This is a genomic window from Streptomyces polygonati (assembly GCF_042650325.1).
Lineage (GTDB): Bacteria > Actinomycetota > Actinomycetes > Streptomycetales > Streptomycetaceae > Actinacidiphila > Actinacidiphila polygonati.
Genome location: NZ_JBHSBB010000001.1, coordinates 57,672 through 288,357, shown reverse-complemented (window position 1 = coordinate 288,357; position 230,686 = coordinate 57,672). Strand labels below are relative to the sequence as shown.

The following is a 230,686-nucleotide window of genomic DNA, read 5'->3' as shown; positions in this document are numbered from 1 at the left end:
ACGAGGACCACAAGGAGGAACAGCGCCAGTAACGCTACCGCGAGCCCCGCCCGCGCCTTCGCCGAGATGACACTTCCGGCCGGAGACCGGACCGGAACGGCGGCAACACGTGTCGACCCCAACTCTTCGCCCCCCAGCGCCCCGACCCGCCCCCTGGTCGTCGGTCGTCTCCGACCCGGGTCGTGCCCGTTATACCCGCTCCGGATGGCTTCCTGCCGGGAGACGCCGAAATCCGCGGCGCCGGAGCCGGCCCGCGATCATTCCGGGCCCGTCGAGCGGTGGCCGGCTCCCGTATTCGGGCCGATACCCGTCACGCTTCTCTCTCCGGGGCGGCGAGGGACATCCCCGAGGAGTGCCGCTTGCGATAGGCGCGTGAGGCCACCTGGGAGGAGCAGCCGGTCGAGCAGTACAGAGCGGACGAGTTCTTCGTCCTGTCGAGGAATCCCGTGCAGCACGCGCGGTTGTTGCACGCCTTCAAGCGCCTCCACTCGGTGGTGGAAGCGGTTTGCGCGGCTGTGGCGAGCAGTGTGCCGAAGAAGCCGGCGACTCCGGTACTGGGCGGGCGAGTTCATCCACCCGCACCAGGTGTTCACCGGGGCCGGCTTCGACATCACCGTTGCCACCCCGGGCGGTGTGGAGCCCACCGTGGACGCGGTCAGCCTGTCGCCTCCGATGAACGGCGGGGATCAGGCGTCCATCGACGCCCAGCGCGCCTGTCTCGCCCAGTTGGGGGACACCCTGGCCTCGCCCGCCGTGCTGGAGGAGGTCGACCCCGCGGCCTTCGACGCGGTCTACGTCTGCGGCGGCCACGGCCCGATGGAGGACCTGGGGGAGAGCGCGGCCGTCGGTGCGGTGGTCACCGCGCTCCTCGGTGCCCCGGACAAGGTCGTCGGCGCGGTGTGCCACGGTGTGGCGGCCCTGCTGCCCGCCCGCGCCGAGGACGGCTCCTGGCCCTTCGCCGGCCGCGAACTCACTGGGCTGACCGACGAGGAGGAGACCGCGGTCGGCCTGGCCGACAAGGCCCCCTGGCTGCTGGAGACCCGGCTGCGGGAGGGCGGCGCGGCGTTCCGGGGCGGACCGGCCTTCGGCCCCCATGTGATCGTGGACGGCGATCTCGTCACCGGCCAGAATCCGGCCTCCGCGCTTCCTTCCGCCGAGGCCGTCGTCAAGGTCCTGGCAGGGCGCTGACCGCCACCGGAGTTGCCCGGGGCGGTCCGCCTCTTGACGGTGTAGGGCGGGACCCGGTCCCACCGGGTCCCGCCCTTCACCCGCGCTCAGGGGTGGCTGCCCGCCGAGCCCGTGCGGGAGTCGTCCGTCAGCCGGCCGGAGGGACCGGGCGCGCCGGCGGTGTCCGCCAGCGGAGCCACGCCGTCCTTCGCCGTCCGCGCGGCGGCGGTTTCCGCCTCGGTGCGGGCCTGGTTGCCCGAGACCAGTCGCAGCGGGACCTCCTTCAGGCGGGTCGAGAGCACGATCGCCGCCAGCAGCAGGACGGCGACGATCGTGAACACCACGTCTCCGGCCCCGGAGAAACCGGCGAAGAACGGGTGGCTGAGCGGCTTGGCCAGACCGTTCAGGAACGATGTGTCGTCCAGTCCGCCGCCCAGGTGCTGGTGCAGCGAGGCGAGCTGGTCGGGGTGGGCCTTGCCCGCCGCGATGAAGGCGGGGTCGTGGGCCGCGTTGGTGTACGCGTGGTTGATCTTGGAGCCGGCCAGCGTGAACAGGACGGACAGGAAGATCGCGGTGCCCAGGGTGCCGCCGATGGAGCGGAAGAACGTCGACGAGGCGGAGGCGACGCCCATGTCCTCGGCGGGCACGGCGTTCTGCATCGCCAGCACGAGGCTCTGCATGTTCAGCCCGAGGCCGATGCCGAAGACCGCCATGTAGATGTCGGTCTGCCACAGCGGTGTGTCGGCGCCGATCGTGATCATCAGACCCATGCCGATGACCATGAGGACCGAGCCGACCACCGGGAAGATCTTGTAGCGGCCGGTGCGGGCGATGAGCTGGCCCGCGCCGAGGGAGGCGAGCATCAGCCCGGCCACGAGCGGAAGCAGCAGCAGGCCGGACTTCGTCGGCGAGGCGCCCTTGACGATCTGCAGGTAGAGCGGGATCACCGACAGGCCGCCGAACATCGCCATGCCGATGATCGTGACCTGGGCCGAGGCGACCGAGAAGGTACTGCTGCGGAACAGCCGCAGCGGGAGCAGCGCGTTGTTCCCCATCCGGTGCTCGACCCAGACGAACAGGGCCAGACCGGCCGCGCCGATCAGGTAGCAGGCGAACGAGCCGACCGAGGCCCAGCCCCAGCTCTGGCCCTGCTCGGCGACGACCAGCAGCGGCACCAGGCCGACGGCGAGCAGTACCGAGCCCCACCAGTCGATGCGCCGCTCGCGGCGCACATGGTCGAGGTGGAGCACCTTGGCTATGACGACCAGCGCGAAGGCCGCGATGGGGACGTTGATGTAGAAGATCCACCGCCAGCCGGCGGCGCCCAGGAAGCTGTCCGTGCCGGAGAGCAGACCGCCCAGTACGGGGCCGAGGACCGAGGCGCTGGCGAAGACGGCCATCATGTAGCCCTGGTAGCGGGCGCGCTCGCGGGGCGGGATGATGTCGCCGATCACGGCCAGGGCGAGCGGCATGATGCCGCCGGCGCCTATGCCCTGGAAGGCCCGGAACGCGGCCAGTTCGTACATCGACTGGGCCAGGCCGCACAGCGCCGAGCCGACCACGAAGATCACGATCGCCAGCATGAACAGCCGCTTGCGGCCGTAGATGTCCGACAGCTTGCCGAACAGCGGTGCGGCGATGGTCGAGGTGATCAGGAACGCGGTGGTGACCCAGGCCTGCGCCGACAGGTCGTTGAGGTCGTTGCCGATCGTCTTGATCGCGGTCGAGACGATCGTCTGGTCGAGCGCGGCGAGGAACATGCCGAGGACCAGGCCGGACAGGATCGTGAGGATCTGGCGGTGGGACAGCGTGCCGTCCGGCGGTGTGTCCGTCGGACGGGCTGCGGTGGAACTCATTCGGTACTGCCTTCTTCCGGGTCGCCGGTGCGAGCGGAATGTCGGGCCGCGCCGGTCATCCAATGGGTGTGCGTCGTGTCGTAGGCGGCGGTGAACCGCTCGAGCAGCCGGGCGAACTGGCCCCGTTCCTCGGGGGACCATCCGCTCAGCACCTGCTCGAAGAAGGTGATGCGGGCCCGCTCGCGTTCGTCGATCATGGCCTGGCCCGCGTCGGTGACCACCAGCAGGCTGGCGCGGCCGTCCACCGGGTCGGCCCGGCGTTCCAGCAGCCCGCGGGCCACCAGCCCGGCGACCTGGCGGCTGACCGTCGACAGATCCGACTGCACGCTGGCGGCCAGCGCGCTCGCGCGCATCGGGCCCTCGATCGCCGCGGTCCGCAACACCATCTGGGTCGCCGAGTCGATGTCGTCGCTCGCCGTGGCCAGCATCCGGGCCTTGGACCGCCGCACCGTCCGCAGCAGGTCGATGACCGAGTCCGCGACCGAGGCCACACCGGCCCCGCGGCCGTCGGCCTCGGCGCGGAAGGCCTCTTCTCCCTGCCCGGCAAGGGGTGCCGCGCCTGCCTGGTCCGTCATCGCCCACCTCCACGTCTACGTATATTTGTATAACACATGCACTTGGGGTAGGCAAGTATCTCCGCGGAGAGGCGTCCGGTACGCCCGGCCCGGTGCCAGGGCCGGCCGGAGGACAATGGCGGTATGAGCGATGCGACACCGGGCGGCCGGGACCGGGACGCGGCCGGCAGACCGCGAAACGCCCGGCCGCGGGACGGACTCGGCCGCCCGCTGCCCTACGGCGCTCCGGCGGTGGAGCGGGCGCCGGAAGGGATCCGCCGTACGGCCGAGGAGACCCTGACCGAGGCCCAGCGCCTCCTCGACGCGGGCCTGCCCTTCCACGCCCACGAGGTCCTGGAGGACAGGTGGAAGACCGCTCCCGCCGACGAACGCCCCCTGTGGCGGGCCCTGGCCCAGCTGGCCGTCGGGCTGACCCACGCCGCGCGGGGCAACGGCGCGGGAGCCGCCGCCCTCCTTGAGCGGGCGGCGCGGGGGCTCGCGCCCTACGAGGACCACGCACCCCACGACATCGACGTCGCCGGACTGGTGCGCTGGCTGGAGGAGCGGGGCACTCCGCTCGGCCGGCCCCCCGCGCTGCGCACACCACCGTCGCGGCCCTGACCGTACGGCCGGCGCCGGAAACCCGGCGGTACTACCGAGTTGTCGACACGCGGAAGTCGTTGCCGTCGGGGTCGGCCATCAGGACCGGGCCGTCCTGACCCCGGCCGTCGCCGGTGCGGGTCGCCCCGAGGGAGAGCAGACGGCCGATCTCCGCCTCCCGGTCGCCGCCGAGAGGTGGCGTGAGGTCGAAATGGATCCGGTCCTTGCCCGTCCTCGGCATCAGCGGCGGACCGCCCCAGGTGATCTTCGGACCGCCGTGCGGCGAGCGGATCGCGGTCTCCTGATCCTGGTCCCAGACCAGCGGCCACCCGAGCGCCTCGCTCCAGAAGTAGCCGACCTCCTGTGAGCCGTCGCAGGCCAGCGCCCCGATGAAGCCGCAGTCCGCGAGGAAGGTGTTGCCCGGCTCGATGACGCAGAACTCATTGCCCTCGGGATCGGCGAGCACCACATGACCCTCTTCCGGGCGCTGGCCGACGTCGGTGTGCCGTGCGCCGAGGTCGAGCGCCCTGGCCACCGTTCGCCGCTGGTCCGCCAGGGATGTGCTGGTCAGATCGAAGTGCATCCGGTTCTGGCCGGTCTTCCGCTCCTGGGCCGGCAGAAAACGGATGCGGAACCCGGTGTCGTCGTTCGGTACGAGCGCGACGGCGCCGTCACGCGGATCGTCGGCCGGCTTCCAGCCCAGGAGCCCGGACCAGAACTCCGCCAGTAGCACCGGCCGGCTCGCATCGAAGCAGACCGCGAACAGGTGACAGGCCATCGCTCCGCACATCTCCGTTCCGCTGACCGACCGCTGGGGCGGCGCCCCTGGGCCGGCGCGCGTCGAGCGGCAGCCTAGAGGTGACCCGGCCTCAGCCGCAGCCGGATTTTCTCCGGTCCGGGCGCCGACCCGCCGGCAGGGGCCCGGACAGCAGGGACCCGGACATGAGGGAGCCCGGCGCGCCGATCGGCGCACCGGGCGGGAAGAGCGGGATGACGCGCGTAGCGTGACCTATGCGGCGCTGGTGTGATGCCCCTGGACCGCCACCAGCGGCTCGCTGCTGGGGGCGGCGTGCCCGGCGTCGAGCGCGACCAGGACGTTGGTCAGCATGCCGCAGGACATGAACTCCGCGATGACGGACTCCTGAGCCTCGGTCAGCCGGGCCAGCAGGGCCCACAGTTCCTGCCACCACTGGAGTACCTCGCGCCGTATCTCCTCGTCGGAGCTGGCGGCGACATAGAGCTGCATCTGCATCATCAGCAGCTCGCGGTCCTCGGCGAACTGCGCGTAGGCCGCCTTCATGGCCTCCAGCGCCTCATAGCCGCTCAGACCCTGCGCGGCGTCGCGGAAGGCCTCGTAGGTGCGCTGGAAGCAGTGATGGCCCGTGGCGATGAAGATGTCCCGTTTCGTGGGATAGAGCCGGAAGAGATAGGGCTGTGACACGCCTACCGCGCGGGCGATGGAGTCGGTGGAGGTTCCGTACAGTCCGAACCGGGAGAATTCCTTTAAAGCCGCGCGCACGACGTCGGCTCGCCGCTGATCAGCGGTTTTTCTCATGGGGTGTCACCCTTTGGTGGAGGTGCCGGCAAGAAGGATGGAACCGCGGTAGACCTCTGCGCAGGCCGGCCGGGCCGAGGGGGAGCAGAACCGCGCAGCCGCCCCCTCGGGATGTGGTGGGAGGGGGCGGCGCGCGGCGGGGAGCCGCCGTCTCAGGTGCCGACGGCGGCCGAGGGCTGGTATTCCTGGTCTTCCGGGCTGCGCCCGGGCTCCTGTGCGCCGGTCTTCGCCGGCCCGGGGATGGCCAGGGCCGCGAAGGCGCCGGCCACCACGACGGCGACACCCACCCAGATGGCGGGGTGCAGGCCCGAGGCGAACTGCGCGGCGCTGCGATCGCTGCCGTGGGCCACGAAGACGCTGCTCAGTACGGCGATGCCCAGCGCGCCGCCGATCTCCCGGACGGTGGTGTTCGCGCCCGACGCCTTGCCCGCGTGCTCCCGGCTGACCGAGCCGAGCACCACCGCGGCGGTCGGCGCGAACACCAGGCCCATGCCGGCGCCGGCGATGACCATCGGGGCGGCCAGGTGGCTGTAGGGGGTGTTGTCGGTGGCCGCCAGGTTGATCCAGGCAAGGCCGCCGGCCTGGAGGAAGAGCCCGGCGGCCATCAGCCGTCCGCCGCCGACCCGGTCGGCGAGCAGCCCGGCGACCGGGGCGACGAACATCGGTACCAGGGTCCAGGTCAAGGTGAGCACACCGGCCCGCAGCGGCGTGCGCTCCGGGGCGATCTGCAGGAACTGCGAGAGCAGGAAGATCGAACCGAAGACGCCGAAGTACATGCTGGCCGACACGATGTTGCTCAGACTGAAGGCCCGCTTGCGGTAGAACGACAGCGGAAGCAGCGGGTGGGCGCTGCGGCGCTCCCAGCGGACGAAGGCGGTCAGCAGCACCACGCCGACGGCGAAGGCGGCCAGCACCCGCACCGAGGCCCAGCCGGCGGTGTCGCCGTGCACGATGCCCCATACGACGGCGAGCAGGCCGACCGCGGCCAGCACCATGCCCACCAGGTCGAGGCCGCCCTCGGGCAGCCGGCTCTCGTCGAGGGTGAGCAGCGCCAGCGGCACCGCGATCAGGCCGACCGGCACATTGATCCAGAAGATCCACTCCCAGGCGAGGCCGCCGACGACCGCGCCGCCGACCACCGGGCCGCAGGCGATGGCCGCGCCGCTGACCGCGGACCACAGGCCGAGCGCCAGGCCGCGCATGCGGTCCGGCACCGCCTGCGACAGCAGGGTGAGCGACAGCGGCATGACGGCGGCGGCGCCGAAGCCCTGGATCACCCGGGCGGTGATCAGCTGGTTGCTGGTGTCGGACAGGCCGCAGCCGATCGAGGCCAGCGTGAACAGCGCGATGCCGATGGTGAAGACCCGGCGCCGGCCGAAGCGGTCACCGAGGGCCGCACCGGTCAGCAGCAGGCAGGCGAAGCTGAGTACGTAGGCGTTGACGAACCACTGCAGCTGCTGGGTGTTGGCGTGCAGGTCCCCGGCGAGGGTGCGCAGTGCGGTGGACACGACCAGGTTGTCGAGCGCGACCATGAACATCGGGAGGCTGCACGCCACGATGGCCAGCCACAGCGGGACCCTGCGTCCTCCCGCCGCGGGGGAACCGCCGGTCGTGGCCGGCGAGGCGTCTGACGTTGTCATCGTTTTCTTCCTTGCTCGGGGGACGAGAAGAGCCGGGACGAACCGCTAGCGGCTGTGCGCCGCGCCGTCGCTCTTGTCCTGCTCGGCGAGGTGGAGACGCGCGTCGTCCCAGCTCACCGGGAGCTGTTCGACGGGGATCTCCCAGAAGGTGAAGGTGGAGGCCCGCATGGTCGACCGCAGGCCCGTCATGATGCCGCGGTGCGGCTCGGTCCCGGCGTACGCGTAGAGCGCGTCCTTGCTCTCCCAGGCGGACAGCGTCCAGAAGGTGCGCTTCATCGGCTGGGCGATGAGCGAGGCGCCCAGTGCGCCCGGAGCCGCGCGCACCTGCTTCCAGGCGGACAGCGCCTGGGCGAAGAAGCGGGGGACGTCCTTGAATGAGCGCACTTCGAGCCGCGACGCCATGACCAGCGCCTGAGTGTGCGGGGTGGCGGGGTTCGGGGCGGTCCAGGGCAGCGTTGGCACAGTTGACCTTCTCGGTGGTGCGCGCGAACCGGATGAAAATCGGACAAAAAGCGGCGATAAGGTGATGGCTATGGAAAGTAGTCGCCGCACCGCTTCCCATTACCTCGACTGGTGAGTTCTACTATCCATAATAGACAGTGCCACTCTCCAATGCCAGTGGTGAAGGGTAGGAACCCCAGCGCGATGCGTGTCTCCGAACTCAGTCGGCGCAGCGGCGTCTCCGTGGCGACGATCAAGTACTACATTCGGGAGGGACTCCTGCCCGCCGGACGTCCGACCGGCGTCAAACAGGCGGACTACGACGAGGACCACGTCCGCCGACTGCGGCTGATCCGGGCCCTGATCAGCGTGCGCGGACTGTCGGTCCACACCACGGCGGAGATCCTGCGGGCGATCGCCGACAGCGACGCGAACATCCACCACACCCTGGGACTGGTGATCGGCGCTCTCGACGCCGCGAGCGGGGAGCAGCACACCGAGCCGCCGCCGATGGCCGGCGAAGTGGACCTGCTGATCGAGGAGATGGGCTGGGTGGTGCACTCCTCTTCCACCGCTCCGCGGACGCTCGGCGAGGCCATCGCCAGCCTCAAGCAGCTCGACGTCGACCTGGACCGGCGGACTCTGCTGCCGTACGCCCGGCTGGCCGAGCAGATCGCTGCCCTGGACCTCGAACAGCTCGGCGACGCCGCCGAACCGCTCGAACTGGCCGAGCGCGCGGTGCTGATGACCGTGCTGTTCGAGCCGGCCCTGATGGCGCTGCGCCGGATGGCCCAGGAGCACCTGTCAGCGGCGAAGCACCACCCCCGCCCGTGAGGGGCGGTGCCCCGGATCCGCCGACCCCCGCCCGCCGCTACGCGCGGGGGAGTTCCCGCAGCAGCTGGGCGGCGGCCTCCATACCGGAGGAGAAGCCGGCCTCGTGGGAGCCGATCTGGTCGTAGTGCAGCTGCTTGGAGTGGAAGTAGGAGCCGGCCAGCTTCAGCCGGGTGCCCTCGTTGACCGTGTAGATGTCCTTCTGGAGGGTGCGCAGGTCCATGTCGATGACCGGGTGGTGGTACGTCAGCTCCCGGATGACGGAGTCCTCCCGGATCTCGCGCGGGTAGTCCATCGTCACGAAGTAGTCCCGGCGGGCGTTCAGCCGGTGCAGCCGGTTCATGTAGTAGGCGACGTACGGGCGGGTCTCGCCGTCCACCGCCACCTTGCCGTAGTTCCAGTTCTCCCAGCGCTCCCGGTCGTCGGGCATCACCGAGGTGTCGGTGTGCAGCACGATCGAGGAGGAGTTGTACCGCATCCTGCTCAGCGTCCGCTGCTGCACCGGGTCGGGGTTCTCCAGTAGTTCACGGGCCTGGTCGCCGTGCACGGCGAGCACCGCGTAGTCGAAGCGCTCCGGGCCCGACGCGGTCGCCACCACCACGCCGTCGTCCTCCTGCCGGACACCGGTCACCTTCTCGCCGAGCCGCAGCTTGGGGCTGATCGCGTCGAGCGCCTTGCGCACGTACGACACCGAGCCGCCGGTGACCGTGCGCCACTCCACCTGCTCGCCGCCCAGACCACCCTCGTCGTGGGCCATGAAGAAGGCGATCACGGTGGTGGCCGGCATCTCCCAGATCAGGTGGGCCGGCACCGACCAGACCGCGGTGGCCAGCAGGATCACATAGCCGTGCCGGAACTCCTCGCTGTAGCCGCCGCGGTCCAGGTACTCACCCAGCGGCATGTCGGTGAGCTTGCGCAGGAAGTCGTGCCGGCCCTGTGCGTGGAAGCGGCGCGCCTCGGCGCGGATCCGGAGGAACTCCGGTGGCAGTCCGGACGCGGCGGCCTGCTCGTCGGACATCGACATCTCCCGGGTGCTGAACTGCAGCCCGCTGTCGATGTCGAAGAAGGTGAAGCCGCCGTTGTGCCGCAGCGTGTCGACGTTCAACTCGTCGAAGAAGCGGGACATGTTGGGGTAGCTGGGCCGGTTGAACACCACGAACGCGGTGTCGATGCCCAGCACCTCCCCGCCCGGCTCCTCGACATGGACCGTGTTGGCGTGTCCACCGGCCCGGTCCTCCTCGTCGAAGAGGGTGATGTCGGCGTGCTGCCTGAGGTGGTAGGCGGCGGACAGGCCGGACACGCCGGCGCCGATGACGGCGACGGCGGGCAGCGGACCGGCATTGGGGGTCTGAGCGGACATGGCTGTCCCTTCGGTTCGGAATGGGGTTCGCGGAAGTGGTGGTGGCGGCGGTGATGCGGCGGCTCAGGTACGGGACGCGGGCAGGTCCCCCCGCTCGGCCAGCGGCAGCTGCCAGTGCGAGAACAGCCGGTGGTCGTAGTGGAACCGGCGCAGCACCCGCATCACCTCGTCGACCACCGCCTGGTCGGTGACCTGTTCCGTCGGCCGGCTCCAGCGGCGCAGCCGCTCCAGTTGGAGCAGCAGCAGCGCGCCGCTGGGCAGCGGGTCCTCCATCACGTCGTACGAGTGCACGAAGGTGTGCAGGCACGCGGCGGCGGCGTGCAGGACGCAGTACTCCTTGGCCAGTTCGAACAGCTCGGCCGACTGGGCGTAGGCCCGGCCCAGTCGCTCCCGCAGCGCGGTGGTCCGCTCCCGCAGCGGCCCGACCTGCGCCAGCAGTTCGCCGGCGACCGCGGCCGCGCGGGTCAGCCAGTCGCGCTCCTCCTCCTTGGCCGCCTCCGCCAGCTCCCGCAGCGCGGCCAGTGACCACGGGGCGGCCAGCAGCGCGTCGTCCAGCCCGCGGCTGTGCAACTCCTGCCGCCACGGCTCGAACAGCGGCAGCTCGCGGTCCATGCCGTAGAGCACCGGGACCCGCCGCTCGGCCGCCGCCCGCGGTTCCGGCCGGTCACCGGTCGCGGTGGCCAGCAGCCCGTCCAGCTGGGAGGCCAGCGCCTTGAGGTTGACCACGGTGTTGCCGTCGGCGAAGTTGGCCACCGGCAGGTCCCGCAGCATCTTCTGGTGGATGCCGTAGTGCGGATGGTCGCGCAGGTAGAACCTGGCCCCCAGGACCACATTGAGCTGCGAGACGGTCCGCTCCAGCAGTGTCGGCACGAAGTACTTCACCGCCGCCGACCAGGTCCCGGACTGCTCCGGCACCACCTGGAGACTGCGCACCGCGCCCAGGCACATCGCGTCGGCCACCATCAGGTCGGCGAAGCACTCGGTGATCTGCCGCCGGGAGTAGGGGATGTCGCTGACCGTCCGGTCGAAGACCCTGCGCTGCTCGGTGAAGTCCAGGGTGACCCGCAGCGCGGTGTCGGTGGCCGACAGGGCGATGGCGTTGATCAGCGCCCTGGCCACCTGCGAACTCTTCAGGGCGATCTCCAGGCCCTGTCCCTCGCGCCCCAGCCGGGCGCTCTCGGGGACGAAGACGCCGGCCAGCCTGAAGCCGCTCATGTCCAGCGCGCGCAGCCCGTGCAGCCGCTCGCGCGGCAGCTCGTCCACCGTGCCGGCCGGGACGGCGCGCTTGTCCAGTACGAACACCGAGTAACCGGCCGGGCCGCCCTTGGGATCGGTCCTGGCCAGCACGGTCAGCCCGTCGGCGACCCGGCCGTTGCCGATCAGCCACTTCTCGCCGGTCAGCAGATAACCGCCGCCGGCCGGTTCGGCGGCGGTCTCGTTGTTCAGCAGGTCGCTGCCGTGCATGCGCTCCGACAGCCCCCAGGCGTAGCGGGTGCCGTGCCGTATCGCGTCGACCATGGTCTGCCGCTGCGCGTCCGTGCCGGCGATCCAGGCCGGCATGAAGCTGAGGTTGGTGATGATCAGCGCCGTCGCGGTGGTCGGGTCGCGCCGCGCGATCAGCCGCAGCAGGTTGAACCCCACCTCCACATCACCGGCCCGCCCGCCCTGGGCGCGCGGTATCGCGTACTCGTGCACCCCCCAGCGCTGGAGCAGGTTGACGAAGGTGTACGGATACTCCTCGCGTTCGTCGAGGTCCAGCACCCGCGCGAACGACATCGGGACCGCCGTGTCGTGCGGGTCGCCCAAGTGGCGTTCCAGCCGGTCGGCCAGCTCGGTCAGATCGGGTTTCGGCACCGCTCCTCCAGGTCCTTTCGGTTCATCGGGCGGCTCAACGGCCGTGGGAGGGCAGCGCGGTGCCGGGACCGCCGGCCAGCCGTACCGGCACCGCGGAGAACAGCTGGTGGGCGCGGTGCAGACCGGCCGTGACGTCCAGCGCCGGATACAGCGCCTCGGCCTCGCGCCGCGGATCGACGCCCTCGGCCCGGGACAGCAGATAGGCCAGGCACGCCTCCAGCCAGCCGGTCTCGCCGGGCTTGCCGCCGTACAGCGGCACGTCCTGGTTGGCCCACCACAGCAGCAGGCAGCAGGAGGCGGCGTGCAGCCAGGCGAACCGCTCGGCCAGATCGGCCGGTTCGGGCCGGGCGGCGCCCTTCGGCCCGCCACCCGCCCGGCCGGCCGAGGCGCCCAGCCCGCGCAGCGCCTCCGCCAGCCGCCCGGCCCAGGGCGCGGCCCCGCCGCCGCCGTCGGCGAGCCCGGCGGCCACCACCAGGGCGCCGGCGGTCGCCAGATCCCGGCCGCGCGCGTTCAGGTCCAGCCGGGAGGGCTCGTACGGCGGCAGCGCGGAGTCCAGCGCGAACACCGTCCGCAGCGCCTCCTCGTCGGCCGGCGCGGACGCCGGGCCGGCCAGCGCCTCGGCGAGGGCCGGCAACTGTCCGGCGAACGACCGCAGATTGGCCAGCGCGCTGGTGTCGACCACCCGGACCAGCTCCGCGTCGCGGCGCGCCTTCTGGAAGACACCGGCGCCCGGCCCCTCGCCGCGCAGCACCGACCGGGTGGCCAGCACCCCGCTGAGCCGCCCCATCAGATCCTCGGTCGCCTCGGCCACCACATGCTTGGCGGCGCAGCCCCACACGCTGAACGTCTCCGGCGCCACATGCAGGCCCCGCGCCGCGGCCAGCGCGACCGCGTCGGCGGCCAGCAGCGCCGCCGAGGCCACTGCCAGCTCCCGGCGCGGGTAGGGCGCCTGGAGCAGCGGGGTGCGGCCCACCGTACGGTCCGCCGCGAAGTCGAGGGTGACCCGCAGCGCGGTGTCCGCGCAGCCCAGGCTGCCGGCCGTACTCATCACCCGGACGATCTGCTGGGCCCTGACCGCCGCCTCCAGCGCCTTGCCGGTCTGTCCGACCAGGGCGTCGGCCGGTACCGGGAACGCGGTGAAGTCCAGGTGGGCGAAGTCGATGCCGCGCATCCCGGTGGTCCTGACCGGTTCCCCCCGGTCCAGGCCGGAGCCGGCCGCCGACCCGGCCGGCAGGTCGAGCAGCACCGCCGAGAAGGCCGCCGGGCCGCGCTCGCCGGTCCTGGCCGCGACATAGGCCAGTTCGCAACGCTGCCCGAGCCCCACCATCCACTTGCGGCCGGACAGTGTCCAGCCCCCGCCGTCCGCCTCGGGCGTCAGCCGTGCGGTGTTGGCGAGCAGGTCGCTGCCGTGCTCGGCCTCCGACAGGGCGAAGCCGACCGCGCCGCCGTGCCGCAGCACCCGCGCCGCCTTCCGCTGCTGCTCGTCCGAGCCGTGCAGCAGCAGGCAGGTGAGCGCGGTGATGCCGAACATCGTGGCCGGCATGACGTTGAGGTCGCGCCGGGCGGCGGTGCGGACCAGCGTCAGGCTGTCCGCGAAGGTGGTGAACCGGCCGCCCAGCGACCGCGGCAGATAGTTGAGGTGGAAGCCCGCCGCCCGCAGGACCGCGGCCAGTTCGGTGGGGAACTCGTCCTGGTCGTCGCGGGCCACCGCCGCCGCGAAGCCCGCCGGGTTGCCGGCGTCCGAGGCGCTGCCCAGCAGCTGCTCCAGCTCCTCGGCCGCGGCCACCCCGTTCACAGCGCCGCCTCGGCCGAGCCGACCGCGGCCTGCTCCAGCGGAGCCGGCCGGTAGTCGGCCGCGGCGGCCGGGATGCGGACCCCCGCGGTGGCCAGCTGCGCCACCCGGGTGTGGAAGGCGGCGCCGGCCATCAGGTGGTGCGCCACGTCCGCCACCCGGCGGTTGCCCGGTGCCTTGAGGTAGCTGGCCGTCACCCAGTCGTTGAAGCTGCCCATCGCCGGGCCGCACCAGATCTGGTAGTCGCCGGTCCGGTCGGTCTGACCGGTCACCGCCCAGCGCGAGCCCAGGCCCAGATAGGAGCGGAACACCAGCGCCATCTGCCGCTTGGGGTTCTCCGCGGCGCGCACCAGCTGCTCGGGGTCGCGGCGCTCGAAGTACGCCGCGCAGTCCTGCCAGACCTCCGCCAGCGGCTTGCGGAAGATCCGGGTCTCCAACTGCTCCCGCTCGTCCGCCGGAAGCGCGTCCAGACCCGGATAGGCGCGGTACAGCTCGTACAGCCGCTTGGCCCGCATCGGGAACAGCGTGCCCTTCTTCAGCACCTGGAGCTCCACGCCCATCTCGAACATGTCGGCGGCCGGCGCCATCTCGCAGTCCGCGATGCCGGCCTCGGCGAGCATCGCCTTGGCCTTCTTGGACGTCCCCGACTCCACGCAGGACTGGTTCACCGAGCCGGTCACCACATACGCGGCGCCCATGGCGAACGCCGCCGACACCGCCAGCGGCGTGCCGAGGCCGCCGGCCGCGCCGACCCGGACGGCGCCTGGGTAGCGGTGCTCGTTCTGCACCATGTCGCGCAGCCGCAGCACGGTGGGCAGCAGCGCCGGCAGCGGCCGGCGGTCGGTGTGGCCGCCGGAGTCGGCCTCCACGGTGATGTCGTCGGCCATCGGCAGGTACTTGGCCAGATCCGCCTGCTCGGCGGTGATCAGGCCCTGGTCGAGCAGCGAGCTCACCAGCGTGGCCGGCGCGGGCCGCATGAAGCGCTCGGCGGTCTCGGTCCTGGACACCTTGGCGATGACGCGGTGCCCGGCCACCGGGCGGCCCGCCGCGTCCCGGGTCAGACCGCTGAGCCGGTAGCGGACCACGTGCGGGGTGAGGTCCATGTAGGCGGACGCCTCGACGCAGGCGACCCCGTAGCGCAGGAAGAGGTTGACGGCCTCGTGCTCCAGCCGCTCCTCGCTCGGGCTGTGGATGAGGTTGACCGCGTACGGCAGGCCGGGGATCTCGGCGGCGAACCGCCGCAGGGCCTCCTCGATGGACTCCGGCAGCTGGCCGCCGGCGCCGTACGACGCCAGGAAACCGGCCCGGGCCAGCGCGATCACCAGATCGGCCGAGGCGATGCCGCCGGCCATGGCGCCGGCCAGATAGGCGTAGCGCACACCGTGCGCGGCGCGGAACGCCGGGGAGCCGAGGCGGTCGGGCGGCAGCGCCGGCACGGCGGCCAGCAGCGGCAGGCCGGGCGCGGCGGCCGGGGCGCCGGAGACCGACACCCGTCCGCCGCTGACCGCGGCGATCCCCTCGGGAGTGCGGACGACGAAACAGGGCTGGTCCAGGTCGGCCAGCGACCGGTAGATACCGGCCGCGGTGGCCTCGGGGTACTGCTCTCCCCGCCACTGGAGCGGGGTGGTCGCGGTGTTCATGCTGATGACGTCTCCTAGGGCGTCGCGGGAGCGGTCGGTCACTGCGCCGAAGGTCACCCGGCAGGGCGGACCTCGACGGCCACGTCGATGAGCTCGTAGATGCGCAGCCCCGGCTTGGCCAGGTAGGCGTCGGCGATCAGCACCAGCCGCTGCTCGGTACGGCGGACCTCCTTGACGTGCACGTCGAAGCTGAGCTCGCCGTCCCCGCGCAGGATCTGGCCGCGGTACTTCCAGCTCGTCTCGACGTCGGTGGCGAGCGCGAAGCGGGGCCGCTCGATCCCCTCGGCCAGCCCCTGCTCCAGGACGAACAGCCGCATCGCCTGGAGGACGGCCTCCACGCCGAGCGAGCCGGGCATCACCGGGTCGCGGTGGAAGTGGCAGTCGAAGTACCACTCGTCGTCCCGGACCGCGCGGTAGCCGTGCAGATAGCCCGCGCCGTGCAGACCGCCGTCGGCCACCAGGTCCACCCGGTCGACCAGGTCGAAGTGGTCGCCGGGCAGCTTCAGCAGCCCGCCGGCCGGGTCGGTGAACGCCGCCGCGCCCGGGCCCAGCTCGATCCGCCGCACCCGCGCGGGGTCGGGCTTCTCGGTCTCCAGCCAGGACGGCACGAAGCTGCCGTTGTCCAGGCCGGTCTGGTTGGCCAGCGCCGCGTCGCTGAAGTAGCCGAACAGGGACTCGCCGACATAGAACACCTCGCCGTCGGCGGACAGTTCATAGGAGAACCGCTGCAGCACCGCGCCCGACACCGAACTGGTCATCAGCAGCTTGGAGTGGTGCCGGACGGTCTTGTCCCGCAGGTCCAGGTCCTTGACCAGGGTGGCGTGCCCGTCCAGGTTGCGGATCCGGTACTCGGTGGTGGGCTCGGCCAGCGTGGCCCCCAGGTAGTAGCCGAGCAGGATGGCGGCCTGCAGCGAGGTCTCCATCAGCACGGCGTTGGGCAGGTGGGGGTACGGGGTCTGCCGGTAGTACCAGGCGTCGGCCGGCGAGTCGTACTCGGTGACCATCTCCGAGCCGGGCGTCAGGTCCCCGCGGGTGCCGGACAGGCTCATGATGCGGTCCACGAACTGGAAGTCGCCGTTGGGGATGTAGGGCGCGCGCCGCTCGCCGTAGATGTCGAACTCCGGGCCCATGGCGGTACCGAGGTCGCCCTTGGCGGCGTGCGCCAGGTGCAGTTCGTTGATCATGGCCGGCTCGCCCCGCCGGTTGCGCCGGCCGAGGAAGACCGGCACCCCGCCGGCGCCCGGCCGGTACGGCGTGCCGGGCTTCTCGCGGACCTGGATGCCGAAGTTCCGCATCCGGATCACCGGCCGGTCCGCCAGATACACCAGCACGTCCGCGACCACCGACGGGCGCGGCAGCATCGTCAGCTCCATCACCTCGATCTCGTAGCGGATCGCGGAGTGCTCGGGTGTGATCTGGCCGCGGACCTGCACCTCGGTCTGCAGCCCGATGATGGTCTGGAACCGCGCGTCGGGCATCACCAGGTGCATGCCCTGGTGCAGCAGATACGTCTGGAGCGCCTGCACCGCGCCCTCGGCCACCATGGAGCCGGCCAGCACCGGGTCGTCGGAGAAGTGGCACTCGAAGTACCACGCGTGCGGGTCGAGGTGCTTGACGGCGCCGATCAGACCGATGCCGCGCGGGCCGCCGGTGCGGTCGACGGTCACCTCGTCGATCATCCGCAGCCGGGCGTCCGGCAGCCGCAGCGCCGGGTTCAGACCGGGGTCCTGCGCGTGCTCGGGGCCGAACACCTCGCCGGTCCGGCCCTGGGCCAGCAGCTCCAGGTGCTCGGCGGTCAGGTGGTCGCGGTCGGTGCGGGCCAGCGGCTTGAACCATGTGCGGGTCAGCGCGGCGCGCCGGGCCTTGTCCCGGTCGCTCTCCACCACGCCCAGCGGTGTGGCCAGTTCCTCGGCGCTGAAGAACCCGGCGCAGGCGTCCTTGAGTTCCAGGATCAGCTCGCCGTCGGCGTAGCAGAGGTAGCTGAAGAAGAACAGCGTGACATCGCCCTGCCGGACGAAGCGGTTGATCGAGATGTCGTAGCGCAGCGTCTGCCCGGTGCTCGGCAGGTCGCCGTGGAAGACCAGGGTGCTGTCCAGCAGCCGGTACATCCGCTCGCCCTTGTTGCGGAAGTCGATGCCGAGATAGCTGATCAGCAGCAGGTCGCACTGCCCGGCCTCGATCGCCACGGCCGGCGGCACCCCGCCGTCCACCGCGTACCAGGCGTCCTCGGGCACGTCGTACTCGGTGCGGATGAAGGACGGGCGGTAGTCGCCGGTCTCGGCGTCCAGTGCGGTGACGCGGGTGACGAAGTGGTACGGGGGAGCGGGCAGCCGGACGCGCTTGGCGTAGCCGTCGACCTCGGCGAAGCCGGGACCGAAGACCGCGGCCAGGCTGCCGGTGGCGAACTCCAGCAGATCCTGCTGGTCCCAGAGCACGCCGTCGGGCTTGACCCGCCCGGTGACGGGCGCGGCCGGGGAGGGCTGAGGAGGCTCGGACAGCGCGGTCGGCTCGGACGGTGCGGGCGCGGACACGGCCGGGGCCGGTGGCAGCGCGGCCGGCGGCCGCGGGCGCGCGAGGGCGGGTACGGGAGCCGCGGGGGCGGGCGGCGCGGCGGGGGAGGGGCCCAGCAGGGAGCGCATCGCGGACAGCGCGCTGTCCTGGAGGACCTGCTGAGTCTCCATCACCACCAGGTGGGTGTCGATCATCTGCCGGCGCACGTCGCGGACCAGCTCGGCGACGACCGACGGCACGCCGTCCGGGCCCGGCGCGGGCGGCGTGTCCGAGGTGTCCGGCCGGTCCGGTGTTTCCGACTGATCCCACTGGTCCGGCGTTCTCGGCGCGGCCGGCCGGCGGACCGCCGGGGCCGGGGGAGACGTGACCCGGCCGGACGCGGGCGGCGCGGTGGGGGCCGGCTGGGGGCCGGATTCGTGCACCGCCCAGGGCAGGAAGGAGACCGGCTCGCCGTCGAAGACGATGGCCTCGGGTTCGGCGAGTGAGGGGTCGGCGGGCATCTGCTCTCGTTCCTCCATGACGGCGGGTCGCTGCGGGACGGGCCGCGGCGGGTCGAAGCGGTCGTGGCCGCCCGACGGGCCGAGGGCCGCTGAGGTCAGGACCGGAGCGGCGGTACGGTCGGCGGGCGCCGTGCGCGGCGCGGCGGCGGCAGCGGCCAGCAGCGGACGGGCCCGCTCCGCCACGCGCTCCGGGATGGACTCGCCGCCGCCCACCGCGAAGGCGGGCCGGGCCGGGGCCGCGGCGGTCCGCGGCGCCGGTTCGCACAGCGCGGCCAGATCGACCGGCAGGCCGTGCGCGGCCAGCCGGGCGGCCAGCGCGGCCAGGCTGCGGACCGAGGACGTGCCGCGGCGGTCGACTCCGGCCGCCACGTGCGGGCGTCCGCCCAGGCTGTCGTGCACCCACCGGGTGCAGGTCGCGCCGGGGCCCACCTCGATGAAGTAGCGGTAGCCGCGGTCGTAGGCGGTCTCCACCAGCCGGGGGAAGTCGATGGTGTCGCGCAGCGTGCGGGCGATCCGCTCCGCCACGGTGGCCCGGTCCAGCGACCCGATCGGCGCGTAGTCGTAGGCGCTGAGCAGTTCCAGCCCGCCGGTGGAGCCGACCGGGTGGTCGTTGAGCTCGGCCAGGCCGGCCAGCTCGCCGTCCACCACCGGGCAGTGCATCACCGAGTTCACCGGCGACCTGGCCGCCGGGCAGCCCAGCTCGGCGATCAGCGCCTTGCACTGGGCCGGGTCGCCGGCGATCACCACCTCGGTCGGCGTGTTGACGTGGGTGAGGAACACCCGCTCGTACCGGGCGACCGCCGCGCGGACCCGTGGCGCGTCGGTGAGCAGCACATGGCAGGCCCACACCGCGTCGTCGGGAGTCCGCGGCGGCACGTCCCACAGCTCGCGGACGGTCAGCCGCGGACCGCACAGCCGGTCCTGGAACAGCGGGGTGCTGCTGATCCGGTCGTCCCGGCGCGCGGCGCGCTCCCAGCCGCCGGTGGCGAACAGCATGCTGCTCTCGCCCAGGCTGTAGCCGAACGCGCCGTGGGCCGGCACGCCGAGGATGTCGCGGACCAGGTCGGTGTAGAGGTTGGCGAAGGTGGTGCCGGTCGCCAGCATGAACGGCAGATCGTCACCGAGCCCGGCCTCCAGTCCCATCAGCTCGCGCCGCCCGGGGGTGACCTGGGTGCGCGGATAGAGGTCGGCCGCGCGGAACGTCCGGTCCGGCTCCGCCGCCTCCTCCTCGAACCGCGCGAGCAGCTCGGGGAAGGCCCGGAACAGGTCCTGGCCGAGCCCGGGATAGCTGTTGAACGCTCCCGGGTAGACCAGGGCGACCTTGGCGTCCGGCCCCAGCGGCTGCCCGGTGAAGAAGCTGCCGGCCGGAGTGCTCCACTCCTTGCCCGCCGCGTGCGCCGCGGGCAGGCCGCCCAGGGCCAGCTCCGCCTGCCGCAGCAGTTCCTCGCGGTCGGCCCCGACCAGGACCACCCGCAGTGTGCCGGGGGCCGGTGCGCGTCCGCCGCCGGGCAGCGCGTGCACGGCCTCGCGCGCCATGGCCCGGGCGTCGGCGCCGTCCCGCAACTCGTCGGCGCGGCTCCGGAGTTCGGCCAGCAGCCCGTCCACCGAGCCGCCCGCCAGCGGCAGCAGCAGGGGCCCGCCGGCCCGCTCCCAGCGCGGCCGGTGCGGCAGCTGCCGGGAGTGCTCGGCGGAGACGACCAGCTGGCCGTGCGCCCCGCTCTCGCCGATGAAGCTGACGGCGGCGTAGCGGCGGGCACCGCGGGTACGCCGCAGCCACGGCCGGGAGGCGTCCGGCACGTACAGGGACGAGGCGGCCAGCAGCGGCGCGGCCTCGTCGCCCGGGCGCTTCCAGGACGGGGTCCCCGGCAGGTAGCCGTGGTGGGCGCAGAGCACGGCCCGCAGCAGGCCGGCCATCTCGGCGGCGCCGCCGGTGTGCCCGAGGTGCGCCTTGGCGCTGCCCAGCGCGACACTGCCGGAGCCGGCCGGGTACACCTCGGCCAGCGCCCCGAGTTCGGCCAGGTCGGTGGCCGGGTGACCGGTGGCACCGGCCTCCAGGTAGCCGATGTCGGCCGCGGTGATGCCGGCCCGCGCCAGCGACTCGGCGGCGGCGTCGGCCAGCAGCGAGGCGTCGGGCCGCGGCAGCCCGCCGTCCGCGGCGGCGCCGTAGCGGACCGCGATCGACTCCAGCCGGGCGTAGGCGGGTCGCGCCGCGGCGCCCGGCCGGGTGACGACCACCGCGCCGGCGCCCTCACCGGTCCGGGAGCCGCCCTGGCCGGCGCCGAAGGCGAGGCCGCCCTCGGCCGGCCCGTCGCCGGCGCCCTGCCGGGCGGCGCGCAGCAGCAGGTTCTCCGGGGAGCCGGCCAGGTCGACGGAGCCGACCAGTACGGACTCCACGGTGTCGTCGAGCAGCAGCAGACGGGCCACCCGCAGCGCCTCAGCGGTGCCGGCGCCGTCGGCGGAGATGGTGAAGGACGGGCCGGTCAGGTTCCACAGCGAGGAGATCCGGCTGGTCATGATGTTGCCGATGTAGCTCAGTACCTCGTTGGCCACGATCGGCTGGTGCACTCCGTCACGGGCGATCCGGAACAGCTCGGCCCGCTGCTCGCCGGTGAGCGTCACCTCGGAGCCGTCGAAGACCGAGCGCAGGAAGGCGTCCAGGCCGTAGCGGGCCAGGTGCAGATGGGCGCTCGGCTCGATCTCCATGGCGATGACCACGCCGATCCGGCGCGGGGCGGGCGAGGTGCCGCCGGCGGCCGGAGTACGCGAGTAGCCGGCGTCGCGCAGCGCCTCGTCGGCCACCTTGGAGACCAGGGCGTGCTGGAGGTTGTAGTTGCGCAGGTCGGCCGGCGGGATGCGGTGGTCGATCGGGTCGACGGTGACGGTGTCGGCGAAGGCCCCGGTCGGGGTGGCCGCACCGGCCAGCGAGGCGGCGGCCAGCACTCCCTCGGCGGTCTGTTCCAGCCCGCGCCAGCGGCGGGCGGGCAGCGGCCCGTACGCGTCCCGCCCGTCGAACAGCGCGCGTTCGAAGGCGTCGGCGCTGTCCAGCGGCCCGAAGTGGGCGCCGATGCCGACCACGTCAAGCGCTTCCGTGGCCGCCGCCGCGCCGCCGTCCCCGGCCGCCGGGGCGGTCCCCGGGTCGGTCGGCAGGTCGGTCGGCGGGGAGGAGAGCACCACATGCGCGTTGGTGCCGCCGAAGCCGAACGCGGAGACCGCGGCCCGGCGGGTGGCGCCGCGCTGCGGCCAGTCCCGGCCGGTCCGGACGAAGATGTCGTCGCCCGCGCCGGCGCCGGGCGCCAGCGGGGTGGCGACGCCGGGCGTGGGCGGGATGTGGCCGTTCCGCATGGCCAGAATCACCTTGACCATGCTGCTCAGCCCGGCGACGGTCAGCAGGTGGCCGATGTTTCCCTTGACCGACCCGATCGGCGGCACCGGGCCGTGGGCGCCGAAGAAGCGCACCACCGAGTCCAGTTCGGTGCGGTCGCCGGCCGGGGTCCCGGTGGCGTGGCACTCCAGGTAGTCGATGTCGGAAGGCGCCACACCGGCCTGGGCGTAGGCGTGTTCGTACGCGCGCTGCTGGCCCTCGGGGTTGGGCAGCAGCAGGTGGCGGCCGGCGCCGTCGTTGGACAGGCCGATGCCGTCCACCACCGCGTAGATACGGTCGCCGTCGGCCACCGCGTCGGCCAGCCGGCGCACTGCCAGCATGCCGGCGCCCTGGCCGGTGAGGATGCCGCCGGACGCGGCGTCGAAGGGCTGGCTGAAGCCGTTCTCCGGGTAGGCGTGCAGGTCGGAGAAGGACAGGTGGATGAGGGTCGGGTCCGGCGCGCAGACCCCGCCGGCCAGCGCGAGGTCCGCTTGCCCGGAGTCGAGGTGGTCGCAGGCCAGCTTCAGCGCGTACAGCGCGGAGGAGCAGGCGGCGTCCAGCGCGTAGCGGGGACCGCCCAGGCCCAGCGCGGCGGCGGCCACCGCGGCCGGGGCGCCGCTGACCCTGATGTCCTCGGCGGCCGGGCCGTCCGCTGTCCACGCCGGGCCGGCGAGGGCGGGACCGGTGCCGGGCAGCCCCGCGGTCCGCAGCCCGTGGAGCACCGCCTGCTCGATCAGCGGCAGGCTGACCCGGGCCGAGGCCGGGGTCGGGAAGGAGTAGTTGCCCAGCACCAGGGCGGTGCGGGCCAGCAGCTCCGGCCGCTCGGCATGGCCGCTGTCGCGCAGTGCCTCGCGCCCGGTGTGCAGCGTCCAGTGGTAGAGGCGGTCGAGCCGGCCCAGGTAGTCCGCGTCGAGCCGGTAGCCGGCGGGGTCGAAGGCGAAGTCGGTGACGAAGCCGCCCCGCGCGCAGTAGATCCGGTGGTCCGGGTCGGCGTCGCCCGGCGGCGGCGCCGGTCCGAAGACCTCTTCGCCGCCCTCCCGGCGGCTGTCGACCCCGGCCCGCAGATTGTTCCAGAAGCCGGCCGGGGAGGCGGCACCCGGGAAAAGGCAGGAAAGGCCGACGATGGCGAACTTGCTCATGCGGACTGTGGTTCCCTCCAGGCTGGATGCCGGGGCCGGGCGCCGAAGCGCCCGGCCCCGGCCGGGCGGGTTCGTCAGCTGTTCACGAACTTGGCGGCCAACTGCGGTGCGGCGGCGAGCGATACACCGCTGAAGCGGGCCAGGACCCGCCCGTCGGGGGCGCACGCGGTCACCGTGAGCTTGGTGATCGCGGACCCCGTGTCGGCCGCGGGGTCCGCGGGCTCGACCACCACCAGGAAGGGGCCGCCGTCGGGCAGCGCCTCGTACAACCGGGCGTCGGCCACCCCCAGCGGAAGGCTGGCGGTGTTCCGGTGCAGCCGGTTCCAGACCAGCGCGGCCTGCAGCAGCAGGTCGGCGGTGCCGGGGCCGTACAGCGCCCCGCTGAACGCCCCGCCGGACGCCGGGGGTTCGGCGAGCTCGCAGCCCAGCACCAGCCGGACGCCGTCCTCGGCCGCCACCGTGCGGATGCCGCGCAGCGCGGGTCCGTGGAACAGCGTGCCGTCCTGGTAAAGCCCGGCCGCGTCGCGGCCGGCGCCCGGGGCGGGCAGGCCCGTCACCCGGGGCTGGTCGGGTCCGGCCCCGGTCAGCTCCAGCGTGGCCGAGTAGCGCGGGCGCGCGGCGCCCTCGGCGCCGACGGACTCGATGAGCACCTCGGCGCCCTCGCCGCCGGCGGTGGACCGGGCCCGCAGCCGCAGCCGGTCGTGCTCGTCCGCGCCGAGCACCACGCCCTTGAGCACTGCGAAGTCCCGCACCCGGCCGGCCGTCGCGCCGGTGATCCGCTCCACCGCGCCGATGGCCCAGCCCAGTGCCAGGGCGGCGGGCAGCACCGGCGTGTCGCCGATGACGTGATCGGTGACCAGCGGCGTGTCAGCCACCGCCGACAGCTCCCGCTCCACCTCGACCGGTGCGGCCGGTACGACCGCGGACCGCGACGACAGCGGGGTGGTCGGTCCGAGCACGGTCACCACGTCGCCGCCGCGGTCGGCGGCGAACTGCTCGGTGAACAGCCGCGGCCCGGTCCGGGCGCCGATCAGCGCGATGCCCCGCTCGGCGAAGACCTCCTTGATCTGCGGTGACACCATGCCGCTGTCCCAGGCGCCCCAGTTCACCGAGGTGACCCGGCTGTCGGGGTGCCGCAGCTTGAAGGACGAGGCCCAGGTGTTCAGCACCTCGTTGGCCATGGCGTAGTCGGACTGCCCGCGGTTGCCGAAGAAACCCGCCACCGACGAGAAGAGGACGATGTGCCGCAGCCGCTCCTCGGGCAGCGCCTGGACCACCGCCCGCAGCCCGTCCAGCTTGGGCGCGAACACCCGCTCGATCTCGGCGGCCTTCTTCTGCTCGATGAGCTGGTCGGCCAGCACTCCGGCTCCGTGCACCAGGCCGGTGACCCGGGCGGCGTAGGGGGCCAGTGCCGCCTTGACGGCGGCGGCGTCGGTGATGTCCACCGCCAGGTACTCGGCGGTGCCGCCGGCCGTGTGCACCTCGTCGAGGGTGTGCCGGATCTCGCGCACCGCCACCACCGCCTGGTACAGCTGCTCCACCCGCTTGGGCACCGGCTTCTCGCCCTGCTCGCGGAGGTGGGCGACGGCTGCGGCCTTCAGGTCGGCCGGGCCGTACAGTCCGGCCGCCCAGCTGGGTTCGTCCGACAGCGGGGTGCGGCCGAGCAGCAGCAGCCCGGTGCGGTAGCGGCCGGCCAGCTCCACCACGCAGCTCGCGGTGATGCCCCGGCCGCCGCCGGTGACCACCAGCAGATCGTCGGCGGTCGGCTCGGGCGGCAGCGTGCCGCCGTGTCCGGCGCGCTCGGCGAACGGCGTGTCGGCCAGCGACAGGGCGACCCGCCGGACACCGTCCCGGGCGACCTGCACCGGGCCGGCCGCCGCGTCGTGCAGCTCGGCGGTGACCAGTGCGGCGGCGCTGGCCGGGTCGAGGCCCGGCGCGAGGTCGACGCCCCGGCAGAACACCTCCGGCGCCTCGATGGCGAGCGTCTTGACCAGGCCGCCGTAACCACCGGCCGGGGCCAGCGACTCGGCGACACCGCGCAGACCGAAGGCGCCGTCCAGCGCGGTGACGGTGACGAAGGCGGTCCGGCCGGTCGCGGCGGCCGCGCGCAGCGGCGCCACCACGTGCTTGGCGATCAGCAGACCGTGCGCCAGACGTCGTACGCCGTCGCGCCAGTCCAGATCCTGCCGGGTGGCCGGCAGCAGCACGAGTCGCGGCTGACGATCGGTCACCTCGGCAATCCGGGCGGCCAGTTCGGCGGTGCCCCAGCCGGACAGCGGGTGGTCGGTGACGCCGGTCAGCCGCTCGGCCACCTCGGGCAGCCGCAGGACGGCGAGCTGCCACCCCTCGGCGGCCAGCCGCTCGGCGAGCGGCGGTACGAGCTCCCCGCCGTCGTCCACCAGCAGCGCGGTGGAGCCCTCGGGGAAGGCGCGGACGAGCCGGTCAGGCTCGGGCAGCGGCGTCAGTACCGCCTGGCCGCGACCGATCCCTGCCGCGTCCTCGTCGGCCGGTTCGGATAACGCGGCCGGCTCGGCGGGCGCGACCGTCGCCGACACGGCCGGCGCGGCGGCCGGAGCCGCTCCACTGAGACCGGTGATGAAGGTGGTGATGTCGTTGAGGGTGCGGAGTTCGGCGAGTTGTTCGGGTCCGGCGTGGGTGGTGGTGGGGAAGTGTTCTTGGAGGGTGCCCATGATTTCGACGCGTTTGATGGAGTCGATGCCGAGGTCGGCTTCGATGTCCATGGCGGGGTCGAGCATGTCGGTGGGGTAGCCGGTCTTTTCGGAGACGACTTGGAGGAGTGCGGTCTGCACGGCTGCGGCGTCGACCGTGGCGGGGGCTGGTGTGGTGGCGGGAGTTGCTCCGCTGAGGCGGGTGATGAAGGTGGTGATGTCGTTGAGGGTGCGGAGTTCGGCGAGTTGTTCGGGGCCGGCGTGGGTGGTGGTGGGGAAGTGTTCTTGGAGGGTGCCCATGATTTCGACGCGTTTGATGGAGTCGATGCCGAGGTCGGCTTCGATGTCCATGGCGGGGTCGAGCATGTCGGTGGGGTAGCCGGTCTTTTCGGAGACGACTTGGAGGAGTGCGGTCTGTACGGCTGCGGCGTCGACCGTGGCGGGGGCGGGTGTGGCGGTGCTGGTGGTTGTGGGGGTGGTGGTGATGTGGCGGGTGATGAAGGTGGTGATGTCGTTGAGGGTGCGGAGTTCGGCGAGTTGTTCGGGGCCGGCGTGGGTGGTGGTGGGGAAGTGTTCTTGGAGGGTGCCCATGATTTCGACGCGTTTGATGGAGTCGATGCCGAGGTCGGCTTCGATGTCCATGGCGGGGTCGAGCATGTCGGTGGGGTAGCCGGTCTTCTCGGACACGACCTGGAGCAGCGCCGTCTGCACCGCTGAGGCGTCCACCGCGGCCGGCGCCGGCGCGGGTGCGGGGGTGAGAGCGGCTGGAGCCTCCGGAGCAGGAGCCTTCAGCGCCGGGGCCTTGGGTGCCGGCGCCTTCGGCGCTGGGGCGGGCGGCGCGACCAGGGCCGCCGGAGCGGCCGGCAGTGCCGGGGCCGGTGTGTACCGCGGGGCCACGGCGGGCTGGGGCGGCAGGAAGGCGGCGGGTGCGAGCGGCGCGGCCGGCGGTGCGGCCGGTGCCGGTGCCGGCGCGGGCGCCGACCCGTACTCGAAACCGGCCAGCTCCCGCAGGATCTCGTTGGCCCGCAGATGCGTCCGGCCGATCGCCAGCCCGTGCTCCTTGACCGCGGAGACGCCGGGCATGACCTCGTGGACCTGGCCCTGGCCGACCGCCTGGGTCAGCAGTTCGGTCAGCTGGCGCACGCTGTCCAACTGCCTGTTGAGGTACTGGTCGTGCAGGGACAGATGGTCGGCGACCAGACTGTCCAGCCGCGTGGGCGAGGTGGGGCCGGCCGGCCCCGCGGAGGGTGTCTCCTCGGTCACGGTGAGCCTGTCTGAGAGTTCGGCGGACGGCGAGTGCGCCGCCGGGGCGGGTGTCCGCGGCGCCAGGGCGCCGACCGGGTCGGCCGGGCCGCCCCACGCGGCGGCGGGCACCGGAACCTGGACCGGCGCCGACACCGGCACCGGCGCTGGCGACGGCGCGGGCAGCGCCGCCGGCGGGCGGGGCGGCGGAGTGTCCGACCCGGCCCGCGCGCCGACTCCGGCCGGCACGGGCGCCGCGACCGCGGCGGGAGCGGGCGCGGGCAGCACCACGCGGTAGCCGTTGTCCAGCGCTTCCCGGTACTTGGCCTTGCGGGCGTCCGAGACGTAGTTGATGCCGTTGAGAGGAATGACCATCCCCTTGACCGGCGCTTCGGCCGGCGCCGCGGCGGTGTAGCGGTCGGCGGTCGCCAACGGCAGGCCCAGCACGGCGAGTTGCGCCACCGCACGCTTGAGCGCGAGGTCCGCGTCCTGGTTCGGGCCGGCGTCCAGCGACACGACGGTGTGCTCGCGGTCACCGAGGATGTCGCGCACCAGCCGGGCCAGCACGCCCCGGGGTCCGAACTCCACGAAGGTGCGGAAGCCCGCCGCGTACATCTCCTCCACCCGGTCGGCGAACGCGACCGGGTTGATCAGCTGCTCGGCCAGCACCCGGCGGTTCGCCTCGACGCTGTCGCCGTACGAGGCGCCGGGGGTGTTGGCGAACACCGTGCCGTGCGGCGCCCGGATCTCGGCGTTGTCGACGCCGCCGCGGAACGCTTCCACCGCGTGCGCCACGAACGGCGTGTGGAACGCCGCCGACACCGGCAGCCGCTTCGCCCGTACGCCCGCGGCCCCGGCCGCCGCCAGCAGCCGGTCCACCGAGGCGGTGGAGCCGCCGACTACGGTCTGCGCGGGGGCGTTGCGGTTGCAGACCGCCAGGTCCTCGATGCCGGCCATCAGCGCCAGCGTGTCCTGCTCGGACGCGCTGACCGCGGCCATCGCGCCCGCGTCGAAGCCCTCGATGTCCGGCGGCGCCATCGCCGCGCCGCGGGCCCGGGCCAGCGACAGGAAGGTCGCGTCGTCCACCGCGTCGGCCGCCCACAGCGCGGTCAGCTCACCGAAGCTGTGCCCGAGGAACCCCTCGGCGGCGAAGCCGAGTTCGCGCAGATAGCGGTAGTGGCCCATGGACAGCGCGCCGATGGCCGGCTGGGCGTACTCGGTGCGGCGCAGCGACTCCTCCTGCGCCTGCCGCTGCGCTTCGCCGAACGCCGGCGGCGGGAAGGCCACCCTGGACAGCGTCTCGGTACCCTGGAAGTACTGGTTGGCCTGGTCGAAGGCGGTCCGCAGCGGCGGCAGCGCCATCACGGCGGTACGGCCGGCGTCCACGTACTGGCTGCCCTGGCCGGCGAAGAGCGCCCCGATCCTGCCCGGGTCGGCGGCGCGGGCGCGGAAGTGGATGCCCCGGGGGTGGGTCCAGTGCGCCGCGTCCGGGCGGGCGCGCAGGCCCTCCAGAGCGAGCGCGCGCAACTCGTCCAACTGCTCGGCGCCATTGGCGGCCAGCGCGATCCTGGCGTGCCCGGACGGCGCCGGACCCTCGGCGGCGGGGGCGCCGGCGGCCAGCGCGGCCGTCAGCGCGGCGGTGTCCGGCGCGTGCCACAGGTGCACCGCGGCGACCGGCGCCACGCTGCGCACCTCGCTGTCGTCGCCGTACTCCTGGAGCACGCAGTGGAAGTTGGTGCCGCCGAAGCCGAACGACGAGATGGCCGCGCGCCGCTCCGGTCGCTCGGGGTCGCGGATCCAGGGCCGGCTGACGGTGTTGACGTAGAACGGGCTGTTGCCGAAGTCGATGGCCGGGTTGGGAGCGTCGACGTTGATGGTCGGCGGCAGCACCCGCTGGTGCAGGGCCATCGACAGCTTGATCAGACCGGCGGCGCCGGCCGCCGCCTTGGTGTGCCCGATCTGCGACTTGACGCTGCCGACCGCGGCGTACTGGCGCTGCTTGGTGCTGTCACCGACCACCTCGGCCAGCGCCGACAGCTCGGTGGCGTCACCGACCGCCGTGCCGGTGCCGTGCGCCTCGAACAGCTCGACCGAGCTGGGGGAGCAGTCGGCGTCCTCGTAGGCCCGGCGCAGGGCGACGGTCTGGCCCTCCTTGCGCGGCGCGTAGATGGACTTGAAGCGGCCGTCGCTGGAGGAGCCGATGCCGCGCAGCACCGCGTAGATCCGGTTGCCGTCGCGCTCGGCGTCGGCCAGCCGGCGCAGCGCCAGCATGCCGATGCCCTCGCCGATCAGGGTGCCGTCCGCGTCCTGGTCGAACGGCCGGATCCGGCCGGCCTTGGAGAAGGCGGGCGTCTTGCTGAAGCACAGGTACATGAAGATGGTGTTCTCGGCGTCGCAGCCGCCGGTCAGCATCGTGTCGGCGCGCCCTTCGAGCAGCTCGCTGACTGCGGCCTTCAGCGCGCCGAGCGAGCTGGCGCACGCCGCGTCGATGGTCATGTTGGTGCCGCCCAGGTCCAGCCGGTTGGCGATCCGGCCGGCCACCACATTGCCCAGCATGCCGGGGAAGGAGTTCTCCTCCCAGGGCGCGAAGGCGAGTTTGAACTTCTCCGCGATCTCCTCGGCGTCCCGGTCGGACAGACCGCAGCTGCGCACCACTTCCTTGATCACCGGCGTCTGGAGCCGGGCGGACAGCGGCTGGGTGAGCTGGTTGGCGCCGGTGATGCCGAGGATGACGCCGGTCCGGGCCGGGTCGTACCAGGACTGTCCCGCGTCGGCGTCCTTCAGTACGTCGCGGGCGACCACCAGGCTGAGCAGCTGGAGGACGTCGGTGACCTCCAGGGTGTTCGGCGGCAGGCCGAACTCCAGCGGGTTGAACGGCACGGTGGGCATGAAGCCGCCGCGCTTGGCGTAGGTCTTGTCGGGCGCGCTGGGATCGGGGTCGTAGTGCTCGTCCACGTCCCAGTGGCCGGCCGGCACGTCTTCGATGCAGTCGGCCGCCGATACGACATTGCTCCAGAACTCACGCAGGTTGGCGGACTTGGGGTAGAGCGCGGAGAGACCGACGATGGCTATGGGATCGCGCGCGAGCCGACGGTCGAGGTCGGCTCCCTGGTTACGGTTCACTGAGAAGCTCTCCTGCTTTCAGAAGCGGGGACCGGATCACGGGCGGGCGGCTGACAGCTCCTCGCCGGTCGTGCGCGGCGCCGGGACGCCGTCGGGGGCGTCGGCGAGCAGCGCGTGCGCGATGACCGCCGCCGAGTCGGAGCGGCTGAGCATGGTGTAGTGGTCGCCGGGGCACGGCAGTACGGTCAGGCCGCGGGCCGCCAGCTCCGGCCAGCCCAGGTCCGGGTCGCCGTGGATCAGGCTGCGTTCGGCCTTCAGCAGCACCAGCGGCAGGGCGGCCGGCCGCGGCCGGTGCGCCGCCGTCAGGCGGTTGTTGCGCAGCAGCCCGTCGACGAAGGTGTCGTAGAGCTTGCGCAGTCCGGGCAGCGAGGTGTCGGCCGGCAGCGCCCCGGCGCCGACGGATGCCTCCAGTACGGCGGCCAGGCCGGACTCCGGGCTGTGGCCGGCGTAGCGGTCGGGGGCGCCGGGCAGCTGCCGGCCGCGCTTGGCGCCCAGATACATGGCGAACCAGTCCAGCAGCATCGGCTGGTCCAGGTCGTCCTCGGCCGGGGTGTAGGCCTCGGTGGGGGCGATGCTGTCCAGCAGGACCAGCCGGCCGGGCAGCCGTCCCGCGGCCGGCAGCGTCGTCATGGTGTGCGCCACCACGCCCCCGAACGACCAGCCCGCCAGGGCGAACGAGCCGCCGGCCACCTCGGCGAGCAGCAGCTCCAGCAGCCGGGCGGCCAGGTCGTCCACGGTGGTGGACGGCTGGTCGCCGGTCAGCGCCGGCTCCCAGTACTCGGGCAGCGCGCTGAGGTCCAGCACCGTCAGACCGGTGCCCTCGGGCAGCGCCGCCGCGAGCGTCCGGTGGACGGTGGCGGGCAGCGCGCCCGGGTGGACCACGAAGACGGTGTGCCCGGCCGGTCCGGCCTCACGGAACCGGTGGACGACCCGGGGTGTGATTCTAGGCCGCGTCGGCACGCTGGGAGCTCTCCTCCGCTATGAACAGGGCGAGGTCCTTGATCGTCGGGTGGTACCACAGCGCCGTGGTGCCCAGTTCGAACCCGAGCCAGTTCTCCAACTCGCCGGCCAGGATCAGGGCCTCGGTCGAGTCCAGGTCAAGTTCGTCGAAGAACCGCTCAGGGGAGACTTCACTCTGATCCACGCCGAGGCGGTGGGCGATCTTCTCGATCAGCCAGTCCTGTGCGTCCTTCGCGGCGACAACAGCCATCGTCCGGACCTCCGGGGGAATATCTGCTGGTGGTCGGCCGCAAGCCTGCGGCCCGTGTGTTATGCGCAGCCGATACTAGAGGAGAAAAAGCAGAAATCCAGTGGCTCATGGCAAGTTGCGCTCGTTATTAACCTGAAGTTGCCGTAATTAGAATTTAGCAGTTAGTGGTCACTTAGTTTGGGTGCATCATTGCTGGCGTGTTAATCGGCAGGTCAAAAGATATGCGGCGAAGGGGGCGCAGTTATCCGGACCGGGTGTGCGCCCCCATCGGCCCGCCGGCCGCACCGGCAAGACGCGGAACCCGGTGAGGGCGGCTGCGGCGTGCCGCGCCGGGTTCGCCGCGGCTCTCCGCCGTACCCCGCCGACTCACGACGGCGATGACCCGACGACCCCTCGGACCACGGTGGTTGCTGACTCACGCGTCAGGTTCTCGGCTTCGCGGGCATCCCTCACGTCGAAGCGGAGAAAGAGGTCCTGGTGAATCTCCGGAATGCCGGGCGCCAGGAGAGCAAAACCATTATGCTCGTCGGCTCGACGACCGGCCGGCGCCGGCGGCGGGTGCGCGGGTGGCCCGCCGCCGGCTCGGCGGGACCGGCGGGCCGACCGCGGGGACGCGGCGACGACGGGCTCGGGCGTACCGCCCGGTATCCAGTGGCAATTCCCCCCGAAGCCGAAGCCGAAGCCGAAGCCGTACGGCAGCCAATGGCTGCCCTGGCGCATCGGAAGCCCGTAATAGTCGGGCCACCCGTCATCGGTCGTCCGCTCGGTGCCGGAGTATGTCGGCTTTCTGGAAAACAAACAGGGCGCGTGTGAAGGGCGGACCGAAACCGAAGACCATCCACGGCCCCGGCGCAGCCGTCGCGAACGGCGGAGCCGCCCCCGCGAAGTCCCCGACACCGGAACGGGGCCGGACGCCGCTCCTGGTCCGCCCAACTGATCGGCGGAACAGGGGACTTGAGGCGACGCGCCCCCGGCGGGGAACTGCGACGACCGGCCGTCGTGCGTATCCTGCGGCGGGAAGCGACGCGCCGACTGACGAGGGAAGACATGACGGAAAGACGCCCCTTCGGCACCCTGCTGCGCGATCTGCGGCAGCGCGCCCGCTGGACGATGGAGGAACTGGCCGAGGCGTCCGGGGTCAGCGCGCGGGCCATCAGCGACATGGAACGCGGTCACAGCCGCACGCCCCAGCAGCGCACGCTGACCGCCCTGGCCAAGGCGCTGCGGCTCTCGCCCGCCGACCACGCCGCCCTGGTCGAGGCCGCCCGCTCCGGCCGCGAGTGGGTTCCCTCACAACTCCCGCCGGACCTTCGCGGGTTTTGCGGTCGCCAGGCCGAGCTCGACCGGGCCCTGTCGCTGCTGGACCGGGTCGGGGCCCGGCCGCAGCACGTCGTGATCGGCGCGGTGGGCGGCATGGCCGGCATCGGCAAGACCACGCTGGCCGTCCACTGGGCACACCGCCTCGCCGGAGACTTCCCCGACGGCCAGCTCTACGTCAACCTGCGCGGCTTCGACCCCGCCGCCACCGTCATGGACCCCGCCGACGCCCTCACCGGTTTCCTGACCGCCCTCGGTGTCACCCCGCACGAACTGCCCGCCACGGTGGAGGGGAAGTCGGAGCTGCTGCGCGCCAAGCTGGACGGGCGCCGGGTCCTGCTGGTCCTGGACAACGCCCGCGACAGCGACCAGGTCCGCCCGCTGCTGCCGCGGACCCCGACCTGCCTGACCATCGTCACCAGCCGGAACAAGCTCACCGGCCTGTCCGTCGTGGAGGAGGCCGTCCCGATTCTCCTGGACGTCTGGACCCGGGAGGAAGCCGTCCACGCGCTGGGCCTGCGCATCGGCCAGGAGCGCTGCGCCGCCGAGCCGGCCGCCGCGGCCCGGATCGTCGAGCTGTGCGGACGCCTGCCGCTGGCCGTCGCCCTGGTGGCCGCCCGGCTGGACAGCGCGCCGCGACTCACCCTTGAGGCGGTCGCCCGCGAACTGCGTGAACTGGAGGGCGGCCTGGAAGCGTTCACCGACGCGGACACCATGGACGTGCGGGCCGCCTTCTCCTGGTCCTACACCGCGCTGGCCGCCGATACGGCCCGGCTCTTCCGGCTGCTGTCGGTACACCCCGGACCGGAGACATCCCTGCACGCGGCGGCCTCGCTGGCCGGTGAAACCCCCGTGCACACCCGCCGCCGGCTGCGTGAACTCGTCCACGCCAACCTGCTGTCGGAGACCCCCGACGGCCACTACACCCTGCACGACCTGGTGCGCGCCTACGCCGGCGAACTCGCCCACGGCGAGGACTCCACCTTGGCCGGGAACCCCGACGACACCCGCCAGGAAGCGTTCCGCCGCCTCCTCGACCACTATCTGCACACCGCCAGGGACGTCAACGACACCCTGGGCCACAGCATGACGATCATCCTCGACCTCCCCGCGCCGACCGAGGGCACCGTCGTCACCGAGATCACGACCCGCGACCAGGCCGTCGACTGGCGTGCCATGGAGTTCCCCGCCCTGGCCGCCGTCCAGCAGGCCACCATGAACGCCGGACTCTACGAGCAGGCGTGGCAGCTCGGCTGGACGGTCAAGCACTACCTCCCCGTACGCGGCCACTGGCACAGCACCGTCGAGATCATGGAACGGGCGTCACAGGCGGCCCGCACCGCGCGGGCCGAGCCCAAGTACGCAGCCGAACTGCGCCGCCAACTGGCCGCCTTCTACGCCCATCTCGGCCAGCACGAGAAGGCCGAGCAGATCCTGCTGGCCCTGCTGGACGAGCACGCGGCGTCGCACACCGAAACGGCCAGAACCCACCACGCCCTCGGCTACATCAACAATCTGCGCGGTGACCACCGCGCCGCCCTGGGCTACGGCCGGCAGGCCGTGCTCGCCTCCCGCGCCGACGGGGACCCCGCGACCGAGGCCCGGGACCTGAACGTCATGGGGTGGTGCCACATCGCGCTCGGCGAATACGCCGAAGGCCGGGCCCGCTGCGAGGAGGCGCTGTCCCTGCTGGCACCCGACGATCTCCTCGGCAACGCCAACACCTGGGACACCCTCGGCTACGCCCAGCACCACCTCGGCGAGTTCGATGAGGCCGTCCACTCCTACCGCCGCTCGCTGGATTTCTTCGGCAGGACCGGCTGGGGCCATGTGGAGGCCGAAGTCCACGACCACCTGGCCGAGACCCTTCACCGCCTCGGCCGCACCGCCGAAGCCCGCGCCGCCTGGACCACGGCCCTGGCCCTGCACCCCGACGAGAACAACCCGCAGGTCAAGGCGATCCACGCCCACCTCGCCGCCCTGGACCAGCTGTCCGCCTCGGCCGACCCGATGACGAACCAGCGCTCCGAGCCGTAAAGGACCCCGATCGACGGCGCGGGGTCCCGGTCACACCTCGAAGGCGTACGCCGCCCGTTCCCTGGCTGACCTCGGGGAAGAGGTCGCACTGCGTCGAGCCGGCCACCCGCCGGTCTGCCAGAATCGCCGCATGGCTGAGCACGACACCGAACACGGTTACCTGCTGGACAACCGGCAGTCCGAGGCGGGCATCCGCTTCGCCGCCCTCGCCGAACTCTTCGACCCGGTGACGTTCCGGCACGTCGACCGGCTGGGGATCGGTGCCGGCATGCGGTGCTGGGAGGTCGGTGCCGGGGGCGCGTCGGTGCCGCGCGGACTGGCCGAGCGGGTCGCCCCGACGGGTGCGGTGGTGGCCACCGACATCGACGTTTCCTGGACCCGCGACGTCGCCGGCGGTGTGATCGAGGTGCTGTCCCACGACGTCGCGGCCGACCCGCCGCCGCCCGGCGGCTTCGACCTCGTGCACGCCCGCCTGGTCCTCGTGCATGTCGCCGACCGCGCCGAGGCGCTGCGCCGGATGGTCCAGGCGCTGCGGCCCGGCGGCTGGCTGCTCCTGGAGGACGCCGATCCCGCGTTGCAGCCGCTGCTGTGCCCGGACGAGTCGGGTCCCGAACAGCGGCTCGCCAACCGTCTGCGGACCGGCTTCCGTACCTTGATGGCGGGGCGCGGCGCGGACCTCGCGTACGGCAGGACGCTGCCCAGGGTGCTGCGCGAAGCCGGTCTGGAGGATGTGGGGGCCGACGCGTACTTCCCGATCACCTCGCCGGCCTGTGCCGTGCTCGAGGACGCGACCGTGCGGCAGATCCGCCACCGCCTGGTGGGGGAGGGGCTGGCCACCGACGAGGAGGTCGACCGCCACTTGGCGAGCGTCGCCACCGGGCGGCTCGACCTGGCCACCGCCCCGCTGATCTCCGCGTGGGGACGCCGTCCGTAACCGGCCGGTCAGGGGTGACATATCCCACGGAGAGTGAACACAGCAGCGGTGAGGCACGTTGTATGTCCGGGGCCGTATCGGCCCCACCTGCTCGTCCGCTCATCCGCGCACCCGTTCATCAGCACGAAGGACTGTCATGACCCATCGCCCGTTCCGCTTCGGCGTCAGCCTGTTCACCGTCGGATCCCGCTCTGCCTGGCGCGCCCGCGCGCGCGAGGTGGAGGACCTGGGCTACGACGTACTGCAGGTGGCCGACCACCTGGGCGTGCCCGCGCCCTTCCCGGCGCTGGTGGCCGCCGCCGACGCGACGAGTATCCGGCTGGGCACATTCGTGCTCAATGCCGGCATTCTGAGTCCCGCCTACCTGGCGCGGGATGTCGCCGCCGTGCACCGCCTCACCGACGGGCGCCTCGAACTGGGGCTCGGTGCCGGTTACGTCCCCGCCGAGTTCGAGGCCGTGGGCCTGCCGTTCGGCACCGCGGGGGAGCGGCTGCGGAAGCTGGCGGCGACCCTGGCCGCGACGCGTGAACTGCTTGCCGCCGAGGCCGACAGTCCCCGGCCGCCGATCATGCTGGGCGGCGCCGGTGAACGCATGCTGGGGCTGGCCGGCCGCGAGGCCGACATCTTCAGCTTCTCCATCATGGCCGGGGTGACGCCGGGCGTCGCCCCGGAGGACGCGCTCGCCCGCCGCGTTCAGGTGCTTCGGGAGGCCGCCGGCGACCGCTTCGACGACATCGAGCTGAATCTGTTCGTCGCGGCGGTGGGGGAGAGCGTGGACAAGGTCGACCTCTCGATCATCCGCCAGGCCAGTGGCCTCGGCGACGACCAGCTCACCCAGCTGCCCGGCGTACTGGTCGGCTCGCCGTGGGAGATCGCGGACCGGCTGCTGCGCTACCGCGAGGAGTTCGGCGTCAGCTACGTCAGCGTCCTGGAGCCGCACATGGCCGCGTTCGCCGAGGTCATCAAGCACCTGCGCTGACACCCGGCGCCGGAAAGCGCGTGCCTGGCCGGTCCGGCCGGCCAGGCACACGGCCGTGCCGGGCTCGACCGCGGGCCGCTCCCGCTGGACCGCTGGCCGCCCCGCTGCTGAACGACCTGCCCGAAAGTGCGGGCGGGCGCTCCCTGCACGGGGAGGGGTGCCCGAAGCGGAGGCCGGGCGCTCAGACGGGCCCGGCGGCCGTGGCCGGCGGTGACGGGAGCTCCCCGGCGCGGTTCAGGCGGCGCAGCGCGAGCAGGCCGCCGATGCCCGGGACGACGGCCAGCGCGGTGGTCCGCGGGGCGGCGTGCGGGTCGCGGTGGGCGGCGAGGATGCCGAAGAGCCAGGCGCAGCCGTGGATCGGACCGGTCGCCCCGGCGACCGCCTGGTTGCCGGCGGTGGCCAGGTTGGCCAGCAGGATCGCGAGGGTGATGAGTTCGACGGCGGCCGAGACGCGCAGGAAACGGCGGGAGAGGTTCATCGGGTCACGCTCCGGTGGTGGAGCCGGGGCGGACGATCATCAGCACGGTGACCGTGGCCCACAGCAGGTTGAACACGCCGGTGAGCATCGCCAGGCGGGCGATGACGGCCCGGCCTGCGGCCGGTGCGGATCCGGTGCCCGGGTCCGGAACGGTGAGGCCGGCCAGGATCGCGTGCTGGGACGGCAGGACCAGCAGGCCCAGGACGAGCGCGGCCACCGCGGTGAGCAGGATCGAGACGATCAGCCAGACACTGCCCAGCACATGCATGACGCTGGCGGTGGCGAAGCCGAACACCGGCACCACGACGCCCAGTTCGGCGTACACCCGGCAGATCCGGTGCAGTACGCGGACGGTGGACAGGGCGGCGGGGGAGTCCCCGGCCCCGGCGGCCCGGCGGGCGGCGGCCGGGAACATGCTGGCCGCGACGGTCACCGGGCCGATGGCGATGATGGCGGCCAGCACATGGACCGCGAGCAGGAACTTGGTCATCGGACGACGCCCGCCCACCGATGGGCGTCCGCCGGGCCGGGCCCGGTCGGCGGCGCGAACTGAAAACGCATGAGGAGCTCTCTTCTCCGGTGCGGTCTCCTTGATCGGAAACCTCCGCGTTCACCGTAAGGACGGGCCCAGAGACGGCCAATGGGCCGGAACGACAGATAGCAACGGATTCTCGCCATGGGGCTGACCTGGGTAAACGTGATCCGTTGGGCAGAAGGAGCAGGGCTTGCCGCTGGCGCGAACAGCCCTATTGTTTGATCCATGCATACGGTTGCGGTCCTTGCCCTGGACCAGGTGGTGGCCTTCGACATGGCGGTCCCGATCGAGATCTTCGGCCGCGTACGCCTGCCCGACGGGCGCCGCCCGTACCGCATCAAGGTGTGCGCGCCGACGCCGGACGTGGCCGGCGAGGCCTTTGTCTTCCACGCGCCCTGGGGGCTGGACGCGCTCGCCGACGCCGACACGATCATCGTGCCCGGCAGCGCCGAACCCGCCGCGCCACCGCCCGCCCGGGTGCTGGAGGCGCTGCGGGAGGCAGCCGCCCGCGGCACCCGGATCGCCTCGGTCTGCTCGGGCGCCTTCGTCCTGGCGGCCACGGGACTGCTCGACGGCCTCGGCGCCACCACGCACTGGCTCGCCACCGACCTGCTCGCCGAGCTCCACCCCGAGGTGGATGTCCGCCCCAACGTCCTGTACGTCGACAACGGGCAGCTGCTGACCTCGGCGGGGGCCGCCGCCGGAGTGGATCTGTGCCTGCACATGGTCCGCCGGGATCTCGGGTCGGCGGTGGCCGCGGACATCGCCCGTCTGTCGGTGATGCCGCTGGAACGCGAGGGCGGCCAGGCGCAGTTCATCGTCCAGAAGCAGCCGCCGGTGCCCGCGGGCTCGGTGATCGAGCCGGTCCTGGTCTGGATCGAGGAGAACCTCGGACAGGAACTCACCCTGGAGGCGATGGCCGCCCGGTGCGCGATGAGTGAGCGGACCTTCAGCCGCCGCTTCCGCGAGCAGACCGGCACCACCCCTCTCCAGTGGGTGCTGCGCGCCCGCGTCCGCCGCGCCCAGTTCCTGCTGGAGACCACCGACCACTCGGTGGACCGCATCGCCGTCCAGTCCGGTTTCGGTTCCCCCACCGCCTTCCGCGAGCGCTTCCGGCGGGTCAGCGGCACCGCCCCCCACGCCTACCGCGCCTCTTTCCGCACCCCCGCACCCCGCACAGCGCCTGACGCCGAATCACTGAAGGCGCGAAGGCGTGAAGGCCTGAAGGCGTGAAGACCTGAAGTCCTGGAAACGGCAAGCCGGTTGCGGCACGGTGGCGATCGCAGGATCGTAGAGCCGGGCGGCATGTGAGGCGCCAAGACCGTCTCTTTATCGCACCGGACAAGGCGGAGATCGATTGGCCAGGCACGGGGGAAGCCGCTTACGTGGCCTCAAGAACGCGGTGGTCGGAGCGTCCGCGCGACGGGAGCGGATTCATGTCGGGGCATTTATGCTCCAGGTGACGGCGATGCTGGCCGTCGCTTACCCGATCGGGCGGATCGGTTGGGGGGACGCGAACCGGGTGGGATTGGTACTGGTCTTCCCCACGGTCGTCACCATGCGCTACGCGCTCCATTCGCTCCGCCACAAGTGGCCGGCCGTGACACTGGGTCTTTGTGCCGGAGCGGCAACGGGCATAGCAGTCTTCCGATTGACGGGCGGCGGCCCGACCGAATACTCCGCCGCGTATCTCATCGCCGCTTCGGCCGCGATCTGCGGGAATCTCGCTTTCGCGGGAGTGACGCGTCTGCCGCGCCGCCGGAAAATACGCCGATCGCTGCGCGCGGCACTGTCGGGGCTGCGCCGCGGCGGCTGACCAGCGCCCCGGCAACCGGCGGGGATTGCCGCGCATTTCCGCGACAAGCCTTCCGCCACTGCTCTACCCTCGGCAGGGGAGGGAGGGACGGCGCATCCTGACATCCGACAGCGCCGTGTCGGGGGATCGGCGGGGAGGCCGGGGGTGGTCGCCCTATGCCGCCGGGATTTCACGCTGTCCTACGATCGGTATGGGCTGGTTATGGAACACGCTGGCCAAGGGGATCCTCTGGCGAGGGGTGTACGACATCTTCGTCGCCGGGATCTGGCGGGATTTCTGGTGCGGATGGGTCTGGCGTGACGCGATAAAGGGTTTCCTCGTCCGCGATGTCTGCCGGGCCGGTTTCGGCCACTACGTGGGCAGGGAGTTCTTCGGCAGAGGAATCGGGCACTATCTCTGCCGTGAGTGGATCTGGCACGACGTCACTCGGCGGTTGCTCTTCCAGGACGTGTGCCGTACGGGCTTCGGTCATTACGTCGGCAGGGACTTCTTCGGCACCGCGATCGGCCACTACCTCTGCCGCGAGTGGATCTGGGGTGGGGCGATCAAGGTCGGCTTCTGGCGGGACGTCATCCAGGCGGGCATCCTCAAGGAGATCCTGGTCGCGGTCATCTCCACCCTCATCGTCTCGCTGGTGGTGAAGACCAAGTGACGTCGTGCCGGGGCCCGGCCGCCCCGGCGACCGCCGGTGCGCCGCGAGGTGCCCGCCGGCACGTGGCCGAGCGGCCTCGCCGGGAACGCCCGATCACGCTTCGCGAACCGCGTTGAGCCGGGCGGCCTGCCGGGTCAGGTGGTCGCGCTCCGGGAGGTTGGGGGCCTTTCGGGCCGCCTCGGCGTAGAGCCGTGCCGCCGTTTCCAGGTCGCCGGCGCGCTCGTGGAGGTGGGCCGCCACCGCGGTGTGGCGGGGCAGTGCGTCGTCCAGCGCGGCGAGTGCCGACAGGCCGGCCCGCGCTCCGTCGGCCTCGCCGACGGCGACCGCGCGGTTGAGCCGGACGACCTGGCTGTCGGTCAGGCGGGCGAGCTCGTCGTACCACTCGACGATCTGCACCCAGTCGGTCTCCTCCGTGGTGGGTGCGTCGGCGTGGAGCGCCGCGATGGCGGCCTGGGCCTGGTATTCGCCCAGGCGGTCGCGGGCGAGGGCCGCCTGGAGGATCTCGACGCCCTCCCCGATCGACTCGGTGTCCCAGCGGCCGCGGTCCTGCTCGGCCAGCGGCACCAGGCTGCCGTCGGGCGCCGTCCGGGCGGCACGCCGGGCGTGGTGGAGCAGCATGAGGGCGAGCAGCCCGGCCACCTCGGGACGGTCGATCACGGCCGCGAGTTGCCGGGTGAGCCGGATGGCCTCGGCGGCGAGGTCGACGTCGCCGGAATAGCCCTCGTTGAAGACCAGGTAGAGGACGCGCAGCACTGTGCCGACATCGCCGGGCCGGTCGAACCGCACACCGGAGACGGTGCGCTTGGCCCGGCTGATGCGCTGCGCCATGGTCGCCTCGGGCACCAGGTAGGCCTGGGCGATCTGGCGGGTGGTCAGCCCGCCGACGGCGCGCAGGGTGAGCGCGACCGCGGACGACGGCGTCAGCGAGGGGTGCGCGCACAGGAAGTAGAGCCGGAGCGTGTCGTCCACCGCGGACGCTGGACCGGGAGCGGGCTCCTCCTCGACGCGGTCCTCCCGCCTGCGCCGGGCGCTGTCCGCCCTGGCCGCGTCGAGGAACCGGCGCCAGGCCACGGTGACCAGCCATCCCTTCGGGTCGCGCGGCGGGTCGGCCGGCCAGCTGCGGACTGCCTCGACCAGCGCGTCCTGCACGGCGTCCTCGGCCGCCGCGAAGTCGGCGCCGCGGCGGACGAGGACGGCGAGCACACCCGGTGTGAGGCTCTTGAGCAGGGTCTCGTTCACCGCGGGGCTCACTCCGAGATGGTGGGTGGCGCGGTCAGGAAGGGGCGGACCTCGATCCACTCATGGATCGGGTCCCCGCCCGCCCCGGGCGCGGCCGACAGCTCCCCGGCCAGTTCGACGGCGCGCTCGTAGCTGTCGACGTCGATCGCGATCCAGCCCGCGATGAGATCCTTGGTCTCGGCGAACGGCCCGTCGGTGACCGGCGGCCGGCCCTCGCCGTCGTACCGGACGAACGTCCCTTCGGCGGCGAGCGCCTGACTGTCGACCAGCTCTCCGCCCGCTTCGAGCCGCGCCGCGAAGTCCTGCATGTAGCCGACGTGGTCCGTGATCTCCCGCGGTGTCCACTGGTGCATGGGCACGTTGTTGACCGGGTCCGGGGCGCCGCGGTAGTGCTTGAGCAGCAAGTACTTGGCCATGGTGTTTCTCCTCGGTGCTGGTGCGGCCCATTGTGGTCGCCTTCACAGCGGGGACGGAGCCGGCCGCGGCTTCTCGACATCTCCGCCCGGATCTTTTTCGGGCGCTCCCGGACGGGCCAGGTCCGAGGCGCGATGCGGGCTCAGCCGAAGTCGCCGAGCCGTACCGCGTCGGGGTCGGGTCCGCCGCGGAGCCCGGTGTCGATCGCGTCGACAGCCGCGACCTCGTCGGCCGTGAGGGCGAAGTCAAAGACGTCGAAGTTCTCCGCGATGCGCTGCGGGCGCACGGACTTCGGGATCGCGGACAGGCCGTGCTCCAGGTGCCAGCGCAGCACGACCTGGGCCGGCGTCCTGCCGTACCGGGCGGCTATCGCGGTGACGGTGGGGTGATCGAGCGGGTTCCTGGCCGCGTTGCGCCGGTCCTCCCAGTAGAGGTTCACCCCGCCCAGCGGGGACCACGCCTGGGTGACGACGCCGAGTTCGGCGTCGGCCTCGCGCAGTGCGCGCTGGGTGAAGTACGGATGGAGTTCGACCTGGTTGACCGCGGGGATCACCCCGCTGCGGTCGATGAGGCGGCGCAGGTGCTCGGGCTTGTGGTTGCACACGCCGATGGCGCGCACGCGGCCGTCGGCGAGCAGCTTCTCGGCGGCCCGGTAGGAGGCCGCCGTCTCGTCGAAGGAACTGGGCACCGGCCAGTGGAGCAGGTAGAGGTCCAGGTGGTCGAGGCCGAGGTTGGCCAGGCTGGTGTCGAAGGCGCGCAGGGTGCTGTCGTAGCCGTAGTCGGTCAGCCACAGCTTGGTGGTGACGAAGACCTCGTCGCGGTCGACGCCGGAGCGGGCGATGCCCTCGCCGACCTCCTTCTCGTTGAAGTACGCGGCGGCGGTGTCGATCAGGCGGTAGCCGCCGCGCAGCGCGGTGGCGACCGCGGCGGCGGTGTCCTGCGGGGTGCTCTGGTAGACGCCCAGGCCCAGGGCGGGCATCCGGACGCCGTTGTTCAGCGTGATCGTCGGGCTCTTGCCGGTCATGGCGGTCCTCACTCGGGAGACGTTCGGCCGGCCGGGGCGCGATGTCCTCGCGCCGGCCGGGCCCCGGGGGATCGGGGCACGCACCATGCAACGGCAGCCGGCCGCGCCGGGGGAGTCCTTGCTGTGAGGGGTACTGGCAGGGACCCCCACCCCGCGCGCCGGTCTGCCTACCCTGTCCTCATGGACAACCGGGACGCAGTCAGCGCATTCCTCCGCTCCCGACGCGACAGGATCACCGCCGGGCAGGCGGGCCTGCCGGCGTACGGCCAGCGGCGGGTGCCCGGACTGCGCAGGGGCGAGGTCGCGGCGCTCGCCGGGGTGAGCGTGGAGTACTACACACGTCTGGAGCGCGGCAATCTCCGAGGCGTCTCCGACAGCGTGCTGGACGCCCTCGCCCAGGCCCTGCGGCTCGACGACACCGAGCGCATGTACCTGTACGACCTCGCCCGCGCGGCGGGACCGGCGCCCGAGGCGCGGACCCGGCAGCGGACGGTCCGCCCGGCGGTGCGGCCGAGTGTGGCGCGGATCATCGAGGGGATACCGGAGCTGCCGGCCTGCGTGATGAACAACCGCCTCGACATACTGGCCGCCAACCCGCTGGGCCGGGCGCTGTACGCGCAGATGTACGCCGACCCGACCTGCGGGGCGAACGTCGCCCGGTTCGCGTTCTTCAACCCCGCGGCCAGGCTGTTCTACGTCGACTGGGAGCGGATGGCCGGCCTGGCCGTGGGCGCGCTGCGCATCGAGGCGGGCAGGCGTCCCTACGACCGGGAGCTGTCGAACCTGATCGGTGAACTCTCCACCCGCAGCGACGCCTTCCGCGTGATGTGGGGATCCCACGACGTGCATGTCTTCCGCGAGAGCACGAAACGCCTTCGCCATCCGGTCGTCGGCGACCTGGAACTCGACCAGGAGACGATGAGCCTGCCGGACGAGAGCGGCCTGAGCGTGGTCGTCTACAGCGCGCCCCCCGGAACCGCCGCCGCGGACGGCCTGAAGCTGCTCGCCAGCTGGTCCGCCACGGCGGGACAGGAGCGGGACACCGAATCCACCGGCTGACCGCCGGGCCCGGGTCTCGAAGGCGCCGGGTGGGTACGGAGGGCGGCCCCGGCGGTGCGTTCGACGGCGGTGGTGCGAGAGGTCGTCGGCGCCGACCGCCGCCGGGACGTCCGGGCGCGGGAAGGCGCAGAAGGCGCCCTCCAGCGTGGAGCAATCCGGTCCAGGGTTGACGACGGCCAGGGCCCGGGTGCGTGGGACTCGTCGGTCAGTGAACCGCGCGGCCCATGGCGGCCGGTGGCCACATGCCGGGCCGGGCGGACCGTGTCGACGCCAAGCCTCGGCGATCACGGTCGAGGTGAGGGGCACGGTCACCTCGTCCCCCTCACCGATGCCGACCGGGCGGTTCGGCCGCCTCCCGCGTGCGGGGCGCGGGGAAGGCCCGTTCAGCAGGCCATGTCGGCCCAGCTGTGCGACGGGAACGTACGGTTCCAGCCGTCGGCGGTGCGGGTGCTGGTGAGGATGTTCAGTTCACCCGTGTGCGGCGGATCGAGGATGGTGAAGCTGACCGTGACCGGGGCGCCGATCGGGCCGAAGGCGCCCGTGGTTCCCGGGATGTAGGTGGGCGCGGGGGAGTTGGGGTCGCTGTCCCGGATCCAGTAGCCCGTCCAGAAGGTGTTGCCGGCCACCGAGCTCCAGTCGTACGGCGCGCCGGCCGCCACGTTCACCGTCACCCGGTCGTACGGGACACCGGGGTGTATCAGCATGCCCTTGATGACCGTCGGCGCGGTGACACCGCAGGTCTGGGCGAAGGAGGTGGCCTGGAAGTTGGTGGAGACGCTCAGGTCCGGGGCGGGCGTCGGTGTCCCGGCGCAGCCGAGCAGCGGATTGTCGAAGTGGTCGGTGAAGCTGGTGCCGTCGGCGTAGATGACGTTCGAGGTGTAGACGAGATGGCCGCCGGTCACCGGGTAGGGAATGTCGAAGGTGAAGAAGACATTGTGCCGGGCGGGGTCGAAGTGGCCCACCACGTCGGTCGGGTCGACCGAGCCGGGAACGCTGTATTCGAGCCAGACCCAGTGGTCGGCCGGATCGTGCCCGGCCGCTTCCACGTTGACGGTGACGCGGTCGGTCGGCTCGAGGAGGGTGAAGCCGCCCGCGTGCACGACATCGGTCACACAGTGCTGGTCGGTGGAGGTGGCCAGCGGGCCGTCAAGACCGGCGTGCGCCGGGACCGCGCCGGCCAGGGCCAGACCCATGGCGCACAGCAGCGCCACGGCGCCGGCGGCCAGCCGGGTGCGGAGGGTCCGGCGCGTGGCGCCGGCGGCGCCGGGTACTGCCGCCGTACGGGTGCGGCCGGCCGCGCGGCTGCGCCCGCTCGGCGATCGGGTCCATCGTCCTGCCGATATCTTCTCCCCCTCGCGGCGGCGTCCACGAGGTCCGGGAACGTCTGCGCCGACCGGGTACACGCGTCCGGACCGGGCCCCGGTTCCCGGCACCGCCGGCCGGACGGAGTGCTGGCGGGGCGTCAGACGACCGGGCGCGCATGCGTGGCCGGCGGGGCGGCCGCGCGCAGGAGGGTGCCGGCTTGTTCCTCCATCAGCGCGACGGCCAGGAGTTCGCCGTCGGCCGCCCCGAATCGGGCCAGCGCCCGCTGGTGGAGGTCCCGGACGGCCTCGGCGATCGTGTGCGGGGTGCCCAGGTCGGCGGCCAGGGCCGTGATGGCGGAGAGCTGCTCGTGGATGTGGTCCAGGCCGAAGCTGGTCAGATAGTCGCCGGCGAGCAGCGCCGGCAGGTCGCGGCGGATGAACTCGCTGGAAGCCGGACTGTCGGCGAGCGTTTCGGTGAGGACGGTGAGGTCGATGCCGGCGCGCTCGCCCAGGAGAAGCGCTTCGGCGGTGGCGGCGGCCTGGCCGAACCAGAGCAGATTGACCAGCAGTTTGGCGGTGTAGCCGGTTCCGTATCCGCCGATGTGGGTGATCCGGTCGGCGACGGCCGACAGGAGCGGCCGGTGGCGGTCGACAAGCTCCGCCGGACCCCCCGCGAACAGCCGCAGCCGCCCGGCGGCGGCGTCATCGGGGGAACCGCCGATGGGTGCTTCGAGCACGCCGACGCCTCGGGCCAGCGCGCGTTCGCGGATCGGCGCGGAGGCGGCCGGCGTGCCGCTGCTGAGGTCGATCCAGACGGCTCCGGGCGCGAGAGCGTCGAGGACGGCGCCGTCGACCGCGTCGTCGACCGCTTCGGCGCCGGGCAGGACCGTCATCAGGACATCGGAGTCGGCCGCGGCGGCGGCTGCCGAGTCCACGCTCTCCGCCCCGAGCGCGCGCACCCTCTCCCGGCGCTCCGCGCACAGGTCGAAGGCACGTACGCGGTGCCCGGCGCGGCAGAGGTTGGCCGCTATCGGGAACCCCATACGGCCGATGCCTATCAATCCGATGGTGTGCACCGCGGAACAGTAACCCGACCGGGAAACGACACGAAGACGCCGTCGGCCGCGACCGCGCGGGCGCCGACCTGGGCTGCTCCCGCAGGGGCGGCGCCCGGGGCGGCACGGGCGCCGCGGCTACTCGAACCGCGCGGGGTCGCCCGCCCCGCGGCGGAGGATCTCCCGCCCGCCGTCGGAGAAGTCGACGACGGTGGTGGGCTCGGTGCCGCAGTCGCCCGAGTCGACGACGGCGTCCACCACATGGTCGAGCCGTTCCTTGATCTCCCAGCCCTGCGTCAGGGGCTCGGCCTCGTCGGGCAGCAGCAGCGTGCTGGAGACCAGCGGCTCACCGAGCTCGGCGAGCAGCGCCTGGGTCACCACGTGGTCCGGGATGCGGACGCCGACCGTCTTCTTCTTCGGGTGCAGCAACTGCCGCGGCACTTCCCGCGTCGCGGGCAGGATGAAGGTGTAACTGCCGGGCGTCGCCGCCTTGATCGCCCGGAACACGTCGTTGTCGATCTGCACGAACTGCCCGAGCTGGGCGAAGTTCTGGCACATCAGCGTGAAGTGGTGGCGGTCGTCCAGATTCCGGATCGACCGGATGCGGCCGATGCCGTCGCGGTTGCCCAGCCGGCAGCCCAGGGCGTAACACGAGTCCGTGGGGTACGCGACCAGTCCGCCGGCCCGGATGCTGTCGGCCACGGCGCCGATGATCCGGGGCTGGGGATTCTCGGGATGTACGTCGAAGTATCGGGCCATCGGCCCAGCTTAGGGCGTCGCCGGCCGCCTCCGACCGACCGGCGACACCGGTCTCCGCCGAAAGCGGCCCGCCGGCACCGCCGGTGGCGCCGCGCGGCCCCGCCGCCGGGGGGCACCGCGCCGGATCCGCCCCGGGGCGTTGCCGCTGTTGCGGGCCGGCACTACTGTGCCGGTTCACCGATGATGTTGGGGGAGACGTCGATGCGATCGATGGGGGTACCCGACGCCGCTCCGAGTGACGCTTCCGTGGTCCGTGTCCTCGACAGGGACCGCCGTCCGACCGGGGCCGGGTTCCTGACCGGCGAGCGCGACGTGGTCACCTGCGCCCATGTGGTGGCCGCCGCGCTGGGGCTGGCCGAAGACACCGTGGAGCAGTCCCCGGACCGGTTGTGGCTGGACTTCCCGCTGGCGGCGCCGGGCCGACCGGTGGAGGCCCGGATCGTGGCATGGGTACCCACCCGGGCGGACCGGACGGGGGACATCGCGGTTCTGCGACTGCTCACGGCTCCGCCGGCCGGCGCGCCCGAGGCCCGGCTGGTGGAGAACGGCGCCGCCGCCGAACTCCGTGTGCGGACCTTCGGCTTCCCGGACGGCTACGACGACGGAACGTTCAGCACCGGCGTCCTGCGCGGCCGGCAGGCCACCGGATGGTTCCAGTACGACACCGACCCGACCAGCCAGTACGAGGTGAAACGGGGCTTCTCGGGAGCGCCGGTGTGGGACCTGGACCTCGGCGGCGTGGTCGGCATGGTGGTCGGCACTGACTCCCACCCGGACCGGCGCTCGGCCTATCTGATCCCGACCGAGACCCTGTGCGACACCTGGCCCGCCCTGCGCAACGCCGCTCTGGCACGCGGTCCCTTCCGCGCCCTGAACGCCTTCCAGGAGAACGACGCCGAGCTGTTCCACGGCCGTGACGACGCCGCCCGCCGGATCGTCGACCGGATCGCGGTGGGCTCGGGCATCACCTTGGTAGGGCCTTCCGGAAGCGGCAAGTCCTCCCTGCTCCACGCCGGAGTGCTGCCCCGGCTGCGCGCTCGCGAGGACATCGCCGTCGCGGCACTGCGGCCCGGCAAGGCCGCGCTGGAAGCACTGGCGCTGGCCCTTCTCCCGCTGCTCGAACCCGGCACCACCGAAGTGGCGCGGCTGGCCGCGCAGCCGGGACTGACGCTGCTGCTGCGCGAGGGCGGGATGTCCGCCGTCGTGGAACGGACCCTGGCCGTCCAGGGGAAACACCGGCTGCTGCTCATCGTCGACCAGTTCGAGGAGGCGCTCGTCGGCTCGGCCGAAGCGGACCTCGACGCGTTCGCCGCGGCGCTCGGCCGGTGCCTGGCTCCCGGGTCCCGGCTGCAGGTCGTCCTCGCGCTGCGCGCCGACTTCTTCACCGCCGCCCTCAGCCACGCGGGGGTGGCGCCGCTGATCGACGACAGCCGGGTGTTCCCGCTGTCCCCGATGTCCGCCGACGAGGTACGCGCGGCGGTGGAAGGCCCGCTGGCCGGCCTCGCGGTGAGATACGAGCAGGGGCTGGTGAACCGGCTGCTGTCCGACCTGGGTCCCGATCCCACCCGGCTGCCGCTCCTGCAGTTCACCCTCACCGAGCTGTGGGAATGCCAGAAGATCACCAACGGGATCATCAGCCACGCCCACTACGACTCCCTCGGCGGCGTGGCCAGGACGCTGGCCAACCACGCCGAGAGGGTGTGGTCCTCGCTGCGGGAGGAGGACCGCCCGCACGCCCGCAGCCTCCTCGTCCAGCTCGTCCACCCCGGCGGCCCCGATACCTCCCCGACACGGCGCAGCGTGCCGCGCACCGATCTGACGCCCGAACAGTGGCGTGTCGCCCAGCGGCTGATGACCACCCGGCTGCTGGTGCCGGCCGAGGACCACCGCAGCGGCGACACACCGGTGGAGAGCGTGGAACTGGCCCACGAGACGCTGCTGGTCCAGTGGGGGCGGCTACGGGACTTCGTCAGCGCCGACGCGGGCTTCCGGAGCTGGCAGGAGGACCTGCGGCGGCGTATCGGCCGGTGGGACACCGACGGACGCGACACCGGACGCCTGCTGCGGGGCTCGGACCTGCGCGAAGCGCGGAACTGGCGCGGCGCCCGCCCGGACGAACTCAGTCCGGCCGAAAGGGTTTTCATCGACACGAGCGCCGCGGGCGCGCGCCGCCGCCTGCTGGTCGTCACCGCGATCACCGCGGCCGTCGCACTGATCGCGGCCACCGGTACCTTCGTCTGGCGGTACGAGGCCGAGACGAGAAGCAGCACCGAGTCGAGGAGCACCGCGGCCGATGTCCTCGTACAGCAGTCGCGTGACGCGCAGGCCAGCACTGCCCAGGGAGGCCCGTACGACGCTCTGCTGCTGGCCATGCGGGCCTTTCGCACGCGGGACACCGACGGCACCCGCAAGCTGCTCGCCGAGAACTACGCCCGCTACGGCTTCGCCGACCTCATCGCGCCGTTCTACCCGTCCGATACGGGTACGGCCTCGCTGACCGGGATCCCCACGCCGTCGGTCAGCGCCGACGGACGGGTGGTCGTCTCGCGGACCGCCACCGGTGAAGTGGTCGTATGGCGGCTGGGCCGGGGGCCCCTGCCGCCGCAGCACACCGGCCGCCACGACGACATCACGGCGGTCAGTCCCGACGGCTCGCTGATAGCCGTCACGAACTCCACCCAGCTGACCGGGAACAAACCGGCGGGCCCGGGGGGACCACCGGTCGTCCTCTACGACGTCGGCAGCCGCCGCGTGGTGCGTCAGCTGGCACCGCCCGCCGAGGGGGACCCGCTCCCCACCTTGCCCACCGGAGTGCTGGACCTCCCGGACCTCGGCACCCTGCCACCGGACTACCCACGGACCACGCAGTACGCGGCGCTGGCCTACGACCCCACCGGCAAGCGAATAGCCGCCGCGACGGGAATCTTCGGCTCGGGCGGCCGTCTCATCGTGTGGAACGCGGCGAGCGGCAGGATCGAGAAGATCCTCCCCGGTCCGGACACCTCGGTGAGCCAGCTCGCCTTCACCGCTGACGGGCAGGGTCTGCTCGCCGTGGGCAACGACCTCAGCGGCGGCCTGATCGGTGGAACGCTGTCCAGTCTGCTGACGACCTGGGATCTGACGAAGCCGCCCGCGAAGGGCCACGTGCTGTTCCGGCTGCCCTGGGAGAACAGCGAGGAGCTGATGGACCTCAGTCCGGACGGCGGCACGCTGGCCCTGGTCGAGAACTCCATCGACGGAACGCGGTCCAACGTCGCCGTCGCCCTCTACAGAATGCCGGGAGGCGAGCCCATCGGCCGCCCCCGGCCCTGGCGGGGCATCACATCGGTCGCCGGGGTCACGGTCACCGACAACGGGGGGCGCGTCGTCGTGTACGACATCCCGGGCCAGATCCTCGACACGACGCAGCCGCCCGGCAGCCCGGTGCTGGAGCTGCCCGGCAGGTGGCAGCGGATCGACACCTTCGGCCTCGGCGGCGGCACCACGGTGCTCATGGCCGACCTCGGACTCAGCCTCCTGGTCAGGGCGGACGGCGGCGGTGACCCGCTGCGCAGGGTCCCCGCGGCGACGGGGTCGGCCACGCCCCCGCCGGCCGGCGCCCCGAAGGAGTGGATGGCGGCCCTGTGCCGGATCCTGGGCGACCCGACGCTGCCGACCGCCGTCGAGCAGAAGATGCCGCCCGGCAGCTACCGGGGACCGCTGTGCTGACAACACCCGCCGACCGAAGGGAAGGCTGTGCCGGAGACCCACCTCGTGCGCATGCTGCTGGACGCTCCCGACCGTGATGACGCCGCCTTCGTCCTGGTGGAGGTGGACTCGTCGACATCCGGCATCCAGCGCGCGTCCCGCCCGGGGGACGTAGCGGCCACAGCCGTGCGATCGCTCGGGGAGAGCTTCGACCAGGTGCGCGCGGCGGCGGAGGCGGCCCTGAGCCGTCTCACCTCGCTGTCCGTGCGGCCGAGGACCGTCGAACTCGAACTCGGCGTGAAATTCAGCGCCGAGGCCGGCGCCGTCATCGCCAGGACGGCCGCCGAAGGGAATGTCGTGCTCAGACTGACCTGGGAAAACCCCGTCGGTCAGGCGGATTCCGGCCCGTAGCGGCTACCCGGACATCACGGCGGGCGCCCGGATCGTCGGCCGGAATAGCGGAGGGGACCCTTCGGTTATCCGGACGCCAGGGCGACGCACAGGCCCGGGCGAGCCCTGCATCCAGGACAGGAGAGCCGTCATGACCACGAGGTTCACCAGCTACCGACCCGACGGCGAGCCCACCGCCGACCGCTGGGCGGGCGCTCTGCACCTCTTCGACGACATCGGCGACGGCGTGCCGGTGATGGGTGAGGAGAGCGCCGCGCGGCGCTGGGAGCGCGCCGAGCTGCTGTTCGGGGAGAAGGGCTACGCGGAAGCGGCCAAGCTCCTGGTCGGCGTGGTCGCCGAATTCCCGGAGCACGTGGCCGCCCGGCTGCTGCTGGCGCGGGCCTACTACCACTCGGCCCAGTTGCGCCGCGCCGAGGCGGAGCTGCGCACGGTCATCGACCGCGATCCGGTCGAGCACTACGCGCACCTCATGCTGGGCCGCACCCTGGAGCGTCAGGGTCGGGCCGCTGAGGCCGCCCCGTGGCTGCGGATGGCGGGCGCGCTCTCCGGCGAGGCCGTCACCGGCTGAGGCCGCGCCAGGGGCTGTTCACCGTACCGGTGTCCCGTACCGACGCGGACCGTCAGACCTGCGGTGTCGTCTCCGCCGTCCGCCACAGATAGACGCACGCGAGCGTCCGGTACGGGCGCCACGGCTCCGCGATGCGCTCCAGCTCGGACGGGCCGGGCAGTTCCGGCAGTTCGTAGGCTCTCTCGACGGCGCGGCGGAGGCCGAGATCGCCGACCGGGAGGACGTCCGGCCGATTCAGATGGAACATCAGGAACATGTCGGCGGTCCAGGTGCCGATGCCCTTCACCGTGTCGAGCCGGGCGACCACGTCCTCGTCGGCCAGCTCGTGCATCCGTTCGAGGTCGATCTTCCCCGTGACGACGTGCTCGGCGAGGGAGCGCAGGGACGCCGTCTTCGCCCTGGACAGGCCGGTGGTCCTGAACAGCTCGTCGGCGTCGTCGTCGAGGACCTCCCGCGGCGTCGGCATGCGGCCGCCGAAGCGCCCCTTCAGCTTCTCGTACATCGACCGCGACGCGCCGGCCGAGATGTTCTGGCTGATGATCGCGCGCACCAGCACGCCGTAGCGGTCGGTCGGCCGGTTCGGGTCGGCGGCCTGTGCAGGATCGGGCGGCACCGCCGGCCGGGCCCCCGCGCGTACGACCTGGTCGATGACGGCACGCAGCACGGGGTCGGCGCGGCGCAGGTGCTCTTCCGGAGTCTTCGTGCTCTGCCGTGTCATGTCGTCGACGCTAGGCCCGGCGCACCGGGGTTGCCCGGGGATCGGGGCCATGGGAGTGCACGGGGTCGGCCGATCCCGCCCAGCACGGTGGCCCGGCGGGTACGAGGCCCCCGACCGGGCGGTCACCGCTCGGTGGACCGCTGGTCGCCGCCGCGCATCCGTCCGGGGTCCTCCGAGCGGATCGCGGTCAGGGAGGCCCGGTCGTCCGCGTCGATACGGCGGGCCTCGGCCGCGACCTCGCGCAGGCTGCCGGCCGGGATGACGACGGCGCCGGAGCTGTCGGCGTAGATGTAGTCGCCCGGCGTGACGCAGACACCGCCGACCTCGACGGGGACGTTCGCCGCCGAGGGGGTCACGGTGTCGCCGCCCCAGTGGGTGGCTTCGCCCGCGCACCAGGCCGTGAAGTCGTAGGAGGCGAGTTCGCCGAAGTCACGCAGCCGGCTGTCGGTGAGCACCCCGGCCAGGCCGTGATCCCGCAAGCGGGACAGCTTGGTGCCGCCGCCGTGCGAGACGTCCGGGTAGCCGCCGCTGGACAGCACGAGGACCTTGTCCCGCGGGGCGTCGCCGACAGCGCGGTAGAACCATCCGCCGAATCCCAGCCCGTTGGTCTCGGTGAAGTCGCTGCGGTACGGCAGATAGGCGATCGTGACGGCCGGGCCGAACAGGGACCGTCCGGGGGTGGGACTGACCAGGCTCAGGATGTGCGCCCGGTGCTCGTGGAGGCGGCCCATCGCGTCCACCAGCGAGGCACAGGCCAGCCCTTCGACGAGCGCCCGCGGATCGGAGTTCTGCTCAGCAGCCATGCCGGTGTCTCCCTCTCGGCGGGTACTGATCGGCCCCCGGCCCGGCCGGCGCCCGGCCCGGCGCGAGGCGTGCCGCGCGGATCAGCGGTGCGCCACGAAGCGCTCGTCGCGGATCTCCAGCGCCTCGCGGTCCCACCGCGCGCACTCGGCGGCGGCCTCGTACGTACTCCGCAGGAAGTCCATCAGTACGCGGTCGGGATCGTCGGCGGTGCGTACGGCCTCGTAGGGGAGCAGGAACTCGCCCGCCTCCGCGTCGTACGCCGCGGCCGGGGGCCGCACCGGATACCGGGCGAAGTCCGCGGGCTCCGGGTAGGCGTAGGAGTAGAAGCTGCCCTCGGCCGAGCCGCCGGGCCAGAATCCGCAGCTGGACACCTCGTGCGAGTACGCCTCGACCATGACCCGGCGGGGCAGGTTCGGCGCGCCTCCCGGGTGCGGCGGCGCGGGCCGCCCGGAGAACCGGGTGACCGCGAGGTCCATCGCGCCCCAGAAGAAGTGCACCGGGCTGGCCTTCCCGACGAAGCCGGACCGGAACTCCGTCAGCACCCGCTGCACCGAGGTGAGTTGCCGCCAGAAGCGGTGGACCTCGTCGGGCTGGTAGGAGGCGTGCTCGGTGTCCTCGGGGAAGGGCACCGCGGACTCGACCTCGACCGGGACCGGCCGGATCGCCACCTCGATGCCGAGCGCTTCGAGTGCCGCCAGGGTCTCGCGGTAGAAGGCGGCCACCGGCTTCGGCTCCAGGGCCACCCGGCGCTCCCCGCCGTCGCTGGAGCGCACCCGCAGCTGATGGTCACGGAAGTCGAACTCCATCTCGAAGGTGCCCTCACCGTACGGAACGGCCGAGGTGGTCAGCCCCCGCGCGGACACGTACAGCGGCACCTGCCACCAGTGGTTGACCATCGGTGCCCGGGCCAGTCGGATCTTGCCCACGATCTGCGTCCACCGGTGCAGGGTCTCCCTGGTCGCGGTCCACTCGTCCAGGGGGGCGGCCGGCCAGGCCTCGAAGGCGGGCGACGGCGGCTGGTGGGTGCGAGGCATCGTGCGGTCCTCCGTTACCTCGGACGGCTGCCCTGATGGTGGCCGGCGGCGCCCGCTCCTGCTGACTGCCTGCGGTCACCGCTCGTGACGTCCCCCCGGTGACCGTTCCCGATACGGGTGGCAGCGCCGCCGCAGACCATGACTCGATTGTCCGGCCCCGCCCGGTGCCCCGCCAGTCGATCACCCGACTCCGGCACCGGTGAGCGTCTCCCGGGTCGCGTTCTCGCGGCGCGGGAGCAGCACCGGGGTGGCCAGCAGGAGGACTCCGGCGACCGCGATCGCGGTGCGCGGGCCCGTGACGGCGGCGAGCAGGCCCCACAGGGCGGTCAGGGCCGCGATGGCGGCGCTGCTGCTGATCGACCAGGCGGACAGCGTGCGCGCGACCCGGTCGGGATCGGCGTGGTCGAGCCGGTAGGTGGCCAGCAGCGGGTTGAACAGGCCGCAGCAGGTCACCAGGCCGAGCTGGACGGCGATGATGAGGACGATCCAGGGGACACCGGGCCGGGCGAACGCCAGTCCGACGGGCCAGCAGGCACGCAGCGCCCCGGCTACGAGCATCGTCCGGTGCCGCCCGAACCGCGCCGCGAGCCGGCTCGCGAGGCGCGAGCCGACGAGTCCGCCGACGCAAGGGGCCGCGAAGACAAGGCCGTACTGCCACGGTGCGAACCCCAGGCGGCCCAGCAGAAGTACGGCGAGCAGCGGCTCGGAGGCCATGATCAGGCCGTTGACCACGATCGCGTTGAAGAACAGCGGGCGCAGCGTGGGGTGGGCGAGGATGTCGCGCCAGCCGTCGAGCAGGTCACCCGCTCGCAGCCGCGGCGCGCCGGTCCGCACGGGGCGCGGCTCCGTCCCGCCGATGGCGCGGATGCCCAGTGCCGAGAGCAGGTAGCTGACGGCGTCCGCCACCACGGTCGTCACCGGGCCGAACAGCCCGATCGCGGCGCCGCCGAGCGGCGGTCCGACCGTGGTCGAGGTCCATGTCGTCGATTCCAACCGGCCGTTGGCCACCAGCAGGTCCCGCGGCGGGACGAGGGCCTTCAGATACGCACCGCTGGCCGCCTTGAAGGCGATGTCGGCCGCCGCGACGACGACGGAGACGACGAGGAGCTGGGCGAAGCCGAGCCGGCCGAGCGCGAAGGCGGCCGGGACGGTCATCAGCGCTCCGAACCGGGTCAGGTCCATCGCCACCATGACCGACCGCTTGTGCCGGAACTCCACCCAGGGACCGAGAGGCACCGCGACCAGGGCGCCCACCGCCCGCCCCGCGGCGGACAGCGCGGCCACCTGGGCCGGCCCGCAGTGCAGCACGAGGACCGCGATCAGGGGAAACGCGCCGAACCCGATTCCCGTGCCGTACGAGCTGACCGCGAACGCCGCCCACAGCCACCCGAACCGCCGCCCCAGCGCCCGCCTGCCCGTCATGTCCCACGCGCCTCTCACCGATCCGGACCACCGCAAGCCGATCACCGGCATCCAAGCGAGGAGGGGAGGGCGAGATCAAACAACCGGTCGGCCAGGAAGCACAACCGTTCGTTGTGCGGATACCGTGACCGGCGTGGATCTCGATGCCGTGCGCACCTTCGTGGCCGCCGCCGACGCGGGGCGGTTCCAGGACGCCGCCGCCGAGCTGTCGATCACCCAGCAGGCCGTCTCCAAACGCATCGCCACGCTGGAGAAGTCCCTCGGCGTGCGGCTGTTCACCCGCACCGCGCGGGGAGCGAAGCCCACCGTCGACGGGCAGGCGTTCCTGCCCCACGCCCGCGATCTGCTGCGGGCCGAGGAGCGGGCCGTCGCCGCCGTCCGTCCCGGCCGCCGCGCGCTGCGCGTCGATGTGATCGGCCGGCGGCTCGGCCCGGCCGGGCGACTGGGCGACTTCCACCGCGCGCACCCGGGGGTCGAACTCGACGTCGTGACCCTCCACGACGCCGACGCGGCCATCGACGCCATCCGGGCCGGCACGATCGACGCGTCCTTCCGCGCCGTCACCATGCCCGGCCGGCAACTCCCCGACGGCATCGGGGCGGTCCGGGCGTTCGACGAGCCGCTCCAGCTTCTCACCGGACCGGCCCACGCGTTCGCCGCCGCCCGTACGGTCGCACCCGCCGAACTCGCCGGGCACCGGATCTGGATGCCCGGCCTCGCCCCCGGAACGGAGTGGGCCGCCTACTACGCCGACCTCGCCGCCGCGTTCGCGCTCACCATCGAGATCACCGGCCCCGGCTTCGGCACCGAACCCTTGCTGGACACCATCGCCGGCTCCCGTTCGCTGGCGACCCTCGTCGGCGAGCGGACCCGCCTGGTCTGGCCCGCCGACCACGGCCTGCGGCGCATCGCCGTACGGGATCCGACGCCGGTCTACCCGCACTCCCTGCTGTGGCACCGCGACAACCCCCACCCGACCCTCGCCGCCCTCCGCGCCCACCTCCGCTCCGGGCGCCTCGGCCACTCCGACGCCGGGACCTGGACTCCGGCCTGGGCAGCCGGCTCGACGCCGCGCTCGACGCCGAGCGGGCCCGACCGGCCGAAGGCTGGCTGAAGCCTCTCACCCGCGCGTGGTAGCGCCCGGACTTCCTTTTCCGCAGCGCGAGGGGGGGCGCGTGCTCCGGGGAGGAGGTCGGGGGTTCATGCCGGAAGACGATCTTCGGCGTAGCCGGGTGGAAAGCCGTTGACGGAGCCGCGTGCCGTCTTTACTCCTGGAGGGAAGGAACGTTTCCGTTCTCGGAACAGGTTCGAAGCAGATTCTGAACAGGGGGGCCAGATGCCAGTCATAGCCGTCGACGTGCCGGCGTTGAAGGTGGTCGAGGAAGTCCCGGACCGTTGGTGTTACGCCGCGGTCGAGCAGGTGCTCCGGAAGGCGTTCAAGAAGCCGGACATCAGCCAGACCGAGATCGCGCACAACTGCTTCATCAGGGTCGCCGCCACCAGCACGACCACCTACAGCCACCTCGGCCGGATGCTTCAGTACGCCAAAACCGCCGTCTCCCAGGTCACCGGGAAGCCTCTCGATGTCGTCGAGAAGGACTGGCTCACCCTGCGTCCCTCGCTGGCGACCCTGGCGCCCTTCGGCGAACTCAACCTCGACAAGGACGGTCTGCGCGGGCTGCTGCGGGACAGCTGGGGGGAGTTCGACCGGAAGATCTTCACGACCGTGAACATCGGCTGCCCGCCGTCGGTGTTCGACGTCGCGCCCGAGATCGCCGAGGGAAAGCTGGTGGCCGCCGCGAACGACGTGCACTGGTACGTGATCTACGGCTACGACTACGACGAGGCGGCCGTGCATGACGACGAGGAGGCGAAGTACACCTACCTGGTCTACGACGTCCACGGCGGGGTGGCCAGCAGAGCGGCGGCCAAGGACTTCAACGAAAACCTCAGCGAGGTGCTGACCGTGACCGCGTAACGGCCCGCGCCGCCCCCGGGCTCCGGCGCGACGTAGCGGAGAGCGTCCGCTCCACGCGTTCGTCCTCACCGGGAGCCCGGGGGCGGTGGGACGCGGAGCCCGGGTCCGGCGGCCCGCTAAGGTCAGATCGCGGAGCCGTGGGAGCGGCGCGGCGGCACAGGTCCACCGGGCAGCTGGCCCGGGTGGTCGACAACGCCGGTCACCTCGCGTGCGACGGCGGTGGTGCGGCCGTAGCTCACGGTGCGGAACCCCAGGTAGGCGTATGTCCTGGGGTTCAGGATCAGATACTCGTGGTCCTGCTCGGAGAACCGGTAGTCGATGGCCGTCCCCCTGCGGCCCATCGCGTCCTTCACCGGACGGTCGACCAGGTCGGCGCCCGGGATCAGGGCCAGTGCCCTGAACAGCGCGGCGCCGATCCGCGGTGGGACGGCCGGCGCCTCCGCCAGGACCGTCATGATCTGCCTTGCCTGTGTCCGCGGATCGCGGCCCATCTTTCCCAGCAGGGCGTGCGGCTCGGTGGGCCACCGGGACAGCGCCCGGTACGACACGTCGGGGAACCCCACCCTCTCCAGCACCAGCTTCCGACCGGCGCCGTTGGTGACCATGAACTGCCTGCCGTCACCCCTCACCCAGGACGTCTTCTCGGCGCAAGTGGTCGGTGCGGGCCGCTCGTCGCAGGTGTAAGCGGTCACGTACGCCCACTGACGCGGGCCCGGCACCGCCGGGCTCAGCCTCTCCGCGTGCGCGGCCGCCATGGTCAGCACCGTCGCCGCGGTCGTCGGCCGCGCGGTGATGCCGGAGGGGCCGGCCGGGCCGGCCGGGCCGGGGAGGCTCAGCAGGACGCCGGAGGTGACCGCGGCGGCGGTGGCCGCGGCGACGACCGTACGTCGCACGGCCCGGTGGCCCGGGAGCCGACCGCGGGCGGGGCGGGCCGGGACGCCATCGGTTTCGGCCGCCACCGCGGCCATCAGCCTCCACCGGAGCGCGGCCAGCCGGGCGGCGTCGGGGGACGGGGCGTCGGCGCGCAGTTCGCGCACCGCGGTCAGTTCGATCGGCTCATCCATGGCTGCTCTCCTGCGTGTCTTCGGTCGTAAGGGTGGGATCGATGCCGCCGAGCGCCGTACGCATCTTCTTCCGAGCCCGGTTCAGGCGGGAGCGGACGGTGCCGAGGGGGATGCCGAGGGCCGTCGCCACCTCCTCGTAGGAGAAATCGGCCCAGGCGATCAGCAGGAGCACATGCCGGTCGCCGTCGTTGAGGGCGCGCAGTGCCGCGGCCAGTCGGGCGCTGGAGGCCGCCGCGACCACCTGGCCGTCCACCGCGTCGGACCATGACTCGGCGACCGGATCGACGCCGGTCCTGGCCATCGCCCGGTAGGCACGCAGCTCGGACCTGTGGTGCTTGCCGATGAGGTTGGCGGCGATGCCGTAGAGCCATGGCCGGGCCTCGGGCCGCGCGGTGTCGTACCGGTCGCGCTGCCGGAAGGCGATCAGGAAGGTCTCGCCGACCACGTCGTCGGCGAGGTGCTCGCCGAGCCGGCGCAGCACATAGCGGTGCAGGCCGGCCGCGTGGCGGTCGAAGAGCTGCGCGAACATCTCGGGTTCCGCCACCGACTTCGCGATGAGTTGCGCGTCGTCGTCGGCGGCCGCCGCTCTCGGGCTGGGCCCGACGGAGGCGATCACAGGGGACTCCGTTCTCCGGTGGAATCCTTCGAGCGCCCGTTTGACGCCCACCCTTTGTTGCCCGAAGCCGAGGAATGAGTTCGCGGCGGTCCCCGGCTCGATCCGCGCGGCCAGCACCCTCCAGATCCGGACGGTTTATCAATATTTGCTAAACTTGCCCCGATTCGCCGCGAGGCGGATCTCCGGCCCGAGCGGAGGACTCAGACTTCCATGCGCGTATTCGTCGCCGGTGCGACCGGTGCGGTCGGTCGACTGCTTGTTCCGCTGCTCCTGGACGCGGGGCACCAGGTCACCGGGATCTCCCGGTCGCCCGCCGGGGCCGAGCGGCTGCGGAGTCAAGGCGCGTCAGCCGTACAGGCGGACGTACTCGGCCGGGACACCCTGCGGCAGGTGGTGGCGAACGCCGCGCCCGACGCGGTGATCGACCAGCTCACCGACCTGTCGGACGCGGACGGGGAGGCGACGAACCGGCTGCGCCGGGAGGGGACGCGCAATCTGGTGGACGCGGCCGAGGCCGCCGGTGTGGCGAGGATCGTCGCCCAGTCGATCTCCTGGGCGTATGTGCCGGGCGAGCGGCCGGCCGACGAGACCGTGCCGCTCGATCTCGGCGCGCCGGAGCCGCGCGGAGCGATGGTGGACGGTATCCGGGCGCTGGAGGAGACGGCGGCCGAGCTGGAAACCGCCGTACTGCTGCGGTACGGCATCCTCTACGGCCCTGCCACCTGGTACGCGCCGGGCGGTCCGGCCGCCGCGGCGCTGTCCGGAGATCCGGCCGCCCGCTTCCTCGGGAGCGTCGAGGCGGATCTCTCGGTGATCTCGTTCCTGCATGTCGCCGACGCCGCCCGGGCCGCCCTGGAGGCCCTCGACTGGCCGGGCGGGCCGGTCAACATCGTGGACGACGAGCCCGCGCCGGGCCGCGAGTGGGTGCCGGTCCTGGCCGACGCCCTCGGGACGCCCGCGCCGGAGCCCGCGTCGGGTCGGCAGGGTTGGGCCAGGGGAGCCTCCAACGGCCTGGCCCGCTCGCGCGGTTGGCGGCCCGCCCACCCGACCTGGCGGTCGGGATTCGCGGCGCAACTCGCCTAGGCCTGTCGTTTGGATCTCCGCGGCGCCCGGCGAACGGATGCGATGCCGCTGGTCAGGGGCGTCCCGCCGAATGAGACACCAATTGGTGTCCATTGACACCCGGTTGCCCCTCCCCCCAAGATGTGCAGCATGCTCCCGACGCATCCGGGTGTGGAGTGCCGCTACGTGGACCTGCGGCGCACCAGCAGCGCCCTCTGTTGCTGACCACCCGCCGCTCACGGCCCACCGGCGTCTGACCGCCCCCGGCGGTACGGGCCGTCCGCCGTATCGCCGAGCCGCGCCCGCGGGTGGTGAGCCCGCCCCTCCGGAGCCCCGCCCGCCCTTCCCGCGCCGCCGTCGCCGCGCGGGGCAGCTCCGAGCTTCAGTGCGCCCTCTCGTCCTTCCCGGCCCAACGGGGCCCGGCGGTCGGCGGAAGCGGGGGCGCCCGATTCCGCGACCTCCCCCTGAAGCATGCCCCGGGAAACCTCCGCAGAAAGGGAGAACCATGTCCCGCAAGATCCACCTCGCCCTGCATCCCTACGGCGTCGGCGGCCCCGGCCAGCACGGCCTGTGGAAGGACCCCCGGGTCGCGAAGAACGCCAGCATCGACATCAACTACTACATCCGGCAGGCCCAGGCGGCCGAACACGCCCTGTTCGACGCCCTGTTCATCGTCGACAGCCAGTTCATCAACGCCACCTACCCGGCGCACTACCTCAACCGGCTGGAGCCGCTCACCCTGCTGTCGGCGGTCGCCACCCACACCAAGCACGTCGGTCTGGTCGCCACCGCGAGCTCGACGTACAACTCGCCGTTCAACCTCGCGCGCCGATTCGCCTCACTGGACCACATCAGCGGTGGCCGCGCCGGCTGGAACGTGGTGACCAGTTTCGACAGCGGCGCCGCCAGGAACTTCGGGCTCGACGAGCACCTGGACTACCCGACCCGCTACGGCCGCGCCCTGGAGTTCGTCCAGGTCGCCCGCGGCCTGTGGGACTCCTACGAGGACGACGCCTTCCCGGCCGACGCGGAGCGCGACGTCTTCCTCGACCCGGCCAAGCTGCACGCGCTCAACCACGCCGGCGAGCACCTCAAGGTCGCGGGCCCGCTCAACATCTCCCGCTCGCCGCAGGGCCAGCCGGTCATCTTCCAGGCCGGCGTCTCCGAGGAGGGCCGCGACCTCGCGGCGCGGGTCGCCGAGGGCATCTACGCGCCGGGCGGCTCACTCCAGCAGGCCCAGGACTACTACGCCGACATCAAGAGGCGCACCGCGTCCTACGGCCGCGACCCCGAGCACATCAAGATCTTCATCCACGGCAGCCCGGTCGTCGCCGCCACCGACGAGGCCGCCAGGCGCCGCGAGCGGGAGATCTTCGAGGAGGACGACGACTTCGACGGCAATCTGGCGCTGCTCGGCCGCTCCTTCGGGGCGTACGACTTCAGCCGGCACGACCTGGACGCGCCGTTCCCGGACGTCGCGCACCTGGCCGAGAAGGGCGGCCGTACCGGCGCCGCGAGGATCATCGCGCGGGCCGAGTCCGAGAAGCTGACGCTGCGCCAGGTGGTGGACTCGCTGCGGGAGTTCCGCCGCTCGCCGTTCGTCGGAGCGCCGAAGACCGTCGCCGACAGCATCGAGGAGTGGTTCGACGCCGCCACCTTCGACGGCATCAACCTCGCCTTCCGCACCGACGAGGACGTCGCGGCCTTCGTCGACGGCGTGGTCCCGATCCTGCGCGAGCGCGGGCTGTTCCGCACCGAGTACGAGTCCGACACCCTGCGCGGCAACCTCGGCCTGCCCGTCCCGCGCAACCAGTTCGCCCGCGAGCCCCAGCTCGCCGACGACTGAGGGCGGTGAAGCGGCGAGGCGCCGACGATCGACCACGCGTGTGATCAAAAGGCGGCACCCGGGCACGGTCAGCGGGTCGCCGGCCCAGCGCCCGGCTCCGGAGAGACGATGGCCGGGCGCGGCCTGAACCCCGGTGCGGACGGGCGACGGAGTCCGGGACCTTCGCGGCTGCGGGCGCCGGAGGCATTCCGGCCGCACCGACGACGGGAGGGCGATCGTGGCGCGGCGCTGGGAACGGAACGACGGACTCTCCCGGGCCGGGGAGTCCGGCGCGCGGCCCCCGGCGGGGGCGCCGACCGGTCTCCCCGCGCGGGCCTGGCGCGACGCGCTCCGACGGACCCCCGGGGAGTACAAGGCCGACAACCTCTCCGACTGGGCGGCCGCCCTGACCTACTACGGAGTGCTGGCGATCTTCCCGGCGCTGCTCGCCCTGGTGTCGATCCTCGGACTGCTGGGCAGCGCCAGCATCCGACCGCTGATCGACAACCTCGCCACGCTCGCGCCCGGCTCGGCCCGCGACATCATCACCGACGCGCTCAGACAACTGGAACACAACCGGGGCCAGGCACTCAGCGCACTGATCATCGGCACCCTGGCCGCGCTCTGGTCCGCCTCCGGCTACATCGCCGCGTTCATGCGCGCCTCGAACGCCGTGTACGACATCGGCGAGGGACGGCCGGTATGGAAGACGCTGCCGATCCGGTTCGGCGTCACGCTCGTCGTGCTGCTCCTGCTGGCCGCCATCGCTGTCGGCGTGGTGTTCACCGGCACGCTGGCCGACAGGACCGGGCACCTGCTGGGCATCGGCCAGAGTGGCGTGACCGCGTGGAACTTCGCCAAATGGCCGGTGATGGTCATCCTGTTCGCGCTGATCATCGCGCTGCTCTACTGGGCAGCGCCGAACGTCAGGCGCGGCTTCAGCTGGGTCACCCCCGGCAGCCTTCTCGCCGTCCTCATCTGGATCGTCATCTCCACGCTCTTCGCGCTCTACGTCGGGCACTTCGCCAGCTACAACAAGACCTACGGCAGTCTCGCCGCCGTGATCATCTTTCTCGTCTGGCTGTGGCTCTCCAACATCGCCATTCTGCTGGGCCTCGAGTTCAACACGGAACTCGAACGGGGCCGCGCCATCGAGTCCGGCCACCCGCCGGACCTGGAGCCCTATGTCGAACCGCGCGACACCCGGGGACTCTGAAGCCGCCGCGCGCGGGCCGCCACGGCACCGGTCGTCAGCCCCTCGCCGCACCGTCGTCGCGTCGGCTGTGGCGGAGCTGTCGCAGCCGAGCGGTCAGCACCCGGACCACCGGGGTCCGGTCCCTGTGCTCCCGCTCGTACCGCAGGACGAGCTCGGTCTCCTCCTTGGCCAGGCTCTGGGAGAACCCTTCGATCGCCAGCTTCGGAAGATGCTTGTAGTCCATTATGGGAAGTTCCCCTGTGGCCGGCCCCGGGCCCTCGCTGTCGAACAGCTCCACTGACATCACCTCGAAAGTCAACCGGTCGGCTGCCCCGACGGCGCGGCGGAAAACCCGTCGGACCAGCCACGGATCCGGGCGCCACGCCGCCGGACCGCGGCCGGTGTCCGGCGCCGGGCGGGGAAGACACCGGGGTGACCGCTTGTCACCCATGTCCTAGGGGACCGCATGGAGAGCAACGAGGCGCTGTACGGCGAGGTCGAACGCGAAGTGGAAGGCCGCGCGGACCGGTTGTGGGAGGTGGCGAGCCGGCTGCACGCGCACCCCGAACTCGCCCACGCCGAGCACGAGTCGGCCGCGCTGCTCACCGGCGAGCTGCGGGCCGGCGGCTTCGACGTGACCGAGGGCGTCGCGGGGATGCCGACGGCGTTCGTCGGCCGCGCCGGGGACGGGCGCAGGCCCGCGGTCGCGTTCCTGCTGGAATACGACGCCCTGCCGGAGCTGGGCCACGCCTGCGGGCACAACCTGATCGCGGCGGCCGGGCTGGGCGCGGCACTGGCCGTACGCGCGGTGACCGGCGCCGAGGACGGTACGGTGCTGGCCGTCGGCTCCCCGGCGGAGGAGGGCGACGGCGGCAAAGTCGCCGAGGTCGCGGCCGGAGTCTTCGACGAGGTGGACGCGGCGCTGATGATCCACCCCGGCGTGGAGGACCAAGTGTGGGCGCCGCTGACCGCCCAGGTCCCGGTCCGGGTGCGTTTCCATGGCCGGCCGGCCCACCCGACGGGCAATCCCGGCGAGGGGATCGACGCCCTCGCCGCCCTCATCGAGACCTTCAACATGCTCGGCGCCGTCGAACGCCGCTTCCCGCAGGGCTCCCATGTCCAGGGCATCATCACCGAGGGCGGCACCGCGACCAACATCGTCCCCGCCTTCGCCGAGGGCCTCTTCGGCTGCCGGGGGCTGACCACCGCGGCGCTGGACGACGTCGTCGCCGAAGTCACCCGGTGCGCCGGGGCCGCCGCGAGCGCCCTGGGGGCCCGGGTGGAGGTCGAGCGCGTCGGCACCGGCTACGAGCACTTCCGCAACAGCGAGCCGCTGTCCGCCCGCTTCGCCCACCACATCGCCCGCAGCGGCATCCAGCTGCGGGACCCCGATCCGCACACCCTCCTGGGCTCCTCCGACATCGGCGACGTCAGCGGGGTCGTCCCGGCCATCCACCCCTTCGTCGCCATCATGGACGCCGACGGCTCCGACCACACCGCCCGTTTCGCGCGGGCAGCGGCAAGCCCGCGCGGCCGCGCGGCGATGCTCGCCTCCGCGAAGGCACTGGCCTGCCTCGCCGTCGACATCCTGCACGACCCCGGGATCACAGCGGCGGCCTGGCAGTCCTTCCATGCCCAACAGGTGGCCGCCGGGCGCCCTTCGACCGGCTGACGTCCGATCCGCGGAGGGCGTCGGCGGCCGGACGCCGCCCCGCGGCCCGAACCGTGGGGGCAGTACGGTGCTGTGCGTACCCGACCGGAACGCCGGCGGCGGCCGCCCGGCGCCGCCGGCCCCGCGCCCGTGGCCGCCCAAGGAGACGCCCCATGAAGACGATCGTGATCGCCGGCGGCACTGACGGCATCGGGAGGGCGCTCGCCGCCGCCCGGCTCAGCGGCGGCGACACCGTCGTGGTCGTCGGTCGCGACGAGGTGAAGGGCAATGCGTTCCTGGACGCGGCCGAGGCAGCCGGCGCCCGGGAGCGGGCCCTGTTCGTCCCCGCCGATCTCAGCCTGCTGACCGAGAACGGACGGGTCGTCGAGACGCTGCGGGCGCGGTTCCCCGTGCTGGACGCCCTGGTGCTCTGCGCCCGGCACTACCGCAGCGTGCGCACCGAGACGGCCGACGGGCTGGAGGAGAACTTCGCGCTGTTCTACCTCAGCCGCTATCTGCTGGGCCACGGTCTCGTCGACGCGCTGACCGCCGCCGGGCAGCCGGTGGTCGTCAATGTGGCGGGCCCCGGCGCGAGCCTGCGCCTGGTGCGCTGGGACGACCTGGAACTGCGGCGCGGCTACCACGGCGGCGCCGCCCTCGGGCAGGGCGGCAAGCTCAACGATCTGCTCGGTGTCAGCTTCGCCGAGCGGTACGGAGCACGCGGGATCCGCTATGTCCTGATCCACCCGGGCGTCACGGCGACGAGCTTCTCCGGCGCGTACGACACCGAGACGCTCGGGCAGATCAGCGCGATGCGGCAGCGCGCGAAGCCCGTGGAGGCGGCCCTGCCGCCGATCGTCGCGGCCCTCGACAGGCCGCCCGCCGAGCCGTTGAGCGCCTTCGTCGAGGGTCGGCGGATCGGGGTGGAGGACACCTCCTTCGACCGGGACGCCGCCACCCGTCTCGATGCGCTCACCGAGCGGATCCTGCTGGAGCGCGGCGGACGGGCCGCGGCGTACCGGGGAGTCGACACGGCCTGAAACGGACCGGGTGCCGGGTGTGCGACAGTGCCGTCATGCTCATCGCGATGGCCGGTCTGCCCGCCGCCGGAAAGAGTTCGGTGGCGGAGAGACTGGGACGTACGCTGCCCGCCGCGACGGTGGCGGTCGACCCGGTCGAGGCGGCGATGCTGCGGGGCGGCGTGGAGCGCGGTCAGCCAACGGGCCTGGCGGCCTGCGTCGTTGCCGAGGCGGTGGCCGACGGTGTGCTGGCACTGGGCCAGAGCGTGATCATCGACGCGGTCAACGGGGTCGAGGCGGCCCGCCGGCAGTGGCGGACGCTGGCGGAACGCCACCGGGTGCCGGTGGCGTTCATCGAGGTGGTGTGCTCCGACCCGCGCGTGCATCGCCGACGGCTGGAAGGCCGGTCCCGGGGCATCACGGGCTTCGAGGAGCCGACCTGGGAAGCGGTCGGGCGCCGCCGAGCCGAGTACGAGCCCTGGACCGATCGCAGGCTGGTGCTCGACTCGGTCGCGGACCTGGCCTCGAATGTGACGAAGGCCCAGGAGTATCTGGCCGAGGCGGCACAGCCGCCGCGGTCCGCTTCCTGACGGCGAAGCCCCGCCGGTCCGGGAGCCGGTGGGTTACCGGTTTCGTGGTCCGGCGCCCGGGTCAGCGGCGCAGGGCGCGGCGGGCCAGCCAGTTGCCGAGGAACTGGCCGGCCTGGACGATGACGACGATGGTCGCCACGGTGATGTAGACCACCGGCCAGTTGTAGCGCTGCGAGCCATAGGTGATGGCGAAGTCGCCGAGGCCGCCGCCGCCGAAGAGCCCGGCCTGGGCGGACATGTCGACGACCGCGACGAAGATGAAGGTGTAGCCGAGGATCAGCGGGCCGAGCGCCTCGGGGATCAGCACCGTCACCAGGATGCCGACCGGCCGGGCGCCGGCCGCGCGGGCGGCCTCCACCACGCCGGGGTCGACGGTGAGCAGATTCTGCTCGACGATCCGGCTGATCGCGAACGCCGCCGACAGCGACAGCGCGAAGGTGACCGCGTTCGTACCGATCGTGGTGCCGATGGTGTGCAGCATCAGCGGCTGGATCGCGGTGATGAAGATGACGAAAGGGACCGGCCGCACGACATTGACCAGCACATTGACGGCCAGGAACACCGCCCGGTTGCCGAGCAGGTTGCCCGGGCGGGTGGCGTACAGCACCAGGCCGAGGAACAGCCCGAGCACACCACCGGCCAGCAGCGAGATGCTGACGATGTAGAAGGTCTGCCGGATCGCCTCCCGGTAGACCGGCAGATTGGTGACGAACTCGTGCATCTCAGGCTTCCTCCTCGACGAGGTCGACGCCGTCCGCGCGCAGCGCCGTGAGCGCGGTGTCAACGGCGCCGGGGGGACCGGTGAGTTCGAAGGTCAGGCTGCCGACCGGCCGTTCCTGAAGCTCGCTGATGCCGCCGAACACGATGTCCGCGGCCACTTGGTGGTCCAGGAAGGTGCGGGCCAGCCGGGTCTGGAGCCCGGCCTGGTCGCGCACCCTGATCGTGACCAGCCGTCCGGCGTGCCGGGCGCGCAGTCGGGCCAGCGTCTCCGGGGACGGGCGGTCGCGCAGCGTCGTGCGGACGAAGCGGGCGGCGGCCTCGGTCCGCGACTGGGCGAAGACGTCGTAGGCGCTGCCGGTTTCCACCACCCGGCCGGAGTCGAGCACGGCGACCCGGTCGGCGACCGAGCGGATGACGTCCAGCTCATGGGTGATGATCACGATGGTGACGCCGAGGTCGCGGTTGACCTGGCGCAGCAGCCCGAGCACCTCGCCGGTGGTCTCCGGGTCGAGGGCGCTGGTCGCCTCGTCGGCCAGCAGCAGCGACGGCTCGGTGGCCAGCGCGCGGGCGATGCCCACCCGCTGCTTCTGGCCGCCGGACAAATGCTCCGGGTGGTCGTGGGCGCGGTCCAGCAGCCCGACGAAGTCGAGCAGCCGTGCCACCCGGCGGTCGCGCTCGGGCTGCCGCACACCGGCGACCTTCAGCGGGTAGGCGACATTGCCGGCCACCGTGCGCGACCGGAAGAGGTTGAACTGCTGGAAGATCATCCCGATGTCGCGCCGGACCTCGCGCCGGCCGCGCTCGCCGAGCGCCGTCAGCTCGTGCGGGCCGACGTGGACCCGGCCCGAGGTCGGTGTCTCCAGTCCGTTGATCAGCCGCACCAGGGTGCTCTTGCCGGCTCCCGAGTGGCCGATGACGCCGAACACCTCGCCGCGGCGTATCTCCAGGCTGACGTCGTCGAGCGCCACCTGCGGCGCTGCCCGGCGGCCCCTGCCGGGGAAGGTCTTGCCGACGTGCTCGAAGCGTACGTGCACCGGTGCGGGCGCGGGGGTCGGCTGGCTGTCGGCGGGCATCGACTTCCTCACTCCGGGCCGGCCCGGCGGGACGATGCCGTCCGCCGGGCCGGCCTGCTCTGCTGAGCCCCGCCAGGGGGCGCGTCGGTCTGGGGCGTGCTGGTCGCGGGCGGGGGCCGGTTACTTCTTCGCCGCCTCGGCCTGCTGCTGGACGGTCGTCAGCTCGCTCTGGAGCTCGGCGGGCGCGGTGGTGCGGAACACCGCGGTGCCGCTGTTGGCCTGCTGGACGCCCTTCTCCACCGACGGGTCGTGGTAGAGCGCCGCGAGCTTGAGGTAGGTCGCGTCGTCCGCGTCCGCCTTGCGGGCCACGAAGATGTTCACATAGGGCGCGGCGCTGGAGCTGGACGGGTCGTCGTGGAAGATCGCCCGCGAGGTGGGGAGTTTGGCGCTGGTCGCGTAGTTGTTGTTCACGATCGCGGCGTCCACCGAGCCGTTCTGCAGCGCGCCGGCGGTCTGCGAGGCGTCGAGCGTGGTCACCCCCACCTTGTGGGTCGCTATGTCCGCGGTGGTGGAGAACGCGGTACCGCCGCCCTTCAGCGTGAGCAGCCCGGCGGACTGGAGCACCAGCAGGCCGCGTGCCTCATTGATCGCGTCGTTGGGGATCGCGACCTTCGCGCCGTCCGGCAGCGCGGCGGGGGAGCCGTACTTCAGCGAGTACAGCGGCAGCGGGTAGACCGCGGTCGCGCCGATCGGCTGGAGGTCGTCGTGCGCCGTGACGTTGTAGTTCGCCAGGTACTGGATGTGCTGGAACTCGTTGAGGTCGAGCTGCTTTTCCTTGAGCGCCGGGTTCGGCTGGCTGTAGTCGTTGAAGTTGACGAACTTCACGGTCACGCCGAGCTGCTTCTTGGCGAGGTCCGCGTAGGTCTTCCAGTACGGCTGGGAGGCGTCCACCACGCCGATGCGGATCGTCTCGGACCCGTCCGAACCGCCGCTGAACGACAGGACCAGGGCGACCACCACGGCGGCCACGACCACCACCGCCGCCGACACGATCCACACCACGCGCCGCCCACCGGGGCCGCGCGACGGAAGTCGCGGCTCGTCCGGAGACGGCTCGGGGGTTCCGTTCGACGAGGATGGCTCGGCCATGACAAGTACCTCCAGTTGTTCGGGAAAAGGCGGTTGCGGAGAAGACAGCGGCGACCGCCGGCGGGGCTCGCGCGCGCCTGGGCATACGGGAGCGGCGATCGGCTGCGGGATCGCGGGGAAAGAGGCGGGCACGGTCGCGCCGAGTCGCCGGGGAGCTCTCAGGCGGAGCGGTGGTACCTCAACGGGGGAGGCGACACAGGGAACTGGCGACCTGGACGTAGTCGACCGTTCGCCGACTCGTCAACAGGGCGGAACGCATGGCGGACACGCTAGCAGTCTCCCGATGGATGTTCGAGACGAATACGGGGAAGCGGCCGCGCGTGCGATCGGCCGTCTCCGCCGGGAGGCCGGGCGGCCGGACCCGCCGGCGGCGCTCCGGGCGCGGGGGGCGGGGCCCGCGCCCGGAGCGCTCAACAGGGCGTATTCACAGGCGATCTGGCGTGCCGTCAGCTCGCCTCGGTGTCAACGGGAGGACGTGAGCGCTCCGGAGAAGAAGGTGACCGGGCGATCGAGCCGCGCACCGTCGACCGTGATGTCCACCACCTCGTTGTAGAACGCGATCAGTTCGCGGATCGACGACACCGCGGGGAGCGGCTCCGGATAGCTCCAGGCGAGGTTCGGCGGGACATCCGCACCGGCGGCGGTGAGGGACCAGTACTCCGCCGTGCCCTTGTAGGGGCAGCCGGTGTGCAGGTCGGTAGGAGTCAGGAGGTCGAGGCGTACGTCCTCACGCGGGATGTAGTAGCGGATCGGCAGCCGGGTCTCGAAGAGGAGTACCGGCCGGTGCGTCTCGGCGATGAGCACGCCGTCGATCTCGACCCTCACATGGCGGGTGCTGGCGAGGGCGTCCACCCGCTTGTAGGGGTCGCGGGGGTGGATGAAGATCTCCTCGTCCTCTTCGTACCAGTGGTCGAGGCCGCGGTCCGCGCGCCGGAACCATTCGAAGGAGATGTAGCCGGACAGTTCGTCCACCGGGAACGTCCAGGCGGCGTTGGCGACGGTCCCGTCGTCCAGCACCAGGTCGTAGAAGGTGTCCGAGCCGCTGTGCGTCCCGCTGTCGGGGTCGGCCGCCGGGCGCAGCAGGTCGGTGCGGACGTCTTCGCGCGGGAAGGCGTAGAGCGGTACGGGCAGGCCGGGTTCCCACACCAGGATGGGCCTGCTGCTGTCGACGACGGTGACGCCGCCTTTGGTGCCGCGCACACGGCGCTCGCTCGGCTCCCAGGTGAGGGTGTCGCCCGGGACCGGATGCCCGCGTTCGACGGTGAGGGTCCGGGCCGGAGCGGAGGCGTGGGCTGCCGTCCCGGTCGCCTTCGTCCCGGGTGCGGTGCTCATCGGGCCACCTCCGCGATGTAGGGGCGGCCCTCGCGCCACGCGGCCACCTGCTCGGGACGGCCGAAGACCTGGAGGTACTCCTGGACGTTGCCCGACGCCTGCTCCCACACCGAGACGGGTTCGAAGTCCGACTCGTCGGGATCGGCGAACGGCGGCAGCGGCTCGACCACGGTGTCCAGGTCGGGATAGAGGAACACCGCGGACGAGCGGCGGGTCACCGTGCCGCCGGACACGACGCGGTGGCGGCCCGGACGCAGCCGCCCCTCGGTCCAGTTGGCGAGCAGCGAGCCGGTGAACACCTGGAGGGCGCCGGGCAGGATGGGCACCGACTGCCAGCTGCCGTCCGGGCGTTGGCCCTGGAGTCCGGCGTAGTCGCCCTCCTGGTGCAGGACGGTGACGACCGAACCGTCCGCGTGTTCCAGGAGCAGCAGCTTCTCCTGGTCGGCGGCGGTGTCGGTGTGCGTCCAGGTCGGGTAGTCGTTCACCAGGAAGGTGGAGTAGCCGTTGTCGCCGAGCGGGAAGGTCGCGGCGGGCACCCCGAGGACCTTCGCGTAGAGGGCGACCACCCGGTGGCCCACCTCGGTGACGGCGTCGCGGTAGCGGAAGGCGCGTTCCCGCAGGCCCGGCTCCTGCTCCGGCCAGACATTGACGTGGGAGAAGAGGTCGGCCTGCTCGGGGGTCAGGCCCGCCGCGAGCGCGTCGTCGGCGTTGTCGTACTGGCCGATGTTGATGCGTTCCAGCTCCAGCCGGCCGAAGTCGTCGGGCCACTGGCGCCAGCCGCGGTACGGGTGGCCGGTGGGGCTGGCCAGCTTCTCCTTCTCCTCGCGCGGCAGGGCGAGGACTCGGCCGACGCTCCGGTGGAAGTCGTCGATGATCTCCTGCGGCACGCCGTGGTTGACGACCTGGACGATGCCGATCTGCTCGGCGGCGGCGCGGACGGCGGCGAGCAGATCGTCGGGGGCGTCGTCGCTGAGCGCGAGTTCGAGGTCGATGACGGGGATCTGTACGGTCACGGGGGTCTCTGCGGTCACGGTGATGTCTCCTGCGCGGTGGTGGGGCGGGACAACCGGTACGGAATGCGGACGGTCAGGGCAGCAGGCCGCGGAGCAGCGCGGCGAGGGCGGCCGGGCCCGGTTCGACGGTGGAGATCTCGCCCGTGGCCGCCTCGGTGGTGAAGCGGGCGACGGCCTTGTCGTCCAGCGGTCCGCCCTCGGTGCGGACCAGCAACGGGGCGGGGACGGCGGCGAGTCGGGCCCAGAGGGCGTCGTCGTCGAGGTCGGTGGGCGCGTCGTCCGGGAGGCTGCCGAGGTGGTGCCGCCAGGTCCACCGCCCGTCGTCGCCCTCGACCGTCTCCTGCCGGGCGGTACGCGCGGTGGCGGGAGCGGCGGAATCGGGGCCGACCCGGGCCGCCAGCCAGTCGTGGGCCTCGTCCTGACCGGCGAAGTCGGGGCTGGGCGTGGGCCAGGGGCGGTCCGGGGCCGTGAGCGCGCCGGGCAGGGTGTCGACCAGCACCACGCGGCCGAACTGGGTCGGCGCCTTGGCCGCCGCCGCGATCGCGACGAGCGCGCCGAGCCCTCGGCCCACCACGGGGACGCCGGCGGGGGCGAAGGAGTGCGCGGCCTCGGCGACCGCTCCGGCCAGCCGCCGCGGCCGGTAGTCGCCGCGCCCGCGCCAGTTGGACCGGCCGTGGCCCGGCAGGTCCACGGCGACGGCGGGCCGGTCGACCGCCGGCAGTACGTCGTCCCAGGACCGCGCGCTCGATCCGGCCTCGTGCAGCAGCACCAGCTGGGGGAGGCCGGTCTGCCAGAACACGCCGCTGACGTGGCCGCCCGCCGGGGTGCTGACCCAGCGGCGCTGGACCGGCGGTGGCGCGGCGCCCTCGGGGAGTCCGGCGAGGAGGTCGGCGAACTCGATCGGTGTGGCGTCGGTGAGGGATCGGGACATGGAGACTCCCTGGGGTCGGCACAGGTGGCGGCGTGCTGGGTCGGCTTTCGTGGGCGGTATCGGTCGTGGTGCCGGCCGGGTCAGGGGCCGGGGCGGGGCGCGGCGGCCGGGGCTGCCCTGGCCTCGGTCCCGGCCCCTGACCCGGCCTCGGTCCGGGGGCGCCAGACGGGGAGGTCCGTGACATCGAGGTGGCAGCGCACGACATGGCCGGCGCCGACCGTGCGCTCCGGTGGCGCGGTCTCGGCGCACAGTCCGCCGATACGGGACGGGCAGCGGTCGGCGAACCGGCAGCCGTCGGCTTCGGGTGCGGGGCCGGGCGGCGCGGAGGCGGAGTCCGCGGGACCGGGGACCCGGGAGGCCGCGGCGACGAGGACCGCCGTATAGGGATGGGACGGTCCGCGCAGCACATCGGCGGCGGGGCCGTTCTCCACCACCTGCCCCCGGTACATCACCGCGACCCGGTCGGCGAGATAGCCGACGACCGCGAGGTCGTGGGAGATGAACAGATACGAGGTGCCGGTCCGGTCGCGCTGCTGGGCGAGCAGCTCCACCACCGACGCCTGCACGCTGGCGTCGAGCGAGGACACCGGCTCGTCGCAGACCACGAGTTCGGGGGAGCCGGCGAAACTGCGGGCGATCGCGACCCGCTGCTTCTGCCCGCCGGAGAGCTGGTCGGGTCTGCGGTCGAGCAGGTCCGCGTCGATCCGGGTGCGTTCGGCGAGCCGGTCGAGCGAGCCCGGGCCCTCGGGGCCCGCCAGGGTGGTCAACGCCCTGGTGAGCGCGGTCCGCACGGTGTGACGGGGGTTCAAGGTGGCGTTCGGGTTCTGGAAGACCATCTGCACCCGGCGCAGATCCTGCGGGCTGCGGCGGCCGACGGTCGGCGCCAGCGCCCGCCCGTGCAGCAGCAGTTCGCCGGAGCCGGCGGGCCCGAGGCCGGCCACCGCGCGGGCCAGCGTGGTCTTGCCGCTGCCGGACTCACCGACCAGGCCCAGTACTTCGCCCTGACGCACCGTCAGAGAGACCTGGTCGACGGCGACCGTGCGACCGTAGGACCGGACGAGATCACGTACTTCCAGCAGCACCGGCCGCTCGCCGGGGGCGGCGGAAAGCCCGCCGGACGACGCCGCGCCGGGCGGTGCCCCAGCGGTGGCGGACTCCGGCCCCGGTCCGGGACGCAGGCACCGCACGAGGCGGCCGGGGACGGCCTCCGGGTCCAGTACGGGCTCCGCCGCCCGGCAGTCGTCCGCCGCGCGCGGGCAGCGCGGTGCGAAGGAGCACCCCGGCTCGGCGGCGCCGAGCCGGGGCAGCCGCCCGGGAATCGGCCGCAGCGGCCGGTCCGCGCGGGTGACGCCGAGCCGCGGCACCGCGGCGAGCAGCGCGGACGTGTAGGGGTGCGCGGGATCGTCCAGCACCGGACGTACGTCGCCGGTCTCGACGAGCCGGCCGGCGTAGAGCACCCCGACGCGGTCGCACAGCCGGCCGACCAGACCCAGGTCGTGGCTGACGAAGACCACCGCGGCCCGCAGCTCACCGCGCAACTCGGCCAGCAGGGAGAGGACTTCGTGCTCCACCGAGGCGTCCAGGCCCGTGGTCGGTTCGTCCAGGACGAGCAGCTGGGGCTGGACGGCGAGGGCGGCGGCGATTCCGACCCGCTGCTGCTGGCCGCCGGAGAGCTGGTGCGGGTAGCGCCGCACCAGGGCCTGCGGGTCGGGCAGCCTGACCTGGCGCAGCAGTTCGACGGTCCGGGCTGACGCCTGGGCGCGGGTCAGCCCGCGCTGCCGCAGGATCTCGTCGAGTTGGGCGCCGATCCGCATGGTGGGGTCGAGCGAGCCGGCCGCGTCCTGGTGCACGAACGCCAAGGCGGTGGAGCGCCAGCGGCGCAGCGCCCGCGCGTCCAGCCCCAGCACCTCCGTGCCGCCCACCCGGACCGAGCCGCCCAACACCCGGCCACCCGGGGCGAGATGGTGCGCGAGCGCGTAGGCCAGGGTGGACTTGCCGCAGCCGGACTCGCCCACCAGGCCGAAGATCTCGCCGGGGGCGACGGAGAAGCTGATGTCGTGCAGCACCTGGGCGGGGCCGTCGGGGGTGTCGTAGGCGACGCTCAGCCCGGTGACGTCGAGCCCGGTGACCTGGAGCCCGGGGGCGGTGGACGCGGTCGCGTCGGGCCCGGCGGTGCCGAGCCCGCCTGTGTTGCCGGTCGGCCTGCTCATACGGCGCTCTCCTCCTTCCCGCTACCGGAGATGTCGGACCTGCTCCTGACCGAGTCGGCGACCAGCGCGACGCCCACCACCAGCGAGGCGATCGCCAGGGCCGGGGAGAGCACCGTCCAGGGCGCGTTCTCCAGCCAGACGCGGTTGTCGTTGATGGAAGAGCCCCACTCCGGCGAGCCGGGCGGCTGCCCGAGGCCGAGGAAGGACAGCGTCGCCGCGGCGAACACCGCGTCGCCGAGCCGTGAGGTGGCCTCCACCAGCACCGTTCCGCGGACATTGGGCAGGATCTCGCGCAGCAGCAGCGACCAGCCGGGCTCGCCGCGCAGTCTGGCGGCCTCGACATACGGTTTCTCCCGCTCGACCAGCGTCGCGGCCCGCACACTGCGGGCGACCAGCGGAACGAAGGTCACGGCGATCACCACCAGCACCACGGTCACCGAGTGGCCGAGCAGCGCCACGAAGAGCACCGCGGCGATGATCGCCGGGAAGACCGCGATCGCGTCCACCAGCCGCATCACCACCTCGTCCAGCCAGCCGCCGCGCGCGCCCACGGTCAGCCCGACCGCGGTGCCGACGACGACCGCCAGCGCGGTGGCGGCGGGCGCCACCTCCATCACCGGCCGGGACCCGGCCAGCATCCGGGACAGCACGTCCCGCCCGAACTGGTCGGTGCCCAGCCAGTGGGCGCCGCTGGGCCCGAGGAAACGGTCCTGCGGCAGCTGCGCGTCGGGGGCGTACGGCACCAACCGCGGCCACGCCAGCGCCACCACCACCCACAGCGCGACCACGGCGCCCCCGCCGAGCAGCGGCAGCGGCGGCCGCCGGCGCCGTACCGGCGCCCGCCCGACCCGTAGGCGCCCGGCGGCTTCCGACACGGTCATGCCGCCTCCCCCAGCCGTACCCGCGGGTCGAGCAGCCGGTAGACGACATCGGCCAGCAGCACGACGAGCATGTAGAGCACGCCCAGCACCATGGCGGTGGCCTGGAGCGTCGGTACGTCCTTGGCGGTCGCGGACTGGAGCAACAAGGCGCCCACACCCGGGTAGTTGAAGAGCAGCTCCACCACCACGACGCCGCCCATCAGATATTGCAGCTGCACGCCGAGCGCGCTGGTCGCCGGGACCACCGCGTTGCGCAGCACATGCCGCAGCACGACCCGTGAGCCGCTGAAGCCGCGCAGCCGGGCGGCCCTGACGTGCGGGCTGTCCAGCACCGCGATGGTGCCCGCCCGGACATGCCGGGAGACATAGCCCAGGCAGACCAGGACCAGGGCCGCCACCGGCAGCGCGAAGTGCCGGAGCGTCGCCCAGAGGCCGCCGTGCCCGGGATCGGTCTGCGCGGAGGCCGGCAGCCAGTGCGCCCGCACCGAGAAGACCAGCAGCAGCACGATCCCGGTGACGAACTCCGGGGTGGCGCCCAGCGCCAGGCCCACGGTGCTGATCACCCGATCCAGCGGCCGGCCGTGCCGCAGCCCGGCGAGGACACCGAGGCCGAGCGCGACCGGGACCAGCACCGCGAAGGCGGTCAGCGCGAGCGGCAGCGTGTGGTCGAGCCGGCCGAGGAGCAGCCCGCGCACGGGCGTGTGCAGGATGTAGGAGGTGCCCCAGTCACCGGTGAGGAATCGGCCGAGCCAGTGTCCGTACTGCGCCACCAGCGGCTGATCCAGGCCCAGTTGGCGGTCCAGCTGGCGTACGGACGCGTCGCTGGCCTCGCGGCCGAGGACGACCCGGCCGACATCGCCGGGCAGGATCCGGGTGGCGGCGAACACCACGAAGGACAGCACCAGCAAGGTCACCGGGACGGCTGCCAGCCTCCGCAGCAGGAAGTGCCTCATCGGTCGTCTCCCCTCAGACCTGGGAGACCGAGCTGAAGTCCACGAACTGGCTGGGATGGGCCTCGATGCCGCGGAACTTCCTGCCGTTGTAGGCGCGCACGGCGCCCGACCAGTAGCTGACGATGATGGGCACGTCCTCGTTCAGGGCCCGGGCGATGATCTCCGCCTGCGCCTTGCGCTCGTCCTCGGTGGTCGCCGCGTCGTAGGCGTCGGCGGCGGCGTCCAGCGCCTTGTTGCTGTACTTCGAGCCGTTCCAGACGGCGCCGGTCTTGACCATCGGGGTGATGAACTGGCTCGGCACCGGGCGTCCGGCCCAGCCGACGAGATTGGCGGTGGTGAAGAGCCAGGGCGAGTCCTTGGCCTGGTCGCCGCCGTAGAAGGCGCTGGAGGACCGCTGGTCGAGGTCCACGGTGATGCCGACCGCCTTCAGCTGGCTCTGGATCGTGACCGCGTAGTCCTTGCTCGGCGGGTCGAAGGTGAGGGTGAAGCGCAGCTTGTCGACCCCGGCCGCGGCCAGCAGTCGGGCGACCTTCGCCTTGTCCTGGGCGCGCTGCGGGAGGTCCTTCGGGGCGGCCGGGAAGGCGGGCGCCAGCAGGTGATCGTTGCCGAGGTCGCCGAGCCCGGCGCCGATGCTCGCCTTGACGGCGGGCCGGTCCAGGGCGAAGGCGACCGCCTGCCGGACCTCCTTGCGGTCGAAGGGCGCCTTGTCGACCCGGAGGGTGAGCACGGTGACCCCGGTGCCGCCGACCTGGTCGACGGTGATGCCGCCGCCGGACGCGAGCGGCTCGACCAGCGTCGCCTGGCTGAGCAGCTGCGCGTCGATGCTGCCGCTCTGCAGCGCGACCAGGTCCGACTGCTCGTCGGCGTAGAAGGTGACGTCGACGCCGTCGAGATAGGGCTTGGGAGCGTCCCAGTAGGCGGGGTTGCGGGTGAGGGTGGCGCCCCTGGACACGTCGTAGGAGGCGAGGAGGAAGGGGCCGGTGCCGATGGCCTTCTTGGTGAAGCTCCCGGCGTAGTCCTTCTTGAGGATCACGGCGTTGTAGTTGCCGGCCGAGACCAGGTAGGGGAAGTCGGAGAACGGCCGCTTGAGGGTGAAGACGACGGTGGCGGCGTCGGGGGCGCTGACGCCGCCCGGTTCGAGGATGGTGGAGAAGACCGACAGCGCCGAGGAGTTGTTCTTCGGGTCGAGCAGCCGGTCGAAGGTCGCCTTCACCGCCGCGGAGTCCAGCGGGGTGCCGTCGGAGAAGGTGACGCCCTTGCGGAGGGTGAAGGTCCACGCGGCGCCCCTGGCATCGGACTTCCAGCCGGTGGCGAGCTTCGGCACCAGCTTGAAGTCCTTGTCCAGCCAGATCAGGTACTCCGCGACCAGCTGGATCAGGGCGACCGAGGTGCCGTCGTAGGCCGTCACCGGGTCGACGGCGGTGGGTGGTGGCGGCGAGCCGGCCCGCAGGGTGCCGCCGGGTCTGACCGGACCGCCGCTGTCCTTGGCGGCGGGTGCGCCGGCCGGCTCGTGCGTGCCCGAGCCGCACGCGGCGAGCAGCGTGGCGAGCGCCCCGCCGGCGCCGGCGGCCAGCAGGCCGCGGCGGGAGAGGTGCGGCAGGGCGTCCTGCCAGCGTTGCGGGTGCGCGGCGTTCTCGGGCATGGGTTGGTGTCTCCAGGAAGGCAGGGCGGCCGGCTCGAAGAACGCACCCGGCGACAGGACCGGTACGGGGGCTGGGACCGCGGGCGGAAGGCAGCTGGGCAGGTGCGCGGCCCGCTGTGTGCGGGGGCGCCTGATCTCAAGTGCGGTGCGCTGGAGCTGTTCGCGGGATCCGTCGGCCAGGCCGTTCGCGGGATCCGTTCCCGCGAAGAGCGGGAAGCCGCGGCGGGCGGCGAAGCCTCAGGACGGGCTCAGGAGCCGGGACACACACTCGCGCCGACGCGCACGAGGTCCACGTGGAGCCTCCGGGTCAGTGCTGGGGTCCTGGGCACCCGCCCATTGAAGCAGCGGGGCCGGGGCCTCACAACGGCCGCTGTGTTTCAGATTCGAGACGCAATCCGCTCGCCCGCCGCGACCGCTCACGTACGCTGAGCCCATGACCGCCGCAGCGAGCCCCGCGGGTGCCCTCTCCGAGTGTTGTCGCCGCCCCGTGGACGAGCGGACCGGGCGGCACCAACACGCGGGGCACGGGGGCAGTCGATCATGCAGTCGGAACGCACCTTCAACGACGGCCCCCCGGCGGGGAGTCCCGGCGGCCGATACGTCTTATCGGTCGAGGAACTGCTGCGCCGCGCGCGCGACCGCCTGGTCCGGCTGACACCCCAGCAGGCGGCCGACGAGCAGCGGGAGGGCGACGCGCTGCTGGTGGACATCCGCTCCGAGATGCTGCGCCGTGCCCAGGGCGAGATCCCGGGCTCGCTGGTCCTGGAGCGGAACGTACTGGAGTGGCGGCTCGACCCGCTGAGCCACTGGCGGATCGACGAGGCCGCCGACCACTCCCTGCGGGTGGTCGTGGTCTGCCCGCAGGGCTACATGTCCAGCCTCGCCGCCGCCACACTCCAGGACCTGGGGATGTACCGGGCCACCGATCTCGACGGCGGATTCGAGGCCTGGGCGGCAGCCGGGCTCCCGGTGACCCCCGGCCCGACGATGCCCGGATCGTATGTCGACCCCTCGCCGGCCGCCACGATCAGCCTGGACCCGGTGGGCCAGCGGATCCTGGTGGCTGGCACCCCGATCCCGCTGACCCGCCTGGAGTTCCGCCTGGTCAGCGAGCTGCTGCGCGGCAACGGACGAGTGGTCAGCCGCGCGGAGCTGCGGGCGAGCATCGGTGAGTGGGCCGGCAGCCGCAGCCGCTCGGTGGATCTCCATATGCACCGCATCCGGCGCAAACTCGAACCGCACACGACGACGCTGCTCACCACCGAACGCGGCGTCGGCTTCCGGCTGCGCGTCCTGCCGTGCCCGTAGGGCTGCCCCGTCAGGAGGCCGGGGACTCCCAGACCGACTCGGACAGCGGGCGCCACTTCTCGTCGGACTCGGCCAGGGCCTCGGCGGCGGCAGCGGCGTACTGGACGGCGTCGCGCCCGAGCAGCAGCCGGACCGGGGCGTCGGGGCGGCCGGCGAGTTCCACGACGGTCCGCGCGACCCGGTCGGGGTCGGCGGCGTTGGCCGCCACCGTCTCCTGGGCGCGGTTGCGGATCATGTCGGCGAAGACGCCGACCGTCTGCTGGTAGGGCTCGCTGATCGGCGGGACGGTCATGGAGGAGCCGGCCCAGTCGGTGCGCATACCGCCGGGTTCCAGGACCGTGACCTTGACCCCGAAGGGGGCCACTTCCTGGGCGAGGACGGTGGAGAAGCCGCCGACGGCCCACTTGGCGCTCTGGTAGGCGGCCAGCCCGACGGTGCCGATCCGGCCGCCGAGGGTGGAGACCTGGATGATGTGGCCCGCGCCCTGCCGGCGCAGGACGGGGACCACTGCCCTGGTCACATGGACGACGCCGTAGAAATTGGTGTCGATCTGCGCGCGGAAGTCCTCGGTGGTGACGTCCTCGACCGATGCCAGGTCGCCGTAGCCGGCGTTGTTGACGACGACGTCGAGGCGTCCGAAGTGCTCCAGCCCTTCCCTTACGGCGCCGCGCACGGCCTCTTCGTCGGTGACGTCGAGCGCGACGGGAAGGACGCGGTCGCCGTACCGCGCGACGAGGTCGTCGAGCGTTGCCGCCTTGCGGGCGGTGGCGACGACCCGGTCGCCGGCGTCGAGGGCCGCGACGACGACGGAGCGGCCCAGACCGCGGGAGCTTCCGGTGACGAACCAGACCTTGGACATGAGGGAACTCGATTCTTGTGCCGGGCAAACGGGCCGACGGCCCTTAAAGACCGGTGGTCTCTTGTGGTTCCAGGCTAAGATACCGCCGGTCTGAAGTCAAGGTTCCGCCTGTACGATGGACCCATGGCCACCTTCCAGCGCGCGAACAGCGCCGAGCAGCGGGAGATCCGGCGGCAGGAGATCCTCGACACGGCCGCCGCCATGCTCGATGCGATGCCGGTCGGCGCCCTCAGCCTCAACGAGCTGAGCCGCAGGGTCGGACTGGCCAAGTCCAATGTGCTGCGCTACTACGAATCGCGCGAAGCGGTGCTCCTGGAGCTGCTTTCGCGCGCCTGGGAGCGGTGGGGGGCGGAACTGCCCGGTCTGCTGGCCGCGGGCGTCGACCCCGGGGCGCCGGCGAGCGAACGGGTCGAGCGGTTCGCGGCGGTCGTCGCCGCCTCCCTGGCCGATCGCCCGGTGCTGTGCGACCTGCTCAGCGCGCAGGCCGGGGTGCTGGAGCACAACGTGTCCGCGGAGGTCGCCGCGCACTACAAGAGGGCCGCCGTGGCCAACGTCGTGGCGACCGCCACCGCCCTCCGCGCCTGCCTGCCCGAACTGGACGACCGGGACCGCCAGCAGCTGGTCGCGGCGATGATCATGATGGTCGGAGCGGTGTGGACCCATACCCGCCCGTCCCCGGCGATGCTTGCCGCCTACGAGGCCGACCCCTCCCTCACCGCGTACGCGATGGACTTCACCACCTCCCTGCGTCAGGTGCTGACCACGCTCGCCGCGGGCACCCTGGCCGTCGCGGCGTCCTCGGCGCGCTGACCGGCCGCCCGGGATTCCGCTGTTGCCCGGCTGTGACAGCCGGGGCAGGACTGTGACGGCGGGTCGTACAACAGCTGGCCGGGCCGACAGGTCCAACCGGGTGAGGGAACGAACAGGTGCACTCAACGGGGAGAAGACAATGGCTCGGACGGATGGGAAGGCGCGCCGGATCAGCCGGCTCGGGGGAGTCGCGGCCGTGGCGACGGCGGGTGTGGTGGCACTGGGGGTGGCCGCGCCCGGCGCTTCGGCGGCGCCGGTGTCCCGGGTGGCCCGCGCTTCGGCCGCGCGGGCGCCGTACAACGGTGTCTGTGGGGCGGGTTACACGGTCGTCAACTTCGCGCCGGTCGGCTCGGTGGGGATGGCGTACCTGACGTGGAACGCGAGCACCGGCTACAACTGCGTGGTGGAGATACGCGACACACCGGGCGACCCGGTGCTGATGGCGGTCGGCATCGCCAAGGACGAGATCCGCGACAACAACGACGTCGGCTACTACCGCTCCTACGCCGGGCCGCTGTACGAGGCCGGCCGGGGCATGTGCGTGAACTGGTGGGGAAGCATCGGCACTGCCTCGTTCGTCGAGTGGCAAACCAACTGCGGCTGAGCCGGTCCGGCCGCCGCGGGCAGGGCGCGCGCGGCGGCCGGACGGGTCCGCGGCGGTCGGGAGGCGGGGATATTACCTTGCGTTGCGACTGAAGAATCATTTCCTCACCGGGTAATTCGCGCTATTGAGGTAATTTCCGGCAGCGCGATAGGGCGGCCTTGAACTGGGGGTATCACTCCCGGTGAAGGATTATTCGCCCGAACCCGGGAGCAGTCATGCGAGGGCACTTCAAGGCATTCTTGGTGACGTGTGCGGTGGTCGCGCCGAGTCTGGCACTGGCCGGGCCGGCCCAGGCGACCGTGTGCGCGGGCCAGAGATCGAGCGCCGGCCCGGTCTCGGTGACCGCGTGCGTGGCGAAGTCCTTGGGCAAGGGGACCGTCTCGGCCAAGATCGAAAAAAGCCGGAGCGGAGCGCGGTCGCTGACGGTGCACTGGAGGTATTCGGTCTCGAACCGTGGCGCGCACGACAAGCCGGTGGGGTGGGTGCCGTCGAACTGGGCGGTCAGTTACGCCACCGTGCGGGCGGCGACGACCTACGGGACGCTGAAGTCGGGCATCGGCACCGACTGCGTCCGGCTGGAGCTGTATGTGGAATCGGGCGGGGCGAAGGGGCGGACGGTGTCGAACTACACCTGCCAGAAGAGCGCCTGACCGGGATCGCCGCCCAGCGGGCGGGCCAGTGGGGCGGGCCGGTCCGGGTGCGGGCGCCGCGTCAGTCGGGGAAGCGGCCGCACAGCCAGTTGCCTGGTTCCGCCGGGTCGTCGCTGGTCCAGAACTGGCGCCACAGCAGGGCGAATTCCTCGCGGCTGAGCTGGCCGTCGCCGTTCGGGTCGAGCAGTTCGAAGATGCCCGTGGTGTCCACGGGCTGCCCGCTCCAGGTCTCGACGAGCCTGCGGTGCTCCGCCGGGGAGATACGGCCGTCGCCATTGGCGTCCACGGCCTCGAAGACGGTGTCGGCGGTCGCGGTCACGTCCGCCGCCATGGCGGGCAGCCTGTCGACGAGCAGCAGCATTTCGCCCAGGTCGACCGTGCCGTCCCCGCTGGCGTCCCCGGTTTCCAGCAGCGCCGCCCACCAGCCCATCAGTAACGTCTCCACCCGCGCGCGCAGTTCCGTGCCGGGGCCCACTCGGGGCAGCCGGCTCCAGCGGGCGACGAGCGCCCTGAAGTCCTCCTCGCGCAGGTAGCCGTCACCGTCCGCGTCGAACGCGGCGAACATCCCCTTGAGCTTGCGCTCCTGAAACGTACTGGCCATGAGCGGCCTCCCTCGACGCCGAACCGCACCATGAACCGCCCAGGACCGCCCCGGGGGTTGGCGGACAGCGGGTAACTGTAGGCCGGGGCGCGCCCGCGCATCCACGGGCACATCTGTACGAAGGGTCACCTATCGGGCGAGGGTGCGGGGCGCGCGGGACGCCGGAGTCGGTGCGGGGCTCAACGTCGGGCAGGTCGTGCGCCTTCGTCAGCCCCGCGGGCTCAGCCCCGCCACGGTCAGCCGGAACAGCCGGTCCGCCTGTCCGGCGGGGTCGGGATGGTGCTCGGTGGCCAGGGCGATGCCGACGACCAGCGTGATCAGATCGGTGACGGTGACGCTCGCCGCCACCGCGCCGTCCCGCACGGCGCGGTCGAGCAGCGGGGCTCCCGCCGTCTCCAGCGCGGCCGCGCAGCAGTTGTCGTGCACCGGGTCGGGCTCGGACCCGTCGTAGGCCAGCGCGGCGGCCAGCCCCCGCGCGGAGGCGGAGTACGCGACGACGTCGCTCAGCCATTCCAGCAATGCGTCCCTGCTGTCGTCCTCGCCGGTCAGGTCGCGGGCGCGGGCGCTCAGGGCCTCGATCCGGTTCCGGGACACCGCCTCCAGCAGGGCGCGGCGGGTGGGGAAGTGCCGGCGGACGGTGGCCGAGCCGACCCCCGCGGTGCGGGCGATCTGCTCCAGGGAAGCGTCGGCCCCGTGGGCCGCCACCTCCTGCTCGGCCACGGCGAGGATGCGCGCGTAGTTGCGCCGGGCGTCGGCGCGTTGGCGGTCTGGCATGGCGTCACCTCGGACTTTGTTAAATGGCGGGCCCCGCCGTATCGTACCGGAGAGAAAACGGCGGGCCCCGCCGTTTCGTCCCTCAGCGCCCCCGGGGAGCACGCATGTCCACAGACTCCGCGCCCGTCCTTGTCACCGGCACCACCGGCCGGCAGGGCGGTGCCACCGCCCGCGCCCTGCTCGCGGCCGGTGTTCCCGTCCGCGCCCTGGTACGTGACCCGGACTCCGCCCGGGCCAGGGCCGTGGAGGCACTCGGTATCGAGCTGGCCACCGGTGATCTCCGCGACCGGGACTCCGTGGTACGGGCCGCCGAAGGCGCCCGCGCGGTCTTCTCCGTGCAGATGCCCGCTATGACCGAGGAGGGCTTCGACTTCGAAGGCGAGGTGACCCAGGCCGTCAACCTCATCGAGGGTGCCAAGGCGGCCGGGGTCGTACAGTTCGTGCACACCTCCGTCTCCGGCGCGGGGCAGCACACCGAAGTCCCCGGCTGGGCCGAGGGCCGCTGGGCGTCGATGGAGCCCACCCTGGGCGCCAAGAGCGCGATCCAGGACCGGGTCCGCCGGGCCGGCTTCCCCCACTGGACACTGATCAAGCCGGCCTTCTTCATGGAGAACTTCCTCCCCTCCATGGCGTTCCTCTTCCCGCGCGGAATCGAGGGCGGCATCGTGAGCATCCTCAAACCCGCGACCCAGGTGTCCCTGGTCGCGGTGGACGACATCGGCTCGGCCGCCGCGGCGGCCATCACCGCGCCGGAGCGGTTCGACGGCGTCGAGCTGGAGCTGGCGAGCGACTACCTGTCGATGACCCGGATCGCCGACGTCCTCTCCCGGACGCTGGGAACACGGCTGCCGGCGCCGGACATGACCGAGGAGCAGGCCCTCGCCGCGGGCATGCCGCCGATGGGCGCCTCGCACGAGTGGATGAACGTGGCCGGCCAGCCGGCCCGCCCCGAGTACGCCAGGGACCTCGGCATCCCGCTCACCACCTTCGAGGAGTGGGCGCGCGACCACCTGCGGGCCACCGCCTGACAGGGCTCCGGGCCCGGTCCGGTCCGCCGGAGTCGGCGGCCGTCCCGGGCCCGTCGGTTCACCGGGCCCGTCTGTCCCCCGGCGGCGTCAGGACCGCAGGTTGGCGGCCGTCCAGCCGGAGGTGGCCGGCCAGGGGACCGACGGATCGGCCGAGTCGGCGGAGGTGTCCGGCGACCAGGTGAACATGGCCGTCTGCCCGCCCCCGTAGTCGAAGAAGACGGACGGTTCGTCGCGTCCGTCACCGTTGAGATCGCTGGGACCCGCCGGGATCAGGGCGAGCCACCACCAACCGGTGGCGGTGTACCAGGACAGGGCCGGGCCGGCCAGCGTGCCGTCGCCGTTGCCCGGCCAGACGAACAGGCCGACCGCGCTCCCCCGGTCCGGATAGCCGTAGAAGGCGGCGATGTCCTGGTGGCCGTCCCCGTTGAAGTCCCCGACGCCCGCCGGGACCAGCTGCTGCGCCGTCCAGCCGCTTCCCGCGAAGAACTCCGAGGTGGGCGAGGCGAGTGTTCCGTCGCCGGTGCCGAACCACGTGTAGATGCCGACCTCGCCGGGCCCGTAGTCGAGGAAGACGGCGAAGTCGCTCCGCCCGTCGCCGTTGAAGTCCCCGCTGCCGACGGGGGTGATGCCGTGACCGCCCCAGCCGGAGCCGGCGTACCAGGCGAGTTGGCCGCTGTTGAGGCCCCCGGCGGGGTTCCCGGACCAGATGACGGCGGCGAGCGCGTTGCCCCGGTCGGGGTAGCGGTAGAGCGCGGCGATGTCCGGGATCCCGTCGCCGTTGTAGTCGCCGACGCCGACCGGGATCAGACAGGTGCCGTCCATGCCGGTGTCGACCGTCTCGGTGGCGGGGTCCCCGAAGGACCCGTCGGCGTTCGCGAACCAGACGAACGTACGGACCACGTTGCCGTCGTAGCGGTAGAAGGCCGCGATGTCGGTGCGACCGTCCTTGTCGAAGTCGGCGGCGCCCGCCGGGATCAGGCGGCCTCCCTCCCAGCCGCTGGCGTTGTACCAGGCCAGATAGGGCGACTGGAGCGTGCCGTCGCCGTTCCCTGGCCAGATGAACAGTCCGACCGCGTTGCCCCGGTCCGGATAGACGTAGAACGACGCCTTGTCCTGGTGGCCGTCCCCGGTGAAGTCGCCGCGGAAGGTGGCCATCGGCTGCCGGCAGCCCTGCTGGTAGCTCACCCCCGGCACGCGCGGGCACTGGTCGGTGGCGTCGGGCACACCGTCGCCGTCGCTGTCCGTCGGGGTGGGAGCCGGCGGCGGATCGGCGACACCGCCGGTCAGATCCTTGAAGTGGATGTACTGGAACGTGCCCGCGCCGACCGTCCGGGTGCTGTATGTCCCGTCGTCGCCGATCACGCCGTTGTGGTTGGAGTCGGTCCCGTTGTACTCCTCGACGGTGACCTGGCCGCCGCCGACCGCCGCGACCCAGGCGACGTGGTTGGCCGAAGCGGCCACCGCGCCGACCGCCGGCGTGCTGTTCACGGCGTAGCCGCGGTCGCGGGCATCGGTCGTCCAGCCGGACGCGTTGTCGTGGAACGGCATGGTGAAACCGTTCGCACTGCTCAGGCGCCAGGCGACGAAGCTCGTGCACTCGCGGTTGTACTCGCCCCAGCTGTCGAAGGTCGAGTCCATCGGCGCGTTGCGCCATCGCGCCGGATAGTCGTCCCCCAGCGCTCCGCTGACGGCGGGTCGCACGACGGCCCGGGCGGCCGGCGAGAGCGCCGCGCAGGCGGCCAGGGTCGCGAGCACGGTGAGGACCGTGAGGACGGCTGTACGCCGCCGCCGTGAGCGGACGGGGCGCGGACCGGACGGCGCGGATCTTCGTAACCAGGGCATGCCGGGACACCTCTTTCGACGGGGATGCCGAACTGACGACACGTCATCGTCCGAGGTCGTCGGGCGCTCTGTACAGAACATCCCCCGAAAATGGGCACAGCGGACTTCCGCGGCTACATCCGGATGACTACCCGGCCCGCGCTCCGCCGCTGCCGCGAGCCGTCCCCGGAGCGGATTCCGGCGCGGCCCCGGCGGATCCCCCGGTTCGCCGATCCCGGAGGCCCGGGCGAGACCGCCGGCTGGACGGCGGTCAGCCGCGGATGAAGGGTTTGTCGTACGGGGCGCTGTTCCGCGCGGCGACGACCTGCTCGGCGACCGGGCCGATCGGTACGCGCAGCGGGACGGTGGGCTGCTCCACGAGGTCGGCGAGCGCCGCGGCGACCTGCTCGGGGCTGATCATGATCTTGGCCGGGGGAGTCACCCCGACGGCGAAGAAGGGCGCGTAGGGGTCGTCGGGCAGCTTGTAGGTGGTGATGTCGTCCAGGGCGCCCGAGCTGACCGGGCCGGGCTGGGCGAGGGTGACGTCGATGCCGAAGCCGGCCAGCTCGATCGCCAGTGCCTCCGCCAGGGCTTCGAGGGCCCACTTCGAGGCGGAGTAGGCGGCGGTGCCCGGCTGCACGACCCGGCCGGACGCGCTGGAGACGAACAGCAGCCGGCCCTTGTTGCGCCGGCGCAGTTGCGGGAGGACGGCCTGGGCGACGCGGATCGCCCCGACGGTGTTGTGGACGAGAAGGCGTTCGATCTCGTCGGTCGGGCTGGCCTCGACCGCCGCCGAGAAGATGGTGCCGGCGTTCGAGACCAGCGTGTCGATCTCGCCGGCCTGCTCGATCGCGGCGTCGACACTGGCCTGGTCGGTCACGTCCAGCCGCAGCCGCCGGTCGACGTCGAGGCCGTCCAGCGAGCGGGGATCGCGCGCGGTGGCGACGACACGGTGGCCGCGCCTGGCCAGTTCGGCGGCGGCGGCTCGACCGACACCCTTGGAAGCGCCGGTGATCAGGATGGAGGACATGGCTGCGCGGCTCCTTGTTCGCTGCTGGTTCTCGGTTAGCGGAGGGTCCTCGCCGGGTGCGAACACCCCTCGCCCGAGTAAGTTCGCTTTCCGAACCCACTGATGCGGGTTACCGTAGCACCGTGAGTCAGAAAAGCGAATCGACCAATCTGGGCGCCCCCCGGGTCTGCTCCATCGCTGACGCGCTCCAGGTCGTCGGGGAGCGGTGGAGCCTGCTCGTGCTCCGGGAGCTGGGTTTCGGCGTCCACCGCTTCAAGGACATCCAGGTCAACACCGGCGCCCCGCGGGAGACCCTGGCGCTGCGACTGCGCACCCTCGAGGGGGCCGGGGTCATCGAACGGCGGCGGTACAGCGACCGGCCGCCCCGGGACGAGTACGTGCTGACCGCCGCCGGCCGGGATCTGACCCCGGTCCTCGCCTCTCTGCGTGTGTGGGGCGAGCGCCATGTCACCCCCGCCCTCGCCACGCGAGCGGACGGCGGCCCCGCGGACGGCGATCAGCCGTTGCCGTAGATCCGTTCCGGCCGCACCAGGACGGCCGCGCGGCGTTCCGCGGCTATGACCCGGTCGTACTCGTCCCAGTTCTCATGGCTGCCGCCGGCGGCGGCGTAGATCTCGCGGAAGAGCAGGCGCCGGCCGTCCGGGTCGAATGCCGGATGCGGGTCGTCGGGTCCGACGAGTTCGGCCACTCCCTCCGCGCTCGCCCACTTCCCTCCGGATCGCGCGGTCAGGGTGAGCGCGGGGCGCACCCTGAGGTTGGCCAGTTTCACCTTGCCGTACGTCACGAACGCCACGATGTCCGCGCCCGAGAGCGGGTGCGGCATGACGGCGAGATTGACCACCGACGACTGGATGGTCCGGTCGGCGCGCACGGTGGACACCACACCGAGGCCCCGCTCGGAGCGGGCGAGATCCGCGAAATCGCGCAGCGTCGTCATTCCGGGCACGCTAGCAGCCAAGGTCAGGAAAACGAACTGACCCACGCCGGGACGCGCCGCGCGGTCTGTTCCCGCCCGGCCGCGTCCGTGACGCGCCGCACCTGCCGCCGCCTCGCCCGGGCCTGCCCGGTGGCCCCGAATGTCCTCTTCAAACCGGTATTCATCATTCCGTGATCGTTTAGTGATCGATTGTGATCTTCGATCATGCAACCTTCCGTTTCGGCCGCGTGTCGGACCTCTCGGTAATGTTGATGTAAGCGCCTGGCGCGTCTGTGAGGAAATGCCCACGTGGCCGCACCAGGTCGGCTCGCTCCGCGAGCCCGTCGCCGGGCCGACATGCCCCTGCTCGGTGGTATACGACCGCCGCTCGCAGCCCTGCTCGTCCTGCTGATCGCGGTCTCCGCCGTGACCGCCCTGGTCCTGGGCCGGGTGGAGCGGTCGGATGTGCCCCGAGCCACCGAATTGTCCGAGCAGCACATCGCCGAGGACGGCGCGACGGCGCTGCGGGCCGCCCTGGACGAGTCGTCCGGCGACCTGCGGCGCGAGGCCGCGATGTTCAACGCGGCGGCGCGTCCCGCGGCGCCCGACCAATTCCTCGGCACCCTCGGCAGCGTCTACCACAAGTGGCGCGGCACGGCCGTGGTCGACCTGGGCAGCGGCGAACTGCTGGCCAGCCGCGGCGAGACGGTGCCGCTGTCCCGGGTGGACCTGCGCGACCTCGGCGCCGGGCTCGCGCCGCGGCTGGTCACCACCAAATCCGGTACGACCCGGCTGCTGAACTTCGCGCTGCTGGCGGGCCAAAGCGACCGGCAGGAACTCCTGATCGCCTCGGACTCCCTGGACCTGCCGGCCATCGCGGTCACCGCCCACCGGACCCTGGAAGTGGTGGACGCCTCGGGGGCGGTGCTCGCCGCCACCGGACCGGGCACCGGCGACGACGCCGTCCACCGGCTGGCGGTGACGGCCGTCCGCACCGAGAAGGGCCACGGCCCGTCGGAGAGCGCCAAGGCCGGCGGGTTCGACGCCGCGAGCGGTTTTCTGCTGGGCCGGGCCGACCACACCGAGCGGACGGTGGCCGGTTACGCGGCGCTGTCGTCCTCGGCGGACGACACGGCGAGCGGGTCCGCCCGGCTCGGTCTGACCGTGCTCACCACGCTGCCGGTCGACCGCAGCACCGCGGCGGTCGACCACCGCCTGTTCGCGGTCGCCGCCGCGGCCGTACTGCTGGCCATCGCGGTGGCCGTCAGCATCGTGTTCCACCGCACCCTGCAGCGTCCGCTGCTGGTGCTGCACCGGGAGGCCCGGCGACTGGCCGCCGGCGACTTCGCCCGGCCGGTGCCCGCCCTCCGGTTCGGTGAGCCGGCGCTGATCGCCGCCGCGCTGGAGTCGCTGCGCAAACAGCTGCTCGGCGTGCCGGTGCTCTCCGGGCGCGCGGTGAGCCGGCGTCAGCAGGACCGTACGGGCATCCGCACGGTGCTGGTGCTGTGCGCCGTGCTGATGCTGGCGTGGTCGGTGCCGCTGCTCCTGCTGGTGAACCGCGCGGGCCCGCACACGGCGGTGCCCCGGCAGCTGGTCGCCGACGAGCGGGACCGCACGGTGACCAGCGCGGCGCGGGTCCGCGAGGGCCTCAACGAGGGCTATGCCGACCTCGCCTCGCTGGCCTCGGCGCTGCGCCAGGACCCGGGTGACGCGCAGACCCGCAAGCTGCTGGGCAGCACCATCGCGGAGCACGGCCGCTACCGCTCGCTCTACGTCGTCGACAAGCACGGCGCGGTGCTGATCAGGGTCGGCGGCTCGCCCTGGACACCGACCGACGCCCGCACCAGGCAGGGACTGGGGCTGGTCGACCGTTCGCGCCCGGTGCCGGTGATCGCCGCGCGGGCGCCCGTGGCCGGCGGGGACGGCCGCACGGTGGTCGGCGAGTTCGACATCGCCTTCCTCAACGGCATCCTGAACCGCCCCGGAATGGGCCACGTCTGGCTCGTGGACAAGGACCAGAAGGTCATCGCCTCCAACACCGGCTACCTGGCCTTCCAGTCGCTGCCCGACCACCGCTCCGCCGACGTGGCCCGCTCGGCGGAGAGCACCCCGATCAGCACCCTGCTCGGCGGCCGCAAACCGGCCCTCACGGCCGCGGCGCCCATCCTGCCGCGGGGCGAGGCGGCCACCTTCGCCCGCTGGCACGTCGTCGCGGCGGAGCCCGCGTCCTGGCTCAGCCTGCCGGAGAACGACGCGCAGAGCCGCACCATGCTGGCCGGACTGCTCGGCCTGGCCGCCGCCACCGTGTGCCTGGGCTGGCTGCACATCCTGGTGGTACGCCCGCTGCGGGCGCTGACCCGGGACGCCGAGGCACTGGTGGCCGGGGACCGCAGGACCGTGCGGTTCCCGGCCCAGAACGACGAGGTGGGATCGGTGGTCCGCAGCCTGGAACTCATCAGGCAGCGGCTGGCGGCGCTGCCGTCCCCGCCGGCCGCGTCCGCGCCGCCCCCCGGCGGCGAGGACACCGACGCGGACACCTCCCGCACCGGCGGCGCGGTCCGCGCCGCCGCCCCTTCCGAAAGCCCGAGGGACTGACACCGCCGTGCTCTTCCTGTACTGCGTGCTCGTGGTCTGCTGCGCCGCCCTGCTCGTCGCCGGCGTCGTCGAGCAGCGCCGGCACCTGACCAACCTGGAACAGATACCCGCCCGGGTGCTGGTCAACGGCATCCGCGGCAAGTCCTCCATCACCCGACTGTGCGCGGGCGCGCTGCGCGGCGGCGGCCTGGTGACGGTCGCCAAGACCACCGGCACCGCGGCCCGCTTCATCCACCCCGACGCCACCGAGGAGCCGGTCTACCGCAAGTTCGGCATCGCCAACGTGGTCGAGCAGATCGGCATCGTCCGGCGCGCGGCCACCTACCGTCCCGACGCCCTGGTCATCGAGTGCATGGCGGTGATGCCGGCGCTCCAGGAGATCAACCAGACCAAGCTGATCCGCTCCACCATCGGCGTCCTGTGCAACGTCCGCGAGGACCACCTGGCCGAGATGGGCCCGACCCTGGACGACGTGGCGCGGTCGCTGTCGCGGTCCATGCCGGTCGGCGGGATCTGCGTGACCGCCGAGCGCGACCGGTTCGCGATCCTCCAGCAGGAGGCCGACGCCCGGAACTGCGAGCTGGTCTACGCCGACCCCGACACGGTCAGCGACGAGGAGTTGCGCGGCTTCTCCTGGTTCACCTTCAAGGAGAACGTGGCCATCGCACTCAAGGTCGCCGACCTGTTGGGAGTGGAGCGCGGTGTCGCGCTGCGGGGGATGTACGACGCCCCGCCGGACCCGGGCGTGCTCTCGGTGGAGCGCTACACGACCCCCGACGGCAAGCGGCTGCGGTTCGCCAACGTCTTCGCTGCCAACGACCCCGAGTCGACGCTGATGAACGTCAACCAGCTGCTGTCGCTCGGCGCGATCCACCGCCCGCTGAACGTCGTCATCAACTGCCGCCCGGACCGGGTCGAGCGCAACGGCCAGATGGGCGCGATCGTGCCCGACCTCGACCCCGACACCCTCTTCCTGATCGGCCATCCCACCAAGAGCGCCCGCGACGGCATCCCGCCGCACTGGAACGGGCGCGTGGTGGACCTCGGCGGCGACCGCCGCGACGCCGCCGGGCTCACCGCCGAACTGCTCGCCGAACTGGCCCCCGACTCCTCGATGGTCGCCATCGGCAACATCCACGGCCAGGGCGAGCTGCTGCTGGAGCACCTGGCCGAACTCCCGCCGGACACCGGCTCCGCAGACCCGGTCCCGGCGGCACTCGGCGAATCACCGGAACCGTACGCACCGTCCGAACCGTACGCACCGTCCGAACCGTACGCACCGTACGGACCATCCGATCCGTCCGATTCCTACGCCTTCACCCCCGAGCCGTACGGATACCCCGCGCCCCACGGGCAGCAGGGCGAGCCGTGGCCCGGCGCGTTCGTACCCGGGCAGACGTCCGACCCCCCTGCCCATCCCTTCGACGACCCGGCGCCGCCGTACGGCGCCCGCCGGCCTGGAGACTCCCTGTGATCCCCGCCGTCCTCACCCCGGAGATCGCCGCCATCGGCATCGCCATCGGGCTGCTCTTCTCCCTGGTGTGCTACCTGACCACCAACCTCTCGCCGGGCGGCATGATCACCCCCGGCTGGCTCGCGCTGACCATGGTCGAGGACCTCAAACGGGCGGCGCTGGTGCTCGGCGTGACCGTGCTGACCTATCTGGCCACACGGCTGCTGCAGAAGAACGTGATCCTCTACGGCAAGCGGCTGTTCGCCGCAGTGGTGCTGACCGCGGTCGTCATCCAGGCCGGGGTGTACCTGGTGCTCCAGACGCAGTACCCGCTGCTCTACGCCAACGAGACGCTCGGCTTCATCGTGCCGGGACTGATCGCCTACCAGCTCGAACGTCAGCCCAAGGGCGCGACGTTGCTGTCGGTGTCCACCGTCACCCTCGCGAACTACGTCGTGCTGATGGCGGGGCTGCTGCTCGGCGTCATGCCGACGTCGTGACCGTGCCGACGCGGGGCGCCGCGGGCGCCGACCGGAAAGGACCCCCTATGACCCCGTCCTCCGTTCCGCCGCGCGGCAAGCCGCGCAGGACCGGCCGGACCGTGCTGCACGGCGTGGTGCTGGTGTCCCTGCTGGCCACCAGCGGCTATCTGACCGTACGGCTGAAGGACAAGGAGGCGCACGCGCAGCTGCCCGACCTGGCCCGGTCCTCCCGGCCCGTCGCGGTCGGCGCGCCCTCCGCGGCCCGGCCGGCCGCCGGGGTGGTGACGTACAGCAGGCTGCAGAACCCGGCCCGCACGGTGGTGCGGGACACCGACGGCGCCGTGGCCGCCACCTTCACCGACGGGGCGCGCACCGCTGTGCTGACCGGGCCCAGTCGCACCTTCGCCGAGCCGCGCACCACCGCGGCGAAGGTGGTCACCGACAACTGGGTGCGGCTGCTGCCGCAGGCCTGGTCCAAGGGCGCCGAGCGCAGCTCGTGGTTCCGCACCTGGTTCGCCCGCTACCGCGGCTCGACCGCCGACGACCTGTTCGCGGTCGCCTTCCAGTACGGCGACGGGGCGCGACCCGCGAAGGACTCCGACGGCCTGCGCTACCGCGGCGACGCGGACTTCGGGCCGATCAGCGACAACATCCGCTACGACCTGCGCCTGGAGCAGTCCGACTTCTACGACTACCTCGGCGAGGCGTTCCAATTCCGCAACGGGACGGTGGAGTACCCGGAGCCGGCGAAGATCCACTCCCTGGACTGCTCCGGCTTCGTCCGCATGGTCTTCGGCTACCGCAGCGGCTACCACCTCAAGCCGACCGACGACGCGAGCGGCACCGGCCTGCCCCGCACCGCCTACGGCATCGGCGCGAGCCATTCCGGGGTCGACATCCTGCCGCTGCGCCGGACCGGCAGCACGCTGCCCCTGGAGATGTACGCCCGCGCCACCGACCTCGACAAGCTCCAGCCGGGCGACCTCCTCTTCTGGAAACTCGACCGCCGCACCGGCGCCCGCCTCGACCACACCGGCATCTACCTGGGCCTGGACACCGACGGCCACCCCCGCTTCCTGTCCAGCCGCAAGGAGGCGAACGGCCCGACCATGGGCGATGTGGGCGGTGCGGCACGGCTGGACGGCGACGGCATGTACGCCAAGTACCTCACCAACGCCAAGCGCCTCTGAGCCCGGAGCCGGGTGCGGTCGGCGGGTCCCGGCGCGGCGGCGGTGGCGGCGGCGGTGGCCTCAGGCCGGCCGGTCGCTCGCCGGTCCCGGCCCGGCACCGGCCTCCAGGGCGAGCCATACGCGGTCGCGGGTGAGGGGGAGTTCGGTGAACCGGACGCCGGTCGCGTCGCGCAGGGCGTTGGCGTAGGCCGGGGCGACGGGGTTGAAGGGGCTCTCGCTCATGGACTTGGCGCCGAGGGGGCCGATGGCGTCGGCGGTTTCCGCGAAGTGGACCTCGGTGCGGGGGACGTCGGCAAAGGCGGGCAGGCGGTAGCGGCGGAATGTCGACGTGGTGACCTCGCCGTGCTCGTCGAGGCGGACGTTCTCGAAGAGGGTGGCGCCCAGGGCCTGGGCGACACCGCCCTCGACCTGGCCGCGGCACTGCATGGGGTTCATGACCTGGCCGGCGTCGGCGGCGTGCACGCTGCGCAGGATCCGGACCTCCCCGGTGCCGGGGTCCACGGCGAGGCGGAACCACTGGGCGTTGAAGGCGACGGAGCGCGGGGTGCCGCCGAAGTGGCCGTCGGCGGCGAGTTCGACCCCGGCCGCGCGGGCCGCCGCGTGCAGATCCTTGAGCGGGACACGACCGCCCTCGTCGCCGTGCTCCACGGCTTCCTCGGACAACCGGCAGGCCGAGCGGGCCACGCCCAGGTGGACGGCGGCGAAGTCCAGCAGCACGTCGGCCAGGGCGCGTGCGGCGCGCAGCGTGGCCTTGCCCGCGACGACCACGCCGGTGGAGGCGAAGGCGCCGGTGTCGTGCCGGACGACGTCGGTGTCGGACTGGCGGACGGTGATCCGGTCGACGCCGGTGGCGAGTTCACCCGCCGCGATCTGCCGGTGGACGGTGGTGGTGCCGTTGCCGAACTCGGCGGTGCCGACGGCCAGGTCGAAGGTCCCGTCGGGCAGCAGGGCGGCACGGGCGTCGGCGATGTGGCCGCCCGGCGGCCCGGTGGCGATCATGGCCAGCGCCGCGCCCTCGCCGACGAGCCAGCCGGCAGGGGCCGGGGCGGCGGGCTCGGCCCGGGCGCGGCGCACGACGTCCAGGCACTGGTCGAGTCCGTAGCTGGCGATGTGCAGGTCCTCCTCCTCGCCGCTCGCGGTGATCATGGGCTCGCCGGGGCCGATGATGTTCTTCGCCTTCAGCTCCAGCGGGTCCATGCCGATACGGCGGGCCAGCTCGTCCAGCGCCGATTCCATGGCGAACATGACCTGCCCGAGGCCGTAGCCGCGGAAGGCGCCAGCCGGGACGGTGTGGGTGTAGACGGCGAAGCCGTCGGCCTTCTTGTTCGGACAGCGGTACACCGACAGGGACTCGCTGCACGCGTGGAACATCACCGCCGGGCCGTGATTGCCGTACGCGCCCGTGTTGGACACCACCCGCAGCTCCAGTGCGGTCAGCGTGCCGTCCCGGCGCGCGCCGGCCTTGACCCGGACGGTGAAGGGATGCCGGGTGGTGGCCCCGTAGAACTGCTCGGCGCGGGTGTACTCCAGCTTCACCGGCCGGCCCAGCCGCAGCACCGCGAGCGCGACGATGTCCTCGACCAGCATCTCCTGCTTGCCGCCGAAGCCGCCGCCGACCCGGCCCGCGACCACCCGCACCCGCTCCGGCGGCAGGTCGTACAGGGCGCACAGCGCGCGCCGGGTCAGGAAGGGGGTCTGGGTGCTGGTGCGCACGGTCAGCCGGCCCTCCTCCATCCAGGCGACCGCGCCATGGGTCTCCAGGCTGGCGTGCTGGACGCGCTGGGTGCGGAAGGTCTCCTCGTAGATCTCGTCGGCCGCGGCGAAGCCCGCCTCCACGTCGCCGACTTCGCCGTGGGTCTCGCCCGCCACATTGTCGCGCGGGCGGGAGATCCGGGCCCGTACGGCGTCCTTGGCGTGGACGACCGGGGCGCCCGGTCGCATCGCCTCCTCCGGGTCGAGCACGGCGGGCCGTACGTCGTAGGTGATCGCGATACGGCGGCAGCCCTCCTCGGCGGCGGCCTCGGTGTCCGCCACGACGGCCGCCACGCGCTGGCCCACGTAGCGGACGGTGTCGTCCAGCACGCGGGTGTCCGCCGGATCCTCCTCAGGATGCTCGTGGCGAGCGGTGGAGAAGTGCCGTTCGGGCGCGTCGTGATGGGTGAGAACGGCGTGCACCCCGGGGACGCGCAGCGCGGCCGCGGTGTCGACGGCCACGATCCTGGCGTGCGCGTGCGGGGAGCGCAGCAGCTTCATGTGCAGCAGCCCCGGCACATCGATGTCGAAGGTGAAGCGGGCGGTTCCGGTGACCACCTGCGGCCCGGCGGGAGCGGGCAGGCTGCGGCCGACCGCGTCGCCCGCGCCGGGCGCCTCGGCGTGCTTGACGCCGCGGATCGCGTCCTCGATGGCGCGGTAGCCGGTGCAGCGGCACAGATTGCCCTTCAACGCGCGCGGCAGATCGTCGAGTTGCTCGTCGTCCAGCGCGGCCGCGGTCATCAGCAGGCCCGCCGTGCAGAAGCCGCACTGGAAGCCCTGCGCGTCCAGGAACCTCTGCTGGACGGGATGGAGTTCACCGCCCGTCGGGGCCAGGCCCTCGACCGTGGTGACCGTGCGGCCATCGGCGCGGAAGGCCGGATACAGGCAGCTGTGCACGGGCTCGCCGTCGACCTGGACGGTGCAGGCGCCGCAGTCGCCCGCGTCGCATCCCTTCTTCACCCCGTACCAGCCGCGGTCGCGCAGATAGGTGCGCAGGCACTGGCCCGCGCGCGGTTCGGCGTCGAAGGGCGCGCCGTTGACCAGGACCGAGAAACTCATCGTCCGCCGTCCTCGCCCAGCTCGGTACGGATCTCCTCGGCCAGTCGCAAGGTCATGTGCCGTCGCCACCGCGGCAGCCCGTGGATGTCGTCGAACCACTCGTCCTCGGCGACGGCGGACGTGATGGCCGCGCTGAGATCCGCTGCGGAGGGCGGCAGCGGGAAGCGCAGCCGCACCGGACGTACGGTCGAGGCGGTGACGGTGACCGCTACCGAGCGGTCCCGCGGGTCCAGCGTGCCGATGACCAGCACGCCCGAGCGTCCGAGCCCGTAGAGCGACGCCTGCCGGAAAGCGGTCCGGCTGCCCAGCGCACGTCCGGGCAGGGTCACCGAGCGCAGCAGCTCTCCCTCGGCCAGATCTTTGCGTCCCGCGCCGGTGACGAAGTCCGTGACGGGGACCCGGCGTGGTGTGCCGTCCTGGGCGAGCAGCAGGCACACCCCGTCCAGGGCGGCGGTGAGGGAGATCATCGGGCCCGCGGGCAGCGCGTTGCAGAGATTCCCGCCGACCGTGGCCATGTTCCAGATCTTGAACGAGGCGAGGAACGCCCGGCAGCACTGCTCGAACAGCGGCGCCGACCGGGCGTCGAACGCCTGGCCGAAGCGGGACAGCTGCGCGATCGTGCAGGTCGCCGCGATCTCCAGCGAACCGTCGTCCAGCACCCGCGCCGGCACCCAGCCGGTCCGGCTGAGGTCGACCAGCCGCCGCAGCTGCGGCTGCGGCTCGGAGAACAGATACGTCCCGCCGCCGAGCCAGGCGTCTCCGGCTCGCCACGGCTCGGGGTGCCGAGCGTCCCGGATCTCCGTCACCGTGTTCAGGTCCATGACTCAGTCAAACAAACCGGACCCGCCCGGGACCACTGGCACAGGACACAGAACCGTCGCGCGGCGGCTGGAGGATCGAACGAGAGGCGTGCCATCCGGCCTGACGGGTGGTGACGCCGAAGGCGCCGTGTCCGTCATGAGGCGGGCGCGGGTGCGGATTCCGGCGCCGACTCCCGATCCGCCTCACGGTGGGCCGCGTCGACGACCGCGTCGAGGAGTCCGGGAAACGCGCGCTCCAGGTCGGCGCGACGCAGGGTGTTCATCTTCAGCGTGCCCTCGTAGTGCTGCCAGATGATTCCCGCCTGTCGCAGTGCCTTGAAGTGGTGTGTGCCGGTGGACCGGCTGACGCTGATGTCGAAGGTCCCACACGCCACGTCCCGGTCGCTGTGGGCGAGCTGCCGGACGATGCTGCGCCGCACCGGGTCGGCCAGTGCGTCCAGCAGGCCCTGCAAGGTGATGTTCTCGGCGGCGAGATGGTCGGTGATCCGTCCGGTGCTGTCTGCGGTCACGTGGCCCGTCCTTCATCGTGCTCACTCGGCAGGACCATCTTACGAGAATGGTCGAAGGTTGACAGCCATCAAATTTGACGACCATCATCATAAGCGGTTCGGTGGACGCCGGGCGGGCTTCCCCCGCCGCGGCTGACAGGAGTCCGCGGTCGTTCCTCGGCCCACCGAGAATCCTCCGGAGGAGAGAGCGATGCCCGGCGCCGAGTCCGATGTGATGGGATTACCCACGGGTGCGGCACCCGCCCGGCGGGGCGTGCCATCAGGCCTGAAGCTGACCGCCCTCGCCACCGGTTTTGTCATGGCCGCATTGGATGTGACGGTCGTCAACGTCGCGGGGGCCGCGATCCAGGAGCACCTGGACGCCTCGCTGTCCGAGCTCACCTGGATCGTGGACGGTTATGTGCTGGTCTTCGGCTCGCTGCTGCTGCTGGCCGGCGGCCTGGCGAACCGCGTCGGCGCGAAAACCGTCTATCTGTGGGGCATGGCGGTCTTCTTCGTCGCCTCTCTCGGTTGCGCGCTCGCGCCGAACGCCGGGGTGCTCATCGCCGCCCGCCTCGTGCAGGGCGCCGGCGCCGCGCTGTTCATGCCGAGTTCGCTGTCCCTCCTGGTGTCCGCCTTTCCGGAAAAGCGGCAGCGCACCCGGATGCTCGGCCTCTGGTCCGCGATCGTGTCCACCTCCGCCGGGCTGGGACCCACGGCAGGCGGCCTGTTGGTGAGCGCGTTCGGCTGGCGGAGCATCTTTCTGCTCAACCTGCCGATCGGCGTCGTCGGCATGCTGATGACCAGGCGCTACATCGATCCGTCCGGGGTCCGTACCGGCAAACCGGCCGTGCCCGGCCATGCCCTGTGGATCGTGGCGCTCGCCGCACTGAGCTTCGCGCTCATCGAGGGGCCGCGACTCGGCTGGGGGGTCGGCCCGGTGCTGACCGCGTACGCCGTGGTGGCGGTCGCCGCGGGACTGCTGGTGGTACGCGAACGACGCGCCGACGATCCCGTGATGCCGTGGGAGCTGTTCCGCCGGCCGAGTTTCGCCGGTGCGAACCTGGTGGGCTTCTTCTTCAACTTCGCGCTCTACGGAAGCATGTTCATGCTCGGCCTGTACCTGCAGCACGCCCGCGGGGCGTCCCCGCTTCAGGCCGGGCTCGAACTGCTGCCGATGACCATCTGGTTCCCGCTGGCCAACATCGTCTACTCGCGGATCTCCGGGCGGTTCTCCAACGGCGCACTGCTCACGGTCTTCCTGCTGATCGCCGGCGTCGCGTCGCTGACGATGGTCGGCGTGTCGTCCGCAACGCCCTTCTGGGTACTGGCTTCGGCCGTCGGCGTCGCCAACATCGGTGCGGGCGTCATCTCCCCCGGAATGACCGCCGTCCTGGTGGACGCCGCCGGGGCCGAGCACGCGAACGTGGCCGGGTCGGTGCTCAACGCCAACCGTCAACTCGGCACGCTGGTGGGCATCGCCATGATGAGCATCGTGCTCGCCGGCGTCCCGGACTGGAGCCGTGGCCCTGCCGTGTCCTTCCTGCTCATCGGCATCGCCTATCTCGCCGGCGCGGCAGCCGCCTGGTTGCTGATCGCCCGGTCCGAACGCGTCGGTGCCGCTGTCAGCGGCAAGGTGACCGCCCGGGTCTGACCCTTCGCCGGCTGTGGGATGTCCGGTACCGGTGGGGCTGCCGCCGAGATCCCGTGTCAACCGCGCTGTCCGGTTGGCCCCATGTCGGGCAAGCTGTTCACACTGCCGCCGATGTATCCCAGCTCACCGAGGAGCCGCCATGTCCGGGACCTTCCGCCTCGATCCGGCGAAGACCGCGCTCGTCCTGATCGAATACCAGAATGAGTTCGCCAGCGAAGGCGGGGTGCTGCACGACGCCGTGGCCGGGGTGATGGCGAAGACCGGGATGCTGGCGAACACCGTGGCGCTGGCCGGCGCCGCCCGCGCCGCCGGCGTCACCATCATGCACGCGCCGATCACCTTCGCCCCCGGCTACGGCGAACTGTCGCGTCACCCGTACGGGATCCTCAAGGGGGTCGTGGACGGCTCGGCCTTCGTCAAGAACACCTGGGGTGCCACCATCGTGGACGAACTCACCCCGGCCGAGGGCGACATCGTGATCGAGGGCAAGCGCGGCCTCGACACCTTCGCGAGCACCAACCTCGACTTCATCCTGCGGAGCAAGGGCATCGACACGATCATCCTCGGTGGCTTCCTCACCAACTGCTGTGTCGAGTCGACGATGCGCACGGGATACGAGCACGGCTTCCGTGTCATCACGCTGCCCGACTGCGTGGCCGGCACCTCCCAGGAGGAGCACGACAACGCGATCACCTACGACTTCCCGATGTTCTCCCTGCCCATGACCTCGGCCGAGGTGATCGCCGCCCTCTGACCGGGCCGGCGAGTCCGACGTCCCGAGGTGCCGGGCCGGACGGGGATCGCGTCAGGAAGGGACCCTGGGCGATCCCCGTTCACCGACCGGCGGGTGACTACCAGCTGGACTTTCGTACGCCGGGCAGATGTCCGGCGTGCGCGTGCTCGCGCAGGCCGATCCGGGAGAGGCCGAAGGTGCGCAGATAGCCGCGCGGGCGGCCGTCCACCGCGTCGCGGTTGCGGACCCGGGTGGCGCTGGCGTCACGGGGCTGGCGGCGCAGCTCGCGCTGCGCGGCGGCCCGGTCCTCCTCGCTGGTGGCGGGTGAGCTGACGAGGCGTTTGAGTTCGGCGCGCCGCTCTGCGTAGCGGGCCACGGTGTCGCGGCGCCGGTCGTTCTTCGCGATCTTGCTCTTCTTGGCCATGGTGCCCTTCAGATCGTGTAGCCACGGGCGCGGATCAGCCCGACGGCGCGGTCGATGCCGATGCGGTCGACCGTCTTGATCCCCTTGGCGCTGAGAGTGAGGCGCACATGGCGGCGCTCGCCGGGCAGCCAGTACCGCTTGGACTGGACATTGGGGTCGAAGCGGCGCGCGGTGCGCCGGTGCGAGTGCGAGATGTGGTTGCCGAACCCGGGCTTGCGGCCGGTCAGCTGGCAGTGGGCGGACATACGCGCCTTCCTGTGACGGGGGACTGCGCCGCACCATACCGAGAAGCGTTTTCATTTCCAAGTGGGTGTGCGCCGAAGGTGGCCCGGCGGTCAGCGGCGGCGAGGAGTGGGTTTGAAAATGAAAACCGTAATCGTATAGTGGGGCGCATGGCCCGCAACGAAGTGCGTCCGATCATCAAGCTCCGCTCCACCGCCGGCACCGGGTACACCTACGTGACCCGCAAGAACCGCCGCAACGACCCCGATCGCATGGTGCTGCGCAAGTACGACCCGGTGGCCCGACGGCACGTCGACTTCCGCGAAGAACGCTGACCCCGGACGTCCGAGCCGGGCCGACCACCTGACCGGAACGTCCCACGACACCCCGGGACCCGAACCGGACCCGCGCCCACCAGACAAGGAAACCCCGTGAAACCCGACATCCACCCGGCCTACGGCCCCGTTGTCTTCCGCGACCGATCGGCCGGCTTCGCCTTCCTCACCCGCTCCACCATGACCAGCGCCACGACGGTCGTATGGGAGGACGGCCGGACCTACCCCGTCGTCGATGTGGAGACCTCCTCCGCGAGCCATCCCTTCTACACCGGCACCGCCCGCGTGCTCGACACTGCCGGACGCGTCGAACGCTTCGAGCGCCGCTACGGCCGTCGCGGGGCGAAGTGATGGCGGAGTGCGGGAAGCTCCCCGTCGTCGTGGTGGCCGGACTGCACGCGCCGGCCCGGCAGGCGGTCGTCGAACGGCTGCTGAACAGGGTCCCCGGGAGCGTGGCCCTGCACCACGACCTGTCGGTCGCCGACGCGGGCATCGTGCGGCGGACCGTGCGCGACGCGAGCGGCGTCCTCTCACGCGGTGAGACGCCGCTGGTCGACGACTGCGCGTGCTGCGCGCTGCGCGAGGACCTGGTCCCGGAACTGGAACGCCTGGCGGCGAGCGGGCTGACCCGGCTGGCCGTGGTCGAACTGTGGGACTCCGTCGAGCCGCAGGCGATGGCCGAGATCATCGCCGACCGGGGAGCCGCCTTCCTGGACCTCACCAATGTGATGACCGCTGTCGACCCCTCGCTCGTCATGGCCCTGCTGAGCAACGGCGACGATCTGCGCCGGGCCGGCATCGCGGCGGCGCGCGAGGACGCGCGGACGGTGGGGGACACCTGGGCGCGCCAAGTGGAGTACTCGCCGGTCCTGGCACTCCTGCCCGGCGCTGAAGCGACCGACGAGGACACAGCGCTGCTCGCTCAACTGCACCCCACGGCCCGGCAGGTGGACGCCGACAGCCCGGAACTGGCCACGGAGGCCTTCGCCGGGTTCGACGTCCCGGCGGCAGCGGCCGCCCAGCACCCCGCGAGTTCCCGGCTGCCACAGGAAGCGGACGAGGCCGGCGTGTCCACCATGGTCTGGCACCGGCGGCGCCCCTTTCATCCCCAGCGCCTCTACGACGCATTGGAGGAACTCGTCTGCGCCGCGACGCGCAGCCGGGGACGTTTCTGGCTCGCCGACCGCCCCGACGCCCTGCTGGCCTGGGAGGCCGCCGGCGGCGCGCTCTGCGTGGAAAGCGCCGGTCCCTGGCTCGCGTCGCTTCCCGACGCGGCCTGGGAGATGGAGCCTCCTGTCCGCAGGGCCGCGGCGGCACTGGACTGGCACGCCGAACACGGCGACCGCTGCCAGCACCTGGTGTTCACCTCGCCCGGCCTCGACCGCGACGGACTGGCGGCACTGCTGGAGTCCTGCCTGCTCACCGACGCCGAATACGCCGGCGGGCCGACATCATGGAGTCGTCTTCCGACCGCCTTCGACGAGTTCCTCGACCCGGTCTCCTGAGCGGTCCCGCCCACCGGTGACCGACCGGACGGGTGCCGGGACGGCCGGGACGGACGCGGCATACGTCCCTCCCGGCCGTCAGGGGATCAGGCGGGCGGCTCCGCGCGGACGGTGCGGGCGGCTGTGACCAGGTTTTCCGGTGATGCCCTGGTTTCGGGCCAGTCGCGGGTTTTGAGGCCGCAGTCGGGGTTGACCCAGAGGCGGTCGGCGGGGATGGCGGTGAGGCCCTTGCGGAGGAGGTCGGCGATCTCGTCGGTGGTGGGGACGCGGGGGGAATGGATGTCGTAGACGCCGGGGCCGGCGGCGCGGGGGTAGCCGGCGGTGGCGAGTTCGCCGGCGGCCTGCATGCGGGAGCGGGCGGCTTCCAGGCTGATGACCTCGTCGCGCAGGGCGAGGGCGACCTGGCGGGCGGTGTCGCCGGCCAGGATCGGCGGGCGTACGTAGCGGGTGCCGTAGGACTGGACCCAGCCGTGGCGGGTGGCCAGGTAGCCGGTGAGGCGTTCGGCGAAGTACTGGACCGTGTCGCTGCGTTCGGGTTCGCCGTGGACCAGGACGTCGAGTCCGGCGTGTTCCTGGAAGGCGATCATCTCGGCGATGGCGGTCTCGATGCGCTGTTCGTAGCCGGCTGTGCCGGTGCGGCCGGTGCGTAGGTCGGCGCGGGCGGCGCGCAGGTCGGGGGTCTGCGGGAAGGACCCGATGGTGGTGGTCGGCAGCGGCGGCAGTCCGAGCCGGGCGCGCTGGGCGGCGGCGCGCTCCTCGTACGGCCGGGAGCGGTGTGCGTCGGCGGCGGTGACGGCGGCGGTACGGGCCCCTACCGCCGGATCACGGGTGATGGGGGAGTTCGCGCGGGCGGCGAGAGCGGCGCGGTTGGCGGCGATCTCCGCAGCGATGGTGTCGGTGCCCCGGGTCAGTCCCCTGGCCAGGGTAACGATCTCGGCGGTCTTCTGCCGCGCTAAGGACAGCCAGCGCAGGATCTGGGGGTCGATGTCGCCTTCGGGAGCGGTGTCGAGGGGGACATGCAGCAGGGAGCAGGAAGCGGACACATCGACCTGGCCGGCCAGGCCGAGGAGGGTGGCGAGGGTGGCCAGCGGGTTCTCATAGTCGTTGATCCAGATGTTGCGGCCGTCCACCACCCCGCCCACCAGCCGCTTGCCGGGCAGCCCGCCGACCGTCGCCAGGTCGTCGAGATTGGCGACGAGCACCGGCCGGGCGTTGTGCCCGAGCATCAGCGCCTCGGTCAGTTCGGCGACCCGCCGGGCGGAGTCGGCGGCGAAGACGGTGTCGGGGCCCAGCTCCGGCACGAGGTAGTGGTAGTTGGTGTCGAACCACTTGGTCATCTCCAGCGGCGCCACCTCCTGGGTACCGCGCGCCATGGCGAAGTAGCCGTCCAGCGCGTCCCTTTCGACCGCCGCGCGGTGCCGCGCCGGGATCGCGCCCACCATGACGCTGGTGTCCAGCACATGGTCGTCATAGGAGAAGTCGCCGGTCGGCACCTCGCCGAGGCCGGCCTCCGCGAGCCGCCGCCAGTTGGCCCGGCGCAGGCCGGCCGCCGTCCTGCGGAGTGTGCCGGCGGTGATCCGGCCCTTCCAGTACCCCTCGACGGCCTTCTTCAGCTCCCGGTCGGCGCCCTGCCGGGGGTAGTCGTACACCCCTCTTACGACACCCTGTCTGGCGGACAGGGCGAACCAGCTGCACCACCACCCTGAGGGGTGGGCCATCGCCCCGGCGTCACCCCGGCCGGAGGAGCCGGGGCCGGACACCACCCGCTACGCTCTGGCGCCGGACGACGCGAGGACCGTGGCGCACTGCACATGGACGGAGAGGCGGGCGGACGCGATGGCACCGGCCAGGCGCGGAGGCGGCTGTCTCACCGCCGTGGGGGTGATTCCGCTGGTCGTCGCGGTCGCCGTGCTGGCCGTGGTGGGGGTCGGCCGGATCGTCATCTCCGTGCACGAACACACCGCGCGCGGAGACCTGGACCGGCGCGCCCGGTCGTACGCGGACGCGCTGGGCGACTCCTACGCCCAAGGACGCACGGGGGCGGCGGAGTTCGAGGCCCTCGCGCGAAGGGTGGGCGGCGGCCGGATCGGCGGGGTGTCCGTCGCCACGTCGGCCGGCGGCACCGTGGTGAACTTCATGGGCGACCGGAGGTACTCCACGCCCGGCAACGGCTGGGGAGGGTCCGTCGTCGTCTGCTATCGGGTCACCCTCAGCGGTTCCATGCGGGAACCCGTCCCGCTCCGAACCGTGACCTGCTGAACGAGTGACCGGACCCTGCCGATTCAGGGAGTCGTCGTCGCGGTGGAGTGCGCGCCCGGGGCGGCGGACGCGGGAGCGTAGTGCGGGTGCAGCGACGCGGAAAGCGGGGCCAGCGACTGGCACATCGAGGCCGGGAAAGCGGGCTCCTTGCGCTGGACGGCCCGGCAGCCTCCGGCCGCGCCCTCGGCGATCGGCGCCCAGCCGGTGCTCTTCGCCTCGAAGAACCAGCGGTCGCCCAGCCGGGACGAGCAGCCGGGCTCGGACGAGCCGGCGCAGGCAGCCCCGGTGCGCCAGGAGAAGTCAAGCACCAGCCACTTCCCTTCGCAGTCCTCCGCGTCCCGGAGCGTGTGCTCGGGCGCGTCGACCGCGATCAACGCCTGGTCGTAGGAGGCGGGAGTGCAGCCGGTGGCCGGCGGTCGGCAGCCCAAGCGCCCGCACAGGCGCAGGGCCGGCGACTTGGCACCCTCGGCGGTGAACTGCGTGAAGTGGTCGACGACCACCTCGCGGTCGCCCAGGGGCCCCGGCAGCCGGACCCGCACGGTGGCCGTAGTCTCCTCGATGCACCCGGAACGCTTGTCCGACGACGGCGTGGAGAGGGTGACCTGCACCTGTACGGTGTTCTGCACCGGGTCGGTGAGCACCGCCTTGAGGTCGCGCACACAGGGCCGCTTGCCGCTGGGCACCTGCGCGTCGAGGACCAGCGTGCGGCCGTCCCCGGTCAGACGGGCTCCGGTGATCGCGGAGGGCTCCGTCGTCTCCCACGGGATCGGTCCGGTCGCCGTCGGCGGCGCTTGCTCCCCCTGGCCGGCCACGCGTGTCCCGCACGCGCCGAGGAACAGGACGGCGAGGGCGCAGAGCACAGCGGCCACGGCTGCGCCGCGCCTTCCACATGATCGCAAGAGCGCTCGATCTCCCCGTACCGCACCGACGTTGCTCCTGGTCAATATAGTCCTCGGCCGGACAGGGCACGGTGAGCGCCCGCGACGGCCACCGGCTACCGGCCGCCTCAAGCCGTACGGGGCCCCGGACCGAAGTCCGGGGCCCCGCGGTGGAGATGGGCGACTGCCGGCAGGCAGACTCAGGACCTGTCAGGACCTGTCAGGATCTGTCGGGACCCGTCAGGAGCCGGCACCTCCGGTGATCACGAACTGTGAGCCCGGTTCGACCAGGATGTTGCCGTCGGCCGAGTTGGTGATGGTCACGTTCGACAGCGTCGCGCTGCCGCGGGCGCCGCTGTGGGCCCGGATGCCCGCGCCGTTGTTGGACTTGTCGATCTTCACATTGCTGACCACGACGCCCGGCATGTTGCCGCCGCCGGTCTTGAACTGGATGCCGTCGTAGGTCGAGTCGTAGATGTCGGTGTCCCGGATGGTGACGCCGGTGATGTCGCGGCTCGACGCGAAGAGCGTGATGGCACCGAACTCCTGGGCCTCGCCCCAGAAGGCGCCGCCCGTCCGGTAGAGGGCGTTGTTGGCGACCAGGGTCTGCCCGGAGAAGGGCAGCGGGTCGTGATCGGTCGCCAGCATGATGCCGGGGTAGTTCATCGTGTCGTAGACCAGGTTGTTCTCGATGGTGTTGCCGTAACCGCCGTAGATGGCGATGCCGTTGGCCCGCCAGGGCAGCTGGATGGTGTTGTTGACGAAGTGGTTGTCGTGCGCGATGTCGACTGAGGTGTCCTTCACGTACCTGCTGGCCCACACCGCCAGCGAGTCGTCCCCGGTGGTGCGGAAGGAGGAGTTGAACACCTTCGAATTCCGGGTGCCGTTGGTGAAGTTGATGCCGTCGGCATAGGTGTCGCGGATGCGCATGCCGCTGAACTGCAGCCCGTCCGCCGGACCCCACAGGGCGGGGATGTTGTCGTAGTCGCGGCCGACCCACACGCCCACGTTGGCGTGCTCGATCCAGACGTTGCTGATCTGGGTGTTCCGGCCGAACCGGCCGTTGAGGCCCACGCCGCCCTCGTCGTTGCCGTCTCCGCCGCGAATACGGCCGGAACCGAAGATGGCGATGTCGGAGATCTGCGTGTTGTCGTCGATGTCGAAGCCGAAGTTGCCCTCGTGCGGGTGGTTGATGCCGCCCGCGTCCTGCGGCTCGGTCAGGGTGTACAGCTGGGAGTACCACATGCCCGCGCCACGGATCGTGACGTTGCTGATGCCCACCTGGTTGTACTGGCCGCGGTTCAGCGGGTCGTCGGTCAGGATCTTCTGCTCCTGCCGCCACTGGCCCGGCGGGATCCACACGCAGCTGATGGCGCCCGTCTGATCGGCCGTCACCGCCCGCTGGATGGCCGCCGTGTCGTCGATCCCGTCGTCCGGCACCGCGCCGTACGCGGTGATCGAGGTGCACTCGGCCGGCTTGCTCGACGGGGGCGCCACCTGCTCCAGGTCGACCAGGTCGATGATGTAGAACGACGCGGTGTCGGTGGCGTCACGCTGCAACCGGAAGGTGGTGCCCGCCGGATAGGTGGTGCTCAGCAGCGCGTTGGACTCGTCGAACAGCCGCCGGGCGTCGGCCTGCGGCGCGTTGGTCAGCGCCTCGGGGCCGTCGGTGTTGCCGTACAGCCAGCTGTGCTTCGAGGAGAGGGTGAGCTTGCGGACGAAGCTGTTGTTGACATAGAGGCTGATGGTGGCGTCGATGCCGCCGCCCGCTGCCGCGTCGGGGATGGAGTTGCGCACCACGATGGAGTTGGTCGGGACCGTCGAGGTGAACTGCACATACTGACCGGTGGAGTTGAGCCGCACCGACTTGCGGCCGGAGGACTCGGTGGCGAAGTTGGTGTGGCCGAAGGTGCGTTCCTGATCGGCTGTCAGCAGCGTGCCCTGGTACGTGCCGGCTTCGGCCTCGTACTCGGTGAACGGGACCGCTGCCCCGCGGCCGACCACGATCGCCTGCGAGAAGGTGTTGTTGGTCTCGTTGGTCTCGGTGACGACCCCGGTCGCGTCGGCCGTGGCGACGATGGTGGCGCCGCCGCTGGTGGCGGTCCAGGTGCCGCTGACGTTCACGGTCGTCGTCGAACCGGCCGCGATCGAGGGCGTGTTGGTGTTGAGCGTGGTGCCGGCCACCGTCAGCCGGGTGACCGTGGTGGCGCCGGAGGCGGTGGTGCCCCGGTTGTGCACACCGACGGTGAAGGAGACCGCCGCACCGACCGCCGGGTTCGACGGGCTGGAACTGACGCTGAGCACCTGGAGATCGGGACCGGGGCTCTGGGCGACCACCAACTGGGTGGGCGCGGTGAGGCTGTTGTTGGCGTTGTTCTGCTCGATGATCGTGTCGGACGGGTCCACCGCGGCCGTGACGGCGTAACTGCCCATCGCTCGCGTCCCGGTGGCGACCGACACCGTGGTCGAGGCGCCGGCGGCGAGCGCGCCGACCGAGGCGCTGCCGGCGACGATGCCGCCCACACTGACGTTCACGGTGGTGGCGGCGGAGGCCGCCGACCCGATGTTCTTCACGGTCGCGCTCACCGTGGTGCTGTCGGTCTCCACCGGAGCGGCCGGGGACCAGGACAGCGCGGTGACGGTCAGGTCGGGGTTGGGCGCCGGTATCCCGACGACCTGGATCTCGGCGACCTGGCCGCCGGGCGCGCCGGAGTTGCTGGCGAACTTCAGCTGCACGTCGGCGGCCCGGCCGCTGACCGGAATCCGTACCGAGTTCTGGTTGCCGGACGGGCTGAAGGTGTAGGTGGCGGCGCCGGCCAGTGAGGTGAAGCCGCTGCCGGCCTGCCCCCGGCCGAGGACCTGGATGTTCTGCGTCCGGGCGCCCCAGGCGCCGTCGGGGTTGAGCTTGACCACGACGGAAGTGAGGTCGGCGTCCGCGCCGAGCTTCGTGGTCAGCGTCGACGGGAAGCCGTTGGACTCCCAGTAGGTGCTGATCTGGCCGTCGTTGGCGTTGGCCGCCACGAAGGACTGGGTCGTGGAGGACGCCTCGATCGGCTTGCCGTGCGCGAGGTCGGTGCCGTTGCCGTCACCCGGGTCGCCGCCCGGACCGCCGCCGGGGTCCGTGGTGTCCGTGCCGTAGATCTCGAACTCGGAGATCTGCGCGGCGGGCCAGCCGGTGTTGCCGGTGATGTTCAGCTTCAGGTAACGGGCGCTGGCGGCAGTGAAGTTGATGGTCACGGTGTTGGCCGTGCCCGGCGCGAACGCCCGGCCCTGCGAGGCGGCCAGGGTGCTGAAGCTGGTCCCGTCGGCGCTGCCCTGCACGCTGAGCGTCTCGGTCCGCGCTTCCCACGAGGCCGGCAGCTTGAGCACCACCTGGTCGACGGTCGCGCTGTGTCCGAGGTCGACCTGGAGTCCCTGCGGGAAGACGTTCGTCGGGCCTTCCCAGTAGGAACCCTGGTTGCCGTCGGTGACGTTGGCCGCCGGGTAGCCCCCGGTGGAGCCGCCCGCCGAAGCGCTCTTGCCCAGCGCCAGGTTGGGTCGGTCGGCGGCCCCTGCGGAGGCGGCGAGGGGAGAGAGGCCGAGGGCGATCAGACCGGCCGCCAGCACGCCGGTCATCAGGCGTCTGAGCTGCTTGCGTTTCATGGTCTCCTCTGTTCTTTCCGGAACGAGAGAGCGGGTGGGGGGAGGACTCCGGGCCCTGTCGGCAGCGGTTCGCGCAGCACTGGGCATGGCGCGGGGGCGGCCCATGCGACGAAGTTGCAAACAGCAGCAAATAAATGTGGAGGTCTTGGCCATGTTTTTGCGAGTCAAAGGTTGCAATCATGTATCCACTTTGTCAACGGTTTACGCACGGCTGGCGAGTTGTTGACATAACCGGCCCGGTCGGGGCCACCGGGGGCAGCGGAGGAGGCGATGCGAGCAGGTGTCAGCGGGCCGCTGCGGTCGGCCGGGTCCACCGCGCGGGCCGCCGGACGACCGGGCGTCCGGTCAGCGGGCGGATGCCGGGGAGCTGCCGAGGCCGGCGGCGACCGCGAGCCGCAACCTGTCCTGGTCCGCGCTGCCGGGTGGCGCGGTCAGCATCACGATCTTGAGCTCGGAGTCGCCGTCCGTCAGGACGTCGCAGTCCACTTCCACCGGCCCGACGACGGGATGCCCGATCGTCTTGCGGTCCTCGCGGTGCGCGGCCACCGCGCCGCTCGCCCACAGCCGGGCGAAGGTCCGGTTGCCCGCGGTGAGCACCCGGATCAGCTCCGCCAAGTCCGCGTCCTGCGGGAAACGACCGGTCGCCCGGCGCAGATCGGACACGATCGCGAGGTCCGAGCCCTCGGTGTCGGCCACGGACACCGGCCACAAGGCGATGCGGACGTGGTCGGAGCCGACCGGGAATCTCTCACGGGCGAAGTTGCGCAGCTCCGGCGGCGAGGCCGAGGGGTCACCGAGGAGCGCCGCCCAGCCGGGATTCCACCAGAGCAGCTGCCAGTGCGCGGCGAACACCGCGACCGCCACGTCTCCGAGCCGGTCCAGTACCCGCCGCACGCCCGGCGGGACACGGTCGGGCACCGGTCCGTGCCGCGGGGGGACCAGCCCGGCCAGGAGGTGGAGATGGTCGCGTTCGGCGTCGGTCAGCCGCAAGGCGTGCGCGAGGGAGGCGACCACCTGCGCCGAGGGTGCCGTGGCCCGCCCCTGCTCCAGGCGCACCACGTAATCGACCGACACACCGGCGCGTTCGGCGAGTTCCTCGCGGCGCAGCCCGGTCGCACGGCGTGCCCGGCCCGCCGGCAGCCCCACGGCCGAGGGGGACAGCCGCTCGCGCCAGGCGCGGATCGTCGCGCCCAGCCCCAGCCCGTCCTTCGCCGCCATGCCTTCCATCCTGCCGCATGCCCCGGCCCCCTTCCTCCCTCGTGATGCCTTTTCGTCCCCGCACCGTGGTACTGCCGTTCCTACGGTCGAGGCGTCCCTGGCAGAGCCCCGCCGCGGTGGGGACGATCGGGACATGACCACCACACTGATCACCGGAGCCAACAAGGGACTCGGTTACGAGACAGCCCGCCGCCTCGTCGAACACGGCCACACCGTGATCGTGGGGGCCCGCGATCCGGAGCGGGGCGCCGCGGCGGCCGCCGCGCTCGGCGCGCGGTTCGTCCGTATCGACGTCACCGACGACGCCTCCGTCGCGGCCGCGGCGATCGACATCGCCGAACACGAGGGCGTCGTCGACGTCCTGGTCAACAACGCCGGTGTGCACGGTCCGCACGGCGATCCCGCCGACCTGACCGGCGCGGACGCGCTCGGCGTCTTCGACGTCAACGTCCTCGGCGTGGTCCGGACGACCACCGCCTTTCTGCCGCTGCTGCGCCGGTCCCCGGACCCGGTGATCATCAATGTCAGCAGCGGGATGGGCTCGCTCGCCATCACCCACGACCCGTCGCGGACCGAGTCCTCGGTGATCGCGCCGCTCTACACCGCGTCCAAGGCGGCCCTCACCATGCTGACCACCCAGTACGCGAAGGGGCTGAAGGACATCCGCGTCAACGCCGCCGATCCCGGCTACACGGCGACCGATCTCAACGGCCACAGCGGCCCCCAGTCCGTCACCGAGGGCACGGACGCGATCGTCCGCCTCGCGACGGAAGGGCCCGGCGCGGGCACGGGCCGTTTCATCGACCGCGCCGGAACGATCGACTGGTCCTGAACCCGGCGTCCACAGGCCGACCGGCCAGCCGCCGGTCCGGGACGGCCCGACGAAAACCTGTGCGTATCTCCACCGGCGGTGCGCCACACTGCCCGGATGGAAGCTGGCGGGTCGGCGGATCTGGTCGGGCTGCTCGCCCGGGCCGACGGCGACCCCGGGCGGGCCGCCGGGCTGGTCGCGTCCGAGCAGCCGGGCGGCCGCCGGTCCCGGCCGCGTGGGTGAGGACGCACGGCCCGCGGCGTCGGGATCGGCCGGTGGGGGCGGTGAACGCCGTGTGCCTCACCCCGGCGGACCCTGCCGGCAACCGGCGTCAGACGAGCGGCCTGACCCAGCGGCTCCACTGCTCTTCGGGCCGGTAGCCGGCGGCACGCCAGGCTTGCCGGCCGGGTTCGTTGCGGTCCAGGACCATCGCGTCGGACCGGCGGCCGCCGAGTGCCGCGAAGCGTTCGTGGGCGGCGGCCAGCAGCGCGGTGGCGATGCCCTGACGGCGATGGTCCGGATCGACGGCCAAGCGGTACAGGTGGCAGCGCCACCCGTCGAAGCCGGCGATGACCGTACCGACGATGGTCCCTTCCCGTTCGGCCACCAGCAGGGCCTCCGGGTCGCGGACGAGGAGGCGGGTGACCCCGTCCGCGTCATCCGTGATGCTGGCGCCCTCGGCGGACCGGGCCCAGAAGGCCAGCAACTCGGGGACCTCCGCGATGTTCGCGGTGCGGATCTTGATGCTGCTCACCAGGACTGTCTAGCAGGAGCGACACCGACAGGGCGGAGGATTCCGGTCAGGGGAGGGCGGTGAAGGTCGCCTCGTAGATGTAGCCGGGCATGGCGGGAGTCCAGCCGAAGCCGTTTCCCACGGAGACCGTTCCGGTGGCTCCGTCGGGGTGGTCGAGCCCGGACATGACGTAGCTGATGGAGTAGGCGGCCGGAGCCGAACCCTCCCACTCGTAGCAGTCGAGGTACACGGGATTCTCGGCGAACTCCTCGACGACCGTGGGGGTGTCGGTCGTGAGGTAGATGTGGCGGATGTACTGCGGAAGGACGCTGTAGTCCTGGCAGATGACCTCCGACAGCCGGGTGTCGGCCGAGGCGGTGGCCGCCGGGACGACCAGCGGGACGCTGATGGCCGCGACGGCGGCGAGTAAGAGGGCGGATCGGCGCATGGTCGGCTCCCTGGGACGGGGGGTGGGGCCACCTATGCTCACAGGTGCGCCATCGGCGGCGCACGACGCATTCGGGCCCATTTCGGCGGCGCCGCCGGGGTCGGCGGGCCGCCTGAGGAACTGCGTCTCGCGGCGGCGCGTGTCCGCCCCGCCCCGGGACTCGTTGGCGTCGCGGGACGCGTGTGCGGCCCGCCACCTGGAGGAGCCGATGACCGATGGCCGATGAGCGCATGCTGACGTGGAGCGTCGAGGAGAGCGGGGGATTCGAGAGCTCCTGGGTCGTAACCGGGCCCGGCACGCTGACCGCCCGTGGCCGGGCGGTCGGCGTGCGGCCCGAGCCGTACTGGATCGAGTACGTCCTGGAGACCGGCCGGGACTGTGCCACCCGGCGGCTGCGGGTCACCGCCGAGGACGCCTCGGGCACGCGGCGGCTGGATCTGCGGTGCGAGGGCGGGCGCTGGACGGCGGACGGCCGTCCGCTGCCGGAGCTGGACGGGGCGGTCGACTGCGACCTGGGCCGGTCCCCGCTGACCAACACCATGCCGGTACTGCGGCACCGACTGCACCGGGAGCCGGGCGAGTTCGACTTCCTGATGGCGTTCGTGCCGGTGCCCGGGCTGAACGTCAGGGCCTCGCGTCAGCGCTACACCCATCTGGGCCGGACGGACGGCGGCGGGCGGGTGCGCTACGCGTCCGGTGACTTCCGCAGCGACCTGGAGTTCGACCAGGACGGGCTGGTGCTGGTCTACCCGGGAATAGCCCGCCGGCTGCCGTAGCGCCGTAGCGCACAACCGCTGGTCCGCGGCCCCCTCGCACCCCGTCGCCGCCCACTGATCGCCGGTGGATAGTCGCTCGATAGTCCGCGCCACTGCACTGGTGAGCGTGAACACCGGGCGGCTGGTCCGTCCGGAGGCAGCGAGAGGGAGGTGGACGATGACAACAGCGGTGCGTATGGACGGCGACTTCAGCGGAACCCTTGTGGTGCCGGGCAGCCCGGACTACGACCGGGCCCGGCGGGTGTGGAACGGCATGTTCGACCGCCGTCCCGTGGCCATCGCCCGGTGCCGGGACGCCCGGGATGTGAGTACGGCGCTGCGCTTCGCCACCCGGGCCGGACTGCCGGTCACCGTGCGGGGCGGCGGGCACAACGTGGCGGGGACCGCCGTCGCCGACGACGCCCTGATGATCGACCTGTCGCCGATGAACGAGGTGGCCGTCGACCCGGCGGACGCGCTCGTCCGGGCCGGCGGCGGGTGCCTGCTGCGCGACGTCGACGCGGCGACCACCCGGTACGCACTGGCCTGCCCGGCCGGCGTCGTCTCGCACACCGGGCTCGGCGGGCTGGCGCTCGGCGGCGGTTACGGCTGGCTGGCCCGCAAATGGGGGCTCACCTGCGACCACCTGGTGTCCGCCGAAGTCGTACTGGCCGACGGTACGGTCGTGGAGGCCACCGAGGACAGTGACCCCGACCTGCTGTGGGCCCTGCGCGGCGGCGGTGGCAACTTCGGCGTCGTCACCCGGTTCACTCTGCGGCTCAGGCCGGTCGGGCCGGTCTACTTCCGGCGCGCGGTGTACGGGCTGTCCCAGGCGGGTCCGGTGCTCGCCGCGTACCAGGCGTTCGCCGAGCAGCAGTCGGACGACCTGCACGCGGTCGGTTCCATCCACCACGCGAGCGCGGGCGGCTGGGTGCCCGAGGCGCTGGACGGACAGCCCGCGCTGTTCCTGTCCGCCGCCTTCCTCGGGGATCCGGCCGAGGGGCCGGAGTACACCGACGGGCTGTTCGAGGCGGTCGCCCCGGCGGCTTCCACCCTCGACCTGCTGGACTACCGGACGCTCCAGTCGCTCGGCGACACCTCGGAGCCGCACGGCAACCGCTACTACACCAAGTCCGGCTATCTGACCGAGATATCCGGCGCCGCGGCCGAACTGGCCGGCGCCGGCGAGGAGAACCCTTCCTCCCGCTCCTCGATCGACTTCGAGTTCCTGCGCGGCGCCATCACCGGATCCGGCGCCGACCGGTCCGCCTTCCCCAACCGGGAGGCGCCCTACATCTGCACCGCGTCCGCGCAGTGGGTCGACCCCGGCGCCGACGCGCCCAACATCGCCTGGGCCCGCCGCAGTCTGGACCGGCTGGGCGAATGGAACCAGGGCGGCGCCTACGTCAACTACCTCCAGGACACCGGGGTCTCCCAGGTGGTCGACACCTACGGTGTGCGGCGCTACCGCCGCCTCGCCGAGGTCAAGCGCCGGTACGACCCCGAGAACCTCTTCCGCGGCAATCAGAATGTCCGTCCTTCGCGCTGACGCGACGGGAAAAGGAGAGAACAGCATGCTCAAGAACCTCTACACCGAGCCGGTTTCGTACCAGAAGTCCCCGGGGACCTGGGGCGGCGAACCGGAGGCCTTTCTCGCGTCGCTGCGTTCCCCCTGGTACGGCCTGATCGCTGATCTGGAGGACCTGGTCCTCCGCTCCACGGTGGAATACGCGCACGGCCGCGGTCTGCGGGCGATGTACCTTCCGATGACCACCCGGACGATCACCTGCCCGACGGGTCTCGGCAGCGATTCCGAGCCGGTGCCGGTGACGGTCGGCGGAGTCGACACCTATCTCCCCGATTCCCTCCAGTTCCTGCTCGAATACGGCTGCCGCCTCGCCCCGGGCGGCTGCTACAACATCATGCCGTCCTTCCGCGGCGAACTGCCGGACCAGACCCACCTCAACCAGTTCGTGCACAGCGAGGCGGAGATCCCCGGCGGCCTGGAGGAGCTCATCGAGTACGTCGAGGGATATGTCCGCCACCTGGCCGGGGCGTTCCTGGGCTCGTACGGCGGCAGACTGCGGGAATGGACCGGTGATGTCTCCCACCTGGAGCGGATGGCCGCCCACCACACCCCGTTCGAGCGGCTGACCTTCGACGAGGCAGCCCGGCTGCTGCGGCACGACGAGGGCACGATCCGGGACGAGGGGGAATGGCGGACCCTCACCAAGCGCGGTGAGCGCCTGCTGATGGACCGGGTCAGCGAATTCGTCTGGGTGACGCATTTCGACCATCTGTCGAATCCCTTCTACCAGGCCTTCTCCGACAGCGGTCAGCGCTCCGCGAACAACGCCGATCTGCTGTTCGGTATGGGCGAGGTCGTCGGTTCCGGCGAGCGCCACACCGGGAGCACGGACATCCGCAAGGCACTCGCCATGCACGACGTACCGGAAGGCGATTACGCCTGGTACGTCCGTATGAAGGAGGAATTCCCCATGCGCACCTCCGGTTTCGGCATGGGAGTGGAGCGTTTCCTGATGTGGGCACTGGGCCACGACGACATCCGGGACATTCCCCTGATCTCCCGGGTGGGCGAGGAGAAGAAGTGGCCCAGCAGCGTCTACCGCCCGTGAACTGAGGAGTTCGGACATGCCGAAGATACTGTTCGCCAATCCCAACAGCCGCGCCATGGTCGCGCGGCCCGAGGACATACCGCCGGACGTACGGCCGTTCTACGACGCGATCGGCGACCGTCTGCTGTGGACGCTGGAGCGCGGCGACCTGGCCGTCATCCCCGGGGCGGTCAACAAGGAATTCCTGTCCTATCTCGCCGCCACCCTGGGCCTGCTGCCCGAGGAGTTCACCGTCCTCAGCCTGCGCGACTACGGCGGCGCCGGCTGGTACCCGGGCGACCGGCCCGAACTGGTGGCCGAACTGCGCTCCAGAATCGAGGAGAGCGGACTGGGCGCGGACCAGTGGACGGCCAGCTGCTATCTGCACGACCGGGACATCGCCGGCTGGCAGCGGGCGCTGGGGCTGGACATCGAACTGGCCGGGCCGTTCGCCCAGAACATGGTCGAACTGGTCAACACCAAGTCAGTCTTCCGCGCGATCGCCCTGGCCTCCGGGGTGCCGGTGCCCGAGGGACTGGTGGCCGACCCGGGGGAGGAGCTGGTGGACGCGGTGACCGGACTGCTGCCCCGCACCGGCTCGGTGATCGTCAAGCAGGACCAGAACTCCGGTGGCGACGGCAACGTCCTGATCACCACGGACCCCGACGTGGTGGGGCTCGGCGCCTATCAGGTGCTGCGGCTCGACCGCGCCGACCGGGCGGCCGTGCACGAGGCGCTGGACGGGATCGGGCTGGCCACCCCGCCCAGTCTGCCCCGCTACACCTGCGCGGCCCGGATCATCGTCGAGGTCTACCACCCGCACTCCACCACCTTGTCGTCCGAGGTGTACGTGCCCGCCTGCACCGCCCCGGTCCTGATGAACTACGGCTACATGCGGATGGAACCGGTCTGGAAGGGCTACGTCTTCCCGCCGCAGGACATGCCCGGCCCGCTGCACGCGGAACTGTGCGCGCACAGCCAGCAGATCGCGATACTCGCCCAACGGCTGGGGTATCAGGGGTTGATGAACATCGACGCGGTGGTGGACCCCGCCGGCCGGATGCTGTTCACCGAGTTCAACGGCCGGGCCGGCGGCGCCACCAATATCGACGTCATCGCCCGCCGGCTGGTCGGCCAGGACTACATGCGCTCGCATGTGGTGATGTCGCACAACTCGCTGCCGGCCCGGAGCCTGGCCGGCCTGCTCGACCACCTCTCCGGTCAGGACATGCTCTTCGCGCCGGACCGGGGCAGCGGTGTCGTGGTGGCCACCGACAGCTCGACGACCACCGGCACGGTGGAGATCGTCTCCTTCGGCACCGACCGCCGGGAGGCGGAACAGCTCGAAACGCAGGTGGAGGAGTATCTGCGGGGCGTCGGCGTATGACCGGCCACGGGCGCGGAGCCGGAGCGGCCTCCCCGACTCCCGCGCCGGACCGCGCCCGTGGCCGCACCACCGCACCACCGCACCACGTCCGCGTACGCCACGGCGCCGCGGACACCGACAGGAGGAAGAGATGCGCATCGGAATACTCGGCTGGGACCGGGAGGAAACCGAATCGGTCGGACTGCTGGCGCTCGGCACCCGCCTGGGCCATGACGTCACGTTGTTCACCCTCGACGACATCGAGCTGACCGACACCCCGGCCGGCCCCGAGGCGTATGCGCTGGGCGGTCCGGTCCGCCGCTTCGACGCCGTCCTGTCGCGCGCGGAGTTACGCCCCGGCAGCTTCCAGGCGGACCAGGAGAGATACGCGCTGCTGTCCGAGACGCCGGGCGTGATCATGATCGACCCGGCCGCCACCTACCTGGCCACCGAGAACAAACTGCAGAGCATGCTGCGGCTGGGCGCGGCCGGCCTGCCGATCGCGCCGACCCGCTCCTGCGCGAGCCGCGCCGATGTCGCCGACGCGCTGGCGCGGTGGGGGACCGTCGTGCTCAAGCCGTCCTTCGGCTACGGCGGGACCGACGTCGAACGCGTCCACGGGATGGAACAGGACCGCGACACCGTCGACCGGCTGCTCGCCGCCTATCCGGTGCTGCTCTGCCAGCCGTACCTGCCCCACCCCGAAGGGGACGTCCGGATCACCCTGGTCGGCGACGAGGCGGTGCTCAACTGCCGCCGCGTGCCGCCGGGCGGGGACCGCTGGCGGGCCAATGTGATGCAGGGCGCCCGGTCGGTGCCCTTCGAGCCGACCGGGGAACTGCTGGAGACCTCCCGGCGGGCCGCGCGGGTGATGGGACTGACCATCGCCGCGCTGGACTTCCTGCCCACTCCGGACGGCTACCGGATCATCGAGATCAACAACACCCCGGGCTGGTACTTCGTCCCGGAGGAGGAGCAGGAGCGGATCGCCAAGTCCGTCTACCGGCTGGTGGAGCACACCGTGCCGGGACGGGAGGACTCGCCGCATGACTGACACGGCGCAGCAGCAGGAGGACGCGGTGTCCGTCGCCGAAGCGCCCGGCAGGTGGGCCAAGAGCTGGCAGGACGCCAAGGAGTTACCCCGGGCGATCAAGCTCGCCCTCGGCTCGGTGTTCGTGATGAACGCCGCGACCTATGTGGCCTTCCCGCTGCTGGCGGTGAAGCTCACCACGGTCGACCACGCCACGACCGCGCAGACCGGCGCCGCCCTGACGGTCTTCCTGCTGGCCGCGCGGCTGATCCCGGTGGTGGCCGGTCCGCTGGCCGACCGCTACGACCCGCGGATGATCATGGGCGCCGGAGCGGTGGTCCGGGGTGTCGGCTTCATCGGACTGGGCCTGTGCGACAGCCTGGGCCTGCTGCTGGTGGCGGCGTTCTTCGCCGGGGCCGGCGCGATCTACGAGGCCCCGGTCAGCGCGCTGCTGGCCGCTCAGCCGGAACCCACCAGGTCGCGCGCCTTCGTGCTGGAGAACGCGCTGCTCAACGCGGGTGTGATCGGCGGCCCGGCGCTGGCCGCCGGACTGCTGGTGATGGGCACCCGGGCGCCGTTCGTGGCCAGCGGCGTGCTGTTCGTCCTGATGGTCGGGGTGGTCCGGCAGATGAGGACCGGCCCGGGCGCCGGGGACGGCGCGGGGGAGCCGGCGGGCGAGGCGGCCCACAGCGTGCTCGGGCACGTCAAGGTGGTGCTGACCAATCGCTGGTTCGTCGTCTTCTGGGTGCTCATGCTGCCCTGGTGGTTCCTGTTCACCCAGCTCGGTGTGGCCATCCCGCTGCGTTCGGAGGCGCTGGCCGGCACCGGCTGGATCAGTGTGCTCTATCTGGGCAACGGCGTCACCGGCATGGTCAGCATCGGCTTCGTGAAGGCGCTGAGCGACCGGCTGGGCCCGCGGCTGATGCCCGCGTTCGGCTATGTCATGGTCGCCGTCGGCTTCGGCTCGGCGACGTTCAGCCGGTCGCCGTGGTGGCTGCTCGGCTGCATCGTGGTCTACACCGTCGGCGAGACCGCGATCCTCTTCTCCACCCAGCTGATCCTCGCCTCCTTCGCCGAAGGCTCCACCCGCGCCAGTTACTTCGGCATTTACGCGGGGTCCTGGGCGCTGGGCGGCACCTTCGGGAACTTCTTCGGCAGCCGGGTGGCCGCCGACCCGCTGAGCAACACTCCCTGGCTGGTCTTCGGCGCTGTCGGGCTGGCGGCAGCCGCCGTGTCGGCCCTCACCTTCACCCGCCGGCAGGTGCGCGTACGCGACTGACCGGAACGTCAACCGGCTCCACCCGACAGGAGGTACCCATCATGGAAAACGGGACGTTCGTCTCGCTGATGTCCGCGCTGGACGCGTCCGCCGCGACCTATCGCGTGATCGACCACGAGGCGGAGGGCCGCACCGACCGGGCCAGCGTGCTGCGGGGGCACGAACTGGCCAAGGCGGCCAAGTGCATGGTGGTCCAGGTGCGCGGCAAGGGCAATCCGGGGCCGACGGTGCTGGCCGTCGTGCCGGGCGACCGGCGGGTGGACTTCCGCAAGGTGAAGCGGCTGTTCGGCGGCGCGGACGCGTCACTGGCCGAACGGTCGGTGGCCGAGGCGCTGACCGGCTGCGTCAGCGGGTGCGTCATCCCGTTCTCCTTCGACGGCAGCCTCGATGTGGTGGTGGACCCGGAACTGCTGGTGCACGACGAGATCTTCTTCAACGCGGCGCGGCTCGACCAGTCGATCGCGCTGGGCACCGAGCACTATCTCGCGCTGAGCCGGCCGCTGATCGAACCGATCACCAAATAGCCGCCGGTCACCGGTCCGGCGCGGTGCCCGCTCCCGCGACCGGACCGGTGACCGGACCACGTACGTCCGCCGCCCGGCCCACCGCCGGGCGCGCGGGCGTTCCGGCGTCGGCGGTCCCCTGCGCGGCGGGCCCGGTGGCGCGGGCGCCGGGCGCCCCGCTCTGGCGCCGGGAGCGGTAGGCCCTGGCCTTCGTGCGGTTGCCGCACTCCGCCATCTGGCACCACAGGCCCGACCTGTTCTTGGAGTGGTCGTAGAACGCCCACCGGCAGTCCTCGGCCGGGCACACCTTCAGCCGCTGCCAGCTGCCGTCCGCCGCGCCGCGACCGACGACGGCCAGCAGGCGGCCCAGCGCCGCGTACACCGGCGCGCCGCCCAGCGGGGCCAGCTCCTGCGAGCCGTCCGCCCGGAAACGCAGCCGGACCACGGCGTCGGCCGCCAGGTCGTCCAGTACCCGGGCGGCGCCGGGCGGCATCGGCTGCCCGGAGTGGGTGGCGGCCAAGGCCCGCAGCGACTCGCGCACCTCGACGGCGCGACGGCGTGCCCCGTCGTCGACCGGCTCCCCGGCCGCGATCAGATCCTGTTCCAGCAGCCAGCCGCGCAGGCCAGCCGGGGTGTCCAGGGCGTCCCTGCCCAGCTCCAGGTCCCAGGTGTTGATGAACTGCCGCACCATCTCCATTGATCCCGGAGCCTCTTGGCGCTTCATAACCCCCGCCTTCCGTTGACTAACCATCAAAACGTTTAGTAGGTTACGTGTTATCGGAGTGATGGACAACCGGATCGAGGGATCGGCCCGCGCTCGGCCGAGGAAGAGGCGGTATGTACCGCGACCGGCACACACACGCACGGCGCACCGGGCGGTCCGTCCCGGTCGCCTCGCGTCGGCGTGGCGTCGCCGCCGCGGTGGTCGCGACAGCGCTGTGGGGAGTGGGCGGCACCGTGGCCGGCGTGCTCTTCCAGCACGGCGCGGCTCCGATGGAGGTCGTCACCGTACGCACCTGGGTGGCGCTGGCCGGACTGCTCCTGGTCACCGCCGTCCGCCGTCCGCCGCGCCCGGCCGGTGTCCGCCCCCTGCTGCCGGTGACCGGGTTCGGCCTGGCCGTGGCGGCGTCCAACGCCGCGCTGTTCCTGGCGATCGACCAACTGCCGGTGGCCGTGGCGCTGGTGCTGCAGAATCTCGCCCCCGCGTTCGTCGTGGGCTGGCTGATGGTCTCGGCGCGTACGGTGCCGCGGCCGGCCATCGTCATCGGTCTGCTGGCGGCGCTGGCCGGGGTGGCCCTGGTGGTGCGGCTGCCGACGGCCGGGATGTCGGGCGGCAGCGCCCTGGGCGTCGGCCTGGGGCTGGCGGCGGCCGCCGGAGTGGCCGCCTTCTCGGTGCTGGGCGGCCAGGCGGCCCGCGCCACCGGAGCGCTCACCGCGAACACCGGGGCCTTCGTGGTGTCCGGCGCCGTCTGGCTGGTGTGGCAGCTCCCGCACGGCATACCGGCGTTGTGCCGGCAGCCGGCCCTGCTGGCCGGATCGGTCGGGATAGGCGTACTCGGCACCTTCGCGCCGTTCCTGCTCTACGCCTGGGCCTCGGCGCGGCTCGGTCCGCAGACCACCGCCGTCATCATCTCCCTGGAACCGCTGTTCGGGGCGCTGGCGGCCTGGGTCTGGCTGGGGCAGACCATCAGCGTGATCCAGATCATCGGCGGCGTCGTCCTGCTGGGCGCTGTCGTCTTCCTGCAGTCCGCCGGTGTCGTGCGCGGCCCCCGCGCCGCCGCCCGGCCGCCGGTCCGGTCCCACAGCGGTCCGGCGGCGCCGGTCCCGCACGTCCCTGCCCCGCTCCCGGTCCGGAACCGGACTTGTGGACCCCGGGAAGGCACCGGACCCCTGACCACTGTTCGCAGCGACGCGACGGGATCATCGTTATGAATCTTCGGTTACTCGGCCCGCTGGAAGTCGACGCGGACGGCGCTCCGGTACGGGTCGGCGGTCCCCGCCAGCAGATCGTGCTGTCCGTCCTCGCGCTGGCCGCGAACCATGTCATCCCGTGGGACCGGCTGATCGGCGCCGTCTGGGACGACACGCCGCCGTCCACCGCGCGATCCCAGATCCACATCTGCATCTCCGCGCTGCGCCGCACGCTGACCCCGGGACAGGCCACCATCGCCACCCGCTCCCCGGGATACATGCTGACCGTGCCGGACGAGGCGCTCGACGCCCACACCTTCCACCACCTGGTCGCCGACGCCCGCACGGCGGTCGGCCGTGACGAGCCCCGGCTGGCGGCCGACCAGCTTCGCCAGGCGCTCGCGCTGTGGCGCGGTCCCGCCCTGGCCGGCATCCCCAGCCGGGTCGTCCAGGCCGGGGCGGCCGAGCTGGAGGAGGCCCGGCTGTCGGCGACCGAGGAGCGGATACGCCTCGACCTGCATCTGGGCAGGCACCACGAACTCACCGGCGAACTCACCGCCCTGGCCGTCGAGGAGCCGTTCCGGGAGCGGATACAGGAGCACCTGATGCTGGCGCTCTACCGGTCCGGCCGGCAGGTCGACGCGCTGGACTCCTACCGCAGGGTACGGACCCGGTTCATCGACGAACTCGGCATCGAGCCCAGCGAGGAACTCCAGCGCCTGCACCACGACATCCTCACCCGCGACTCCCGGCTGGACCCGCCGGCGCCGCTGCCGCAGGACCGCTCGGCCCGCCCCGAGCGCGTCGCCCTCGTCATGGTGCCCCGCCAACTCCCCGCCGACCTGCCGGACTTCACCGGACGGCGGCCGGAGCTCTCGCAGATCCGCGACTTCCTGCTGGCCGGCCACGACGGTGCGGACGGCTCGCAGGGCCCCGACGACCGGTCCGGTCCGCGCACGGTCGCCATCAGCGGCCAGGGCGGCGTCGGCAAGACGAGCCTGGCGGTACGGGCCGCGCACGAGGCGTCCGCCGCCTACCCCGACGGCCAGCTCTTCGCCGACCTCGGCGACTTCCCCGACCTGGCCGAGAGCGCCCACGAGGTGCGGGCCCGCTTCCTGCGGGCGCTGGGCATGAGCGGCGCGGGCATACCCGACGACCTGGAGGAGCGCGCCGAGCTCTACCGCAGCAGGCTCGCGCGGGCCCGCGCGCTGATCGTGCTCGACAACGCCGCCAGCGAGAAGCAGGTCGCCGCCCTCTCACCGGGCTGCGGCGGCTGCGCGGTGATCACCACCAGCCGGTCCCGTGCCACCGGCCTGCCCGGCGCGTGCCAACTCGACCTGGACGTCTTCGACCTCGCACGGTCCACCGAACTGCTGACCATGATCATCGGAGCCGACCGGACCACCGCCGAACCGGAGTCGGTCGAGGCGCTGGCCCGGCGCTGCGGCGGCCTCCCGCTGGCCCTGCGGATCGCCGGGGCCCGGCTGGCGGCCCGCCGGCACTGGCCGGTCGGCCGGCTCGTCGAGCGGCTCGACGACGAGCGGCACACGCTGGGCGAACTGGTCCACGGCAATCTCGAGGTCCGCGGCTGCCTGCGCGAGTCCTATGTCGCGCTCGACCCGGCCGCCCGGCAGCTCTTCCGTCGCCTGGCGCTGCTGCGCGCCCCCGACTTCCCCGCCTGGGTGGCCTCCACCCTGTGCCCGCGCGGCATGCTGGACGCGGAGGACCTGCTGGAGGAACTGGTCGACGCGCGCCTGCTGGAGGCGTCCGACGGCGCCCCTTCCAGAGCCGCCCGCTACCGCTTCCACCAGCTGGTCCGCGTCTTCGCCCGGGAGCGGCTCGACGCCGAGGAGCCGGCCGAGGAACAGCGGCCCGCGCTGGCCAGGACACTGGGCGCGTGGCTCTCGCTGGCCGGCGAGGCGCACCGCCGGGAGTACGGCGGCGACTATCTCACCCTGCACGGCCCCGCCGTCCGGGCGGTGCTGCCGGACCCGGTGCGCGACCGCCTGCTGGTGCAGCCCATGGTCTGGCTGGAGGGCGAGCGGCAGTCGCTGACCACCGGGGTCCGGCAGGCCGCCGAGTACGACCTGCCGGAGCTGTGCTGGGACCTGGCCCTGGCCGCCACCACCCTGTTCAAGGCCCGCGGCTACACCGCCGACTGGCGGGAGACCGCGCGCACCGCAGCCACCGCCGCACGGCGGGCCGATCTGCGGCGCGGCGCGGCGGCCAGCCACTACTCGCTCGGCTGCCTCGACCTCACCCAGGAGCGCCGGGACAGCGCGAAGCGGCATCTGGACGCGGCCCTGGAGCTGTTCACGGCGCTCGGCGACGAGCACGGCGCCGGACTCGTCCAGCGCTCCCTCGGCCAGTTCGACCGGCTGACCGGGCAGACGGAGACGGCCTACCGGCGGTGGTCGACCGCGCTGGGCTCGCTGCGCCGGGTCGGCGACCCGATCGGCGAGGCGTACGTCCTGCGCGACATCGCCGAGGCGCGGACGGCGGCCGGGCAGTACCAGCCGGCCCGCAAGGCACTGGTGAGGGCGCTGAGTCTGTGCCGCCGGGCCGGTTCCTACCGCGCCGAGGCGCAGGTGCGCTGCCAGTTCGGGGATCTGCACCTGCGGACCGGCCGGATCGACGCGGCCGAGCGCGGCTTCCACTGGGCGCTGCGGATCGCCCGCGACGACCGGGACAGCGTGGGCGAGGCCCGCGCGCTGCACGGCCTCGGCCTGGTCCGCCGCCGCCAGCACCGTTACGTCCAGGCGAGCACCGCACTCGAACAGGCCCTGCGGGTCACCCGGATGGCCGGTGACCGGCACCTGGAGAGCCAGGTACTGCTCGCGCTGGGCGCCGGTCCGGCGCCGGAGAACCCCCGGGCGGGCGACCCGAGAAGCGGCACCGGCGAACCGCCCGCCGCGCCCAGGGCGCCGCGTTCCCCGGCCGTCGCGTCATCGAGCCTGGGAGAGCGGTTATGCGTCCAGCCGGCTCTGTATGCCTGACCACCGAGGACACCGAGGACGCCTTCGACTTCCTCGACCCGTCCGCGGTGACCCGTGCGGCACTGGCCCTCGCCGGCCGGGCGGGCGGCGAAACGCCGCCGGTCGTGCGGCTGCACCTGGCCGCGAACGAACTGCGGCTGTCCGACCGGCCGCAGCGGCAGCAGGTGATCCTGCCCGCCTCCGACGTCCTGCGGCTGTGGACCGCCTGCCTGTGCGCCGCCGCCGCGCGCGCCCTCACCACTCCCGGCGTGGTGACGGCCGGCATCGTCGGGCCGGCCGCGGCCGATCACGCGTATCTCGCGCTGCTCGGCAGGATGCTGCCCGACCTCAGCCATGTGGCGCTCTACGACGACCGGTCGGCCCCGGCCCCGGCCTCGCGTGGACCCGCGCCGCATGCCGCGCGCCGGGCGGCGCCGCGCTCCGGGGCGGCCCTGTCGCCGGCCTCCGGCATCCGGGAGGCCCTGCTCGGCGCCGACCTGGTGATCCTGAGCTCGCAGGCCGACGCGGTGGTGTACGAGTGGCTCTCGCGCGGCGCCGTCCTGGTCAACGCGACCGGCCGCCAGCTGGCCCGCGAGATCTACGAACGCGCCGACCGGCTCGTGGTGGACGACCCCGGCCTGCGACCGGCCGGCCCCGGGCCGGCCCGCGGGCCCGCGGCGCCACCGGTCGACCTGCGGGACGTACTGTCCGGCCCGGTCCCCGAGCGGCGGCCGATGGACGAGACGGTCCTGGTGGACCTGTACGGGGTCGGTACGTACAACAACCGGTTCACCGTGGAGCTGTGCCGGGCGGCGCTCGCCCTGGGACTGGGCCGGCCCTGCCGCCGGTAACCCCTTCCGCCCCGCCTTCTCGCGCGCACCCGTGGCCGCCCGGCCGTCTTTCGAGTCGCCGGCCGCCTCCCGGCCGTGTGCCGACATACCGCCGCCCCGGTGACCCCTTTCGCGCCTCGATCGTTCACGGATAGCTCACGGATAGTCCGCTTCCGTCGAATGGTGATGCCGCCACCGGCAAGAAGCCCTGAGCGCCGCCGGGCGCGGCCACCCAGTCGTTCGCTCCCGCCACATCCATCGCAGGGGAGGTCATGGCATGTCCATGATCGACGAAAAGCAGCTGTCCGTCTTCCGGCCCGCGGGGACCCCCGACGGACTGGAAGAGCTCCGCACCCTGGTCAACACCGCCATCGACACGCTCCGCGACGCTCACCTGGTGCGCCGGGGCCCGGTGCTGCCCGGCGGCCCGCCGGCCGCGGCCGCCGCGGCCCGGGAGGCGCTGGCCGGGCCGCTGTTGCCGAGCGTGCCGGAACCGGCCGGCGATGTCTTCCGCGGACTCATCGAGGCGTACGCCCAGTGGTCGGTGGACATCACCCACCCGGCCGCCGTGGCCCGGATGCAGTGCCCGCCCACCACCGTCGCCGTAGCGGCCGAACTGGTCGCGGCGACGCTCAACCAGTCGCTGCACGCGTGGGAGAGCGGCCCCTTCGCCCTGGAACTCGAGCGGTACGTGGTGCGGGAGCTGGCCGCACTGGCCGGCTACGGTCCGCAGGCCGGCGGCACCCTCACCGCCGGGGGCAGCATCTCGAACCTGATGGCCGTACTGGCCGCCCGCGACAACATCCTGGGCGACGGCTCGGGCCGCACCCCCTTCGCCGCCGGGCTGGCCGCCGCCAGCCGCCGTCCCGTGGTGCTCTGCTCGGACGCCACCCACTTCTCGATCGGCCGGGCCCTGGGCATCACCGGTCTCGGCGAGGACGCCGTACTGGCCGCGCCCGCCGACACCGCCGGACGGCTGATCCCCGGGGAACTCGACCGTCTGCTGGGCGAACTGCCGGACGACATCGCGCCGGTGGCGGTGATCGCCTGCGCCGGCTCCACCGACGAGGGCTGGACCGACCGGCTGCCGGAACTGGCCGAGGTCGCCCACCGGCACGGCGTCTGGCTGCACGCGGACGCCGCGTACGGCGGCGGGGCGCTGATGTCCCCGCGGCTGCGCGGCCTTCTCGACGGCATCGCCCAAGCCGACTCGATCACGCTGGACCTGCACAAATTCGGCTGGACCCCGGCCTCGACCGGGGTGTTCCTCGTCCGGGACGCCGCCTCGCTGACCCCGCTCGCGCAGCAGACGACGACCCTCAACGCGGTGGACGACAAGGAGGCCGGCTACTTCGGACTCTACGGAAGCTCCGTCCAGGCCACCCGCCGCGCCGACGCCCTCAAAGTGGCCGTGACCATGCGCGCGTACGGCAAGGACGGCATGGCCGCCCTGGTGGACCGCTGCCACGACCTCGCGCTGCACGCGGCCGGCCGCATCGCCGCCGAGCCGCGCCTGCACCTGGCCGTGACCCCGCTGCTCAGCACCGTGCTGTTCCGCTACCTGCCCGACTCCGCGCCCGAGGCGACGAGCGAGGACGTCGACGCGTTCAACGGCGCGCTGCGCCGCCGGCTGATGGCGGACGGCACGGCGCTGCTGGCCCGTACCCGGGTGGCCCAGCCGGACGGCGCACGGCCGGTCTTCCTCAAGCTCATGATGCTCAACCCGGGGACCGCGCCCGAGGCAGTGGACCAGGTGCTCGACGCGATCGTCAGCACGGCGCGCGCGCTCGACGCAGAGGCGGCGGCGGACCCCGGACAGGGGGATACGACGGCCGGCGAGCGCCTGGCGGCCGCGGCGGACCGGGAGGCGTGAGACATGACGTTCCCCGTCCGGCGTGACCGCCCGACCGGTGAAGACCGAGACACCCTCACCGCCCCTTTCGCGACACCCGCGCCACCCGTCCCGTCCGCGCCGCCGATCGCCGCGGCTCCGGACCGGGGTGTCAGGGACTCGATGCCGGCCCTGCCCCCGATCGGCGCGCTGCCGCTGACCTTCCTGACCGGCAAGCCGCACACCGGCCAGCGGCCACTGCACCTCAGCCCCACCGCCCACCTGCTGAACGCGCTGGCCTCGATGGCCCTCGGGCTGGCGGTGAGCGGACTGGGGCTCGCGCTGGGAGGCGGCTGGCTCACGCTGCTCCTGCCCGGCTGGGCCATGACCCTGCACGGCATGCGCAACCTGCGCATGATGGTCTTCCACCAGTGCGCGCACCGCAATATGTGGGCCAGACCCCGGCTGGACCGGATGGTCGGCACGGCGGTCTGCGGGCTGCTGATGATCCAGCACTTCACCGAGTACAGCTCCGAACACGTCAGCGACCACCACGCGCTGCACCACATGACGCTGCGCGACCCCACCGTGCAGGCCTTCCTGGTGAGCCTGGACCTGCGCCCGGGCATGACCCGGCGGCAGATGTGGCGCCGGGTCACCGGAAAGCTGGTGTCGCCGGTCTTTCATCTGCGCTTCCTGCGCTCCCGGGCGCAGTCCTGGTACGGCTCGGCGAGCGCCGCCGAACGGGCCGTCGCCGGCCTGGCGCTGGCGGTCGTGGCAGGCGCCGCGTGGTGGCTGCACGACTGGACGTTCCTGCTGGTCGCCTGGGTGCTGCCGCTCACCGTCTTCTACCAGATCAGCAACACCCTGCGGCTGTGCGTGAAGCACACCTTCCCGGCCCCTGACGCGCCCGACCGCCGGGGCAAGGCGTACTTCGCCGGTCTGACCAACGCGATCTTCCTGGGCGAGCCGGCGCCCGCCCGCGGCCTGCGCGGGACGGCCTTCCTGACGGCCTGGACCCGCTGGTGGACCCGGATGCTGGTGGTGCACTTCCCGGCGCGCTATCTCGTCCTCACCGGCGACACCGTGTGCCACGACTTCCACCACCGGCGCCCGATGAGCCGCCGGTGGGCCGACTACATCTTCGAGCGCGCCGCCGACGACCGCTCAGGACACCGCGGCTGGCCCGCGTACCGCGAGGTGTGGGGGCTCGGGCCGGCCATCAGCAGCGTCTTCGACTCGCTGTCGGCCGCCGACCCCGCCGAATACGACATCGGGCGGCTGTCCGAGGTGAGCCGGCGCAAGCTCTACGCCGCCTTCGACGACTGACCGCGCCGGCCGGGCCAGGGCGCCGCCGCCCCTCGGCCGTCCCCCGCTCCCGCACCGCCCGTCCGGGCACCGCCCGCTACCGACGAGGAGAACCGCCATGGGCACTCCACCTTCCAGCGCCCCGCGTACCGTGATCATCGGTGTGGCCGAGAGCGACGCCCACGCCGTGGCCAACCGGCTGATCGAGATGCAGTTGCGCGCGCACGGCCTCGACGTCGTCAACCTCGGCGTCTGCACCCCGCTGTCCGACTTCGCCCGCGCGTACGCCGAACACCCCGGCGCCGAGGCGGTCGTCATCGGCAGTGTCAACGGCCACGCGTACGACGACCTGCGGGAACTGCCCTCCTTACGGGCCGGCGGAGCGCTGTGCTGCCCGGTCGTCGTGGGCGGCAATCTGTCGGTGGGCAGCCACAAGGACGAGGACGACGACGAACGGCGGCTGCGCGCCCTGGGCGTGGACCACGTGCTGACCGACGCCACCCAACTCCTGCTGCTGCTGGACGTCCTGGACGGCGCGCGCCACGGCTCCCTGTCCCACTCCAGGTGAGGAGGACCCACCGTGTCCTGGCTCGACGCACTTGAGGTGGCGCCCGAGGTCGCCGCCGAACTGCCCGACGCCGGTGAGGTGACCGCGTACCTGCGCGGGAGCGCCAAGCCGCGGGTGGCCGAGGTGCTGGCGCAGGCCGAGCGGGAGGACCGCACGCTGATCCAGCCCCGCTGCGGGGTCGGCGGCCATCAGGAGATGCTGGCCCTGCTGCGGGCGCTGGAGGACGGCGCGCGGCCCGGAGTGCTGACGGTGACCATCGACTCCTACACCCGGCTGGCCCGGTTCGCCGCCGCCCGGCGGCTGCTGGAGGCCGATCCGAGCCGGCTCAACGGCTATCCGCTGGTGGCCCACGGCTGGCGGCGCGGACGCGAACTGGACCGCGCGGTCGCCGTGCCGCTGGAGATCCGCCACGGCTCGCCGGACACCCAGGACCTGTTCGCGGTGGCGGTCGCCTCCGGCATCACCTCCTTCGAGGGCGGCGGCATCGCCTACAACCTCCCGTACTCCAAGGACGTCCCGCTGACCCGGTCGCTGCGCGGCTGGCAGAACGTGGACGCCGCCTGCGGGGAGTTGGCGCGCGACGGGGTGATCGTCGACCGGGAGCTGTTCGGGACGCTCACCGCCGTCCTCGTGCCGCCGTCGATCAGCCTCGCCGTCACCCTGCTGGAAGCGGTGTCCGCCGCCCGCCAAGGGGTGCGGTGCATCTCGGTGGCCTATCCGCAGGGCGGGGAGGCGCACCAGGACATCGCAGCGCTGCGCTCGATACGGGAGCTGGCACACCGCTATCTGCCCGCGTCGGTGCGGGTGTATCCGGTGCTGCACCAGTTCATGGGCGTCTTCCCCCGGCATCCGGCCGCGGCCGGCGCCCTGATCCGCTACGGGGGGCTGGTCGCCCGGCTCGGCCGGGCCACCAAGGTGATCAACAAGACCGACCAGGAGGCAGTCGGCATCCCCGACGCGGCCGCCAACATCCGCGGCGTGCGCACGGTGGCGCGCGGACTGGCCGACGCGGCGGGCCCGGTGCCCCTGGACGAGTCGCGGGTGGGCGAGGAGATGTACTGGATGCAGCGCGAGGTGGACGAACTGGTCGGCCCGGTGCTCGAAGGCGACTGCCTGCCCGACGACATCGCGGCCGCCTTCCGGGCCGGCACCCTGGACATCCCCTTCAGCGCGAGCGGGCACGCCCGGTCGGCCGTCCTGCCCAAGCGCGACGCCCACGGCGCCATCCGCTATCTCGACGCAGGCGGGCTGCCGTTCTCCGCGCCGACCCTGCGCTTCCACGCCCGGCGACTGGCCGGGCAGCCGCGCGAGCGCGACCTGATCGAGAGCCTCAGCGCCGACATCAACTACTTCCTCACCACGGACGTCCGGTCGGCCGCCGGGATCGTCAGGCCGCGTACCCGTCGCACCACCGTCAGCGCACATCCCAGGCATATGTGAGGACGAGAGCCGCCATGGAATTCTCCGTAGTCGAACCGACCGTCACCGAGAACATCACCGAGAACATCACCGAGACCCGCACCGGCACCCGGACCGCGCCCGGCGGCGACCCCGGCATCCCGCCGGCCGCCCGGCCCGGCCGCCCCGACCCGAAGCCGGACCCGGAGCGGGCCGCCGCGATCCGGCGGCGCGACCGTGCCCACGTCTTCCACGCGTGGGCCGCCCAGAAGCACATCGATCCACTGCCGGTCGCGGGCGGCGCCGGATCGTACTTCTGGGACTACGAAGGCAACTCCTACCTCGACTTCTCCTCCCAGTTCGTCAACCTCAACATCGGGCACGCCCACCCGCGCGTGGTCGCCGCCGTCCGCGATCAGGCCGAGCGACTGTGCACGATCGCACCGCACTTCACCACCGAGCCACGCGCCGAGGCGGCCCGGCTGATCGCCGGACTCGCGCCCGGCGACCTCAACCGCGTCTTCTTCACCAACGGCGGCACCGAGGCCAACGAGCACGCGGTACGGATGGCCAGGACCGCCACCGGACGGCCCAAGATCCTCAGCGCCTACCGCTCCTACCACGGCGCGACCGCGACCGCGCTCAATCTCACCGGCGACCCCCGGCGCTGGTCGGCCGACAGCGGCAGCGCCGGCGTGACGCACTTCTTCGGCCCTTATCCCTACCGCTCGGCCTTCCACGCCGACTCACCCGAGCAGGAATGCGAACGCGCCCTGGCGCACCTGGACCTGACCATCCGGATGGAGGGGCCGGCCACCATCGCCGCCGTGCTGCTGGAGACGGTGATCGGCACCGGCGGCGTCCTGGTGCCGCCCGACGGCTATCTGGCCGGGGTCCGCCGGATCTGCGACGAGTACGGCATCCTCATGATCACCGACGAGGTGATGGTGGGCTTCGGCCGTACGGGTGAATGGTTCGCGGTCGGGCACTGGGACGTCGTGCCCGACCTGCTCACCTTCGCCAAGGGCGTGAACAGCGGCTACGTCCCCCTCGGCGGGGTCGTCGTCTCCGACCGGGTGGCCGCGGTGTTCGACCACCGGCCCTATCCCGGCGGGCTGACCTATTCCGGGCATCCGCTCGGCTGCGCGGCGGCCGTGGCCACCATCGGGGCCATGCGCGACGAAGGCATGGTGGAGCACGCCGCGTGGCTCGGTGAGCAGGTGCTCGGCCCCGGTCTGCGGGACATCGCCGCGCGCCACCCGGCGGTGGGGGAGGTGCGCGGACTCGGCGTGTTCTGGGCGCTCGAACTGGTCAAGGACCGCGGAACACGGGAGATGCTCGTCCCCTACGCCGCCTCACCCGCCGAGTCCACACCGGTCACCGAGGTGATGGCGGCGTGCCGGAAGGCGGGCCTGTGGCCGTTCGCCAACTACAACCGCATTCACGTGGTGCCGCCGTGCAACCTCAGCGCGGCCGAGGCGGCCGAGGGCCTCGCCATCCTGGACGGCGCCCTGACGGCCGCCGACGCCTACACCACCGAAGGCGCGAGCTGACGAACCGGGCCGCGGTCGGCCCACCGCTGGTGCGCCCCTCCCCTTGTGGACATAAACTCACTATCGGTACATATTGTCCTCGGACGACTGGGCGGTGATGCTCGGATGGCGAAGCTACTGTTCGCAATGACCGGAACGGCGTACTGGACACTCAAGGACGGCAGCAGGTACGCGACGGGCTACTGGGCGGAGGAGTTCGCGGCTCCGTACAAAGCGTTCACGGACGCCGGTCACCAGGTGGTCGTCGCCACCCCGGGCGGGGTCGTACCGACCGTCGACATGATGAGCCTGCGCCCGGAGATGGCGGGCAGCGCGCAGACCGCCCTGGACCTGGAGGCGATCATCCGCTCCGCGGAGGAGATGCGACGGCCGATCCAGCTGGCCGACGCCCGCCCGGAGGACTACGACGCGGTCTACTTCCCCGGCGGCCACGGGCCGATGGAGGACCTGTCCGTCAACGCCGACGCCGGCCGGCTGCTGACCACGGCACTGGCCTCGGGCAAACCCCTCGCCGTGGTCTGCCACGCCCCGGCCGCGATGCTGGCCACCCGGGTGCACGGCGTGACGCCCTTCGCGGGCTACCGGGTGTCGGCCTTCACCAACGAGGAGGAGGAAGCCGTCGGACTGGCGCCCAGGGCCCGCTGGCTGCTGGAGGACGAGCTGAGGGAGCTGGGCGTCGACTTCACCCGCGGCGAGGCCTGGAAGCCGTACACCGTGGTGGACCGCAATCTCTACACGGGGCAGAACCCCGCGTCGGCGGCCGAACTGGCCGAACGGCTGCTCAAGGTGCTGCCGTAGCGGGCGGTCGCGGGGGACGAGGACGAAGTGCCGGTGCCACGAGGGTGGCACCGGCACTCATCCGGTCCGTGTCACCGGCCGGTCACCAGATGGTGGTGAAGGCGAGCCGCACCTGCTCGTCGGGGACGGTGGTCGCGCCGTTCTTGATCAGGGCGATCTCGTCGGTGGTCAGCGAGCGGTCGTAGACGCGCACGTCGTCCATGGCCCCCTTGAACAACTGGGCGAGGTCGGGGCGGGCGCCGATGTGGAGGGTGAAGGCGTCGGCGGGTGTGGCGTAGGTCTCCGAGGCATTGATGCTGCTGCCCGCCTCGGCGGTGGCGGAGACCGCGGTCCCGCCGTCGACGGAGAGCAGGAGCTGGCCGGCCTGGCGGCGGAAGACCACGTAGTGCCAGCCGCCGTCGTTGTACGCGGACGCGGTGCTCACCGCGAAGGTGCCGCCGGGGGTGCCGTGCTGCGGGTCGGGGGCGGTGGTGATGGCGCCGGTGATCCTGCCGCCCGCGGGGTCGGCCCGCAGCCAGAACTGGGGGGCGGCGTCCTGCCCGTATCCCCACACGATCGGGTCGTAGCCGCTGGTTCCGGTGTAGTTGATCCAGGCCGCGACGGTGAAGTCCGAGGCGCCCAGCCGCAGGTTCCTGGGGCAGTTGACGATCCGCACGTAGTCGTCGACGCCGTCGAGGTTCAGGGCCGGGTGGGAGCCGCGGGTGGTGAGGGTGGCCTTTCCGTTGACCACTCCGTTGTCGCCGTTGCCGGTGCCGTCACTGGTCTGCTGGATGAGCTCCTCGGTGTTGTCGTCGAGCTGCTGGGTGGTGAACGAGGTGAAGTAGACATTGCTGTGCGGGGTGTTGGTGGCCGTCTCGTAGACCAGGCCGATCTGCCCGGAGGACATCAGGGTCAGGTCGGAGTAGCCGGTACGGCCCTTGTTGATCAGCGTGCCCGAGGTGGTCCAGGTGGCGCCCTCGTCGGTGGAGGTCCGGATGGACATGGCCTGGCGGTCACCGGACTCCGAGCCGGCCCGGGAGGGGCCGGAGAAGAGCATCCGGCCGGCGCCGTTCGCACCGGGATCCGACACGGTGAGCAGCGAGCCGGAGACGGGCGGACTGACCAGGTCGGGAACGGGGGTGAACGCGTCGTCCCCGTTCACGAAGCTCACGCCGCCGTCCTGGCTGACCCCCGCGAGCCGCAGATCGTGCGTTTCGCAGACCTTGTTGCCGCGCGCGTTGACGTAGACCGAGCCGTCGGCGCGCTCGGCCAGGGTCGGCTCACCGGCTCCCCACTGTCCGGCCGGCGGGTCCCAGACGGCTCCCCTCGTCCAGTCGGCACCGCCGTCGTCGCTGTAGTAGAGCTGTATGCCGGGCTGCTTGACGATGCCGTCGCCTGGGGTGGAGTCGTCCGCGGGGGTGTGGTCGCCCGCCACGACCATCCGGCCGGCGTGCGGCCCGTGCCGGAGCTCGATGGCGTGGCCCGGACCTGTCGACACCCAGCTCCACAGCGGTGTGGCGGGGGCCGTGGGCGAGGGAGGAACACCGTCGATGAAGGACCCGGAGCTCCAGTTGACGCCGTAGTCGGTGGAGAAGATCGAGTGCAGGGTGCGGGGACCGCGGGTGAGCGTGCCGTCGCAGTCGGCGCCCACGGTGTTGTAGGCGAACATCACGGTGATCCGCACCGGATCGGTCGAACCGTTCGGCGGGACATGGACCATGGGCACGATGTTCTGGAACTCGCCGCAGTCGTTCACGCCGCGCAGCCGCTGGAGCGGGTAGTCGTCCCAGCTGATCCCGCCGTCGTCGGACCTCTTCATCACCAGGTCGACATCGCCCACGTCACCGCAGTTGTCGACCCGGCCCTCGGCGAAGGCCAGGAGTTCCTTCGGATGCTGCGGGTTGGGGACGCTGATGATCGACGGGATCCGATAGCACGCGATGCCGTCGGTGTTGACCGCGAACGGCTGACCGACCTTCTGCGAGGGCGCCGGAGCGGGTGTCACGGCGTGCGCGGGACTCGCGCCGGCCAGGACGGCCCAGACCGTCGCCGCCAGCGCGAGTGCCCACGCCAGCGGCGCCGTTCCGGTTCCGCCTCTGCCACGTTGGGTGTGATGGATCATGCACGGAACGTACCGAGCCGCCGTTGGGGGAGGCAATCATTCCGCTGGGCCCCGACACGGCGGGCCGGCCGGTGCGGCCGGCCCGCCGTGCCAGGACCCCGATCACGCCGCTCGCTCAGGGCAGTTGGACCGGGGCGGCCAGATAGGACTGCGTACGGGTCACCCAGTAGTCGAAGTCGGCGGGGTGGATCTGATTGCCGCCCACCATCTCGGGCACTCCGTAGGTCCCCGTGCCGGTGCCCGCGCCGAAGAGGATCGCCACCACGCCGGCGGCCGCCGCCTCCGGGATGTGCGAGCCCCACGAGACGGTGCCGCCCTTCACCGTGACCTTCGGGTCGCTTCCCGGATTGCTGCTGTAGAAGGCCAGGTTGTTGCCGCTGGAGGTGAAGGAGTCGCCGTAGAAGAAGGTGGCCGCCGAGTCCTCGTTCTGCTCCGCGCTCTGGTTGTCCAGGTCGGGAAAGCGGCCGGAGGCGTTCCAGTACGTCGGGCTCGGTGTCAGCGCGGAGTTGAGGTGGCCGACCGGGATCTGCCACAGGACCGCGGGCAGGCCGAGCGATTGGCGGATCGTCTGCACATAGAGCAGGTAGTTGCTCCAGTGCGCCGCGTTCAGGTACCGGATGTCGGCGGCCGGGTTGGGGTCGCGCAGCACGCCGAAGTCCTGCCCCCACTGGTCGAAGGCGGCGAAGTCCGCGTGGTAGCCGACATCGGCGGTCTTGGCGAAGTTCGCCACCTGCGTCGCGGTGGCGGCCACCGACTGGCGGCCGGCCGTCCAGCCCTGGGTGTCGGTGTCCTTGAGCGCGTCGCGCACCGCCCAGTCGTTGATCTGCCAGCCGACGAAGGCCGGCGGATCGTACTTCTTGATCGTGTAGTTGATCGCCTCGACCAGGCCCTTGAGGTTGTTGCCGAACGCCGGGTCGCTGCCGCCGGCCAGCACGCCCGAGGAGTACGCGGCGGAGGTGGCGGCCGGGATCCGGCTTGCGTCGTTCCCGTAACTCGCCGCGTAGTTCTGCTGCAGATAGCCGAGCATGTCGGGCTCGATGACCCAGCCGACCGGTTTGCCGGGGGCCGCGGTGGCGGCCGCCGAGGCCGCGTTCCTCAGCGCCTGGAAGTAGGTGGTCAGCCAGCCGCCGCTCTGCATGTTGGTGAAGTCGACGGAGGTGCCGTCGATATTGCCGTTCATGCCGTAGTCGACCAGGACCGGGGTCATGCCGAACTGCTCGGAGTGCGTGACCATCGTGGTCGTCGTGGCGGCCCAGTTGGGGAAGTCCCCGCCGATCAGGTACTCGTAGCCGTAGTCCGGCAGCTTGCCGTGCGACTTGAGGGTGGTGAAGAAGGAGTCCACCGTGCTGCCGGGGGTGTAGACGCTGCCGATCGACAGGTAGGAGGGGTGCCAGGAGGAGGGCCCGCCACCGCCCGGGCCGGTCGGGGTGGGAGTCGGCGTGGGCGTCGGCGTCTGAGTGGGGCTGGGAGTGGGTGTCGGGGTGGGTGTCGGCGTGGGGGTGGATGTCGCGCCGCCCGGGCCGGTGAGCACGACGTCGTCGGCGTGGTAGGTGCCCTGCGCGTACCAGCCGTGCAGGTAGAGCGTGACGGTGGTGGCCGAGGCGGTGGTGGTGAACGAGGTGGACAGCTGCTGCCAGCTCGTCGCGGACGGCGTCCAGGTCGAGGTGTAGCCGTCGGCGCCGAGGTAGACGTACGCGCCCTGCACGTAGGCCGACAGGGTGTACGTCGCGTTGGGCTGCACGGCGACGGTCTGGACGCACTGCGCGGTGTCCGAGGCCGTCGCCGCCCCGGCGAGGGAGTGGGAGCCGGAGTGGGCCGGCGTGCCGACCACGCTTCCCGTACCCGCGTCGCAGGTCCATCCGGACAACGAGCCGGTCTCGAAACCGCCGTTGACCACCAGGTTCGTGTCGGCCGCGTGGGCACCGCCGCCGAGCGCGACGAGGCCGGCGACGCCCAGCGCGGTGGCGGCCAGGAGGGCGACTGCCCGGCGTGGGGGGTGAAGGCGGTGCCGGTCTGCTGACATGGACGGCGGCTCCTAGGTGGACGGCCCGAGGGTCGGTCGACGAGGTCGTGCCGTACGGCGCCGCGGTGCCGTGCCCGGGCATCGCTGACGCGCACACATCAAAGATTGGTACAGACCAATCAGGGTTGTCAACCACTCGCGCGTTCCACGGCGGGGCCCAGTCGGCGCAGGATGGGCTGGGCCCCGGCGGGCCTGACCGGTCAGGACTGCGACCGGAGGATCACCTGTTGGAGTTCGGCGGTGCACATCATGTAGCCGTCCGGGGTCGGCAGGCGTTCGAGGTAGTGGGCGAGGTCGGCGCCCAGCGCGAACACCCGGACCGGGGTGCCCGCGGCGCGCGCGGCCTCCACCACCCTGCGCACGCCGTCCATGACGGCCGGGTGCCGGGTCTGGTAGGAGTCGGCCACCAGGTGGTTGCTCCGGTCCGCGGCGAGATAGAACTGCACCAGGTCCTTGGTGCCGACGAACAGCTCGCTGGCGCCCGCCGCGCAGATCGCCGCGGTGGCGTGCACCGCCGCCGGCATCTCGATGAACGCGGACAGGGGCACGTCGGCCGGCAACTCCAGGTGCGCCCTGAGCTGGACGAACTCCTCCTCGTCGTTCAGGAACGGAACGGAGAGGTGCACCCGGTCCGCGTCGTCGCCGAGCCGCTCGCGCAGGGACCCGAGCATGACGTGCAGCGCGTCCCGGTAGGCGGTCGAGCCGAGCAGCCAGCGCGCGCCGTGCAGGCCGAGCTCGGGATTCGGCTCGACGGCGACCGGGGCCAGCTCGGTGACGCCGGCCGCGTGGTCGGACCGGAGGTCGAGAAGCCGCAGGACGAGGCGCTGGTCGGGCAGCAGTGCCTCCAGGTAGGTGCACAGCCGGTCCGCGACGGCGCGTCCGTAGGCCGCGATGTCGGCGGGGCCGCCGTCCAGGGAGTCGAGCGGGCGCAGGCCCGCCGCCAGGCACAGGAACTCCTCCCGGATGAAGAAGGACTCGACCCGCTTCGCGTTCGGCCCGGACGAGTTGATGGTGCGGATGTCCTGGAGGTCCGCGATGACCGCGCACGCCGAGCCGAGATCGTCCGGCGAGGGGATCCCGTCGCCCGCGATCCGCTCCCCGGCACGCGGGTCGGACCCGACGACGATCGACTGGCTCTCCAGGTGCAGCGTCACCTCGCCGACCAGGTCGGCGAGATCCGCCTGGTCGACGCGGAGTACGGGGATTCCCCTGCCGCGGCAGATGGACTGCATATGGCCGGTCAGCCCGCCGGCGCCGCAGACGACGGCGCGCGCCGCCACGATCGCTTCGTACAGGCCCGCTTCGAGCGAAGGGGCGACGAGGATGGATCCGTCGAGTGGACTTCTTGTGCGGTTACAGGTACCTCGTAAGACACTCTGCGTACCACCGGTCAGTAGGAATCCCTGGATCCGTCGCCCGTTCAACTATTCCCCCAGATGATCGGCGTTCGCTATTCCCAATTGCCGACGCAGCTGCCGTGGCGTCACGGAGACGTCGGTGAGTCGTTCGACGGCTGCCCGGTTGACGACCGTCCTGATCAGGCGATCGGGCCGGGAAGCTCCTGTCGGAGGGGTCGGAAGTCCGCCCATGGACCGGATACAGGCTTCCAGCCGGGAATCGAGCGATTCCCGCTCGCTTCGATCACGGGCGGCCAACCTTCTCACCTCCATGACCACAGCCTCCTCGAATCCGAACCGGGCCGCTTCCTCCGTATTGCTGAAATGACCATGGTATTCAGCCACGCTTTGCGCCATATCGCCGTCGAGCAGTTCCAGTTGTTCGATCACCCGGGCGGCGACCGCGATGGACTGGTTCTTGATCGCGGCGAGATTGAAGGAGAAAGCGCCCGTCCGGCCGTTCCGGACGATCTCGTCGCCCTCGCGCAGCACACCGACCGCGGAGACCGGGCCGGCCGGCTCCCCGCCGGGGCCCAGCAGCGTCCCGCGCTCGTCGACCTCCAGGCCGCGTCCGGTGCGCTCGTGCGGGACCGCGATCCCGCGCCGGACGAGATTGCGCCAGAGCGGCTGGCCGACCCTGCTGTAGTCCGACTCCCGGCCGAAGTTGGAGACCACCAGGTCGGCCTCGATGGTGAGCCGCTCCTCCGGGGCCGCGACCGAGACGGCCAGTCGCCCCGAGCCGGTCGGCGCGACCTCCTTCACCTGGCCCACCACCAGCTTCACCGAGCCGTCCGCCGGCCGCATCGCGCGCTCGATGATCGCCATCGTGTACTCCACGGCGCCGACCCGGGACGCCGCTATGGCCGTACCGAACTCGTCCAGCAGACGGCGCAGTTCGGCGGTGGGAATCCGTTCGATGGCCTCGGGGAGGTGCGGCTCCCACGCCTTGGCCACCCGCTCCGCGACCACCACCGGATGGACGTCGGGGTGGTCCCGCGCGACCGCCCCGCAGGCCGCCTCCCACTCGGTCCGGACCCGGGCGAGGAACTCCTCACGATCCCGGTACGGCTCCAGCAGGCCCTTCGGGCAGGGCAGTCGCAGCACCCCGTGCTCGTGGCCGACCGGATACGTGCGGAACATCGTCCCGGTCTTGGAGATCAGATGGATCCGTCCGGTGTGGCCGCGGCGCAGCAGGAAGCCCGCCGAGTCGTACGCGCTCAGCACCGATCCGACGATCGCCACGGTGGCCTCGGGCGGGAGCGCCATGAGCTTGCGGATGCCGGCCGCGGAGTACGGGTCCCTCACGAAGGAGGGGTGCGCGTGGACCCGGGCGGCGAAGGGCGGCTCCCTGAGTTCGAGACCGGTCGCGAGCACGACGTGTTCGGCGAACAGCACGGTCGTTTCCCGGTCCGGATCTGTCCCCGTCCCCGGATCCGTCCCCGGGCCCGGCTCACGCTCCTGCCCGGCCGCGGGAACACCGGCGAATGCCTGACGGATCGTCACCTCAACCCCGTCGGGGCGTACTTCCATGTCGACCGCCTCGCCGTCCGCCTCGACGAGCACCACGCCGGGACAGGCTTCCCGGCTGGCCTCGGCCAGCCGGTCGACCAGGTAGTCCTGGAAGATCCGCCGGGGCGCCGGACCCGCCTCGGCGAATTCGAGTTCGGCCCAGGGCGCCGGCCAGTCCCGGCGGTCGGCCTCGAGATTGGCCCAGCGTACGAAGTCGAGGACGTCCTCGCGGAACACCGACATCCGGCCCGCCTGGATGTTGAAAACGTGGTCCCAGGGGTTGCCGTCCCGGTGGTAGGCGACTCCCGCCGACCGGTAGTCCGGACGCCGTTCGAGGAGGACGATCTCCAGTGGGCCGCGTGCGAAGCGGAGCAGCCTGATCGCCGTGGCCGTCCCGGCCAGGCCCGCGCCGACGATGAGCACTCTTGGGTGTATTCCTGCTCGACTCATGGTGATTCCTCCCCCTGGAGCGATGGGAACCCGGCTCTGGCTGAGGCGATTCGTCCTTTTACCGGGGCGGATCATCGGCAATGCGGACGCGGATTGTCCGGGCACAAGGCTAGGGCGTTTCTTCCGGGTTATCGTGCGGACCGGATAAAAATGACCGCGATGTGGAGCGCGGCACGGCGGATGACCGCCTCTTGTCGTATCGCATTGCCGGGCCGTGCGCTCGGAGGCGGGGCGGCCGGGTCGGGACGTCGGCTCGACCACTCCTGACCGGCCGCGACGATCCCGCACGGTCGATGACGCGGACCCCGATCGCCTCATTACCACCCGTAGGTGCGGTCGGCTGAGCGGATGTGGTCACCGCGGAACATCCCGACCGTCCCCGTCGACTCCACCGTCCTGATGGAGGCCGGTGAGGCGTCGAACCGGCCATAGGTGCCCGAGGTCCTGGGGACGGTGGCCGTCTCCGGAATGACCACGGCCGCCAGTTCGGCTACTGGGTCGAGGGGGACGACGAACTTCCCCGACCGGCGGCGCCTTCGGCTACTTCGAGGTGACCGCCGATGTCCATACGGCGGAGGGCAATTTCGACGTCGTCGGCAACAATATGCCGGTCTTCTTCGTGCGTGACCGCATGAAGTTCCCCGACTTCATCCACTCGCGGGAGCGTACGCCGGACAGCGGCCCGCGCAGCAACAACATGCGGTGGGACTTCTCTCCGCTCTCACCCGAGTCGGCCCGTCAGGTGCTGATCCTGATGAGCGACCTGGGCACGTCCAACAGCTACGGCGGCCCCAAGGCCGACGGGCAGCGCTCCCGCGACCCGAGCCGGCCGGCGGCGCCGGCCGCCGCGCCGGGTGAGCCGAACGCGGGGCGCGATCAGACGCATCCCGTGGCGAGGGCGTCCTCGACCACCGTCTCCTCCATGCCCAACAGGAACGACTCCATCTCCTCACGGGAGATCAGCGATGTGTCGGCCGTGATCGCCAGCTTCACCTCTCCCGGTTCGTCGTTCACATTGACGGCGAAGCTGACGTTCGCGCGCGGTGAGAACTCGTCCGGCCAGACGAGCCTGGTCCGTTCACGCGCCCGGGCCAGCGGGGGCGCTTCGCCGTCCTCGGCGGCCGGGCGGAACAGCTCCGGCTCCCGGGTGTCATTGTAGAAGCACGAGTGGTCGGCCATGTCGGGCAGCCGGCCGCGCAGTTCCTCGATGTCCCGGTCCAACAGCCGCTTGTCGTAGGAGGCGTAGCGGTACGCGCTCAGCGCACCCGTCTGCACCCATCGCACCAGGGCCCCGAAATCCTCGTATCCGGTGCGCAGTTGGAAGAGCCCCTCCTGGGCCACCGTGGTGATCGTCTGCGACATGCCCGGCAGGAAGCGGTTGCTGACCACCACCTGGAGCAGCGGCTCCGCCGACCGGCTCAGCCGCGCGGTCTGCTGGGCGGCCGCGGCGAGCAGCACCGACGAGCCGCTCACCCCGCGCGCCGCGGCGACATGGTCGACCGCCGGCAGCAGTGCGGGGGAGTGGAGCATCGCGTAGGGCGACCGCGGGTCCGCCGCCTGCTCGCCACGCGGTGGGAACAGCGTGCGCGGCCCCTCGCTGAGCTTGGTGATCCAGTAGCGGCGGGAGGCGGCGTCCCGTTTCCGGCCACGCTCCGACTGCTGATAGGCGGCCTCGTCCAGTGGCTGGGTCGCCGGGAACAACTCCCGCAGCCGCTGCGGCGACACGCCGTCCAGCATCATCACCACATCCCGGGCCAGGCGCCGCAACCCGCCACCGTCGACCGCCGTGTGCGACAGCACCATCGCGTAGTGCCGCACCAGACCGTCCGCCTCGACCAGACCGATACGCAGCGGCCACTCCTTCGCGCAGTCGAAGGGCAGGCCCGCCAACTCGGCCAGCAGTTCGGCGCCCACCCGCTCGGTGTCCTCGCGCGCACTGGTGCGCACCGTCACCGGAAAGCGGCCGGCCGCGTCCAGGATCTGGGTCAGCCCGCCCGAAGTCTCCGGCTGCAACCGGGTCCGCAGCGACTCGTGCAACTGCGCCGCGTGCGCCAGCGCCTCCAGCACGGCCGCGCGCGGCCGGGGGGAGGGGAGTTCGAAGCCGACCCTCACGTTGTAGAAGGCGGCGTCGTGGCCGAGGACCAGTACCGCGTCCCAGATCGCCTGCTGCCCCCAGGTCGCCGGGGCCCGCCCGGACCGCGCGGCGGATACGTCCAGGTGCAGTAATTCCCGCTCGCTCATCGACAACTCCTCATGTGGAGGCCCGAGTTCCCAGTCTCGCCGACAGACGACGGTGCCCGGAAGTATGCCGCTTCGCCCGCCCGGCACACCCCCGTTCGGCCGATCCGGACCCCGCTCCGCACCCCACCGGTTTTTCTACGCCCGCCGGGGTGCGCCGTCTGCCCGTCGGCGTAGGCGCTCCGGCAACCGGGCGCGAGCCGCTCGGCCGGGGGCGGGCCACGGCGCTGCTGCCCGCACCGCGCGGACCGGTGCGGACCGCCACCCTTCCCGGCGGAGCCTCGGCGGTGGGTAGGTTCGTACCGCGACTCTCGCACCGCGTTCGGCCGGCCCGCGCCGGAGTCGGCCTTCCGGGGGCGGCGTCGGCGCGGCCCGACACACCATCACACCATGACGCGCGGAAGGAGACCGCTCCGGTGACCCAGGAGAACGCCGCCCCGGCAGAGGCGCTGCACCGGGCTGAGCGACTGAGCGAGCAGGTGTACCGCAAGCTGCGCGCCGGCCTGCGCGTGGACGCCGAGGCCGTGGAGCTGGCGTGTCTGCTGCTGGACTGGGGCCACACCGCCGACATCGTCCGGGAACTCGTCGTCCGGCGGCCGGCGGACATCCCGGAAGCGGAGATGGCCGAGCTGGCGGCGAAGCTGCTCCGGGCCGTCGCGTTCGATCCGGGGTTCGCGCTCGCTCCCGGGCGCCTTCCTGTCCTGGAGGAGGCGGTGCGCGGGGTGGCGGCGGATTTCGCGGGGAGCGGAGTCGTCGACGGTCTGCACATCGTTTTGTCGACGGACGGCGGCCCCCGCGCCCTGCTGGCCTTGGGGGACGGCACCCTGCTCAGCTCGGGGAACGGCCTGGCTCCCTCGGCGGGGGACGATCCGGTGCGGGCCCTGGTCGAGGTCGCGGAGGAAGTGCAGGCAGAGGTGGCGGACCGATTCCGGCTGGTCTGGCCGGTCTGCGACCGGCACGGCCTGGGCCTGCGCCCGGTGGCGGAGGCAGCCGCCGCCCACTGGCGCTGCGGCGGCGGTCCCGCCGCGCACTTCGAAGGGCCGGTGGGCGGCTTGACCGCGGTGCAGCAGCGCCGCTGAGCTTTCCGGCCAGGACGGCGTCCGCCGGAAGCCGGTCCCGGCCGTCCCGAGCCCGCGTCCGGCCGGACCCCACTACGTTCGTGTTCTGTAAGATCTCCGGCCGCGCCCGGCGCACCGAAACGGACCAAGCTGAGGGACGGACGCGCGGATGCCGCGCGGCAGACGTACCGGTGCGGAGAACGGAGCGAACATGGTGGTCCGCGCGATCGGTGGGATCGTCCTCCTCGTGCTCGGCGTGGTCTGGACCGCGCAGGGCACCGGCGCGATGAGCGGTTCCGGCATGTCCGGCCATGGCCAGTACGCGGTGCTGGGTGTGGTGATCGCGCTGATCGGCCTCTTCCTTCTGGTCCAGGCCTGGCGGGTCCGTAACCGCGGCCTGCGCCGGCACCCCTGAGCGGCCGGCGGATCGCCGGGAGGACAGACAGCGCGTACCCGGGCGCGGGACCCGCTCCCGCTCAACGCCACCGGGCCGAGTGAGCTCCCGGCCCCCGGCGACGACCCGCACCGGGGCAGCCAAGAACGGTGGCCCGGCACGCGTCCGACACCCCGGCCCCGGTAGCGGGAAGCACCGCGTCCGCCACCGGCGGCCTGGACCGGAACGTGCTGACCTGGGCCGATCCTCCGCTAAGTCGGAAACCCACCGGTATCCACGGGCCTGCGGCGCCTCCCGCGCACCGTCACGCCTCGACAGCGGCGCCGCCCGCTTCCTGATCGACTTCATCAACCGAACACATACCTGAAATCGAAACTCGCTTGTCTACAGACTATTGACGCTGCACACCCCCGATGCTTCACTTCCCGGCGAGAGAGCGCTCTCTGCACGAGGACCAGCCGTACCTCCCACCCCACCACACACCAGGGAGAGCTATGTCCGTCACCCCGAACCGCCGTTCCGTACTGCGCGGCGCGGCCGTCGCCGCCGCGTCCCTGCCGCTGATCGGCAGCCTTTCCGCCGGGTCCGCCTTCGCCTCGGCGCCCGCCCGAAGAGCCCATCCGCTGGGCGCGAACGTCCTTGTCTTCGACCCCTCCATGAGCGACGCCGCGATCCAGGCCCAGGTCGACGCCGTGTTCACCACGCAGCAGTCGAACCAGTTCGGCGCCGAGCGGTACGCCCTGGCCTTCAAGCCGGGTACCTACAATGTCGACATCAATGTCGGGTTCTACACGCATGTACTCGGGCTCGGCGACAGCCCTGACGATGTGGTGATCAATGGTCATGTCACGGTCGACGCCCAGTGGCTGGGGGGCAACGGCACGCAGAACTTCTGGCGCTCGGCCGAGAACCTGTGCATCGTCCCGCCGGACGGACTGGAGCGCTGGGCGGTCGCCCAGGCGGGTCCGATGCGCCGCGCGCACATCAAGGGCAATATGACGCTGTGGCCCAGCCCGCCCGGCAACCAGTGGTCCAGCGGCGGATTCCTGGCCGACAGTGTGGTGGACGGCCAGATCGACTCCGGCTCGCAGCAGCAGTGGCTGTCCCGCAACGACACCTTCGGCAGCTGGACCGGCAACAACTGGAACATGGTCTTCGTCGGCACCGACAACGCTCCCGCCCAGCACTTCCCCAACCCGTCCTACACCGTGGTCGACCGGACCCCGGTCGTCCGGGAGAAGCCGTTCCTCACCATCGCCCGGGACGGCTCCTACAGCGTCTTCGTGCCCGCGCTCCGCGAGCACTCCACCGGGACGACCTGGGCCTCCCACCACCGGGCCGCCGGACACAGCATCCCGCTGTCCCGCTTCCACGTGGCCCAGCCGGGCGACTCCGCCGCCACCATCAACCAGGCCCTCGACCACGGCCTGCACCTCCTGCTCACCCCCGGCGTCTACCGCCTGTCCTCCCCCCTGCGTGTGACGCGCCCGGGCACCGTGGTGCTCGGCCTGGGTCTGGCCACCCTCCAGGCCACCCACCGCAACTCGCTGATCGAGGTCGCCGACGTCGGTGGCGTCTCCATCGCGGGTGTGCTCCTCGAGGCCGCCTCGGCCAACTCCCCGTTCCTGCTCCGGGTCGGCCACGGCCGCAGCCGGATCCGGCACGCCGAGGACCCGACCGTGCTCTTCGACGTCTACGCCCGCATCGGTGGCGCCATCGCCGGCAGCGCCACCGTCAGCGTCCAGATCGACAGCAACGACGTGATCTGCGACAACATCTGGCTCTGGCGCGCCGACCACGGCAACGACGGCAGCGTCGGCTGGTCGGTCAACCCGGCCGACACCGGCTTCCTCGTCAACGGCGACCGGGTCACCGCCTACGGCCTCGCGGTCGAGCACTACCAGAAGTACGAGGTGCTCTGGAACGGTAACCACGGCCGCACCTACTTCTTCCAGAACGAGCACCCCTACGACGTCCCCACCCAGGCCGCCTGGGTGCACGGCAGCACCAAGGGCTACGCCGCCTACAAGGTCGCCGACCGGGTCACGGACCACCTGGCCTGGGGACTGGGCAGCTACTGCGTGTTCAATCTGGAGGCCAACATCTACACCGACCGGGCCTACGAAGTCCCCGACACCCCCGGCGTGGTCTTCACCGACCTGATGACCGCCTGCCTCAACGACGCGGCCGGCGGGGGCATCCTGCACGCCATCAACAACAGCGGCGATCCGGTGCAGAACGGCTTCGGCCTCTACTACATGAACCGGTACGCGAACGGCGTCGCGACCGTCTGACGCCGAGCCGCTGTCCGGCCGGTCACTCGCAGGTAACGACGGTGGCCGATGGTTCCACCGGGGCGGGCCGCCTGGGAAGGCGCCCCGCCCCGAGGGCCAGCGAACGCCGACGCTGGTGATGCCCCGGCGGGCGATGCCCGCCGGGGTCAGCGCCAGTTGGCGGAGCGCGTCCCCGCCGAGGACCAGCGCTCGCTGTGCGAGGCGCCGAACAGCCGTCCCTCGACCTCGTTCAGAGCCCGCCGCACCCCGCCGAGGACGATCGCCCGCCCGCCGAGCGCGGCCAGCGTCAGCCGCGGCGCCGGTGCGGCGAACCGCCGGTCGTACAGCTCCAGCGTCCGCTCCTCGATGGCCGGCATCAGCCGCTCCGCGACCTCGGCCGACAGGCCGCAGATCACCACGAGTTCGGGGTCGAGAAAGGTGGCCAGCATCGCCACCGGGCGGGCCACGATCGAACCGAGCCGGTCCACGATCCGCCGCGCGACCGGATCGCCCGCGTCGCAGGCCGCGAAGACCATCTCGGTGGTGACCCGGTCCGGATCGCCGTCCGCGAGCCGCACCAGCCGCCGGTCGTCCGCCGCTCCGGAAGCCGCGCTCGCCGTCGCCCGCGCCCTTCCGACCGCCTCCGCGCCCAACCGCGCGGCCTTGCGGGCGACCCCGCCGGCCGGACCCATCCCGGCCAGGAGATTCAGCGCGGTCATCTCACCGGCGACGCCATTGCTGCCGTGCACCAGGCGGCCGTTGACGATCAGCCCGGCGCCGAAGCCGTTCTCGCACACGTCGAGCAGCACCGCGTTCTCCAGGCCCCGCGCGGCGCCCTGCCAGTGCTCGCCGATCATCGCCAGATTGGCGTCGTTCTCCGCGACCACCGGCCAGGGCAGCACGTGGTCCAGCTCGGCGATCACCCCCCGGGCGCCGGCCCGGTGCCGTGCGGCGGTGTCCGGGGCGTACGCGTGCGACCGCACCGGCGCCGGGACGCTCACGCACACCTGCCAGACGGACCCGGGCCCGATCCCGGCGAGCGCGACGACATCGTGTGCGACGGCCGGGCCGTGCACCGTGACCTGCGACCTCAGGCTCGGATCGGTGGCGACCTCCCGGGCCAGCTCGCCGCACACCCGGCCGGTCAGATCGGCCACGGCCGCGATGACCCGGCTCTCGCGGATGTCCAGCGAGAGCACGAACCCGGCCCGGGGGTCGGTCCGGTAGCGCCGGGCCGGCCGGCCCGGCTGGGCGTCCTGCGCGGTGTCACTGGGCATCTCGACCGCCAGCCCCTGCGCTATCAGCCAGTCGCAGGTGATGTGCACGGTCGGCCGGGACAGTCCGGTCGCCGTCATCAGGTCGCCGGCCGTACTGGACTCGCGGTCCCGCATCGCGTCGTAGACCGCGGCGGCGTTCATCCACCGGATCTGGGCCGCTGACGGAGTGCTGGTGCGGCTCGACACCTCGGTCCCCCCTCGGTCCGGCGAACCCGCGGGGTCGACACCGCGTGAGCGCGCTCCCAGAAGGTACCAAGCCGCACCTCACCATGGCCGGGGTGCGTTCGGCCAAGCTTTTCCGGCCGCGGCGCCCCGGTTCCGGCCGCGCGGCCGGCACCGCGGTGCTGCCTCAGCCGCCGGAGCCCAGCAATTCGCTGATGAGCGCGGCGACTTGCGCGGTCTCGATGAGGAAGCCGTCGTGCCCGTAACGGGATTCGATGATCCGCAGCCGGTCCGCGCCCGGGATGCCGGCCGCCAGCCGCGCCTGCTGCGCGAGGGGATAGAGCCGGTCCGAGTCGACGCCCGCCACCAGCGTCCGCGCGGTCACCCGGCGCAGCGCCGCCGCGACGCCGCCGCGGCCGCGGCCGATGTCGTGGCCGTTCATCGCCTCGGTGAGGGTGACATAGCTGCCGGCGTCGAACCGGCGTACCAACTTGGCGGCGTGGTGGTCGAGATAGGACTCCACCTGATAGCGGCCGCCGCGCCGGGTGTCCTCGCCCCGCTGCGGCAGATGGCCGAAACGGGTCTGCAGTTCGGGTTCGCTGCGGTAGGTCACCTGGGCCAGTCGGCGGGCCAGGCCGAGCCCGGTGTGCGGGCCGCGTCCGGCGCCGGCCTCGTAGTAGTCCCCGTCACGCCAGGCGGGATCGGAGCGGATGGCCCCGAGCTGGATGCCGGCCCAGGCGATCTGCTCGGCGCTGGCGGTGGCGGTGGTGGCGAGGAGCAGCAGCGCGCCCGTACGGTCCGGGTAGGACACCGCCCATTCCAGGGCCCGCATCCCGCCCATCGAGCCGCCGACGACCAGCGCCCAGCGCCGCAGGCCCAGCGCGTCCGCCAGATCCGCCTCCGCGAGGACTTGGTCGCGCTGGGTCAGACAGGGGAAGGAGCCGCCCCAGCGCCTCCGGTCCGGCCGCAGCGAGGAAGGCCCCGTGGTGCCCTGGCAGCCGCCCAGCACATTGGGCGCGATGACGAACCAGCGGTCGGTGTCCAGCGCCCGCCCCGGGCCGATCAGCCCGTCCCACCACCCGGCGGTCGGGTGCCCGGGGCCCGCCGGGCCGGCGGCATGGCTGTCGCCGGTGAGCGCGTGCAGCACCAGGACCGCGTTGGACGCGTCGGCGGCGAGCCGACCCCATGTCTCGTAGGCGATCCGCACGCCGGGCAGCTCGCCGGACACCTCCAGCGGCAGCGGCTTGGGCGGAAAGTGCCAGAACCGCCGCCCCGGGGGGTCCCCCTCCCGCCAGGCCCCGGAGGCCGGCGGGAGGGGGACCTCGGCGGTCGGGTGCACGCTCAAGCCGCGCCCTTGGCCGCGCGGAACCCGGCCTCCAGGTCCGCCTTGAGGTCGGCCACGTTCTCGATGCCGACCGACAGCCGCACCAGGCCGGGAGCGGCACCGGTGGCCGCCAACTGCTCCTCGTCCAGCTGGCTGTGGGTGGTGGAGGCGGGGTGGATGATCAGGCTGCGTACGTCCCCGATGTTCGCCAGATGGCTGAACAGCTCGACGGCGTCCACGAAGCGCTTGCCCGCCTCGACCCCGTCGCGCAGCTCGAACGCCACGATCGCGCCCGCACCGCGCGGCAGATAGCGCTGCCCGGCCTCGTACCACCGGTTGGAGGGCAGCCCCGCGTAGTGGACGGCCGCCACCTCGTCGCGCTGCTCCAGCCATTCCGCGATGGCCTGCGCGTTCGCGGAGTGCCGCTCGATGCGCAGGCTGAGCGTCTCGACGCCTTGCAGCAGCAGGAAGGCCGAGTGCGGCGAGAGCGCGGGGCCGATGTCGCGCAGCAGCTGCACCCGCAGCTTGATGGCGTAGGCGCTCGGGCCCAGCGCGGGCCAGTAGCGCAGCCCGTGGTAGCTCGGGTCGGGCTCGTTGAAGTCCGGGAAACGCTCGGCGTGCTGCCCGAAGTCGAAGGTGCCGCCGTCGACCACGACGCCCGCGATGGTGGTGCCGTGCCCGCCGAGGAACTTGGTGGCGGAGTGGACGACGATGTCGGCGCCGTGCTCGAACGGCCGCAGCAGGTAGGGGGTCGGGACCGTGTTGTCCACGATCAGGGGGACGCCCGCCTCATGGGCGACGTCCGCCACCGCCCGGATGTCCAGCACGTCGCCGCGCGGATTGCCGAGCGTCTCGGCGAACAGCGCTTTGGTAGTGGGCCGGATCGCCGCCCGCCACGCCTCGAAGTCGTCGGGGTCCTCGACGAAGGACACCTCGATGCCGAACTTCGGCAGCGTGTGGCGGAAGAGGTTGTACGTGCCCCCGTACAGCGAGGCGCTGGAGACGATGTGGTCACCGGAACTCGCCAGGTTCAGGATCGCCAGCGTCTCCGCGGCCTGCCCCGAGGACAGCGCCACCGCGGCGACACCGCCCTCCAGCGCGGCGACGCGCTGCTCGAAGACGTCCTGGGTGGGGTTGTGGATGCGGGTGTAGATGTTGCCCGGCTCGGCCAGCGAGAACAGGTCCGCGGCGTGCTGGGTGTCGCGGAAGACGAACGAGCTCGTCTGGTAGATCGGCACCGCGCGGGCGCCGGTCGTCGGGTCCGGCGCGGCCCCGGCGTGGATCTGCTTGGTCTCGAACGACCAGGCCGAGGTGTCGGGCCCGGCGGGGGCTTCCTCGGGGGTGTGGCCACCGGAGACGGAGTCGATGGGCTGGCTCATGGTGCTCCCTTGAACGGACGTGCGGGGGAGTGGCGGTGCGCGGTCGCGGGCATCGTGAGGAGCCCGCCGGGGGCGCGGCGCGAGGGGAGATGATCGGCGGCCGGAAAAGGCGGCAGGGCGCCGGGAACGCGGCGTCAGCGCTGAGCGCGACAACCCGTGCTGGTGACACGCCCGTAGTCCACGTGGCGACGGGTCACAAGCGGTGTCATACCGCCAGGAAATCACAGACCGCGCCGGGTGCACCACACCCGGCGCGGTGCTCGTACGAATGAAACACAGGAAAGGGCCGCTCCGGGCGCGGAGCCCGGGGTCACCTCCGGCCGGCGTCACGGCGTGGTCGGCGGTCCGGCCGCCGCACGCGCGGTGGCTCCCCCCGCGGCGGCTTCCGGCTTCGGCGGCCGCCGTCCCAGCTGTGCGCGTGCCGCATCTCCCAGGGCGCCTGCGGGAGGATCTCACCGGTCTCCAGCAGCGACTTGAGGTTCGCCGCACGGCCGGCCGGCCCTGCGAGATGCCGTTGAACATCTCCAGGTCGGGGAGGTTCTCGTGGGTCACGGTGAGCCGGACGATGTCCTGGTGCGACTCGCACGATGAAGGTGACGGCCGACCGCGTCGGGGGCTCGGCCTCGACCACCCGGCCGCGCCGTACGATCGTCACGAGGCTGGCCCGCTCCAGGATGTCCGGATGCCGGGTCGCCGACCGGCCTGCCGTGTCCAGCCGTTGGCACAGCTCGCGCGGTGGCGCGTCAGGCGTGCGGGACGACGGCGACCGGGGCCGAGGAGTGGTGCAGGGCGGCGTGGGTCAGCGGGCCGATGTGCGAGCCGAGTGCGGAGCCGCGGGTGCGACGGCCGACGACCAGGAGCGAGGCGCCGGACGAGGCCTCGATCAGAAGCGGAGCCGTGCCGCCCAGTCGGATGTCGGTGGTCACCCGGACATCGGGGAACTTCTCCCGCCATGGCAGCAGCCTCTGCGCCAGGGTCTGCGCGACGTTGGCCGCCAGATCGAGACCGAGGTCCGCCGGGACTTCCACGGGTGCGTAACCGTAGATCGCCGGTGGGGACCAGCTGTGGACGACGCGCAGCGGGACGCTCCGCCGGGCCGCGGCGTCGAAGGCGAACGCGATCACCGCGTCGCCGGGGCGCTCCAGGTCGAGGCCGAGCACGACCGCGCCGTCCCCGGTCGGTTTCGACGGCTCGCCTTCCTCGTGCGGTCGCTGTCCGGCCCCGGCCGGCCCACCGGCCCGCAGGAGTACGACCGGCCGGGTGGCGGCCGCCACGACCGCGAGCGAGACCGAGCCGAAGGCGAATCCGGCCAGGGTGCCCAGACCGCGTGATCCCAGCACGAGGAGTTCGGCCTCCGCGGCCGCGGACAGCAGCGTCGGAGCCGCCCGGCCGGCGATCCGGTCGGCGGTGATCGGCAGTCCGGGGTAGCGGCGCCGCAACGCGGCCGATGCCTCGCGCGGTATCCGCTCGGCCCATTGACGCGTCAGGTCGGCGTCGGCCAGTGACCCACGGGTGTCGTAGTCATAGGGCTGCCATTCCCAGGCGTGCACCAGGCGGAGCGGCAGCCCGCGGCTCTCGGCCTCGCGGGCCGCCCAGTCGGCCGCGGACAGACTTTCGGGCGAACCATCCAGACCTGCGACAACGGTACGCATCATGACAGTGGCCTCCTTCAGGCGTTTCGCTCCCAGCCTCGCGGCCGGTGCCGCACGGGAGGAGGGGCCGTCGGTCCATTCCCGGGGGGCCGACCGGCCCCCCGGGCCTGATCGCCAGGACCCGGACGCCCCGTGCGGTTGCGCTGTCCAGGTGAACGGCGTGCCGGGCGCGGCGGCTTGGGGCGCGGCCGAGCTGGCGGCAGCCCGGCCGGTGGCTTTCCTGTACTCGACATCCGGCCGTCCGCACGGGAGCACTCCGATCATGACCGCACTGCCGCCGCCGCCCGCTCCGTCCCTCGAACCCGCCGCGCGGGCCTTGGCGGAGGCGGCCTTTCCCCATCCGAGAAGCTACGAGCTGCCGCCCGGGACGGGACGGGACCGCCTCGTCGGGCTCCAGAGCGGTCAGGGCGTCGGGAAACCGGAGGTCGACGAGACCTGGGTGACCGTCGACGCCGGCCGCTACGGGCAGGTCCGTACGCGGATCGTCCGCCCCCGGGGCGCGGACGGCGAACTGCCCGTGGTGCTCTTCCTGCACGGCGGGGGCTGGGTCTTCGGCGACGAGACCACCCACGACCGCCTGGTGCGCGAACTCGCCGCCGGAGCCGGCGCCGCCGTGGTGTTCCCGCTCTTCGACCGGGCGCCCGAGGCGAAATACCCCACCCAGATCGAGCAGAACTACGCGGTGGGCGAATGGATCCGCCGGCGCGGCGGCGAATACCGCCTGGACACCGCGCGTATCGCCGTCGCGGGGGATTCGGCCGGCGGGAACATGGCCACGGTCTTCGCCCTGATGGCCGGGGAGCGCGGCGGCATTCCGCTCGCGGCCCAGATTCTGCTCTATCCGGTCACCAATGCCGACTTCACCACAGCCTCCTACCGGCAATTCGCCGACGGCTACTACCTCACCCGCGCCGGCATGGCCTGGTTCTGGGACCAGTACACCAGCGATCCCCGGCAGCGCGCCGAGCCGTACGCCGCTCCGCTGCTGGCGAGCGCGGACCGGCTCGGTCGGCTGCCCATGACATTGGTCGTCACCGGTGAGGCCGATGTGCTGCGGGATGAAGGTGAGGCATACGCGGCCCGCCTGCGGGAGGCCGGCGTGAGCGTCACGGCGGTCCGCGTCCAGGGCACGGTGCACGACTTCCTCATGCTCGACAGCCTCCGCGACACCCGGGCCGCGAACGTCGCCAGGAAACTCGCGGTCGACGCCATCGGCGAGGCCTTCCTGATCTAGCGATCGGCGGCGGTGTCCGCCTCGGAAGCGCGGCCCGGGCGAAAGTGGCCCGGTGGTCGTGGCGTGTCTGAAAACTACCGAGTCGCGAGAGGCTGCTGCGGCAGTTCTTTGATGTCGAACATGCTGTTATCAGAGTCCACTGACAGAAATCCGACTTAGGATGGCGCTCCACCGGCTGCGGAACGCGCACGTCAGAGCGGCCTTCGGTGTCGCCGGTGTGTCCGGCCGGGCGCGCGATCCGGCGCGGCCGGCGGGCGGCGAACCGCTCAACGTCCCTCTATGAGGAATTTTCGCTGGAACTATTCCACATGGGGCACAACATGCCTATGGTTCAGGACACCCGGCGAGGAAGCCGTAGGCGCCCTTCCGGGCCGCGGCGGGCCTTGCCCGTTCCGATCGTGAGAAGGACCGCGCCATGTACATCGACGTTCACGGGCACGTCACCGCCCCCGACAAGCTCTACGCGTACAAAGCCGGCTTGCTGTCCCATCGCGGAGCCCACGGGCACGGCCACTCGGGGGTGACCATGGAGCACGTCGTCGAGGCGCTGAACGCGCCGCACCCGAGTTTCGGCAAGGTCTCCCACCTGGAGCACCTGGACCAGGCCGGGGTGGACATCCAGTTCATATCGCCGCGGCCGTTCCAGATGATGCACAGCGAGAGCCCGGCCAAGCTGGTCGAGTGGTTCACCGCGGAGACCAATGACGTCATCGCGCTGTGCTGCGAGGCGGACAGCCGCTTCCGGGGCGTGGCGGGCATGCCGCAGTCGATGGAGCTGGACCCGGCCGAGTGGACCAGGGAACTGCGCCGCTGCGTCAACGATCTGGGCTTCGTCGGCGCGACCTTGAACACCGATCCCTACGAAGGGCTGCGCCAGCCGCCGGCCATCGGCGACCGCTTCTGGTACCCGGTGTGGGAGGCGCTGTGCGAACTCGACGTGCCGGCCATCATCCACTCGGCGGCCTGCCGGCCCCCGGCCCGGGAGAGCTACTCGCTGCACTTCGTGCAGGAGGAGACGCTCGCGGTGGCCGGGCTGCTGCAGTCGAAGGTGCTCGACGACTTCCCCGATCTGAAGATCGTGGTGTCGCACGGCGGCGGCGCGATCCCGTACCAGAAGGGCCGCTTCTACCCGGCGGCGCTCAGGGCGGGCACCACCTTCGAGGAGCGGCTGCGCAAGCTGCACTACGACACCTGCCTCTACACCCGTGACTCGATCGAGTTCCTGCTGCGCACCGTCGGGGTGGACCGCTGCCTGTTCGGCACCGAGAAGCCGGGCACCGGATCGGTCAAGGACCCGGAGACCGGCCGCTGGATCGACGACATCCATCTGCTGATCGAGGACATCGACTGGCTGACCGACGCCGACCGCAAGGCGCTGTTCGAGACGAACGCCGCCGAACTGTTCCGTATCGAGGTCTGACCGATGGCCGATCTCGTACTGGGCGTGGGCACCTCCCACGGCCCCCTGCTGAACACCGCGCCGGCGGACTGGGGACTGCGCGCCAGGGCCGACCGCGCCAACAAGGCACTGGTCTACCGGGGCGCGGAATACCCCTACGACGAACTGCTGGCGCTGCGCGCCCCCGGCTTCGCCGCCGAGTGCGCGCCGGACGAGCGCGACCGCCGCCACGCCGCCTGCCGCGCCGACATCGAGGAGCTGGGCCGGCGGATCGACGCGGCCGAGCTGGACGCCCTGGTGGTGGTGAGCAGCGACCACAAGGAGGTCTTCGGTGACGAGCTGCTGCCGCAGTTCGCCTTCTACTGGGGCGAGACCATGCGGCACGAGCCCTTCACCCAGGAGCAGCTGGACCGGATGAAGCCCGGTCTGGCCGTCGCCGAGGTGGCCAACGTGCCGGCGGTGAGCACCGTCCGGCCGGGCCACCCGGTGCTGGCACGGCATCTGATCGAGCGGACCTCGGCGGCCGGCTTCGACCCGGCCGCCTCCAGGGAGCTGCCGCCCGGCGAATGGCGCAACTCGGGGATCCCGCACGGCTGGGGCTTCGTCTTCGAGCAGCTGCTCGGCGGCGACCCGTCCCGTATCCCGCCCACGGTGCCGGTCTTCGTCAACACCTTCTGGGAGCCGAACCCGCCGTCTGCCGCCCGCTGCTTCGACTTCGGGGTGGCGCTGGGCGAGGCGATCCGGAGCTTCCCCGAGCCGCTGCGGGTCGGCGTCGTCGCCTCCGGCGGGCTGAGCCACTTCGTGGTGGACGAGGAGCTGGACCGTGCCTTCATCGCTGCACTGACCAGCCGGGACACCGACCACCTGCGCTCCTTGCCGGACGCCGTACTGCGGTCCGGGACCTCGGAGATGCGCAACTGGATCGTGGTGGCCGGCGCGTTGCGGTCCTCGTCGCTCACCGCCGAACTGGTCGGCTACGAGCCCTGCTACCGCGCCGAGGCCGGCACCGGCTGCGCGATGGCCTTCATGACCTGGCAGGACGACCGAGGGCAGGCGGCGCGATGACGACGACCGACGAAACGCCGGAGACCGGCCCGGCGCCCGGCCCGGAGACCGCCGATGCGGACGGCGTGCTGGAACGGCTGCGGGCGCTGGACTCCTGTGCGATCTCCGACGCGCTGGACGCCTACGGCCTGTCCACCGTGGTGCTCGGCCCCCGCCCGGTCTGGCCGGTGGACCGCGTGGTGGCCGGCCGGGTGCGTACCGTCCAGGTGGGACCGCGCCGCGGCGACCGCCCGGCCGGCCATGTCGGTGCCGCGGCGGTGGACACCTCGGGACCGCAGGACGTGCTGGTCGTCGCCAACGGCGGGCGGCTGGACGTGTCCTGCTGGGGCGGCATCCTCAGCCGGGCGGCCGTCGCCCGGGGCATCGCCGGAGTGCTGGTGGACGGCGCCTGCCGGGACGCCGCCGAGAGCGGCGACCTCGGACTGCCGGTGTTCGCCCGGGCGGTCGTACCGGTCAGCGCACGCGGCCGGGTGGTCCAGCACGCGATGGACGAGCCGGTCACCTTCGGCGACGTCACCGTGCGGCCGGGCGACTACGTGATCGCCGACGGCAACGGCGTCGCCTTCGTACCGGGCCCCGACGCCCCGCGGATCGTCGCCTTCGCCGAACGCATCGTGGCCCGCGAGAGCGCCATGGCCGACGCCGTCGACCAGGGACGACCGGTCTCCGAGGTCATGCACGACAGCCAATTCCCCGCCACCACAGAGGAGTCCGGATCGTGACCGGCGAACCCAACGCCCCGGAGCCCGCCGAGCCCGCGCACCCGCTGCGCGGCTACTCCACCGCCACCGTCGCCGACGCCCTGGACCGCGTCGGCCGGGAGGGCTGCCTGCTCGGCATCGGCCCGCTGGCCGACGGCACCGCGGTCTTCGGACGCGCGTACACCGTCTCCTACGTCGCCGCCGGGCATCCGGCCGGCACGGTGGGCGACTACCTGGACGACGTCAAGCCCGGCGAGGTGGCCGTGCTCGACAACTCCGGCCGCACCGACTGCACGGTGTGGGGCGACATCCTCACCGCGATGGCCGACAACCGCCGGATCGCCGGCACCGTGATCGACGGCGTCTGCCGGGACGTACGGCGCGCCCTCGACCTGAACTATCCGCTGTTCACCCGGGGCCGCTACATGCGCACCGGCAAGGACCGGGTCGAGGTCCGCGATGTGCAGTGCCCGGTGGGGATCGGCGGCGTCCAGGTGCTGCCCGGCCAGCTGATCATCGCCGACGACGACGGCGTGGTCGCCGTGCCGCCCGATGTCGAGGACGAGGTGGCGGAGATCTGCCGGACCATCCACGAACGCGAGTCGCGCATCGTCGAGGACGTGATCGCCGGCCGCTCGCTGGCCGCCGCCCGCGCCGCGCACGGCTACCACCTGCTGCAAAGGAGCCAGGCATGACGACCGTCGCATCCCAGGACTTCGACTCCGCCGCCTTCCTGCGGCTGGGGACGGCGACGCTCTACGAGGCGTCCAAGCTCAACTGCTTCCTGCCGCCGCGCATCCGGCCGGTCTGGGCGGGCGCCGCCGTGGTCGGCCGGGCCCTGCCGGTCACCACCGGGCCGGCCGACAACCTGCCGCTGCACATCGCGCTCGAACTGGCCCGGCCCGGCGATGTGCTGGTGGTCGACGGCCGCCAGGAGGCCTGCGGCTACTGGGGCGAGGTGCTCAGCGCGGCGGCCGCGGCGCGCGGCGTGCTGGGGCTGGTCATCGACGGCGGGGTGCGCGACACCGACCAGCTGCGCGAGCGCGGCTTCCCGGTCTTCAGCTCCTCGGTCGCGGTGCGCACCACCGTCAAGGACGACGCGGGAACGGTCGGCGACCCGATCACGCTCGGCGGTGTCCCGGTCGCCCGCGGCGATCTGGTGGTGGCCGACGCCGACGGGGTCGTGGTGATCCCGCGGCTGTCGGCCGACGCGGTGCTCGCGGCCGGGCTGGCCCGCGAAGCCGCCGAGGCCGGTTATCTCAGCCGGATCGCCGAGGGTGAACTCACCCTGGACATCTACGGCTTCCGACCGGCCGGCACGGACTGAGCGCCATGACAGAACTGGCCGTCTTCGAGGCCCGGCAGCTGCTGGTCCGGCAGGTCCGGCTGGAAGCCGCGGGCGTGGTCTCGCTGACCCTGGTCGATCCGGACGGCGGTGAGCTGCCGGCCTGGGCGCCGGGCGCGCACATCGACCTGCGGCTGCCCAGCGGGGCGGTCCGGCAGTACTCGCTGTGCGGGCCGCCGGACGACCCGTACTCCTGGACCGTCGCGGTGCTCCGCGAGGAGCGCGGCCGGGGCGGGTCGGCCGAGGTGCACGACTCGGCACTGGTCGGGCGCACGCTCCAGGTGCGCGGCCCGCGCAACCACTTCGCCCTGGTGGACGCGCCGCACTACCTCTTCCTGGCCGGAGGGATCGGTGTCACACCGATCCTGGCGATGGTCCGCCGGGTCGCGGCGGCCGGCGCCTCCTGGGAACTGCACTACGGCGGACGCTCGCGGGCCGGCATGGCCTTCACCGGGGCGCTCACCGATGTCGACGCGGACCGGGTGCACATCGTGCCGCAGGACGAGCGGGGCCTGCTGCCGCTCGCCGAGCTGGTGGAGGGCGCGCCCGAGGGCACCGCCGTCTACTGCTGCGGCCCCGAGGGCATGGTCGAGGCCGCGACCCGGGCGTGCGCGGCCCTGCGGCCGGGGGCCCTGCACATCGAGCGGTTCGGCGCGCCGCCGGGCGCCGCGCCCGCCGCTGCGGGACCGCCGCGGGGGGCGAGCGGATTCACCGTGGAACTGCGGCACAGCGGGCTGACGCTGGCGGTGCCGCCGGACCGGACGCTGCTGGACGTGGTCCGCGAGGTCGCACCGGACGTGGGGTTCTCCTGCGAGGAGGGCTACTGCGGATCCTGCGAGACCAGGGTGCTGGCCGGAGTCCCCGAGCACCACGACAGCGTGCTCTCCGACGAGGAGCGCAAACGCGGCGACACGATGATGATCTGCGTCGGGCGGTCGGCCTCGGAGCTGCTCGTACTCGACCTGTAGATCCCCTTGGTCCCCCTCACCCCCTCACTCCCTTCTCCCTCCTTCGCACCCTTTCTTTCCCGCACCCCTTTTCTCCCGCTTCACGACACCACGACGACAGATCCGAGGAGCCGCAATGTCTATGAGGGCGACCACGCCGGACCGCCTCAGGGGCCCGACCGCAGATCCGGTGGACCAGCCGTCGGGTGACTCCGCCGTCCAGCTCCGACTGACCGGCCTGACCCGGACGTTCAACGAGGTCACCGCCGTCGACCACATCGACCTCGATGTGCGGAAGGGGGAGATCTTCGCGCTGCTGGGCCCCAGCGGCTGCGGCAAGAGCACCACGCTGCGGATGGTGGCCGGCCTGGAGAAGATCGACGACGGCTCGATCACCATGGGCGAGCGCACCCTGGCCGACGTCCAGCAGGGCACCTTCCTGCCGTCGGAGAAGCGCGACCTCGCGATGGTCTTCCAGTCCTACGCGATCTGGCCGCACATGACGGTGGCCCAGAACGTCGCCTTCCCGCTGCGGATGCGCCGTGTCAAGCGCGCCGAGCGCCGCCGCCGGGTCGAGGAGATCCTCGCGGTCACCGGCCTGGAGGCGATGGCCGACCGGCCGGCCACCCTGCTGTCCGGCGGCCAGCAGCAGCGCGTCGCGCTGGCCAGGGCGCTGGTCTACACCCCCGACCTGCTGCTGCTCGACGAGCCGCTGTCCAACCTGGACGCCAAGCTGCGCACCCAGATGCGGCGCGAGATCCGCCGGCTCAACCAGGAACTCGGCATCACCATGCTCTTCGTCACCCACGACCAGTACGAGGCGCTGTCCATGGCCGACCGGCTCGCGGTGATGAACAAGGGCAGGATCGAGCAGATAGGCCGGCCCACCGACCTCTACGAGCGCCCAAAGACCCCCTTTGTGCGGGACTTCCTCGGCCGGCTGATCGTGGTCGAGGGCGTCCTCGACGGCGACCCGGCCGAGCGCCGGGTGCTGCTCGACCAGGGCGGCCGGCGGGTCGGCCTGATCGCGGGTGTGGAACCGCCGGCCGGACTGAAGAACGGCGACCGGGTGGGCGTGCACCTGCGGCCCGAGGACGTGGACATCAAGCGGCGCCCGCCGGGAGAGCCGGCGCCCAACCAGGTGGCCGCCCGGGTGGTGTCGTCGGTCTACCTCGGCGACAGCTTCGAGTACGTCCTCGACATCGCCAGCTCCCAGGTGCTGCTCGACGCCCCGCGCCGGGTCGTCCACCAGCCCGGGGATGAGGTCGTCATCGAGGTCGACCCCCAGCGCACCATGGTGTGGCCGCTGTGACCGGCCTGCTGCCGCTCGCCCCGGACGACGCCGAGCAGGCGGCGCCGGGCGCGGTCCGCCGGCTGATCCGGGCCCGGCGCTCCAGCGGCTCCAAACTGACCGGCGTCGTCGTGCTGCTGCTGGTGGCCGCGGTCACCGTGATCCCCATCGTGCTGCTGCTGGTCAACAGCCTCAACACGGCGGGCCCCGGCGACCCGACCCACTACGGCTTCGAGAACTGGCGCACCGCCTTCGGCGACAGCGCGCTGTGGCGTTCCGGCTGGAACACCGTGCGGCTGGCCGTGCCCCGGGTGCTGATCGGGATGGTGATCGCCACCGTCATCTCCTGGCTGATCGCCAGGACCGACATGCCCGGCGGCAAGATCGTCGAGGTCTTCCTCTGGTTCGCCTTCTTCATCCCGCCGCTGTCCATGACGCTCGGCTGGATCCTGCTGCTCGACCCGGCCAACGGCGCGGTCAACCAGCTGATCCGGGAGATACCGGGGCTGGGCGGCGTCACCAACGGGCCGTTCAACATCTACAGCTACTGGGGCATCATCTGGGACCACCTGACCACCACCACGGTGCCCATCATGGTGATCCTGCTGGTGCCGGCCTTCCGCCGGATGAGCCGGTCGATGGAGGAGGCCGCGCAGATCTGCGGGGCCAGCCGGCTGCGCACCCTGGTGATGATCACCATCCCGGTGATGCGCCCGGCCATCATCGCGGCCGCGCTGCTCAGCTTCGTCTACTCGCTGAAGACCTTCGAGATCGAGCTGCTGCTCGGCACGCCGATCGGCCTGAACGTGTACTCCACCCAGATCTACAACTGGCTGGAGAACTCCCCGCCGGAGTTCGGCGTCGCGACCGCGCTGGGCTCGGTGTTCATCCCGATCCTGATCATGCTGGCCATCATGCAGCGGCTCGCCACCCGCAACCGCAGCTACATCACGGTCGGCGCGCACACCTTCAACGACGAGCCGATCCGGCTCGGCCGGGTGCGCCGCTGGGTGGTCGCCGGCGGGATGGGCCTGTACACCTTCATCGCGGTGGTGCTCCCGATGGGGGCCATCGTGGTCGGCTCGCTGATGCGGCGGTTCGGCTTCTTCCAGCTCGCCCACCCCTTCACCACCGCCCACTGGTCGGCGCTGTTCGAGGACAACCTGTTCGCCTCCTCGGTGCGCAACACCCTGCTCATCGGGCTGTTCGCCACTCTGATCGGCGGCGTGGTCTACTTCGCGGTCGCCTTCGCCGTCGTCCGCAGCCAGCTCCCCACCCGGGGCGGCATCGACCTGATGGCATGGCTGCCGGCCGCCGTACCGGGCATGCTGCTGGGCCTCGGACTGCTCTGGGTCTACCTGGGCACGCCACTGCGCACGGTGCTCTACGGCAATCTCTTCGGCCTGGTCCTGGCCCTGGTCATCAGCCATATGGCCACCGGCACGCAGCAGTTGAAGGCCGCGCTGCTGCAGATCAGTCCGGACCTGGACCGCGCGGCCCGGATCTGCGGGGCCAGCCAGATCCGCTCCTACTTCCACATCCTGCTGCCGCTGCTGGGACCCTCGATGGCCGCGGCCGCGATCCTCACCTTCAACGCCGCCGTCAGCGACGTCAGCACGGTGGTGCTGCTCAGCAGCAACGACTCGAGACCGCTGTCCCTGCTGCTGCTGGAGTACAGCACCAGCGGCGCGCTCGAACAGGCCTCGGTCCTGGGCGTGCTGATGAGCGTGATCACCGTCGGAGTCGCCCTGCTGGCCCGCGCCGTCACCAGCGGCCGGCTGCGCAGACCCACGACCCGCCGCGCGCGGACCACCGGCAGCGTCCCCCCTTCACCGCGCTCCACTACGAAAGCAGGTGCGTCATCAAGAGAAACATCGCTCACCGCAACTGGAAGCTGATCTGCGCCGGCACCGCCGTCGCCTTCGTGGCAACCGCCTGCGGATCGAGTTCCGGCTCGGGCTCCGACTCCTCGGCCCTGGGCAGCGACACCTCGGCCAAGGTCAACGCCCTGTGCCCGGCGCCCAACGGCGCGCTGGCCGCGGCGGCGAAGAAGGAGGGCAAGGTCGTCATGTCCGGCTCGCCCACCGACACCATCCGGCAGCAGCTGCCGGCCGCGTTCCAGAAGACGTACGGCGTCACGCTCGACTACATCGGCACCTCCGGCAAGGACAACGCCGCCAAGCTCCAGTCGGAGCGCAAGGCCGGCATCTACTCGCAGGACGTGTTCGTCGGCGGCGCCGACACCATGGCCAACAGCTACCAGAAGCAGGGCTGGCTGGAGCCGCTCCCGCAGGTGCTGACCCCGCAGGAGCTGGCCCCCACCGGCTGGCAGGGCGGCAAGGTCCCGTACGTGGACCCGACCAGCGAGATCCTCAGCATCAGCAAGTACGTCAGCGTGCCGATCGTGATCAACACCGACAAGGTCAAGCCGGGCGAGATCAAGACCTGGAAGGACCTGCTCGACCCCAAGTGGAAGGGCAAGATCGCCACCATCGACCCGCGTACCCCGGGCGGCGCGGTCTACAACGTCGGCATGTTCCAGTCCGACCCGAGCTACGGCGACGCGTTCGTCAAGCAGCTCTACAAGGACCAGAAGCCGGTGCTGATCACCGACTCCCGGCAGGGCACCGACGACCTGGCCCGCGGCAAGTACGCGGTCGCGCTGGCGGTCGGCCAGCTGGACGTCAGCAAGGCGATGTCCGACGGGCTGCCGATCCAGGTGGTCTCGCCCGATCTGGAGCAGACCACCAGCGGCTTCGGCTTCCTGGGCGTCTCCAACAAGCCGCCGCACCCGAACGCCGCGAAGCTGCTCGCCCAGTGGCTGGCCTGCCCGGACGGCAACAAGGCGTGGAACACCGCCTACGACAGCGTCAGCACCCGGACCGACGTCACGCCGCCGTCCGACCTGCCGGACTGGACCATCCCGAAGCCCGGCAAGACCTACTTCGACACCAACTCGTGGGACTTCCTGACCAAGGGCACGAAGCAGGCGACCGCCCTGATCAAGAGCCTGATCGGCAACAACTGACCCGTCGCGGGTGGCAGTCGGCCGGCCTTCCCGGCCGGTCCGGCCGCACCTTCCGGCGATCCAGCGAGGAGACATCAGATGACGGTGGCCGAAACCGAGCTGCCCACGATCAAGCGTCCGACGGCCTACGACCAGTGGCTGGCGGACGAGGGGCTCAAGGTCGTGTCGGGCCTGTTCATCGAGGACCTGAACACCGTTGAGCTGGGCGACTGGGCCCGGCGCGGCTGCCGCGCCGCGGTGGCCCGGCTGGAGGGCGCGGAGGACGTCAACGACGCGCACATCATCGAGCTGGCCCCCGGCGGGGAGACCGCGCCGGAACGCCACCTCTACGAGGAGATCACCTACGTCGTGTCCGGCCGCGGCCTGACCCGGGTGTGGAACTCCGCCGGGGACCGTTCCGAGTTCGAGTGGAACGCCGGCAGCGTCTTCTCGGTGCCGCTCAACGCCTATGCCCAGCACTTCAACAGCAGCGGGTCGCAGCCCGCCCGCTTCTACACCGTGACCAGCGCCCCGCTGGTGATGCGGCTCTTCCACAACCGCTCGTTCGTCTACGACTGCGACTTCGACTTCACCGACCGCTTCGGGGCCGGCAAGGACGACTTCAGCGGCGCCGGCACCGCGTACCAGAACCGGGTCTGGGAGAGCCGGTTCATCCCCGACGCGGCGGACATCGAGCTGAAGTCCTGGGACGCGCGGGGCGCCGGCGGCAGCAATGTGATGCTGGAGATCGCGGACAACAGCCTGTGCGGCCATGTCTCGCAGTTCCCGGTCGGCACCTACAAGAAGGCCCACCGGCACAACGCCGGCGCCCATGTGATCATCCTCGGCGGCACCGGCTTCTCGCTGCTGTGGCGGGACGGCGAACCGGTCCGCAAGGTGGACTGGAAGGCCGGCTCGATCGTGGTGCCGCCCGAGCAGTGGTTCCACCAGCACTTCAACAGCGGCCCGACCCCGGCCCGCTACCTGGCGCTGCGCTGGGGCAGCAAGAAGTACCCGATGTTCCGGCAGTTCCTCATCGACCGCCCCACCACCGAGGGCGGCGACCAGATCGAGTACCGGGACGAGGACCCCTCGGTGCGCGCCACCTTCGAGGCCGAACTGGCCCGGCACGGCGCGACCAGCCGGATGGACGACGTCTACGCCCGGGCCGCCCGCCCGAGCCGGTGAAGGAGGCGGGATGGTCGCCCTGGAACGCAGCTTCGACGAGGACTTCCACGTCGCGGCCGACGCGTCGACGCTGTCGGTCGACTTCTGGAGCTATCTGAACGCGCTCCAGGCCCGCCTCGGCTGGGGCCCGGCCGACGACCGGACCTGGGTCTATCTGGAGGAACTGGAGCGCGACATCGAGCCGCTCATCGAGACCCTGCCCGGCGGCGACGCCGAGCCGTATCTGCGCCGGCTGGCGGACAGCTGGGCGGCGCACGGCGGGCAAGGGGAGCGCGACGACCTCCGACGGGGTGTGGCCGCCATGCTGCGGCAGGCCCTGCGGAATCAACAGGAGCATGATCATGATCAGTGAAGCCGAGAACGAATTCCTGACCCGCGTCGGTCCGGGCACCCCGGCGGGAGACCTGCTGCGCCGCTACTGGCAGCCGGTCGCCGTCACCGCCGACCTGTCCCCGGACAAGCGCACCAAGCGCATCCGGGTGCTGGGCGAGGACCTGGTGCTCTATCTGACCGACGAGAACACCTACGCCCTGGTCGCCGAGTCCTGCGCGCACCGGCGGGTCTCGCTGTACTACGGCTTCGTGGAGGGCTGCGAGATCCGCTGCCCCTACCACGGCTGGAAGTACGACAGCACCGGCCAGTGCGTCGAGCAGCCCTTCGAGCAGGAGAACCGGCGGGCCCGCGAGCGCGCCCGGATCGCCGGATACCCGGTCCGCGCCTACCGCGGCATCGTCTTCGCGTACATGGGGCCCGGCGAGCCGCCCGTGCTGCCGCAGTGGGACGTGCTCGACCGGCGTGACGGCCACCTGACGCTGTTCGTGGAGAAGGACCTGCGCTGCAACTGGCTGCAGCCGATGGAGAACGCCGTGGACACGGTGCACACCTTCTGGCTGCACGGCCACACCATGCACGTGAAGGGCATCGACCGGGGCAGCTACTACTACCGCCCGATCGAGAAGTACTCCTTCGAGCAGTTCGAGTGGGGCATCATCAAGCGCCGCGTGTACCGCGACACCACCGGGGCGGTGGAGGAGGAGACCGGGCACCCGCTGGTCTTCCCCAACATCCTGCGGCTGCCGGAGGGCCCGTTGCAGGCCATGCACTGGCGGGTGCCGGTGGACGACGAGCACACCATGCTGATCCGGGCCGGCCTGCGGCCCGACAAGCCGGGCGAGGAGCGGGTGCACGACGAGGAGCCCAGCGTGGTCCGCCTCCCCTCGGAGATGACCGCCGACGGCGACCACGCGATGGACACCTTCACCAGCCAGGACCGGATGGCCTGGGAGACACAGGGCGCCGTCTACGACCGCACCAAGGAGATGCTCGGCGCGGAGGACAAGGGCATCGCGATGTACCGGCGGCTGCTGCGGCAGCAGATCGAGCTGGTGCAGGCCGGTGCGGACCCGATGGCGCTGATCCGCGACCCCGACCGGGCCAAGGTCACCTTCGACGTGTCCCAGGGCCAGGCGCGGGTGGCCGTGGCCGAGGGCAGGGTGTGATGGCGCCGGCGGCCGAGCGCGTCGCGGCGGCCTGCCGTGTCCTCGGCCGCCTGGGGCTGACCCGCGAACCGGCCGGCCATGTCAGCATGCGGCTGCCCGACGGGACGGTGGCGGTCAAGGCCAGGGGACCGGCCGAGTCCGGCCTGCGCTTCGCCGAGGCCGAGGACGTGGTGATCGTCGATCCGGACGGGGCACTGGTCTCCGGCGCCCCGGGCCTGCGGCCCCCGCAGGAGGTCGCCATCCACCTCGCGGTCTACCGGGCCCGCCCGGACGTCGGCGGTGTGGCGCACGTCCACCCGCTGATGCCGGTGCTCTTCGGCATCTGCGACGTCCCGCTGCTGCCGCTGATCGGGGCCTACGACCCCTACGCGGCGCGGCTGCTGGCGCGCGGGGTGCCGACCTATCAGCGCGGTGTACTGGTGGCGGACCGCGAGCTGGGTGACGAACTGGCCGCCGTGCTGGGGGCGAGTGGTGCCTGCCTGATGCGCGGCCACGGTGTGACGACCGCGGGCGCGACCCCGGAGGAGGCGGCGCTGAACGTCATCAAGCTCAGCGAGCTGGCCGAGCTGAACTTCCGGGCCCGGCAGCTCGGGCAGCCGCGGCCGATCGATCCCGCCGACCGGGCGGCCGTGGTCGGGACCGGCCGGACCCGGCCGGAGCTGATCGACTCCACCTGGCGGTTCTACCTCCGGCTGGCGAACGAGGCGGCGGGGGAGCGATGAGCGGGATGTCAGAGACCGGGACGCAGACCGAGCCCGGGACCGGCGCCGGCCGTTCGCCGGGCGGCGACCACGGCCACCGGCACGAGCACAGCCATGGTCACGACCACGAGCACAGCGCGGACATCTGGTCCGACGACCCGGACCACCCGCTGTGGGAACGCGACCAGATCGTCCTCACCAGCGCCGGCATCGACATCGGCTCGGCCACCAGCCAGCTGCTGCTGTCGCGGCTGACGCTGCGCCGGCTGGGGCGGGAGATGTCCAGCGCCTTCGCGGTGGTGGACAAGCGGATCGTCTACGAGTCGCCGGTCGCCCTGACGCCCTACGCCGACGGGCTGCGGATCGACGGCGAGCGGCTGAAGGCCGTCATGGACGGGGCGCTGGCGGAAGCCGGCGTCACGGCCGACGCGGTGGACACCGGCGCCGTCATCCTCACCGGCGAGGCGACCCGCCGTGTCAACGCCCCTGCGATCGCCGAGCTGTTCGCGGCCCGGACCGGCCGCTTCATCTGCGCGGCGGCCGGGCACGGCATGGAGGCGGTGCTGGCCGCCCACGGATCGGGAGCGGTGGCCAGGAGCGAGGGCGGCGGCCGGGTGCTCGACATCGACGTCGGCGGCGGCACCACCAAGCTCGCGGTGGCCGAGTCCGGCGCCGTACGCGCCACCGCCGCGCTGCACCTGGGCGGACGCCTGATCGTGCTCGACGACTCCGGGCGGATCGTCCGGCTCGAGCCGGCGGGCAAGCGGCTGGCGGCGGCGCTCGGCCGGGACTGGTCGCTCGGAGATGCCCCCTCGGCCGCCGAACTGACCGCACTCGCTGGGCTGATGGCCGATTCCGTCCTCGCGGCGGTGCTCGGCGGGCCGCTCCCGGCCGGCGGTCTCGACTGGATCGGGCTCACCGAACCGCTGGCCGAGCGGGGTCCCTACGACGCCGTGCTGTTCTCCGGCGGTGTCGCCGAGTACGTCTACGGCCGCGAGACCCGGGAGTTCGGCGATCTGGGTCCGCTGTTCGGCCGCGCGCTCGCCGAGCGGACCGGACGGCTGCCCGGCCCGGTGGAGGACTGCGGGCGGGCGATCAGGGCCACGGTGCTGGGAGCCTCGCAGTACACCGTGCAGGTGAGCGGGAACACCGTCGGCGTCAGCGACCCGGCCCTCCTGCCGCTGCGCAATCTGCGGGTGGTCCGGCCCGAGGTCGAGCTGGGCGGGACGGTCGATCCGGAGCTGGTCGCGGCCGCCGTCCGGCGGCGGCTCGCGCAGTTGGACGCGGACCCGGCCGACCCGTTGGCCTTCGCCTTCCGCTGGAGCGGGCTGCCGACCTTCCGGCGGCTGGACGCCTTCGTCGCGGGCATCCGGCGCGGCCTGGCCGGGCGGATCGCCTCGGGCCTGCCGCTGTGCCTGCTCTTCGACGGCGACATCGCCAGGACCGTCGGCTGCCTGCTGCTCGATCAGGGGGTGACGTCACCCGTGGTCGCGGTGGACGGCATTACCGTCTCCGAACTCGACTACGTCGATGTCGGGGCGGTGCTCGCGAAGTCGGGGACCGTCCCGGTCTCGCTCAAGTCGCTGGTGTTCGCGCTGTGAACGGCGGCTCGGCAGGTGCCAGGCCGCCGCCGCGGCGGGTGGAACGGCGCTCAGGCCGTCTCGTTGAGCGCCTCGCGCATCGACGCCTGCGCCTGGACCACCAGCGGAGCCAGCGCCCTGGCCTGCTCCGGGGTCTCCAGCCGGGACCGCGGCACAGCCACCGCGATGGCCGCCAGTGGATAGCCGATCAGGTCGTAGATCGCCATCCCCACCGCGCTGATGCTCGTCTCGCCCTCGCCGAAGTTGACCGCGTAGCCGGCACCCCGGATCTCGTTCAGCTCGGACTCCAACTCGCCCCAGGTGGAGATGGAGTGGGGAGTGCGGGTGTCCAACCGCCGGGTGGGGTAGCGGCGGCCCAGGTCGCTGCTCGGCAGCGCGGCCAGGATCGCCTTGCCGCCGGCCGTGCAGTGGGCCGGCAGCACGATCCCGGTGCGGGTCGCCACGCGCACCGCCCGGGAGCCTTCGACGCAGTCTATGAAACGGACGGAATCGCCTTCCAGCAGCAGCAGGCTGGCCGTCTCCTGGGTCTGCTCGCTGAGCCGCTCCAGCACCGGCCTGGCCGCGTGCCGGATGTCGACCCGGCCGATCGCCGCGAGGCCGATCTCCAGCAGGGCGCGTCCGGGGCGGTAGACGCCGTTGGGCTTGTCCTGCATCACGAAGCTCTGCCGGCGCAGCGCGGTCAGCAGCCGGTGCGCGGTGGATCGGGCGACGCCCAGCGCCTCTGCGGCCTCGGCGACGCGCAGCGCGCGCCGCTCACCGATGAGATGCAGCAGCTGAAGGGCGTTGTCGACCGATGACAGGCCCGCCTGCGGTTCGTACGCGGCGGGCGGGTGGGGGTCATCGTGGGCTGGGTTCTTCATACCGGAATAGTAGCGCCATCTCTTTCAAGGCGCGGAATAATCACTAAGGTTGGACTATGACATTCGTCGCGAATCATCGTGAGCTGCCCGTACTCGTGCTCGGAGGCGGCCCGGTCGGCGTCACCGCGGCATGGGCACTTGCCCGAGCCGGCGTGGACGTGCACGTCATCGAGCGCGAGCCGGAGCCGCGCACCGACTGGCGCGCCTCGACGTTCCACCCGCCGACGCTCGAACTGCTCGACGAACTCGGCCTGTCGGCGCAGATGCACGCCGAGGGGCTGACGGTTCCGCGCTACCAGTACCGCGACCGGCGCTCGGGGCTGGTCGCGGAATTCGACTTCACCCTGCTCAAGGAGGAGACGAAGTTCCCGCACCGGCTGCAGCTCAACCAGCAGCACCTGGTGCGGATGCTGGTGGAGCGGCTGGCCGACGCCCCGAACGTCACGATGCACTACGGCATCACCGCCGACGCGATCCGTACCGGTGACGAGGGCGTGGTGGTGGAGGGCCGCGGCCCGTCCGGCGAGGTGAGCCTGCGCGGCAGCTTCCTCATCGCGGCCGACGGCGCCAGCAGCACCGCCCGCGGCCTGCTGGGCGCGCGGTTCGAGGGGTTCACCTACCCCGAGCGGTTCCTGATCGCCAGCACCTCGGCCGACTTCCGCGCGCTCATCCCGGACATCGCCGACGTCAACTACGTGGCCGACCCCGACGAATGGCTCTTCCTGCTGCGCACCGCCGAGTCCTGGCGCGCGGTGTACCCGGTGCCGGCCGAGCAGACCTACGAGCAGGCCACCGACGCCGCCGAGATGCAGGCCCGGCTCCAGGGGATCTCCCCGCTGCCGGCCGGCTACCCGATCATCGACTACCAGATCTACAACGTGCACCAGCGGGTGGCGGACTCCTTCGTCTTCGGCCCCTGCGCGCTGATAGGCGACGCGGCCCACATCAACAGCCCGCTCGGCGGGGTGGGACTCAACAGCGGCATCCACGACGGCGTCGACCTGGCCCGCCGGCTGGTCCGCGTCCTGCACGACGGCGCCGACGAGGCGGCCGAACTGGCGGCCTTCAACTTCGTACGGCGGCAGGTGGCCGTCGAGTACGTACAGGCCGACACCAAGCGGAACACCGAGCGGATCAGCGAGCGCGACGAGGCCAAACGGAAGGCCAACCAGGAGGAGATGCGCGCCATCGCCGCCGACCCCGACCGGGCGCGGGCCTGGTGCAGGCGCGCCTCACTGCTCGAATCGGTGGCCCGCTTCGGGATCGGGCTGCCGGCCGAGGAGGTGGACCGCCGCATCGGCGCGGCGGCCGACCCGGCGATATGAGCGCACCGTTGCCGCCGCGCCCGGCCGGGCGCGGCGCGAGCGAAAGAGGACCCATGACGTACGACAGCACCACACCCGCCCGGCCCGGTGCGGAATCCGCCCCCCTGGCGCAGTCCGTGGCCCCGGCCGCACCCACGGCGCCTGCGGCGGCCCCGGCCGCGGCCCCGGCTCCGGCGGAGACCCGGCTCGCGGAGGACTCCCAACTGGCGTCCTTCTACGCGGACCTGGCCGCCGTCGACCTGCACCCGCTGTGGACCATCACCCGCGATCTGCTCCCGCCCTCGCCCCGCCCGCGCTCGGTCCCCTGGCTGTGGAGTGCCCCGGTGCTGACCGAACTCGCCGAACAGGCGCTGCGGTTGGTGCCCGTCGAGCGCGGCGGCGAACGCCGGGTGCTCAGCCTCGGCAATCCGGGACTCGGCGGACTGCCCTATGTGGCGGGCACGTTGTGGGGCGCGATCCAGTGCCTCGGCCAGGGCGAGACGGCGCCGGCCCACCGGCACACCCCCGGCGCCATCCGCTTCATCCTCTCCGGGGACGGCGTGGCGACCACCGTCGACGGCGATGTGTGCGACATGCACCCCGGCGACCTGGTGCTCACCCCGTCGTGGAACTGGCACGACCACAGCAGTACCGGCGACGGCCCGATGCTCTGGTTCGACGGGCTCGACCTGCCGATGATCGAGGCGCTGGACGCGGTGTTCTTCGAGCCCTACCCCGACCTGCGGCAGCCGGACGAGTCCCCGCACAACCGGTCCGAGACGTCGGCCGGACCCGGCCCGCGCTTCGTCAGCGGCGCGGTCCGCGACGTGCTGGACGCCGAGCCGTCCCCGCTGCTGGTCTACCGATGGGCCGACACCGACCGGGAGTTGTCCCGGCTGGCAGCCGAGAGCGGCGACTGTCTGGTCAGCCTGGAATTCGTCAATCCGCAGACCGGTGCCAGCGTGCTGCCGACGATGAACTGCGGCATGCACCGGCTGACGCCCGGGGCGACGACACAACCGGTCCGCCGCACCGGCAACACCGTCTTCGTCGTCCACCGGGGAGCGGGCTCCTCGGTGATCGAAGGGCAGTGGTTCGACTGGTCGGCCGGCGACATGTTCGTCGTCCCGTCCTGGGCCGCCGTCGAGCACGCCAGCGCCGCCGGCGCCGACTTGTTCAGCATCGGCGACAGCCCGGTGCTGCGGGCTCTCGGCATCTACCGCGAGCTGACCCTGGACGCCCCGCAACCGGTCACCGGCGTCTTCACCCCGGCAACGCCGACCGCCCCCGCGGCGGTCCTCACGGATCTGGACACGGTGCGCGCATGAGACTCGCCCTCTTCGACGACAACCGGCTCGGCGTCGTCACCGGTGACGCCCTGGTGGACGTGACCCACGCGCTGCCCTGGCCGCACGACCCCGATCCGCTGCTGGCCGGCTGGTGGCGCCGGCTGTGCCGGGACTTCGCCGAACTCGCCCCCGCCCTGCGGGCGGCGGCCGACGCCGGTCCCGAACTGCCGCTGGAATCCGTCCTGCTGGGAGCGCCGGTGCTGGCCCCCACCAAGATCATCGCCTCGGCCAGCAACTACCAGGCCCATGTGGACGAGATGCACGCCGTCCAGCACCGCACGCTGGGGCAGGTCGAGTCGTGGATGATGAACTTCGACATCTTCCTCAAGGCGCCGTCCTCCATCGTCGGACCGCAGGGCCCGATCGTGCTCCCGCGCCCGGTGCTCGACGAAGGCAGCGAGATCCACCACGAATCCGAGCTGGTCGTGGTGATCGGCGCCGGCGGCAAGGACATCGCGGTCGAGGACGCCCTGGACCATGTGCTCGGCTACACCATCGGCCTGGACATCACCGTCCGCAGCGCGGCCGACCGGTCGCGCCGCAAGAGCTACGACACCTTCAGCCCGCTGGGCCCCTGGCTCACCACCGGCGACGAGGCGGGCGACCCGGCCGACTTCGACATCCGGCTGACCTGCAACGGCGAACTCCGCCAGGCGGTCAACACCGCGGCACTGATCACCCCGGTCCCGCAGATCATCGCCTACGCCTCGCGCATGATGACCCTCAACCCCGGCGATGTGATCTTCACCGGCGCCCCGCCCGGCGTCGGCCCGATCCTGCCCGGCGACACCCTCGACACCTCGATCAGCCGGCTCGGGACCATGCGGATGGCGGTGGAGGCGGAACGGACCGCCGTGTCCGGCTGAGGCGCCGGCCGGCGGGGCAGCGGCCGGATCACCTGCTGATGCCCCTCCGGCCTCAGCGCTGGTGATAGACGAGCAGGGCGACGTCGTCCTCGTGGTGGTCCTTGCCGAGCAGGGCGGCGCAGACATGCTCGACGACGGCTTCGGGGTCGAGCCCGACGGCGGCGGACAGCGCCGCGGCGGCGCGTTCGATGCCGGTGGTGAGGATCTCGCGGCGGCGTTCGACCAACCCGTCGGTGTAGAGCAGCAGATGGGAGCCCGCCGGGATCGCCGCGGTGGTCTCCGGGCGCTCGCCCCCGGTACGCACGGCCAGCGGCAGGGACCGGGCGTGTTCGAGCCACTGGACGGTCCCGTCGGGCGCGGCGACGAGGGCGGGGGGGTGCCCGGCGCTGCTGTACCGCACGGTCGCGGTGGCCGGATCGATCACCGCGCAGAAGACGGTGCTGCAGTACGCGCCCGGCAGCAGTGCGCCGAACCGGTCCAGGGCCGCGAGCACCCGGGCCGGGCCGTTGTTCTCCAGCAGCAACGCCCGGGCAGCACTGCGCAGTTGGCCCATGGTGGTGGCCGCGGGCAGGCCGCGGCCGACGACGTCGCCGACCATCACCCCGTAGCGGCGCCCCGGCAGTTCCACCACGTCGTACCAGTCGCCCCCCACTTCCAGGGTGGAACTGGCGGGGTCGTAGCGGACGGCGAACCCGGGGGGCAGCTCGGCCGGCCCGAGGATCGCCCGTTGGAGAGCCAGGGCGACCTGGCGCTGCTCGTCGTTCGCCCGGGCCCGGCCCAGCGCGCGCTGCAGATGGCCGGTGAGCTGGACCATCAAGGTGCGGTCCGCGACCGGGAACGGGCGGGCGCGGCCGAACTCCAGCCAGAGCAGCGCCTGTTCGAGCCCGTCGTACAGCGGCGCGCCCACCGCGGTCACCGCGGCGCCGTCGGGCGAGGACGGCGCGGGACCGTCGTCGGTGCGGGTGAACAGGCGCCCGGTGCGGGCGAAGTCCGCGACACCGGCCGGCGGCAGCGCGGCGCCCGACGGCGGCGTGGACCCTGTCGTGGCGGTGGTTTCGGCGGTCTCGGCGCTCTCCGGGGTGCCGGGGTCGTTCCAGCGCAGCAGGGACACCCGCTCGGCCTGCCAGCAGTCGCGGAATTCGGCCAGGCCCACCGTCAGCACCTCGGCGCCGTCGTCGAGTCCGGTGAGCAGTCCGGCCAGACGGGCCACGGCGGCGTCGCGTTCGGCGGTCAGATGCTGGGCGGTGACGTCGCGCAGGGTGCCGACCAGCAGCCGCTCGCCGTCGTCCCGGCGTCCCGGACCGCCGTGGTCCCGCAGCGAGTCGAGGGACACCTCGACCCACAGCCGGCGCCCGTCGCGGTGCCACAGCGGCAGCACGAAGCGACCGCGGCCGTCCGCGCGTACGGTGGCCAGCGCGGCTTCGACGAGGGCGAAGCCGTCCGGATCCTGCCCGGCGGTGGGCCACCAGGGGTGGGGGACCGGCCAGGGCAGCTGCGGGGCCTCGTAGCCGAGCAGTTGGGTGAAGGCGTCGTTGATCTCGATCACGCTGAGGTCGGGCCCGGCCACGAAGAAGCCGTCCTGCATGGCGTTGACCAGCGCGGTGCGCCAGGCGGACTCGTGGTTGCGCAGCCGGGCCAGGTCGAGATTGGAGCGGACCCGGGCCAGCAGGTCGGTCGAGGAGAAGGGTTTGGCCAGGTAGTCGTCGGCGCCCGCGGCGAGACCCTCGACAGCGGCTTCCTCGCCGGCGCGGGCGGAGAGGAACACCACCGGGGTGCGGGCGGTGGCGGGGTCGGCGCGCAGCGCGCGCAGCAGCGCGAAGCCGTCCAGGCCGGGCATCATGACGTCGGTGAGTACGAGGTCGGGGCGCAGCAGACGGGCCTGGCGCAGCGCCTCGTGGCCGTCGGCCGCGACCGCGACCGTGTAGCCGGGCGCCAGCAGCCCGGCCAGATAGACCCGCAGATCGGCGTTGTCCTCCGCGATGAGTACGCTGCCGCCGCCGGGCGGAACCGGCGGCGTGGGACCGCTCCCGCCGGAGCGGGCGGGGGCACTCCACTGGAGGGCTTCGGCGACGTAGTCCTCGGCGCGGCCGCCGCCCGGGGTGCGCTGGGCGGGCGCCGCGGCGATCCGGGCCGGGACGCGCACGGTGAGGGTCGTGCCGCCGCCCGGCCGGCTGACCGCCACCGCGGTGCCGTCGTGCAGCGCGGCCAGTTCCCGTACCAGCGCCAGTCCGATGCCCGAGCCCTCGTGGGAGCGTCCGCGTACCCCGCGCACCTGCCGGAAGCGCTCGAAGACGTGGGGGAGTTCGTCCGCCGGTATCCCGACCCCGGTGTCGCTCACCTCCAGCACCACGCTGTCGCCCGTACCCGGGTCAGTGCCTGCCCCGGTGCCGGTGGCGGTACCGGAGCCGGCGCCACCGCCGGTGATCCGGAGACTGATCCGGATCTCTCCTTCCAGGGTGAACTTCACCGCGTTGGACAGCAGATTGAGCACGATGCGTTCCCACAGGTCGGGATCGACCAGCACCGGTCTCGGGTCCGCCGGGCAGTCGATGGTGAAGCGGAGCCGCGCGCGGTCCGCGGCCGGCGCGAAGGATTCCGCTATTCCCCGGGTGAGCGCGCCGAGTTCGACCGCGACCGGTTCCGGACGCAGCCGGCCGTCCTCGATGCGGCTGAAGTCGAGCAGGGTGTCGACCAGGCGCCGCAGCCGGGCGGCGTTGCGGTCGATGATCTCCACCCGCTCGCGCTGGGCGGGCGCCAGCGGCTGCCGTTCGTCGGCGAGCGCGTCCTGGGCCGGTCCGGTGATCAGGGTCAGCGGAGTGCGCAGCTCGTGGCTGACACCGGTGAAGAACTTCGTCCTGGCCCGGTCGAGTCCGGCCAGTTCCTCGGCGCGGCGCAGCTGCGCGGCCTGGGCCTCGGCGTCGGTGACCGCCGCCGTCAGGTGGTTGGCCGACAGCTTCAGGAACCCCCGGTAGGCGTCGTCCAGCGGCAGGTGGGGGCTGACGCCGAGGATCACCGCGCCGCGCGGCCGGTCGCCCTCGGTGGCGGCGAGCGGCATGACCACGGCGATGTCGGCGGGCGCGTCGCCGCCCGGGTCCGCGCCGGGGAGCACCCGGCCGCGCAGCCGCTCGGCCAGGCCGGTGCGCGTCCCCGCGACACCCTCGGTGACGGCCCGCCGGATCCACTCGCCGTCGGCGTCCGCGGCTGCCGCCGTCCCCGCCGACACCTCACGCGGCAGCGGCCCCGGGCCGCCCGGGCCCGGCTCCGCCAGCCCGAACGAGGCCACCGCCCGGGCCCGGCCGCCGTCGCCCCCGCCGTCACCCCCGTCGTCGTCCAGCAGGTAGACGACGCCGAAGGGCACGTCCTCGCGGTGGGCGCCGAGTACGCGCGCCGCGGCGGCGCACGCCAGCCGCGGATCGGAGACCTGGCCGGACCGGACCTCGCCGAGTTCCCGCAGTGTGCGCAGCCGGCGGCGGGCGAGTACCTGGCCGGTGGTCTCGGTGACGACGGTGAGCACCCCTCCCACCCCGCCGCCGGAGGCCGGGATCGCGCTGTAGGCGAAGGTGAAGTAGACCGCCTCGTCGGCGGTGTGCCGCCGCAGCGCGAGCCGGAGGTCCTCGTGGTAAGTCGACTCGCCGTGCCGCATCACCTTGGTGATCATGCCGCCGACCACCGGCCACGCGTCGGACCAGACCTCCTCGCAGCGCAGGCCCAGCGCGGGGTGTTTGGGGCCCAGGATCGGGACGAACGCGTCGTTGTAGACCATCGCCAGCTCCGGTCCCCACATGACGAGCATGGGGAAGGGGGAGTTCAGGCACAGGCCCACGACGGTACGCAGCTCCGGGCGCCAGTCCTCGACCGGGCCGAGTACGGTCGCGGGCCACGCGGTGTCCGCCATCAGCCGGCTCACCGCGCTGTCCGGGTCGGCCGCCAGCAGCTCCGGCGGGAATCGCGGTCGGACCGGGCGCGCGGGCCCGTCGTACGGGCTCCCAGCCACCACCGCACCCGCCTCCCGCTCGTCGCCGTATCCTCGGTGTTCCGGTCCGTCCCGCCCCCGGCCGGCGGCAGGCGGGGGAAGGCGACCCCGGTCGAGCCAACAGGGACGAGCCTCTTTTGGCAACCCGCCGACGGTCGCGCGAGCGGATCGCCTACCCGGGCGGGCGGTCGGCGCCGTCCGCCTTCCCGGACGCCCCATGCCGAAGCCGAAGCGCTCCGGCGGCGGCCCGGGGCAGGAAGAACAGGCGGGCGCGCTTTTCGGGGAGGTCGATCTCCGGGCCGGGTTCGAAGCCGGTGCGGCGCAGCCGTTCGATCGACTTCTCGTTGCGGGTGTCCGGCTCGGCGACGATCCGGTGAACCGCCGGGTCGGCCAGCAGGAAGCCGAGCAGGACCGCCATCAGGCTGCTGGTGTGGCCGGGCCGCGGGGCGCCCTGGGCGGGGGCGGTCAGCAGGTGGATGCCGAGATCCCCGGGTTCGACCCGGTAGAACCCGCCGAGCGGGTCGTGCTCGGGTCGGTAGGTCTGGAGGAGCGCGACGGGGGAGTGGTCGAGGAGTACGAGATAGGCGTGATGGGTGGTCAGCGAGTCGACGAACTCGTAGATCTCCTGGACCTGCCGGCGGCTGTGGCCGACCATGCCCCAGAACCTGCTGCGTTCCTCGGCGACCCAGCCGTGCACCACTTCGGCGTCGCCCGCCGGGTCCAGCGGACGGATCAGCACGCGGCCGAAGCCCGGGACGGTCTGTTCATGGCTCGCTCCGGTCGCGGCGCGGTGGTCGGTCGTCATTCGCCCTCCTTGCTGAGCAGGTTCCAGTCGGTGATCACCGGGACGAGTCCGCCGCGCAGCCAGCGCGGGAGCTGGTCGCGGCGGTGCGGATCGCCGGGCACGCCGCTCGCGCCGAAGGGGACCACCCAGAGGCTGTCGTCGCGGCGGGCGAGATCCCAGACGTAGCGTGCCGCCGAGGCGCGGGCGCTGAGGTCGGTGACGCCCGGGACGCTGGAGGTGGACAGGACGCAGTCGTGGTCGCCGCCGAGCCCGGGCCACCGCGGCGGGTCGGGCTCGGGCAGCGCCTGCCAGGGGGCCAGCCGGTGGGTCCCGCCCCAGGTCGTCGCGACCCCGTCGTCCTCCCCGGCCAGTTGCTCGGCCAGTTGCTCGGCGGCGGCGCGGACCAGCGCGGCCGGGTCGGTGCCGGGCAGCAGATCGGTGCTCAGCAGATGCTCCAGCGCGAAGCCGATCCGTGAGGTGAGCGAGAGCCAGGGCGCGAAGAGTCCGGGCCGCCCGGAAGGCTCGGCCAGCGGCGCCAGCGCCGGCTCGGCGGCGAAGCCGCGCACCACGGCTGAGCGCAGCGCGGCATAGCGGGCGGCGGCGACCGAGTCGGCCGCCATCCGCCGGTCCCAGCCGAGCAGTTCCCGGCGCAGCCGGTCGGCGGCGGCGCTCAGCCCGGTCAGGCCGGCCAGCAGGTGGAGCAGCGGGCCGGTGGACGCGAGGTAGGTGTCCGTGTGCACGGCGGCCATCTGCTGACCGGACCACGCGGTGGAAGCCGCCAGCAGTGCGCTGATCCGCTCGGCGCGGTGGGCCGGAGCGAACTCGATGCCCAGCGCCCCCGCCAGGCCGCGCTGATTGGCCATCACCGCGTAGCCGCCGACCTCGGCGCGCGGCAGCGGCGCGTACCAGCCCTGCCAGGCGTGGCCTGACTCCCAGGCGGGCACCGGCCGGACCCGGTTGCCCGGGTGGCGCAGCGGGACGGCGCCGGCCACCCGGTGCAGCGACCCGCCGGCCGTGTCGGCGGCCTGCACCACGTTGACCGGCTCGATCCAGTGGTCGAGGGCGGCGTCGACCTGCGCCACGGTCCGCGCCCGGAGCAGCGCGGGCAGCGCCTCGAAGCCCGACCGCTCACGGACCCGGGGCGGACAGCGCAGGCTGACCGCCTCGTCCGGACCGTCCGGGCCGCCGATCACCACCACACCGCGTTCGGTCTCGACCAGCTCGACGGTGACCGGCTCGCGGCCGGCCACCTCGATGGTCTCGGTGTGCGCGGCCGCCGGTCGCCACCCGTCCGGGCCGAAGGCCTCGACCCCGCCGTCCGGGGTGCGTCGCAGCCGCTCGCGGTAGAGATCCTGATAGTCGGCCATGGCGTTGGTGATCGCCCAGGCGACCGTGCCGGTGTGCCCGAAGTGGGCGATGCCGGGAACGCCGGGCACGGCCAGGCCCACCACGTCGAAGTCGGGGCAGGCCAGGTGGATCTGCTGATAGATCCCCGGCTCCTCGATGAACCGGTGCGGATCCCCGGCGATCAGCGCGGCGCCGCTCGCGGTGCGTTCGCCCGTCACCAGCCAGCCGTTGCTGCCGGACCCGGCGGGCCCGTCGGCGGCGAAGAGGTGGACGGCCTCGTCGCCCAGCAGTCCGGCGACCCGCTCGCGCCACAGCTTGTCCGGGAAGCCGGCGAAGAGGATGTGGTGGGAGAGCCAGAGCGCCAGCGGGGTCCACGGCTCCCAGCGGCCGGGGGTGAGCCCGGTGGCCGCGAACTCCGGCTGCCGGTCGGCGGCTTCGGGCAGCGCCTCATTGACTCCCGCGACGTAGTGGCCGATCCAGTCGGCGGTGTCCGTGTCGAGGCGGGCGAAGCAGCGCCGGGCGGTGTCGGCCAGCCGCGCCCGGCGGGCGAAGCGGTCCCAGTCCAGGTGCTCGGGGCCGAGGAAGGCGGCCGAGGTGCCCTGGGCCCGGTGCCGCTCGACCTCCAGCTGCCAGGCCCGGTCGGTGGCGGCGTTGCGCCCCTGGGCGTGGGCGAGTTCCAGCGGATCGCCGGCGCGCAGATGGGGGATGCCCCAGCTGTCGCGGAAGACCTCGATCGTCATGGCCGGCCCGCCCCTTCGGTGTCGGCGCCGGCGGGGGCCGGGCGCTTGACCGCCTGCCGCGCGGCCGGCACCACCAGGGGCGTACCGCTTTCCGGATCCTCGATCACCCGGCAGGGCAACTGGAAGACCTCCCGCACCAGTTCCGCTGTGACGATCTCGCCCGGCGCACCGGCCGCCAGCACCCGGCCGCCGCGCATCGCGATCAGGTGGGTGGCGTACCGGGCGGCCTGGTTCAGGTCGTGCAGCACGGCGACCAGGGTGCGGCCCTCCTCCTCGTGCAGGCGGGCGCAGAGGTCGAGGATCTCGATCTGGTGCGCGATGTCCAGGAACGTGGTCGGCTCGTCCAGCAGCAGCAGCGGTGTCTCCTGGGCCAGCGCCATCGCGATCCAGACCCGCTGGCGCTGCCCGCCGGAGAGCTCGTCGACCATCCGGTCGGCCAGTTCGGCGACCCCGGTGGCCGCCATCGAATCCCGCACCACCCGCTCGTCGTTCGGCGACCACTGCCGCAGCAGGCCCTGGTGCGGATAACGGCCGCGGCCCACCAGCTCGCCGACGGTGATCCCGTCGGGGGCGATGGCGGACTGCGGGAGCAGGCCCAGGGTGCGGGCCACCCGCTTCGCGGGGAGCCGGGCGATGTCCTGGCCGTCCAGCAGTACGGTGCCGGCGGCCGGCTTGAGGGTGCGGGACAGCGCGCGCAGCAAGGTGGACTTGCCGCAGGCGTTGGGGCCGACGATCACCGTGAAGGACCGGTCCGGGATGGCGACCGTGAGCTCGTCGGCGATCGTGCGCCGCCCGTAGGCGAGGGTGAGACCGTCACCGGTCAGCCGTGGTCCGTCCGGCGTCATGCTTGCCTCTCCTTGTACGTCGTGGTCCGTCACGGTCCGCCGGGAAGGGGACGCGGTCATAGCCGGCCCGCCCGTCGCTCGCCGGCCAGCAGCCATACGAGATAGCCGCCGCCGAGCAGGCCGGTCACCACGCCGACCGGCAGCTGGTGGCCGCCGACGAGCCGCGCGGCCGCCCAGTCGGCGGTCACCAGCAGCGCGGCACCGGTCCACATCGAGGCGAGCAGATGGGGGCCGGGGGTCCCGGTCAGCCGCCGGGTCAGCTGAGGGGCGGTCAGCGCCACGAAGGAGACCGGCCCGGCGGCCGCCGCCGCGAGCGAGGCGAGCAGCACGGCCGCGGCCAGCAGGCCGAGCCGCAGCGGTTCGACCCGTACGCCGAGGCCGGCCGCCGTGTCATCGCCCAGCTCCAGCATCCGCAGCGCCGGCCCGCAGCCCAGCAGTACGAGCGGCCCCAGCAGGCCGAGCGCGACGATCAGCGGCATCGCGTCGCCCCAGCCCCGGCCGTCGAGGCTGCCGGTCAGCCAGAGCACCGCGCGGGCCGCCTCCGTCAGCTGGGTCCGGGTCAGCAGATAGCCGTTGACCCCGGTCAGGATGGCCGCGGTGCCGATACCGATCAGGACCAGCCGGCCGCTGTGCAGGCCGCCGCGCCAGGCGAGCGCGCAGACCAGCGCCCCGGTCAGCACACCGCCGGCCGCGGCACCCGCCGCCAGCGCCAGGCTGCTGCCGCCCGCCACCACGACCAGCAGCGCGCCGGTGGCCGCGCCCTGGGTGAAGCCGAGCACATCGGGGCTGCCGAGCGGATTGCGCACCAGCGACTGGAAGAGCGCGCCGGCCAGCGCCAGCGCGGCGCCGACCAGCAGCGCGGTGACGACGCGGGGCAGCCGCAGCTGGTTGACGACGAAGTCCTCGGCGGGGGTGCCACCGCCGGCCAGGGTCCGCAGCACCTCCCCGGGGCCGATCGGGTAGCTGCCGCTGCCCAGGCTGAGGACGCCCACCAGCAGCGCCAGCAGCGCGCAGCCCGCCGCCGCGGCCAGCGCGCGCGGCCGGTAGCGCAGCGACCAGCCCGGGCCGAAACGGATCGTGCTCATATCCGGGCCACCTTTCCGCGGCGGGCGAAGTAGAGGAAGAACGGTCCGCCGAGGACCGCCGTGACGACACCGACCTGGAGCTCGCCCGGGCGGCCCAGCACCCGTCCCAGCACGTCGGAGCCGAGCAGCAGGACCGGGGCGAGAAGCGCGCAGTACAGCAGCAGCCGGCGCAGGTCGGGCCCGGTCAGCGCGCGGACGAGATGCGGGACCATCAGACCGACGAAGACGATCGGCCCGCAGGCCGCGGTGGCCGCCCCGCACAGCAGGGTGACCGCCAGGATCGCGGCGCCGCGGACCAGTTCGGGCCGCGCGCCGAGCGCCCGGGCGGCGTCGTCCCCGAGCGCCAGCGCGTTCAGCGGACGGGCCAGCGCCAGCGCCAGCAGCAGACCCGCCGCGATGAACGGCAGGACCTTGACCACCGTCCCGGACCGCGCGTCGGCCAGCGAGCCGACGGTCCAGAAGCGCATCTTGTCCAGCGAGTCGGTGTCCAGCAGCATCACCGCGCTCACATACGAGTAGAGCGCGGCGTTGAGCGCCGAGCCGGCCAGCGCGAGGCGGGCCGGGGTGGCCGCGCCTCCGCCGCCGACCGCGTAGACCAGGACGGCGACGGCCGCGCTTCCGGCCAGCGCGAACCACACATAGCCGTCGAAGGTGGCCACGCCCAGCAGCGAGGTCGCGGTGACCACGGCGGCCGAGGCGCCGGCGTTGATCCCGAGCAGGCCGGGATCGGCGAGCGGATTGCGGGTCAGGGCCTGCATGAGGCCGCCGGCCAGCCCGAGCGCGGCGCCGGCCAGCAGGCCGAGCAGGGTGCGCGGCAGGCGCATCGCGTGCACCACGGCGTAGTCGGGCGAGTCGCGGTCGACCAGGCCGTGCCAGACCTGGGCGGGGGAGAGCGCCTTGGCTCCGACGCCGATGCTCAGGGCCAGTACGGCCAGCAGGACGAGCACCGCGAGCAGCGGGCCGCTGGCCCGCAGGGCGGTGCGGGCCACCGATGCGCGGCCGTTCGGCTCCGGGTCGGTCCCGGGCGGATCACCGCCGATCTGCGGCAGGGCGCGGGGACTTACCAGGATGCCCGGTGAACTCTGCTGGTCCTGGGGTGACTTGATGAAACGCACGGGTGGGCTCCGAAGCGCTGGGAGGAACTGATGCTCCCTCTGGACAGGAACGACGATTAGGTTAGCCTAACCTAAGTTAGGTTACCCTGCATTGCGCCGGGAGCCTGTCCCGGTCCGGCTCGGATGAGAGAGAATGAGAGAGAAAACGCCCATGGATTCCAGAACCGCCAGCCAGGTCTCCCGCCGAGGTCTGATCGCCGCGGGCGGCGCCACCGCGCTGGGCGCTCTGCTGACCGCCTGCGGCGGCGGCTCCCGGGGCGGAGCCGCCGCCGCGGGCGCCTCGGCCGGCGCGTCACCGGGCGCGTCCGCCTCCGCGGTCAAGGGCCCCTGGTCCTTCACCGACGACCAGCCCAAGCACCTCACCGCCCCGGCCGCTCCGGCGCGCGTCGTCGCCTTCACCGGCACCGCGGCCGCCCTGGTCGATTTCGGCCTGGACCGGCAGATCGTCGGTGTCTTCGGCGAGACCAGGGCCGCGGACGGAAAGGCCGACCCGCAGGCCGGCGACCTGGATGTGGACAGGGTGGCGATCATCGGCAACGCCTACGGCGAGTTCGACATCGAGAAGTACGCGGCGCTGCGGCCCGACCTGCTGGTCACCCACATGTACGACCCGGGGGCCCTCTGGTACGTGCCGGACGAGAGCAAGAGCAAGATCCTCCAGGTCAACCCGACCGTGGCGGCGATCACCGTGGGCCGGGTGCCGATCACCCGGCCGATCGAGCGCTACGCCGAACTGGCCGCCTCGCTGGGCGCCGACCTGAAGGCCAGGAAGGTCACCGACGCCAAGGCCCGCTTCGAGGCCGCCGCCGAGAGCCTGCGGCGGGCCGCCAAGGCGGCCGGCGGCGTCCGGGTGCTGGCCGGCTCCGGCAGCCCGGACCTGTTCTATGTCTCCAATCCCCGGGTCAGCACCGACCTGATGTACTTCGCCCAACTCGGCGTCGACATCGTGGTGCCGGACAAGCCGGACCCCGGGGGCTACTTCGAGAGCCTCAGCTGGGAGAACGCCGACAAATACCCGGCCGACCTGATCCTGCTGGACGACCGCGGCACCTCGCTGCAGCCCGAGGACCTGGCGGGCAAGCCGGCCTGGGGCAGGCTGCCGGCGGTGAAGGCCCGGCAGATCACTCCGTGGAGCGCGGTGCCGCGCTTCTCCTATGCCGGCGCGGCGCCGTTGCTGGAGCGGCTCACCAAGGCCGTCGAGTCGACCAAGAAGGTCAGTTGAACGCCGCGCGGGCGACCGGGTCCGATGCCGGGGCCGCGGTCGGCGGCGCGAAGCCGATCGCCGGCCAGTTCCGTTTCTTCCGGGCACACGTGGTGAGCAGCCGCCGGCTCGGCCCCACGCTGGTCCGGATCACCTTCGGCGGCGAGCAGTTGGCGTCCTTCGCCTCCGGCGGCCGGGACCAGAGCTTCTCGCTCTTCCTGCCGCGGCCGGGCCAGGCCGCTCCGCTGATCCCGGCCGACGCCGACGAGGGATGGTTCCAGCGGTGGCGGAGCCAGCCCGAAGAGGAGCGGGCGGTGATGCGCTCGTACACCATCCGCTCGCAGCGCCGGGGGAGCGCCGAGGTGGACGTGGACTTCGCGCTGCACGGCGCCGGACCGGGGGGCCCGGCGGGAGCGGCCGGGCCGGCCTCGCGGTGGGCCGCGCGGGCCGCGCCGGGTGACCAAGTGGTCCTGCTGGGCCCGGCGGTGGCGGACAACCGCAGCGTGCGCTTCCAACCCCCCGCGGGCACCGACTGGATACTGCTCGCCGCCGACGAGACCGCACTGCCCGCGGTCGGCGGAATCCTGGAGTGGCTGCCGGCCGGCAGCCGGGTCAAGGCCTGGATCGAGGTGCCGTACTCCGAGGACATCCAGGACCTGCCCAGCGCGGCCGACGCGGAGATCGTCTGGCTGGTCCGCGGCGACCGGGACCGTACGGCGGGCGAACCGGCCGGCGGCGGGCCGCTGACCGGGGCCGTACGGGCCGCCGAACTGCCCGAAGGAGCGCCGTACGCCTGGATCGCGGGCGAGTCGGCCATGGTCAGGGCGCTGCGCCGGCACGTGGTCGGCGAGCGGGGCCTCGACCGCGCGTCCGTCGAGTTCTCCGGATACTGGCGCCGCGGCGCCTCCGAGGAACAGCTTCGGGCGGAGGCCCAGGCGCCCGACGCCGGATAGCTCCGCCTGCTGTCCCAGGGCCCTCTCCCGGCCGGAGGGGGTCTTGGGCACCCGCTAAAGTTAGGTTAGGCTAACCTAACTTCCTCCCCTCCTTCTGTGACTGCTGAGGTCTGGCCATGAGCTTTCAGGGACACACCATTGAGGCCCCGTCGGCCCGCACTGCCACCGCGGCGGAAGACGCGAGAAAGCATCTGTTCAACAACCTCACCCTGGCGGACTACCGCCGCTCGATGGCCGGCGGCATCGAGCGGGTGGCCGACCGGATCGCCCGCACCGAGCGCCCGTTCAGCGGGATCAGCCCGCAGCGACTGGCCCCGGAGATATCCGGCATCGACCTCGACCACCCGCTGAACGACCCGGCCGCCGCGCTCGACGAACTGGAGGAGGTCTATCTGCGGGACGCGGTCTACTTCCACCACCCGCGCTATCTGGCCCACCTCAACTGCCCGGTGGTCATCCCCGCGCTGCTCGCCGAGGCGGTCCTCACCGCCGTCAACTCCTCGCTGGACACCTGGGACCAGAGCGCGGGCGGCACGCTGATCGAGCGCCGCCTGGTCGACTGGACGGCCGGCCGGATCGGCTTCGGGGTGGACGCCGACGGCATCTTCACCAGCGGCGGCAGCCAGTCCAACCTCCAGGCCCTGCTGCTGGCCCGCGAGGAGGCGCTGGCCCGCGCGGCGGCGGGCACCGTGCCGCCCCCCGCCCGTCACGAACTGCTGCCGAGGCTGCGCGTCATCGCTTCGGAGGCCAGCCACTTCAGCGTCAAGAAGTCCGCCAAAATGCTCGGCCTGGACATGGACGCCGTGATCGTGGTCCCGACCGACCGGAGCCGGCGGATGCGGCCCGCCGCGCTGGCGGCCGAGCTGGAGCGCTGCCGGCGCCAGGGCCTGCTGGTGATGGCGGTGGTGGCCACCGCCGGCACCACCGACTTCGGCTCCATCGACCCGCTGCCCGCCATCGCCGAACTCTGCGAGCGCGACGGCAACTGGCTCCATGTGGACGCCGCCTACGGCTGCGGTCTGCTGGTCTCGCCGACCCGCCGGCAGCTGCTCGACGGCGTCGAGCGGGCCCACTCGGTGACCGTGGACTACCACAAGTCCTTCTTCCAGCCGGTGAGTTCCAGCGCCCTGGTGGTGTCCGACGGCGCGCTGCTGCGGCACGCCACCTACTACGCGGACTACCTCAACCCGGCCCGGACGGTCGAGCAGCGGATCCCCAACCAGGTGGACAAGTCCCTCCAGACCACCCGCCGTTTCGACGCGCTCAAGCTCTGGCTCACCTTGCGCGTCATGGGCGCGGACGCGGTCGGCGCGCTCTTCGACGAGGTCGTCGACCGCGCCGCGGCGGCCCACGACCTGCTCGTCGCCGACCCCCGGTTCGAAGTGGTCACCCGCTCCCAGCTGTCCACCGTGGTCTTCCGCTACCTGCCGCAGGCCGACCGGGACGACACGACGGCCGACGCCGCCAACCTGTACGCCCGCGAGGCGCTGGCCGCCTCCGGTGAGGCCGTGGTGGCCGGCACCAAGGTGGACGGCAAGCACTACCTGAAGTTCACCCTGCTCAACCCCGAGACCGGCCTCGCCGACATCGTCCAGGTTCTCGACCTGCTGGCCGGACACGCCGAACGCCACCTCGCCGAGCGGTCCTCCGCCGGCCACGGCCGGAGCACCGACCGAAGCCCGTCCTGAGGCCCCGGCTCGCCCCACGCCGTGCCGCCGCCCGCCCCGACCCGCCACGACCGACCCCTGCCACGACCGACCCCTGCCACGGGAGAGACGTATGTCCACCCATGACTTCATCGCCATCGGGCTCGGCCCCTACAACCTGGGCCTGGCCTGCCTGACCGCGCCGATCGAGCAACTCGACGGGCTGTTCCTGGAGAGCAAGCCGGAGTTCGACTGGCACCCGGGGATGCTGCTGGACTTCGCCACCCTGCAGACCCCGTTCATGGCAGACCTGGTCACCCTGGCCGATCCGACCTCGCCGTACTCCTTCCTGAACTACCTCAAGGAGTCAGGTCGGCTCTACCCGTTCTACATCCGCGAGAAGTTCTACCCGGTACGCCGCGAGTACAACGAGTACTGCCGCTGGGCGGCCGGCCGGCTGCCCGGCGTCCGCTTCGGGCACCGGGTCTCGCTGGTCGAGTACGGCGAGGACGACGGGCTCTACACCGTCACCTCGACGGTCGGCGACGAGGTGGTCCGGCACCGTGCCCGGCACCTGGTGCTCGGCACGGGCACCCCGCCGCACCTGCCCGAGGCATGCCGGGAGCTGGGCGGCGACCTGGTGCACAACTCCGGCTACCTGAAGGCGAAACCGGCTCTCCAGGCCAAGCGGAGCATCACCGTGGTCGGCAGCGGCCAGAGCGCGGCCGAGATCTACTACGACCTGCTGTCCGAGGCCGGCGCGCACGGCTACCGGCTCAACTGGGTCACCCGCTCACCCCGGTTCTTCCCGCTGGAGTACACCAAGCTCACCCTGGAGATGACCTCTCCGGAGTACGTCGACTACTTCCACGCGCTGCCCGAGGAGACCCGCTACCGGCTGGAGGCCGAGCAGAAGGGCCTGTTCAAGGGAGTCGACGCGGATCTGATCAACAGCATCCACGACCTGCTCTACCAGCAGAGCGTCAGCGGCCCGGTGCCCACCAGGCTGTTCACCAACACCGCGCTGCACAGCGCCTCCTGGGAGGAGGCGACCGGGCGCTACACACTCGGCCTGCGCCACACCGAGCAGCGGCGCGACTTCTCGCTCGGCACGGAGGGACTGGTGCTGGCCACCGGCTACGAGTACCGCGTCCCGGACTTCCTCGCGCCGGTGCGCGACCGGATCCGCTGGGACGGCCGGGGCCGCTTCGACGTGGCGCGCAATTACAGCATCGACACCACCGGCCGCGGGATCTTCCTGCAGAACAGCGCCACCCACACCCACAGCATCACCTCACCGGACCTCGGCATGGGCCCGTACCGCAACTCGTGGATCGTCCGCGAGCTGACCGGCCGCGAGGTCTACCCGATCGAGAAGGCCATCGCCTTCCAGGAGTTCGGGGCCCCGGAGGACGTGATCTCGTGAACGAGCGTCCCACGAGCGCCCGGCAGGACCCGGGCACCGTCCTGTTCTCCCGAACCGACCCCGTCCTCGGCCGGTTCGCCGTCCGCCGGCTCGACCTGCCGGCCGACGCCGGACTGCTGCATGACTGGGTCACCCACCCCAAGGCACGCTTCTGGATGATGCGGGGCCTGTCGGTCGCCGAGGTGGCGGCGGAGTACCGCACGCTCCTCGACGATCCGTACCGCGACGCGTTCATCGGCCTGCTGGAGGGCCGGCCCGCCTTTCTGGTGGAGCGCTACGACCCCGCGCACGTCGAACTGGCCGGCCTGTACGCCTCCGAGCCCGGCGACACCGGCATGCACTTCCTGTGCGCACCCACCGACACCCCCGTGCACGGCTTCACCCGGGCGGTGATCACCACCGTGATGGCCTTCGTGCTGGACGACCCGGCCGTACGCCGGGTGGTGGTCGAACCCGACATCCGCAACACCGCCGTGCACGCCCTGAACGCGGCCGTCGGCTTCGAGCCGGCCGGCCCGGTCGGCAAGCCCGAGAAGGAGGCGCTGCTCAGCTTCTGCACCCGCGAGCGGTTCGCCGCCGCCACCCGAGGAGTGACCGCGTGAACCCCGTCCCCCATCTCAGGCCGGACACCTGGGCGGCGGCCAACCGGCTGCTGGTCCGCAAGGCGCTGGCCGAGTTCGCCCACGAGCGGCTGCTGGTGCCCGAGCCGATCGGCGCGAACCGCTTCGTGGTGCGCGGCGACGACCGCTCGGTGGAATACCGCTTCACCGCCCGACTGCTGTGGCTGGACCACTGGCAGATCGCCGCCGACTCCATCACGCGATGGCGCGGCGACAGCGAACTCCCGCTGGACGCGGTGGACTTCCTCGTCGAACTGCGGCGGACGCTGGGCCTGTCCGAGCAGGTACTGCCGGTCTATCTGGAGGAGATCAGCTCCACCCTGTCCGGCAGCGCCTACAAACTCGACAAGACGGACGTCAGCGCCGCCGAACTTGCCGGGGCCGGCTTCCAGGCCGTCGAGACCGGGATGACCGACGGCCACCCCGGCTTCGTCGCCAACAACGGGCGGATCGGCTTCGGCGGCGACGACTACCACCGGTACGCGCCCGAGGCGGCCAGCCCGGTCCACCTGGTGTGGCTGGCCGCCCAGCGCTCGCACTCCACCTTCACCAGCTGCGCCGACACCGACTACCAGCGCCTGATCGAGGGGGAGTTGGGCGCGGCCGAGCTGGCCGGCCTGCACGCCGTACTGACCGGGCTCGGCCTCGACCCGGCCGACTACCACCTCTTCCCGGTCCACCCCTGGCAGTGGTCCAACAAACTCTCCGTCACCTTCGCCGGTGAACTCGCCGAGCGCCGCCTGGTCTTCCTCGGTGAGGGCGCGGACTCCTACCTCGCCCAGCAGTCCATCCGGACCTTCTTCAACACCGGCCACCCGGAGAAGCACTACGTCAAGACCGCTCTCTCGGTGCTCAACATGGGCTTCATGCGCGGACTCTCGGCCGCGTACATGGAGGCCACCCCCGCCATCAACGACTGGCTGGCCCGGCTGATCGCCGAGGACGAGCTGCTGCGGGGGACCCGGCTGACGATCATCCGCGAGCACGCCGCGATCGGCTACCGCCACCGGCAGTACGAGGCCGCCACCGACCGCTACTCGCCCTACCGCAAGATGCTGGCCGCGCTCTGGCGGGAGAGTCCGGTGCCCTCCCTGGAGCCCGGCCAGCGGCTGGCCACCATGGCCGCCCTGCTGCACACCGACCGGGCCGGCCGCTCGCTGGCCGCCGCGCTGATCGACCGCTCGGGCCTGGCCCCGGCCGCCTGGCTGCGCCGCTATCTGGACGCCTACCTCACCCCGCTGCTGCACAGCTTCTACGCCTACGACCTGGCCTTCATGCCGCACGGCGAGAACGTCATCCTGGTACTGGACGAGGCCGGCACCGTCCAGCGGGCCATCTTCAAGGACATCGCCGAAGAGATCGTCGTGATGGACCCGCTGGCCGCGCTGCCCCCCGAGGTCCAGCGGATCCGCGCCGACATCCCGGACCACCTGAAGCTGCTGTCGATCTTCACCGACGTCTTCGACTGCTTCTTCCGCTATCTGGCCGCCGTCCTGGACGAGGCCGGCGCGCTGGAACAGGAGGACTTCTGGCGCGCGGTGGCGGACTGCGTCACCGACTACCGGGAGCGAGTGCCGCAGCTGGCCGAGAAGTTCGAGCGTTTCGACCCGTTCGCCGAGCGGTTCCCGCTGTCCTGCCTGAACCGGCTCCAGCTGCGCGACAACCGGCAGATGGTCGATCTGGCCGACCCCACGGCAGCCCTGCAACTGGTCGGCGAGCTGGCCAACCCGATCGCACGGTTCGCGCCGCCGGCGCCCGCCGCCTCGTGACGCCGGACCCGGCGCGGGCGGATACGGCGGTCACCGCTACGGCGGCCACGGCCGACGGCCGCCAACCGGCCCGCTGGGCGATCCTCGCCGTGGTCTGCCTGGTCCAGCTCGCCGTGGTGCTCGACAACACCGTGCTGAACGTGGCGATCCCCTCGCTCGACCGTTCCCTGGGCGCGGACACCGCCGGCATCCAGTGGATCGTCAACGCCTACTCGCTGGTCCAGGCGGGCCTGCTGCTCACCGCCGGCGCCGCCGCCGACCGCTACGGCCGCAGACGACTGCTGCTCACCGGGCTCGCGGTCTTCGGCCTGGGCTCGCTCGCCGCCGGACTGGCCCGGTCCACCGGCCAGTTGATCACCGCCCGGGCCGGCATGGGCGTGGGCGGGGCGCTCCTGGTCACCAGTACGGTGACGGTGTTGATCCAGGTCTTCGACGACGCCGAGCGCGGCCGGGCGATCGGTGCCTGGGCCGCGGTGAGCGCGCTGGGTTTCGCGGCCGGCCCGCCGATCGGCGGCCTGCTGCTGGCGCACTTCCGGTGGGGCGCGCTCTTCCTGGTCAACCTGCCGGTGGTGCTGGCCGGCCTGGTGGCGGTACTTGCGCTGGTCCCCGAGTCGAAGAGCCCCGGAGAGGGCCGCCCCGACCTGATCGGCGCCGCCCTTTCCACCCTCGGCGTGTCCGCGCTGGTCTTCGCGATCACGCCCGGGGCCGCGGACCCCTTCACCGGCCTCGGCGACGACCCCATGTCCGGCCGGGGCGAAGGACGACCGCCCGGCCGTCTGCCGCGCCCCGCCGAAGGCGGTGTCCCCGCCGGTGGCATCCCGCCCGGATCCGGCGGATCCGGCGCCCGGGCGAGTGGTGACCACGGCGGCGGGCGCCGCTCGTCCTAGGATGCCTTCCATGCCTGATGTCCCGCCGCGGCCGGAGCCGTTCACCCCGCAGACCGACCCCGCGGCGCTGGAGGACCTCCGGGTCCGGCTGCGCGCGACACGCTGGCCGGACGCGCCCGAGGACGCCGGATGGTCGCTCGGGACCGACCTCGGCTACCTCCGCGAACTCGTCGCCTACTGGGCGGACGGCTTCGACTGGCCCGCGCAGGAGGCGGCGCTGGCCCGGCTCCCGCGCTTCCGCGTCCCGCTCGGCGGTCTCGGCATCCACTTCGTGCACGCCCGGGCCGTCGCGCCCGCCGGGCCGGTGCTGCCGCTGATCCTGACCCACGGCTGGCCCGACTCCTTCTGGCGTTACGCGAAGGTCGTGCCGCTGCTGACCGACCCGGGCTCGCACGGCGCCGACCCCGCCGACGCGTTCGACGTGGTCGTGCCCGACATCCCGGGCTTCGGCTACTCCGACCGCCCCACCGGGCCGCCGCTGGAGTCCGTCGCGGTCGCCGGGCTGTGGGCCGAGCTCATGGACGTGCTCGGTTACCCCCGGTTCGGCGCGGCGGGCGGCGACCTCGGCAGCCATGTGAGCCGCTACCTCGGGCTCGACCACGCCGACCGGGTCGTGGCCGTCCACCGGACCGACGCGGGCCTGCCCGTCTTCAGCGGCGATCCGGCCGAGCTCGCGCCCGAGGAGCGCGCCTGGTTCGAGAGCGCCGCGGCCTGGGGCGCGACCGAGGGCGCCTACGCCGCCATGCACCGTACGAAGCCCCAGACCGCCGCGTTCGGGCTCACCGACTCGCCAGCCGGGCTCGCCGCGTGGATCGTCGAGAAGCTCCGGGCGTGGAGCGACTGCGACGGCGACATCGAGCGGTCCTTCACGAAGGACGAGATCCTCACCAACGTCACGCTCTACTGGCTGACCGGGACGATCGGCTCCTCGATGCGCATGTACCGCGCCAACGCCGCGATCCCGGCCGCGCAGTACGCCCGCCGGGTCGAGGTGCCGTCCGGCTTCTCGCTCTTCCGCGGCGACGTCGTCCGCCCGCCGCGGGCCTGGCTGGAGCGTACGGCCGACGTCGTGCGGGTGACCGAGCCCCCGCGCGGCGGGCACTTCGCGGCGTTCGAGGAACCCGAGCTGTACGCGGAGGAACTGCGCGCGTTCTTCCGCCCGTACCGGTCGTCGGCGACCGGCTGAGGGCGCCGCCGGACCTCAGCCGCCGGACCGGCGCCGCCGGACCTCAGCCGCCGGCGGGGCCGGGCGGGAGGGTCCGGGCGAGCAGCAGCGCGGTGTCGTCGTCGGCCGGCCCGTCGGAGACCATGCTGTCGATGACCGACGCGCACAGGTCCTCCAGGGCCGTGACGGGACCGGTCAGTGCGGTGCGCAGCCGTTCCAGGCCCCGGTCGATGTCGCTGTCGCGGGTCTCGATCAGACCGTCGCTGTACAGCGCCAGCACGCTGCCCTCCGCGAGTTCCAGCTCGATGGACTCGAAGGTTCCCAGGCCCACCCCGATCGGTGTGCCCGGGGGCACGCCCGCGAAGTCGACCGATCCGTCCGGGGAGATGATCGCGGGCGGGGGATGGCCGGCGCTCGCCAGTGTGCAGCGCCGGGTGGCCGGGTCGTAGACCATGTAGAGGCACGTGGCTCCGACATTGGGGGCCATGGGGTCGGCGTCGGTGACGTGGTCCTGGGCCAGCTCCACCGCGAGTTCGTCCATCCGGGTGAGCAGCTCGGCCGGCGGTACCCGCAGTTTGGTGAGGGTGCGCACCACTGTCCGCAGCCGGCCCATGGTCGCCGCGGCGTTGATGCCGTGGCCGACGACATCGCCGACCACCAGCGCGACGCGGCCGTCCCGCATCGGGATGACGTCGAACCAGTCGCCGCCCACACCGCCATGGGTGTCCGAGGGCAGATAGCGGGAGGCGACCTCGACGGCGCCGCCGCCGGACAGGTGCTGCGGCAGCAGATCGCGTTGCAGCGCGAGCGCGGCGGTGCGCTCACGGGTGTAGCGCAGCGCGTTGTCAAGGCTCAGCGACGCCCGTGCCGCCAGATCCTCGGCGAGGACGAGATCGGCCCTGCTGAACGGCAGCGGATTCTCGGTCCGGACGAAGACGGCGATGCCGAGCATCGATCCGCGCGCCTGGAGCGGGACGATCATCAGGGAGTGCATCCCGGTGGCGTGGATGACCCGGGCACGGTCCGGGTCGTTGTCGAGCCAGGTACCGGGGGAGGTGTCGAGGACCGGCTCGAAATGGGCGGTCCGGCTGTCGAGCACCGCGGTGAAGGGGGACTCCGGCGGGACGAAGACCGGTGTTCCGCGCCGCCACAGGGACTCGCGCAGATCGGAGTGGATGGAGGACACCCCGGCGCGGTAGAAGCTGGGGATGCTGGCGTCGGTGGACTTGAGGTGCTCCAGCGGCTCCTTCCCCAGCGGGATGGCGTCGGCCAGATCGATCGTGACGTAGTCGGCGAGGTTCGGCACCGCCGTCTCCGCCAGCTCCTGCGCGGTGGCCATGGGGTCCAGATTGGCGCCGATGCGGCTTTCCGCCTCGCTGAGCAGGGTGAACCGTGCGCTCTCCCGCTCCCCGCTGGCCTTCATCGCCACCGAGCCCAGGCCGAGCGGCAGTCCGTCCGGCCCGTCCAGGCGGACGAAGGAGACCCAGAAGTAGGTGTCGTCCCGCCCCGCCGTCCCGGGCGGCCGGAATTCGTGGCCGAGCAGCGGCACACCGGTCTCCAGGACCTCCGCCATGGCTGATTCCAGGAACGCGGGGTACTGGGCGTCCACGAGGTCGGTGACATAGCCGCCGAGCTCCGGACCGGAGCGGAAGATCTTCCCGTTGTGGACGCTGTCGTTGAACCAGGTGCAGCACAGGTCCCGGTCCCAGACGGCCAGGCTCACCGGCCCCTGTCCGAAGAAGGCGTCCAGCGCGGCCGGATCCAGGCCGGGCCGGGTGGCCGGATCGGGCGCCCAGACCAGCCAGCCCGTACCCCCGTCACCGCCGTGCAGCGGGGAGACCCGCAGGCCGGCGGCCGTCTCCCGCCCGTCGCCGCGCCTGATGGGCAGCCGCCCCGACCAGGTCCCGCTCGTGAAGACGTCGGCGGGCGCCGGACCGCCGTCGGCCAGCAAGGCGGCGGCGGGACGACGCAGCACCTCGTCGGCCGAGTAGCCCCACAGACGTCCGGCGGCCCCGGTCCAGGCGGTCACCCTCAGCCCGCCGTCGACCACCAGGAGTACGTCGGCAGGCTCGCGGGCGGCCGCGTCTCCCTCGGGCGCCGCGCGGTCATTACGGGACATACCGTGCCTATGCCCCGGATGTCCCCGGCTACTCCGCGATCCGCCGGCAGGCGGTGCCGCCGCCGGTCAGCCGGCCGGGGCCGCGCCCTGGCCGGCGTCCGGCCCGGTCAGCCAGCCGCCGATGCCCGCGAGCGCGCCGGGACCGTAGTCCTCCTCGACACTCCCGGCGAGGTCCGCGATGGATATCGCCCCCAGGGCGGCGCGCCAGGCGGCATCGGCCCCGGCCATCGCGCGGGAGATCGCGCAGGGCCGGGTGCAGGCCTCCCGCGGTGTCGCCAGCGGGCCCCGCTGGCGGATCTCGGTGCACACGAACGCGGGCTGCGCGCCGTCGACAGCCGTCACGACATCGAGGACCGAGATCAGTTCCGGGGCTCTGGTCAGGACGTATCCGCCCGCCTTGCCCTGGACGGAGTCCACCAGGCCGGCCCGGGAGAGCGCCTGCAGCTGCTTGGCCAGATAGCTGCCGGAGACGTCGTGCAGTTCCGCGAGCCGGGCCGCGGGCACCGGGTCCGTCCCCGTGGTGAGCACGACGCAGCAGTGCAGGGCCCACTCGACGCCGCCCGACAACTTCATCCCTCGACCCTCCCACCCGGTTGACTCGGACAAAGACTATCCGACTATCATCTCGGACAAGAAGTATCCGAGTTGAGGATGCGTCCTCCGCGAACCCCGGCGTGCCTGGCGGCACGCCCTGAAAGGTGACAGCGATGAAGCTCACCGTTATCGGCGGTACCGGACTGATCGGCTCGCAGGTGGTCCAGAAGCTGACCGAGGCCGGACACGAGGCCGTCCCGGCGGCCCTGTCGACCGGTGTCGACCTGCTGACCGGGAAGGGTCTGGACCAGGCGCTGGAGGGCGCCGACGTCGTGATCAACCTGGCGAACTCCCCGACCTTCGACGAGGCGTCGCCGGACTTCTTCCGCACCTCCATGGACAACCTGCTCGCCGCGGGGGAGCGGGCCGGCGTCCGCCACCAGGTCATCCTCTCGATCGTCGGCGTCGACCAGGTGCCGCAGCTGGACTACTACCGGGCCAAGGCCCTCCAGGAAGAGCTGCTCCGGCAGGGACCCACGCCGTACTCCATCGTGCGCGCCACGCAGTTCTTCGAGTTCATGGACGCGGTCCTGTCCTGGACCTCCGACGACAGCACCGTCCGGCTGCCCGCCACCCGCATCCAGCCGATCGCCGCGGCGGACATCGTCGACACGGTCGTGGAGGTCGCCACCGGCGCTCCGCTGCAGGGGATCCGGAACATCGCCGGCCCGGACGTCTTCCCCCTCGACGAGCTCGGCAGGCTCACCCTGGCGGCGCACCAGGACGCCAGGACCGTGGTCACCGACGCCGAGGCCGGCATGTTCGCGGTCGTCGTCGGTGACGTACTCATCGCCGGCCCGGACGCGCGCCTGGCGCCCACCCGCTACGAGGACTGGATGCAAAAGGCCCGGTGACCGGGCGCTCGGAGCGCGCTGCGGCACGGGCCCCGGTCCGGTGCCGGCGCGCGTCGGCCCTCGCGGCACAGCGGGAGGCCCGCCGACGACAGAAAAAGCGGATAAAGCCTGCGAAAGCGGACAGAGGCTAAGCAGAGGGGGAACCCATCGTGCCTGCGTGAGTCCACGGGACGGGCTCAGCGGGACCAGGAGCCGAAATCCCGGATGGGGGCGGCCGAGCATGAGCGCAACCGAACCGAGGGACCCCCGGGCCGGGAAATCCACCGGCGTCTACCGCTACGGGAATCCGGCGGTCCCGACGCTGCTGCACACGGCGATCAGCGACTCGGTCGACGAACTCGGCGGCGTGGTGTGCAGCGTCTACTTCGTGGACGAGGCGTACGAGGAGTTGCGCGCCGCGATGATCGGCGGGACGTCGCCGGCCATGCACGCGATGCCCGAGCGGATACCCCTCGACGGCACCTACACCTCCGCGCAGGCGTTCCGCACCGGGCAGGCGGTCGTCACGGACGGCTCGTACGTCCAGCCCGAGGGGGACGACCTGGTCGCCTTCCTCAGCTCCTACTGCGTCGGCGCCGCGCCGATCACCCAGGACGGCCACCGGTTCGGCGTCCTGACCGTCGTCATGAGGCCGCCGGCGGACGGTGTGCCGGCGCAGGCGAGGAAGCTGCGCTGGCTGGGCGACCGGGCCGGCGAACTCGCCCGGTCGCTGGCCCCCATCGCCGAGCAGGGCATCTCCTTCGGCCCGCCGCCCTGGCCGACCGTGGTCCCCCTGCACCGGCGGCAACCGGGGCTGGACGCCTCGGAGGTGCCCGGATGGGGTCTGCCGGACGCCCCCGGCTCCGCCGGTCACACGTTCATGTACCAGGTCTTCAAACTCGACGGATCCCTGAACCGCGCGGTGAACCGCGACGATGTCACCGGCACCGCCCAGACGCATCTCATGACGCCTTTCGACGCCCAGGAGATGACTTTCACCAGAGTGGAGGACGGACGCCTGTGGATCGTCGGCCACAGCGGCCGGCTGTCGGCCACGGGCCGCGACCTCCACGGTTCCAGCGCCCGCGGCCGCACTCCGACGGCCGACGTCCTGCGCGAGGGGCGTCCCCTCTTCTACAGCGACCGCGCGGAGAAGAAAGCCGACTACCCCGGATCGGCGGACGACGGCTGGGAGGCCTGGGCCTATCTCCCCCTCAAGGGAAGCCGGTCCTGCATCGGTGTGTGCTGCCTGGGCTTCGGCGCACCACGCCCGTTCGCCCCGGAGGAGAGGGCCGTCATGATGGTGATGGCGGGCATGCTCGGCGCCGCGCTGGAGCGTGTCTGCCTGGGCGAGAACGAACACAAGCTCGCCCACAGCCTGCAGAAGCGGCTGCTCCCCCGCACGCTGTCGGAGCTGCCCGAACTCGTGGTGGCCGCCCGGTATCTCCCGGCCGTGTCCACCTCCCTGTCGGGAGGGGACTGGTTCGACGTCATCAGGCTCTCCGACGACCGGATCGCGCTGATCGTGGGAGACGTCGAGGGCCACAGCGTCGAGAGCGCCACCGTGATGGGACAGGTGCGCGCCTCGGTCCTGGCCTATATCCGCGAAGGGCACCAGCCCGCCGCGGTGATGGAGCGGACGAGCCAGCTCCTCGCGGACATGGACACCGAACTCTTCGCGACCTGCTGCGCCATGTTCCTGGACGGGACCTCCGGCGTCGCCACGTACTGCCTGGCCGGGCACCCGCCGCCGGTCGCCCGCGGGCAGGAAGGACTCAAAGGCCCGCTGACCAGCCCTCCCGGAGTGCCGCTGGGTGTGCAACCCGAGACCCCCTACCAGGACTTCGAGTGCACCCTGGATCCGGGCACCCTGCTGTTCCTCTACACCGACGGCCTCGCCAGTGGCAGTCCGTTCGACGCGGTGACCTGTGCCCGGCTGCACCTGGAGTCCCTCGGCCACGACGCCACGCAGAATCTGGAGCAGCGCGCCGACCGGATGGTGGAAGCCCTCCCGCCGCCGGAAGCCCGGACGGACGACGCGGTGGTGCTCCTGGCGCGCTACGAGGGCCCGCGGCTGGGCGCGTCCCGGCGGCTGGGCCGGCTCGACATCCAGCGCCACGATCTGCGGGGCGTGGCCGCGGCCCGCAGATTCGTCCGGTCGCAGCTGGAGGCCTGGGACTACGACCTGCCCGCGGACTCCCTGGAACTCATCGTGTCCGAACTGGCGACCAACGCGCTGATCCACGCCGACAGCGATGTCCAGTTGCGGCTCCGGGAGTTCGCCGACCACATCGGGCTGGAGGTCATCGACTCCGACGCCGCGCCGCCGGTGCCGTCCTTCATGGTCGTCTCCGAGGAGGAGGGCCGGGACTCCGAGCACGGCCGCGGCCTCGTCATCGTGGACGCGCTCGTCTCCGCCTTCGGCAGCTCACCCAACGGCCGCGGCAAGACCGTGTGGGTCGAGGTGGCGACGAGCTGAGCCACGCGGTTGCCGAAAGCGGGCCGCTGCTCCTACGGTGAGCCAGGTGACGGACGAATCCACCCGCGCGGCACTGCTGCTGGACGCCCAGGCCAAGGCGGCGCTGCTGTTCGCCGAGATCGAGGCGCGGCGACTTGTCACGGCGGGCCTCGGCGAGCGCGAGGTCAGCGACCGGATCCGTGATCTGGCCAACGAGATGTTCGGGACCACCCACTACTGGCACAAGCGGATCGTGCGGTCCGGCCCCAACACCCTGCTGCCGTACCGCGAGAACCCGCCGGACCGGGTCATCGGCGCGGACGACATCGCCTTCGCCGACTTCGGGCCGATCTTCGAGGAGTTCGAGGCGGACTTCGGGCGGACCTTCGTGCTCGGCGACGACCCCGTCAAACACCGCTTGCGCGACGACCTGCCGACCGTCTTCGCGGCGGGGCGCCGAGCCTTCGAAGCGGACCCGGACATCACCGGCGAGCAGCTCTACGCCGAGGTCGAGCGCCGGGCCGCCGAAGCGGGCTGGCAACTGGGCGGCTGGCACGCGGGCCACCTGGTGGGGGAGTTCCCGCCGGAGTACAACGACTGGGAGGACGTCGACTCCCACATCGTGCCCGCCAACGATCAGCCGCTGCGGCGCACGGACGAGGCGGGGCGGCTGCTGCACTGGATCCTGGAGATCCATCTCGTCGACCGGGAGCGGGGCTTCGGCGGCTTCTACGAGGAACTGCTCGACCTCTGACCCCCGGCCGGGGACGCGGCTCCGCCGCATCCCCGGCATCCCCCGCCCCCGGCCGCCGATCCGCTAGCCGGGGTCGACCGGTGAGGTGTAGACCTGCGGCGGCAGGTAGCAGCGCGGGCCGACCACATAGGCGGGCGTGACCGCGTACCGGGCCTCGTCCTCGGGGTCGCACACGCTCCACGGCACGTAACTCCCGCCGTACGCCGCCTCCGGGCCGAACTCGAAGGAGAACTCGCAGCTCGGGTCCAGCGCCTCGGCCTCCCGGCGCAGCTCGGCGATCCGGGGGATCAGCGCGGTGATCTCACCGCGGCCGGCCCCGCCGTTGTTCCAGTACTTCGTGAGTTCGGACTCGGACTCGAGGTTGTCCGTGAGCTGCCAGTTGAGCAGGTGATGCAGCATGTTCGCCCGGTGCTCGGCCGTGGGCCCGGTCTTCATCGCCCGCTGGTGGGCAGCGCGGTAGTCGCGGTCGATGTCGAGGAAGAGCGTCTTCAGATCCTCGGCGAGCTGGTACTGGCCGTAAGCCTCCTGGGTCAGGGTGTCCGGCTTCTCCTGCTGGTGCCGTTCCGCCAGGATCTCGGTGAAACGGCCGTCCAGGCGGCTGGTCAGGCTTTCCAGTTCCTCGATCCGTGCCCGCAGCCCGGTCAGCTCGTCGGACAGGTGGCGCAGCTCCTTTCCGGTGCCCTGCTGCTTGCCCGTCATCCGGTCCAGATGCCGGCCCAGCTGGGCCAGGGCGGCCTCGAAGGTCGGCGCCGTCGCCTGCGGTGGTGTCGCTTCCATGACTCGGGGCTCACCTTCTAGGAGAAACGAATACGGGTCTTGACCTCGATGCCGGACTTCACGTCGTAGGCACGCGCCTCGACCTCGGTGCCGCCGAAGATCATCGTCATGTCGATCCGCCGCTCGGCCGGTGGATGGGACAGCGTCGGCGTCATGTCCATCGTCAACTCACCGACGCACCGGCACGTCTCGTCGGTGACATAGCGCGGATCGGTGGTCTCGGCGACGAACAGGCGCAGCGTCATCTCCCGCTGCTGTTCCGTCACCGGGTAGTAGCTGCGCTGCACCTCCCGGCCGGGCTCGACGACTTCCCTGGCCTCCACGAACCGGTCGAACCGGTTGTCGCACAGCGGTGTGCCGTCGTACCTGATCAGGCGCAGGCTCGGCGGATCACGCACGATGTCGAACGGCATCGCGGCGGCTACCCCGTAGGTGAACCGGGTGCGCCGGCCGCGGATCAGGGACGGTTCGAGGCCGAAGTGGACGGCGCCGAGCAGCACGGCCCAGGACGGCTTGGACGGGACGACCAGTTCGATGCGCTCGGACAGGTGCGAGCGCAGCCGCTCCTGCAGATACCGGGACTGCGCGAAACCGCCCACCAGCATCACGCGCCGCACCGACTTGCTCCCGATCTGGCGCAACTGCTCGTCCACCAGCTTCAGAAGAGGCTTGGTGACGTGGTCGAAGAGCCCCATCACCTCGTCGTAGCCGAGTTCGATGGCGTCGTCCACACCGTTCTGCATCGCGGCCAGCCGCCGGGTGTCCGCGTCCTCCAGGATACGGAAGAGCCGGTGGCTCATCTGCAGGATGACCGAACGCCGGTGCTTCGGATCGAAGTTCCGCTTGTTGCGCTCCCATTCGTCGGAGAGCGCGACGAACGCCCCCGGCTCCAGATTGCGCGCGCGTTTCATGAACTCGGTGCCCAGCCGCTTGGGCAGCACCGTCTCCAGCAGATACCGGTCGATGTAGGTGGAGCCGAGACTGCCGCCGGAGGGATAACCGATCTCGGTGAGGCCGTCCTCGGTCTTCTCGTAAGCGGTGATGTCCACGGTGCCGCCACCGGCGTCCACCACGACGAACCGGTCCCCGGCCTCACCGACCCCCGAATGGCCGCTGTCGAACCGGCAGTAGAGCGCGGCGACTTCGGGTTCGATCGCGATCAAAAGCCGCTCGGGGACCTCCGGGAAGCCGGCCTCGACCGCGCAGTCCCGCATGATCTGCCGCTCCCGGTCCTGCCAGATCGCGGGCACGGTCAGGACCCAGGCGATCTCGTCCTCCTGGACACCACTCCCGGCGACGATGCGGTCCAGGGCGAAGCGCCGGAAAGCCTTCAGATACGCGGTGATCAGTTCGCGCGGCGACATACCGGGACCGGCCGGAGTCGAGGAGTCGGTCACCTTCGCCACGCCGGGCAGCAGCCCCATCTTGAAGCCCTGCGCGTACTCGTACTCCGGGTGCTCGCGGGTCTCCACCTGGAACCGCCTGCTCGCCTGATAGCCCCACTCCAGGACGTCACCGGTTCCGTCGAGAAGGATCGCGGTCAGATTCTTGACGTAATTGGTCGGCTGCCCCTCCCAGTCGTCGAACAGATTGATCCGCCGGTGTACCGGTTCGCGGTCGCGTTCGCTCGCGAACGACCAGGCGAATCCGGTGCCGTGCGTGCCGAAGTCGATGGCGGCGACCAGCCGCACTTGCTCGGTCATGCTTCCCCCCTGGGCCGACTTCCCCAGCTCTTGCGGATGAGAGATGTCACTACGGCTTCTTGTCCGCCGGCGGCAGCGGAATCGAGCCCCGCGGACCGCCGCGGCCGTCGAGGTCGACCATCGGCAGCGGCGGCGGCAGTACGCGCTTGGCGGGCAGTGGTCCGACGAGGATCTCCCCGCGCCCGCTCAGCGCCCGCACCCACCGCGCCGCCTCCGGACGCGGCCCCTGGGGCTGCCCGGCCTCCTCGAAGCAGGCCCGCACCGCGGTCACGATCGGCTCGGGAGTGTCCGCGGGCAGCTTCAACGGCTGGCCGGGGCGCACATCGGCGTTGCCGCTGAGCGTCCTGCCGACCAGCAGCGCCAGTTTGTACAGGTCGGTCGCCGGGCTCGGACCCCCCTGCTGCCGGGGGTCGTTCCAGTCCGGGGTGTCCGTCGTGGGCAGCACCGGAGGCATGCCCACCCGGGTCGGGCTGTCGCAGTCGATCAGGCAGATGCGGGCCGGGACACCCGGGCTCCAGAGCAGATTGCGCATCGAGATGTCCCCGATGACCATCTGCCGCTCCTGGAGGATACGGACCAGCCCGGCGAAGGCGGCGGCGACTTCGATCCTGCCGTGGATGTCCAGCGGCACGATGTCGCCCCACAGGGGCTTCGGCGGGTAGAGCAGATACTGCAGTTCGCGCAGCTGCGTCCCCGCCCGGGTCTGCCCGACGAAGGAGGCCGGCACCTCCCGCATCAGGAAGCCGACCACCTTGCCGTGCTTGACCACGCGGGCCAGCGGCCAGGCGGTCTGCCGCAGCAGGGCCTCACGTTCGCTGTCGGGGAGCGTGTCGGGGAACTCGACCAGATACCGCATGGACACGCCGTCGGCCGTGTCGGTGAAGTAGCGCTTGAGCACCTCACCGGGACGGTTGCGCACGCGCAGCACGTCGCCCTGACCGCCGCTGCCGAGCTTCTCGCCCAGGTCGAGGGCGGCGAGCTGGATGTCGCCCCGGGCGCCGGTGGCGGCCGTCATGGCACCCAGACGCAGACGGCGCTGCGGTCGTCGCCGAACGTCTGGGCCCGGAAGCTCAACTGCCAGTAGAACTCCGGCAGTGCGGGAGCGTGACCGGCGCCCCAGTACTGCGCCAGCCGGTCCAGCACACTGTCGTTGCGCATGGGGTTGGCGAGACCGTCCGTGCACAGCAGCAGTACGTCACCGGACTCCAGGGCACATTCCGCGACGGCCACCCGGTCGGGGTGGCCGGGCAGCGCGTCCGTCGCCGTACTCATGATGTCGCCGTCGTCGCCCGCCGGTCCCAGCACCGCCCGCCACACACCGCGGCTGAGCAGAAAGCCCTGGCAGTCGCCCACCGCGAAGAGCAGCGCCCGCGCGGGACCGCTCGCACCGCCGGGGAAGACCAGCGCCGCGGCCATCGCGGCCGACAACTCCTTGGCATCGGCGCGGCGTTCCGCCGCCTCGACCCGGATGCCGGCGGCGATGTCGGAGGCCACCGCCCGGCAGGCGCCGGCCAGCGCCTCGAGCGGGGCCCGCTGTGCCAGCCGGTCGAACCGCAGGGCGGTGTGCTGTGGCAGCAGCCGGCAGACCAGCGACGAACCGAGCTGCGACAGCGGCTGGCTGCCGACACCGTCGGCGACACAGGCCAGCAGGACCGGATCGGCGGCGGGTGAGCCCTGGCCGCCCGCGGGCGGCGGATTCAGCGTCCAGAAACCCATCGCGTCCTGGCGCGTCTCACCGAAGTACCGGTGGTCGTCACCGCGGATGGAGGCGCCGCGCACCACCAGCCCGCCGACCGTCCCGCCGTCCACCACGGAGTCCGGTGCGGCGGCGGTGACCTGCGGCAGCGCCCGGGGCGCCGAGCCGAGCGACGGCCTGCCGACGAGGACCACGGGCTCGGGGAACCGGGGCCCCAGGGCTACCGGCTCCGGCGCCACCGCTGGTTCGGCGGCCGGCTCGTCCGGGGCGGCCGGCCCGGCCCCGGCATCCGGCAGCTCGACCGCCGTGGCCGGCTCCGGGTCCGCCGCGACCGCCTCCTCCGTCATGACCGCCCCCGCCGGCTCCGCCGTGACCGGATCCCCGAGGCCTTCGCCCTCCGGTCCGGCCGCGCCCGCCGCGGACTGCTTTTCCGGCGATCCGCCTTTGGGCCGCCGTGAAATCCACGCCATTGCTTCCCCCCCTGCGATTTCCCGGCCGGCCGCGGACGTCAGATCGGGTCGGCCGTGATGGTGGTGAATCCGGGAACGGCGTCCGGCATGACCAGGGTGGCCCCGCCCTGGGAGTTGGCCGCCGACTGCGTACCCGAATTGACGATGGAGCGGATGAGCGACTGCGCGAACTCACCGAGTGCCTCGGCCGGTCCGAGCGTCCCGTCCGCGATGAACGCTTTCGTCGTGGCCACCTGCCGGATCACCGACTCGTCCGCCTGGCCGAAACCGAAGGCCAGGATGTTGGGGTGCGACCGCCAGGCGGGATCGACCAGATCCTGGTAGTCCGCGTGCCAGTTGGAACTCGCCTGCCCGTCGGAGAGAAAGAACACCGCCGGGCGGTAGACCTGGTGCCCCTCGGATTTCAGCTGCGCGACGTCCGCGTCGATGGTGGATTTGAGGGTCCTGAACGCCGCCCCGTAGTTGGTGCCTCCGGTGGCCCGCAGCGCGGGCATCGAGGCGACCACGCTCAGGTCCGAGAGCGGGAGCAGGATTTCCGCCTGGTCGGAGAAGCCGATCAGGCAGAAACGGGTCTTGTCCGCCACCACGGGATTGCTGCCGATCTCCTGGTGCAGATCGGGCAGCGACTTATTGATCGCCTCGATCGGGCCGCCGGACATCGAACCCGACTCGTCGCAGACGAGATAGAACGGAAGAACTTGCTGGCTCATGGAAGAGGCCCCCCTCTGGCTGGATCCCCGGGGATCCCGGACACCCGCGTCCCCTCCGCGCGGTATCCGGCACACATGATCGATCGGATTATCGGGTTGTCAGCATGGCAGATCGGCGGGCCTACGGGGCGGGTTTCGGTAAACCGCCGTGATCGAATTCCGGTTCGCTTTCATGATCGGAATCGGGCGGACAGATTTATGCACCGAGATACTCCGGCTTTCCCATACCCGGGGGAAGTGCGGGAAATCAGTGTGCCCGTGGGGCGGCTGCGGGAGCTGTGTCCGGGGTCGCGCGATCGGGGCCCGCGGAATGTCGCGGACCTCCGACCTCCGGTCGCGCCGCCGGTCTCAGGTGGAGATGTCCGGGTAGGGCAACCGGACGTGCGACAGGCGCCGGGCGTATTCGAGCTGGAAGCCGAGCGGCTCGGTGTAGTCCCGCTCGAACATGCCGATGAAGAGGGTGAGGGTGAGGAACGGGTGGGCGCCCAGCTCGAACAGCTTCGGGTAGTCGTGGGTGATGAGCGCCGTCCGCTCGGTGTCGTCGAACGCCAGCCAGGTGCTGGCCTCGCCGTCGACGCAGTTGAGCAGGCGGTTGGCGTACTCCGCCTCCCAGCGGGCGACGGTGGCCGCGGGGTCCGCGCGGTAGCGCTCCACGAGGTCGGTGTCGCGGTCGATGGTGTAGAGGAACTTGTTCAGCAGGTACTTGCTCACGCTGGCGCTCCGTTCGGGTACCAGGTGAAGTAGGCCTCCATGGTGTGGAACAGGTCGAGCGTGTCGACGTAGTCGGCCTTCCGGCCCTCGCCGGCCACACCCATCATCAGCATGAAGTCCATGAACCCGTGGGTGGCGTTGCCCGGCAGGTGCAGGCTGTCCAGGCTGACTTCGCCCAGGCACTCCTCGATGTCCCCGCCGGCGATCCAGCAGACGGCCTTCTGGTCGAACTGCGGATCGGGCCCGGTCGGGCCGAACTGCCGGGGGCCGCCCAGCTCCAGCGACAGGTGCCCGGTGCCGATCACCGCGACCCGCAGGTCGGACGGCCAGGACTCGATCACCTGCCGTATGGTGCGGCCGAGTTGGACGAAGCGCTTCGGCTGCGGAAGCGGCGGCGCGAAGATGTTGGTGTAGATCGGCACGATGGGCAGATCCGCCTCGGGCCGCAGCGTGATGATCGGGCACGTGATGGAGTGGTCGATCCGCAGCTCATTGGAGAACGCCAGGTCGAACCCCGCGTCCAGCCCCTCGCGCAGCACATGGGCCGAGAGGTCCTCCTGCCCCTTGAGCAGCATCCTCGGCAGTCCGAACTCGCGCTGCTCATTGGCGAAGTTGCCGTCGTAGAACGGCGCCTTGCCGACCAGGAACTGCGGCATGTTGTCCAGCCACAGCTGGTGGAAGTGGTCGGAGCCGACCATCACGAGTACGTCGGGACGGGCCCTGGTGAGGGTGGCGCGGAACGCCTCGATCTTGCGCACCCACGCGTCGGCGAACGGCGGCCGGTCGGCTCCCGAGGAGGTGCTGGCGCGGTAGTAGAAGGGATGGTGGGTGGACGCGATCACCGCCACCAGCTCGGCCATCTCAGCCCTCCTCGTCTCGGCCGGCTGCCCGTGGGCCGCCGGGGTCAGTGCTGTTCGGGATGGTGCGGATCGTCCTGGCCGGAGCCGTACCCGTACGGCTCCGGCTCGTACGGATCGGGTGCGACCGACCGGTTGTCGAGGTCCACCGACAGGAAGATGTCGTTCGCGACCGGGTGGCGCAGCTCCTCGGCGAGCTGGCCGATCAGCCCGGCGGTGCGGGCCAGCAGCGCGAAGCCGCGCAGCAGCTCCAGCGGCAGTCCGAGGTCGGCGAGCGCGGCGCCGCAGACGCCGGCGCCGTTGAGCGGCAGCGTCTTGCCGAGCACCTGCGGATGCGTCCGGCCGATGGCGGTGAACAGCGCCAGGTGCGGGCCGAAGACGCCTTCCTCGGCGGCGATCCGCAGCAGCCTCGGGGTGCGGGGGTCGCCCTGCTTGTGGACGTGGTGGCCGAGCCCGGGGACGAAGGCGCGTGCCTCCCGCCGCGCCCTCAAGGTGGCCAGGGCCAGCGCGTCCCACCCGGCGTCGTCGTCCGGGAGCGGGCCGTCGACCCCGTCCAGCACGTCGTGCAGGAAGCGGCCGCAGTCCTCGGTGACGCCGAGGAACCGCGATCCGCCGCCCAGCAGGCCGGCCGCCAGCGCGCCCTGGACGGAGTCGGGCGCGGACAGGTACGTCAGGCGGGTGACGATGGCGGTCGGGGTGAAGCCGTGGTCGGCCAGCGCGGCCAGTACGGCCTCGAACACCCGGGTCTCCCCGGCGGTCGGCCGGCGCTGCGCGGCCAGCCAGAAGGCGAGTTCGCCGAACCCGACCTTGCCCATCACGTCCTCGGCGAGATCCTGGCCGAGCAGGGTGATCCGCTCCGGCGACGACGCGCCGAGGGCGGTCTCGTAGCCGGTACGGGCCCGCGGCGCGGGTTTCGGTTCGGACCGCGGCTGGTCAGGCACCGGCTGCCTCCTCGGGAGCGGTCAGCCACGCGCGCAGTTCGGCGCCGTGCTCGTCGAGTCCGGGCGGCGGACGGTGGTAGCCGACAGGGGTGGCCGAGAAGCGGATGGGGTTGCGCGTGGTCGGCACCGCCCGCTCGCCCTCGCCGACCTCGACGACCGGGTCGAGCCCGAAGCGCTCCGCCATGGCGAATCCGCCGTCGATGGTGTTGATCGGCCCGCACGGCACCCCGACCGCGGTGAGGGCCTCGAACCACTCCACCGCGCCGCGGGTGGCCAGCCGCTCCTCCAGCAGGGGGCGCAGCTCCTCCCGGTTCGCGGTGCGGTCGGCGTTGTGCGCGAAACGCGGGTCGGACGCGAGCCGCGGGACCCCGAGGACGTCGCACAGCTTGCGGAACTGCCCGTCGTTCGCGGCCGCCACGATCAGGTCGCTGTCCGCGGTGGGCAGCGGTTCGTACGGGAAGACGCTGGGGTGGGCGTTGCCCATCCGGAACGGCACCACGCCGCCGGCCGCGTAGGCCGAGCTGTGGTTGACCAGCCCGGTGAGGGCGGAGGACAGCAGGTTGACCTCGACATGCTGGCCGCTGCCGGTCGCGTCGCGGTGGCGCAGCGCGGCGAGGATGCCGATCACCGCGTGGTTGCCGGCCATCACGTCGAACACCGAGATACCGGCCCGGTAGGGCGGGCCGTCCGGCTCGCCGGTCAGGCTCATCAGCCCGGAGATCGCCTGCACCATCAGGTCGTAGCCGGGGACGTCGCGGCCCGCGCCGGTGCCGAAGCCGCTGATCGAGGCGTAGACGGCGCCGGGGTTGGCGGCGCTCACCGCGGCGTAGTCCAGCCCGTATTTGGCCAGCCCGCCGGGCTTGAAGTTCTCGATGACCACGTCCGCGCGGTGCGCCAGCTCGCGTGCCAGGGCCGCGTCGCCGTCGTCCCGCAGGTCGAGGGCGATCGAGCGCTTGCCGCGGTTGACCCCGAGGTAGTAGGTGGAGACCTCGTCCCGTACCGGGGGCATCCAGGAGCGCGTCTCGTCGCCCTGCGGTCCTTCGACCTTGACGACCTCGGCGCCCATGTCGGCGAGCAGCATCGTGGCGTACGGGCCGGCCAGCACCCGGGAGAAGTCCGCGACCAGTACTCCCGACAGCGGCCCGGACGCGGGACCCGCTTCCGCCGTGCTGTGGTCGGTGTCGTCCACCCGTTGCCTCGCTTCACCTGTTCGTACAGCGGACCAGTGTCCGCCGGACCGAGTCTGCCGCCGCGGGCGGCCGGCGGTCAAGGGCGGGCGCCGCTCAGGAGGCGGCCGGGGCCCCCGCGTCGACCTGCGGGACGTCCTGCACACGGGCGAAGTCGGCGCTTATGTCGCCCGCCGCCTGGAGCAGCAGCGGCAGATGCTGCTCCAGCAGGCGTTCGACCGATGTCTCCGCCGCGTGGCAGTTGACGTTGATCCCGGCGATCACCCGGCCCGACCCGTCCCGCAGCGGCGCCGCCACCGACCGGATGCCCAGGGTGAGTTGCTCGTCGGTCAACGCCCAGCCGCGCGCCCGCACGTCCCGCAGCTCGGCGTCGCGCTCGGCCGGTCCCGGCCGCCAGCGGGCCACCAGCCCGGAGCGGGTCGGCTGGGCCAGCACCGCCTCCAACTCCGCCGGCGGCAGCGCCGCGAGCTGCACCTTCCCCAGCGATGTGGCCAGCGCGGGGAACCGCGTACCGATCTGCACGGCCAGCGACACGATCCTCGGCACCGCCACCCGCGCCACGTAGACGATGTCGGAGCCGTCCAGCTGGGCGATCGAGCAGGATTCACCGGTCCGCGCCACCAGGCGCTCCAGGTGCGGCCGGGCCACGTCCCACAGCCCCATGGACCGCACGTACGCGACGCCGAGTTCGAGGACCCGCGGCGTCAGCGAATAGCCGCGGTCCACCGCGCGCACATAACCGAGTTCCTCCAGGGTGAGCAGGATGCGCCGCGCGGTCGGGCGGGCCAGCGAGGTGGCCGCGGCCACCTCCGCGAGCGTCATCACCGGGCGGTTCGGCCGGAAGGCCGTGATGACCTCGAGCCCGCGCGCCAGCGCCTCGATGAAATCGGGACCGGTTCCCGCACGTGGCATGGCACGACCTCCTGGCGACGTGATGTGACCCGAGCGTAGCCGCTGCTGTCCGCGAGGCGGACGGCACCGGCCGCGGAAGCGGCCGGCCCGGACCGGGCCGTGCATTGACACCGGCGAGGGCCTGCGCGAGGGTGGCCGCAAGCAGCCTGTGTCCGTGGAGCGGACGACTGTACGCAATGACGCGTGAAGGAGTGTGAGGCGATGAGCCAGGCCACGAACGACACGGCGGGCCGCCCGGTCGTGCTGCGGGGAGGCACCGTCCTGACGGTCGACGCCACCCGGCGGGTCCTGCCCGGGCACGACGTCCTGGTCGTCGGTGACCGGATAGCCGCCGTCGGCCCGGACCTCGCCGTGCCGGACGGCACGGTCGAGATCGACGCGAGCGGCGGCATCGTCATGCCCGGCATGATCGACACCCACCGGCACCTGTGGCAGACCGCGATGCGCGGCTACGGCGCCGACTGGACGCTGACGCAGTACTTCGTCTGGTACTACCTGGAGTGGGGCAAGGTCTTCCGCCCCGAGGACATCCACGCGGGCAATCTGCTGGGCGCCTGGGAGGCGCTCGACGCCGGTGTCACCACCACCGTCGACTGGTCGCACGGGCTGCGGACGACCGAGCACGCCGACGCCGCCGTCGACGCCCTGGAGGAAGTGCCCGGCCGCTTCGTCCTGGCCTACGGCAACATCCAGGACCAGCCCGCCGCGTGGACCGGCACGCCGGAGTTCCGCGACTTCGTCTCCCGCCGTACGACCGGCCGCGACCTGCTCGGCTTCCAGATCGCCTTCGACGTCACCGGCGACCCCGCCTTCCCGGAGAAGCCCGCCTTCGAGGTGGCCCGCGAACTCGGCGTACCGGTGACGACGCACGCCGGGGTCTGGGGCGCCACCGGCGACGACGGCATCCGGCTCATGCACGAGCACGGCTTCATGACCCCCGAGACCGTCTATGTGCACGGCGCGTCGCTGTCGGCCGACTCCTACCACCGGATCGCCGCGACCGGCGGGTCGGTGTCGGTGTCGACGGAGAGCGAGCAGAGCGCGGGCCAGGGCTACCCGCCCAGCTGGGCGCTGCGCGCCTACGGCATCCCCGTCTCGCTGTCGATGGACACCTCGGTGTGGTGGAGCGGCGACCTGTTCTCCGCGATGCGCACCACACTGGGCGCCGACCGCTCCCGCGAGCACCTGGCGGCGCACGCCCGCGGCGAGACCGTCACCCACGCCGCGCTGCGCGCCGACCAGGTCGTGGAGTGGGCCACCCGCGGCGGTGCCCGGGCGCTGGGCCGCGAGGCGGACCTGGGGAGCGTGGAGGCCGGCAAGAAAGCCGACCTGGTGCTGATCAAGAACGACCAGTCCCCGGTGTCCTTCCCGCTGCTCAACCCGCACGGCCATGTCGCCCTGCAGGCCCAGCGAGGCGACGTCCACACCGTGCTGGTCGACGGCCGGATCGTGAAGCGGGACGGCCGCCTGCTCGATGTCGACCTCGCCGCCGTGCGCCGGAGCGTCGACAGCACGGTCTCCTACCTCCAGGACCAGCTCGGCCCGGAGGCATGGCAGCAGGGCATGAACCCGGACGTGCCGGAGACGAAGGTGCTGGACAACCCGTACACGTACACCGACTACCAGAGCGGCAGCACCCACGGCGGCTGACGCCCCGCGGGGCGCCCGCCGGGCGGCGGCCCCCGGGGCGCGGCGGGCGCGGCGGGCGTTCTCACCGGGCCAGGTCGAGAGCGGTCAGCGGGTCGGCGGAAGCGGAGTCGGCCAGCCGGCGGACGGCGGCGAGCGGGATGGGCAGCCAGCTCGGGCGGCTGCGGGCCTCGTAGACCGCCTCGTACACCGCCTTCTCCGCGACGAACGCCCGTAGCAGCGCCGGATGTTCGCGCGGGTCGGTGCCCCGGTCCGCGTAGCCCTCGCAGAAGGCGGCGCGGTTGCGGGCCGACCACTGGCGGGCCCGCTTGAGCAGCAGCGGGTCCGGCTCCGTCTCGTGGCCGGGCTCGGTGAACTGGTGGTGGGCCGCGTAGTCGAACGAACGCAGCATGCCCGCGATGTCCCGCAACGGCGAGCGTGCGGCGGCCCGTTCGGCCGGCGCGGCGGCCGGCTCGCCCTCGAAGTCGATGACCAGCCAGCCGCCGGGGCCGCGCAGCACCTGGCCCAGGTGCAGGTCGCCGTGCACACGCTGCACCGGGGCGCCCGGGCCCGCGGTCAGCACCCCGGCCAGCACGCTCCGCAACGCCTCCGCGTGCGGTCCCAGTTCGGGCACCACCTGCTGGGCGGCGGCGAGCTTGCGTTCCATCTCGGCGGCCAGCTCGGCGGCCTGGCCGGCCTCCAGCCTCCCCTGCCCGTACGCCAGCCCGAGGTCGGCGTGCACCTCGGCGATCATCCGGCCCAGCCGGAAGGACTCGGCGGAGAAGTCCCCGCCCAGCTGGCCGGGTTCGGCGCCGGCCGCCAGCAGGTCCCGGACGCTGGCCAAGGCCATCGCCCAGCCGTCGGAGGCGCTGGCGACGAACTCCTGGAGCAGCCCGTAGACGACCGCGCCGCCGTCCGCCCAGCTCCCGGTCGCGCCCTCGCCCTGGCTCTCGATGGAGCCGAGCAGCGCGGGGATGTGGTCGCTGCCCATCCTCTGCAGGGCGCGTTGCACCGCCAGGTCCTGGTTGACGCCCGGCTCGATCCGCCGGAAGACCTTCAGCAGATAGCGCTCGTCCAGCACCACCGAGGTATTGCTCTGCTCGACCTCCAGCGCGCGGGCCGGCAGCGGCAGGCGCGAGCGCGGCAGCCGGTCGGCGCCGACCGACGCCTCGGGCCGGAAGCTGATGCTGCCCAGCCGGGTGCCCCGCGCGATGCGGCGCACGATCAGCGAGGTCAACTCGTGGTCGGCCAGGGCGTCGTAGACGAACAACCCGTCCAGCACGGTCAGCACGGTCGGCCGCAGCGCGTCCGGGACCGCGTCGCGCAGCCCGATGGGCACCAGGTAGTGCTCCCGCGCGCCGCCGTCGGCGAAGTCGACACCGACGACCAGGAGCACCCCGCGCGGCGCGGCCGGCCCGGCGGGGTCCCCGAACTCGGTGTACTCCTCGATCCGGACGGCGGCCACCGGCCGGTCCTTGGCCGCGAACCAGCGCTGCCGGGGCAGCCAGTCGGCCAGCGCGGCGGACAGCCGGGCCCGCAGACGGGACGGGCCCGGCGGCCGGCTCACCGCTGCTCCTCGGGAGCCGCGATGGCGAACCAGTAGAAGCCGTGGCTGGGCAGTGTCACCCGGTACGGCTCCTCGCCGATCTCCGGGAAGGGCACCCCGCCGACGAGTTCGATCGGCACCGAGCCGCTGTGCGCCTGGAGCGCCAGCTCGACCGGTTGCGGGAACCGCGACAGGTTGTTCACACAGAGCACCAGGTCCTCCTTTCCGTCCGGGCCGATGTGGCGGCGGACGAAGGCGAATACCGAAGAGTTGGAGACGTTGAGTTCCAGGAATTCCCCCAGCCCGAAGGCCGGGTGCCGCCGGCGGGAGTGGATCATGGTGCGGGTCCAGCGCAGCAGCGAGTTGCCGCCCATCGTCTGGGCCTCGACGTTGTTGCCCTGGTAGCCGAAGACGGGGTCCATGACCGGCGGCAGATAGACCCGGCCCGGGTCGGCTGAGGAGAACCCGGCGTTGCGGTCCGGGCTCCACTGCATGGGGGTGCGCACCGCGTCCCGGTCGCCGAGCCAGATGTTGTCGCCCATGCCGATCTCGTCGCCGTAGTAGAGGATCGGCGAGCCGGGCAGCGACAGCAGCAGCGCGGTGAACAGCTCCAGCTGGTTGCGGTCGTTGTCCAGCAGCGGGGCGAGCCGGCGGCGGATGCCGATGTTGGCCTTCATCCGCGGGTCCTTGGCGTACTCGGTGTACATGTAGTCGCGCTCGTCGTCGGTGACCATCTCCAGCGTCAGTTCGTCGTGGTTGCGCAGGAAGATCGCCCACTGCCCGCCCGACGGGATCTTGGGGGTGCGGGCCAGGATCTCGGAGATCGGCAGCCGGGACTCGCGGCGCACCGCCATGAAGATGCGCGGCATGAGCGGGAAGTGGAAGGCCATGTGGCACTCGTCGCCGCCGCTGTCGCCGTCACCGTCGCCGAAGTACTCCACCGCCTGCTCGGGCCACTGGTTGGCCTCGGCCAGCAGTACCCGGCCCGGGTACTCCTCGTCGATCAGGGCGCGGATCTCCCGCAGGAACTGGTGGGTCTCGGCGAGGTTCTCGCAGTCGGTCCCCTCGCGGGCGTACAGATAGGGGACCGCGTCCAGCCGGAAGCCGTCGATGCCGAGGTCCAGCCAGTGGCGCAGGACGTCGAGCATCGCCGCGCGCACCCGGGGGTTGTCGTAGTTCAGGTCGGGCTGGTGGGAGAAGAACCGGTGCCAGTAGTACTGCTTGCGCAGCGGGTCGTAGGCCCAGTTGGACGTCTCGGTGTCCACGAAGATGACGCGGGCGCCCGGATAGCCCTGGTCGTCGTCCCGCCATACGTAGAAGTCGCCGTAGGGGCCCTGCGGGTCGCTGCGGGACGCCTGGAACCACGGGTGCTGGTCGCTGGTGTGGTTCATCACCATGTCGGTGACGATGCGGATGCCGCGGGCGTGCGCGGCGTCCAGCAGTTCGACGAAGTCCTCGGTCGTGCCGAACTCCGGCAGGATCGCGCGGTAGTCGCTGACGTCGTAACCACCGTCGCGCAACGGGGAGTTGAAGATCGGTGGCAGCCAGATGCAGTCCACGCCGAGCCATTCCAGGTAGTCCAGCTTGGCGATGACGCCCTGGAGGTCGCCGCTGCCGTCCCCGTCGCGGTCGTAGAACGAGCGGACCATCGCCTCGTAGAAGACCGCCCGTTTGAACCACTCCTCGTTGCGCCCGTCCCGCTGCTGCTCGACCACCGGGTCGGCGGGGCGGGCGCTCCCGGCGCGTGGGTCCCGCGCCACGCTCATCGCGCGTTCCAGGTGAGGAAGCGGGCGACGGCCCGGTCCGGGTCGAGGGTGACGGCCATCCGCTCGGCGAGCGCCACGCCCTCCCCGGTGAACACGTCCCGGGCCGCGCGCGGCCGGCCGCCGGGGACCGCCCCGAGGTGCGCGGTGCCGGTGACCGGCGCCGACGGGTCGAGCGAGATGAGGCACAGCACGGTGTCACCGCTTTCGGGGTCCGTCTTGCTGTAGACGAGCAGCCGGTCGTCGTCGACCGGATGGAAGGTGATCTCGCGCAACTGCTGGAGGGCGGGATGGTCGCGGCGCATCCGGTTGAGCCGGGTGATCCACGGCTCCAGCGACCGTCCGGCGGCCAGCGCGCCCGCGAAGTCCCTGGGCCGCAGCTCGTACTTCTCCGAGTCCAGGTACTCCTCGCTGCCGGGCGCGGCCGGCTGGTGCTCGAACAGCTCGAAGCCGGCGTACATGCCCCAGGTGGGGGAGAGGGTCGCCGCCAGCGCCGACCGGACGGCGAACATGCCGGGCCCGCCGCGCTGGAGCACCTCGTGCAGGATGTCGGGGGTGTTGACGAACAGGTTGGGGCGCAGGACATGCGCCTCGGCGGCCAGCTCCAGCGCGTAGTCGGTCAGCTCCCGCTTCCCGGTGCGCCAGGTGAAGTAGGTGTAGGACTGGGTGAACCCCGCCTTGGCCAGGCCCTTGAGCACGACCGGCCGGGTGAACGCCTCGGCGAGGAACAGCACGTCGGGACAGGTCCGCCGCACGTCCCACAGCAGCCGGTGCCAGAAGTCGGCAGGCTTGGTGTGGGGGTTGTCCACCCGGAAGACGCGCACCCCGTGGTCCGCCCAGAACAGCACGGTCCGCAGCACCTCGGCGTAGAGCCCGTCCGGGTCGTTGTCGAAGTTCAGCGGATAGATGTCCTCGTACCGCTTGGGCGGATTCTCCGCGTAGGCGACGCTGCCGTCCGGCCGGGTGGTGAACCACTCCGGATGCCTTGCCACCCACGGGTGGTCGGGGGCGCACTGCAGCGCGAGGTCCAGGGCGACTTCCAGGTCCAGCCGGCCCGCCGCGGCGACGAAGTCGTCGAAGTCGTCGAGGGTGCCCAGCCGCGGGTGGACCGCGTCGTGCCCGCCGGAGCGGGAGCCGACCGCCCACGGCGAGCCGACGTCGTCCGGCCCGGCCCGCAGCGCGTTGTTGCGCCCCTTGCGGCCGACCTCGCCGATCGGGTGCACCGGTGGCAGATAGACGATGTCGAACCCCATGGCGGCGATCCGCGGCAGTTCCGCGGCCGCGGTGGCCAGGGTGCCGTGCACCGGCCGGCCCCGTTCGTCCCGGCCGCCGGTGGAGCGGGGGAAGAACTCGTACCAGGAGCCGAACAGCGCCCGTCTGCGGTCCACCCACAGCCGGTGGGTCTCGCCGCGGGTGACCAGCCGCCGCGGCGGCCGGGCCGCCGCGATCCGCGCCACCGTGTCACCGAGGGCCGGCGCGGCCCGCTCGGCGGGCTTGCGCCCGTCGTCGCGCAGCGCGGTCACGGCCGCCGCCAGGGCGGCGCGGGGGCCGGTGCCGGCCCCGGCGGCCATCCGTTCCAGCAGCCGGGCCCCGCTCTCCAGGTCGTTGGCCAGTTCGGCCGCCGACTGCCCGTCGTCCAGCTTCGCCCGGACCGCGGTGGTCCAGGTCGTCCACGGGTCGTCCCAGGCGTCGACCCGGAAGGTCCACATGCCGATCCGGTCGGGGACCGCCACCGCGCGTCTGAGGTCGGGGTCGCCGGGGACGGGGTCCATCGGCAGCTGGCCGGCCTCCGTCCCGTCGGGGCGGGTCCAGACCACGGTGGCGCCGACGGCGTCGTGCCCCTCGCGCCAGACCGCCGCCTGGATCGGCACCTGCTCGCCGACCGCCGCCTTGGCGGCGTGCCGGCCGTGGTCCACCACGGGTAAGACGGCTTCGATCGTTATTCTCCCGCTCAATGAACATTCCTCGATTCGAGTATTGTTCCCGGACGATTCGCAGGATGGCACCGGAAGTCGGAAACGGCAAAGTACCCGCTACCAAACAGTCGACTGGCGGAAGTAACACGGTGCCGCCTTCCGCGGCGGCGGCCGACCGGCTCGGCGGGGACCGGCGATGGTTCCGGGCGGGCCCATTAGGTTAAGTCGAGGGACTTGTCACGGCTTGAGCGACCTCCCTTGTCACCCCGTGCGGCGATGGGTTGACTGATCGTCACATGCCGGGCCGACCGGCCGAAGCATGTCACGACAATCGCGGAGGATTAATGTCCCGTCGCATATTGGTCGTACTCTCCGAATACGGGTATTGGGGCGAGGAACTCGTCGGCCCCGTCGAAGTATTCGAGGCCCGCGGATATCGGCTCACTTATATGACGCCCACCGGGAAGCGGCCGCAGGCGCTGCCGCCGAGCCTGGACCCGGAGTACGTGGACCCGCCGCTCGGCCGCGCGGTCACCACCCGGGACATGGCCCGGCGCGCCGCCGAGATCGACCGCTCCAGCCGGCTCGACGACCCGCTGAGCCTGGCCGACCTCGTCCCGGAGCGTCCCTACTACAGCTCGATCAACCACCTGCGGGAACTGGAGACCTACCACCGCCTGCTGGCCGGCGCGACCACCGATCTGGTGTCCGGCTTCGACGCGCTGGTGATCGTCGGCGGCAGCGGGCCGATCGTGGACCTCGCCAACAACGAGCGCCTGCACGCGGTGGTGCTCGCCTTCGTCGCGGCGGACAAGCCGATCCTGGCCGAATGCTACGGCGTGGCCGTACTGGCCTTCGCCCGGGACATCGACGACCGGGAGAGCATCCTGCGGGGCAAGCATGTAACCGGTCACCCCAAGGAGTACGACTACAAGGACGGCACCGGCTTCATCGGCGTGGATTTCAACATGGGCCCGCCGCCGTACCCGCTGGAGTACATCCTCCGGGACGCGACCGCGCCGGGCGGCGCCTTTCACGGGAACGTCGGCCGGGAGACCTCGGTAATCGTCGACCACCCGTTCGTCACAGCGCGTTCGACGCCGGACTCGATTCCGTCGGCGGAACTCACGGTGGAGGTTCTGGAAAACGGCCTGCGCCGGCACGGCTGGTAATGGAATCGGGTCCCCCTAGGAGAGACCATGCGAGCTAGGCCGGGAAAGGCCGCCATATTCGAGCAGTTCGCTGCCGACGGCATCCCCTACATGTTCGGAAATCCTGGAACGGTCGAACAGGGCATTTTGGACGAAGGAGCCCGATCGGACCTTTCCTACGTACTGGCCCTGCACGAGACGGTCGCGGTGGGAATGGCCGACGGGTACGCCCGGGCCACCCAGCGCCCCGCCCTGGTGCAGCTGCACAGCGGGGTGGGCCTCGGCAACGGCATCGGGATGCTGTACCAGGCGAAGCGCGGCGGATCCCCGCTGGTGGTGGTGGTCGGCGAAGCCGGCGTCCGCTACGACGCCATGGACGGGCAGATGGCCGCGGACCTGGTCGGTATGGCCCGGCCGGTGACCAAGTACGCCACCCGGGTGCTCGACCCGATGTCGGTGCTGCGCACCCTGCGGCGGGCGGTGAAGATCGCCATGACCCCGCCGCGCGGCCCGGTGGTGGTGGTACTGCCCGCCGACGTACTCGACCAGGTCACCACCGAACCGGCGGTGCCCACCGCGGTGCCGTCCACCCGCACCACCCCGGCCGCCTCCGACCTGCTGGCCGCCGCCCGCACCCTGCTCGACGGGCGGCGCCGGCTGATCCTGATGGGCGACGGCGTGGCCACCAGCGGCGCCCAGTCGGAGCTGACCCGGGTGGCGGAACTGCTCAACGCGCCGGTGTGGGGGGTGAACTCCTCCGAGACCAACTTCGACACCACGCACCCGCTCTACGGCGGGCAGCTGGGCCATATGTTCGGCGCCGACAGCGCCCGGGTGGTGGCGGACGCCGACAGCGTGCTCATCGTCGGCACCTATGTGTTCCCGGAGGTGTTCCCCGCACTGGCCAGCCCGTTCCACGAGCGGGCCCGGATCGTGCACATCGACCTGGACCCGTTCGAGATCGGCAAGAACTTCACCGCCGACCTCGGGCTGGCCGCCGACCCGAAGTTCACCCTGGCGGCGCTGGGCGACGAGCTGACCCGGCTGGCCGGGTCGGCCGGGCCGGCCGGGGCTGGCACCCACCCGCGGGGCGCCGAACCGCCCGTGCGCCGCCCCGCGCCCACGGCTCCGGCGGGCACCGTGCTCGACCGGTTCGTGCAGCGGCTGGCCGAACGGGCCCCGTCCGACCTGGTGGTCTTCGACGAGGCGCTGACCGCGTCCGGACCGCTGGGCGTCCACCTGCCGCCGCGCCGGCCGGGGGACTTCTTCCAGACCCGGGGCGGCTCGCTGGGGGTGGGGATCCCCGGGGCGATGGGCGCCAAGCTGGCCCGCCCGGACCTGCCGGTGGTCGGCTTCACCGGCGACGGGGCCGCCATGTACACCTTCCAGGCGCTGTGGACCGCGGCGCGCTACGGCATCGGCGCCAAGTTCGTGGTCTGCAACAACCGGCGCTACCGGCTGCTCGACGCCAACATCGAGCGCTACTGGCAGGACCTCGGGGTGGCCTCGCACGAGCACCCGGCGGAGTTCGACCTGTCCCACCCCGACATCCGGTTCGGCGAACTGGCCGGCGCGCTCGGGGTGGAGGGCCGCCGGGTGGCGGCGGTGCGCGAGGTGGACGACGCGGTCGACGCCCTCCTCGCCCACGAGGGCCCCTACCTGGTCGATCTGGTCATCGACTGAACCGGCCGCGGGCCCGCGCGCCGGGTCCGCGGGTCCCGGCCGCCGGCGGCGACGCCTCCGGCGGCCGGGACCCGGCCGGACCGGCCTTCCGAGACACGAGAGGAAATGACATGGCCTCAACAAGCACCCTGCCGCCGGGCCGACTCTCCGGCCGGCGCATCGGAGTGCTCATGGAGAGCGACTACGTCGAACCGGAGATCTCCTACTACCAGCGCCGTTTCGCCGAGGAGGGCGCCGAGGTGCGGCTGCTCACCCGGCTGTGGGGGCAGCCGTCGCTGACCTTCACCGGGCACGAGCACCGCGCGCCGCTCACCGTGGACGGCGACCTGGAGGCGCTGGACTACGCCGCGCTGACCCGGTTGTCCGCGCTGATCGTGCCCTCCGGCATGGTCGCCGACCGCCTGCGCTACAGCGACGACGTGAACCGCGACGCGCCGGCGGTCGAACTGATGCGCCGCGCCTTCCGCCTGCCGAAGCTGCTCAAGGCGTTCTCCTGCCACGGCCTGCTGCTCATGTCGTCCGCGGCCGAACTCGTCCGGGACCGCGAGCTGACCTGCCACAACAACCTCGTGGCCGACGTGCGCAACATGGGAGCCCAGTACGTCGACCAGGACGTGGTGGTCGACGGCGACCTGGTGACCGGTCGCACGGTCGACCACTGCCACCTGCTCGCCCGCACCCTCGTCGAACTGCTGGCGGACGCCCGCCCGCCCGCGGCACCCACCGCCGTACTGGCCGCCCCGGCCGAAAGCGGGCGGTGACGTTGGGCGCCGGGATCGACTTCACCTTCTCCGACACGGTCGGCGGCTACGTACTGCACCAGGGGGCCGACGTGTTCACGCTGCGCACCTTCGGCGGCGACGACGTCACCGTCCACCTGACCGGCACCACCTCCGCGCAGCACCTGCGCAACCTCGGCGAGCCGTACACCGACCGCACCGGGCGGATCCGGGAATCACTGCGCCCCGGAGTCGTGGTCTTCAGCCACGGCCCGGTCTACCCCCGGCCCGAGGGCCCGTACTTCCAGGCCGACCGGCTGGTCTTCGCCGGCGACGCCGGCGACCTGCGGGACGCCGAGACCTCCGGCTGGTGGACCCGCCAGCTGCGCCAGCTCGCCCGCTTCTACCGCCGGGCCCAGTTCGGCTCCGGACCGGTCGACTTCGCCGGCTACCGCACCGAGATCAGGGCGGCCGGGGAGAAGACCGAGCGCCATGTCCAGGAGACCGACACCATCTCCCGCCTGGTGTACGGCATGGCCAGCACCTATCTGCTCACCGGTGACGAGGACGCGCTGGAGGTGGCCGAACGCGGCTCGGCGTACCTGCACGACCACCTGCGCTCGGCCGACCCGGACGAGGACACCGTCTACTGGTACCACGGCCTGGACGTCGCGCCCGGCATGGAACGCAAGCTGTTCTCCTCGGAGTTCGGCGACGACTACCGGGCCATCCCGGCCTACGAGCAGATCTACGCGCTGGCCGGGCTCACCCAGACCTACCGGGTGTCCGGCGATCCGGTCCTGCTGCGCGACATCGAGGGCACCGTCCGGCTCTTCGACCGCCACTTCGCCGACCCCCGGCTGGGCGGCTACTTCTCCCATGTCGACCCGGTCACCCTCAGCCCGCACCACGACTCGCTGGGCCCCAACCGCTCGCGCAAGAACTGGAACTCGGTCGGCGACCACGCTCCCGCCTACCTGTTCAACCTCTATCTGGCCACCGGCGAGGACCGCTATCTGCGGATGCTGGAGCACACCTTCGACATGATCTGCGCCCATATGCCGGACCGAGAGCCCGGCGGCAGCCCCTTCGTCTTCGAGCGCTTCCACGCCGACTGGACACCGGACCGCGAATGGGGCTGGCAGCGCGACCGGGCGGTGGTGGGGCACAACCTGAAGATCGCCTGGAATCTGACCCGGATGTCCGCGGCGCTGCCCAAGCCCGAGTACACCGCGCTCGCCGACCGCATCGCGCGCACCATGCCGGACATCGGCCGCGACCCGCGGCGCGGCGGCTGGTACGACGTCGTCGAACGGATGCCGGACGGCTACGGACACCCCTTCGCCTGGCACGACCGCAAGACCTGGTGGCAGCAGGAGCAAGCCATCCTCGCCTACCTGATCCTGGCCGGCCGGACCGGGGACGAGGCCCATCTGCGGCACGCCCGGGAGGCGTTCGCCTTCTACAACGCCTTCTTCCTCGACCACGACGACGGCGCCGTCTTCTTCACGGTCCTCGCCCAGGGCGCGCCCTTCATCCTCGGCAACGAACGACTCAAGGGCAGCCACTCGATGAGCATGTACCACAGCGCCGAGCTGTGCTATCTCGGCGAGGTCTACACACGGCTGCTGGTGCACCGCGAGCCGCTGGACCTCTGGTTCCGGCCGCGCCCCGACGCCGACTTCCCGCGGGGCCTGCTGCGGGTGGCCCCCGACATGCTGCCCTTCGGCCGCGTCGCGGTGGACCGGGTGCTGATCGACGGCGCCCCCTGGACCGACTTCGACGCGCGGGCGATGACGGTCCGCCTGCCCCGTACCGACGAGCGGGTGACCGTCCAGGTCCGGCTGCGCGCGGCCGCCGAGAACGGCCGATGAGCGCCGCCGGCCCGGCCCCCTGGTCCTGCCCGCCGCGGACACGGCCCGGCGACCCCACCCGGCTGGGCGCCACCGCGCTGCCGGACGGGGTGAACTTCGCGGTCGGCGCGCCCGCCGCCCAAGGGATGCGGCTGGTGCTGCTCGACCCGTCGGACGGCGCGACCCTGGCCGAACTGGACTTCCCCGAGGAGTACCGGGTGGGCGACGTCTTCGCCATGACCGTCCTGGACCTCGACCCCTCGTCCGTTCACTACGGCTACCGCCCGACCGGTCCTGCCGCCCGCGCCGACGCCCCGCTCCTGCTCGATCCCTACGCGACCGGGCTGGCCGGCGGGGAGCACTGGGGACGGCGGCCGCGCGCCTACCGCTGTCTGATCGCCGGCCGCGGTGACAGTACGCACGCCCCAGCGCGGCCCCGCGTTCCCGACGGCGAGCTGGTCATCTACGAACTCCATGTCCGGGGCTTCACCCGCCACTCCTCCTCCGGGGTGGTCCACCCGGGCAGCTACGCGGGCGTGGCCGAGAAGATCCCGTACCTGCTGGAGCTCGGCGTCAACTGCGTCGAGCTGCTGCCGGTCTTCGAGTTCGACGAGACCGACAACACCTTCACCCACCCCGCCACCGGCGAACCGCTGCCCAACTTCTGGGGCTACAACCCGGTGGGCTTCCTCGCCCCCAAGGCCGGTTACGCGGCCCGCCCCGAGCCCGGTGCGGCGGCGGCCGAACTGCGCGACCTGGTACGGCGGATGCACGAGGCCGGCATCGAGGTGATCCTCGATGTGGTCTTCAACCACACCGCCGAGGGCGACCACCGCGGCCCGACCCTGTCGCTGCGCGGACTCGACCCGGGGGCGTACTACCTGCTCACCCCGGACGGCGGCTACCTCAATCTCACCGCGACCGGCAACACCGTCAACGCCAACCACCCGGTCACCCGGCGACTGGTCCTGGACAGTCTGCGGCACTGGGCCGGGGAGTACCGGGTCGACGGCTTCCGGTTCGACATGGCGTCGATCCTCACCCGCGACGGCGCCGGCCGGCCGGCCGACGACCCGCCGCTGCTGGAAGCCATCGCCCGCGATCCCGCGCTGGCCCACTGCCGGCTGATCGCCGAGGCCACCGACGCCACCGGCCTCGACCAGGTCGGCTCCTTCCCGCACTACGGCCGCTGGCAGGAATGGAACGGCCGCTACCGCGACGGTGTCCGGCGTTTCCTGGCCGCGAAGACCGCGAGCGCCGGCGAGCTGGCCACCCGGCTCGCCGGGTCCGCCGACCTCTACGGCGGACGCGGCACCTCCGCCTCGGTGAACTACGTGACCTGCCACGACGGCTTCACACTCGCCGACCTGGTGTCCTACGGCCGCCGCCACAACGAGGACAACGGCCAGGGCGGCACCGACGGCATCCCGGACGAGGACGGCTTCAGCTGCGGCGCGGAGGGACCCAGCGCGCTGCCCGAGGTGAACCGGCTGCGGCGCCGCCAGACCCGCAACGCGCTGCTGCTGCCGGCCGTCAGCCACGGAATCCCCTTCTTCCTGGCCGGCGACGAGTTCGGCCGCACCCAGCGGGGCAACAACAACGCCTACAGCCAGGACAACGAGATCAGCTGGGTCGACTGGACACTGCGCGACCGGAACGCCGACCTCGTGGAGTTCCTGCGCCGCTGCCTGGCCTTCCGCCGGGCGCACCCGGTGCTGCGCCGCCCGGACCATCCCGACGGCCGGACCCCGGACGGCTGGGCGTACCCGCCGGTGAGCTGGCACGGCGACCTTCCGGACCGGCCCGACTGGTCCGCGCGGTCGCGGCTGGTGGTCGGACTCTTCCACCAGCAGCCGCCGGCCGGCCCGGCCGACACCGTCCTGGTGGCCGCCAACAGCGCCGACCGGCCGCGCCGCGTCCGCGTTCCGGCCGCGCCGCCCGGGACGCGCTGGCACCTGTTCGCGGACACCTCCGCGACCATCGGCGACCCAGTCGGCGCCTACCGGCCCGGCGCGGAGCCGGCGTCCGTCGACGACACCGCACCCCTGCCGCTGGCGGACCACAGCGTGGTCGTGCTGGTGGCGCACACCGAGGAGCCGGAAGAGCTCGAAGAGAGGCAACGATGACATTCGAGGCATATCTGGGCCGGTCCGGCGGGACCGCCGTCGTCCGGCTGGCCGGTGACCTGACCGACGCCCATGTGCCCGCCGTCCGCGACCTGGTCGACGAGGCGGTCCGCCACCCGCTGGACCGGCTGCAGATCGAGATGGCCGGGCTGAGGTCCATCGCCCCCGGCGGCGTGCGCTGCCTCGCCTACGCCCAGCAGACGCTGCCGCCCGCCGTCCCGTTCGTCATCGCGGACGCCGGCGAACCGGTCCGGCGGGCTCTGGCGTTCGCCGGCTTCGACAGCACGGTGACGATGATCACCCGCCGACTGGGCGGCTCCGGGCCGGCCGGCACCGAGCCCACGGTGCCGGCCGCCTGACGCGCGTCCTGGCGGTCCTCCCCACCTCGGGCGGCGACCGTGCCGGGCCTTCCACCCGGCAGCGGCACCGCCGCCGTCCCGAGTCCGACTACTACCGCATTCCTGGAGCCACATGCGTTCGCCCTCTTTACTCCTGCCCGTCGGTCACGACGAGCTCTCCGCCTTCGCAGCCGAGGTGTTCAGCGCCGTGCCGCGGGCGGACCAGCGGCGCTGGGCCGAGGTCTATCTGCGGGGACTGCTGCTCCTGGAGGGGCGCAAGTCCGTACGGAAGATCGCGGAATCCACCCTTTCCCTACCGGTCAGCCAATCACTCCAGCAGTTCATCAATCAGAGCCCATGGGAATGGGCGACGGTCCGTGAATGCCTCAGTCATTACGTCGGTGAGCGCACCGGTCCGCGGGCCTGGGTGGTCAATCGCGCCGTCATGCCGAAACGGGGCGAGCGCTCCGTCGGCGTCCAGCAGCGCTTCGTCCCCGAATTGGGCCGCACCATCAACTGCCAGGTCGGGATCGGTATCTTCCTCGCCGACGAGAAAGGCGCGATTCCGGTGAACTGGCGCATCCTGCTCTCCGGAAAATGGGAGAGCGACGAGGACGCCCGCGCGAAGGCGTACGTACCCGACTCGGTGACCGCCCGTCCGGAGGCCGTCGAGATCGCCGAACTGGCCGCCGAACTGGCGCTGGACTGGTCGCTGCCGGTCCGGCCGGTCGTCGCCGACGCCGCCCACTGCGACGCCGCCGCACTCGCCCGCGGACTCGACGAACTCGGCCTCGACTTCGTGCTCGGAGTCGACGGCCGGACCGTCCAGCAGTGGCTCGGTCCCGGCGAACCGGCCGCACCCGGCCCGTCCTCCGCCTGGACCACGCTGCCGGCTCCGGACGGCCGCCGGGCGGGTGTGCCGGTCCAGGTGATCCGCGGCGGCCCGGGACGCGACCACCGCGCCCCGCAGTTCTGGATCACCAGCCTGCTGCACCACCGGGTCGACGCCGTGCTGCAACTGGCCGCGCTGGAGGCCCGGAGCCGGGCCTCGGTCCAGGCCATGGAGAGCGATTTCGGACTGCGCGATTTCGAAGGCCGTTCCTTCCGCGGCTGGCACCACCATATGACCATGGTTTCGTCCGCTTTCGCTTTCAGCCGGCTCTCCAAAGGTCCGCTCTCCAGAGACGGTTCGCCTTCGTCCCTGTCCCATCGATGGATTTCTTGACCCTGTGGAACTCCTTTGACTAGCGTGTCGGTATGAGAATTTTGATCATCGGTGCCACCGGGACGATCGGCAGTGCGGTCGGCAAAATGCTCGAACAGGAGCACGAGGTAATCCGCGCCTCCCGCAACAGCGCCCTCGCCATCGATCTGGAGGACACCGATTCCATCGCCCGGGCCTTAACCTCCTTGCCGGCGGTGGACGCCGTCGTCAGCTGCGCCGCGAGTGTTCCGATGGCCCGCTTCCTGGACGGAACCGACGAGGACTTCACCGGCTCCTTGCGGGCCAAGCTGTTCGGCCAACTGAGCCTGGTGCGGCACGCGGCCCGGCGGCTGACCGACGGCGGGTCGATCACGCTCACGGCCGGCGCCCACCCCATCCACGGAGCGGCGGCCGGCTCGCTGGCCAACGCCGGGCTGGAGGAGTTCGTCCGGGCGGCCGCCGCCGAGATGCCGCGCCGTATCCGGCTCAACGCGGTCAGTCCCGGCTGGGTCCGCGAGACACAGGTGCGATTCGGAGTCGCCGACCCCGACGGGGTCGGCGCCGACGACGTCGCGCAGGAGTACCGCGAGGCGGTGGAGGGCTCGGTCAACGGCATGACCCTCGTGCCCCGCCATCGCTGAGCGCCACGGGGCGTCACCGGGCACCACCCGGTGACGCGCCACGACCGGCCCCGGCGCGCGGCGCGCCGCTGGGGCCGGTCACCCCCGGAAGTCCGGTGCCGACAGCAGGGCGATGTGCTCGTCGTCCAGCACCACCTCGGCGGCGGCCATGTTCTCCTCCAGGTGCGCCACCGACGACGTGCCGGGGATCGGCAGCACATTCGGTGAGCGGTGCAGCAGCCAGGCCAGTGCCACCTGCGCCGGTGTCGCGCCCACCGCGTCGGCCACCTTCCGCAGCGCGCCGCCGGCCCTGCTGAGGGCGCCCACGGCGATCGGGAAGTAGGACAGGAAGGCGATGCCCTGCCGCTCGCAGTACGCGACCACCTCGTCGTGCCGCCGGGCGGCCAGGTTGTACTCGTTCTGCACCGCGGCGATCGGGACGATCGCCGACGCCTGCTCGATCTGCCGGACCGTCACCTCCGACAGCCCGATGTGGCGCACCTTCCCCTCGTCCCGCAGCCGCTTGAGCGCGCCGATCTGGTCCGCCAGCGGCACCTTCGGGTCGATCCGGTGCAGCTGGAGCAGCGGCAGGCAGTCCAGCCGAAGCCGCCGCAGGCTCAGCTCGGCCTGCTGGCGCAGATAGTCGGGATGGCCGAACAGCACCCACTCGTCCGGAGACGGCCGCACCGTACCGATCTTGGTGGCGATCAGCAGGTCGTCACCGTACGGGTGCAGCGCCTCGGCCACCATCTCCTCACCGCCGCCCAGGGCGTAGGCGTCCGCGGTGTCGACGAGCTGGACACCCAGCTCGACGGCCCGGCGCAGCACCGCCAGCGCCCGCCGCCGGTCGGACGGCGGCGACCAGACCGGCGCGGGGTGCACCGAGGCGAAGTCGTCGGCCAGCCGCATGGTGCCGAAGCCGAGCCGGCGCACCGGCAGGCCCCCGCCGAGGCTGAAGGCCGGGGTGGGGGCGGACCGGGCTGAGGTCATGGATGTTCCCTTTCGCTGGAGGCGGGGGTGGCCGGCGGCGCGGACCGCGGGGGAGCGCGGTGCGCGGCCTCAAGTCCGTGGCTGGGCGGACCCCGGGACCCCCGCCGGTCTTACGGCTGCCGAGCCCAGGAGGGCTTGGCGGGTGGCGCGGCCGAGGGCTTGGTCTCCAACCGGCCGGAGCTGATGTCGTCCAGCAGCTTCAGCGCGCTCTCCGAGGGGGAGCCCGGCTGCGCGGTGTACACGACGACGCGCTGGCCGCCGTCGTCGGGGAGCTGGAGCATCTCGTCGGTCAGCGTCAGCGTCCCCACCAGCGGATGCCGGTAGTCCCGCGTGCTGAAAGCGCAGTTGCGCACCGGGTGCGAGGACCACAGTCCCAGGAACTCCCGGCTCTGCATGGTCAGTTCACCGACCAGCGCGGTGAGCTGCGGGTCGTCGGGGAACTGGCCGGCCGAGCGGCGCAGATAGGCCACCGCGTCGCGGCTCTTGCGCTTCCAGTCCACGTACAGCTCCCGGGTGTGCGGGTCGAGGAAGACCAGCCGGGCCAGATTCGGCCGGTCGGCGGCGCGCTCGGGGGCGTGGAAGTCCAGATGGCCGGCCAGCAGCGCGTGCGCCAGCCGGTTCCAGGCCAGTACGTCGGAACTCCGGCCGACGACGATGGCCGGCACGTCGCCCATCCGCTCGACCAGCAGGTGGATGCCCGGTCTGAGCTGCTCCGGGCGTGCCCGCCGCCGGTTCCTGGGCGGCTGCCGCGCCAGGCTGTGCAGGTGCAGCAGCTCCTCCTCGTCCAGCCGCAGCACCTGGGCGATGGCGTCCAGTACGGCGTCCGAGGCGTTGAGGCTCTGCCCCTGCTCCAGGCGGATGTAGTAGGCGACGCTGATCCCGGCGAGCTGCGCGAGTTCCTCCCGCCGCAGGCCCGGCACCCGCCGGCGCCCGCCGTAGTGCACGAGTCCGGCCTCCTCGGGGGTGATGCGGGCCCGCCGAGAACGCAGGAACTGTCCGAGTTCGAGCGACTGACTCATGACGCCCAGTATGCCCAGCCGGGCACCGGCCGAGCCTGCCCCTGGTAGTGGTAGGAAGACTCAGCGTATGCATTCCGGGTGGCTTACTGCGGACCGCGCGGGAGGACAGGGTGGAGGGGAAGCTCACTTCCCCTCCCCGAAAGGCATTCCGGTGGTCACTGACACCTCCCTCCAACAGTCCCCGGTGGACACGGGGCTCGGCGTACGGGGATGGCTCACCCTGATCGTCCTGTGTGCCGCCCAGTTCATGGTCTCGCTCGACTTCTCCGTCGTCACCGTCGCGCTGCCGGAGATCGGCCGGGACCTGAACTTCCGCACCACCGGCGACCTCCAGTGGGTGATGACCGCCTGCGTACTGCCCACCGCCGGGCTGCTGCTGCTGTTCAGCCGGGTCGCCGACCTGGTCGGCCGGCGGCGGATGTTCATGACCGGCGTGCTGTTCGTGACCGTGTTCTCACTGGTCGCCGGGCTCGCCGTCGCGCCGTGGATGCTGGTGGCCGCCCGGGCCGGCCAGGGTGTCGCGGCCGCGATGATCGGCCCGACGGCGCTGGCCCTGCTCACCACCGCCTTCCCGGAGGGCCCGCGGCGCACCCGGGCGCTCGGCGTCAGCGGCGCCGTGCTCTCCCTCGGCTTCGTGGTCGGCACGATCTGCGGCGGCGTCATCACCAGCGGCCTGAACTGGCGCTGGACGATGCTCATCATGGTGATCATCGGCGGTGTCGTGCTGGTCGGCGCGAGCAGCCTGCTGCCGCACAACGACGTCCGCGTCGCGGCCCGGCTCGACATCTCCGGCGCCGTGCTGGCCACCGCCGGCCTGCTCAGTCTGGTCTACGGCGTGTCCACCGGCGCCGACGCCGGCTGGACCAGCGCGTCCACCCTCGGCTCGCTGATCGGCGCCGTGGTGCTGATCGGCGCCCTGCTGGTGGTGGAGAACCGCCAGGAGGCACCGCTCATCCCGATGCGCATCCTCAACCGGCGCACCGTCAAGTGGGGCGGCCTGACCGGATTCGTCACCTTCGGCATGTGCGGCGGCACCACCGTGCTGCTCAGCCTCTACATGCAGGACGTGCTCGGCTGGTCCCCCCTGGTCACCGGGCTCGGTTTCCTGTCCGAGGGCATCGCCGCCATGATCGCCGGCAGCGCGGCCTCCCGGCTCATCCAGGCCATGGGCGGCAATGAACGCGTGCTGCCCGTCGGCCTGCTGGTGCAGGCGGCCGGAACCGGCGCCATGGTGCTGCTGCCCACCCACGACAGTGTCGCGCTGCTCCTGGTCACCTCCGGCGCGATGGGCCTGGGCCACGTGCTGTCGGTGGTCTCCTTCATCGGCATCATGGCCTCCGGACTCGGCGACGAGGAGCAGGGCGTGGTCGGCGGCCTCGCGCAGACCGCCCAGTTCCTGGGCAGCTCGGTCGGCGTCGCCCTGCTGGCCGCCGTCGTCACCGCCCGGACGGACGCGCTGCGGCCCGGCCGCCGCGCCCTGGACTCGACCCTCGGCGGTCTGCACGCCGGGATGCTCGTCAGCGCGCTGATCATCGTGGCCGGATTCTGCGTCGCCTCCCTGTTCCTGCGCCGCCCGGCTCCAGGACCGTCCGCCGCGGCGGGGGTGGGCGCCTGAGATGACCGACGCGGAGGCAGGAACGCCGGCCGACCGGCGAGCACGTGACATGGAGACCCTGCGCACGTACTTCCGGCTCCTGGCGCGGCGCGACATCGACCGCTGGATCACCTTGTGGTCCGCGGCGTGCACCCAGCACATGCCGTACGCGGCCGGCGGCCTGCCCGACCGCGTCGAGGGCCGGGACGAGGTCCACACCCTCTACAAGCGGCTGGCGGCCGGCTACCGGTCCCTGGCCTACCCGGACACCGAGCTGTACCCGCTGCGGGAGCCCGGCCGGATACTGGCGCGCTGGTTCCCGCACGGCGAGACGACCGACGGCCGCACCTACGTCAACGAGAACCTGGGCATCTTCGCCTTCGACCCGGACGGCCGAATACGGCACTTCACCGAGTACTACAACCCCGTCGGCCTGACGGGCACCGCGGACCACACCCCGCCGGTGCCCGCGGGCCGCCCGCTGCTGGCCGGCGTCGGCGCCGTGGGCGAGGGATCGCGCGCCCGCGCCGACGAGCGCCGCGCGGCCGACGAGCGCACCCTGTGGGACTACTTCCGGTTGCTGCGGGACAAGGACCTCGACTCCTGGAAGGAGTTGCTCGCGCCGGACTGCTCGCTGGCCGTGCCCTACGCCTCGGGCGCCGTGCCGAGCGCCCTGCACGGCCGGGACGAGATCCACCGGCTGTGGCG

Annotated in this window: 189 protein-coding genes and 2 pseudogenes (1 of these 191 running past the window's edge); 99 read left to right on the top strand and 92 right to left on the bottom strand. The window is 72.3% G+C overall.

Translation table 11 applies throughout. From position 1 onward, the window contains the following. Positions 1–310: 310 nt before the first annotated feature. Positions 311–478, bottom strand: coding sequence for a CGNR zinc finger domain-containing protein (locus tag ACFO3J_RS01170; protein ID WP_386424961.1), 168 nt, complete (start codon positions 476–478; stop codon positions 311–313). Positions 479–525: 47 nt separating this feature from the next. Between ACFO3J_RS01170 and ACFO3J_RS01165 the strand changes: the two genes are divergently transcribed. Next, positions 526–1,188: a type 1 glutamine amidotransferase domain-containing protein gene (locus ACFO3J_RS01165; RefSeq protein WP_386424958.1), complete on the top strand. Its 663-nt coding sequence runs from the start codon at positions 526–528 to the stop codon at positions 1,186–1,188. An 86-nt stretch (positions 1,189–1,274) separates the two neighbouring features. Here ACFO3J_RS01165 and ACFO3J_RS01160 read toward each other — a convergent pair whose 3' ends face one another. Then, complete coding sequence (locus ACFO3J_RS01160) at positions 1,275–3,023, bottom strand: MDR family MFS transporter (protein WP_386424955.1); 1,749 nt, start codon at positions 3,021–3,023, stop codon at positions 1,275–1,277. Next, entirely contained in the window at positions 3,020–3,598 is a 579-nt protein-coding gene (locus ACFO3J_RS01155; RefSeq protein ID WP_386424953.1) for a MarR family winged helix-turn-helix transcriptional regulator, read from the bottom strand. Before ACFO3J_RS01155 ends, ACFO3J_RS01160 begins: the two co-directional genes overlap by 4 nt. Positions 3,599–3,721: 123 nt before the next feature. Here ACFO3J_RS01155 and ACFO3J_RS01150 point away from each other — a divergent pair, with 123 nt between their 5' ends. Continuing rightward, positions 3,722–4,198 (top strand): DUF309 domain-containing protein, encoded by a 477-nt coding sequence (locus ACFO3J_RS01150; RefSeq protein WP_386424950.1) that lies wholly within the window; start codon positions 3,722–3,724, stop codon positions 4,196–4,198. Positions 4,199–4,229: 31 nt separating this feature from the next. On the opposite strand, the gene ACFO3J_RS01145 is transcribed toward ACFO3J_RS01150, so the two are convergent. The 4 genes from ACFO3J_RS01145 to ACFO3J_RS01130 all read right to left on the bottom strand — a co-directional run bounded on the left by ACFO3J_RS01145 (position 4,230) and on the right by ACFO3J_RS01130 (position 7,834). Next, positions 4,230–4,955, bottom strand: coding sequence for a VOC family protein (locus ACFO3J_RS01145; protein WP_386424948.1), 726 nt, complete (start codon positions 4,953–4,955; stop codon positions 4,230–4,232). A 231-nt stretch (positions 4,956–5,186) separates the two neighbouring features. Then, the gene (locus tag ACFO3J_RS01140; RefSeq protein ID WP_386424945.1) at positions 5,187–5,732 is read right to left on the bottom strand and encodes a TetR/AcrR family transcriptional regulator; all 546 of its coding nucleotides are present in this window, start codon (positions 5,730–5,732) and stop codon (positions 5,187–5,189) included. A gap of 152 nt (positions 5,733–5,884) precedes the next feature. Continuing rightward, complete coding sequence (locus tag ACFO3J_RS01135; RefSeq protein ID WP_386424944.1) at positions 5,885–7,372, bottom strand: DHA2 family efflux MFS transporter permease subunit; 1,488 nt, start codon at positions 7,370–7,372, stop codon at positions 5,885–5,887. 45 nt (positions 7,373–7,417) lie between these two features. Continuing rightward, entirely contained in the window at positions 7,418–7,834 is a 417-nt protein-coding gene (locus tag ACFO3J_RS01130; RefSeq protein WP_386424941.1) for a DUF3291 domain-containing protein, read from the bottom strand. Positions 7,835–8,017: 183 nt separating this feature from the next. Here ACFO3J_RS01130 and ACFO3J_RS01125 point away from each other — a divergent pair, with 183 nt between their 5' ends. Next, positions 8,018–8,647 carry a MerR family transcriptional regulator gene (locus tag ACFO3J_RS01125; RefSeq protein WP_386424939.1) on the top strand — a complete coding sequence of 210 codons (630 nt, stop codon included), beginning with the start codon at positions 8,018–8,020 and terminating at the stop codon, positions 8,645–8,647. A 37-nt stretch (positions 8,648–8,684) separates the two neighbouring features. Here the strand turns inward: ACFO3J_RS01125 and ACFO3J_RS01120 are convergent, their stop codons facing one another. The 8 genes from ACFO3J_RS01120 to ACFO3J_RS01085 all read right to left on the bottom strand — a co-directional run bounded on the left by ACFO3J_RS01120 (position 8,685) and on the right by ACFO3J_RS01085 (position 31,045). Beyond that, positions 8,685–10,004, bottom strand: a complete 1,320-nt coding sequence (locus tag ACFO3J_RS01120) for an NAD(P)/FAD-dependent oxidoreductase (RefSeq protein WP_386424936.1) — start codon at positions 10,002–10,004, stop codon at positions 8,685–8,687. A 63-nt stretch (positions 10,005–10,067) separates the two neighbouring features. Further along, on the bottom strand, positions 10,068–11,858 hold the full coding sequence (locus ACFO3J_RS01115) for an acyl-CoA dehydrogenase (protein WP_386424933.1): 1,791 nt from the start codon (positions 11,856–11,858) through the stop codon (positions 10,068–10,070). Between the two features lie 34 nt (positions 11,859–11,892). Beyond that, positions 11,893–13,653, bottom strand: a complete 1,761-nt coding sequence (locus tag ACFO3J_RS01110) for an acyl-CoA dehydrogenase family protein (protein ID WP_386424931.1) — start codon at positions 13,651–13,653, stop codon at positions 11,893–11,895. After that, entirely contained in the window at positions 13,650–15,290 is a 1,641-nt protein-coding gene (locus ACFO3J_RS01105; protein WP_386424928.1) for a PfaD family polyunsaturated fatty acid/polyketide biosynthesis protein, read from the bottom strand. Before ACFO3J_RS01105 ends, ACFO3J_RS01110 begins: the two co-directional genes overlap by 4 nt. Before the next feature lie 53 nt (positions 15,291–15,343). Continuing rightward, the gene (locus tag ACFO3J_RS01100) at positions 15,344–22,801 is read right to left on the bottom strand and encodes a beta-ketoacyl synthase N-terminal-like domain-containing protein (protein WP_386424925.1); all 7,458 of its coding nucleotides are present in this window, start codon (positions 22,799–22,801) and stop codon (positions 15,344–15,346) included. Between the two features lie 74 nt (positions 22,802–22,875). Continuing rightward, the gene (locus tag ACFO3J_RS01095) at positions 22,876–29,835 is read right to left on the bottom strand and encodes an SDR family NAD(P)-dependent oxidoreductase (protein ID WP_386424923.1); all 6,960 of its coding nucleotides are present in this window, start codon (positions 29,833–29,835) and stop codon (positions 22,876–22,878) included. Between the two features lie 36 nt (positions 29,836–29,871). After that, positions 29,872–30,795, bottom strand: a complete 924-nt coding sequence (locus ACFO3J_RS01090) for a thioesterase domain-containing protein (protein WP_386424920.1) — start codon at positions 30,793–30,795, stop codon at positions 29,872–29,874. Then, positions 30,779–31,045 carry an acyl carrier protein gene (locus tag ACFO3J_RS01085; RefSeq protein ID WP_386424918.1) on the bottom strand — a complete coding sequence of 89 codons (267 nt, stop codon included), beginning with the start codon at positions 31,043–31,045 and terminating at the stop codon, positions 30,779–30,781. Before ACFO3J_RS01085 ends, ACFO3J_RS01090 begins: the two co-directional genes overlap by 17 nt. A 1,047-nt stretch (positions 31,046–32,092) precedes the next feature. Here ACFO3J_RS01085 and ACFO3J_RS01080 point away from each other — a divergent pair. The 3 genes from ACFO3J_RS01080 (at position 32,093) to ACFO3J_RS01070 (ending at position 36,312) form a co-directional block, all read left to right on the top strand. Next, on the top strand, positions 32,093–34,399 hold the full coding sequence (locus tag ACFO3J_RS01080; RefSeq protein ID WP_386424915.1) for an ATP-binding protein: 2,307 nt from the start codon (positions 32,093–32,095) through the stop codon (positions 34,397–34,399). A 130-nt stretch (positions 34,400–34,529) separates the two neighbouring features. Further along, complete coding sequence (locus ACFO3J_RS01075; RefSeq protein ID WP_386424912.1) at positions 34,530–35,333, top strand: methyltransferase domain-containing protein; 804 nt, start codon at positions 34,530–34,532, stop codon at positions 35,331–35,333. A 136-nt stretch (positions 35,334–35,469) separates the two neighbouring features. Beyond that, positions 35,470–36,312 (top strand): TIGR03621 family F420-dependent LLM class oxidoreductase, encoded by an 843-nt coding sequence (locus ACFO3J_RS01070; protein ID WP_386424909.1) that lies wholly within the window; start codon positions 35,470–35,472, stop codon positions 36,310–36,312. A gap of 181 nt (positions 36,313–36,493) precedes the next feature. Here ACFO3J_RS01070 and ACFO3J_RS01065 read toward each other — a convergent pair whose 3' ends face one another. Both ACFO3J_RS01065 and ACFO3J_RS01060 read right to left on the bottom strand, forming a co-directional pair. Beyond that, positions 36,494–36,790 carry a DUF3817 domain-containing protein gene (locus ACFO3J_RS01065; RefSeq protein WP_386424907.1) on the bottom strand — a complete coding sequence of 99 codons (297 nt, stop codon included), beginning with the start codon at positions 36,788–36,790 and terminating at the stop codon, positions 36,494–36,496. Between the two features lie 4 nt (positions 36,791–36,794). After that, the gene (locus tag ACFO3J_RS01060) at positions 36,795–37,280 is read right to left on the bottom strand and encodes a hypothetical protein (protein ID WP_386424905.1); all 486 of its coding nucleotides are present in this window, start codon (positions 37,278–37,280) and stop codon (positions 36,795–36,797) included. A 270-nt stretch (positions 37,281–37,550) separates the two neighbouring features. On the opposite strand from ACFO3J_RS01060, the gene ACFO3J_RS01055 reads away from it, so the two are divergent. From ACFO3J_RS01055 to ACFO3J_RS01045, 3 genes are all read left to right on the top strand, one after another. Further along, complete coding sequence (locus tag ACFO3J_RS01055; protein ID WP_386424902.1) at positions 37,551–38,558, top strand: GlxA family transcriptional regulator; 1,008 nt, start codon at positions 37,551–37,553, stop codon at positions 38,556–38,558. Positions 38,559–38,793: 235 nt separating this feature from the next. Continuing rightward, the gene (locus ACFO3J_RS01050) at positions 38,794–39,141 is read left to right on the top strand and encodes a hypothetical protein (RefSeq protein WP_386424899.1); all 348 of its coding nucleotides are present in this window, start codon (positions 38,794–38,796) and stop codon (positions 39,139–39,141) included. A 190-nt stretch (positions 39,142–39,331) separates the two neighbouring features. Beyond that, positions 39,332–39,793, top strand: a complete 462-nt coding sequence (locus ACFO3J_RS01045) for a hypothetical protein (RefSeq protein ID WP_386424896.1) — start codon at positions 39,332–39,334, stop codon at positions 39,791–39,793. Positions 39,794–39,886: 93 nt separating this feature from the next. On the opposite strand, the gene ACFO3J_RS01040 is transcribed toward ACFO3J_RS01045, so the two are convergent. From ACFO3J_RS01040 to ACFO3J_RS01030, 3 genes are all read right to left on the bottom strand, one after another. Beyond that, positions 39,887–41,032, bottom strand: a complete 1,146-nt coding sequence (locus tag ACFO3J_RS01040) for an RNA polymerase sigma factor (RefSeq protein ID WP_386425082.1) — start codon at positions 41,030–41,032, stop codon at positions 39,887–39,889. An 8-nt stretch (positions 41,033–41,040) separates the two neighbouring features. Next, a complete protein-coding gene (locus ACFO3J_RS01035) occupies positions 41,041–41,448 on the bottom strand; it encodes a YciI family protein (protein WP_386424894.1) in 408 nt (135 codons plus the stop codon). Positions 41,449–41,588: 140 nt separating this feature from the next. Beyond that, positions 41,589–42,470 (bottom strand): aldo/keto reductase, encoded by an 882-nt coding sequence (locus tag ACFO3J_RS01030; RefSeq protein ID WP_386424891.1) that lies wholly within the window; start codon positions 42,468–42,470, stop codon positions 41,589–41,591. A 180-nt stretch (positions 42,471–42,650) separates the two neighbouring features. On the opposite strand from ACFO3J_RS01030, the gene ACFO3J_RS01025 reads away from it, so the two are divergent. Beyond that, positions 42,651–43,529 (top strand): helix-turn-helix domain-containing protein, encoded by an 879-nt coding sequence (locus ACFO3J_RS01025; RefSeq protein ID WP_386424889.1) that lies wholly within the window; start codon positions 42,651–42,653, stop codon positions 43,527–43,529. 383 nt (positions 43,530–43,912) lie between these two features. Here ACFO3J_RS01025 and ACFO3J_RS01020 read toward each other — a convergent pair whose 3' ends face one another. The 3 genes from ACFO3J_RS01020 to ACFO3J_RS01010 all read right to left on the bottom strand — a co-directional run bounded on the left by ACFO3J_RS01020 (position 43,913) and on the right by ACFO3J_RS01010 (position 46,647). Further along, the gene (locus ACFO3J_RS01020; RefSeq protein ID WP_386424887.1) at positions 43,913–44,722 is read right to left on the bottom strand and encodes a hypothetical protein; all 810 of its coding nucleotides are present in this window, start codon (positions 44,720–44,722) and stop codon (positions 43,913–43,915) included. A gap of 269 nt (positions 44,723–44,991) precedes the next feature. Further along, positions 44,992–45,909: an NAD(P)-dependent oxidoreductase gene (locus ACFO3J_RS01015; RefSeq protein WP_386424884.1), complete on the bottom strand. Its 918-nt coding sequence runs from the start codon at positions 45,907–45,909 to the stop codon at positions 44,992–44,994. 117 nt (positions 45,910–46,026) lie between these two features. Further along, a complete protein-coding gene (locus ACFO3J_RS01010; RefSeq protein ID WP_386424882.1) occupies positions 46,027–46,647 on the bottom strand; it encodes an L-threonylcarbamoyladenylate synthase in 621 nt (206 codons plus the stop codon). A gap of 201 nt (positions 46,648–46,848) precedes the next feature. Here ACFO3J_RS01010 and ACFO3J_RS01005 point away from each other — a divergent pair, with 201 nt between their 5' ends. From ACFO3J_RS01005 to ACFO3J_RS00995, 3 genes are all read left to right on the top strand, one after another. Beyond that, on the top strand, positions 46,849–50,355 hold the full coding sequence (locus ACFO3J_RS01005; RefSeq protein WP_386424879.1) for an nSTAND1 domain-containing NTPase: 3,507 nt from the start codon (positions 46,849–46,851) through the stop codon (positions 50,353–50,355). Positions 50,356–50,382: 27 nt separating this feature from the next. Beyond that, positions 50,383–50,745 carry a CU044_2847 family protein gene (locus ACFO3J_RS01000; RefSeq protein WP_386424876.1) on the top strand — a complete coding sequence of 121 codons (363 nt, stop codon included), beginning with the start codon at positions 50,383–50,385 and terminating at the stop codon, positions 50,743–50,745. Positions 50,746–50,875: 130 nt separating this feature from the next. After that, positions 50,876–51,313 (top strand): tetratricopeptide repeat protein, encoded by a 438-nt coding sequence (locus tag ACFO3J_RS00995; RefSeq protein WP_386424873.1) that lies wholly within the window; start codon positions 50,876–50,878, stop codon positions 51,311–51,313. A gap of 52 nt (positions 51,314–51,365) precedes the next feature. On the opposite strand, the gene ACFO3J_RS00990 is transcribed toward ACFO3J_RS00995, so the two are convergent. From ACFO3J_RS00990 to ACFO3J_RS00975, 4 genes are all read right to left on the bottom strand, one after another. Then, entirely contained in the window at positions 51,366–52,031 is a 666-nt protein-coding gene (locus ACFO3J_RS00990) for a DNA-3-methyladenine glycosylase family protein (protein WP_386424871.1), read from the bottom strand. A 122-nt stretch (positions 52,032–52,153) separates the two neighbouring features. Further along, positions 52,154–52,834 carry an RraA family protein gene (locus ACFO3J_RS00985; protein ID WP_386424870.1) on the bottom strand — a complete coding sequence of 227 codons (681 nt, stop codon included), beginning with the start codon at positions 52,832–52,834 and terminating at the stop codon, positions 52,154–52,156. A gap of 81 nt (positions 52,835–52,915) precedes the next feature. Then, positions 52,916–53,869, bottom strand: coding sequence for a DUF5996 family protein (locus tag ACFO3J_RS00980; RefSeq protein WP_386424868.1), 954 nt, complete (start codon positions 53,867–53,869; stop codon positions 52,916–52,918). Between the two features lie 180 nt (positions 53,870–54,049). Next, positions 54,050–55,291 carry an MFS transporter gene (locus ACFO3J_RS00975; RefSeq protein WP_386424865.1) on the bottom strand — a complete coding sequence of 414 codons (1,242 nt, stop codon included), beginning with the start codon at positions 55,289–55,291 and terminating at the stop codon, positions 54,050–54,052. Between the two features lie 133 nt (positions 55,292–55,424). On the opposite strand from ACFO3J_RS00975, the gene ACFO3J_RS00970 reads away from it, so the two are divergent. Further along, complete coding sequence (locus ACFO3J_RS00970; protein WP_386424863.1) at positions 55,425–56,405, top strand: LysR family transcriptional regulator; 981 nt, start codon at positions 55,425–55,427, stop codon at positions 56,403–56,405. Positions 56,406–56,627: 222 nt separating this feature from the next. Further along, positions 56,628–57,269 (top strand): hypothetical protein, encoded by a 642-nt coding sequence (locus ACFO3J_RS00965; protein WP_386424860.1) that lies wholly within the window; start codon positions 56,628–56,630, stop codon positions 57,267–57,269. Positions 57,270–57,391: 122 nt separating this feature from the next. Here the strand turns inward: ACFO3J_RS00965 and ACFO3J_RS00960 are convergent, their stop codons facing one another. Both ACFO3J_RS00960 and ACFO3J_RS00955 read right to left on the bottom strand, forming a co-directional pair. Then, entirely contained in the window at positions 57,392–58,333 is a 942-nt protein-coding gene (locus ACFO3J_RS00960) for a CU044_5270 family protein (protein ID WP_386424857.1), read from the bottom strand. After that, positions 58,326–58,862: an RNA polymerase sigma factor gene (locus tag ACFO3J_RS00955; protein WP_386425080.1), complete on the bottom strand. Its 537-nt coding sequence runs from the start codon at positions 58,860–58,862 to the stop codon at positions 58,326–58,328. Before ACFO3J_RS00955 ends, ACFO3J_RS00960 begins: the two co-directional genes overlap by 8 nt. A 297-nt stretch (positions 58,863–59,159) precedes the next feature. On the opposite strand from ACFO3J_RS00955, the gene ACFO3J_RS00950 reads away from it, so the two are divergent. The 3 genes from ACFO3J_RS00950 (at position 59,160) to ACFO3J_RS00940 (ending at position 63,052) form a co-directional block, all read left to right on the top strand. Beyond that, a complete protein-coding gene (locus tag ACFO3J_RS00950) occupies positions 59,160–60,032 on the top strand; it encodes an NAD-dependent epimerase/dehydratase family protein (RefSeq protein ID WP_386424855.1) in 873 nt (290 codons plus the stop codon). Between the two features lie 484 nt (positions 60,033–60,516). Further along, the gene (locus ACFO3J_RS00945) at positions 60,517–61,857 is read left to right on the top strand and encodes an NtaA/DmoA family FMN-dependent monooxygenase (protein WP_386424852.1); all 1,341 of its coding nucleotides are present in this window, start codon (positions 60,517–60,519) and stop codon (positions 61,855–61,857) included. Between the two features lie 217 nt (positions 61,858–62,074). Continuing rightward, positions 62,075–63,052, top strand: coding sequence for a YihY/virulence factor BrkB family protein (locus tag ACFO3J_RS00940; RefSeq protein WP_386424849.1), 978 nt, complete (start codon positions 62,075–62,077; stop codon positions 63,050–63,052). Between the two features lie 34 nt (positions 63,053–63,086). Here ACFO3J_RS00940 and ACFO3J_RS00935 read toward each other — a convergent pair whose 3' ends face one another. Next, positions 63,087–63,335, bottom strand: coding sequence for a hypothetical protein (locus ACFO3J_RS00935; RefSeq protein ID WP_386424846.1), 249 nt, complete (start codon positions 63,333–63,335; stop codon positions 63,087–63,089). 162 nt (positions 63,336–63,497) lie between these two features. On the opposite strand from ACFO3J_RS00935, the gene ACFO3J_RS00930 reads away from it, so the two are divergent. The 3 genes from ACFO3J_RS00930 to ACFO3J_RS00920 all read left to right on the top strand — a co-directional run bounded on the left by ACFO3J_RS00930 (position 63,498) and on the right by ACFO3J_RS00920 (position 66,291). Then, a complete protein-coding gene (locus ACFO3J_RS00930; RefSeq protein WP_386424844.1) occupies positions 63,498–64,703 on the top strand; it encodes an amidohydrolase in 1,206 nt (401 codons plus the stop codon). Between the two features lie 152 nt (positions 64,704–64,855). After that, a complete protein-coding gene (locus ACFO3J_RS00925; RefSeq protein WP_386424841.1) occupies positions 64,856–65,722 on the top strand; it encodes an SDR family NAD(P)-dependent oxidoreductase in 867 nt (288 codons plus the stop codon). A 35-nt stretch (positions 65,723–65,757) separates the two neighbouring features. After that, positions 65,758–66,291 carry an AAA family ATPase gene (locus ACFO3J_RS00920; RefSeq protein WP_386424838.1) on the top strand — a complete coding sequence of 178 codons (534 nt, stop codon included), beginning with the start codon at positions 65,758–65,760 and terminating at the stop codon, positions 66,289–66,291. 61 nt (positions 66,292–66,352) lie between these two features. Here the strand turns inward: ACFO3J_RS00920 and ACFO3J_RS00915 are convergent, their stop codons facing one another. The 11 genes from ACFO3J_RS00915 to ACFO3J_RS00865 form a co-directional block, all read right to left on the bottom strand. Beyond that, positions 66,353–67,012: a methionine ABC transporter permease gene (locus tag ACFO3J_RS00915; protein WP_386424836.1), complete on the bottom strand. Its 660-nt coding sequence runs from the start codon at positions 67,010–67,012 to the stop codon at positions 66,353–66,355. Position 67,013: 1 nt separating this feature from the next. Next, positions 67,014–68,084, bottom strand: coding sequence for a methionine ABC transporter ATP-binding protein (locus ACFO3J_RS00910; protein ID WP_386424833.1), 1,071 nt, complete (start codon positions 68,082–68,084; stop codon positions 67,014–67,016). Between the two features lie 120 nt (positions 68,085–68,204). Beyond that, on the bottom strand, positions 68,205–69,173 hold the full coding sequence (locus ACFO3J_RS00905) for a MetQ/NlpA family ABC transporter substrate-binding protein (RefSeq protein ID WP_386424831.1): 969 nt from the start codon (positions 69,171–69,173) through the stop codon (positions 68,205–68,207). A gap of 462 nt (positions 69,174–69,635) precedes the next feature. Then, positions 69,636–70,505 carry a DUF427 domain-containing protein gene (locus ACFO3J_RS00900; protein ID WP_386424829.1) on the bottom strand — a complete coding sequence of 290 codons (870 nt, stop codon included), beginning with the start codon at positions 70,503–70,505 and terminating at the stop codon, positions 69,636–69,638. Further along, positions 70,502–71,536, bottom strand: coding sequence for a 2-oxoglutarate and iron-dependent oxygenase domain-containing protein (locus ACFO3J_RS00895; RefSeq protein WP_386424827.1), 1,035 nt, complete (start codon positions 71,534–71,536; stop codon positions 70,502–70,504). Before ACFO3J_RS00895 ends, ACFO3J_RS00900 begins: the two co-directional genes overlap by 4 nt. Before the next feature lie 55 nt (positions 71,537–71,591). Next, positions 71,592–72,449: an alpha/beta fold hydrolase gene (locus ACFO3J_RS00890; protein ID WP_386424824.1), complete on the bottom strand. Its 858-nt coding sequence runs from the start codon at positions 72,447–72,449 to the stop codon at positions 71,592–71,594. Between the two features lie 80 nt (positions 72,450–72,529). Continuing rightward, on the bottom strand, positions 72,530–74,659 hold the full coding sequence (locus ACFO3J_RS00885; RefSeq protein WP_386424821.1) for a dipeptide ABC transporter ATP-binding protein: 2,130 nt from the start codon (positions 74,657–74,659) through the stop codon (positions 72,530–72,532). After that, positions 74,656–75,540 (bottom strand): ABC transporter permease, encoded by an 885-nt coding sequence (locus ACFO3J_RS00880; RefSeq protein ID WP_386424818.1) that lies wholly within the window; start codon positions 75,538–75,540, stop codon positions 74,656–74,658. The genes ACFO3J_RS00885 and ACFO3J_RS00880 overlap by 4 nt, the downstream gene beginning before the upstream one ends. After that, a complete protein-coding gene (locus tag ACFO3J_RS00875) occupies positions 75,537–76,493 on the bottom strand; it encodes an ABC transporter permease (protein WP_386424815.1) in 957 nt (318 codons plus the stop codon). Before ACFO3J_RS00875 ends, ACFO3J_RS00880 begins: the two co-directional genes overlap by 4 nt. A gap of 13 nt (positions 76,494–76,506) precedes the next feature. Then, positions 76,507–78,135 (bottom strand): ABC transporter substrate-binding protein, encoded by a 1,629-nt coding sequence (locus ACFO3J_RS00870; protein WP_386424813.1) that lies wholly within the window; start codon positions 78,133–78,135, stop codon positions 76,507–76,509. 248 nt (positions 78,136–78,383) lie between these two features. Beyond that, the gene (locus ACFO3J_RS00865) at positions 78,384–78,464 is read right to left on the bottom strand and encodes a putative leader peptide (protein ID WP_386425077.1); all 81 of its coding nucleotides are present in this window, start codon (positions 78,462–78,464) and stop codon (positions 78,384–78,386) included. 211 nt (positions 78,465–78,675) lie between these two features. Between ACFO3J_RS00865 and ACFO3J_RS00860 the strand changes: the two genes are divergently transcribed. After that, on the top strand, positions 78,676–79,443 hold the full coding sequence (locus tag ACFO3J_RS00860) for a winged helix-turn-helix domain-containing protein (protein ID WP_386424811.1): 768 nt from the start codon (positions 78,676–78,678) through the stop codon (positions 79,441–79,443). Between the two features lie 10 nt (positions 79,444–79,453). Here ACFO3J_RS00860 and ACFO3J_RS00855 read toward each other — a convergent pair whose 3' ends face one another. After that, positions 79,454–80,302, bottom strand: a complete 849-nt coding sequence (locus ACFO3J_RS00855) for an SDR family NAD(P)-dependent oxidoreductase (RefSeq protein WP_386424808.1) — start codon at positions 80,300–80,302, stop codon at positions 79,454–79,456. Between the two features lie 123 nt (positions 80,303–80,425). Between ACFO3J_RS00855 and ACFO3J_RS00850 the strand changes: the two genes are divergently transcribed. The 3 genes from ACFO3J_RS00850 to ACFO3J_RS00840 all read left to right on the top strand — a co-directional run bounded on the left by ACFO3J_RS00850 (position 80,426) and on the right by ACFO3J_RS00840 (position 82,366). Further along, positions 80,426–81,112, top strand: coding sequence for a TetR/AcrR family transcriptional regulator (locus ACFO3J_RS00850; protein WP_386424805.1), 687 nt, complete (start codon positions 80,426–80,428; stop codon positions 81,110–81,112). 139 nt (positions 81,113–81,251) lie between these two features. After that, complete coding sequence (locus ACFO3J_RS00845) at positions 81,252–81,716, top strand: spore-associated protein A (RefSeq protein ID WP_386424802.1); 465 nt, start codon at positions 81,252–81,254, stop codon at positions 81,714–81,716. Between the two features lie 242 nt (positions 81,717–81,958). Beyond that, positions 81,959–82,366 carry a hypothetical protein gene (locus ACFO3J_RS00840; RefSeq protein WP_386424799.1) on the top strand — a complete coding sequence of 136 codons (408 nt, stop codon included), beginning with the start codon at positions 81,959–81,961 and terminating at the stop codon, positions 82,364–82,366. A 61-nt stretch (positions 82,367–82,427) separates the two neighbouring features. Here ACFO3J_RS00840 and ACFO3J_RS00835 read toward each other — a convergent pair whose 3' ends face one another. Further along, positions 82,428–82,967, bottom strand: coding sequence for an EF-hand domain-containing protein (locus ACFO3J_RS00835; RefSeq protein ID WP_386424797.1), 540 nt, complete (start codon positions 82,965–82,967; stop codon positions 82,428–82,430). A 207-nt stretch (positions 82,968–83,174) separates the two neighbouring features. Next, the gene (locus tag ACFO3J_RS00830) at positions 83,175–83,741 is read right to left on the bottom strand and encodes a TetR/AcrR family transcriptional regulator (protein ID WP_386424795.1); all 567 of its coding nucleotides are present in this window, start codon (positions 83,739–83,741) and stop codon (positions 83,175–83,177) included. 104 nt (positions 83,742–83,845) lie between these two features. Here ACFO3J_RS00830 and ACFO3J_RS00825 point away from each other — a divergent pair, with 104 nt between their 5' ends. Continuing rightward, positions 83,846–84,769, top strand: a complete 924-nt coding sequence (locus tag ACFO3J_RS00825; protein WP_386424793.1) for an NmrA family NAD(P)-binding protein — start codon at positions 83,846–83,848, stop codon at positions 84,767–84,769. 87 nt (positions 84,770–84,856) lie between these two features. On the opposite strand, the gene ACFO3J_RS00820 is transcribed toward ACFO3J_RS00825, so the two are convergent. Both ACFO3J_RS00820 and ACFO3J_RS00815 read right to left on the bottom strand, forming a co-directional pair. Beyond that, positions 84,857–86,524: an FG-GAP-like repeat-containing protein gene (locus tag ACFO3J_RS00820; RefSeq protein ID WP_386424791.1), complete on the bottom strand. Its 1,668-nt coding sequence runs from the start codon at positions 86,522–86,524 to the stop codon at positions 84,857–84,859. 337 nt (positions 86,525–86,861) lie between these two features. Next, on the bottom strand, positions 86,862–87,620 hold the full coding sequence (locus tag ACFO3J_RS00815; protein ID WP_386424788.1) for an SDR family NAD(P)-dependent oxidoreductase: 759 nt from the start codon (positions 87,618–87,620) through the stop codon (positions 86,862–86,864). Positions 87,621–87,742: 122 nt separating this feature from the next. Here ACFO3J_RS00815 and ACFO3J_RS00810 point away from each other — a divergent pair, with 122 nt between their 5' ends. Further along, positions 87,743–88,132, top strand: coding sequence for a winged helix-turn-helix transcriptional regulator (locus ACFO3J_RS00810; RefSeq protein ID WP_386424785.1), 390 nt, complete (start codon positions 87,743–87,745; stop codon positions 88,130–88,132). Here ACFO3J_RS00810 and ACFO3J_RS00805 read toward each other — a convergent pair. Further along, positions 88,117–88,557 carry a TIGR03618 family F420-dependent PPOX class oxidoreductase gene (locus ACFO3J_RS00805; protein ID WP_386424782.1) on the bottom strand — a complete coding sequence of 147 codons (441 nt, stop codon included), beginning with the start codon at positions 88,555–88,557 and terminating at the stop codon, positions 88,117–88,119. The genes ACFO3J_RS00810 and ACFO3J_RS00805 overlap by 16 nt on opposite strands. Positions 88,558–88,845: 288 nt before the next feature. On the opposite strand from ACFO3J_RS00805, the gene ACFO3J_RS00800 reads away from it, so the two are divergent. Genes ACFO3J_RS00800 through ACFO3J_RS00785 form a run of 4 tightly spaced genes read left to right on the top strand, consistent with a single transcriptional unit; the run spans position 88,846 to position 94,256 of the window. Further along, positions 88,846–91,131, top strand: coding sequence for a HAMP domain-containing protein (locus ACFO3J_RS00800; protein WP_386424780.1), 2,286 nt, complete (start codon positions 88,846–88,848; stop codon positions 91,129–91,131). A gap of 7 nt (positions 91,132–91,138) precedes the next feature. After that, positions 91,139–92,605, top strand: coding sequence for a poly-gamma-glutamate synthase PgsB (pgsB, locus tag ACFO3J_RS00795; protein ID WP_386424777.1), 1,467 nt, complete (start codon positions 91,139–91,141; stop codon positions 92,603–92,605). Further along, a complete protein-coding gene (locus tag ACFO3J_RS00790; RefSeq protein WP_386424775.1) occupies positions 92,602–93,084 on the top strand; it encodes a poly-gamma-glutamate biosynthesis protein PgsC/CapC in 483 nt (160 codons plus the stop codon). Before pgsB ends, ACFO3J_RS00790 begins: the two co-directional genes overlap by 4 nt. 47 nt (positions 93,085–93,131) lie before the next feature. Beyond that, on the top strand, positions 93,132–94,256 hold the full coding sequence (locus ACFO3J_RS00785; RefSeq protein WP_386424772.1) for an NlpC/P60 family protein: 1,125 nt from the start codon (positions 93,132–93,134) through the stop codon (positions 94,254–94,256). Between the two features lie 60 nt (positions 94,257–94,316). On the opposite strand, the gene ACFO3J_RS00780 is transcribed toward ACFO3J_RS00785, so the two are convergent. The 3 genes from ACFO3J_RS00780 to ACFO3J_RS00770 form a co-directional block, all read right to left on the bottom strand. Continuing rightward, positions 94,317–97,067: a molybdopterin-dependent oxidoreductase gene (locus ACFO3J_RS00780; protein WP_386424770.1), complete on the bottom strand. Its 2,751-nt coding sequence runs from the start codon at positions 97,065–97,067 to the stop codon at positions 94,317–94,319. After that, positions 97,064–97,888, bottom strand: a complete 825-nt coding sequence (locus ACFO3J_RS00775; protein WP_386424768.1) for an FAD binding domain-containing protein — start codon at positions 97,886–97,888, stop codon at positions 97,064–97,066. Before ACFO3J_RS00775 ends, ACFO3J_RS00780 begins: the two co-directional genes overlap by 4 nt. A 134-nt stretch (positions 97,889–98,022) precedes the next feature. Further along, positions 98,023–98,397 (bottom strand): ArsR/SmtB family transcription factor, encoded by a 375-nt coding sequence (locus tag ACFO3J_RS00770; protein ID WP_386424766.1) that lies wholly within the window; start codon positions 98,395–98,397, stop codon positions 98,023–98,025. Positions 98,398–98,587: 190 nt separating this feature from the next. On the opposite strand from ACFO3J_RS00770, the gene ACFO3J_RS00765 reads away from it, so the two are divergent. Beyond that, the gene (locus ACFO3J_RS00765) at positions 98,588–100,030 is read left to right on the top strand and encodes an MFS transporter (RefSeq protein ID WP_386424764.1); all 1,443 of its coding nucleotides are present in this window, start codon (positions 98,588–98,590) and stop codon (positions 100,028–100,030) included. Between the two features lie 139 nt (positions 100,031–100,169). After that, positions 100,170–100,784, top strand: a complete 615-nt coding sequence (locus ACFO3J_RS00760) for a cysteine hydrolase (RefSeq protein ID WP_386424761.1) — start codon at positions 100,170–100,172, stop codon at positions 100,782–100,784. Between the two features lie 97 nt (positions 100,785–100,881). Here ACFO3J_RS00760 and rpsN read toward each other — a convergent pair whose 3' ends face one another. Together rpsN and rpmB are read right to left on the bottom strand one after the other, a co-directional pair. Then, complete coding sequence (gene rpsN / locus ACFO3J_RS00755; RefSeq protein WP_386424758.1) at positions 100,882–101,187, bottom strand: 30S ribosomal protein S14; 306 nt, start codon at positions 101,185–101,187, stop codon at positions 100,882–100,884. Positions 101,188–101,195: 8 nt separating this feature from the next. Continuing rightward, positions 101,196–101,432, bottom strand: a complete 237-nt coding sequence (gene rpmB, locus ACFO3J_RS00750) for a 50S ribosomal protein L28 (protein ID WP_386424755.1) — start codon at positions 101,430–101,432, stop codon at positions 101,196–101,198. Between the two features lie 147 nt (positions 101,433–101,579). Here rpmB and rpmG point away from each other — a divergent pair, with 147 nt between their 5' ends. From rpmG to ACFO3J_RS00735, 3 genes are all read left to right on the top strand, one after another. After that, a complete protein-coding gene (rpmG, locus tag ACFO3J_RS00745) occupies positions 101,580–101,744 on the top strand; it encodes a 50S ribosomal protein L33 (RefSeq protein WP_269726976.1) in 165 nt (54 codons plus the stop codon). A gap of 96 nt (positions 101,745–101,840) precedes the next feature. After that, positions 101,841–102,095: a type B 50S ribosomal protein L31 gene (locus ACFO3J_RS00740; protein WP_386424752.1), complete on the top strand. Its 255-nt coding sequence runs from the start codon at positions 101,841–101,843 to the stop codon at positions 102,093–102,095. Continuing rightward, complete coding sequence (locus tag ACFO3J_RS00735; protein ID WP_386424749.1) at positions 102,095–103,249, top strand: CobW family GTP-binding protein; 1,155 nt, start codon at positions 102,095–102,097, stop codon at positions 103,247–103,249. Before ACFO3J_RS00740 ends, ACFO3J_RS00735 begins: the two co-directional genes overlap by 1 nt. Before the next feature lie 86 nt (positions 103,250–103,335). Here ACFO3J_RS00735 and ACFO3J_RS00730 read toward each other — a convergent pair whose 3' ends face one another. Beyond that, positions 103,336–104,967 (bottom strand): hypothetical protein, encoded by a 1,632-nt coding sequence (locus ACFO3J_RS00730; protein ID WP_386424746.1) that lies wholly within the window; start codon positions 104,965–104,967, stop codon positions 103,336–103,338. A gap of 157 nt (positions 104,968–105,124) precedes the next feature. On the opposite strand from ACFO3J_RS00730, the gene ACFO3J_RS00725 reads away from it, so the two are divergent. Then, positions 105,125–105,508, top strand: a complete 384-nt coding sequence (locus tag ACFO3J_RS00725) for a hypothetical protein (RefSeq protein WP_386424744.1) — start codon at positions 105,125–105,127, stop codon at positions 105,506–105,508. 23 nt (positions 105,509–105,531) lie between these two features. Here ACFO3J_RS00725 and ACFO3J_RS00720 read toward each other — a convergent pair whose 3' ends face one another. The 3 genes from ACFO3J_RS00720 to ACFO3J_RS00710 all read right to left on the bottom strand — a co-directional run bounded on the left by ACFO3J_RS00720 (position 105,532) and on the right by ACFO3J_RS00710 (position 111,255). After that, a complete protein-coding gene (locus ACFO3J_RS00720) occupies positions 105,532–106,377 on the bottom strand; it encodes a hypothetical protein (protein WP_386424741.1) in 846 nt (281 codons plus the stop codon). 249 nt (positions 106,378–106,626) lie between these two features. Further along, the gene (locus tag ACFO3J_RS00715) at positions 106,627–110,028 is read right to left on the bottom strand and encodes a CARDB domain-containing protein (protein ID WP_386424739.1); all 3,402 of its coding nucleotides are present in this window, start codon (positions 110,026–110,028) and stop codon (positions 106,627–106,629) included. Between the two features lie 345 nt (positions 110,029–110,373). After that, a complete protein-coding gene (locus ACFO3J_RS00710; RefSeq protein ID WP_386424737.1) occupies positions 110,374–111,255 on the bottom strand; it encodes a helix-turn-helix transcriptional regulator in 882 nt (293 codons plus the stop codon). Between the two features lie 124 nt (positions 111,256–111,379). Here ACFO3J_RS00710 and ACFO3J_RS00705 point away from each other — a divergent pair, with 124 nt between their 5' ends. Continuing rightward, a complete protein-coding gene (locus ACFO3J_RS00705) occupies positions 111,380–112,078 on the top strand; it encodes an SDR family NAD(P)-dependent oxidoreductase (protein WP_386424735.1) in 699 nt (232 codons plus the stop codon). Between the two features lie 96 nt (positions 112,079–112,174). Continuing rightward, a complete protein-coding gene (locus ACFO3J_RS00700; protein WP_386424733.1) occupies positions 112,175–112,300 on the top strand; it encodes a hypothetical protein in 126 nt (41 codons plus the stop codon). An 88-nt stretch (positions 112,301–112,388) separates the two neighbouring features. Here the strand turns inward: ACFO3J_RS00700 and ACFO3J_RS00695 are convergent, their stop codons facing one another. Then, on the bottom strand, positions 112,389–112,811 hold the full coding sequence (locus ACFO3J_RS00695) for a GNAT family N-acetyltransferase (RefSeq protein ID WP_386424730.1): 423 nt from the start codon (positions 112,809–112,811) through the stop codon (positions 112,389–112,391). A gap of 46 nt (positions 112,812–112,857) precedes the next feature. Beyond that, positions 112,858–113,238, bottom strand: a complete 381-nt coding sequence (locus tag ACFO3J_RS00690; RefSeq protein ID WP_386424728.1) for a hypothetical protein — start codon at positions 113,236–113,238, stop codon at positions 112,858–112,860. A 215-nt stretch (positions 113,239–113,453) separates the two neighbouring features. Here ACFO3J_RS00690 and ACFO3J_RS00685 point away from each other — a divergent pair, with 215 nt between their 5' ends. From ACFO3J_RS00685 to ACFO3J_RS00655, 7 genes are all read left to right on the top strand, one after another. Then, positions 113,454–114,014, top strand: coding sequence for a putative glycolipid-binding domain-containing protein (locus ACFO3J_RS00685; RefSeq protein WP_386424725.1), 561 nt, complete (start codon positions 113,454–113,456; stop codon positions 114,012–114,014). Positions 114,015–114,171: 157 nt separating this feature from the next. Continuing rightward, entirely contained in the window at positions 114,172–115,542 is a 1,371-nt protein-coding gene (locus tag ACFO3J_RS00680) for an FAD-binding oxidoreductase (protein ID WP_386424723.1), read from the top strand. 25 nt (positions 115,543–115,567) lie between these two features. Then, positions 115,568–116,629 carry an amino acid--tRNA ligase-related protein gene (locus tag ACFO3J_RS00675; RefSeq protein WP_386424721.1) on the top strand — a complete coding sequence of 354 codons (1,062 nt, stop codon included), beginning with the start codon at positions 115,568–115,570 and terminating at the stop codon, positions 116,627–116,629. Between the two features lie 16 nt (positions 116,630–116,645). Next, a complete protein-coding gene (locus ACFO3J_RS00670) occupies positions 116,646–117,995 on the top strand; it encodes a preATP grasp domain-containing protein (protein WP_386424719.1) in 1,350 nt (449 codons plus the stop codon). Positions 117,996–118,125: 130 nt separating this feature from the next. After that, positions 118,126–119,028, top strand: coding sequence for an ATP-grasp domain-containing protein (locus tag ACFO3J_RS00665; protein ID WP_386424717.1), 903 nt, complete (start codon positions 118,126–118,128; stop codon positions 119,026–119,028). Beyond that, positions 119,021–120,283 carry an MFS transporter gene (locus ACFO3J_RS00660; protein ID WP_386424715.1) on the top strand — a complete coding sequence of 421 codons (1,263 nt, stop codon included), beginning with the start codon at positions 119,021–119,023 and terminating at the stop codon, positions 120,281–120,283. The genes ACFO3J_RS00665 and ACFO3J_RS00660 overlap by 8 nt, the downstream gene beginning before the upstream one ends. Before the next feature lie 41 nt (positions 120,284–120,324). Further along, positions 120,325–120,807: a YbaK/EbsC family protein gene (locus ACFO3J_RS00655; protein WP_386424713.1), complete on the top strand. Its 483-nt coding sequence runs from the start codon at positions 120,325–120,327 to the stop codon at positions 120,805–120,807. 7 nt (positions 120,808–120,814) lie between these two features. On the opposite strand, the gene ACFO3J_RS00650 is transcribed toward ACFO3J_RS00655, so the two are convergent. Then, positions 120,815–121,510, bottom strand: a complete 696-nt coding sequence (locus ACFO3J_RS00650; RefSeq protein ID WP_386424710.1) for a CGNR zinc finger domain-containing protein — start codon at positions 121,508–121,510, stop codon at positions 120,815–120,817. A gap of 113 nt (positions 121,511–121,623) precedes the next feature. Here ACFO3J_RS00650 and ACFO3J_RS00645 point away from each other — a divergent pair, with 113 nt between their 5' ends. The 9 genes from ACFO3J_RS00645 (at position 121,624) to ACFO3J_RS00605 (ending at position 133,958) form a co-directional block, all read left to right on the top strand. Then, the gene (locus tag ACFO3J_RS00645; protein ID WP_386424707.1) at positions 121,624–122,718 is read left to right on the top strand and encodes an EamA family transporter; all 1,095 of its coding nucleotides are present in this window, start codon (positions 121,624–121,626) and stop codon (positions 122,716–122,718) included. Continuing rightward, the gene (locus ACFO3J_RS00640; protein WP_386424704.1) at positions 122,715–125,693 is read left to right on the top strand and encodes an AfsR/SARP family transcriptional regulator; all 2,979 of its coding nucleotides are present in this window, start codon (positions 122,715–122,717) and stop codon (positions 125,691–125,693) included. Before ACFO3J_RS00645 ends, ACFO3J_RS00640 begins: the two co-directional genes overlap by 4 nt. After that, positions 125,666–126,523: a hypothetical protein gene (locus ACFO3J_RS00635; protein ID WP_386424701.1), complete on the top strand. Its 858-nt coding sequence runs from the start codon at positions 125,666–125,668 to the stop codon at positions 126,521–126,523. Before ACFO3J_RS00640 ends, ACFO3J_RS00635 begins: the two co-directional genes overlap by 28 nt. Before the next feature lie 256 nt (positions 126,524–126,779). Beyond that, positions 126,780–128,375, top strand: a complete 1,596-nt coding sequence (locus ACFO3J_RS00630; RefSeq protein ID WP_386424699.1) for a pyridoxal phosphate-dependent decarboxylase family protein — start codon at positions 126,780–126,782, stop codon at positions 128,373–128,375. A 141-nt stretch (positions 128,376–128,516) separates the two neighbouring features. Continuing rightward, complete coding sequence (locus ACFO3J_RS00625) at positions 128,517–129,662, top strand: fatty acid desaturase (protein WP_386424696.1); 1,146 nt, start codon at positions 128,517–128,519, stop codon at positions 129,660–129,662. A gap of 97 nt (positions 129,663–129,759) precedes the next feature. Further along, the gene (locus ACFO3J_RS00620; RefSeq protein WP_386424694.1) at positions 129,760–130,209 is read left to right on the top strand and encodes a cobalamin-dependent protein; all 450 of its coding nucleotides are present in this window, start codon (positions 129,760–129,762) and stop codon (positions 130,207–130,209) included. A gap of 12 nt (positions 130,210–130,221) precedes the next feature. Beyond that, positions 130,222–131,649 (top strand): methylaspartate mutase, encoded by a 1,428-nt coding sequence (locus ACFO3J_RS00615; RefSeq protein WP_386424691.1) that lies wholly within the window; start codon positions 130,222–130,224, stop codon positions 131,647–131,649. Between the two features lie 14 nt (positions 131,650–131,663). After that, positions 131,664–133,160, top strand: coding sequence for an aspartate aminotransferase family protein (locus tag ACFO3J_RS00610; RefSeq protein WP_386424689.1), 1,497 nt, complete (start codon positions 131,664–131,666; stop codon positions 133,158–133,160). 105 nt (positions 133,161–133,265) lie between these two features. Continuing rightward, the gene (locus tag ACFO3J_RS00605) at positions 133,266–133,958 is read left to right on the top strand and encodes a type 1 glutamine amidotransferase domain-containing protein (protein WP_386424687.1); all 693 of its coding nucleotides are present in this window, start codon (positions 133,266–133,268) and stop codon (positions 133,956–133,958) included. An 82-nt stretch (positions 133,959–134,040) separates the two neighbouring features. On the opposite strand, the gene ACFO3J_RS00600 is transcribed toward ACFO3J_RS00605, so the two are convergent. From ACFO3J_RS00600 to ACFO3J_RS00585, 4 genes are all read right to left on the bottom strand, one after another. Continuing rightward, complete coding sequence (locus ACFO3J_RS00600; protein WP_386424684.1) at positions 134,041–136,059, bottom strand: LamG-like jellyroll fold domain-containing protein; 2,019 nt, start codon at positions 136,057–136,059, stop codon at positions 134,041–134,043. 115 nt (positions 136,060–136,174) lie between these two features. Continuing rightward, on the bottom strand, positions 136,175–138,082 hold the full coding sequence (locus ACFO3J_RS00595) for a carbohydrate binding domain-containing protein (protein WP_386424681.1): 1,908 nt from the start codon (positions 138,080–138,082) through the stop codon (positions 136,175–136,177). A gap of 200 nt (positions 138,083–138,282) precedes the next feature. After that, a complete protein-coding gene (locus ACFO3J_RS00590) occupies positions 138,283–139,506 on the bottom strand; it encodes a putative PEP-binding protein (protein ID WP_386424678.1) in 1,224 nt (407 codons plus the stop codon). Further along, entirely contained in the window at positions 139,507–141,438 is a 1,932-nt protein-coding gene (locus ACFO3J_RS00585) for an FAD/NAD(P)-binding protein (RefSeq protein WP_386424675.1), read from the bottom strand. A 550-nt stretch (positions 141,439–141,988) separates the two neighbouring features. Here ACFO3J_RS00585 and ACFO3J_RS00580 point away from each other — a divergent pair. Continuing rightward, a pseudogene (locus ACFO3J_RS00580) lies at positions 141,989–142,210 on the top strand (catalase); the annotation flags it as partial. Between the two features lie 104 nt (positions 142,211–142,314). Here the strand turns inward: ACFO3J_RS00580 and ACFO3J_RS00575 are convergent. Beyond that, entirely contained in the window at positions 142,315–143,679 is a 1,365-nt protein-coding gene (locus tag ACFO3J_RS00575; protein ID WP_386424672.1) for a condensation domain-containing protein, read from the bottom strand. Between the two features lie 413 nt (positions 143,680–144,092). Between ACFO3J_RS00575 and ACFO3J_RS00570 the strand changes: the two genes are divergently transcribed. From ACFO3J_RS00570 to ACFO3J_RS00560, 3 genes are all read left to right on the top strand, one after another. Next, positions 144,093–144,755: a hypothetical protein gene (locus ACFO3J_RS00570; RefSeq protein ID WP_386424670.1), complete on the top strand. Its 663-nt coding sequence runs from the start codon at positions 144,093–144,095 to the stop codon at positions 144,753–144,755. Between the two features lie 190 nt (positions 144,756–144,945). Further along, the gene (locus ACFO3J_RS00565) at positions 144,946–145,149 is read left to right on the top strand and encodes a hypothetical protein (protein WP_386424668.1); all 204 of its coding nucleotides are present in this window, start codon (positions 144,946–144,948) and stop codon (positions 145,147–145,149) included. 473 nt (positions 145,150–145,622) lie between these two features. Continuing rightward, on the top strand, positions 145,623–147,422 hold the full coding sequence (locus ACFO3J_RS00560) for an adenylyl cyclase (RefSeq protein WP_386424667.1): 1,800 nt from the start codon (positions 145,623–145,625) through the stop codon (positions 147,420–147,422). A gap of 146 nt (positions 147,423–147,568) precedes the next feature. Here ACFO3J_RS00560 and ACFO3J_RS00555 read toward each other — a convergent pair whose 3' ends face one another. From ACFO3J_RS00555 to ACFO3J_RS00540, 4 genes are all read right to left on the bottom strand, one after another. Next, positions 147,569–148,819 carry an ROK family protein gene (locus ACFO3J_RS00555; RefSeq protein ID WP_386424664.1) on the bottom strand — a complete coding sequence of 417 codons (1,251 nt, stop codon included), beginning with the start codon at positions 148,817–148,819 and terminating at the stop codon, positions 147,569–147,571. A gap of 208 nt (positions 148,820–149,027) precedes the next feature. Next, positions 149,028–150,185 carry a homoserine O-acetyltransferase MetX gene (gene metX / locus ACFO3J_RS00550; protein ID WP_386424662.1) on the bottom strand — a complete coding sequence of 386 codons (1,158 nt, stop codon included), beginning with the start codon at positions 150,183–150,185 and terminating at the stop codon, positions 149,028–149,030. After that, positions 150,182–151,543: a bifunctional o-acetylhomoserine/o-acetylserine sulfhydrylase gene (locus ACFO3J_RS00545; protein WP_386424660.1), complete on the bottom strand. Its 1,362-nt coding sequence runs from the start codon at positions 151,541–151,543 to the stop codon at positions 150,182–150,184. The genes metX and ACFO3J_RS00545 overlap by 4 nt, the downstream gene beginning before the upstream one ends. Before the next feature lie 743 nt (positions 151,544–152,286). Then, positions 152,287–153,198 carry a universal stress protein gene (locus ACFO3J_RS00540; RefSeq protein ID WP_386424657.1) on the bottom strand — a complete coding sequence of 304 codons (912 nt, stop codon included), beginning with the start codon at positions 153,196–153,198 and terminating at the stop codon, positions 152,287–152,289. A gap of 259 nt (positions 153,199–153,457) precedes the next feature. Between ACFO3J_RS00540 and ACFO3J_RS00535 the strand changes: the two genes are divergently transcribed. The 15 genes from ACFO3J_RS00535 to ACFO3J_RS00465 all read left to right on the top strand — a co-directional run bounded on the left by ACFO3J_RS00535 (position 153,458) and on the right by ACFO3J_RS00465 (position 169,173). Continuing rightward, a complete protein-coding gene (locus tag ACFO3J_RS00535) occupies positions 153,458–154,429 on the top strand; it encodes an alpha/beta hydrolase (protein ID WP_386424654.1) in 972 nt (323 codons plus the stop codon). Positions 154,430–154,844: 415 nt separating this feature from the next. Further along, entirely contained in the window at positions 154,845–155,849 is a 1,005-nt protein-coding gene (locus ACFO3J_RS00530; RefSeq protein ID WP_386424651.1) for an amidohydrolase family protein, read from the top strand. Between the two features lie 3 nt (positions 155,850–155,852). After that, complete coding sequence (locus ACFO3J_RS00525; RefSeq protein ID WP_386424649.1) at positions 155,853–156,893, top strand: DODA-type extradiol aromatic ring-opening family dioxygenase; 1,041 nt, start codon at positions 155,853–155,855, stop codon at positions 156,891–156,893. After that, positions 156,890–157,615: an RraA family protein gene (locus tag ACFO3J_RS00520; RefSeq protein WP_386424646.1), complete on the top strand. Its 726-nt coding sequence runs from the start codon at positions 156,890–156,892 to the stop codon at positions 157,613–157,615. The genes ACFO3J_RS00525 and ACFO3J_RS00520 overlap by 4 nt, the downstream gene beginning before the upstream one ends. Then, positions 157,612–158,289, top strand: coding sequence for an RraA family protein (locus ACFO3J_RS00515; RefSeq protein ID WP_386424644.1), 678 nt, complete (start codon positions 157,612–157,614; stop codon positions 158,287–158,289). Before ACFO3J_RS00520 ends, ACFO3J_RS00515 begins: the two co-directional genes overlap by 4 nt. Further along, positions 158,286–158,921: a 4-carboxy-4-hydroxy-2-oxoadipate aldolase/oxaloacetate decarboxylase gene (locus ACFO3J_RS00510; protein WP_386424641.1), complete on the top strand. Its 636-nt coding sequence runs from the start codon at positions 158,286–158,288 to the stop codon at positions 158,919–158,921. Before ACFO3J_RS00515 ends, ACFO3J_RS00510 begins: the two co-directional genes overlap by 4 nt. A gap of 5 nt (positions 158,922–158,926) precedes the next feature. Then, a complete protein-coding gene (locus ACFO3J_RS00505; protein WP_386424638.1) occupies positions 158,927–159,907 on the top strand; it encodes a PDR/VanB family oxidoreductase in 981 nt (326 codons plus the stop codon). A gap of 115 nt (positions 159,908–160,022) precedes the next feature. After that, entirely contained in the window at positions 160,023–161,198 is a 1,176-nt protein-coding gene (locus ACFO3J_RS00500) for an ABC transporter ATP-binding protein (RefSeq protein ID WP_386424636.1), read from the top strand. After that, positions 161,186–163,075, top strand: a complete 1,890-nt coding sequence (locus tag ACFO3J_RS00495) for an ABC transporter permease (protein WP_386424634.1) — start codon at positions 161,186–161,188, stop codon at positions 163,073–163,075. Before ACFO3J_RS00500 ends, ACFO3J_RS00495 begins: the two co-directional genes overlap by 13 nt. A 26-nt stretch (positions 163,076–163,101) precedes the next feature. Further along, entirely contained in the window at positions 163,102–164,205 is a 1,104-nt protein-coding gene (locus ACFO3J_RS00490) for an ABC transporter substrate-binding protein (RefSeq protein WP_386424632.1), read from the top strand. Positions 164,206–164,283: 78 nt separating this feature from the next. Continuing rightward, on the top strand, positions 164,284–165,372 hold the full coding sequence (locus tag ACFO3J_RS00485) for a cupin domain-containing protein (protein ID WP_386424629.1): 1,089 nt from the start codon (positions 164,284–164,286) through the stop codon (positions 165,370–165,372). A 10-nt stretch (positions 165,373–165,382) separates the two neighbouring features. Next, the gene (locus tag ACFO3J_RS00480) at positions 165,383–165,724 is read left to right on the top strand and encodes a hypothetical protein (protein WP_386424626.1); all 342 of its coding nucleotides are present in this window, start codon (positions 165,383–165,385) and stop codon (positions 165,722–165,724) included. After that, on the top strand, positions 165,714–166,871 hold the full coding sequence (locus tag ACFO3J_RS00475; RefSeq protein WP_386424623.1) for a Rieske 2Fe-2S domain-containing protein: 1,158 nt from the start codon (positions 165,714–165,716) through the stop codon (positions 166,869–166,871). Before ACFO3J_RS00480 ends, ACFO3J_RS00475 begins: the two co-directional genes overlap by 11 nt. After that, positions 166,871–167,593, top strand: coding sequence for a class II aldolase/adducin family protein (locus ACFO3J_RS00470; protein WP_386424620.1), 723 nt, complete (start codon positions 166,871–166,873; stop codon positions 167,591–167,593). The genes ACFO3J_RS00475 and ACFO3J_RS00470 overlap by 1 nt, the downstream gene beginning before the upstream one ends. Further along, entirely contained in the window at positions 167,590–169,173 is a 1,584-nt protein-coding gene (locus tag ACFO3J_RS00465) for an ethanolamine ammonia-lyase reactivating factor EutA (RefSeq protein WP_386424617.1), read from the top strand. The genes ACFO3J_RS00470 and ACFO3J_RS00465 overlap by 4 nt, the downstream gene beginning before the upstream one ends. Before the next feature lie 50 nt (positions 169,174–169,223). On the opposite strand, the gene ACFO3J_RS00460 is transcribed toward ACFO3J_RS00465, so the two are convergent. Then, positions 169,224–170,033 (bottom strand): IclR family transcriptional regulator, encoded by an 810-nt coding sequence (locus tag ACFO3J_RS00460; RefSeq protein ID WP_386424614.1) that lies wholly within the window; start codon positions 170,031–170,033, stop codon positions 169,224–169,226. 56 nt (positions 170,034–170,089) lie between these two features. On the opposite strand from ACFO3J_RS00460, the gene ACFO3J_RS00455 reads away from it, so the two are divergent. Genes ACFO3J_RS00455 through ACFO3J_RS00445 form a run of 3 tightly spaced genes read left to right on the top strand, consistent with a single transcriptional unit; the run spans position 170,090 to position 173,552 of the window. Next, a complete protein-coding gene (locus tag ACFO3J_RS00455) occupies positions 170,090–171,358 on the top strand; it encodes an FAD-dependent oxidoreductase (RefSeq protein ID WP_386424611.1) in 1,269 nt (422 codons plus the stop codon). A 53-nt stretch (positions 171,359–171,411) separates the two neighbouring features. Then, on the top strand, positions 171,412–172,665 hold the full coding sequence (locus ACFO3J_RS00450; protein ID WP_386424608.1) for a cupin domain-containing protein: 1,254 nt from the start codon (positions 171,412–171,414) through the stop codon (positions 172,663–172,665). Next, entirely contained in the window at positions 172,662–173,552 is an 891-nt protein-coding gene (locus ACFO3J_RS00445) for a fumarylacetoacetate hydrolase family protein (protein ID WP_386424605.1), read from the top strand. Before ACFO3J_RS00450 ends, ACFO3J_RS00445 begins: the two co-directional genes overlap by 4 nt. Before the next feature lie 52 nt (positions 173,553–173,604). On the opposite strand, the gene ACFO3J_RS00440 is transcribed toward ACFO3J_RS00445, so the two are convergent. The 6 genes from ACFO3J_RS00440 to ACFO3J_RS00415 all read right to left on the bottom strand — a co-directional run bounded on the left by ACFO3J_RS00440 (position 173,605) and on the right by ACFO3J_RS00415 (position 183,393). Next, entirely contained in the window at positions 173,605–177,549 is a 3,945-nt protein-coding gene (locus ACFO3J_RS00440) for a SpoIIE family protein phosphatase (protein WP_386424603.1), read from the bottom strand. A gap of 148 nt (positions 177,550–177,697) precedes the next feature. After that, entirely contained in the window at positions 177,698–178,330 is a 633-nt protein-coding gene (locus tag ACFO3J_RS00435; RefSeq protein WP_386424600.1) for a GNAT family N-acetyltransferase, read from the bottom strand. Then, the gene (locus tag ACFO3J_RS00430) at positions 178,327–180,396 is read right to left on the bottom strand and encodes a penicillin acylase family protein (RefSeq protein WP_386424597.1); all 2,070 of its coding nucleotides are present in this window, start codon (positions 180,394–180,396) and stop codon (positions 178,327–178,329) included. The genes ACFO3J_RS00435 and ACFO3J_RS00430 overlap by 4 nt, the downstream gene beginning before the upstream one ends. Next, the gene (locus ACFO3J_RS00425; protein WP_386424594.1) at positions 180,393–181,241 is read right to left on the bottom strand and encodes an ABC transporter ATP-binding protein; all 849 of its coding nucleotides are present in this window, start codon (positions 181,239–181,241) and stop codon (positions 180,393–180,395) included. Before ACFO3J_RS00425 ends, ACFO3J_RS00430 begins: the two co-directional genes overlap by 4 nt. 56 nt (positions 181,242–181,297) lie before the next feature. Next, positions 181,298–182,326, bottom strand: coding sequence for a FecCD family ABC transporter permease (locus tag ACFO3J_RS00420; RefSeq protein WP_386424591.1), 1,029 nt, complete (start codon positions 182,324–182,326; stop codon positions 181,298–181,300). Further along, complete coding sequence (locus ACFO3J_RS00415) at positions 182,323–183,393, bottom strand: FecCD family ABC transporter permease (protein WP_386425075.1); 1,071 nt, start codon at positions 183,391–183,393, stop codon at positions 182,323–182,325. The genes ACFO3J_RS00420 and ACFO3J_RS00415 overlap by 4 nt, the downstream gene beginning before the upstream one ends. 199 nt (positions 183,394–183,592) lie before the next feature. Between ACFO3J_RS00415 and ACFO3J_RS00410 the strand changes: the two genes are divergently transcribed. The 8 genes and pseudogenes from ACFO3J_RS00410 (at position 183,593) to ACFO3J_RS00375 (ending at position 193,129) form a co-directional block, all read left to right on the top strand. Then, the gene (locus tag ACFO3J_RS00410) at positions 183,593–184,663 is read left to right on the top strand and encodes an ABC transporter substrate-binding protein (protein WP_386424589.1); all 1,071 of its coding nucleotides are present in this window, start codon (positions 183,593–183,595) and stop codon (positions 184,661–184,663) included. Next, entirely contained in the window at positions 184,660–185,595 is a 936-nt protein-coding gene (locus ACFO3J_RS00405; RefSeq protein WP_386424586.1) for a siderophore-interacting protein, read from the top strand. The genes ACFO3J_RS00410 and ACFO3J_RS00405 overlap by 4 nt, the downstream gene beginning before the upstream one ends. Before the next feature lie 116 nt (positions 185,596–185,711). Beyond that, positions 185,712–187,283, top strand: a complete 1,572-nt coding sequence (locus ACFO3J_RS00400; protein ID WP_386424583.1) for a pyridoxal phosphate-dependent decarboxylase family protein — start codon at positions 185,712–185,714, stop codon at positions 187,281–187,283. Positions 187,284–187,374: 91 nt separating this feature from the next. Continuing rightward, positions 187,375–188,667 carry a lysine N(6)-hydroxylase/L-ornithine N(5)-oxygenase family protein gene (locus ACFO3J_RS00395; protein WP_386424580.1) on the top strand — a complete coding sequence of 431 codons (1,293 nt, stop codon included), beginning with the start codon at positions 187,375–187,377 and terminating at the stop codon, positions 188,665–188,667. A 41-nt stretch (positions 188,668–188,708) separates the two neighbouring features. Then, the gene (locus ACFO3J_RS00390; protein ID WP_386425073.1) at positions 188,709–189,269 is read left to right on the top strand and encodes a GNAT family N-acetyltransferase; all 561 of its coding nucleotides are present in this window, start codon (positions 188,709–188,711) and stop codon (positions 189,267–189,269) included. Continuing rightward, entirely contained in the window at positions 189,266–191,056 is a 1,791-nt protein-coding gene (locus ACFO3J_RS00385; RefSeq protein ID WP_386424577.1) for an IucA/IucC family protein, read from the top strand. The genes ACFO3J_RS00390 and ACFO3J_RS00385 overlap by 4 nt, the downstream gene beginning before the upstream one ends. Next, positions 191,053–191,760, top strand: a pseudogene (locus ACFO3J_RS00380) (MFS transporter); the annotation flags it as partial. The gene ACFO3J_RS00385 and the pseudogene ACFO3J_RS00380, both read left to right, overlap by 4 nt. A gap of 193 nt (positions 191,761–191,953) precedes the next feature. Then, a complete protein-coding gene (locus ACFO3J_RS00375; RefSeq protein ID WP_386424574.1) occupies positions 191,954–193,129 on the top strand; it encodes an epoxide hydrolase family protein in 1,176 nt (391 codons plus the stop codon). Positions 193,130–193,172: 43 nt separating this feature from the next. Here ACFO3J_RS00375 and ACFO3J_RS00370 read toward each other — a convergent pair whose 3' ends face one another. Next, positions 193,173–195,227, bottom strand: a complete 2,055-nt coding sequence (locus ACFO3J_RS00370) for a SpoIIE family protein phosphatase (protein ID WP_386424571.1) — start codon at positions 195,225–195,227, stop codon at positions 193,173–193,175. Between the two features lie 66 nt (positions 195,228–195,293). After that, positions 195,294–195,800 (bottom strand): RrF2 family transcriptional regulator, encoded by a 507-nt coding sequence (locus tag ACFO3J_RS00365; RefSeq protein ID WP_386424569.1) that lies wholly within the window; start codon positions 195,798–195,800, stop codon positions 195,294–195,296. Between the two features lie 134 nt (positions 195,801–195,934). Between ACFO3J_RS00365 and ACFO3J_RS00360 the strand changes: the two genes are divergently transcribed. From ACFO3J_RS00360 to ACFO3J_RS00350, 3 genes are all read left to right on the top strand, one after another. Beyond that, positions 195,935–196,675 (top strand): SDR family oxidoreductase, encoded by a 741-nt coding sequence (locus ACFO3J_RS00360; RefSeq protein ID WP_386424565.1) that lies wholly within the window; start codon positions 195,935–195,937, stop codon positions 196,673–196,675. 220 nt (positions 196,676–196,895) lie between these two features. Further along, the gene (locus tag ACFO3J_RS00355; RefSeq protein ID WP_386424561.1) at positions 196,896–199,133 is read left to right on the top strand and encodes a SpoIIE family protein phosphatase; all 2,238 of its coding nucleotides are present in this window, start codon (positions 196,896–196,898) and stop codon (positions 199,131–199,133) included. 46 nt (positions 199,134–199,179) lie between these two features. Beyond that, positions 199,180–199,866, top strand: a complete 687-nt coding sequence (locus ACFO3J_RS00350) for a M24 family metallopeptidase (protein ID WP_386424558.1) — start codon at positions 199,180–199,182, stop codon at positions 199,864–199,866. Between the two features lie 63 nt (positions 199,867–199,929). On the opposite strand, the gene ACFO3J_RS00345 is transcribed toward ACFO3J_RS00350, so the two are convergent. From ACFO3J_RS00345 to ACFO3J_RS00300, 10 genes are all read right to left on the bottom strand, one after another. Continuing rightward, positions 199,930–200,643: a hypothetical protein gene (locus tag ACFO3J_RS00345; RefSeq protein ID WP_386424556.1), complete on the bottom strand. Its 714-nt coding sequence runs from the start codon at positions 200,641–200,643 to the stop codon at positions 199,930–199,932. A gap of 17 nt (positions 200,644–200,660) precedes the next feature. After that, positions 200,661–202,346: an Hsp70 family protein gene (locus ACFO3J_RS00340; protein WP_386424555.1), complete on the bottom strand. Its 1,686-nt coding sequence runs from the start codon at positions 202,344–202,346 to the stop codon at positions 200,661–200,663. 49 nt (positions 202,347–202,395) lie between these two features. After that, entirely contained in the window at positions 202,396–203,361 is a 966-nt protein-coding gene (locus ACFO3J_RS00335; RefSeq protein WP_386424552.1) for a hypothetical protein, read from the bottom strand. Then, a complete protein-coding gene (locus ACFO3J_RS00330; RefSeq protein ID WP_386424550.1) occupies positions 203,358–204,389 on the bottom strand; it encodes a protein phosphatase 2C domain-containing protein in 1,032 nt (343 codons plus the stop codon). The genes ACFO3J_RS00335 and ACFO3J_RS00330 overlap by 4 nt, the downstream gene beginning before the upstream one ends. 161 nt (positions 204,390–204,550) lie before the next feature. Continuing rightward, positions 204,551–205,222 carry a vWA domain-containing protein gene (locus tag ACFO3J_RS00325; RefSeq protein ID WP_386424547.1) on the bottom strand — a complete coding sequence of 224 codons (672 nt, stop codon included), beginning with the start codon at positions 205,220–205,222 and terminating at the stop codon, positions 204,551–204,553. Between the two features lie 348 nt (positions 205,223–205,570). Further along, on the bottom strand, positions 205,571–205,933 hold the full coding sequence (locus ACFO3J_RS00320; RefSeq protein WP_386424545.1) for a hypothetical protein: 363 nt from the start codon (positions 205,931–205,933) through the stop codon (positions 205,571–205,573). Continuing rightward, positions 205,930–206,793, bottom strand: a complete 864-nt coding sequence (locus tag ACFO3J_RS00315; RefSeq protein WP_386424542.1) for a DODA-type extradiol aromatic ring-opening family dioxygenase — start codon at positions 206,791–206,793, stop codon at positions 205,930–205,932. Before ACFO3J_RS00315 ends, ACFO3J_RS00320 begins: the two co-directional genes overlap by 4 nt. A 44-nt stretch (positions 206,794–206,837) precedes the next feature. Beyond that, positions 206,838–207,731 (bottom strand): citryl-CoA lyase, encoded by an 894-nt coding sequence (locus ACFO3J_RS00310; RefSeq protein WP_386424539.1) that lies wholly within the window; start codon positions 207,729–207,731, stop codon positions 206,838–206,840. Further along, positions 207,724–208,920 (bottom strand): CaiB/BaiF CoA transferase family protein, encoded by a 1,197-nt coding sequence (locus tag ACFO3J_RS00305; RefSeq protein ID WP_386424537.1) that lies wholly within the window; start codon positions 208,918–208,920, stop codon positions 207,724–207,726. The genes ACFO3J_RS00310 and ACFO3J_RS00305 overlap by 8 nt, the downstream gene beginning before the upstream one ends. Before the next feature lie 94 nt (positions 208,921–209,014). Further along, positions 209,015–209,830 (bottom strand): IclR family transcriptional regulator domain-containing protein, encoded by an 816-nt coding sequence (locus ACFO3J_RS00300; protein WP_386424534.1) that lies wholly within the window; start codon positions 209,828–209,830, stop codon positions 209,015–209,017. 201 nt (positions 209,831–210,031) lie between these two features. Between ACFO3J_RS00300 and ACFO3J_RS00295 the strand changes: the two genes are divergently transcribed. After that, on the top strand, positions 210,032–211,480 hold the full coding sequence (locus tag ACFO3J_RS00295) for an amidohydrolase family protein (protein WP_386424531.1): 1,449 nt from the start codon (positions 210,032–210,034) through the stop codon (positions 211,478–211,480). Positions 211,481–211,541: 61 nt separating this feature from the next. Here the strand turns inward: ACFO3J_RS00295 and ACFO3J_RS00290 are convergent, their stop codons facing one another. The 3 genes from ACFO3J_RS00290 to ACFO3J_RS00280 are packed head-to-tail and all read right to left on the bottom strand — an operon-like array spanning position 211,542 to position 216,720. After that, positions 211,542–213,023, bottom strand: a complete 1,482-nt coding sequence (locus tag ACFO3J_RS00290; protein ID WP_386424528.1) for a maltokinase N-terminal cap-like domain-containing protein — start codon at positions 213,021–213,023, stop codon at positions 211,542–211,544. Continuing rightward, positions 213,020–214,768 (bottom strand): maltose alpha-D-glucosyltransferase, encoded by a 1,749-nt coding sequence (gene treS, locus ACFO3J_RS00285; protein ID WP_386424525.1) that lies wholly within the window; start codon positions 214,766–214,768, stop codon positions 213,020–213,022. Before treS ends, ACFO3J_RS00290 begins: the two co-directional genes overlap by 4 nt. Further along, on the bottom strand, positions 214,765–216,720 hold the full coding sequence (locus ACFO3J_RS00280) for an alpha-1,4-glucan--maltose-1-phosphate maltosyltransferase (protein WP_386424523.1): 1,956 nt from the start codon (positions 216,718–216,720) through the stop codon (positions 214,765–214,767). Before ACFO3J_RS00280 ends, treS begins: the two co-directional genes overlap by 4 nt. Positions 216,721–217,025: 305 nt before the next feature. Here ACFO3J_RS00280 and ACFO3J_RS00275 point away from each other — a divergent pair, with 305 nt between their 5' ends. The 8 genes from ACFO3J_RS00275 (at position 217,026) to ACFO3J_RS00240 (ending at position 226,396) form a co-directional block, all read left to right on the top strand. After that, positions 217,026–217,853 carry a type 1 glutamine amidotransferase domain-containing protein gene (locus ACFO3J_RS00275; RefSeq protein ID WP_386424520.1) on the top strand — a complete coding sequence of 276 codons (828 nt, stop codon included), beginning with the start codon at positions 217,026–217,028 and terminating at the stop codon, positions 217,851–217,853. Between the two features lie 27 nt (positions 217,854–217,880). Continuing rightward, positions 217,881–219,515, top strand: coding sequence for a thiamine pyrophosphate-binding protein (locus tag ACFO3J_RS00270; RefSeq protein WP_386424517.1), 1,635 nt, complete (start codon positions 217,881–217,883; stop codon positions 219,513–219,515). Between the two features lie 110 nt (positions 219,516–219,625). After that, positions 219,626–220,276 (top strand): DJ-1/PfpI family protein, encoded by a 651-nt coding sequence (locus ACFO3J_RS00265; protein ID WP_386424514.1) that lies wholly within the window; start codon positions 219,626–219,628, stop codon positions 220,274–220,276. Next, positions 220,273–222,108, top strand: a complete 1,836-nt coding sequence (locus ACFO3J_RS00260; protein WP_386424512.1) for an AGE family epimerase/isomerase — start codon at positions 220,273–220,275, stop codon at positions 222,106–222,108. The genes ACFO3J_RS00265 and ACFO3J_RS00260 overlap by 4 nt, the downstream gene beginning before the upstream one ends. Further along, positions 222,105–224,213 (top strand): glycogen debranching protein, encoded by a 2,109-nt coding sequence (locus tag ACFO3J_RS00255; RefSeq protein WP_386424510.1) that lies wholly within the window; start codon positions 222,105–222,107, stop codon positions 224,211–224,213. Before ACFO3J_RS00260 ends, ACFO3J_RS00255 begins: the two co-directional genes overlap by 4 nt. Beyond that, positions 224,210–224,572 carry an STAS domain-containing protein gene (locus ACFO3J_RS00250; protein WP_386424508.1) on the top strand — a complete coding sequence of 121 codons (363 nt, stop codon included), beginning with the start codon at positions 224,210–224,212 and terminating at the stop codon, positions 224,570–224,572. Before ACFO3J_RS00255 ends, ACFO3J_RS00250 begins: the two co-directional genes overlap by 4 nt. Positions 224,573–224,684: 112 nt before the next feature. Continuing rightward, positions 224,685–225,776 (top strand): IS701 family transposase, encoded by a 1,092-nt coding sequence (locus ACFO3J_RS00245; protein WP_386424506.1) that lies wholly within the window; start codon positions 224,685–224,687, stop codon positions 225,774–225,776. Positions 225,777–225,808: 32 nt separating this feature from the next. Further along, the gene (locus tag ACFO3J_RS00240; protein WP_386424504.1) at positions 225,809–226,396 is read left to right on the top strand and encodes a short chain dehydrogenase; all 588 of its coding nucleotides are present in this window, start codon (positions 225,809–225,811) and stop codon (positions 226,394–226,396) included. Positions 226,397–226,474: 78 nt separating this feature from the next. On the opposite strand, the gene ACFO3J_RS00235 is transcribed toward ACFO3J_RS00240, so the two are convergent. Then, the gene (locus tag ACFO3J_RS00235) at positions 226,475–227,365 is read right to left on the bottom strand and encodes an aldo/keto reductase (RefSeq protein WP_386424501.1); all 891 of its coding nucleotides are present in this window, start codon (positions 227,363–227,365) and stop codon (positions 226,475–226,477) included. A 110-nt stretch (positions 227,366–227,475) separates the two neighbouring features. Further along, positions 227,476–228,384 carry a helix-turn-helix domain-containing protein gene (locus ACFO3J_RS00230; RefSeq protein WP_386424498.1) on the bottom strand — a complete coding sequence of 303 codons (909 nt, stop codon included), beginning with the start codon at positions 228,382–228,384 and terminating at the stop codon, positions 227,476–227,478. 151 nt (positions 228,385–228,535) lie between these two features. On the opposite strand from ACFO3J_RS00230, the gene ACFO3J_RS00225 reads away from it, so the two are divergent. Together ACFO3J_RS00225 and ACFO3J_RS00220 are read left to right on the top strand one after the other, a co-directional pair. Next, positions 228,536–229,999, top strand: a complete 1,464-nt coding sequence (locus ACFO3J_RS00225; RefSeq protein ID WP_386424495.1) for an MFS transporter — start codon at positions 228,536–228,538, stop codon at positions 229,997–229,999. Position 230,000: 1 nt separating this feature from the next. After that, positions 230,001–230,686 carry the 5' portion of a nuclear transport factor 2 family protein gene (locus ACFO3J_RS00220; protein WP_386424492.1) on the top strand. Its footprint extends 235 nt past the window's final position, so only the first 686 of its 921 coding nucleotides appear in the window; it begins with the start codon at positions 230,001–230,003; its stop codon lies off the right edge, out of view.

Bases quoted from the DNA above. Each gene is read 5' to 3' on its own strand.
- ACFO3J_RS00510 (WP_386424641.1), top strand. From the start codon at position 158,286: ATGACGACCGTCGCATCCCAGGACTTCGACTCCGCCGCCTTCCTGCGG.
- rpmG (WP_269726976.1), top strand. From the start codon at position 101,580: ATGGCCCGCAACGAAGTGCGTCCGATCATCAAGCTCCGCTCCACCGCC.
- ACFO3J_RS00430 (WP_386424597.1), bottom strand. From the start codon at position 180,396: ATGACGATCGAGGTCTTCCGCGACAGCTGGGGCATCCCCCATCTGCGC.
- ACFO3J_RS00630 (WP_386424699.1), top strand. From the start codon at position 126,780: ATGTCCATGATCGACGAAAAGCAGCTGTCCGTCTTCCGGCCCGCGGGG.
- ACFO3J_RS00295 (WP_386424531.1), top strand. From the start codon at position 210,032: ATGAGCCAGGCCACGAACGACACGGCGGGCCGCCCGGTCGTGCTGCGG.
- ACFO3J_RS00950 (WP_386424855.1), top strand. From the start codon at position 59,160: ATGCGCGTATTCGTCGCCGGTGCGACCGGTGCGGTCGGTCGACTGCTT.
- ACFO3J_RS01140 (WP_386424945.1), bottom strand. From the start codon at position 5,732: ATGAGAAAAACCGCTGATCAGCGGCGAGCCGACGTCGTGCGCGCGGCT.
- ACFO3J_RS00250 (WP_386424508.1), top strand. From the start codon at position 224,210: ATGACATTCGAGGCATATCTGGGCCGGTCCGGCGGGACCGCCGTCGTC.
- ACFO3J_RS00885 (WP_386424821.1), bottom strand. From the start codon at position 74,659: ATGAGCAGGCCGACCGGCAACACAGGCGGGCTCGGCACCGCCGGGCCC.
- ACFO3J_RS00915 (WP_386424836.1), bottom strand. From the start codon at position 67,012: ATGCACGAGTTCGTCACCAATCTGCCGGTCTACCGGGAGGCGATCCGG.
- ACFO3J_RS00640 (WP_386424704.1), top strand. From the start codon at position 122,715: ATGAATCTTCGGTTACTCGGCCCGCTGGAAGTCGACGCGGACGGCGCT.
- ACFO3J_RS00995 (WP_386424873.1), top strand. From the start codon at position 50,876: ATGACCACGAGGTTCACCAGCTACCGACCCGACGGCGAGCCCACCGCC.
- ACFO3J_RS00255 (WP_386424510.1), top strand. From the start codon at position 222,105: ATGAGCGCCGCCGGCCCGGCCCCCTGGTCCTGCCCGCCGCGGACACGG.
- ACFO3J_RS00785 (WP_386424772.1), top strand. From the start codon at position 93,132: ATGACCCCGTCCTCCGTTCCGCCGCGCGGCAAGCCGCGCAGGACCGGC.
- ACFO3J_RS00395 (WP_386424580.1), top strand. From the start codon at position 187,375: ATGTCCACCCATGACTTCATCGCCATCGGGCTCGGCCCCTACAACCTG.
- ACFO3J_RS01150 (WP_386424950.1), top strand. From the start codon at position 3,722: ATGAGCGATGCGACACCGGGCGGCCGGGACCGGGACGCGGCCGGCAGA.
- ACFO3J_RS00240 (WP_386424504.1), top strand. From the start codon at position 225,809: ATGAGAATTTTGATCATCGGTGCCACCGGGACGATCGGCAGTGCGGTC.
- ACFO3J_RS00990 (WP_386424871.1), bottom strand. From the start codon at position 52,031: ATGACACGGCAGAGCACGAAGACTCCGGAAGAGCACCTGCGCCGCGCC.
- ACFO3J_RS00880 (WP_386424818.1), bottom strand. From the start codon at position 75,540: ATGACCGTGTCGGAAGCCGCCGGGCGCCTACGGGTCGGGCGGGCGCCG.
- ACFO3J_RS00890 (WP_386424824.1), bottom strand. From the start codon at position 72,449: ATGTCCCGATCCCTCACCGACGCCACACCGATCGAGTTCGCCGACCTC.
- ACFO3J_RS00685 (WP_386424725.1), top strand. From the start codon at position 113,454: ATGGCCGATGAGCGCATGCTGACGTGGAGCGTCGAGGAGAGCGGGGGA.
- ACFO3J_RS00575 (WP_386424672.1), bottom strand. From the start codon at position 143,679: ATGAGCGAGCGGGAATTACTGCACCTGGACGTATCCGCCGCGCGGTCC.
- ACFO3J_RS00300 (WP_386424534.1), bottom strand. From the start codon at position 209,830: ATGCCACGTGCGGGAACCGGTCCCGATTTCATCGAGGCGCTGGCGCGC.
- ACFO3J_RS00645 (WP_386424707.1), top strand. From the start codon at position 121,624: ATGTACCGCGACCGGCACACACACGCACGGCGCACCGGGCGGTCCGTC.
- ACFO3J_RS01025 (WP_386424889.1), top strand. From the start codon at position 42,651: ATGGACAACCGGGACGCAGTCAGCGCATTCCTCCGCTCCCGACGCGAC.
- ACFO3J_RS01055 (WP_386424902.1), top strand. From the start codon at position 37,551: ATGCATACGGTTGCGGTCCTTGCCCTGGACCAGGTGGTGGCCTTCGAC.
- ACFO3J_RS00465 (WP_386424617.1), top strand. From the start codon at position 167,590: ATGAGCGGGATGTCAGAGACCGGGACGCAGACCGAGCCCGGGACCGGC.
- ACFO3J_RS00560 (WP_386424667.1), top strand. From the start codon at position 145,623: ATGTCCGTCACCCCGAACCGCCGTTCCGTACTGCGCGGCGCGGCCGTC.
- ACFO3J_RS00335 (WP_386424552.1), bottom strand. From the start codon at position 203,361: ATGACGGCCGCCACCGGCGCCCGGGGCGACATCCAGCTCGCCGCCCTC.
- ACFO3J_RS00505 (WP_386424638.1), top strand. From the start codon at position 158,927: ATGACAGAACTGGCCGTCTTCGAGGCCCGGCAGCTGCTGGTCCGGCAG.
- ACFO3J_RS00690 (WP_386424728.1), bottom strand. From the start codon at position 113,238: ATGCGCCGATCCGCCCTCTTACTCGCCGCCGTCGCGGCCATCAGCGTC.
- ACFO3J_RS00535 (WP_386424654.1), top strand. From the start codon at position 153,458: ATGACCGCACTGCCGCCGCCGCCCGCTCCGTCCCTCGAACCCGCCGCG.
- ACFO3J_RS00270 (WP_386424517.1), top strand. From the start codon at position 217,881: ATGCGAGCTAGGCCGGGAAAGGCCGCCATATTCGAGCAGTTCGCTGCC.
- ACFO3J_RS00530 (WP_386424651.1), top strand. From the start codon at position 154,845: ATGTACATCGACGTTCACGGGCACGTCACCGCCCCCGACAAGCTCTAC.
- ACFO3J_RS00610 (WP_386424689.1), top strand. From the start codon at position 131,664: ATGGAATTCTCCGTAGTCGAACCGACCGTCACCGAGAACATCACCGAG.
- ACFO3J_RS00360 (WP_386424565.1), top strand. From the start codon at position 195,935: ATGAAGCTCACCGTTATCGGCGGTACCGGACTGATCGGCTCGCAGGTG.
- ACFO3J_RS00920 (WP_386424838.1), top strand. From the start codon at position 65,758: ATGCTCATCGCGATGGCCGGTCTGCCCGCCGCCGGAAAGAGTTCGGTG.
- ACFO3J_RS01155 (WP_386424953.1), bottom strand. From the start codon at position 3,598: ATGACGGACCAGGCAGGCGCGGCACCCCTTGCCGGGCAGGGAGAAGAG.
- ACFO3J_RS00455 (WP_386424611.1), top strand. From the start codon at position 170,090: ATGACATTCGTCGCGAATCATCGTGAGCTGCCCGTACTCGTGCTCGGA.
- ACFO3J_RS00860 (WP_386424811.1), top strand. From the start codon at position 78,676: ATGCAGTCGGAACGCACCTTCAACGACGGCCCCCCGGCGGGGAGTCCC.
- ACFO3J_RS00815 (WP_386424788.1), bottom strand. From the start codon at position 87,620: ATGTCCTCCATCCTGATCACCGGCGCTTCCAAGGGTGTCGGTCGAGCC.
- ACFO3J_RS00355 (WP_386424561.1), top strand. From the start codon at position 196,896: ATGAGCGCAACCGAACCGAGGGACCCCCGGGCCGGGAAATCCACCGGC.
- ACFO3J_RS00735 (WP_386424749.1), top strand. From the start codon at position 102,095: ATGGCGGAGTGCGGGAAGCTCCCCGTCGTCGTGGTGGCCGGACTGCAC.
- ACFO3J_RS00325 (WP_386424547.1), bottom strand. From the start codon at position 205,222: ATGAGCCAGCAAGTTCTTCCGTTCTATCTCGTCTGCGACGAGTCGGGT.
- ACFO3J_RS00235 (WP_386424501.1), bottom strand. From the start codon at position 227,365: ATGACCTCAGCCCGGTCCGCCCCCACCCCGGCCTTCAGCCTCGGCGGG.
- ACFO3J_RS00435 (WP_386424600.1), bottom strand. From the start codon at position 178,330: ATGACGACCGACCACCGCGCCGCGACCGGAGCGAGCCATGAACAGACC.
- ACFO3J_RS00825 (WP_386424793.1), top strand. From the start codon at position 83,846: ATGTCCACAGACTCCGCGCCCGTCCTTGTCACCGGCACCACCGGCCGG.
- ACFO3J_RS00265 (WP_386424514.1), top strand. From the start codon at position 219,626: ATGGCCTCAACAAGCACCCTGCCGCCGGGCCGACTCTCCGGCCGGCGC.
- ACFO3J_RS00370 (WP_386424571.1), bottom strand. From the start codon at position 195,227: ATGTCCCGTAATGACCGCGCGGCGCCCGAGGGAGACGCGGCCGCCCGC.
- ACFO3J_RS01080 (WP_386424915.1), top strand. From the start codon at position 32,093: ATGACGGAAAGACGCCCCTTCGGCACCCTGCTGCGCGATCTGCGGCAG.
- ACFO3J_RS00410 (WP_386424589.1), top strand. From the start codon at position 183,593: ATGGATTCCAGAACCGCCAGCCAGGTCTCCCGCCGAGGTCTGATCGCC.
- ACFO3J_RS00845 (WP_386424802.1), top strand. From the start codon at position 81,252: ATGGCTCGGACGGATGGGAAGGCGCGCCGGATCAGCCGGCTCGGGGGA.
- ACFO3J_RS00470 (WP_386424620.1), top strand. From the start codon at position 166,871: ATGGCGCCGGCGGCCGAGCGCGTCGCGGCGGCCTGCCGTGTCCTCGGC.
- ACFO3J_RS00715 (WP_386424739.1), bottom strand. From the start codon at position 110,028: ATGAAACGCAAGCAGCTCAGACGCCTGATGACCGGCGTGCTGGCGGCC.
- ACFO3J_RS00705 (WP_386424735.1), top strand. From the start codon at position 111,380: ATGACCACCACACTGATCACCGGAGCCAACAAGGGACTCGGTTACGAG.
- ACFO3J_RS00540 (WP_386424657.1), bottom strand. From the start codon at position 153,198: ATGATGCGTACCGTTGTCGCAGGTCTGGATGGTTCGCCCGAAAGTCTG.
- ACFO3J_RS01065 (WP_386424907.1), bottom strand. From the start codon at position 36,790: ATGAACCTCTCCCGCCGTTTCCTGCGCGTCTCGGCCGCCGTCGAACTC.
- ACFO3J_RS00625 (WP_386424696.1), top strand. From the start codon at position 128,517: ATGCCGGCCCTGCCCCCGATCGGCGCGCTGCCGCTGACCTTCCTGACC.
- ACFO3J_RS00875 (WP_386424815.1), bottom strand. From the start codon at position 76,493: ATGAGGCACTTCCTGCTGCGGAGGCTGGCAGCCGTCCCGGTGACCTTG.
- ACFO3J_RS00525 (WP_386424649.1), top strand. From the start codon at position 155,853: ATGGCCGATCTCGTACTGGGCGTGGGCACCTCCCACGGCCCCCTGCTG.
- ACFO3J_RS01035 (WP_386424894.1), bottom strand. From the start codon at position 41,448: ATGGCCAAGTACTTGCTGCTCAAGCACTACCGCGGCGCCCCGGACCCG.
- ACFO3J_RS00315 (WP_386424542.1), bottom strand. From the start codon at position 206,793: ATGGCCGAGCTGGTGGCGGTGATCGCGTCCACCCACCATCCCTTCTAC.
- ACFO3J_RS01085 (WP_386424918.1), bottom strand. From the start codon at position 31,045: ATGGCTGTTGTCGCCGCGAAGGACGCACAGGACTGGCTGATCGAGAAG.
- ACFO3J_RS00595 (WP_386424681.1), bottom strand. From the start codon at position 138,082: ATGTCAGCAGACCGGCACCGCCTTCACCCCCCACGCCGGGCAGTCGCC.
- ACFO3J_RS00585 (WP_386424675.1), bottom strand. From the start codon at position 141,438: ATGAGTCGAGCAGGAATACACCCAAGAGTGCTCATCGTCGGCGCGGGC.
- ACFO3J_RS01050 (WP_386424899.1), top strand. From the start codon at position 38,794: ATGCTGGCCGTCGCTTACCCGATCGGGCGGATCGGTTGGGGGGACGCG.
- ACFO3J_RS00500 (WP_386424636.1), top strand. From the start codon at position 160,023: ATGTCTATGAGGGCGACCACGCCGGACCGCCTCAGGGGCCCGACCGCA.
- ACFO3J_RS00760 (WP_386424761.1), top strand. From the start codon at position 100,170: ATGTCCGGGACCTTCCGCCTCGATCCGGCGAAGACCGCGCTCGTCCTG.
- ACFO3J_RS00680 (WP_386424723.1), top strand. From the start codon at position 114,172: ATGACAACAGCGGTGCGTATGGACGGCGACTTCAGCGGAACCCTTGTG.
- ACFO3J_RS00655 (WP_386424713.1), top strand. From the start codon at position 120,325: ATGGAAAACGGGACGTTCGTCTCGCTGATGTCCGCGCTGGACGCGTCC.
- ACFO3J_RS00980 (WP_386424868.1), bottom strand. From the start codon at position 53,869: ATGCCTCGCACCCACCAGCCGCCGTCGCCCGCCTTCGAGGCCTGGCCG.
- ACFO3J_RS00975 (WP_386424865.1), bottom strand. From the start codon at position 55,291: ATGACGGGCAGGCGGGCGCTGGGGCGGCGGTTCGGGTGGCTGTGGGCG.
- ACFO3J_RS01160 (WP_386424955.1), bottom strand. From the start codon at position 3,023: ATGAGTTCCACCGCAGCCCGTCCGACGGACACACCGCCGGACGGCACG.
- ACFO3J_RS00520 (WP_386424646.1), top strand. From the start codon at position 156,890: ATGACGACGACCGACGAAACGCCGGAGACCGGCCCGGCGCCCGGCCCG.
- ACFO3J_RS00730 (WP_386424746.1), bottom strand. From the start codon at position 104,967: ATGGCCCACCCCTCAGGGTGGTGGTGCAGCTGGTTCGCCCTGTCCGCC.
- ACFO3J_RS00475 (WP_386424623.1), top strand. From the start codon at position 165,714: ATGATCAGTGAAGCCGAGAACGAATTCCTGACCCGCGTCGGTCCGGGC.
- ACFO3J_RS00830 (WP_386424795.1), bottom strand. From the start codon at position 83,741: ATGCCAGACCGCCAACGCGCCGACGCCCGGCGCAACTACGCGCGCATC.
- ACFO3J_RS00835 (WP_386424797.1), bottom strand. From the start codon at position 82,967: ATGGCCAGTACGTTTCAGGAGCGCAAGCTCAAGGGGATGTTCGCCGCG.
- ACFO3J_RS00565 (WP_386424668.1), top strand. From the start codon at position 144,946: ATGGTGGTCCGCGCGATCGGTGGGATCGTCCTCCTCGTGCTCGGCGTG.
- ACFO3J_RS00600 (WP_386424684.1), bottom strand. From the start codon at position 136,059: ATGATCCATCACACCCAACGTGGCAGAGGCGGAACCGGAACGGCGCCG.
- ACFO3J_RS00635 (WP_386424701.1), top strand. From the start codon at position 125,666: ATGCGTCCAGCCGGCTCTGTATGCCTGACCACCGAGGACACCGAGGAC.
- ACFO3J_RS00930 (WP_386424844.1), top strand. From the start codon at position 63,498: ATGGAGAGCAACGAGGCGCTGTACGGCGAGGTCGAACGCGAAGTGGAA.
- ACFO3J_RS00955 (WP_386425080.1), bottom strand. From the start codon at position 58,862: ATGTTCGCGCAGCTCTTCGACCGCCACGCGGCCGGCCTGCACCGCTAT.
- ACFO3J_RS00445 (WP_386424605.1), top strand. From the start codon at position 172,662: ATGAGACTCGCCCTCTTCGACGACAACCGGCTCGGCGTCGTCACCGGT.
- ACFO3J_RS00765 (WP_386424764.1), top strand. From the start codon at position 98,588: ATGCCCGGCGCCGAGTCCGATGTGATGGGATTACCCACGGGTGCGGCA.
- ACFO3J_RS01135 (WP_386424944.1), bottom strand. From the start codon at position 7,372: ATGACAACGTCAGACGCCTCGCCGGCCACGACCGGCGGTTCCCCCGCG.
- ACFO3J_RS00620 (WP_386424694.1), top strand. From the start codon at position 129,760: ATGGGCACTCCACCTTCCAGCGCCCCGCGTACCGTGATCATCGGTGTG.
- ACFO3J_RS00805 (WP_386424782.1), bottom strand. From the start codon at position 88,557: ATGACGACGCTGCGCGATTTCGCGGATCTCGCCCGCTCCGAGCGGGGC.
- ACFO3J_RS00420 (WP_386424591.1), bottom strand. From the start codon at position 182,326: ATGAGCACGATCCGTTTCGGCCCGGGCTGGTCGCTGCGCTACCGGCCG.
- ACFO3J_RS00965 (WP_386424860.1), top strand. From the start codon at position 56,628: ATGCCAGTCATAGCCGTCGACGTGCCGGCGTTGAAGGTGGTCGAGGAA.
- ACFO3J_RS01070 (WP_386424909.1), top strand. From the start codon at position 35,470: ATGACCCATCGCCCGTTCCGCTTCGGCGTCAGCCTGTTCACCGTCGGA.
- ACFO3J_RS00905 (WP_386424831.1), bottom strand. From the start codon at position 69,173: ATGGCCGAGCCATCCTCGTCGAACGGAACCCCCGAGCCGTCTCCGGAC.
- ACFO3J_RS01020 (WP_386424887.1), bottom strand. From the start codon at position 44,722: ATGGGTCTGGCCCTGGCCGGCGCGGTCCCGGCGCACGCCGGTCTTGAC.
- ACFO3J_RS00460 (WP_386424614.1), bottom strand. From the start codon at position 170,033: ATGAAGAACCCAGCCCACGATGACCCCCACCCGCCCGCCGCGTACGAA.
- ACFO3J_RS00855 (WP_386424808.1), bottom strand. From the start codon at position 80,302: ATGTCCAAGGTCTGGTTCGTCACCGGAAGCTCCCGCGGTCTGGGCCGC.
- ACFO3J_RS01120 (WP_386424936.1), bottom strand. From the start codon at position 10,004: ATGTCCGCTCAGACCCCCAATGCCGGTCCGCTGCCCGCCGTCGCCGTC.
- ACFO3J_RS01060 (WP_386424905.1), bottom strand. From the start codon at position 37,280: ATGACCAAGTTCCTGCTCGCGGTCCATGTGCTGGCCGCCATCATCGCC.
- ACFO3J_RS01100 (WP_386424925.1), bottom strand. From the start codon at position 22,801: ATGAGCAAGTTCGCCATCGTCGGCCTTTCCTGCCTTTTCCCGGGTGCC.
- ACFO3J_RS01010 (WP_386424882.1), bottom strand. From the start codon at position 46,647: ATGGCCCGATACTTCGACGTACATCCCGAGAATCCCCAGCCCCGGATC.
- ACFO3J_RS00340 (WP_386424555.1), bottom strand. From the start codon at position 202,346: ATGACCGAGCAAGTGCGGCTGGTCGCCGCCATCGACTTCGGCACGCAC.
- rpmB (WP_386424755.1), bottom strand. From the start codon at position 101,432: ATGTCCGCCCACTGCCAGCTGACCGGCCGCAAGCCCGGGTTCGGCAAC.
- ACFO3J_RS00375 (WP_386424574.1), top strand. From the start codon at position 191,954: ATGCCTGATGTCCCGCCGCGGCCGGAGCCGTTCACCCCGCAGACCGAC.
- ACFO3J_RS00345 (WP_386424556.1), bottom strand. From the start codon at position 200,643: ATGGAAGCGACACCACCGCAGGCGACGGCGCCGACCTTCGAGGCCGCC.
- ACFO3J_RS01045 (WP_386424896.1), top strand. From the start codon at position 39,332: ATGGGCTGGTTATGGAACACGCTGGCCAAGGGGATCCTCTGGCGAGGG.
- ACFO3J_RS00945 (WP_386424852.1), top strand. From the start codon at position 60,517: ATGTCCCGCAAGATCCACCTCGCCCTGCATCCCTACGGCGTCGGCGGC.
- ACFO3J_RS01105 (WP_386424928.1), bottom strand. From the start codon at position 15,290: ATGAACACCGCGACCACCCCGCTCCAGTGGCGGGGAGAGCAGTACCCC.
- ACFO3J_RS00245 (WP_386424506.1), top strand. From the start codon at position 224,685: ATGCGTTCGCCCTCTTTACTCCTGCCCGTCGGTCACGACGAGCTCTCC.
- ACFO3J_RS01145 (WP_386424948.1), bottom strand. From the start codon at position 4,955: ATGGCCTGTCACCTGTTCGCGGTCTGCTTCGATGCGAGCCGGCCGGTG.
- ACFO3J_RS00910 (WP_386424833.1), bottom strand. From the start codon at position 68,084: ATGCCCGCCGACAGCCAGCCGACCCCCGCGCCCGCACCGGTGCACGTA.
- ACFO3J_RS00400 (WP_386424583.1), top strand. From the start codon at position 185,712: ATGAGCTTTCAGGGACACACCATTGAGGCCCCGTCGGCCCGCACTGCC.
- ACFO3J_RS00425 (WP_386424594.1), bottom strand. From the start codon at position 181,241: ATGACGCCGGACGGACCACGGCTGACCGGTGACGGTCTCACCCTCGCC.
- ACFO3J_RS01075 (WP_386424912.1), top strand. From the start codon at position 34,530: ATGGCTGAGCACGACACCGAACACGGTTACCTGCTGGACAACCGGCAG.
- ACFO3J_RS00850 (WP_386424805.1), top strand. From the start codon at position 80,426: ATGGCCACCTTCCAGCGCGCGAACAGCGCCGAGCAGCGGGAGATCCGG.
- ACFO3J_RS00275 (WP_386424520.1), top strand. From the start codon at position 217,026: ATGTCCCGTCGCATATTGGTCGTACTCTCCGAATACGGGTATTGGGGC.
- ACFO3J_RS00775 (WP_386424768.1), bottom strand. From the start codon at position 97,888: ATGGACCTGAACACGGTGACGGAGATCCGGGACGCTCGGCACCCCGAG.
- ACFO3J_RS01005 (WP_386424879.1), top strand. From the start codon at position 46,849: ATGCGATCGATGGGGGTACCCGACGCCGCTCCGAGTGACGCTTCCGTG.
- ACFO3J_RS00660 (WP_386424715.1), top strand. From the start codon at position 119,021: ATGACTGACACGGCGCAGCAGCAGGAGGACGCGGTGTCCGTCGCCGAA.
- ACFO3J_RS00480 (WP_386424626.1), top strand. From the start codon at position 165,383: ATGGTCGCCCTGGAACGCAGCTTCGACGAGGACTTCCACGTCGCGGCC.
- ACFO3J_RS00960 (WP_386424857.1), bottom strand. From the start codon at position 58,333: ATGGATGAGCCGATCGAACTGACCGCGGTGCGCGAACTGCGCGCCGAC.
- ACFO3J_RS00365 (WP_386424569.1), bottom strand. From the start codon at position 195,800: ATGAAGTTGTCGGGCGGCGTCGAGTGGGCCCTGCACTGCTGCGTCGTG.
- ACFO3J_RS00545 (WP_386424660.1), bottom strand. From the start codon at position 151,543: ATGAGCCAGCCCATCGACTCCGTCTCCGGTGGCCACACCCCCGAGGAA.
- ACFO3J_RS00485 (WP_386424629.1), top strand. From the start codon at position 164,284: ATGACGGTGGCCGAAACCGAGCTGCCCACGATCAAGCGTCCGACGGCC.
- ACFO3J_RS00780 (WP_386424770.1), bottom strand. From the start codon at position 97,067: ATGAGTTTCTCGGTCCTGGTCAACGGCGCGCCCTTCGACGCCGAACCG.
- ACFO3J_RS00870 (WP_386424813.1), bottom strand. From the start codon at position 78,135: ATGCCCGAGAACGCCGCGCACCCGCAACGCTGGCAGGACGCCCTGCCG.
- ACFO3J_RS01125 (WP_386424939.1), top strand. From the start codon at position 8,018: ATGCGTGTCTCCGAACTCAGTCGGCGCAGCGGCGTCTCCGTGGCGACG.
- ACFO3J_RS01030 (WP_386424891.1), bottom strand. From the start codon at position 42,470: ATGACCGGCAAGAGCCCGACGATCACGCTGAACAACGGCGTCCGGATG.
- ACFO3J_RS00675 (WP_386424721.1), top strand. From the start codon at position 115,568: ATGCTCAAGAACCTCTACACCGAGCCGGTTTCGTACCAGAAGTCCCCG.
- ACFO3J_RS00710 (WP_386424737.1), bottom strand. From the start codon at position 111,255: ATGGAAGGCATGGCGGCGAAGGACGGGCTGGGGCTGGGCGCGACGATC.
- rpsN (WP_386424758.1), bottom strand. From the start codon at position 101,187: ATGGCCAAGAAGAGCAAGATCGCGAAGAACGACCGGCGCCGCGACACC.
- ACFO3J_RS00555 (WP_386424664.1), bottom strand. From the start codon at position 148,819: ATGAACGCCGCCGCGGTCTACGACGCGATGCGGGACCGCGAGTCCAGT.
- ACFO3J_RS00450 (WP_386424608.1), top strand. From the start codon at position 171,412: ATGACGTACGACAGCACCACACCCGCCCGGCCCGGTGCGGAATCCGCC.
- ACFO3J_RS00230 (WP_386424498.1), bottom strand. From the start codon at position 228,384: ATGAGTCAGTCGCTCGAACTCGGACAGTTCCTGCGTTCTCGGCGGGCC.
- ACFO3J_RS00700 (WP_386424733.1), top strand. From the start codon at position 112,175: ATGGAAGCTGGCGGGTCGGCGGATCTGGTCGGGCTGCTCGCCCGGGCC.
- ACFO3J_RS00925 (WP_386424841.1), top strand. From the start codon at position 64,856: ATGAAGACGATCGTGATCGCCGGCGGCACTGACGGCATCGGGAGGGCG.
- treS (WP_386424525.1), bottom strand. From the start codon at position 214,768: ATGAGCGTGGCGCGGGACCCACGCGCCGGGAGCGCCCGCCCCGCCGAC.
- ACFO3J_RS00605 (WP_386424687.1), top strand. From the start codon at position 133,266: ATGGCGAAGCTACTGTTCGCAATGACCGGAACGGCGTACTGGACACTC.
- ACFO3J_RS00670 (WP_386424719.1), top strand. From the start codon at position 116,646: ATGCCGAAGATACTGTTCGCCAATCCCAACAGCCGCGCCATGGTCGCG.
- ACFO3J_RS00650 (WP_386424710.1), bottom strand. From the start codon at position 121,510: ATGAAGCGCCAAGAGGCTCCGGGATCAATGGAGATGGTGCGGCAGTTC.
- ACFO3J_RS00935 (WP_386424846.1), bottom strand. From the start codon at position 63,335: ATGTCAGTGGAGCTGTTCGACAGCGAGGGCCCGGGGCCGGCCACAGGG.
- ACFO3J_RS00330 (WP_386424550.1), bottom strand. From the start codon at position 204,389: ATGACGGAGGAGGCGGTCGCGGCGGACCCGGAGCCGGCCACGGCGGTC.
- ACFO3J_RS00665 (WP_386424717.1), top strand. From the start codon at position 118,126: ATGCGCATCGGAATACTCGGCTGGGACCGGGAGGAAACCGAATCGGTC.
- ACFO3J_RS00900 (WP_386424829.1), bottom strand. From the start codon at position 70,505: ATGAGCACCGCACCCGGGACGAAGGCGACCGGGACGGCAGCCCACGCC.
- ACFO3J_RS00985 (WP_386424870.1), bottom strand. From the start codon at position 52,834: ATGGCTGCTGAGCAGAACTCCGATCCGCGGGCGCTCGTCGAAGGGCTG.